210 protein-coding genes, 4 tRNA genes, 1 pseudogene and 2 riboswitches (2 of these 217 running past the window's edge) are annotated in these 225,648 nt (G+C 60.8%); of the genes and pseudogenes, 99 read left to right on the forward strand and 116 right to left on the reverse strand.

The genetic code is table 11. The features are described 5' to 3' along the window. Nucleotides 1–547, forward strand: partial view of a phosphoribosylamine--glycine ligase gene (purD, locus tag OF122_RS16005; RefSeq protein WP_264225186.1) — the final stretch only. Its footprint begins 713 nt before the window's first position; the window shows 547 of its 1,260 coding nt (coding positions 714–1,260); its start codon lies off the left edge, out of view; its stop codon occupies nucleotides 545–547. A 66-nt stretch (nucleotides 548–613) separates the two neighbouring features. Further along, nucleotides 614–1,477 carry a patatin-like phospholipase family protein gene (locus OF122_RS16010; RefSeq protein ID WP_264225187.1) on the forward strand — a complete coding sequence of 288 codons (864 nt, stop codon included), beginning with the start codon at nucleotides 614–616 and terminating at the stop codon, nucleotides 1,475–1,477. Here the strand turns inward: OF122_RS16010 and OF122_RS16015 are convergent. Next, complete coding sequence (locus OF122_RS16015; protein WP_264225188.1) at nucleotides 1,449–1,898, reverse strand: nucleoside deaminase; 450 nt, start codon at nucleotides 1,896–1,898, stop codon at nucleotides 1,449–1,451. The genes OF122_RS16010 and OF122_RS16015 overlap by 29 nt on opposite strands. A 74-nt stretch (nucleotides 1,899–1,972) precedes the next feature. Here OF122_RS16015 and mutL point away from each other — a divergent pair, with 74 nt between their 5' ends. Then, nucleotides 1,973–3,793: a DNA mismatch repair endonuclease MutL gene (gene mutL, locus OF122_RS16020; protein WP_264225189.1), complete on the forward strand. Its 1,821-nt coding sequence runs from the start codon at nucleotides 1,973–1,975 to the stop codon at nucleotides 3,791–3,793. A gap of 22 nt (nucleotides 3,794–3,815) precedes the next feature. Here mutL and OF122_RS16025 read toward each other — a convergent pair whose 3' ends face one another. From OF122_RS16025 to OF122_RS16070, 10 genes are all read right to left on the reverse strand, one after another. After that, nucleotides 3,816–3,947 (reverse strand): hypothetical protein, encoded by a 132-nt coding sequence (locus tag OF122_RS16025; RefSeq protein ID WP_264225190.1) that lies wholly within the window; start codon nucleotides 3,945–3,947, stop codon nucleotides 3,816–3,818. Between the two features lie 141 nt (nucleotides 3,948–4,088). Further along, nucleotides 4,089–4,643: a 16S rRNA (guanine(966)-N(2))-methyltransferase RsmD gene (gene rsmD, locus OF122_RS16030; protein ID WP_264225191.1), complete on the reverse strand. Its 555-nt coding sequence runs from the start codon at nucleotides 4,641–4,643 to the stop codon at nucleotides 4,089–4,091. Nucleotides 4,644–4,647: 4 nt separating this feature from the next. After that, nucleotides 4,648–6,240, reverse strand: a complete 1,593-nt coding sequence (locus OF122_RS16035; protein ID WP_264225192.1) for a pseudouridine synthase — start codon at nucleotides 6,238–6,240, stop codon at nucleotides 4,648–4,650. 87 nt (nucleotides 6,241–6,327) lie between these two features. After that, complete coding sequence (locus OF122_RS16040; protein ID WP_264225193.1) at nucleotides 6,328–6,894, reverse strand: hypothetical protein; 567 nt, start codon at nucleotides 6,892–6,894, stop codon at nucleotides 6,328–6,330. A gap of 125 nt (nucleotides 6,895–7,019) precedes the next feature. Then, nucleotides 7,020–7,502 carry a signal peptidase II gene (lspA, locus tag OF122_RS16045; RefSeq protein WP_264225194.1) on the reverse strand — a complete coding sequence of 161 codons (483 nt, stop codon included), beginning with the start codon at nucleotides 7,500–7,502 and terminating at the stop codon, nucleotides 7,020–7,022. Continuing rightward, nucleotides 7,499–10,480, reverse strand: coding sequence for an isoleucine--tRNA ligase (ileS, locus tag OF122_RS16050; protein ID WP_264225195.1), 2,982 nt, complete (start codon nucleotides 10,478–10,480; stop codon nucleotides 7,499–7,501). Before ileS ends, lspA begins: the two co-directional genes overlap by 4 nt. A 169-nt stretch (nucleotides 10,481–10,649) precedes the next feature. Continuing rightward, nucleotides 10,650–11,645 (reverse strand): bifunctional riboflavin kinase/FAD synthetase, encoded by a 996-nt coding sequence (locus tag OF122_RS16055; RefSeq protein WP_264225197.1) that lies wholly within the window; start codon nucleotides 11,643–11,645, stop codon nucleotides 10,650–10,652. Nucleotides 11,646–11,751: 106 nt separating this feature from the next. Then, complete coding sequence (locus tag OF122_RS16060) at nucleotides 11,752–12,318, reverse strand: class I SAM-dependent methyltransferase (protein WP_264225198.1); 567 nt, start codon at nucleotides 12,316–12,318, stop codon at nucleotides 11,752–11,754. A 79-nt stretch (nucleotides 12,319–12,397) separates the two neighbouring features. Then, on the reverse strand, nucleotides 12,398–13,261 hold the full coding sequence (locus tag OF122_RS16065; RefSeq protein ID WP_264225199.1) for a TIGR01459 family HAD-type hydrolase: 864 nt from the start codon (nucleotides 13,259–13,261) through the stop codon (nucleotides 12,398–12,400). Nucleotides 13,262–13,281: 20 nt separating this feature from the next. Next, a complete protein-coding gene (locus tag OF122_RS16070; RefSeq protein ID WP_264225200.1) occupies nucleotides 13,282–14,493 on the reverse strand; it encodes an EAL domain-containing protein in 1,212 nt (403 codons plus the stop codon). Nucleotides 14,494–14,666: 173 nt separating this feature from the next. On the opposite strand from OF122_RS16070, the gene OF122_RS16075 reads away from it, so the two are divergent. Next, nucleotides 14,667–16,079: a sigma-54 dependent transcriptional regulator gene (locus tag OF122_RS16075; protein ID WP_264225201.1), complete on the forward strand. Its 1,413-nt coding sequence runs from the start codon at nucleotides 14,667–14,669 to the stop codon at nucleotides 16,077–16,079. A 50-nt stretch (nucleotides 16,080–16,129) separates the two neighbouring features. Here OF122_RS16075 and OF122_RS16080 read toward each other — a convergent pair whose 3' ends face one another. Both OF122_RS16080 and OF122_RS16085 read right to left on the reverse strand, forming a co-directional pair. Beyond that, nucleotides 16,130–17,659, reverse strand: coding sequence for a glycosyltransferase family 39 protein (locus OF122_RS16080; protein ID WP_264225202.1), 1,530 nt, complete (start codon nucleotides 17,657–17,659; stop codon nucleotides 16,130–16,132). A gap of 3 nt (nucleotides 17,660–17,662) precedes the next feature. Next, nucleotides 17,663–18,775, reverse strand: a complete 1,113-nt coding sequence (locus OF122_RS16085) for a glycosyltransferase (RefSeq protein WP_264225203.1) — start codon at nucleotides 18,773–18,775, stop codon at nucleotides 17,663–17,665. 233 nt (nucleotides 18,776–19,008) lie between these two features. Between OF122_RS16085 and OF122_RS16090 the strand changes: the two genes are divergently transcribed. Then, nucleotides 19,009–19,299, forward strand: coding sequence for a co-chaperone GroES (locus tag OF122_RS16090; RefSeq protein ID WP_264225204.1), 291 nt, complete (start codon nucleotides 19,009–19,011; stop codon nucleotides 19,297–19,299). 79 nt (nucleotides 19,300–19,378) lie between these two features. Continuing rightward, entirely contained in the window at nucleotides 19,379–21,019 is a 1,641-nt protein-coding gene (groL, locus tag OF122_RS16095) for a chaperonin GroEL (protein ID WP_264225205.1), read from the forward strand. Between the two features lie 122 nt (nucleotides 21,020–21,141). Here the strand turns inward: groL and OF122_RS16100 are convergent, their stop codons facing one another. Continuing rightward, nucleotides 21,142–21,891, reverse strand: a complete 750-nt coding sequence (locus OF122_RS16100) for a TSUP family transporter (RefSeq protein WP_264225206.1) — start codon at nucleotides 21,889–21,891, stop codon at nucleotides 21,142–21,144. A gap of 200 nt (nucleotides 21,892–22,091) precedes the next feature. On the opposite strand from OF122_RS16100, the gene OF122_RS16105 reads away from it, so the two are divergent. Continuing rightward, entirely contained in the window at nucleotides 22,092–22,472 is a 381-nt protein-coding gene (locus OF122_RS16105) for a DoxX family protein (protein ID WP_264225207.1), read from the forward strand. A 47-nt stretch (nucleotides 22,473–22,519) separates the two neighbouring features. Here the strand turns inward: OF122_RS16105 and hisG are convergent, their stop codons facing one another. The 3 genes from hisG to hisS are packed head-to-tail and all read right to left on the reverse strand — an operon-like array spanning nucleotide 22,520 to nucleotide 25,841. Further along, complete coding sequence (gene hisG, locus OF122_RS16110) at nucleotides 22,520–23,230, reverse strand: ATP phosphoribosyltransferase (protein ID WP_264225208.1); 711 nt, start codon at nucleotides 23,228–23,230, stop codon at nucleotides 22,520–22,522. Beyond that, nucleotides 23,227–24,306 (reverse strand): ATP phosphoribosyltransferase regulatory subunit, encoded by a 1,080-nt coding sequence (locus tag OF122_RS16115; protein WP_264225209.1) that lies wholly within the window; start codon nucleotides 24,304–24,306, stop codon nucleotides 23,227–23,229. The genes hisG and OF122_RS16115 overlap by 4 nt, the downstream gene beginning before the upstream one ends. Beyond that, nucleotides 24,306–25,841: a histidine--tRNA ligase gene (gene hisS, locus OF122_RS16120; protein WP_264225210.1), complete on the reverse strand. Its 1,536-nt coding sequence runs from the start codon at nucleotides 25,839–25,841 to the stop codon at nucleotides 24,306–24,308. The genes OF122_RS16115 and hisS overlap by 1 nt, the downstream gene beginning before the upstream one ends. Before the next feature lie 526 nt (nucleotides 25,842–26,367). Here hisS and OF122_RS16125 point away from each other — a divergent pair. Next, on the forward strand, nucleotides 26,368–26,613 hold the full coding sequence (locus OF122_RS16125) for a hypothetical protein (RefSeq protein WP_264225211.1): 246 nt from the start codon (nucleotides 26,368–26,370) through the stop codon (nucleotides 26,611–26,613). 69 nt (nucleotides 26,614–26,682) lie between these two features. Here OF122_RS16125 and OF122_RS16130 read toward each other — a convergent pair whose 3' ends face one another. Further along, nucleotides 26,683–27,291 (reverse strand): DNA-3-methyladenine glycosylase I, encoded by a 609-nt coding sequence (locus OF122_RS16130; RefSeq protein ID WP_264225212.1) that lies wholly within the window; start codon nucleotides 27,289–27,291, stop codon nucleotides 26,683–26,685. Between the two features lie 127 nt (nucleotides 27,292–27,418). Between OF122_RS16130 and OF122_RS16135 the strand changes: the two genes are divergently transcribed. Beyond that, nucleotides 27,419–28,033: a L,D-transpeptidase gene (locus OF122_RS16135; protein WP_264225213.1), complete on the forward strand. Its 615-nt coding sequence runs from the start codon at nucleotides 27,419–27,421 to the stop codon at nucleotides 28,031–28,033. Between the two features lie 70 nt (nucleotides 28,034–28,103). Here the strand turns inward: OF122_RS16135 and OF122_RS16140 are convergent, their stop codons facing one another. After that, nucleotides 28,104–28,316 (reverse strand): helix-turn-helix domain-containing protein, encoded by a 213-nt coding sequence (locus tag OF122_RS16140; protein ID WP_264225214.1) that lies wholly within the window; start codon nucleotides 28,314–28,316, stop codon nucleotides 28,104–28,106. A gap of 167 nt (nucleotides 28,317–28,483) precedes the next feature. Beyond that, nucleotides 28,484–28,560: transfer RNA gene (locus OF122_RS16145), tRNA-His, on the reverse strand. Nucleotides 28,561–28,819: 259 nt separating this feature from the next. Here OF122_RS16145 and OF122_RS16150 point away from each other — a divergent pair. The 4 genes from OF122_RS16150 to OF122_RS16165 all read left to right on the forward strand — a co-directional run bounded on the left by OF122_RS16150 (nucleotide 28,820) and on the right by OF122_RS16165 (nucleotide 35,234). Continuing rightward, entirely contained in the window at nucleotides 28,820–31,219 is a 2,400-nt protein-coding gene (locus OF122_RS16150) for a sensor histidine kinase (protein WP_264225215.1), read from the forward strand. A gap of 47 nt (nucleotides 31,220–31,266) precedes the next feature. Then, on the forward strand, nucleotides 31,267–32,352 hold the full coding sequence (locus OF122_RS16155) for an ABC transporter ATP-binding protein (protein ID WP_264225216.1): 1,086 nt from the start codon (nucleotides 31,267–31,269) through the stop codon (nucleotides 32,350–32,352). 144 nt (nucleotides 32,353–32,496) lie between these two features. Then, nucleotides 32,497–33,525: an extracellular solute-binding protein gene (locus OF122_RS16160; RefSeq protein ID WP_264225217.1), complete on the forward strand. Its 1,029-nt coding sequence runs from the start codon at nucleotides 32,497–32,499 to the stop codon at nucleotides 33,523–33,525. A gap of 47 nt (nucleotides 33,526–33,572) precedes the next feature. Then, complete coding sequence (locus tag OF122_RS16165; RefSeq protein WP_408636257.1) at nucleotides 33,573–35,234, forward strand: ABC transporter permease; 1,662 nt, start codon at nucleotides 33,573–33,575, stop codon at nucleotides 35,232–35,234. A 320-nt stretch (nucleotides 35,235–35,554) separates the two neighbouring features. Here the strand turns inward: OF122_RS16165 and OF122_RS16170 are convergent. Further along, nucleotides 35,555–36,556: pseudogene (locus OF122_RS16170) on the reverse strand (ABC transporter ATP-binding protein); the annotation flags it as partial. A gap of 25 nt (nucleotides 36,557–36,581) precedes the next feature. Beyond that, nucleotides 36,582–38,264: a beta-galactosidase BglA gene (gene bglA, locus OF122_RS16175; RefSeq protein ID WP_264225218.1), complete on the reverse strand. Its 1,683-nt coding sequence runs from the start codon at nucleotides 38,262–38,264 to the stop codon at nucleotides 36,582–36,584. A gap of 285 nt (nucleotides 38,265–38,549) precedes the next feature. On the opposite strand from bglA, the gene OF122_RS16180 reads away from it, so the two are divergent. Continuing rightward, nucleotides 38,550–39,638 (forward strand): LacI family DNA-binding transcriptional regulator, encoded by a 1,089-nt coding sequence (locus OF122_RS16180; RefSeq protein ID WP_264225219.1) that lies wholly within the window; start codon nucleotides 38,550–38,552, stop codon nucleotides 39,636–39,638. 49 nt (nucleotides 39,639–39,687) lie between these two features. On the opposite strand, the gene OF122_RS16185 is transcribed toward OF122_RS16180, so the two are convergent. The 4 genes from OF122_RS16185 to OF122_RS16200 form a co-directional block, all read right to left on the reverse strand. Next, complete coding sequence (locus OF122_RS16185; protein WP_264227686.1) at nucleotides 39,688–40,800, reverse strand: carbohydrate ABC transporter permease; 1,113 nt, start codon at nucleotides 40,798–40,800, stop codon at nucleotides 39,688–39,690. An 86-nt stretch (nucleotides 40,801–40,886) separates the two neighbouring features. Continuing rightward, nucleotides 40,887–41,894, reverse strand: coding sequence for a carbohydrate ABC transporter permease (locus tag OF122_RS16190; protein ID WP_264227687.1), 1,008 nt, complete (start codon nucleotides 41,892–41,894; stop codon nucleotides 40,887–40,889). A 78-nt stretch (nucleotides 41,895–41,972) separates the two neighbouring features. Further along, nucleotides 41,973–43,280, reverse strand: a complete 1,308-nt coding sequence (locus OF122_RS16195) for an ABC transporter substrate-binding protein (protein ID WP_264225220.1) — start codon at nucleotides 43,278–43,280, stop codon at nucleotides 41,973–41,975. Between the two features lie 216 nt (nucleotides 43,281–43,496). Further along, a complete protein-coding gene (locus OF122_RS16200) occupies nucleotides 43,497–43,763 on the reverse strand; it encodes a winged helix-turn-helix transcriptional regulator (protein WP_319019374.1) in 267 nt (88 codons plus the stop codon). Between the two features lie 213 nt (nucleotides 43,764–43,976). On the opposite strand from OF122_RS16200, the gene OF122_RS16205 reads away from it, so the two are divergent. Together OF122_RS16205 and OF122_RS16210 are read left to right on the forward strand one after the other, a co-directional pair. Further along, nucleotides 43,977–44,549 carry an LLM class flavin-dependent oxidoreductase gene (locus OF122_RS16205; protein WP_264225221.1) on the forward strand — a complete coding sequence of 191 codons (573 nt, stop codon included), beginning with the start codon at nucleotides 43,977–43,979 and terminating at the stop codon, nucleotides 44,547–44,549. Between the two features lie 33 nt (nucleotides 44,550–44,582). Then, a complete protein-coding gene (locus OF122_RS16210; RefSeq protein ID WP_264225222.1) occupies nucleotides 44,583–46,253 on the forward strand; it encodes an FAD-binding oxidoreductase in 1,671 nt (556 codons plus the stop codon). A 3-nt stretch (nucleotides 46,254–46,256) separates the two neighbouring features. Here the strand turns inward: OF122_RS16210 and OF122_RS16215 are convergent, their stop codons facing one another. The 6 genes from OF122_RS16215 to OF122_RS16240 all read right to left on the reverse strand — a co-directional run bounded on the left by OF122_RS16215 (nucleotide 46,257) and on the right by OF122_RS16240 (nucleotide 51,978). Next, on the reverse strand, nucleotides 46,257–47,588 hold the full coding sequence (locus tag OF122_RS16215; protein WP_264225223.1) for a GH1 family beta-glucosidase: 1,332 nt from the start codon (nucleotides 47,586–47,588) through the stop codon (nucleotides 46,257–46,259). Nucleotides 47,589–47,688: 100 nt separating this feature from the next. Next, the gene (locus OF122_RS16220) at nucleotides 47,689–48,768 is read right to left on the reverse strand and encodes an Mrp/NBP35 family ATP-binding protein (protein ID WP_264225224.1); all 1,080 of its coding nucleotides are present in this window, start codon (nucleotides 48,766–48,768) and stop codon (nucleotides 47,689–47,691) included. A 7-nt stretch (nucleotides 48,769–48,775) separates the two neighbouring features. Then, nucleotides 48,776–49,432 (reverse strand): fructose-6-phosphate aldolase, encoded by a 657-nt coding sequence (gene fsa / locus OF122_RS16225; protein WP_264225225.1) that lies wholly within the window; start codon nucleotides 49,430–49,432, stop codon nucleotides 48,776–48,778. Nucleotides 49,433–49,516: 84 nt separating this feature from the next. Beyond that, nucleotides 49,517–50,701 (reverse strand): amino acid aminotransferase, encoded by a 1,185-nt coding sequence (locus OF122_RS16230; protein ID WP_264225226.1) that lies wholly within the window; start codon nucleotides 50,699–50,701, stop codon nucleotides 49,517–49,519. 117 nt (nucleotides 50,702–50,818) lie between these two features. Continuing rightward, nucleotides 50,819–51,271 (reverse strand): DoxX family protein, encoded by a 453-nt coding sequence (locus OF122_RS16235; RefSeq protein ID WP_264225227.1) that lies wholly within the window; start codon nucleotides 51,269–51,271, stop codon nucleotides 50,819–50,821. A gap of 98 nt (nucleotides 51,272–51,369) precedes the next feature. Further along, complete coding sequence (locus tag OF122_RS16240; protein WP_264225228.1) at nucleotides 51,370–51,978, reverse strand: class I SAM-dependent methyltransferase; 609 nt, start codon at nucleotides 51,976–51,978, stop codon at nucleotides 51,370–51,372. A gap of 119 nt (nucleotides 51,979–52,097) precedes the next feature. Between OF122_RS16240 and OF122_RS16245 the strand changes: the two genes are divergently transcribed. Both OF122_RS16245 and OF122_RS16250 read left to right on the forward strand, forming a co-directional pair. After that, nucleotides 52,098–53,264, forward strand: coding sequence for a M20 aminoacylase family protein (locus OF122_RS16245; RefSeq protein ID WP_264225229.1), 1,167 nt, complete (start codon nucleotides 52,098–52,100; stop codon nucleotides 53,262–53,264). A gap of 77 nt (nucleotides 53,265–53,341) precedes the next feature. Next, a complete protein-coding gene (locus OF122_RS16250; RefSeq protein WP_264225230.1) occupies nucleotides 53,342–54,319 on the forward strand; it encodes an AbrB family transcriptional regulator in 978 nt (325 codons plus the stop codon). Between the two features lie 21 nt (nucleotides 54,320–54,340). Here OF122_RS16250 and OF122_RS16255 read toward each other — a convergent pair whose 3' ends face one another. Then, complete coding sequence (locus tag OF122_RS16255; protein WP_264225231.1) at nucleotides 54,341–55,993, reverse strand: alpha-amylase family glycosyl hydrolase; 1,653 nt, start codon at nucleotides 55,991–55,993, stop codon at nucleotides 54,341–54,343. 105 nt (nucleotides 55,994–56,098) lie between these two features. Here OF122_RS16255 and OF122_RS16260 point away from each other — a divergent pair, with 105 nt between their 5' ends. After that, a complete protein-coding gene (locus tag OF122_RS16260) occupies nucleotides 56,099–56,449 on the forward strand; it encodes a cupin domain-containing protein (protein ID WP_264225232.1) in 351 nt (116 codons plus the stop codon). A gap of 6 nt (nucleotides 56,450–56,455) precedes the next feature. Here the strand turns inward: OF122_RS16260 and OF122_RS16265 are convergent, their stop codons facing one another. After that, nucleotides 56,456–56,632, reverse strand: coding sequence for a YegP family protein (locus OF122_RS16265; RefSeq protein WP_264225233.1), 177 nt, complete (start codon nucleotides 56,630–56,632; stop codon nucleotides 56,456–56,458). 228 nt (nucleotides 56,633–56,860) lie between these two features. On the opposite strand from OF122_RS16265, the gene OF122_RS16270 reads away from it, so the two are divergent. From OF122_RS16270 to OF122_RS16280, 3 genes are read left to right on the forward strand one after another with little or no spacing between them, the layout of a single operon-like run. Then, on the forward strand, nucleotides 56,861–58,282 hold the full coding sequence (locus OF122_RS16270; RefSeq protein WP_264225234.1) for a circularly permuted type 2 ATP-grasp protein: 1,422 nt from the start codon (nucleotides 56,861–56,863) through the stop codon (nucleotides 58,280–58,282). Next, nucleotides 58,279–59,226 carry an alpha-E domain-containing protein gene (locus OF122_RS16275; RefSeq protein ID WP_264225235.1) on the forward strand — a complete coding sequence of 316 codons (948 nt, stop codon included), beginning with the start codon at nucleotides 58,279–58,281 and terminating at the stop codon, nucleotides 59,224–59,226. Before OF122_RS16270 ends, OF122_RS16275 begins: the two co-directional genes overlap by 4 nt. 12 nt (nucleotides 59,227–59,238) lie before the next feature. Next, complete coding sequence (locus OF122_RS16280) at nucleotides 59,239–60,027, forward strand: transglutaminase family protein (protein WP_264225236.1); 789 nt, start codon at nucleotides 59,239–59,241, stop codon at nucleotides 60,025–60,027. 3 nt (nucleotides 60,028–60,030) lie between these two features. Here OF122_RS16280 and OF122_RS16285 read toward each other — a convergent pair whose 3' ends face one another. Next, entirely contained in the window at nucleotides 60,031–60,966 is a 936-nt protein-coding gene (locus tag OF122_RS16285; RefSeq protein ID WP_264225237.1) for an AEC family transporter, read from the reverse strand. 120 nt (nucleotides 60,967–61,086) lie between these two features. On the opposite strand from OF122_RS16285, the gene glpK reads away from it, so the two are divergent. From glpK to OF122_RS16315, 6 genes are all read left to right on the forward strand, one after another. After that, nucleotides 61,087–62,577, forward strand: a complete 1,491-nt coding sequence (gene glpK / locus OF122_RS16290; RefSeq protein ID WP_264225238.1) for a glycerol kinase GlpK — start codon at nucleotides 61,087–61,089, stop codon at nucleotides 62,575–62,577. A gap of 102 nt (nucleotides 62,578–62,679) precedes the next feature. Then, the gene (locus tag OF122_RS16295; RefSeq protein ID WP_264225239.1) at nucleotides 62,680–64,473 is read left to right on the forward strand and encodes an SLC13 family permease; all 1,794 of its coding nucleotides are present in this window, start codon (nucleotides 62,680–62,682) and stop codon (nucleotides 64,471–64,473) included. A 58-nt stretch (nucleotides 64,474–64,531) separates the two neighbouring features. Continuing rightward, on the forward strand, nucleotides 64,532–65,032 hold the full coding sequence (locus tag OF122_RS16300; RefSeq protein ID WP_264225240.1) for an MgtC/SapB family protein: 501 nt from the start codon (nucleotides 64,532–64,534) through the stop codon (nucleotides 65,030–65,032). Nucleotides 65,033–65,098: 66 nt separating this feature from the next. Further along, nucleotides 65,099–65,281 carry a DUF3008 family protein gene (locus tag OF122_RS16305; RefSeq protein WP_264225241.1) on the forward strand — a complete coding sequence of 61 codons (183 nt, stop codon included), beginning with the start codon at nucleotides 65,099–65,101 and terminating at the stop codon, nucleotides 65,279–65,281. A gap of 218 nt (nucleotides 65,282–65,499) precedes the next feature. Beyond that, the gene (locus tag OF122_RS16310; RefSeq protein ID WP_264225242.1) at nucleotides 65,500–65,724 is read left to right on the forward strand and encodes a hypothetical protein; all 225 of its coding nucleotides are present in this window, start codon (nucleotides 65,500–65,502) and stop codon (nucleotides 65,722–65,724) included. Between the two features lie 162 nt (nucleotides 65,725–65,886). Then, entirely contained in the window at nucleotides 65,887–66,690 is an 804-nt protein-coding gene (locus OF122_RS16315) for an aminoglycoside phosphotransferase family protein (RefSeq protein ID WP_264227688.1), read from the forward strand. A 54-nt stretch (nucleotides 66,691–66,744) separates the two neighbouring features. Here OF122_RS16315 and OF122_RS16320 read toward each other — a convergent pair. The 8 genes from OF122_RS16320 to murA all read right to left on the reverse strand — a co-directional run bounded on the left by OF122_RS16320 (nucleotide 66,745) and on the right by murA (nucleotide 72,310). Then, a tRNA-Phe gene (locus tag OF122_RS16320) sits at nucleotides 66,745–66,820 on the reverse strand. Nucleotides 66,821–67,005: 185 nt separating this feature from the next. After that, nucleotides 67,006–67,215 (reverse strand): DNA gyrase inhibitor YacG, encoded by a 210-nt coding sequence (gene yacG, locus OF122_RS16325; RefSeq protein WP_264225243.1) that lies wholly within the window; start codon nucleotides 67,213–67,215, stop codon nucleotides 67,006–67,008. A gap of 2 nt (nucleotides 67,216–67,217) precedes the next feature. Further along, a complete protein-coding gene (locus tag OF122_RS16330; RefSeq protein WP_264225244.1) occupies nucleotides 67,218–67,859 on the reverse strand; it encodes a Maf family nucleotide pyrophosphatase in 642 nt (213 codons plus the stop codon). Nucleotides 67,860–67,880: 21 nt separating this feature from the next. Further along, nucleotides 67,881–68,099 (reverse strand): translation initiation factor IF-1, encoded by a 219-nt coding sequence (infA, locus tag OF122_RS16335; protein WP_004435948.1) that lies wholly within the window; start codon nucleotides 68,097–68,099, stop codon nucleotides 67,881–67,883. Nucleotides 68,100–68,230: 131 nt separating this feature from the next. Beyond that, nucleotides 68,231–69,190, reverse strand: a complete 960-nt coding sequence (locus OF122_RS19700) for a UPF0262 family protein (protein WP_319019375.1) — start codon at nucleotides 69,188–69,190, stop codon at nucleotides 68,231–68,233. After that, the gene (gene hisD, locus OF122_RS16350; protein WP_264225245.1) at nucleotides 69,190–70,482 is read right to left on the reverse strand and encodes a histidinol dehydrogenase; all 1,293 of its coding nucleotides are present in this window, start codon (nucleotides 70,480–70,482) and stop codon (nucleotides 69,190–69,192) included. Before hisD ends, OF122_RS19700 begins: the two co-directional genes overlap by 1 nt. Nucleotides 70,483–70,503: 21 nt before the next feature. Then, nucleotides 70,504–70,962 carry a DUF2948 family protein gene (locus tag OF122_RS16355; RefSeq protein WP_319019376.1) on the reverse strand — a complete coding sequence of 153 codons (459 nt, stop codon included), beginning with the start codon at nucleotides 70,960–70,962 and terminating at the stop codon, nucleotides 70,504–70,506. A 55-nt stretch (nucleotides 70,963–71,017) separates the two neighbouring features. Further along, nucleotides 71,018–72,310, reverse strand: a complete 1,293-nt coding sequence (gene murA, locus OF122_RS16360) for a UDP-N-acetylglucosamine 1-carboxyvinyltransferase (RefSeq protein ID WP_264225247.1) — start codon at nucleotides 72,308–72,310, stop codon at nucleotides 71,018–71,020. A 391-nt stretch (nucleotides 72,311–72,701) separates the two neighbouring features. Between murA and OF122_RS16365 the strand changes: the two genes are divergently transcribed. The 4 genes from OF122_RS16365 to OF122_RS16380 all read left to right on the forward strand — a co-directional run bounded on the left by OF122_RS16365 (nucleotide 72,702) and on the right by OF122_RS16380 (nucleotide 74,299). Next, nucleotides 72,702–72,776 (forward strand) — tRNA-Thr (locus OF122_RS16365). 82 nt (nucleotides 72,777–72,858) lie between these two features. Continuing rightward, a complete protein-coding gene (locus tag OF122_RS16370; protein WP_264225248.1) occupies nucleotides 72,859–73,449 on the forward strand; it encodes a hypothetical protein in 591 nt (196 codons plus the stop codon). A 134-nt stretch (nucleotides 73,450–73,583) separates the two neighbouring features. Further along, complete coding sequence (locus OF122_RS16375; RefSeq protein ID WP_264225249.1) at nucleotides 73,584–73,913, forward strand: hypothetical protein; 330 nt, start codon at nucleotides 73,584–73,586, stop codon at nucleotides 73,911–73,913. A gap of 65 nt (nucleotides 73,914–73,978) precedes the next feature. Further along, nucleotides 73,979–74,299 carry a hypothetical protein gene (locus OF122_RS16380; protein WP_264225250.1) on the forward strand — a complete coding sequence of 107 codons (321 nt, stop codon included), beginning with the start codon at nucleotides 73,979–73,981 and terminating at the stop codon, nucleotides 74,297–74,299. Nucleotides 74,300–74,305: 6 nt separating this feature from the next. Here the strand turns inward: OF122_RS16380 and OF122_RS16385 are convergent, their stop codons facing one another. Continuing rightward, nucleotides 74,306–76,612, reverse strand: a complete 2,307-nt coding sequence (locus OF122_RS16385; RefSeq protein WP_264225251.1) for a Tex family protein — start codon at nucleotides 76,610–76,612, stop codon at nucleotides 74,306–74,308. Between the two features lie 214 nt (nucleotides 76,613–76,826). On the opposite strand from OF122_RS16385, the gene OF122_RS16390 reads away from it, so the two are divergent. Beyond that, entirely contained in the window at nucleotides 76,827–77,174 is a 348-nt protein-coding gene (locus OF122_RS16390; RefSeq protein ID WP_264225252.1) for a hypothetical protein, read from the forward strand. 68 nt (nucleotides 77,175–77,242) lie between these two features. Further along, complete coding sequence (locus tag OF122_RS16395; RefSeq protein ID WP_264225253.1) at nucleotides 77,243–77,911, forward strand: L,D-transpeptidase; 669 nt, start codon at nucleotides 77,243–77,245, stop codon at nucleotides 77,909–77,911. 73 nt (nucleotides 77,912–77,984) lie between these two features. On the opposite strand, the gene OF122_RS16400 is transcribed toward OF122_RS16395, so the two are convergent. Together OF122_RS16400 and OF122_RS16405 are read right to left on the reverse strand one after the other, a co-directional pair. Continuing rightward, complete coding sequence (locus tag OF122_RS16400; protein ID WP_264227690.1) at nucleotides 77,985–78,650, reverse strand: OmpA family protein; 666 nt, start codon at nucleotides 78,648–78,650, stop codon at nucleotides 77,985–77,987. Then, nucleotides 78,644–78,796 carry a hypothetical protein gene (locus OF122_RS16405; protein ID WP_264225254.1) on the reverse strand — a complete coding sequence of 51 codons (153 nt, stop codon included), beginning with the start codon at nucleotides 78,794–78,796 and terminating at the stop codon, nucleotides 78,644–78,646. Before OF122_RS16405 ends, OF122_RS16400 begins: the two co-directional genes overlap by 7 nt. A gap of 276 nt (nucleotides 78,797–79,072) precedes the next feature. Between OF122_RS16405 and hemA the strand changes: the two genes are divergently transcribed. Next, nucleotides 79,073–80,353 (forward strand): 5-aminolevulinate synthase, encoded by a 1,281-nt coding sequence (hemA, locus tag OF122_RS16410; RefSeq protein ID WP_264225255.1) that lies wholly within the window; start codon nucleotides 79,073–79,075, stop codon nucleotides 80,351–80,353. Nucleotides 80,354–80,559: 206 nt separating this feature from the next. Here hemA and OF122_RS16415 read toward each other — a convergent pair whose 3' ends face one another. The 3 genes from OF122_RS16415 to OF122_RS16425 all read right to left on the reverse strand — a co-directional run bounded on the left by OF122_RS16415 (nucleotide 80,560) and on the right by OF122_RS16425 (nucleotide 83,307). After that, nucleotides 80,560–81,105, reverse strand: coding sequence for a glyoxalase superfamily protein (locus OF122_RS16415; protein ID WP_264225256.1), 546 nt, complete (start codon nucleotides 81,103–81,105; stop codon nucleotides 80,560–80,562). Nucleotides 81,106–81,598: 493 nt separating this feature from the next. Continuing rightward, nucleotides 81,599–82,234: a response regulator transcription factor gene (locus OF122_RS16420; protein WP_264225257.1), complete on the reverse strand. Its 636-nt coding sequence runs from the start codon at nucleotides 82,232–82,234 to the stop codon at nucleotides 81,599–81,601. 422 nt (nucleotides 82,235–82,656) lie between these two features. Then, a complete protein-coding gene (locus OF122_RS16425; RefSeq protein ID WP_264225258.1) occupies nucleotides 82,657–83,307 on the reverse strand; it encodes a hypothetical protein in 651 nt (216 codons plus the stop codon). Between OF122_RS16425 and OF122_RS16430 the strand changes: the two genes are divergently transcribed. Further along, nucleotides 83,306–83,443 carry a hypothetical protein gene (locus OF122_RS16430; RefSeq protein WP_264225259.1) on the forward strand — a complete coding sequence of 46 codons (138 nt, stop codon included), beginning with the start codon at nucleotides 83,306–83,308 and terminating at the stop codon, nucleotides 83,441–83,443. The two genes, OF122_RS16425 and OF122_RS16430, sit on opposite strands and share 2 nt — an antisense overlap. A 640-nt stretch (nucleotides 83,444–84,083) precedes the next feature. On the opposite strand, the gene OF122_RS16435 is transcribed toward OF122_RS16430, so the two are convergent. Further along, nucleotides 84,084–85,046: an IS1595 family transposase gene (locus tag OF122_RS16435; RefSeq protein WP_264225260.1), complete on the reverse strand. Its 963-nt coding sequence runs from the start codon at nucleotides 85,044–85,046 to the stop codon at nucleotides 84,084–84,086. Nucleotides 85,047–85,245: 199 nt separating this feature from the next. Continuing rightward, nucleotides 85,246–85,680, reverse strand: a complete 435-nt coding sequence (gene mscL, locus OF122_RS16440; protein WP_264225261.1) for a large conductance mechanosensitive channel protein MscL — start codon at nucleotides 85,678–85,680, stop codon at nucleotides 85,246–85,248. Nucleotides 85,681–85,824: 144 nt separating this feature from the next. Here mscL and OF122_RS16445 point away from each other — a divergent pair, with 144 nt between their 5' ends. Beyond that, nucleotides 85,825–87,438, forward strand: coding sequence for an ATP-binding response regulator (locus OF122_RS16445; protein WP_264225262.1), 1,614 nt, complete (start codon nucleotides 85,825–85,827; stop codon nucleotides 87,436–87,438). Here the strand turns inward: OF122_RS16445 and OF122_RS16450 are convergent. Beyond that, nucleotides 87,435–88,031 carry a TetR/AcrR family transcriptional regulator gene (locus tag OF122_RS16450; RefSeq protein WP_264225263.1) on the reverse strand — a complete coding sequence of 199 codons (597 nt, stop codon included), beginning with the start codon at nucleotides 88,029–88,031 and terminating at the stop codon, nucleotides 87,435–87,437. The two genes, OF122_RS16445 and OF122_RS16450, sit on opposite strands and share 4 nt — an antisense overlap. Before the next feature lie 69 nt (nucleotides 88,032–88,100). Here OF122_RS16450 and OF122_RS16455 point away from each other — a divergent pair, with 69 nt between their 5' ends. Further along, nucleotides 88,101–88,526, forward strand: a complete 426-nt coding sequence (locus OF122_RS16455; protein WP_264225264.1) for a VOC family protein — start codon at nucleotides 88,101–88,103, stop codon at nucleotides 88,524–88,526. Between the two features lie 69 nt (nucleotides 88,527–88,595). Here the strand turns inward: OF122_RS16455 and OF122_RS16460 are convergent, their stop codons facing one another. Both OF122_RS16460 and OF122_RS16465 read right to left on the reverse strand, forming a co-directional pair. Next, entirely contained in the window at nucleotides 88,596–89,258 is a 663-nt protein-coding gene (locus tag OF122_RS16460; protein WP_264225265.1) for a response regulator, read from the reverse strand. Between the two features lie 224 nt (nucleotides 89,259–89,482). Next, nucleotides 89,483–89,932, reverse strand: coding sequence for a MerR family transcriptional regulator (locus tag OF122_RS16465; RefSeq protein WP_264225266.1), 450 nt, complete (start codon nucleotides 89,930–89,932; stop codon nucleotides 89,483–89,485). Nucleotides 89,933–90,159: 227 nt separating this feature from the next. Here OF122_RS16465 and OF122_RS16470 point away from each other — a divergent pair, with 227 nt between their 5' ends. The 3 genes from OF122_RS16470 to OF122_RS16480 all read left to right on the forward strand — a co-directional run bounded on the left by OF122_RS16470 (nucleotide 90,160) and on the right by OF122_RS16480 (nucleotide 95,305). Beyond that, nucleotides 90,160–93,486 carry a peptidoglycan-binding protein gene (locus OF122_RS16470; protein WP_264225267.1) on the forward strand — a complete coding sequence of 1,109 codons (3,327 nt, stop codon included), beginning with the start codon at nucleotides 90,160–90,162 and terminating at the stop codon, nucleotides 93,484–93,486. Between the two features lie 128 nt (nucleotides 93,487–93,614). Next, on the forward strand, nucleotides 93,615–94,547 hold the full coding sequence (locus tag OF122_RS16475) for a sulfite exporter TauE/SafE family protein (RefSeq protein ID WP_264225268.1): 933 nt from the start codon (nucleotides 93,615–93,617) through the stop codon (nucleotides 94,545–94,547). Next, nucleotides 94,544–95,305, forward strand: a complete 762-nt coding sequence (locus tag OF122_RS16480; RefSeq protein WP_264225269.1) for a TIGR02186 family protein — start codon at nucleotides 94,544–94,546, stop codon at nucleotides 95,303–95,305. The genes OF122_RS16475 and OF122_RS16480 overlap by 4 nt, the downstream gene beginning before the upstream one ends. A 3-nt stretch (nucleotides 95,306–95,308) precedes the next feature. Here OF122_RS16480 and pdeM read toward each other — a convergent pair whose 3' ends face one another. Together pdeM and OF122_RS16490 are read right to left on the reverse strand one after the other, a co-directional pair. Continuing rightward, nucleotides 95,309–96,016 (reverse strand): ligase-associated DNA damage response endonuclease PdeM, encoded by a 708-nt coding sequence (gene pdeM / locus OF122_RS16485; protein ID WP_264225270.1) that lies wholly within the window; start codon nucleotides 96,014–96,016, stop codon nucleotides 95,309–95,311. Between the two features lie 3 nt (nucleotides 96,017–96,019). Beyond that, nucleotides 96,020–98,521, reverse strand: coding sequence for a ligase-associated DNA damage response DEXH box helicase (locus OF122_RS16490; protein ID WP_264225271.1), 2,502 nt, complete (start codon nucleotides 98,519–98,521; stop codon nucleotides 96,020–96,022). Between the two features lie 48 nt (nucleotides 98,522–98,569). Here OF122_RS16490 and OF122_RS16495 point away from each other — a divergent pair, with 48 nt between their 5' ends. The 3 genes from OF122_RS16495 (at nucleotide 98,570) to OF122_RS16505 (ending at nucleotide 101,163) form a co-directional block, all read left to right on the forward strand. Beyond that, on the forward strand, nucleotides 98,570–98,908 hold the full coding sequence (locus OF122_RS16495) for a DUF6460 domain-containing protein (protein ID WP_264225272.1): 339 nt from the start codon (nucleotides 98,570–98,572) through the stop codon (nucleotides 98,906–98,908). A gap of 96 nt (nucleotides 98,909–99,004) precedes the next feature. Next, the gene (locus OF122_RS16500; protein WP_264225273.1) at nucleotides 99,005–99,772 is read left to right on the forward strand and encodes an SDR family NAD(P)-dependent oxidoreductase; all 768 of its coding nucleotides are present in this window, start codon (nucleotides 99,005–99,007) and stop codon (nucleotides 99,770–99,772) included. A gap of 53 nt (nucleotides 99,773–99,825) precedes the next feature. After that, nucleotides 99,826–101,163 (forward strand): MATE family efflux transporter, encoded by a 1,338-nt coding sequence (locus tag OF122_RS16505; RefSeq protein WP_264225274.1) that lies wholly within the window; start codon nucleotides 99,826–99,828, stop codon nucleotides 101,161–101,163. On the opposite strand, the gene OF122_RS16510 is transcribed toward OF122_RS16505, so the two are convergent. Together OF122_RS16510 and OF122_RS16515 are read right to left on the reverse strand one after the other, a co-directional pair. After that, nucleotides 101,160–102,260: a quinone-dependent dihydroorotate dehydrogenase gene (locus OF122_RS16510; protein ID WP_264227691.1), complete on the reverse strand. Its 1,101-nt coding sequence runs from the start codon at nucleotides 102,258–102,260 to the stop codon at nucleotides 101,160–101,162. The two genes, OF122_RS16505 and OF122_RS16510, sit on opposite strands and share 4 nt — an antisense overlap. After that, nucleotides 102,260–102,604 carry a DUF952 domain-containing protein gene (locus OF122_RS16515; protein WP_264225275.1) on the reverse strand — a complete coding sequence of 115 codons (345 nt, stop codon included), beginning with the start codon at nucleotides 102,602–102,604 and terminating at the stop codon, nucleotides 102,260–102,262. Before OF122_RS16515 ends, OF122_RS16510 begins: the two co-directional genes overlap by 1 nt. A 141-nt stretch (nucleotides 102,605–102,745) precedes the next feature. Here OF122_RS16515 and OF122_RS16520 point away from each other — a divergent pair, with 141 nt between their 5' ends. Then, nucleotides 102,746–103,381 carry a S24 family peptidase gene (locus OF122_RS16520; protein WP_264225276.1) on the forward strand — a complete coding sequence of 212 codons (636 nt, stop codon included), beginning with the start codon at nucleotides 102,746–102,748 and terminating at the stop codon, nucleotides 103,379–103,381. A gap of 27 nt (nucleotides 103,382–103,408) precedes the next feature. On the opposite strand, the gene OF122_RS16525 is transcribed toward OF122_RS16520, so the two are convergent. Continuing rightward, nucleotides 103,409–103,825, reverse strand: coding sequence for a hypothetical protein (locus OF122_RS16525; protein WP_264225277.1), 417 nt, complete (start codon nucleotides 103,823–103,825; stop codon nucleotides 103,409–103,411). Between the two features lie 102 nt (nucleotides 103,826–103,927). On the opposite strand from OF122_RS16525, the gene OF122_RS16530 reads away from it, so the two are divergent. Next, nucleotides 103,928–104,494, forward strand: coding sequence for a hypothetical protein (locus OF122_RS16530; RefSeq protein WP_264225278.1), 567 nt, complete (start codon nucleotides 103,928–103,930; stop codon nucleotides 104,492–104,494). Nucleotides 104,495–104,503: 9 nt separating this feature from the next. Beyond that, nucleotides 104,504–104,731, forward strand: coding sequence for a helix-turn-helix domain-containing protein (locus tag OF122_RS16535; RefSeq protein WP_264225279.1), 228 nt, complete (start codon nucleotides 104,504–104,506; stop codon nucleotides 104,729–104,731). 94 nt (nucleotides 104,732–104,825) lie between these two features. On the opposite strand, the gene OF122_RS16540 is transcribed toward OF122_RS16535, so the two are convergent. Then, nucleotides 104,826–106,472, reverse strand: coding sequence for a lysine--tRNA ligase (locus OF122_RS16540; RefSeq protein ID WP_264225280.1), 1,647 nt, complete (start codon nucleotides 106,470–106,472; stop codon nucleotides 104,826–104,828). Nucleotides 106,473–106,625: 153 nt separating this feature from the next. Between OF122_RS16540 and OF122_RS16545 the strand changes: the two genes are divergently transcribed. Continuing rightward, a complete protein-coding gene (locus tag OF122_RS16545; protein ID WP_264225281.1) occupies nucleotides 106,626–107,030 on the forward strand; it encodes a tellurite resistance TerB family protein in 405 nt (134 codons plus the stop codon). A gap of 148 nt (nucleotides 107,031–107,178) precedes the next feature. On the opposite strand, the gene OF122_RS16550 is transcribed toward OF122_RS16545, so the two are convergent. Next, nucleotides 107,179–108,000: a transporter substrate-binding domain-containing protein gene (locus OF122_RS16550; protein ID WP_264225282.1), complete on the reverse strand. Its 822-nt coding sequence runs from the start codon at nucleotides 107,998–108,000 to the stop codon at nucleotides 107,179–107,181. A gap of 88 nt (nucleotides 108,001–108,088) precedes the next feature. Between OF122_RS16550 and OF122_RS16555 the strand changes: the two genes are divergently transcribed. Beyond that, entirely contained in the window at nucleotides 108,089–109,969 is a 1,881-nt protein-coding gene (locus tag OF122_RS16555) for a glycosyltransferase (RefSeq protein WP_264225283.1), read from the forward strand. A gap of 372 nt (nucleotides 109,970–110,341) precedes the next feature. Next, the gene (locus OF122_RS16560) at nucleotides 110,342–110,662 is read left to right on the forward strand and encodes a hypothetical protein (protein ID WP_264225284.1); all 321 of its coding nucleotides are present in this window, start codon (nucleotides 110,342–110,344) and stop codon (nucleotides 110,660–110,662) included. Between the two features lie 11 nt (nucleotides 110,663–110,673). On the opposite strand, the gene OF122_RS16565 is transcribed toward OF122_RS16560, so the two are convergent. The 3 genes from OF122_RS16565 to OF122_RS16575 all read right to left on the reverse strand — a co-directional run bounded on the left by OF122_RS16565 (nucleotide 110,674) and on the right by OF122_RS16575 (nucleotide 112,942). Beyond that, nucleotides 110,674–111,867 carry a GNAT family N-acetyltransferase gene (locus OF122_RS16565; protein WP_264225285.1) on the reverse strand — a complete coding sequence of 398 codons (1,194 nt, stop codon included), beginning with the start codon at nucleotides 111,865–111,867 and terminating at the stop codon, nucleotides 110,674–110,676. A 288-nt stretch (nucleotides 111,868–112,155) separates the two neighbouring features. Continuing rightward, nucleotides 112,156–112,584, reverse strand: coding sequence for an FKBP-type peptidyl-prolyl cis-trans isomerase (locus tag OF122_RS16570; RefSeq protein WP_264225286.1), 429 nt, complete (start codon nucleotides 112,582–112,584; stop codon nucleotides 112,156–112,158). A 169-nt stretch (nucleotides 112,585–112,753) separates the two neighbouring features. Continuing rightward, nucleotides 112,754–112,942: a hypothetical protein gene (locus tag OF122_RS16575; RefSeq protein ID WP_264225287.1), complete on the reverse strand. Its 189-nt coding sequence runs from the start codon at nucleotides 112,940–112,942 to the stop codon at nucleotides 112,754–112,756. Nucleotides 112,943–113,075: 133 nt separating this feature from the next. Here OF122_RS16575 and OF122_RS16580 point away from each other — a divergent pair, with 133 nt between their 5' ends. Then, nucleotides 113,076–113,378 carry a hypothetical protein gene (locus tag OF122_RS16580; RefSeq protein WP_264225288.1) on the forward strand — a complete coding sequence of 101 codons (303 nt, stop codon included), beginning with the start codon at nucleotides 113,076–113,078 and terminating at the stop codon, nucleotides 113,376–113,378. A gap of 7 nt (nucleotides 113,379–113,385) precedes the next feature. On the opposite strand, the gene OF122_RS16585 is transcribed toward OF122_RS16580, so the two are convergent. Further along, on the reverse strand, nucleotides 113,386–114,534 hold the full coding sequence (locus tag OF122_RS16585) for a CaiB/BaiF CoA transferase family protein (RefSeq protein ID WP_264225289.1): 1,149 nt from the start codon (nucleotides 114,532–114,534) through the stop codon (nucleotides 113,386–113,388). 104 nt (nucleotides 114,535–114,638) lie between these two features. Further along, nucleotides 114,639–115,835 (reverse strand): acyl-CoA dehydrogenase, encoded by a 1,197-nt coding sequence (locus OF122_RS16590; protein WP_264225290.1) that lies wholly within the window; start codon nucleotides 115,833–115,835, stop codon nucleotides 114,639–114,641. Nucleotides 115,836–115,937: 102 nt separating this feature from the next. Between OF122_RS16590 and OF122_RS16595 the strand changes: the two genes are divergently transcribed. Then, nucleotides 115,938–116,825, forward strand: coding sequence for a LysR family transcriptional regulator (locus OF122_RS16595; RefSeq protein ID WP_264225291.1), 888 nt, complete (start codon nucleotides 115,938–115,940; stop codon nucleotides 116,823–116,825). A 338-nt stretch (nucleotides 116,826–117,163) separates the two neighbouring features. Here OF122_RS16595 and rhaM read toward each other — a convergent pair whose 3' ends face one another. Genes rhaM through OF122_RS16610 form a run of 3 tightly spaced genes read right to left on the reverse strand, consistent with a single transcriptional unit; the run spans nucleotide 117,164 to nucleotide 120,896 of the window. Continuing rightward, nucleotides 117,164–117,481 carry an L-rhamnose mutarotase gene (rhaM, locus tag OF122_RS16600; protein ID WP_264225292.1) on the reverse strand — a complete coding sequence of 106 codons (318 nt, stop codon included), beginning with the start codon at nucleotides 117,479–117,481 and terminating at the stop codon, nucleotides 117,164–117,166. Between the two features lie 11 nt (nucleotides 117,482–117,492). After that, nucleotides 117,493–118,779 carry an L-rhamnose catabolism isomerase gene (rhaI, locus tag OF122_RS16605; protein ID WP_264225293.1) on the reverse strand — a complete coding sequence of 429 codons (1,287 nt, stop codon included), beginning with the start codon at nucleotides 118,777–118,779 and terminating at the stop codon, nucleotides 117,493–117,495. Between the two features lie 14 nt (nucleotides 118,780–118,793). Continuing rightward, nucleotides 118,794–120,896 carry a bifunctional rhamnulose-1-phosphate aldolase/short-chain dehydrogenase gene (locus OF122_RS16610; RefSeq protein WP_264225294.1) on the reverse strand — a complete coding sequence of 701 codons (2,103 nt, stop codon included), beginning with the start codon at nucleotides 120,894–120,896 and terminating at the stop codon, nucleotides 118,794–118,796. Nucleotides 120,897–121,062: 166 nt separating this feature from the next. Between OF122_RS16610 and OF122_RS16615 the strand changes: the two genes are divergently transcribed. The 6 genes from OF122_RS16615 to OF122_RS16640 all read left to right on the forward strand — a co-directional run bounded on the left by OF122_RS16615 (nucleotide 121,063) and on the right by OF122_RS16640 (nucleotide 127,899). Then, a complete protein-coding gene (locus OF122_RS16615) occupies nucleotides 121,063–121,875 on the forward strand; it encodes a DeoR/GlpR family DNA-binding transcription regulator (RefSeq protein WP_264225295.1) in 813 nt (270 codons plus the stop codon). A 42-nt stretch (nucleotides 121,876–121,917) separates the two neighbouring features. Then, complete coding sequence (gene rhaS, locus OF122_RS16620) at nucleotides 121,918–122,913, forward strand: rhamnose ABC transporter substrate-binding protein (protein ID WP_264225296.1); 996 nt, start codon at nucleotides 121,918–121,920, stop codon at nucleotides 122,911–122,913. A gap of 78 nt (nucleotides 122,914–122,991) precedes the next feature. After that, nucleotides 122,992–124,527 (forward strand): sugar ABC transporter ATP-binding protein, encoded by a 1,536-nt coding sequence (locus OF122_RS16625; protein WP_264225297.1) that lies wholly within the window; start codon nucleotides 122,992–122,994, stop codon nucleotides 124,525–124,527. 2 nt (nucleotides 124,528–124,529) lie between these two features. Next, a complete protein-coding gene (locus OF122_RS16630; protein ID WP_264225298.1) occupies nucleotides 124,530–125,510 on the forward strand; it encodes an ABC transporter permease in 981 nt (326 codons plus the stop codon). Next, complete coding sequence (locus tag OF122_RS16635; RefSeq protein WP_264225299.1) at nucleotides 125,507–126,514, forward strand: ABC transporter permease; 1,008 nt, start codon at nucleotides 125,507–125,509, stop codon at nucleotides 126,512–126,514. The genes OF122_RS16630 and OF122_RS16635 overlap by 4 nt, the downstream gene beginning before the upstream one ends. Then, nucleotides 126,511–127,899 carry an FGGY-family carbohydrate kinase gene (locus OF122_RS16640; RefSeq protein WP_264225300.1) on the forward strand — a complete coding sequence of 463 codons (1,389 nt, stop codon included), beginning with the start codon at nucleotides 126,511–126,513 and terminating at the stop codon, nucleotides 127,897–127,899. The genes OF122_RS16635 and OF122_RS16640 overlap by 4 nt, the downstream gene beginning before the upstream one ends. Here the strand turns inward: OF122_RS16640 and OF122_RS16645 are convergent. From OF122_RS16645 to OF122_RS16670, 6 genes are read right to left on the reverse strand one after another with little or no spacing between them, the layout of a single operon-like run. Continuing rightward, the gene (locus OF122_RS16645; protein ID WP_264225301.1) at nucleotides 127,892–128,263 is read right to left on the reverse strand and encodes a hypothetical protein; all 372 of its coding nucleotides are present in this window, start codon (nucleotides 128,261–128,263) and stop codon (nucleotides 127,892–127,894) included. The genes OF122_RS16640 and OF122_RS16645 overlap by 8 nt on opposite strands. Before the next feature lie 4 nt (nucleotides 128,264–128,267). Next, nucleotides 128,268–130,802, reverse strand: coding sequence for a cytochrome c oxidase subunit I (gene ctaD, locus OF122_RS16650; protein WP_264225302.1), 2,535 nt, complete (start codon nucleotides 130,800–130,802; stop codon nucleotides 128,268–128,270). Between the two features lie 3 nt (nucleotides 130,803–130,805). Next, nucleotides 130,806–131,870, reverse strand: coding sequence for a sodium:calcium antiporter (locus OF122_RS16655; RefSeq protein WP_264227692.1), 1,065 nt, complete (start codon nucleotides 131,868–131,870; stop codon nucleotides 130,806–130,808). Beyond that, nucleotides 131,870–132,793 carry a cytochrome c oxidase subunit II gene (gene coxB / locus OF122_RS16660; RefSeq protein ID WP_264227693.1) on the reverse strand — a complete coding sequence of 308 codons (924 nt, stop codon included), beginning with the start codon at nucleotides 132,791–132,793 and terminating at the stop codon, nucleotides 131,870–131,872. The genes OF122_RS16655 and coxB overlap by 1 nt, the downstream gene beginning before the upstream one ends. Nucleotides 132,794–132,852: 59 nt before the next feature. Then, nucleotides 132,853–133,980, reverse strand: coding sequence for a c-type cytochrome (locus OF122_RS16665; RefSeq protein WP_264225303.1), 1,128 nt, complete (start codon nucleotides 133,978–133,980; stop codon nucleotides 132,853–132,855). Then, on the reverse strand, nucleotides 133,973–134,494 hold the full coding sequence (locus OF122_RS16670; RefSeq protein WP_264225304.1) for a cytochrome c oxidase assembly protein: 522 nt from the start codon (nucleotides 134,492–134,494) through the stop codon (nucleotides 133,973–133,975). Before OF122_RS16670 ends, OF122_RS16665 begins: the two co-directional genes overlap by 8 nt. 312 nt (nucleotides 134,495–134,806) lie before the next feature. On the opposite strand from OF122_RS16670, the gene OF122_RS16675 reads away from it, so the two are divergent. Together OF122_RS16675 and OF122_RS16680 are read left to right on the forward strand one after the other, a co-directional pair. Next, nucleotides 134,807–135,049, forward strand: a complete 243-nt coding sequence (locus OF122_RS16675) for a hypothetical protein (RefSeq protein ID WP_264225305.1) — start codon at nucleotides 134,807–134,809, stop codon at nucleotides 135,047–135,049. A gap of 87 nt (nucleotides 135,050–135,136) precedes the next feature. After that, nucleotides 135,137–136,258 carry a 5-methyltetrahydropteroyltriglutamate--homocysteine S-methyltransferase gene (locus OF122_RS16680; RefSeq protein ID WP_264225306.1) on the forward strand — a complete coding sequence of 374 codons (1,122 nt, stop codon included), beginning with the start codon at nucleotides 135,137–135,139 and terminating at the stop codon, nucleotides 136,256–136,258. A gap of 274 nt (nucleotides 136,259–136,532) precedes the next feature. Here OF122_RS16680 and OF122_RS16685 read toward each other — a convergent pair. After that, nucleotides 136,533–136,606: transfer RNA gene (locus OF122_RS16685), tRNA-Gly, on the reverse strand. A 381-nt stretch (nucleotides 136,607–136,987) separates the two neighbouring features. Between OF122_RS16685 and OF122_RS16690 the strand changes: the two genes are divergently transcribed. The 3 genes from OF122_RS16690 (at nucleotide 136,988) to proX (ending at nucleotide 140,319) form a co-directional block, all read left to right on the forward strand. Next, complete coding sequence (locus OF122_RS16690) at nucleotides 136,988–138,247, forward strand: quaternary amine ABC transporter ATP-binding protein (protein ID WP_264225307.1); 1,260 nt, start codon at nucleotides 136,988–136,990, stop codon at nucleotides 138,245–138,247. Next, nucleotides 138,240–139,172, forward strand: coding sequence for an ABC transporter permease (locus OF122_RS16695; protein WP_264225308.1), 933 nt, complete (start codon nucleotides 138,240–138,242; stop codon nucleotides 139,170–139,172). Before OF122_RS16690 ends, OF122_RS16695 begins: the two co-directional genes overlap by 8 nt. A gap of 130 nt (nucleotides 139,173–139,302) precedes the next feature. Then, complete coding sequence (gene proX, locus OF122_RS16700; protein ID WP_264225309.1) at nucleotides 139,303–140,319, forward strand: glycine betaine/L-proline ABC transporter substrate-binding protein ProX; 1,017 nt, start codon at nucleotides 139,303–139,305, stop codon at nucleotides 140,317–140,319. A 57-nt stretch (nucleotides 140,320–140,376) separates the two neighbouring features. Here the strand turns inward: proX and OF122_RS16705 are convergent, their stop codons facing one another. Then, entirely contained in the window at nucleotides 140,377–141,480 is a 1,104-nt protein-coding gene (locus tag OF122_RS16705) for a 2'-deoxycytidine 5'-triphosphate deaminase (protein WP_264225310.1), read from the reverse strand. A gap of 100 nt (nucleotides 141,481–141,580) precedes the next feature. Beyond that, nucleotides 141,581–141,661, forward strand: a riboswitch (SAM riboswitch). Between the two features lie 36 nt (nucleotides 141,662–141,697). Between OF122_RS16705 and metZ the strand changes: the two genes are divergently transcribed. Together metZ and OF122_RS16715 are read left to right on the forward strand one after the other, a co-directional pair. Further along, entirely contained in the window at nucleotides 141,698–142,906 is a 1,209-nt protein-coding gene (metZ, locus tag OF122_RS16710; RefSeq protein ID WP_264225311.1) for an O-succinylhomoserine sulfhydrylase, read from the forward strand. Nucleotides 142,907–142,948: 42 nt separating this feature from the next. After that, nucleotides 142,949–144,394: a TrkH family potassium uptake protein gene (locus tag OF122_RS16715; RefSeq protein WP_264225312.1), complete on the forward strand. Its 1,446-nt coding sequence runs from the start codon at nucleotides 142,949–142,951 to the stop codon at nucleotides 144,392–144,394. Between the two features lie 4 nt (nucleotides 144,395–144,398). On the opposite strand, the gene OF122_RS16720 is transcribed toward OF122_RS16715, so the two are convergent. From OF122_RS16720 to OF122_RS16740, 5 genes are all read right to left on the reverse strand, one after another. Further along, nucleotides 144,399–147,554 carry an efflux RND transporter permease subunit gene (locus tag OF122_RS16720; protein WP_264225313.1) on the reverse strand — a complete coding sequence of 1,052 codons (3,156 nt, stop codon included), beginning with the start codon at nucleotides 147,552–147,554 and terminating at the stop codon, nucleotides 144,399–144,401. A gap of 1 nt (nucleotide 147,555) precedes the next feature. Further along, entirely contained in the window at nucleotides 147,556–148,962 is a 1,407-nt protein-coding gene (locus OF122_RS16725; RefSeq protein ID WP_264225314.1) for an efflux RND transporter periplasmic adaptor subunit, read from the reverse strand. 199 nt (nucleotides 148,963–149,161) lie between these two features. Next, complete coding sequence (locus OF122_RS16730) at nucleotides 149,162–150,148, reverse strand: Hsp33 family molecular chaperone (protein ID WP_264225315.1); 987 nt, start codon at nucleotides 150,146–150,148, stop codon at nucleotides 149,162–149,164. A 23-nt stretch (nucleotides 150,149–150,171) separates the two neighbouring features. Beyond that, complete coding sequence (argF, locus tag OF122_RS16735; RefSeq protein ID WP_408636260.1) at nucleotides 150,172–151,092, reverse strand: ornithine carbamoyltransferase; 921 nt, start codon at nucleotides 151,090–151,092, stop codon at nucleotides 150,172–150,174. 40 nt (nucleotides 151,093–151,132) lie between these two features. Then, nucleotides 151,133–152,320, reverse strand: a complete 1,188-nt coding sequence (locus OF122_RS16740) for an aspartate aminotransferase family protein (RefSeq protein ID WP_264225316.1) — start codon at nucleotides 152,318–152,320, stop codon at nucleotides 151,133–151,135. A gap of 453 nt (nucleotides 152,321–152,773) precedes the next feature. Between OF122_RS16740 and OF122_RS16745 the strand changes: the two genes are divergently transcribed. The 3 genes from OF122_RS16745 (at nucleotide 152,774) to OF122_RS16755 (ending at nucleotide 154,236) form a co-directional block, all read left to right on the forward strand. Beyond that, entirely contained in the window at nucleotides 152,774–153,328 is a 555-nt protein-coding gene (locus OF122_RS16745) for a GcrA family cell cycle regulator (protein WP_264225317.1), read from the forward strand. Between the two features lie 318 nt (nucleotides 153,329–153,646). Next, complete coding sequence (locus OF122_RS16750; RefSeq protein ID WP_264225318.1) at nucleotides 153,647–153,844, forward strand: hypothetical protein; 198 nt, start codon at nucleotides 153,647–153,649, stop codon at nucleotides 153,842–153,844. Nucleotides 153,845–153,933: 89 nt separating this feature from the next. Then, nucleotides 153,934–154,236: a DUF4342 domain-containing protein gene (locus OF122_RS16755; RefSeq protein ID WP_264225319.1), complete on the forward strand. Its 303-nt coding sequence runs from the start codon at nucleotides 153,934–153,936 to the stop codon at nucleotides 154,234–154,236. Here OF122_RS16755 and OF122_RS16760 read toward each other — a convergent pair. Continuing rightward, complete coding sequence (locus tag OF122_RS16760) at nucleotides 154,233–154,661, reverse strand: PACE efflux transporter (protein ID WP_264225320.1); 429 nt, start codon at nucleotides 154,659–154,661, stop codon at nucleotides 154,233–154,235. The genes OF122_RS16755 and OF122_RS16760 overlap by 4 nt on opposite strands. Nucleotides 154,662–155,262: 601 nt before the next feature. Here OF122_RS16760 and OF122_RS16765 point away from each other — a divergent pair. From OF122_RS16765 to OF122_RS16775, 3 genes are read left to right on the forward strand one after another with little or no spacing between them, the layout of a single operon-like run. Continuing rightward, the gene (locus OF122_RS16765; protein WP_264225321.1) at nucleotides 155,263–155,667 is read left to right on the forward strand and encodes a fluoride efflux transporter FluC; all 405 of its coding nucleotides are present in this window, start codon (nucleotides 155,263–155,265) and stop codon (nucleotides 155,665–155,667) included. Then, nucleotides 155,664–156,080, forward strand: coding sequence for a fluoride efflux transporter FluC (locus tag OF122_RS16770; RefSeq protein WP_264225322.1), 417 nt, complete (start codon nucleotides 155,664–155,666; stop codon nucleotides 156,078–156,080). The genes OF122_RS16765 and OF122_RS16770 overlap by 4 nt, the downstream gene beginning before the upstream one ends. 51 nt (nucleotides 156,081–156,131) lie before the next feature. After that, entirely contained in the window at nucleotides 156,132–157,361 is a 1,230-nt protein-coding gene (locus OF122_RS16775) for a glycosyltransferase family 39 protein (protein WP_264225323.1), read from the forward strand. Nucleotides 157,362–157,385: 24 nt separating this feature from the next. Here OF122_RS16775 and OF122_RS16780 read toward each other — a convergent pair whose 3' ends face one another. The 10 genes from OF122_RS16780 to OF122_RS16825 form a co-directional block, all read right to left on the reverse strand. Continuing rightward, a complete protein-coding gene (locus tag OF122_RS16780) occupies nucleotides 157,386–159,113 on the reverse strand; it encodes an ABC transporter ATP-binding protein (RefSeq protein ID WP_264225324.1) in 1,728 nt (575 codons plus the stop codon). Between the two features lie 52 nt (nucleotides 159,114–159,165). Next, nucleotides 159,166–159,603, reverse strand: coding sequence for a GtrA family protein (locus OF122_RS16785; protein ID WP_264225325.1), 438 nt, complete (start codon nucleotides 159,601–159,603; stop codon nucleotides 159,166–159,168). After that, the gene (locus OF122_RS16790; protein WP_264225326.1) at nucleotides 159,600–161,081 is read right to left on the reverse strand and encodes a UbiA family prenyltransferase; all 1,482 of its coding nucleotides are present in this window, start codon (nucleotides 161,079–161,081) and stop codon (nucleotides 159,600–159,602) included. The genes OF122_RS16785 and OF122_RS16790 overlap by 4 nt, the downstream gene beginning before the upstream one ends. Nucleotides 161,082–161,321: 240 nt before the next feature. After that, complete coding sequence (gene phoB, locus OF122_RS16795) at nucleotides 161,322–162,020, reverse strand: phosphate regulon transcriptional regulator PhoB (protein WP_264225327.1); 699 nt, start codon at nucleotides 162,018–162,020, stop codon at nucleotides 161,322–161,324. A 3-nt stretch (nucleotides 162,021–162,023) separates the two neighbouring features. Beyond that, nucleotides 162,024–162,731 (reverse strand): phosphate signaling complex protein PhoU, encoded by a 708-nt coding sequence (phoU, locus tag OF122_RS16800; protein ID WP_264225328.1) that lies wholly within the window; start codon nucleotides 162,729–162,731, stop codon nucleotides 162,024–162,026. 13 nt (nucleotides 162,732–162,744) lie between these two features. Beyond that, nucleotides 162,745–163,572: a phosphate ABC transporter ATP-binding protein PstB gene (gene pstB / locus OF122_RS16805; protein WP_264225329.1), complete on the reverse strand. Its 828-nt coding sequence runs from the start codon at nucleotides 163,570–163,572 to the stop codon at nucleotides 162,745–162,747. A gap of 20 nt (nucleotides 163,573–163,592) precedes the next feature. Beyond that, nucleotides 163,593–164,879, reverse strand: coding sequence for a phosphate ABC transporter permease PstA (gene pstA, locus OF122_RS16810; protein WP_264225330.1), 1,287 nt, complete (start codon nucleotides 164,877–164,879; stop codon nucleotides 163,593–163,595). A gap of 10 nt (nucleotides 164,880–164,889) precedes the next feature. Beyond that, a complete protein-coding gene (gene pstC / locus OF122_RS16815) occupies nucleotides 164,890–166,269 on the reverse strand; it encodes a phosphate ABC transporter permease subunit PstC (RefSeq protein WP_264225331.1) in 1,380 nt (459 codons plus the stop codon). Nucleotides 166,270–166,339: 70 nt separating this feature from the next. Further along, nucleotides 166,340–167,380, reverse strand: a complete 1,041-nt coding sequence (locus OF122_RS16820; protein WP_264225332.1) for a substrate-binding domain-containing protein — start codon at nucleotides 167,378–167,380, stop codon at nucleotides 166,340–166,342. 241 nt (nucleotides 167,381–167,621) lie between these two features. Then, a complete protein-coding gene (locus OF122_RS16825; protein WP_264225333.1) occupies nucleotides 167,622–168,869 on the reverse strand; it encodes a sensor histidine kinase in 1,248 nt (415 codons plus the stop codon). Nucleotides 168,870–169,009: 140 nt separating this feature from the next. On the opposite strand from OF122_RS16825, the gene ppk2 reads away from it, so the two are divergent. Together ppk2 and OF122_RS16835 are read left to right on the forward strand one after the other, a co-directional pair. Next, the gene (ppk2, locus tag OF122_RS16830; protein ID WP_264225334.1) at nucleotides 169,010–169,849 is read left to right on the forward strand and encodes a polyphosphate kinase 2; all 840 of its coding nucleotides are present in this window, start codon (nucleotides 169,010–169,012) and stop codon (nucleotides 169,847–169,849) included. Nucleotides 169,850–169,882: 33 nt separating this feature from the next. After that, a complete protein-coding gene (locus OF122_RS16835) occupies nucleotides 169,883–170,800 on the forward strand; it encodes a sugar kinase (RefSeq protein WP_264225335.1) in 918 nt (305 codons plus the stop codon). On the opposite strand, the gene OF122_RS16840 is transcribed toward OF122_RS16835, so the two are convergent. Continuing rightward, nucleotides 170,797–172,068 carry a DUF3422 domain-containing protein gene (locus OF122_RS16840; RefSeq protein ID WP_264225336.1) on the reverse strand — a complete coding sequence of 424 codons (1,272 nt, stop codon included), beginning with the start codon at nucleotides 172,066–172,068 and terminating at the stop codon, nucleotides 170,797–170,799. The two genes, OF122_RS16835 and OF122_RS16840, sit on opposite strands and share 4 nt — an antisense overlap. Nucleotides 172,069–172,187: 119 nt before the next feature. Continuing rightward, entirely contained in the window at nucleotides 172,188–172,730 is a 543-nt protein-coding gene (locus tag OF122_RS16845) for a DUF924 family protein (RefSeq protein WP_264225337.1), read from the reverse strand. 111 nt (nucleotides 172,731–172,841) lie between these two features. Between OF122_RS16845 and OF122_RS16850 the strand changes: the two genes are divergently transcribed. Further along, on the forward strand, nucleotides 172,842–173,939 hold the full coding sequence (locus OF122_RS16850) for an ATP-dependent DNA helicase (RefSeq protein ID WP_264225338.1): 1,098 nt from the start codon (nucleotides 172,842–172,844) through the stop codon (nucleotides 173,937–173,939). Nucleotides 173,940–173,948: 9 nt separating this feature from the next. Here OF122_RS16850 and OF122_RS16855 read toward each other — a convergent pair whose 3' ends face one another. Next, nucleotides 173,949–175,790 carry a monovalent cation:proton antiporter-2 (CPA2) family protein gene (locus tag OF122_RS16855; protein ID WP_264225339.1) on the reverse strand — a complete coding sequence of 614 codons (1,842 nt, stop codon included), beginning with the start codon at nucleotides 175,788–175,790 and terminating at the stop codon, nucleotides 173,949–173,951. Between the two features lie 119 nt (nucleotides 175,791–175,909). On the opposite strand from OF122_RS16855, the gene OF122_RS16860 reads away from it, so the two are divergent. The 3 genes from OF122_RS16860 to OF122_RS16870 are packed head-to-tail and all read left to right on the forward strand — an operon-like array spanning nucleotide 175,910 to nucleotide 178,040. Further along, on the forward strand, nucleotides 175,910–176,266 hold the full coding sequence (locus OF122_RS16860; protein ID WP_264225340.1) for a GntR family transcriptional regulator: 357 nt from the start codon (nucleotides 175,910–175,912) through the stop codon (nucleotides 176,264–176,266). Then, complete coding sequence (locus OF122_RS16865; RefSeq protein ID WP_264225341.1) at nucleotides 176,263–177,147, forward strand: ABC transporter ATP-binding protein; 885 nt, start codon at nucleotides 176,263–176,265, stop codon at nucleotides 177,145–177,147. Before OF122_RS16860 ends, OF122_RS16865 begins: the two co-directional genes overlap by 4 nt. Further along, nucleotides 177,147–178,040, forward strand: a complete 894-nt coding sequence (locus OF122_RS16870) for a hypothetical protein (RefSeq protein WP_264225342.1) — start codon at nucleotides 177,147–177,149, stop codon at nucleotides 178,038–178,040. Before OF122_RS16865 ends, OF122_RS16870 begins: the two co-directional genes overlap by 1 nt. 92 nt (nucleotides 178,041–178,132) lie before the next feature. On the opposite strand, the gene OF122_RS16875 is transcribed toward OF122_RS16870, so the two are convergent. Next, nucleotides 178,133–179,629, reverse strand: coding sequence for a CoA-acylating methylmalonate-semialdehyde dehydrogenase (locus OF122_RS16875; RefSeq protein WP_264225343.1), 1,497 nt, complete (start codon nucleotides 179,627–179,629; stop codon nucleotides 178,133–178,135). A 99-nt stretch (nucleotides 179,630–179,728) separates the two neighbouring features. On the opposite strand from OF122_RS16875, the gene OF122_RS16880 reads away from it, so the two are divergent. Further along, nucleotides 179,729–180,625 carry a LysR family transcriptional regulator gene (locus OF122_RS16880; RefSeq protein WP_264225344.1) on the forward strand — a complete coding sequence of 299 codons (897 nt, stop codon included), beginning with the start codon at nucleotides 179,729–179,731 and terminating at the stop codon, nucleotides 180,623–180,625. Between the two features lie 427 nt (nucleotides 180,626–181,052). Further along, nucleotides 181,053–181,200, forward strand: a riboswitch (FMN riboswitch). 100 nt (nucleotides 181,201–181,300) lie between these two features. After that, nucleotides 181,301–182,266, forward strand: a complete 966-nt coding sequence (locus OF122_RS16885; RefSeq protein WP_264225345.1) for a DMT family transporter — start codon at nucleotides 181,301–181,303, stop codon at nucleotides 182,264–182,266. Nucleotides 182,267–182,325: 59 nt separating this feature from the next. On the opposite strand, the gene OF122_RS16890 is transcribed toward OF122_RS16885, so the two are convergent. The 4 genes from OF122_RS16890 to OF122_RS16905 form a co-directional block, all read right to left on the reverse strand. Continuing rightward, complete coding sequence (locus OF122_RS16890; protein WP_264225346.1) at nucleotides 182,326–183,438, reverse strand: Gfo/Idh/MocA family protein; 1,113 nt, start codon at nucleotides 183,436–183,438, stop codon at nucleotides 182,326–182,328. A gap of 215 nt (nucleotides 183,439–183,653) precedes the next feature. Next, the gene (locus tag OF122_RS16895) at nucleotides 183,654–184,556 is read right to left on the reverse strand and encodes a sugar ABC transporter substrate-binding protein (protein WP_264225347.1); all 903 of its coding nucleotides are present in this window, start codon (nucleotides 184,554–184,556) and stop codon (nucleotides 183,654–183,656) included. A gap of 89 nt (nucleotides 184,557–184,645) precedes the next feature. Continuing rightward, complete coding sequence (locus tag OF122_RS16900; protein ID WP_264225348.1) at nucleotides 184,646–185,629, reverse strand: ABC transporter permease; 984 nt, start codon at nucleotides 185,627–185,629, stop codon at nucleotides 184,646–184,648. A 13-nt stretch (nucleotides 185,630–185,642) separates the two neighbouring features. After that, on the reverse strand, nucleotides 185,643–186,428 hold the full coding sequence (locus OF122_RS16905; protein WP_264225349.1) for an ATP-binding cassette domain-containing protein: 786 nt from the start codon (nucleotides 186,426–186,428) through the stop codon (nucleotides 185,643–185,645). A 260-nt stretch (nucleotides 186,429–186,688) separates the two neighbouring features. Here OF122_RS16905 and OF122_RS16910 point away from each other — a divergent pair, with 260 nt between their 5' ends. Then, entirely contained in the window at nucleotides 186,689–187,552 is an 864-nt protein-coding gene (locus OF122_RS16910) for a MurR/RpiR family transcriptional regulator (RefSeq protein ID WP_264225350.1), read from the forward strand. 251 nt (nucleotides 187,553–187,803) lie between these two features. On the opposite strand, the gene OF122_RS16915 is transcribed toward OF122_RS16910, so the two are convergent. Then, nucleotides 187,804–188,253, reverse strand: a complete 450-nt coding sequence (locus tag OF122_RS16915; protein ID WP_264225351.1) for an RrF2 family transcriptional regulator — start codon at nucleotides 188,251–188,253, stop codon at nucleotides 187,804–187,806. Between the two features lie 115 nt (nucleotides 188,254–188,368). Here OF122_RS16915 and OF122_RS16920 point away from each other — a divergent pair, with 115 nt between their 5' ends. From OF122_RS16920 to OF122_RS16930, 3 genes are all read left to right on the forward strand, one after another. Next, the gene (locus tag OF122_RS16920) at nucleotides 188,369–188,797 is read left to right on the forward strand and encodes an SAM-dependent methyltransferase (RefSeq protein WP_264225352.1); all 429 of its coding nucleotides are present in this window, start codon (nucleotides 188,369–188,371) and stop codon (nucleotides 188,795–188,797) included. Nucleotides 188,798–188,846: 49 nt separating this feature from the next. Next, complete coding sequence (locus tag OF122_RS16925) at nucleotides 188,847–189,224, forward strand: SecDF P1 head subdomain-containing protein (protein WP_264225353.1); 378 nt, start codon at nucleotides 188,847–188,849, stop codon at nucleotides 189,222–189,224. A 197-nt stretch (nucleotides 189,225–189,421) separates the two neighbouring features. Beyond that, nucleotides 189,422–190,084 (forward strand): DUF1236 domain-containing protein, encoded by a 663-nt coding sequence (locus OF122_RS16930; RefSeq protein WP_264225354.1) that lies wholly within the window; start codon nucleotides 189,422–189,424, stop codon nucleotides 190,082–190,084. Between the two features lie 244 nt (nucleotides 190,085–190,328). On the opposite strand, the gene iolG is transcribed toward OF122_RS16930, so the two are convergent. Continuing rightward, nucleotides 190,329–191,321, reverse strand: a complete 993-nt coding sequence (gene iolG, locus OF122_RS16935) for an inositol 2-dehydrogenase (protein ID WP_264225355.1) — start codon at nucleotides 191,319–191,321, stop codon at nucleotides 190,329–190,331. Nucleotides 191,322–191,661: 340 nt separating this feature from the next. On the opposite strand from iolG, the gene OF122_RS16940 reads away from it, so the two are divergent. The 5 genes from OF122_RS16940 (at nucleotide 191,662) to OF122_RS16960 (ending at nucleotide 200,516) form a co-directional block, all read left to right on the forward strand. Next, entirely contained in the window at nucleotides 191,662–193,575 is a 1,914-nt protein-coding gene (locus tag OF122_RS16940) for a bifunctional 5-dehydro-2-deoxygluconokinase/5-dehydro-2-deoxyphosphogluconate aldolase (protein ID WP_264225356.1), read from the forward strand. Further along, nucleotides 193,572–195,416: a 3D-(3,5/4)-trihydroxycyclohexane-1,2-dione acylhydrolase (decyclizing) gene (gene iolD / locus OF122_RS16945; RefSeq protein WP_264225357.1), complete on the forward strand. Its 1,845-nt coding sequence runs from the start codon at nucleotides 193,572–193,574 to the stop codon at nucleotides 195,414–195,416. Before OF122_RS16940 ends, iolD begins: the two co-directional genes overlap by 4 nt. Nucleotides 195,417–195,603: 187 nt before the next feature. After that, a complete protein-coding gene (gene iolE, locus OF122_RS16950) occupies nucleotides 195,604–196,497 on the forward strand; it encodes a myo-inosose-2 dehydratase (RefSeq protein WP_264225358.1) in 894 nt (297 codons plus the stop codon). Between the two features lie 239 nt (nucleotides 196,498–196,736). Then, on the forward strand, nucleotides 196,737–197,534 hold the full coding sequence (iolB, locus tag OF122_RS16955; RefSeq protein ID WP_264225359.1) for a 5-deoxy-glucuronate isomerase: 798 nt from the start codon (nucleotides 196,737–196,739) through the stop codon (nucleotides 197,532–197,534). 378 nt (nucleotides 197,535–197,912) lie between these two features. Beyond that, on the forward strand, nucleotides 197,913–200,516 hold the full coding sequence (locus tag OF122_RS16960) for a bifunctional diguanylate cyclase/phosphodiesterase (protein WP_264225360.1): 2,604 nt from the start codon (nucleotides 197,913–197,915) through the stop codon (nucleotides 200,514–200,516). A gap of 147 nt (nucleotides 200,517–200,663) precedes the next feature. On the opposite strand, the gene hrpB is transcribed toward OF122_RS16960, so the two are convergent. From hrpB to OF122_RS16985, 5 genes are all read right to left on the reverse strand, one after another. Continuing rightward, the gene (hrpB, locus tag OF122_RS16965; protein ID WP_264225361.1) at nucleotides 200,664–203,114 is read right to left on the reverse strand and encodes an ATP-dependent helicase HrpB; all 2,451 of its coding nucleotides are present in this window, start codon (nucleotides 203,112–203,114) and stop codon (nucleotides 200,664–200,666) included. A gap of 43 nt (nucleotides 203,115–203,157) precedes the next feature. Then, nucleotides 203,158–204,000 (reverse strand): PA3715 family protein, encoded by an 843-nt coding sequence (locus OF122_RS16970; RefSeq protein ID WP_264225362.1) that lies wholly within the window; start codon nucleotides 203,998–204,000, stop codon nucleotides 203,158–203,160. 169 nt (nucleotides 204,001–204,169) lie between these two features. Next, nucleotides 204,170–204,892: a copper homeostasis protein CutC gene (locus tag OF122_RS16975; RefSeq protein WP_264225363.1), complete on the reverse strand. Its 723-nt coding sequence runs from the start codon at nucleotides 204,890–204,892 to the stop codon at nucleotides 204,170–204,172. Further along, nucleotides 204,885–205,799, reverse strand: a complete 915-nt coding sequence (locus OF122_RS16980; RefSeq protein ID WP_264225364.1) for an ROK family protein — start codon at nucleotides 205,797–205,799, stop codon at nucleotides 204,885–204,887. Before OF122_RS16980 ends, OF122_RS16975 begins: the two co-directional genes overlap by 8 nt. 206 nt (nucleotides 205,800–206,005) lie before the next feature. Next, a complete protein-coding gene (locus OF122_RS16985) occupies nucleotides 206,006–207,517 on the reverse strand; it encodes an ATP-binding protein (protein WP_264225365.1) in 1,512 nt (503 codons plus the stop codon). A gap of 193 nt (nucleotides 207,518–207,710) precedes the next feature. Here OF122_RS16985 and OF122_RS16990 point away from each other — a divergent pair, with 193 nt between their 5' ends. After that, on the forward strand, nucleotides 207,711–208,202 hold the full coding sequence (locus OF122_RS16990; protein WP_264225366.1) for an NUDIX hydrolase: 492 nt from the start codon (nucleotides 207,711–207,713) through the stop codon (nucleotides 208,200–208,202). 191 nt (nucleotides 208,203–208,393) lie between these two features. On the opposite strand, the gene OF122_RS16995 is transcribed toward OF122_RS16990, so the two are convergent. Next, nucleotides 208,394–209,896: an inorganic phosphate transporter gene (locus tag OF122_RS16995; protein ID WP_264225367.1), complete on the reverse strand. Its 1,503-nt coding sequence runs from the start codon at nucleotides 209,894–209,896 to the stop codon at nucleotides 208,394–208,396. Between the two features lie 214 nt (nucleotides 209,897–210,110). Here OF122_RS16995 and OF122_RS17000 point away from each other — a divergent pair, with 214 nt between their 5' ends. After that, on the forward strand, nucleotides 210,111–210,713 hold the full coding sequence (locus OF122_RS17000) for a DUF2062 domain-containing protein (RefSeq protein WP_264225368.1): 603 nt from the start codon (nucleotides 210,111–210,113) through the stop codon (nucleotides 210,711–210,713). Nucleotides 210,714–210,740: 27 nt separating this feature from the next. Further along, nucleotides 210,741–211,157: a VOC family protein gene (locus OF122_RS17005; RefSeq protein WP_264225369.1), complete on the forward strand. Its 417-nt coding sequence runs from the start codon at nucleotides 210,741–210,743 to the stop codon at nucleotides 211,155–211,157. Nucleotides 211,158–211,159: 2 nt separating this feature from the next. Here the strand turns inward: OF122_RS17005 and pcaQ are convergent, their stop codons facing one another. Next, nucleotides 211,160–212,077 (reverse strand): pca operon transcription factor PcaQ, encoded by a 918-nt coding sequence (gene pcaQ, locus OF122_RS17010; RefSeq protein WP_264225370.1) that lies wholly within the window; start codon nucleotides 212,075–212,077, stop codon nucleotides 211,160–211,162. A 112-nt stretch (nucleotides 212,078–212,189) separates the two neighbouring features. Here pcaQ and OF122_RS17015 point away from each other — a divergent pair, with 112 nt between their 5' ends. From OF122_RS17015 to OF122_RS17030, 4 genes are all read left to right on the forward strand, one after another. Beyond that, nucleotides 212,190–213,035: a CoA transferase subunit A gene (locus OF122_RS17015; protein ID WP_264225371.1), complete on the forward strand. Its 846-nt coding sequence runs from the start codon at nucleotides 212,190–212,192 to the stop codon at nucleotides 213,033–213,035. Between the two features lie 2 nt (nucleotides 213,036–213,037). After that, the gene (locus OF122_RS17020) at nucleotides 213,038–213,817 is read left to right on the forward strand and encodes a CoA-transferase subunit beta (protein ID WP_264225372.1); all 780 of its coding nucleotides are present in this window, start codon (nucleotides 213,038–213,040) and stop codon (nucleotides 213,815–213,817) included. Beyond that, complete coding sequence (gene pcaF / locus OF122_RS17025; RefSeq protein WP_264225373.1) at nucleotides 213,817–215,022, forward strand: 3-oxoadipyl-CoA thiolase; 1,206 nt, start codon at nucleotides 213,817–213,819, stop codon at nucleotides 215,020–215,022. The genes OF122_RS17020 and pcaF overlap by 1 nt, the downstream gene beginning before the upstream one ends. Before the next feature lie 464 nt (nucleotides 215,023–215,486). Beyond that, the gene (locus tag OF122_RS17030; protein WP_264225374.1) at nucleotides 215,487–215,765 is read left to right on the forward strand and encodes a hypothetical protein; all 279 of its coding nucleotides are present in this window, start codon (nucleotides 215,487–215,489) and stop codon (nucleotides 215,763–215,765) included. A 191-nt stretch (nucleotides 215,766–215,956) separates the two neighbouring features. Here OF122_RS17030 and OF122_RS17035 read toward each other — a convergent pair whose 3' ends face one another. After that, the gene (locus tag OF122_RS17035) at nucleotides 215,957–216,187 is read right to left on the reverse strand and encodes a hypothetical protein (RefSeq protein WP_264225375.1); all 231 of its coding nucleotides are present in this window, start codon (nucleotides 216,185–216,187) and stop codon (nucleotides 215,957–215,959) included. 171 nt (nucleotides 216,188–216,358) lie between these two features. Continuing rightward, the gene (locus OF122_RS17040; RefSeq protein WP_014129445.1) at nucleotides 216,359–216,565 is read right to left on the reverse strand and encodes a cold-shock protein; all 207 of its coding nucleotides are present in this window, start codon (nucleotides 216,563–216,565) and stop codon (nucleotides 216,359–216,361) included. Between the two features lie 266 nt (nucleotides 216,566–216,831). Between OF122_RS17040 and dld the strand changes: the two genes are divergently transcribed. The 4 genes from dld (at nucleotide 216,832) to OF122_RS17060 (ending at nucleotide 222,519) form a co-directional block, all read left to right on the forward strand. Next, nucleotides 216,832–218,517, forward strand: a complete 1,686-nt coding sequence (dld, locus tag OF122_RS17045; RefSeq protein ID WP_264225376.1) for a D-lactate dehydrogenase — start codon at nucleotides 216,832–216,834, stop codon at nucleotides 218,515–218,517. A 508-nt stretch (nucleotides 218,518–219,025) separates the two neighbouring features. Then, complete coding sequence (locus OF122_RS17050; RefSeq protein ID WP_264225377.1) at nucleotides 219,026–221,011, forward strand: PhoX family protein; 1,986 nt, start codon at nucleotides 219,026–219,028, stop codon at nucleotides 221,009–221,011. A gap of 132 nt (nucleotides 221,012–221,143) precedes the next feature. Further along, nucleotides 221,144–222,004: an aldo/keto reductase gene (locus tag OF122_RS17055; protein ID WP_264225378.1), complete on the forward strand. Its 861-nt coding sequence runs from the start codon at nucleotides 221,144–221,146 to the stop codon at nucleotides 222,002–222,004. Beyond that, nucleotides 222,001–222,519 carry a DUF1697 domain-containing protein gene (locus tag OF122_RS17060; protein WP_264225379.1) on the forward strand — a complete coding sequence of 173 codons (519 nt, stop codon included), beginning with the start codon at nucleotides 222,001–222,003 and terminating at the stop codon, nucleotides 222,517–222,519. The genes OF122_RS17055 and OF122_RS17060 overlap by 4 nt, the downstream gene beginning before the upstream one ends. A 58-nt stretch (nucleotides 222,520–222,577) precedes the next feature. On the opposite strand, the gene OF122_RS17065 is transcribed toward OF122_RS17060, so the two are convergent. The 4 genes from OF122_RS17065 to OF122_RS17080 form a co-directional block, all read right to left on the reverse strand. Then, nucleotides 222,578–222,787, reverse strand: a complete 210-nt coding sequence (locus OF122_RS17065; protein WP_264225380.1) for a cold-shock protein — start codon at nucleotides 222,785–222,787, stop codon at nucleotides 222,578–222,580. Nucleotides 222,788–223,013: 226 nt separating this feature from the next. Continuing rightward, a complete protein-coding gene (locus OF122_RS17070; protein ID WP_264225381.1) occupies nucleotides 223,014–224,384 on the reverse strand; it encodes an aspartate aminotransferase family protein in 1,371 nt (456 codons plus the stop codon). 10 nt (nucleotides 224,385–224,394) lie between these two features. Then, nucleotides 224,395–225,147: an NAD(P)H-dependent oxidoreductase gene (locus OF122_RS17075; RefSeq protein WP_264225382.1), complete on the reverse strand. Its 753-nt coding sequence runs from the start codon at nucleotides 225,145–225,147 to the stop codon at nucleotides 224,395–224,397. A 9-nt stretch (nucleotides 225,148–225,156) separates the two neighbouring features. Continuing rightward, on the reverse strand, nucleotides 225,157–225,648 hold the 3' portion of the coding sequence (locus OF122_RS17080) for an NAD-dependent succinate-semialdehyde dehydrogenase (protein WP_264225383.1). It continues 999 nt past the right edge of the window; 492 of the gene's 1,491 nt are visible here — the last part of the coding sequence; its start codon lies beyond the right edge, outside the window; it ends in the stop codon at nucleotides 225,157–225,159.

Consider the following 225,648-nt stretch of genomic DNA (forward strand, 5'->3'; position numbering starts at 1 on the left):
TGCAATGATAGAGCGCGCCTACCGCGAAATTGTCGCTCCGGCCATCAAGGGCATGGCGGCGCGTGGAACGCCTTTTTCCGGCGTGTTGTTCACTGGCCTGATGATGACCAAGGACGGCCCCAAGCTCATCGAATTCAACACCCGTTTCGGGGATCCCGAAACTCAGGTTCTGATGATGCTGCTCGAGAGCGATCTGCTCGATATCCTCGAAGGCACCGCGCATGGCACCCTCGCCAATGTTTCCCCGCGCTGGAAGCGCGGGGTCGCACTGACGGTGGTTCTCGCCGCTAGCGGTTATCCGGGCGCTTACGAGAAAAATACCGTCATAGCGAACGTCGAAGGGCTGGACAGTGATACCGTTCGGGTCTTTCACGCCGGCACGGTGCGGAACGGCGGCACCCTGCTTGCCAATGGTGGGCGAGTGCTAAACGTCACGGCGATTGGCGAGAATGTGAGCGAAGCGCGGGAACGCGCCTATGCCGCAGTCGACGCCATTAACTGGCCGGACGGATTTTGTCGGCGCGACATCGGCTGGCGGGCTCTGTAGCAGCAAACTCTTCTCAACCGTATATGGCTAGACTAGGCTGACGGAGGAACCGGAGGGCTTGTGGCCATGGGGACGATCAGTGATCCCAGAATAGGGATCGCGCTAGGGGGCGGAGCCGCCCGCGGACTGGCGCATATTCCTTTCATCGAAGCGATGGATGAGCTGGGGCTCGTCCCGCACCGGATCGCAGGCACGTCGATCGGCGCGCTGATCGGATCGGGCTGGGCAGCCGGGCTGACAGGCCGGGAAATCCGCGGGCTATCTTACGAAATGCTGGGGACAATGAACGGGCTGTTCGGACGCCTGCTGTCCACCCAGGTCCGGTCGATGGCAAAAATCTTCCGCGAGGGCATTTCGATCCAGCTCGATCCTGTTCAGGTGGTCGACACATTTACGCCCGACGATATGCCCGAGACATTTCAGGGGCTCAAGATTCCGTTCACCTGCGTTGCGACCGACTTCAGATCCTGGCATCAGGTCGCGTTTCATGAAGGCGCGCTCAAGCCGGCGCTGGCCGCCTCGCTAGCCGTCCCGAGCCTTTACAGGCCCGTCCATTTCCACAAGACGGTTCTGGTCGATGGCGGCGTAGTCAATCCCCTGCCGCTTGACCACGCGGCGGCAGGCACCGACATTCTGGTTGGTATCGACGTCAATGGCGATCCCCATGCTTGGCCGGACGGCTATATTCCGACGATGATCGATATCGGATTTGGCTCCGCCCAGATCATGATGCACCAGTTGATCGCCCATATGATCGCGGCCTATCCGCCCGACCTCTATTTCCGCCCCCACCATGTCAATATTGGCGCGCATGAATATTGGCGGGTACGGGAAATCATAAAGGCCGGCGAGGCCGAGAAGGATCGCTTCAAGCGGGAAATATCGGCCAAGGTCGAAGGATTCATCTCCGCTCAGCGAAAAATTTCCTGAGCATTTCTGCGGCCCTGCTCGCCGAGACACCTCCGATCACTTCGGGCGCATGATGGCAGGTGGGCTGGTCGAAAAACCGGACGCCGTTATCGACCGCCCCGCCCTTGGGATCCTCCGCAGCGTAATAAAGCCGCCGCAATTTGACGTGAGCAATGGCACCGGCGCACATGGTGCAGGGTTCGAGCGTCACATAGAGATCGCAATCGGCCAAACGTCCGGTGCCATCTGCGGCAAGTGCCGCACGGATGGCGTTGAATTCGGCATGGGCCGTGGGATCGGCGGTCTCGCGCATTGTGTTGCGTCCGGTGGCCAGCACCGCGCCATCGCGCATGATGACGGCGCCAACCGGCACTTCACCGGCCGCAGCAGCCTCCGCGGCGAGGGTAAACGCAATTTCCATGGGATTGTCGGACGTGGTCATGGTCTGGCGCTCATATCAGCTTTGGCGAGATGTGTCCGCCCCGCTAGAGTGGTCACAAAGGAGAATCAGCATCTATGGCCATTCGCCAGCTTCCAGACGATCTGGTCAACAAGATTGCCGCCGGCGAAGTCGTCGAGCGTCCGGCCAGCGTCGTAAAGGAGCTGGTCGAAAATGCGCTCGATGCTGGAGCGAAACGCATAGCAGTTACCACAGCGGCTGGGGGGAAGAGCCTGATCCGCATCGAGGATGACGGCCATGGCATGGACGAGGCCGATCTGGTGCTTTCCGTCGAACGGCACGCGACTTCAAAGCTCAAGGATGATGGGCTGGACGACATTCGGACCCTGGGGTTCCGTGGCGAGGCTCTGGCATCGATCGGTTCGGTGTCCGACCTCTCGATTGCTTCACGGACGCAGGACGCCGAAACGGGGCTCAAGATCTCGCTCAAGCGCGGTGTCAAATCCGGTCCGGTGCCGCATCCGGTTAATCGCGGTACGATTGTCGAGGTCAAGAACCTCTTTGCCGACATCCCGGCACGGCTGAAATTCCTAAAGACCGACAGAGCCGAGACCGGGGCTATAACCGATGTCATCAAGCGGCTCGCGATGGCGCATCGCGGTGTGCACTTCGTTTTGTCGGGCACTGACAGGCAGCCGATCAACTGGCCGGCACAGACCGGGGAAAATGCTGTCCATGCCAGACTGGCGCAGATTATCGGAGCGGATTTTCCCGAGAACGCGCAGCAGATCGGGTTTTCGCGGAGCGGGATCGTGGTTGGCGGGCTGGCAGGACTGCCGACCTATTCACGCGCCAATACGCTCAACCAGTTCTACTTCGTCAACGGCCGCTCGGTGCGCGACAAGGTACTGCTCGGGGCGGTGCGGGCTGCCTATGCCGATTTTCTGCACCGCGACCGGTTTCCGGTCATCGCACTATTCGTTGCCATCGACCCGGGTGAAGTCGATGTCAACGTGCACCCGACCAAAGCCGAATTGCGATTTCGCGATCAGGGCGCCGTGCGTGGCGCTGTTATCCGGGCCATCGGTGAAGCGCTGGCAGCGGCCGGTTTTCGGGCATCATCGAGCGTGGCGGAATCCGCGCTGGCCAGTTTTCGGGCCCCCGTATCTCCGGTCCCGGGCGAACCGACGAGCAGCTTTGCCGAACCGGGGGGCGTGTCGACCGGGTATAGAGCGCCATCGCCTTTGCTCGGGCAGCAGAGCACTTTCTCGCCTGGTCTGGCCGCCGAGATCCGTAAATTCGATGCGCCCAGCGCCCGGCACGAGCCGACGGAAATGCCGTCGGCGGAGCAGCAGGACTTTCCACTTGGTGTGGCGCGGGCCCAGGTCTTTGAGAATTACATCGTTGCCCAGAATGGCGACGCGCTGGTTCTGATCGACCAGCACGCCGCGCATGAACGGCTAGTCTATGAGCGATTTCGCGCGCAGTTGCGCAGCGGGCCGGTTGCCAGTCAGCGACAATTGATCCCGGTGGTTATCGATCTTCCAGAAGAAGACTGCGGACGGCTCGAGGAGGCCACTCCGGTGCTGGAAAGGCTCGGGCTTTATCTCGAACGATTTGGCCCTGGGGCAGTGGCGGTCAACGAAACCCCTGCCCTTCTGGGCCAAACCGACATTGAAGGTTTAATCCGCGATCTCGCGGACGGGCTGGCGGAATGGGACAATGTGGCGGTGCTTGAGGAACGCATGGATGCTATCATTGCCCGCATGGCGTGTCATGGATCGGTGCGATCAGGGCGACGTTTGCGCGCTGACGAGATGAACGCGCTGTTGCGCGAAATGGAGGCTACGCCCCATTCGGGTCAATGCATTCATGGACGCCCGACCTATATCGAACTCAAGAAGGGCGATCTGGAGCGCTTGTTCGGGCGCCGATAATCGTTGCCGATTCTAACGCCTTTCAGACCGAGCGAGTGTCGGCGTTGTTGGAAGGCGCACTGTCAACCTCGGCCTGAGCGGAAATGAGCAGCCCGGCTGTGGCCGCGGCCAGCGTGACCAAAGCGGCGATGATGCTCAGGATAACGAGTGCCATTGCGTTGCCTCCAGCTTGCACGATGCAGGACCAACCCGCGTCGCGAACGAGTGGTTCCTCAAAAAATGGCTGGGAGCGGCAAATTTGTGGCTGCTGTGTGGCAAAGGTTACTTTCCCCACACTTCCCCACATCTGCTGGTGTCACGCGACCTCGAGGAAGGTGATGGCTGTCTCAGCATATTCGCGGCGATCGACAATCTGAGTGCCGGTTGGACCCTCGATGGCAACATCTTTTCGTTCTTCAAGGACGATAAGAGCGTCTGGTGCAATCCATCCGCCAGACAGCGCGCTGGCGATGGCCTTTTCACCCAGACCTTTGCCGTATGGCGGGTCGGCAAAGACAAGCCCACAAGGCTTGATCCGTTCGGCCGGCCCAAGATCTGTGGCATCACGCTTAAGAAGCTTGGTCTGGCCGCCGACGCCGAAATGCTCGATGTGTCCGCGAATGAGGCCGCGCGCCTCAATGCCGGTGTCGATGAAGACACAGTGATCAGCGCCCCGCGATAACGCTTCAAAACCCAGCGCGCCCGTGCCGGCAAACAGATCGAGTACATGCAATCCCTCCAGATGGGGACCGATGCGGCTTCCGATTATCGAGAACACGGCCTCGCGCACCCGGTCCGAAGTGGGACGAATATCGTCCGACTTCGGCGCTTCGAGCTGTTTGCCGCGGAATTTTCCGGCGACGATGCGCATCTAGCTATTTATCCTCGTCCGGACGCGGGCGGCGGGGGCGATCGGGCCGAGTGCCGGTCGATGGCTTTCCATCCCTACGCGGCGGGCGCTGGCCGGTCGGCCTGTCAGCCCCGGTTTCCCGGCGTGGCCCCTTGCCAAAGGGCTTGCCACCGGGGCGGGTCTGGCCGCCAGGGCCTTTCGAGAACGGGCGATCAGAACCTGCGCCCTCGCGCCGTGGTCCTTTGGAATAGGGCCGGTCTGCGCCGGTGCCCTCCCGACGCGGCCCTTTTGCGAAGGGACGATCGCCGCCGGCACCATCTCTACGAGGCCCTTTGGAGAATGGACGATCGGCACCAGCGCCTTCGCGGCGCGGACCACTTGAGAAGGGTCGGTCTCCTCCACCGTCCCTGCGGGGGCCTTTGTTAAAGGGGCGGTCTCCTCCGGCAGATTCCCGGCGCGGAGGGCGATCCGCATCCTTGCGAAACGAGCGATCACCACCGCCGGCATCGCGCGGCCCCTTGCCAAACGGCTTGCCGCCGGGCTTTTGGGGACGATCGCCGAACGACTTACCTCCCCGGTCAAAGCTTTTTCCGCCTGCGGCGTCGCGGCGCGGCCGGTCACCGAAGCCACCTTCATCGCGCTTACCCTTCCGGTCACCACCAGACGGCACAAAGCTCTGGGAGGGGCGGCCATCGTCGAAGTGAACCGTGCGAGGGGCTTCTTCGCGCCGCTCGGGACGCTTGAAATCGGGCCGTTTGCGCAGACCACCAAAACGATCGCGCTCAGTAGGTTGGCTTTCGCGCTGAGGGGAGCGGCGGCGCGGCTGATTAGGTTCCTCAGCGATGGGAGAATCGAAATCTGCCCCTGCACTTTCGGCCAGGCGCTTGCCCAGTTGGTCCTGGAGAATGCGCGTCTTCACCTTTTCGACCGACCCCGTCGGCAGATCACCAAGCTGGAACGGGCCATAGGAGAGACGGATCAGCCGGTTGACTTCGAGGCCGAGCGCGCCAAGGACGTTGCGAACCTCGCGGTTCTTGCCCTCGCGCAAGCTCATGCTGATCCAAACATTGGAACCACTGGTGCTGTCGAGCGTCGCTTCGATGGGACCGTAATCAACCCCTTCAACGGTCGTGCCGTTGGCAAGCGTATCGAGCTGTTCCTGGGTCACCGAGCCGAAGGCACGGACACGGTAACGCCGCACCCAGCCGGTTGCAGGCAGCTCGAGGGTGCGCTTGAGGCCACCATCATTGGTGAGCAGCAAAAGGCCCTCGGTATTGTAGTCGAGCCGTCCCACAGTCAGCACGCGCGGCAAACCGAGCTTTTCAAATTCCGAAAAGACGGTTGCGCGCCCCTCGGGGTCCTTTTCGGTGACCATGAGGCCCGCGGGCTTGTGATACAGCCAAAGCTGGGTGGCCTGCTTGCGGGCCAGGGGCTTGCCATCGACGGCGATAGTATCGCTTTCAACGACATTGAATGCGGGGGTCTTGACCGGGCTGCCGTTGACCGCGATGCGGCCGGCGGTGATCCAGGCTTCGGCATCGCGGCGCGAACAGACTCCTGCGCGGGCGATGACCTTGGCGAGGCGCTCGCCGGATGGGGGTGGGGCTTTATCGCTCATTGGAGCGTCTTCTTTCGATCTGGAGCTATCAAAACAAAGCGAGGCCAACGGCCCCGCCCTGAACATTCTTCGGTGCTGCGCGCGAAATCAGCGAGAGGCTGCGGCGCGAACATCAGGTGGACAGCGAGGATCGGACAGGGTGACAAGGTCACCATTGGCCGCTTCGCATATGGTTTGCTGGCCTGCCACCGTCTGGAAATATTGCTCGGGCGGAAGGTAGATGTTGCGCTCGGTCAAGCCCTGCGCATTGCGGTAGGCGGCCATACGCGCTGCAAGCTGACGGGCCTCGGCTTCGGTCAGGGGACGACCCGAAGTTGCGCCCGACGACAGCACGCGCCCGGTCCGCAGCGCTTCAAGATCGGCGGTGGTCAGGCCGGTGGTGTCGATGGTCACGGCGCCCGAATCCTCGGGAATGACTGCTGTCGACTGGCTGGGGGGCGGAGGGGTTGCTCCTGATGCCGGGAGCACGAGCGGGCTGCGCTCTCCCGAGACCATCGCCTTTTCCTCGCGCGGCACGATGCCCACGCCCTGCAGGGTCGAGCGCATCACTTCGCGCTCGAAAGTCAGCGGGTCGGTGAGCGCATTGGTGCCCTCCACGGTGGTGCAGGCCGCAAGTGCCGAAGCCGCGGCCGCAGCGAGAAATGTCATACTCAACAGGCGCTTAATCCTGTTATTACTCGTTACAACGATACCCATTGAGGTCTCGACCACCCTGATGATCCCACGATTTTCGTGGGGTTATAGCCCATTGGTGGGCGTAAGGCCAGAATTTGGCCGATTTACGATTTCGCTTCCGACTCCGGTCGCGGGCGCAGCACGTCGATTATCAGTGCAATGACGCCTATGCTGATGGCCATGTCGGCGATGTTGAATACATACGGGAAAAAGCTCAGCGAGAAAAAGTCGGCGACGGCACCATAAACCACGCGATCGATGGCGTTGGAGAGGGCGCCGCCAATGGCGAGAGCGATGCCGATGCGGGTGAGAAGGGAGTCTTCCTTGACCCACCACCAGCCCAGCGCGACCATAGCCAAGCCCATGACAACCAACAGCATTTCCGGCGCCATGCCGCCCATAAGGCCATAGGAGATGCCGGTGTTCCAGACGAGAGTGTAGTCGAAAAACGGAGCAACGTCGATGACTTCACCCCCTGTCCAGCCGGCCATATCGATCTGCAGATATTTGTGCAGGCGGTCGAAAATCAGGACGTCCACCCCGAGGAAAAAACTCCACAGCACCGATGGCTTCATCAGGAAATTCATACGCTAAGCCCTGCAGCCACCCGCTCGCGCATAGCCTGAGCGTCACGGGGAGTCAGATCGGGATATTCGGGGTCAGAACCGACCTCGGGCGAGACTTTCCATGAGCGAGCGCAACGGGTTCCCGCGGCTCTGGCAAAGGCCACCTGGACCCCCGGAACCTCGTCCAACTTGAAAAATTGCTCGTTCGAAAAGGCATGGGATTGAGTAGAAATAGCCGAGACAATGCACAATTCGGCGAGATCATGAGACTCGACCGCCTTGGCAAGCTCAGGATCGGTGATAGCGACTATGGGAGCGGCCTCAAGCGATGAGCCGATGACCTTGTTCTTGCGCTCGATTTCGAGCGCGCCGGTGACCACGCGGCGTACCGCACGGATCTTTGCCCATTTTGCCGCCAAGCCATCGTCGCGCCACTCTGAGGGGACCTCCGGGAAGGTGCGAGTGTGGACGGAAGACGTGTCGCCCGGGTTTCGCTCAAGCCAGACTTCTTCCATCGTGAAGACCAGCACCGGAGCCAGCCATGCGGTGAGGCATGAATAGAGCTGGTCAAGGACCGTCAGGGCCGCCTTGCGCTTTGTTGATGAGATCGGATCGCAATAGAGCGCGTCCTTGCGGATGTCGAAATAGAACGCCGAGAGTTCGAGATTCATGAAGTTTGCGATGGTGTTGACCACACGCTTGTAGTCGTACGCCTTGTAGCCGGCGCGGACCTCGCCATCGAGGACGGCGAGACGGTGCAGGATGAGCTTTTCTAGCTCGGGCATGTCGGCGTGGGCCACCGCTTCCTCGGGCTTGTAATGGGCGAGATTTCCCAACAGCCAGCGGAAGGAATTGCGCATCTTGCGGTACATCTCGACGGTGTTGGCCAGGATTTCATCGCCGATGCGGTGATCTTCGGCATAGTCGATGGTCGCCGCCCAGAGGCGCAGGATGTCGGCGCCGAACTTCTTGATGATGTCCTGGGGCGCAATGGTGTTGCCCAGTGATTTGGACATCTTGAAGCCGTTCTTGTCCATGGTGAAGCCATGAGTAAGGACGGATTCGTAAGGGGCAAAGCCGTTGGTGGCGCAGCTTTCGAGCAGCGAGGAGTGGAACCAGCCGCGATGCTGGTCGGAACCCTCGAGATACATCGAAGCCGGGAATTTCAGGTCCGGCCATTTTTCCTTGTTGCGCAAAACGAAGGAATGGGTCGAACCAGAGTCGAACCAGACATCGAGAATATCGGTGACCTTGGTCCAGTTTTCTGGGTCTGCGACATCATTGCCGAGGAAGCGCTGTTTGGCGTCTTCGGCGAACCATGCGTCGGCACCCTCGGTTTCGAAGGCGGCAACGATGCGGGCGTTGACGGCATCGTTTTTAAGGATTTCGCCAGTTTCAGCATTGACGAACACGGTGATCGGCACGCCCCAGGCGCGCTGGCGCGAGAGCACCCAATCGGGGCGATCGGCGATCATCGAGCGCAGGCGGTTCTGCCCGGCGGGGGGCACGAATTTGGTGGCGTCGATGGCGGTCAGGGCGCGGGTGCGCAGGGTGTCGTCCGCTCCCTTTCCAAGGTCCTTGTCCATATAGACGAACCATTGGGGGGTGTTGCGGAAGATAATGGGTTTTTTCGAGCGCCAGGAGTGGGGGTACTGGTGCTTGAGGCGGCCACGGGCGAAGAGATTGTTGGCGGCGATGAGCGCGGTGATGACGCGCTGGTTGGCGTCGCCCTTCTTGCCCTTGTCGTCGATGATGCGCGCGGGTCCACCCTCGGCGTCGGGGCCAAAGCCGGGAGCGTCCTTGGTATAGAAACCGGCGTCGTCGACGGTGAAGGGGATTGACGTGTCGATGCCCTTTGCCGCGATAGCGCGACCCTCAGCCATCCAGATTTCAAAGTCGTCTGCGCCATGGCCGGGCGCGGTATGGACAAAGCCAGTGCCGGCATCGTCGGTGACATGATCGCCATCGAGCAGGGGCACGAGGAAATCGTAACCGCCGCCGAAGCCGCGGAGGGGGTGATGGAGGGTCATGGCGCCGAGTTCATCGGCGGTGACGTCGGCAAGGCGCCTGAAGGCGAGTTTTGCCTTTGTCGCGCTTTCGGCGGCGAGGTTGTCGGCAAAGATCAGCTTTTCACCGGGCTGGGGGCCGAAATCGTTCTCGGCAGACTCCACTTCGTAGAGGCCATAGGCGATGCGCGAGGAATAGGACACCGCGCGGTTGCCGGGGATAGTCCATGGGGTGGTGGTCCAGATGACAACAGACGCGTCCAATAGCTTTTCCACCGGCGCCTTGTCGGCCCAATGCTGGGTAGCCACGGGAAACTTCACCCAGATCGCGTCGCTTTCATAATCCTGATATTCGATCTCGGCTTCGGCGAGCGCTGTCCGCTCGACGACCGACCACATGACGGGCTTACTGCCGCGATAGAGCTGGCCGGAGGCGGCAACTTTCATCAATTCGGACGCAATGGTGGCTTCGGCATCGAAGCTCATGGTGAGATAGGGATTGGCCCAATCGCCATTCACGCCCAGGCGCTTGAATTCCTCGCGCTGAGTATCCACCCATTGCTCGGCAAAGGTACGGCATTCGGCGCGGAATTCGTTGACCGGGACTTCATCTTTGCTGAGGCCCTTGGCCCGGTACTGCTCCTCGATCTTCCATTCGATGGGCAGGCCGTGGCAGTCCCAGCCGGGCACATAGGCAGAATTGTAGCCCAGCATCTGCATGGAACGCGACACAAGATCCTTCAATGTCTTGTTGAGCGCGTGGCCGATATGGATGTTGCCATTGGCGTATGGAGGGCCATCGTGGAGCGTGAATTTTTCACGTTCGCGGCTCTGCTCGCGCAGCATTTTGTAGAGGTCCATATCTTCCCAGCGCTTGAGCCATTCGGGCTCGCGCTGGGGCAGACCGGCCCGCATGGGGAAATCGGTCTGGGGCAGGAACAGAGTGTTTGAATAGTCGCGTTCGGTTGTCGCGCCTGTTTGCGTGTCGGTCATAAGAACTCGCGGAAATCTTCAGTCATGAGATCGGGACCGCTTTTAACAGCGGACCGGCGGAAAAGTCGATGGGTTTGCGGCATAGCACGAAGTGATCACGGCGTCTGAGCGGACTAGATCCCGGCTCAAGGCCGGGATGCCGGCTGCGGCGTGCTGCACCGAACGCGATTTAGCCGACGGACCCATCGACAAAGCCCAGGGCGGCGTCCAGCTCGGAGAGCGGGCGGGCCTGGGCGGTGATAATTCGCGCTGCCGCCGTATCCTTGTCCATCTGCGCTATGAGCGGTGTGAGACCATCGAATGTCATCTGCCCCCGGATAAAGCCGAGCAGGGCGATGTCGAGAGCCTTGCCATAGATGGTGCGGTCGAAATCGAAAATGAAGGTCTCGAAGGGCGGACGCGTATTGTCGAACATTGGCTTGCCATAGGCGGCAATACCATCGAATAGCTCGCCATCGAGCCGGACCCTGACGGCATAAACCCCTTGCGCGAGCCCGAAGGTCTGGGGAACGACCATATTGGCGGTGGGATAGCCCAGGTCGCGGCCGCGTTTGTCGCCTTCGATCACCGTGCCGGAAAAGAAGTGGTGGTAGCCCAGAAGGGAGTTGGCAGTCACGATATTGCCGCCAGCAAGCGCATCGCGGACGCGAGATGATGATACAGGCTCAATGCCGTCATCGAGCATGTCGCAGATCTCGACCGAAAAGCCGTGCTGCTCGCCTTGGGCCAGAAGAAAATCGGGCGTACCCGCCCTGCCCTTGCCGAAATGAAAATCGGCACCGACCACCACGCCGGAAACCTCGAGCGCTTCGAGCAGGTAGCGCGCAACAAATTCGCTTGCTTCCACGGAAGCCAGATCGCGGGAGAATTCCATGAAGGCCACAGCATCAAAGCCCAGCGCCGCGACGAGGCTCGCCTTTTGATCGGCATAGGTCAGACGATACAGAAAGGGGTTTGGCGCAAAGACATCGCGCGGATGGGGCTCGAAGGTCAGGACCAGTGCCGGCAGACCCTTTTTTTCCGCCATGGCGCGGGCGGTGGCAAAAACCTGCTGATGGCCGCGGTGGCACCCATCGAAATTGCCGATGGCCACGACACCGCCCTTGAGAGCTGTCGGAACGGCCGAAAGGCCGTCGAGTCGGGCGAAGGTCTTGCCTGCGGTCATATCGTCTGGATCGTTCGTCGCGCTTCCGAAACGGAAGGATTGGGTGAGGCCAATTGAAGTCGCGCGGAAATTGCCTTTTTGTGATCCCGATTGCAAGGGCCGAGGATCAGGCCATTCGGCCAATATAGCGCCAAGCGTGCGCGGGACGCGGCTCGGCTGTAGCGGGTTCGCCGAAATCGATGAGCGGATAGGTGCCTATGGACAGCATACGGTCGCGCGGCAAGTGCTCGCGTCCGATGTCTCCGACATAGATTTGGCGCTTTTCGCTCAGGCAGCGATCAAGGAACGCCACGACGCGTCTGGCGAATGCGGCTTTATAAAAAAGGTCGCCCACGAGAATGACTTCCTGTGCAGGCACCGGGCCGTCGAGAAGGTCGGCAAGCGAGGTCTGGATGGAGACGGAATTGAGCGCGGCACTAAGTCTTGCCGCAACGATGGCGTTGGGGTCGGTATCGCAGGCAAGAACACGATTGGCCCCTCTCATGGCCGCCGCGATGGCCACCAGGCCAGAGCCCGTTCCCAAATCGAGGACGGTGCGCCCCGAGACGATTTGGGGATTGGTCATGATGTGCATGGCCAGCACAAGCCCGCCTGGCCAGCACCAGGCCCAATAGGGCGGCACACCGTCGCGCGCCAGTTTCCAAACCCCGCTTTGCGGGACGGCGAGGTGCAACCGGATGTCAGGCAGCCCCGGCACGGGAGCGACGGGAAGATTTTTCGCAATGAAGTGCGTCGTGTCTATCTTGCGCCTCTCACCAGACCAGACGCGGCATGAACCCGATCATATTGGCGCGCGAGACGGAGACGAAATCGGAGACCCGGCGGGCCGGTGGATCGTTGAAGGCATCGAGTTCGGCGGCGTGAATCGAGCCGGTTATGAACAGAAGGTCGATGCCGAATTGGGCGGCGCCCATGGCATCGGTGCGTACGGAATCTCCGATGGCAAGGATCTGGCTTTTTGCGAATCGCTGCCCGGCCGCCTCGTCGGCCAGCGCCTTGGTCTGCTCGTAGATGGGATTGTAAGGCTTACCCGCCATCATCACCCTGCCGCCGATGTCTTCATAGGCATCGGCCAGCGCACCTCCACAATAGACGATCCGGTCTCCTTCTTCGACGACCTTGTCGGGATTGGCGCATATCAGCGGCAGATTGCGCGATTTCCAGATGGCCATGCGGTCCAGGTAATCGTCGGGGGTGTCGTCATCGGTATCGAGATCTGTGACGACCACGGCGGTTGCCTCTTCGTCCGAGCCGAAGGTGAGATCGAGCCCCTCAAACAGCACGTCATCGACGGAGGGGCCGACGCGGGCCACAGTCCTACCCCGCCAGTTTTCCAGCAAGGTGCGGGTGGCATCGCCAGAAGACACCAGAGCATCATAAGCGTCACGCGGGATGCCCATAGCATCGAGCTGGGCGATGATTGAGTTTCCGGGGCGCGGGGCATTGGTTATGAGCACAACCCGACCGCCGCTCGCGCGGAATTGGCTCAGCGCTTCGACGGCACCCCAGTGCGGGGTCACGCCGTTATGGAGCACGCCCCAGACGTCGGAGAGCACAGCCTTATAGCGTGTGGCGAGATTGGAAAGACCGGGAGTGGGGCCGGCAAGGGCGGGCATGGGCGTTCCTTGATTTGTGGTTATCGCGCGACGGCCCGGCGCAGATCGTCATCGCCCTCGTCGCGCAGATCGGGCCGCAAGGGTCCGGCTTCACCCATAACCGGGCCTTGCGCAAGCTTTATGCCATCATCAAGCAGCGCAAGGATTTCGCTCTCACTTTCAAGGTCGGTAATAACGAGATTGATGCCGAAGCGCTTGATATAGTCGTTGATGTCGGATGAGTGGAAATCGGTCAGCGTGGCGGGCGATTTGAGGAAAGCGTGGGCGCTGGCTTCTATATAGCGCACGCCCTTTTCGGCAAGGCCGCCAAAATCCAGACGGAGCGTCGTCGCATTGCGCAAGGCGACGGACACGCCCTGTTGCACAAGGCTGGCCAGCCCATCGGATTCAGGGCGCGACAGGTGGGTCCAATCCTCATAATCGAGCGCAAAGACGATATCGGAATTGATGGCGCGATTGGCGGCAAGAAGGCTCAAGGTCTGATCGAGCGCCGGCTTGTCGCCGAGGCTGGCGGGGGAAATATCGATCAGGAGGCGGACCGGATCGCCGTTTAGACGGGCGCGCCGGACGATGCGGATACCCTCTTCGGCGCAGATGCGATCGATGCGGCGGAGGACAACCGTGCCCTCGCCGGTGGGGATGGGCATATATTGTGGTGGATCGACCAACTGGCGCCCCTCGATTTGCAGGCGCGGCACCATATCGAAGGCGTGGGTCTTGCGCTGGGGGAGCGTTAGGATGGGGCGGACGTGGTGAATTAGCCGTCCTTCATCGAGGGCGCGTTTGACTTCGTCGAGTGCAATGGTTGGGACGCGGCGGGCTTCGGAGTGACCGGTTGGTCTGCGGTCGTCTTTGGCGGCCGGAGCGGAGGCTGCCTGGGCGGTTTCGAGATCAGACACCGCCTCGGCGACCTGGCGGACGACGGTGCCCAGAACGCTCATATCGGCCTCGATGACATCTAGGCGTGAGCCGAGTTCGAGATCGACGAGGGCATTTACACGCTGACTGAGGACCTGGCCCGCCTTGGCATCGGTGGCCAGAAGGCGCCCCATTTCCTCGACGCCCTGTTCGAGTCGCCGGAAGGCGCGGCGGCGGGCTTTGCGCTCCTCGACCATCACGCCTCCCAGCGCTATGGCAAGCGCCAGAAGCCCCGCTTCAATAGGGGTGAAGCCGAGGGCGAAATAGGCCGCTGCGCCAATGGCGGCGCCGCAGACTCCAACAAAAATCAACACCAGATTTTGCACCCGGCTCAAAGCCCCCCGCGGGAATCAAATTCGGCTTTCATTTAAAGGTTTACCACTCCCGCGTCCGACTAAAAAGCGGGCGCGCCAACCCTTTGTTTACCCTAATGGATTGATAGTGCCAGCAAGAGTAGAGCCTTCATCTGGCAAGGAGAAGCCGCCTGATGCGTGATGGAACCCCGTCGGACGCAGATGTGAATCTGTTGCTGATCGAGTGTTCGCCCGAGCGGGCGCGCGCCACCATGTCGGCCATTTATGCCCAATGGGGGCAAGGAATCACGCTCGTGCACTGCACAAGTGGGCAGCAGGCCATGCGCAATCTCAAGGCACAACGCTTCGACGTGCTTCTGGCGGAAACCGGGAGCCTGGAGGGGCTAGGGGGCGGCCAGGAAGCTGCGTTCGGTGCTCTGGCGGCGGCGTCCGATGATGCGCTGATCATTGCACTTTCCGATGGCGGATCGGTGTCGCTGGCGGTTGCCGCAATGCGGGCCGGTGCGCACGATTATCTTCCCTTACCGGTCTCAGGACCTGTTCTGGCGGCAAGGCTGGGCGAGCTCGGCCAGCGCCACGGCAAGGCGCGCGCCATGGTGTGCGACACGCTGGTCGAAAAACATCCTGATTTTGAAGGGTTCGTGGGAACGACGCCACAAATGCAGGCGATCTACGACCAGATTTTGCGGATCGCGCCGTCGGCGGCACCGGTGTTCATCACCGGGGAGAGCGGGACGGGCAAGGAAGTGACGGCCGAAGCCCTGCACAAGCGCAGCCCGCGCGCCAAGAAGCGCTTCATTGCGATCAATGCCGGCGCCATCCCGCGCGAACTTATGGAATCCGAAGTGTTCGGGGCGGTCAAAGGCTCCTATACGGGTGCCCACGAAGACCGCAAGGGCGCCATCGAAATGGCTGATGGCGGCACGCTGTTTCTCGATGAAGTGGGGGAAATGGACCTTGCCCTGCAGTCGAAACTGCTGCGTTTTTTGCAGACGGGGACGATCACCCGGGTTGGGGAGTCGGTGGCGCGACCGGTCGATGTGCGGGTAATATGCGCGACCAATCGCAATCCGATGCAATTGGTAAGCGAAAAGAAGTTCCGCGAGGACCTGTTCTATCGCCTGCATGTGCTGCCCATTCATTTGCCGCCCCTGCGGCAGAGACCGGGCGACATCATGCCACTGGCGCAAAGCTTTCTGGCCTCGTTTGCCAAGGAAGAGGGCAAGGGGTTCGTGGGATTTGCGCCCGATGTCGCGGACCTGTTCGTCGCCCGCGAATGGCCGGGCAATGTTCGCCAGCTGCAAAATCTGGTGCGCCGCATCGTCGTAATGTTCGATGGGGGAATGGTGACCTCGCAGATGGCGATGGCTGCCGACATCGAGTCACGGGATGCCTATGACGTCTCAGTCATCTCGACCGGGCCCCTACCCGACATTCTGCCCATGTGGCAGCAGGAGCAAAAGATCATCGAGGACGCGCTAGGGGCTTTCGGCGGCAACATCGCCCGCGCCGCCGCGGCGCTGGAAATCAGCCCTTCGACGATCTACCGCAAGCGACTGGGGTGGGAGCGGGCCGGCGCTGCCTAGCCATGCCCAGGTTCTATGGGCATTTCGAGCGCAGTAGCCTTCACTACCGCCTACTCGCCCCTATACCCTTGGGCATAATAGACTTGGATATTGCCCAGTTCGATAACGCCATTGCGGGCGATGGATATGCCGCCAAGGTGTTCGATACTGTCAAAATTCTCTGAGTATGCGTTGGGCACACGATCGGCATTGGGGGTCTGGGCGACGATATAGGCGTTCCAGCCGAGATGAGCGCTCTTGTCGAAATTAAATTCGAGATTGCGGGGGTCGCTGCCGAAACAGGCCAGCGGGAGACGTCCGGAGATCTGGGTGTCGATATAGCCGCAATCGATCCAGTTGGTGCCGGCGATGAACAATTCGCCCTGACCGAAGGCGCCACGCTCGTCGAGCGCTTCGCCCAGTTCGGTCCAGGGCAGCTGCAGTGCCGTCGGGTCTTCCCAATCGCCTGGGAACACGGCCCGCGCCCATCCGGTTGCGGCATGGGAAATCAGCAGGGAGAGAATGACGAAGGTCGCAATGGCCGAGCCGAAGAGCCACGCCCGAATGGCCCAGCCGTCCCGATTGGCGGCCCATGCACCCATGAGCATAAACAGCATGAGATAGCCCGGTGCCTGCCAATGGAAGTGGAACTGGGTGTCCGACCAGAGGGCGACGACGGTGAAAAAGATGACGATCGGCCAGCCGATATAGCAAAACAGCGCCGCCACACCCGGTTCAGCACCCGAGGGGAACTGACCCCGTGGGCCTGCGGCGAGTGCCTTGACGCCAACATAGAGCGCGGGAAGCGCCAGCCAAGGGACCATATAGAGCAGTTGTCCCCAGATCATGCGGATCAATCCGTCCCAGCGCAGACCGGATTCGGCCAGCGCCCTGCCGCCCTGAAAGCCGAAGGACACCCAATCATTCTGCGCGTTCCAAATCAGAACCGGAGAGAAGATGGCAGGCGCTATCATAAGTGCCAGCCACGGCGCACGATGAGCCAGCCAGCGGCGCTGGGTGGAGTTGGCAAGAATGAACAGGCCGGTGCCCGCCACAAGAAAGACGGCATGATACTTCGAGAGAAATGTCAGGCCGAGAAATACTCCGGCAACGCCCCAGTAAAGGAAGGGTCGCTGAGCGCCCTTGCCGAAGAAGATTTCGATCAGCACGCGGATCGTTGCGAGCCAGAACAGCACCATAGGGGCGTCGGGCTGGGTCCAAGACCCGATGGATAGCGAAAACAGCACGCAAGCGTTGACGATGAGCGCTGCGTAAAAGCCGCCAAGCGGGGAATGGATGCGGCGGACAATATCGAAGACCAGCCAGGTCGAGACCGCGAACATCAAGATGAAAGGCAGGCGGATGACGAGCAGGTTATCGGACCCAGTCAGTTGCAGGGTGGCCCAGATGGTCCAGAGCGAGACGGGCGGCTGGTCGAAATAGCTCAGATGGAATTGGCGGGCGGATGCCAGGTAATAGGCTTCTCCAGTGCCCCACCCGACTACAGCGCCACCGATCATGCGCAGGATCAGGGTGACGGCGATCAGGGCGAGGGTGGCTTGACCGGAGGTGAAGGGGCCGATGCGATCACGCGGGTTCATGGTCTAGCGCCACGTAAAAATGCGGGTAACCGCGTAGTTGAAAACCACGCTCATAACGGCGCCGGCTATGCCGGCAACGATGAAGTTGGCCATATGGGTTTCAAACAGCACGCTGGCGACCGAGACGTTGGCCAGTGTGCCGAAACTACAGACCAGGTAAAAGCTGAGAAGCCCGACCCAGAACCGACGACCAGTCAGTTTCTTGTCAGCATACGTCAACTCGTTGTTGAGCAGATAATTGGTCGTCATGGCCACAAGAGTTGCGACCAACTGGCTGTTGGCGAAATTGAAATCGAGGACTTCAAAGGCAAAGGTCAGCACTGAAAGGTGGACGACGACGCCCGACGCCCCGACGAGGGAAAACAAGAGAAAGCTGGTGGGCAGGATACCACGGGAAATCTGCGACACGATGAGCCCGAGGAACTGAGCGACGACCAGAGCGCTCATCTTGCTTTCGCCGGCAAAGCGGGGGCGGAAGGTGTAGGGCACTTCGGTGATAACCAGTTTTCGACCGAGCTGACGGTTGCCGGTGGCAATGATGTCGAGCAGTATCTTGAAGCCCTCGCGCGACAGGCGCGGCACGATCTGGTTGAACAGCGACCGGCGGAGCAGAAAAAAGCCGCTCATGGGATCAGATAGAGCTTTGCCGGTGAGAAGCCCCGAAAGCCGGGTTGCCAGCTCGGACCCCTTCTGGCGGCTGGCGGAAAAGCCTTCTTGCGAACTTCCTGCCCCGGTATAGCGTGAACCCACGACGATATCGGCTCCAGCGCGGGCCTGTTCGAGCATCTTGGGTAAGATCGTTTCGTCGTGCTGATGGTCGGCATCGATCACCGCAACAAATTCTGCCGCGGAGGACGCCATCCCTTCGATGCAGGCCGATGACAGGCCGCGCCGCCCTATGCGATGGATGCATCTGACGTGAGGTTTTTGCGTTGCTATCTGTTTGGCCAGATCGGCCGTTCCATCCGGGCTGTTATCGTCAACGACGATGACCTCGAACGTCGTTCCAGCCAGCGCTGCCTCGAGCTTTTCGATGAGCGGGGCGATGTTTTCGCGTTCATTGAAGGTGGGGACGATGACCGACAGGGTCGGCGGGTTCCAATTTTGTGCGGACATCTTTTCCAATTCTGTCATCGTCTCGTCTTTTTATGTCCGCATGAACGTGGCGCATGCAAATCGCGCAACGGCATAACAAGCCCCTGTCCGCGATGCAAAATTTTTTGTGTGCAGCATTCTTGACTCCCGCCCACCCCTCTCCTATCTGCACCGAATGCTGCTAGCACTCTTAACGCTAGAGTGCTAATAGCGGAGGAAATTGCATCTCAACTTCACGTTCCAAAGGAGCGACTATGAGCTTCCGTCCCCTGCATGACCGCGTTGTGGTCCGTCGCGTCGATAGCGAATCCAAAACCGCCGGCGGTATCATCATCCCCGACACTGCCAAGGAAAAGCCCTCTGAGGGCGTTGTCGTTTCCGTCGGCGCCGGAGCCCGCGACGACAGCGGCAAGATCGTTCCGCTCGACGTCAAGGAAGGCGACCGTGTCTTGTTTGGCAAGTGGAGCGGCACCGAAGTCAAGGTTGGCGGCGAAGACCTGCTGATCATGAAAGAGTCCGACATCATGGGCGTGATCGAAGGCTAATCCGGTCGTGCTTCCTACCGGAAGCGCCCCCAAAAACCTTCGGATGCCCTTTTTCATTTTTTTCAAGGAGCAGAATTAAATGGCTGCCAAAGAAGTCAAATTCTCGACCGAAGCCCGCGACAAGATGGTCCGCGGCGTCAACATCCTGGCCAATGCGGTCAAGGTGACGCTCGGTCCCAAGGGCCGCAACGTGGTCATCGAAAAGTCGTTCGGCGCACCGCGCATCACCAAGGACGGCGTGACCGTTGCCAAAGAAATCGAACTCGAAGACAAGTTCGAGAACATGGGCGCGCAGATGCTGCGCACCGTGGCCTCCAAGACCAACGACATCGCCGGTGACGGCACCACGACTTCGACCGTTCTGGCTCAGTCGATCGTCAACGAAGGCGTCAAGGCCGTCGCTGCCGGCATGAACCCTATGGATCTCAAGCGCGGCATCGATCTGGCTGTGACCGAAGTGATCTCGAACCTGGCCAGCAAGGCGGTCAAGATTTCGAACTCTTCGGAAGTCGCTCAGGTCGGCACGATCTCTGCCAATGGCGAAAAGGCCATCGGCGACATGATCGCCAACGCGATGCAGAAGGTCGGCAACGAGGGTGTCATCACCGTCGAGGAAGCCAAGACCGCAGAAACCGAACTCGATGTCGTTGAAGGCATGCAGTTCGACCGCGGTTACCTGTCGCCGTATTTCGTGACCAATACTGAAAAGATGGTCGCCCAGCTCGATGATCCGCTCATCCTGCTGCACGAAAAGAAGCTCTCGAACCTGCAGGCTCTCCTACCCGTGCTCGAAAGCGTCGTTCAGTCCAACCGTCCGCTGCTGATCATTGCAGAAGACGTTGAAGGCGAAGCGCTTGCCACCCTCGTCGTCAACCGTCTGCGTGGCGGTTTGAAGGTCGCTGCCGTCAAGGCTCCGGGCTTCGGCGATCGCCGCAAGGCCATGCTCGAAGACATCGCCATCCTGACCGGTGGCCAGGTGATTTCCGAAGACCTCGGCATCAAGCTCGAGAACGTGACCACCGACATGCTGGGCACTGCCAAACGCGTCGAGATCACCAAGGAAAACACCACCATCGTCGATGGTTCGGGCTCCAAGGACGACATCGAAGGCCGCGTCAACCAGATCAAGGCTCAGATCGAAGAAACCTCGTCGGACTACGACAAGGAAAAGCTTCAGGAACGCCTGGCCAAACTGGCCGGTGGCGTTGCCGTGATCAAGGTCGGCGGTTCGACCGAAGTGGAAGTGAAAGAACGCAAGGACCGCGTCGATGACGCGCTCAATGCGACCCGCGCGGCGGTTGAAGAAGGCATCGTTGCCGGTGGTGGCGTTGCGCTGCTGCGGGCCTCGAACGCTCTGACCGTCAAGGGTGTCAACGCCGACCAGCAGGCCGGCATCGCCATCGTCAAGCGCGCTCTGCAGGAGCCGATCCGTCAGATCGCCAACAATGCTGGCGACGAAGGTTCGGTTGTCGTGGGCAAGATCCTCGACAATGGTTCGGACACGTTCGGCTATGACGCGCAGACGGGCGAATATGGCGACATGATCCAGATGGGCATCATCGATCCCGTCAAGGTCGTGCGTACCGCTCTCGAAGACGCTGCATCGGTCGCTGGCCTCCTGGTTACCACCGAAGCCATGGTCGCCGAGATCCCCAAGGAAGCTGCCCCGGCAATGCCCGGCGGTGGCGGTATGGGCGGCATGGGCGGCATGGATTTCTAATCCAGCGCTCGACGCATCAGGAATTGAGACCTCTCCAGGGTCTCGAACGGGAAGGGCAGTGCTTCGGCGCTGCCCTTTTCGTTTGAATCTTCCCGTTCGTTTCTTAGGCCTGGCCTTGTTCGTTAGGGGAAGAACAGCAGCTTAACCGCGAGGATGATTGAGACCACGATGACCAGAGGGCGGATGATCCTGGCGCCATAGCGGATGCCGGTGACGGCGCCGAGATAGCCACCTATGACCTGACCGCCGGCCATGACGATGGCAACGGGCCAGACAACGTCTCCGGCGATGATAAAAAATAGCAGCGCGGCAAGGTTGGAGGTGACGTTGAGGATTTTGGTGTGGGCCGAAGCACGGGCTGCAGAGAGGCCGAACAGCGCCACGAAAGCCAGCATGAGGAACGACCCTGTGCCCGGGCCGAAAACGCCATCGTAAAAGCCGATCACCAGGGCGAAGACGGGAACGAAGGTTGGAAACTTGAGACGGGCTACGCCGTCGATATCCTTTATCGATGGCGAGAAGGTGAAATAGAGCGCGACGGCGATCACAGCGACGGGGATGAGGACTTCAAGGGCCGAGGTGTCGACCTGCTTGACGATGACGGCGCCGAGCAGAGAGCCCGCGAAGGCCGCGCCAATGGAGGGGACCAGCGAGAGGATCGACACGTAGCCCTTGCGCCAATAGGTCCAGGCGGCCATCGTGGTGCCGACGATGGACTGGGCCTTGTTGGTGGCGATGGCACCCAGCGGCGGTAGACCGGCCCAAAGCAGAGCGGGAATGGTAATCAGGCCCCCGCCGCCGGCGACGGCATCCACAAAGCCAGCGACGACGCCGACGCCGCCCAGCGCCACAAGTACCCAGATATCGTACACGGAAAACTCCAGCCAAATGCAGCGCGTCGAAAGCGCGCTTGCTGGCATGAAGCGGAGGGATTTGCAACTGGATCGGCGATGGACCAGCGATGCATTACATCTGAATTGACGAACAATCTGTCGGTGACGGCTGGGTTTCTCGAAACAGCGGAATGCGGCAGAGTCCGGTCATCGCAAATCACGCACTGGACGCAAAGACCATGAACGCGCTTCAAACCTATCTTCCGACCGTGGGTCGCATCTTTTTGGCTATCATCTTCATCCTCGCCGGCCTGAGCAAAATCACCGCGATCGAGGGCAATGTGGGCTATATGGAAGCTTTCGGAGTTCCGGGCTTTCTGATCTGGCTGGTGATCATCGTCGAAGTGGTTGGCGGTGTCATGCTGGCGGCGGGCTACAAGACCCGGTGGGCCGCTGCAGCTCTGGGCGGCTTCTCTCTCGCCTCTGCCCTGATCTTCCACACCGATTTTTCCAACCAGATGGAAATGACCAACTTTCTCAAGAATCTCGCCATCACGGGCGGCATGCTCTACGTCATCGCCTTCGGGCCAGGGGCGCTGGCCGTCGACATGCGCAAATAGAGGCAAGACGCCGGAGACGAAAAGGGGCCGCGAAAGCGGCCCTTTTTTCATGGCTGGAAGCGCGTGGCGCCGATCGCACCGGCGAGGCGATCAAGGATCGTGCGTTTTCCGTCGTGCCAATTCGCATTGCGGGCGACGAGCAGCAAGGACTCGCTTTTGAGCATTACGCCGTCCTCGAGGATGCGCAGGCCGTTGGCCTTCAGCGTCGAACCGGTCGAGGTGATGTCGACGATGAGATCGGCGGCGCCCGATGCCGGCGCTGCCTCGGTGGCGCCCAGGCTTTCGACGATCCGGTATTCGGCAATACCGTGGGCGGCGAAATGGCGGCGGGTGAGATTGACGAATTTGGTGGCGATCCTAAGCCAGCGGCCATGGCGGGCGCGGAAATCGGCAGCAACGTCGGAAAGGTCGTCCATCGTGGTGACGTCGATCCAGGAATCGGGCACCGCAACCACTGCATCGGCGCGGCCAAAGCCGAGGCGCTTGACGATTTCGACCTGCTGGGGGCCGGTTTCGGCGGTTTCGTGGATCAAGTCCTCGCCGGTGATGCCGATATCGATAGTGCCGCGGATCAGTTCACGAGCGATCTCGGAGGCTGAGAGGAAGCGGACAATCACGTCGGGCATGGCCGCCATTTCGCCCAGATAGGAGCGCGCGCCGCCGGGACGCTCGATGGTCAGACCGGCCTTCTCAAAAATGGCTATCGCTTCTTCCTGAATACGGCCCTTGGAGGGGAGCGCGAGCATGATCGAACTCATGGGCGAACCTCCGCTTCCAGTCTATCCACCCAGACCGCACAACCAACGGCGGGGATGTCTTGGGACGCGCCGAGGCGCCTGAGCAGACGGTCATATTGTCCGCCGGAGACGAGCACCAGCCCCCCTGCCCCAGTGACCTCGAAGGTGATGCCGGTGTAATAATCGAGGCGTGGAGAAAAGCCGGCGTCGAACAGGACCGATTTCGCCTTGAGGCCATCGCGCAATTGGGCTACCCGGCGGCTTGCACCCTGCAGCGCGGTCGTCAGATCAATGCCGGTGGATCGACCGAGAGCATCGATTGCCGCGAGCGATTTATCGGCGGGGCCGGAGATCGCGAGATAATTGCGCAGCAGATCGATGGTCGGGCCGGGAACGTGCTGGGCTTCGAGCGCCTGCTTTTCGAGATAGCGGGCGGCGATTTCCTCGGGTGTCCGGCTTTCGGTGAGGCTCAGCCCGTTGGTGAGCATGAGTTCGCCCACCCAATCGGCAATATCATTGGCCGGAAGCCCGGCCGGTCCAGCCATTGGTGGCCTTGGATCGGCCAGCCGGTCGAGCAGCGCGGACATGGCTTCGGGATGGCCGAAGCGGGCACGAACGCGCGGGCGCCAGACATCGGGCATGTCGCAGGCGGCCAGCACTGTTTCAAACAGGTCGATATCACCGACGCGGACATGGGAGGCGGTCACGCCATAAATGTCGGTGACGGCGCGGGCAAAACCGATCACCTGATCAAGCGCTGCATCGGCATCGGGGAGCGCCAAAAGCTCCATGCCACCCTGATCGAACTGGGCGGGGCCGTCGGTGCGCTGGCGGAAGACCGGACCAAGATAACCATAGGCGGCTGGAGTGGCAGCGCCATTGGCGATGTGGTCGATTGCGATGGGCAGGGTGAAATCGGGGCGCAGACAGAATTCCGAGCCATCCATGCCTTGCGTGAGGATCATGCGTGCACCCAGTTCCTCGCCCGCCAGATCGAAATAGGCGGCTGGGGAGACGAGGATCGGTGGCGCGACAAGAGTGACGCCGGGGGCCGAAACCAGAGCTTCAAGAGCGGCGCGGCGGGCTGCTGCAGTCATTATCCGTTCGCCTTCATCCATGCGGCAACGGCCGGGATCTGTTTGACGAAATCGACCATTTGATCGCGCGGGACAGAATATTGGCCGGGGCGTTCGGTTTTCCAGGCGGTGTTGTCGGTGATCGAGGCGGCGGCTTCGGCGCCAACAGCCAAATCCTTGATCTGCACAACACCCTGCTCGCGTTCGTCGGAACCCTGGATGATGACGGCAGGGGCGTGGCGCTTATCGGCGTATTTCATCTGCTTGCCCATGTTCTTGGAGCTGCCAAGGAACAACTCGGCACGGATGCCCGCAGCGCGCAGTTCGGCGACCATTTTCTGGTAGTCGGCGATGCGGTCCTTTTCCATGACGGTGACGACGACGGGGCCGGTGACCGGGGCGGCATCGAGATTGCCGGTGAGTTTGAGCGCCGAAGCGAGGCGCGAGACGCCGATTGAAAAGCCGGTGGCGGGCGTGTGCTCGTTGCGAAAGCGCGAGACGAGGCCGTCATAGCGGCCGCCGCCGCCGACCGAGCCGAACACGACGTCCTGGCCCTTTTCGTTCTGAACGGTGAAGGTCAATTCGATTTCGAAGACCGGGCCGGTATAATATTCGAGGCCGCGGACCACGGATGGGTCGATCTTGATGCGGTCGGCACGATAGCCAGCGGAGGCGAAAAGCGCGGCCATCGATTGCAGTTCAGAAAAGCCTTCGGCGAAGGCTTGTGTGATCTTGAATTTGGCCAGCGCAGGTGTCTTAAACTCGGCGTCCAAGAACCCGTCGGGCCCAGCGTCTGCCTCAAGGTCGACCAAATCATCGAGCCGCTCGGAGCTCATCATTTCGATAACGGCTTGGGCCTGATCCGGGTAGAGCCTTGCACCCTCGGTAAAATCCCCACTCTCATCCTTACGACCCTCGCCCAATAGAAGCCGAACGCCTTCAGGGCCGAACTTGTCCAACTTGTCGATGGCCCGCAACACTGTCAGCTTCTGAGCCTCATCAACAACGCCGATGGCCTGCATCACGCCGTCGAGCACCTTGCGGTTGCTGACGCGGACGACGTACTTGCCGGCAAGACCTAGGGCATCCATGGTGTCGGCCATCATCATGCACATTTCCGCATCCGATTCCGGGCCGCCGGCGCCCACGGTATCAGCGTCGAACTGCATGAACTGGCGGAAGCGGCCGGGGCCGGGCTTTTCGTTGCGGAACACCCAGCCCTGCCGGTAGGAGCGGAAGGGCTTGGGCAGGTCCTGATAGTTCTGGGCGAAGTAGCGGGCGAGCGGCGCCGTCAAATCGTAGCGCAGGCTCATCCACTGATCGTCATCGTCCTGCACGGAAAACACCCCGGCATTGGGGCGGTCCGTGTCGGGGAGAAACTTGCCCAGGGTTTCGGTGTATTCGAAAAACGGGGTCTGGATGGGATCGAAGCCGTAGCGCTCGTACACATGGCGGATTTTGGCGACCATCTGTTCGATGGCGGCGAGGTCTGCGGGTTCGGAGTCGACAAAACCGCGCGGCAGGCGCGGCTCGATGAGCGCTGAATTCTTGGCCATGAGTTTGGTCCCTGAAGTCCCTAGAATACGGGGCTTTTGCAATACGCGCCGTTCCTAAACGATATGCCGTTTGGAGACAAGGCAAGGGAGCACTGTTGCCATTAAGCCACAGGCAAACGGCAAGTGCGACATCCCGTCACATCAGGGGTTGGCGATCACGGATTCGTTAGCTAGAAGTTCGGCGTCTTCAACACGAACCTCTTAAGGGAGGCGTTCCTATGACAGCATTCGCAAACGTCCTCACCCGCGGTGTTGAAGCCTACGGTCGGTCCCTGGGCCGCCGTCTCAATCGCACCGGCGTCAAAGCCTGACACCGAACTTTGCGGTAATCGGGTCGTCCTACTCGGCCTGATCTTCAAAAACACCCCCAAAGCCAACCAATCCTGACGACAGCACATCTGCGTCCTGCCGCCCGGATTCCAACCAGACTTAACCTTTGGACGCGTTTCCGGGCCGGATGAACCGACTCCGAAAATGTCTCCAGCAACATGGAGCCAGTGCGCCTTTGCGCGCCTGGGTGACGACGATGTCGCACGTAAATATGCAAGTGGAAGGCGCTATCCTGCGCATTTCCGTCGATACACTGGTGGCAGAACACGGCAAATGGCGCGTGGTAATGGCCGCCATCAAGGCAATGGTTCGCGGCAGGCGCCGGGTACAAACGGTCCGCCCGCAAGACTTGCCCAATTCGGTCCGCGCCGACATAGGGCTGCCAACTGTCGTGGACCCGCCTAGAATGCCGACGGTGATGATGGTCTTTGCACGGCCATAACCGTCGGCGAATTAACGGGACGCAAGCTTTGGGCCTTTCCGCATTGACAGCGGGAAGGCCTAAATATCTTCAGGGGCGCACAAATTGGGCACGCTGCGCCTCGATAGGGCCGCGGCAGTGGCATTCCTCCATATGGTCATTGACCATGCCCATGGCCTGCATGAAGGCATAACAGGTGGTCGGGCCGACGAAGGAAAAGCCGCGCTTTTTAAGGTCTTTCGAGAGTGCGATCGAGGCCGGGGCCGTACCGATGGTGCGCAAGGTATCCCAGGAATAATCAGCTGGACGATCGGCAGCGGACGGCTCGAAACGCCAGAAATAGGCCGCAAGCGAACCGAACTCACTGCGCAGTTCCTGGGCGCGGCGGGCATTGTTGATGGTCGAAACGATTTTGCCCCGGTGGCGCACGATGCCCGCATCAGCCAGGAGGCGGTCGATATCGGGCTCGTCGAAAGCGGCGACCCTCTCGATATCGAAGCCAGCGAAGGCAGCGCGGAAATTTTCGCGTTTTTTCAGGATGGTGAGCCAGGAGAGGCCCGACTGAAAGCCTTCAAGGCAAAGCTTTTCAAAAAGGCGCGTGTCGTTGGTGACCGGATAGCCCCATTCGGTATCGTGATAGGATTGGTAAAGCGGATCGCTGCCAGCCCAGGGGCAGCGCACGGGAGCGGCATCTGTCATGGAATCGTCTCGCTGAAGCATTTGGATAACCATAGCCCTAGAGCAAGATTTAACCATCCCATTTGACTCAATCTTTGCCGATTAAGGACAGGATCGCTCTTGTTTTCAAGCTCGACACGAGGCGCCGATGATCCGTATGACCGTTGCCCTAATTGCCGTCTTCATGCTTGCCGCGACCGCGCAGGCCGGCCCGGGCTATCGTGGGTATCTCAACGCCATGTTCGGGCCACCGCCGGGGATGGTTTTGACGCCAGATGAGCCCCAGACCCTGCTCGAATATCAGACGGACTATGTCAGCCATCCGATGTGGCTGCGGCAAGTTGTCAATTACCGGACCAGCGAAGCGCCGGGCACGCTGATTGTCGATACGCGCCGGCATTTTTTGTTTCTGGTCATGCCGAACGGGCGGGCCATGCGGTATGGAATCGGAGTGGCGCGGACCGGGTTCGAATGGAGCGGAACGCATCGGGTGAGTGCCAAGCGCGAATGGCCGAGTTGGACACCGCCGGCCGAAATGCATGCTCGCCAGCCGGGGCTGCCTAGGTTCATGCCGGGAGGCCCGAACAATCCGATGGGCGCCCGGGCGCTCTATCTGGGTTCGACCCTCTATCGCATCCACGGAACAAACGAGCCGTGGAGCATCGGGCGGTCGGTCTCATCGGGGTGTATCCGCATGACCAATGAGGATATAATCGATCTCTATGGTCGCGTCCCCGTCGGGGCCAAGGTCATCGTGGTCTAGGCACCGGCAACCTGGTCGCCGGGCCAAGAGCTTGTCATTATGATTCCGAAGCGGTTGTCACGCTTTCGGTTCAGGCCGCGTGGGGAATGTTGAACCCCTTGTCGGCATAGTCCTTGAGTTTGTTCCGAACCGTGCGGATCGAAAGCCCGAGGATTTGAGCGGCACGGGTGCGATTGCCATTGGTCTGCCGGAGGGTGGCGAGAATCAGCGTTCTTTCCACTTCGGCAATCGGCAACCCAACCATGGCCTCCGCCAGGTCGGCGTTTGGAGCAAAGTCGTACACTGCACGTCCTTTCTGAGCCCCCATACGCTTGGCTTACCGCTTAAGGGTCATCCCTTATGGTTAACAAAGCCCTAACAGCAGAGCGATCACGGACGGTTTTGATTAACCTATGACAGCCAGACGACCGCGCACGTGCCTACCGTGTCATCTTGCTGGAAAAAGAGAAATGGTACCGTCGCCCCGGATCGAACGGGGGACCTCTAGATCCACAATCTAGCGCTCTAACCAACTGAGCTACGACGGCACGGTGACGCGGACGTTATGACGCTTATGGCAGCGTCGTCCCGAAACGCGGCGGAACATAGGTCGAGATGACGGCAATGACAAGTGCGGTTGTGCCAAGATCGGCAGGTTTTTTGATGGCGGGATGCGAGCTGACCTTAACCATTTCCAACCTTTGAGCGGGCAAGAATGGTGCAAGACATGGACCGGCTCGCCAAGTCCCTATATTTAAGGTTTCGTCAACCATCGACCCGGACCGGGACGAGGCGGGGCATACGGACATGACCATGACGCTCGACTGGACAAGCGCAGAACAGGCTCAAAGCGTAACGCGGTACGAGGACGACCCGCGTCCGGCCTGGCTATGGCCGGTCGACAGCTCACAGCCGGTCTGGACCAATCGGGCCGCGGGGCTGTTTGGTGCGAAGATCAAGGGCGACGGAGTCAAGGCGGCGGAGCCCGCTGTGCCGATCAAGGGCCAGATCGCCCGTATCGTGCGGCTGGGCCTTATGGGGCGGCCAACGCTGTCGCGCATGCAGTTTCTGGCCGGGCGCAAGCCGCTCTCGGCAACCTGTCACTGCACACCGCTGCGGCTGGGCGACGACAAGCTCTATCTGCTGGTTGTGGGAGTGGATCCGATCGGGGAAGAGCTTCTGGCCGCGGCGGAACCGCGCGCCGAACGCCATGAGGAAATTGCGCCCGCAGAACCGATGGTCGAACTCGCGGCGCCTCAAGTGCCTGACGATGATGCCGATGCGCAGGACGCGACGACGGTACCAGATGCCCTTGAGGAGGAAGATATCGAACAGGAAGGGCTTGCGGCACTTGTCGACAAGCTGGCCGGGCACGAGCATCTTTTCGATCCTCTCGATGCGGACGATGACGCCCCGTTTTCAGGACAGGTGCCCGGCCGCGACTACGCAGAGATCGCCTTTGACGAAGTGGTCGAGGCGGCGGAGGGCGAGGATCGGTCCGATTGGGACGAGGAAGACCCTGCCGCGCTCGAAGAGGCCGCATTTGCCGCCGATGGCAGCAATGAGGAGGGTTCGGCACGTGCAGGGTTGTGGCAGATTACGGGGCGCGGGCTGACTATCTCGCCCATCGTCTATGAAGAGGAAGAATCCGAATCGCAGGCCGAACAGGCGGACGAGGCGGCGGCGTCCGATGTCAGCGAGCAGAGCACGCGATACAATTTCGACGAACTTTCGCGTATCCTCAACGAGCGGGTTAACCGCGACGATCCAACCCCACTGCCCCCCCTGTCCCTAAGGCCGCAGCGGTCCGGCGGAGAGTTGGTGGCGTTGAGCGAAGAAGCGCTGGTGCTTAATCGGTTGCCGATCGGCATTCTGATCTTCCGCGATCAAGACATTTTGTTTGCCAACCGCGCGCTGGTCGATCTGACCGGTTACGAAAACGCCACCACGCTGCGCAGCCTTGGTTTGTCGGCGATCTTTCCCACGGTGGATGGCGGCGAGCCGGCAGGACCGGTCAGCCATCTGTTGCGCCGGGACGGCGAAAAGGTCGCGGTCAACGCCCGGCTCAACGCCATCACCTGGCAGGGCCGTCCCGGGTTCATGCTCTCGGCCAGGGCCAACGATATCGAACCGCTGCGCGAGGCGGAAGTGGGCCAGTTCGCCGCGCTCTGGGCAAAGGTCGCAAATTTTGATTTCGTCACAGCAGACCGGGCGGGACTGATTGCCAGCTTTGAAGGCAGCGGGGATGACGAATCCGATGTCGAAATCGGAACGCCGATAACCAATCTGATTGCGCAAAGTGAATACTCGGCGTTGCACCAGTTTCTCAGCCTGCCGGCGCGCTATGCCGGTGGCGTGCGGCCCGCGATCTCGCTCAAGGGAAAACGTGCCGGGCACACGCTGACGCTTTTTGCCGAAGGACGGGCAGGCATCATATCGGGTTATTTCGGCCTGCTCGGCCCCCTCGAAGCCAAGGCTGCCGGCACAGGGCGGTCGCGTAGCGGGCTACCGGCCGCGACGCTGAGCCGGATCACGCGCGGGCTGCGCCGCCCGCTCAATACCATTTCGGGCTTTTCCGAATTGATCGCGTCAGAATCCTTTGGTCCGCTGGCCAATGCGCGCTATCTCGAATATGCGCGCGACATCCGTGCGGCGAGCGGGGAGATCGGCGATCTGGCCGATGAACTCGACGATTATGTCAGACTTGCCGAGGGCGAGTTGGCACTCTCCCCCACCGACGTCGATATTGGAACCCTCCTGGCAGAGTCCCTTGTGCGGGTGCGGGGCGCTGCGGGAAAAGCCCGGGTGTTGCTGCGCAGCGCGATAAGCGAGCGGCTGCCCCATGTGCGGGTCGATGCGGCAACGCTCAAACAGGCGGTGCTCAACATGCTCGCCAGTGCCATAAGCGAGGGCAGCGAAGGCTCCAAGGTGGTGCTGTCGGGACAGGTCGAGGACGATGGCTCGGTCTCGATCCATGTGCGTGACACCGCCAAGGCACCCAACGCACTAGCTGAGCGCTTCATGGTTTTTCGTGACGGGGTGGCAGCGGACGGCAGCGAACGCAAGCCGACCCAATCGAGCATCGGGCTGACGCTGACCCGATCCCTCGTGGCTGTGAATGCCTGCTCGCTGAGTCTTGCTCCAGCAAGCGAGAGCGGCACATTAATGACGCTGACCATTCCGGCCAGCCTTGTGGTCAAGGGCTGAGACACACTGCTTGACAAGCACCGGCTTACTCGGCCTTAACTCGCCTTATGAGCAAGCCCGAGCCGATCCTGAAGATTGACAACGTTTCGCGCCATTTCGGCATCATCGCAGCCCTCGATGGCGTTTCCTTCGAGATTGCGCCGGGGGAGATTGTTTGTCTGGTCGGGCATTCGGGTTGTGGGAAGTCGACCCTTTTGCGCGTGATTTCAGGCGTCGAGAAGATCGACGGAGGCACCGTTGTTCTGGCCGGCAAGACAGTGAGCGGGGGACATGTATTCGTCGAGCCAGAGAACCGTAATATCGGTTTCATGTTTCAGGATTACGCGCTTTTTCCGCACCTGACGGCGCGGCAGAATATCGGCTTCGGGCTCAGGGGAATGAGCCGAAAGGACGCCATGGCGCGCGTCGATGACATCATTTCACGGCTGGGGATCGGAGCGCTTGCCGAACGTTATCCGCATATGCTTTCGGGAGGCGAACAGCAGCGCATAGCGCTGGCTCGCGCTCTGGCTCCCCAACCACGAATACTGCTGATGGACGAGCCATTTTCCAACCTCGACCGTGGATTGCGCGACACGATACGGCACGAGACCCTGACGCTGTTGCGAGGATTGGGAACGACGGCGATCATAGTGACACACGACCCCGAAGAAGCGCTGGCCATCGGCGACAAGGTGGTTCTGATGCACAAGGGCAAGGTTATCGAAAGCGGGACTGGAGACGCCATCTACAGCTTCCCCCAGACCGCTTACGCCGCAGCATTCTTCTCGCAGGTCAACCGCATTCCGGCGCGGCGTTCGGGCGATTGGCTCGACAGTGCGCTGGGCCGGTTTCCGGCACCGTGCGGCAGCTCGGGCCCGGTACAGCTCTTCATCCGCCCCCAGGCCCTAACCCTGACCGTGAATGGAACTGTAGCAACAGTAAGCGCGCGGGTTTTGCTTGGCGAGATTGAAGAGGTCACTCTCGAAGTTGCCGGCCTTGACGATCCGCTGATCATGCGCACCAGCGCCCAACGCGGCCTCCAAGTGGGCCAAAGCGTCACGATAGGGGTGGACGCAAAAGACGTGCTGGTGTTCGCCGCCGATGAAACGGCGCGTTCTGCCCTGCCGCGCGGCTCGCTGGCGGCAGAATAATTTATTGAAAGATCAGCAGGTTAGAACCACTCTAAACTACATTTGAAATTTCTTGACACACGCGATCAGCTATGAGTATTGCGCCTCATGGGCGCGTTTTGGCCTTTGGCGCCCTTGATGACACACACCAAGGGAAACACCCAAATGACACGATTTCTAAAGATTTTTTCGACAGCCGGCCTTCTGGCGCTGGGTGCCGCGGTTCCTGCGCTGACCCAAGAGGTCAATATCTACACCACTCGCGAACCGGGTCTGATTCAACCGATCCTCGACGCGTTTACCGCTGAAACCGGTGTTGCCGTCAATACCGTCTTTTTGCAGGATGGATTGATCGAACGTGTTTCAGCCGAAGGCGAAAGCTCCCCCGCCGATATCCTGATGACTGTCGATTTTGGCGCTCTGATCGATCTGGTCGATGCCGGGCTTACCCAACCGATCGATTCTGAAGTGCTCGAAGGCGCCGTTCCTGAAGCGTTGCGCGATCCCGATGGTAATTGGTTTGCACTGTCCGGTCGGGCGCGCGTGCTCTATGCCGCCAAGGATCTCGATCTCGACAGCTTTACCTATGAACAGCTGGACGATGAGGAATGGCGCGGTCGGCTGTGCATTCGCTCGGGCCAGCATCCATACAACACGGCGATGTTTGCCGCCTATATGGCAAAATACGGCGAAGAGGAAACCCGCAGCTGGCTTGAAGGCATCAAGGCCAATCAGGCTCGCGTTGCCGCCGGTGGCGATCGCGACGGGGCACGTGATATTGCCGCCGGTATTTGCGACATCGCCATCGGCAATTCCTACTATGTGGGCCTGATGACATCGGGCGCCGGCGGCGAAGAGCAGCAGGCCTGGGCCGAAGAAATGAAGGTTATTCTGCCGACTTTCGAGAACGGCGGTACTCTGGTCAATATCTCGGGTGCCGGGTTGGCGGCCCATGCGCCAAATCGTGAGGAAGCCATCCAGCTCCTCGAATATCTTGTGTCCGATGATGCCCAGAAGCTCTATGCAGAAGCCAATTTCGAGTACCCGGTCTCCGCATCGGCCGAGGTGCACCCGATTATTGCCGCCTTCGGCGAACTTGAAGCTGATGATCTCTCTCTGACCGAAGTGCTGCCGTTCCGCACACGGGCCAGCGAGTTGGTCGATGAAGTCAACTTCGACACTTTCGAAAACTAGGACAAGCGCGGCGGGGTCAACCCGCCGCGTCTTCCTTGATGATGGCCATGGCTGCAAGCCGTCCCGCAGGGCGGCAACGGATCAGACTTTCCCTTTGGGCCGCGCTGGCATTTTCCGCCGCGGCTCTTGCGCTGTTGCCAGTGGCAACAATCGCGGTTACCGCGATGGCCGATACGGGCACGCTGTGGTCACATGTTCTGACCAATATCCTGCCGCAGGCGGCCTGGAATACAGGCGTTTTGTTGCTCGGTACCGGTATCATCGCGACCTGTGTAGGTACGGGAGCAGCATGGCTGGTTTCGGCCTATGATTTTCGCGGGCGGGCGGTGCTCGAATGGGCTCTGTTGCTGCCTCTGGCCGTACCTACCTACATCATGGCCTATGCCTATCTCGACGTTTTGAGCCCACTGGGACCCATTCAAGGCGCTATCCGCTGGGTGCTGGGCTATTCGAGCCCGCGCGATTTCAGGCTTCCCGATATCCGTGCCATGTGGGGGGCCATCGGTGTGTTCGGTTTCGTTCTCTACCCGTACGTCTATCTGACGACGCGCGCGATGTTTCTGACCCAGGCTGCCAATCTCGTGGAGGTTTCCCGGACACTGGGGGTGGGGCGAAACGGCGTATTCTGGCGCGTGGCGCTGCCCCTGGCCCGCCCGGCAATTGCCATTGGCGTATCGCTGGCGCTGATGGAAGCACTAAACGATGTGGGCGCTGCGCAGTTTCTGGGTATCCGTACGCTGACGGCCTCGGTCTATACCACATGGATCGTGCGAACTGATCTGGCCGGGGCGGCACAGATCGCCATCGCCATGCTCACGGTCGTCGTCGCGCTGATCGTTTTCGAGCGCTGGGCACGCCGCAACCAGCGCTTTGCGGCCAGCGCCCAACGAGCAAGGCCCATGCCACCCCGGAAGTTGGCTGGTCTGAAGGGGCTGGGAGCCTTTGCGCTGGGTTTTCTGCCAATCCTGATCGGGTTTGTAGGACCGGCCATCTATCTGGCCATCGCTGCGGTCAGACGGATCGAATTTGCGGGCTTTTCTCCAGCGCTTGTGAGGGCGGCAATCAATACAATCTCGATCTCGGCAATGGCCACTGCGGTGGTTCTGGTGCTGGGATTTGCCATTGCGTACGCCGCACGGCTGCAGCCGGGACGCAAGACCGCAATTGCCGCGCGGATTGCGACGCTGGGCTACGCGGTCCCCGGTACGGTTTTGGCCATTGGTATTCTGATCCCGGTGGCCGCTTTCGATCGCACACTGGACGGACTGATGCGCGATTGGATCGGGATTTCAACCGGACTATTGCTTCTCGGATCGGGCGCAGCGCTGATCTATGCCTATACGGCGCGGTTTCTGGCGATTTCGGCGGGTGGTATCGAAGCGGGGCTAAGCCGGATCCCGACATCCTATGATCACGCGGCGCGTACGCTGGGGCAGAGCGCTACGGGTACCCTATTTCGCGTGCATCTGCCCCTATCGCGCACAGCGCTGACCGCGGCAGGGCTCCTGGTCTTCGTTGACTGCATGAAAGAATTGCCGGCAACCCTACTATTGCGGCCGCTCAATTTCGAGAGCCTAGCAACGCTGCTCTATGGCGAAGCAGCGCGCGGAACGTACGAAGACGCGGCGCTGGCCGCGCTCATCATCGTCGCTATCGGCATTTTGCCGGTGGTGCTTTTGGCAAGGACCGGACGTCCGAACGCCAGATAAGCCGGTCGCTCACGGATCAAATTCGCTTTTCCAAGTAGTCGCGAATTTGATCCAGATCCCTGTCTTCTGCCGGGCTATGCCTTGGGCTTGGCCGGAGCCTTGCGAACCGGCGCTTTTCTGGCAGTGGTGGATTTGACGGTGCCGGCCTTGGGAGTTGCGGTCTTCGATTTGGCCGTAGCGTTCCGCGCCGGTTTGGCTGGCATTGCGACAGCGCCCGCCGAACCCACCACGCCCTCGTCGGGCTTACCTTCTTCGGTCGGGTTAGCAGGCGTCGCCGACTTTGCGCTACCAGGATTAGCCCGCGCGGCAACGCCGCCAGTGATGGGCTGACCGACTTCATCGAAAAGATGGAAGAGGTCGCCTTTGGGCTTGAAGCTGATCTGGGCTCCGGCCTTATACGGCGTCTTGCCTTCCTGACGAATAATGACCGCATCTTCCTCGCCGATATCGACATAGATGAAGCTGTCGGAACCAAGGTCTTCGGCATAGATGACCTTGCCCGACCAGGCGCCGTTGCCGTTGGGCACGATCTCCATGTGCTCTGGACGCACACCGACCGTCGCGGCCTTGTAGGAGGTGGCGTTCTTGCCGGTGAGAAAGTTCATCTTCGGCGAGCCGATGAAGCCCGCAACAAAGAGCGATTGGGGCTGATCGTAAAGCTCCATAGGCGTGCCCACCTGCATCACGACGCCATCCTTGAGCACCACGATGCGGTCGGCGAGCGTCATGGCCTCGACCTGATCGTGGGTGACGTAGATCATTGTGGTGCCGGGCAGTGATTCCTTTAGCTTGGCTATCTCCATGCGGGTCGCGACACGAAGGGCAGCGTCAAGATTGGAGAGCGGTTCGTCGAACAGGAAGACCTGCGGATTGCGTACAATGGCGCGACCGATGGCGACACGCTGGCGCTGACCGCCCGAAAGCGCCTTGGGGAGCCGTTCGAGATAAGGGCCCAGCTGGAGCATTTCTGCTGCGGCTTCGACCTTCTTTTTGATCTCGTCCTTGGGGGTGCGGGTGAGTTTGAGCGAATAAGCCATGTTGTCGAACACGGTCATATGCGGATAAAGCGCATAGGACTGGAACACCATCGAGATGCCGCGCTTGGAGGGGGCAACGTCATTGACGACGCGACCGCCGATTTCCAGCGTGCCGGAGGAAATCGTCTCGAGCCCCGAGATGGTACGCAAAAGGGTCGACTTGCCACAACCCGAGGGGCCGACGAAGACGATGAACTCACCCGACTTGATGTCGAGATTTATATCCTTGAGCACTTCGACATTGCCGTAGCGCTTGTAAAGATTACTAATCTGCAGGTCAGACATCATCCCTCCCCTGGGCACTTTGCCCTTAATTTATGCGTCCAATATAGGCTCCGAACGGGCCGAAACTCAACCGATTGCCCTCCAACTGCGCATCGGCGCCCGGTGCGCCGGCATCTTCGAGAAGCAAACCCTCCGGCAGATCGACAATTGTTGGCTCGACGCCCATGTTAAAGGCGCAGAACAGTTTGTCTTCGCCCACCGCGCGCGTGAAGGCCAGAACGGTATCGGGCATTCCCTCGACCAGTTCGAGATTGCCCTTGATCAGGACCGGATGCTCGCGTCGGAAACGCAAGATGGCGCGATAGAGAGACAGAATTGAATTGGCGACATTGTCCTGCTGGTCAACTGCATAGGGCAGATGCTGGGCCGGCACGGGCAGCCATGTGCGGTTGGCCGTGGAAAACCCACCATTGCGGACGTGGGACTGCCAGACCATCGGCGTGCGGCAGCCGTCGCGGCCCTTGAACTCGGGCCAGAACTCAATGCCGTAAGGATCAACAAGATCGTCATAGGCGATCTCGGCCTCGGTGAGACCGAGTTCCTCGCCCTGATAGAGACAGACCGAACCACGCATGGTCAGAAGCAGCAGCGCAGCCTGTCGCGTCAAGCGATCCTCGAAACCGTGCGGTGCCCAGCGACTGACATGGCGGACGACGTCGTGGTTTGAAAATGCCAGGCAAATCCAGCCATCGGGAGCCTTCTCCTGCGTCAGGCGAAGTGCGTCACGGAAATGGGCGGCAGTATATTCGCCACCAAGATAGTCAAAAGTATAGCACATATGCAGCTTATCGGTGCCCGAGGTGTATTGGGCCATGATTTCGAGCTGGTGCTGGGCGTCACCGATTTCGCCAACTGCCGTGGTGCCGGGATATTCATCGAGCAGCCCACGCACACGCTGGAGGAAGGCAATGTTTTCCGGCTGGCTCTTGTCGTAGAGGTGTTCCTGAAGGTTGTAGGGATTGACTGCCGGCGCGGTTGACGCGTTGTAGTCTTCGGGCCGGACGGGCGGATTGTTTTCGAGCCCCTGAGAATGAAAATAGAAATTGACGGTATCGAGCCGGAACCCATCGACGCCGCGTTCGAGCCAGAAGCGCATTTCGCCCAGCAACGCATCCTGAACCGCAGGGTTGTGAAAGTTGAGATCGGGCTGGGAAACCAGGAAATTGTGCAGGTAATACTGCATGCGCCGGCCGTCCCAATGCCAGCCTGAGCCGCCAAATATCGAGAGCCAGTTGTTAGGTGGGCTGCCATCGGGTTTGGGATCTGCCCAGACATACCAATCGGCCTTTTCATTGGTGCGCGACAGGCGGCTTTCGGCAAACCAGGGATGGCGGTCCGAGGAATGCGAGATTACCTGATCAATGATGACTTTCAGGCCGAGGGAATGGGCCTTTTCAAGCAGCCGGTCAAAATCTTCGAGCGAACCGAAGGTCGGGTCGATGTCGCGATAGTTCGAGACGTCGTAGCCGAAATCCTTCATGGGCGAGGTGAACACCGGCGAGAGCCAGATTGCATCGACTCCCAGATCGGCGACGTATTCGAGCCGTGATGTTATGCCCACCAGATCGCCCACGCCGTCGGTGTTGTTGTCTTGAAACGAGCGCGGGTAAATCTGATAGATCACAGCGCCACGCCACCAATCCCTTGCGGCGGATGACGTATCTTCGGGATGCACGAACTGGCGTGACTCGGTCGCAAAATAACTCATCGCCGAGCGATTTCCCCCTAAGCGTGGATGCGGCAAGGTTGGTGCCCTGCCCGCAGATATAAAGCCCTAACTTCGCGGCGCCCTCAAGCACCCGCCAAACGCCTTTATTGCTTGTATCCAAAACGTTTTGGCTTAGAATCCTTACGCTGGTGGCCCGCCTGGCGTCAACCGGGTCTTGCATTGTCTCGCGCAATATTGTGCAAGGAGTGGTAACAGCCCTCTGCGCGACAAGCCAATGGATCAGCAAAGGGTAAGGCATTTGGGTGGAGGAGCCCTGATTATGCGATGATCACAGGCTCGAACCGGTCGCGAAAGCATACCGGGGCGCAGAATCGGAACGTCACGATCAAGGATCTGGCGGCTGAACTCGACGTGTCGATCACCACCATATCACGGGCGCTCAATGGCTATTCCGATGTTGGCGAAAAGACACGCAGGAAAGTGATAGATGCGGCGCGGCGGCTTGGTTACACACCGAACCGCAACGCGCAGCGGCTGGTGACGCGGCGGAGCCATTCGATCGCGTGGGTACAGGCTGACGACGACAACAAATTCGTAGATCCCCATTTCGTCGAGGTAATGGCTGGGGTTCTGCGCGAGGCGCGGATCGATCACTACGATATCGTGATGACCAGTGAAACGCTCGAGCGACAACTGGCGGCCTATGAGCGCTATGTGCGCGATGGGAGCGTGGATGGCTTTATTGTCGATTTGCCCCGCCCCAACGACCCGCGCATCGATTTTCTGCTCGACGCCAACGTTCCCTTTGTCGTGCATGGCCGCGAGGAGCGACAGGGCCAATATGGCTGGGTGGACGTCGATAATTACGGCAATTTCTACAATTTGACCAAGCTGATTTTGGCCAATGGGCACGGGCGGATTGCCTTTATCAACGGCGATGAGCGGTTTCTCTATGCCACAACGCGGCGGCAGGCGGTTTACGATGCGCTGCGCGATCTTGGGCGTTCGCCCGATACCGTGATGTATCTCGAAGGCACGCACCCGATGGTGGAGGCCGGATTTCAGCTCACCGAACTGGCGCTGACCGACCCGTCGATCACAGCATTTCTTTACTCGTCGATCCTCCTGGCGACCGAGGGCTTGGCAGCTGTATCGCGTGCTGGCCGCGTGCCTGGAAAGGACGTGATGATCGCCTCAATGAATGACGAACTGCAATATCTCAACCTAGCGCCTGTCGAAGGGCAGATCACCTATGTGCGATCCTCGTTGCGGGCTGCGGGCCGGGCGCTGGTGGCCGAGGTGATCCGGCAATGCGAGCGCAAGAAGAAAAGCGGCACGCTTATCCCATCCCTGTTCGATCTGGGTGCCGGAGTGTCAGGCGACGCCATCGCCGGTAGCGTCCATTTCGCATAAAAAAGGGCCGCTCCCTTTGAGCGGCCCTTCTGTAAGGATGGAATGCGCCTCAGCCGCCCTTGACCGAACCGGCCAGGAGTCCGCGCACGAAGTAGCGCTGGAGCGAGAAGAACACGATCAACGGAACGATGATCGAGATGAACGCCCCCGCGGTCAGGATTTCCCAATTGTCGCCGCGCGATCCTAGCAGAGCGCGCAACTGCCCCGTGAGCACCAGTTCGTCAGAACTTTGCCCAAGAAATACGATGGCGACGAGAAGATCGTTCCAGACCCAAAGGAACTGGAAGATGGCAAAAGACGCCAGAGCCGGGAACGAGAGCGGCAGCACCATGGTCGCGAAAATCTGGAAGTGCGAGGCACCGTCCATACGCGCGCTTTCCATAATCTCCCGCGGCAGACCGGCCATGTAGTTGCGCAGCAGGTAAATGGCGAGCGGCAGACCGAAAGCGGTGTGAGCAAGCCATATCCCAAGATAGGTCTTCGAGTTGCCACCGAACGTCGTCGCGATTCCATTATACATACGCAACAGCGGAATGAGCGACATCTGCAACGGCACGACGAGCAGGCCTACCATCAGCGCAACCAGCAGCGTTCGGCCCGGAAACCGCATCCAGGCCAGTGCATAGGCGGCAAAGGCGGCGATGAGAATCGGGATGATCGTGGCCGGCACTGTCACCGTGAACGAATTGACGAAAGCCCGCCCGATACCCGCCGAGGTCAGCACCTCGGTGTAATTTTCGAGCGTAAATCGGGGCGGAACCGCCGAGGTGTAGAACAGCCTTACCCGATCATGCTCGAAGGCAGTTGGCGATGTCCATACGTAGGAGCCGTCCTCGGAGACGATGATCTCGCCGCCAACACGCATTTGCGCCGGAGATCCAACGGCAAACTCGGTTGGATTGTTGATCGAGGTGCCGAAGCTGACGATGGTCTCGTTTGAGCCTTCCGCCAAGAGATTGCCGCGGATGACAAATTGTCCACCCTCCTCGATCTGATCGGCAGCGGTGCCAAGAACGCCAGCACTGCTCCGTTCAACTGTGGTGAGCGAGGTCCACCAACCGGAAACCGCAAGTTGATCCTTGTCCCGAACCGAGGAAATCAGCAGCCCGAACGTGGGAACCGTCCATATCACCACAAGGAGCAACAGGGCCAGATGGGCCATTGCACGCCCCGGTGTGACACGGACTTTGCTGAGCCAACTGGTTCTGGCCTCGGCCCCTGTCGTTTGCACGTCTGCGATCGTAGCCATCAGTGCGTCCCCTGTTCAGAACTTGCCTGGCGAATGTTCCAGATCATCACCGGCAGAACCGCAATCATGATGACCAGTGCAACGACCGAGCCGTGGCCGAAGTGATTGGCCCGGAACATCTGGTCGTACATGAGGTTTGCCAGAACCTGCGTATCCCACTGCCCGCCGGTCATGGCGAGCACGATGTCGAAAATCTTGAGCACGACGATGGTTATGGTCGTCCAGACCACGAGGATCGTGGGCAGGATCTGCGGGATCATGATATCGAAAAATATCCTGATGTCGCTGGCACCATCGATGCGGGCGGCCTCGATGGTTTCTTCAGGGATGCCCCTCAGTGCCGCCGAGAGAATGACCATGGCAAAGCCGGTCTGAATCCAGACAAGAATGACCATCAAGAAGAAATTGTTCCAGAAGGGCAGCGTGATCCAGGCCTGCGGTTCACCGCCGAACGCCATGACCATAGCGTTGAGCAAGCCGATCTGCTCTCCGGTGCCGCGATAATCATAGATGAACTTCCAGATCACCGACGCGCCGACAAAGGATATGGCCATCGGCATGAAGACCAGTGACTTGGCGATGTTGCCCCACCAAAGCCGGTCAGCGAGAACGGCCACGAGCAGACCAAAAGCCGTGGCCGCCGAGGGCACCACGATGAGCCAGAGCGCGTTATTGATAAGCGACTGAACGAAAGCAGGACTATTGAGCGCCCATATCCAGTTGGAAGAGCCGACGAAGTTTCGCCCGCCTCCATCGTAGAAGGTGAGCCTGATGGTCTCGAACACCGGATAAACGAGATAGACCGTCAGGAAGAACAGCGCTGGGAACAGGAAGATCCACGGACGGATACGCGTGCGCAAGGTGTCCCGGCGAATGGAAGTGGGACCGTCCACATCTTCCGTCGACAGTAGCCTGTCGAGAAGCCAGTTGCTTCCCCAGAAATAGATGAAGGCAAAACCAACGCCGATAACGATGGTTAAGGCCGCATAGAGAATCTGATTGACCATCATGCTCCCCCACACTCTTTGAGAGTGTCTCGTTGGATAACGCCGGAGCGAAAAACGCTCCGGCGTCAGTTTGTCAGATCAGAGGTTGTTCCAAGCAGATTCGATATTGGACGCCACATCCTCGGCGGACGCGCTGCCGACGAAATCGACCATGCCCGTCCAGAAAGCACCGGCGCCAATGGCACCCGGCATCAGATCCGAACCGTCAAACCGGAAGGTATCGGCAGCGAGGAGGATTTCTCCTTGTGCACGCAGGGTGTCGTCCGCATAGGCCGCCAGGTCAACGCCAGTATGCGGTGTGAGGAAGCCTGCGGTCGCCATCCAGATTTCATGGGCTTCAGGATCCTTGAGGAAGTCCATGAAGGCACGTGCGCCCGGGGTATCGTTGGTAATGGCAGCGAGAGTGCCCGCACCAAGAACCGGATTGCCAAGGTCTTTTTCGGCATAGCTCGGGAAGTAGAAGAAGTCGGCGTCCACGCCAAGTTCCGTTCCTTCGGGGAAGAAGGCCGAGATGAATGATGCCTGACGGTGCATGTAGCACTGCGGCGGCACCTGGAACAGACCTGCCGGGCTATCGCGGAAGTCAGTCGTGCCAACCGCCTGGGCGCCACCAGCGGCCCAACCTTCGGTCTTGACGAAGGTGCCGAAAGTATCGATTGCCTCGACCACGCGCGGATCATCGAACGGGATTTCGTGGGCGACCCACTGATCATAGACGCTGGGTTCGTGGGTGCGGAGCATCAGGTCTTCCACCCAGTCGGTGGCTGGCCAGCCAGTGGCAGCGTCCGAGCCGATGCCAATGCACCAGGGCGTACCGCCGTCGGCCACAATCTGCTCGGAAAGTGCAAGCAAATCTTCCATGGTCTCGGGCACTTCATAGCCGGCATCTGCGAAGTTGTCGGGGACGTACCAGACGAGCGATTTGAGGTTCACGTTATAGAAGAAGCCGTAAAGCTCTTCCTCGCCGTTCTCGTTGGCGTAGGTGCCCAGATCGACCCACGATTCGCCGGCCGCATAATTGTTGCGAATCCAGTCGCCAGAGCCTTCGGGAAGCGGTGTCAGGAAACCCTGGGACGCCATGGTGGCGGCAAGGCCGGGTTGCGGAAAGAAGGTGACTTCGGGTGCGGAGCCGGCCTGAGCGTCGATCACGATCTGCTGTTCGAGGCTGTCGGAACCGACATATTCAGCGTTCGCACCGGTGCGCTCGTTAAAGGCATCGACGACTGCAGTGAAAGACTCGATTTCAACACCACCGACCCAGGGGCCGAAAATGGTAAACTCTTCACCGTTCAGATCGGGCAGCTCAACGGCCTGCGCAAAGGCAGGAGCCGCAAGGGCAAGGGAAAGCGCCAGAGCTGAAGCTCCAGCCAGAAGTTTTTTGTGCATGTAGTCCTCCCATGGCACATGGAGACGCAAATTAAGGCGTCTGTTTGCCGAATACGACATTCCAAAACGTTTTGGCAACCAAAACGTTTTCGCCGCCCCTTTTAGCATTATGGGCTTTGTCGTGCGGCTATTTGAGCGTTGCACAAAGCTGCTGGTTTGCCAAGCCAGTAACGTGGTGTTGCTGGGCGCTTCACCACCTCCGGCGCAAGGGCAAAATCAGTTCCTGGAGGCGCCAGGGTCGGCATCGTAGTTGGCCCTTGCCGCATCGATGGCAGCAACGTTTTCCACTGCCCAATTGCTCAGGACGGTGCCTGGCGCCTGCAGCAAGCGTCCCAGATCGGTGAGTTCGTATTCGGCGCGTGGCGGGAGTGTGGGAATGACCGTGCGTTGCACAAGTCCATCACGTTCGAGACCACGCAGAGTGCAGGTCAGCATAGTTTGTGAAATATCGTCGATTGAGCGCAGCAATTGCCCGAACCGCAATGGCCCCTCGCCAAGACGCGTTACGATGAGCAGGCTCCATTTGTGGTCAATGCGGCCAGAACCTTACTGACCTTGAGACGCTTTTGGGTCGAGTGTGACTCTTGCCGGTCCGTTACTCTCATGTGCCTTACCTTACAGAAAAGTGCCGTCTTGCCCCGCGTTCAGCTCACTATCATATACGATGGGATCCAGGAGTAACAAAGGGAACCGGCAATGCCTGACTATGGCCACAAGCTGATGTTCGGGACATTTACGATCCCGTCCGCCAAGGATCCCCAGCGCGCCGTAGCGACCGCCCTGACGGCCGAAGCGGCGGGGCTGGATGCCGTGACGATCCAGGACCATCCTTACAATTCCGATTTTCTGGATACCTATACGCTGCTGACGTGGATCGCGGCGAAGACGAGCCGTATCAAGGTAGCTGCCAATGTGACTAACCTTCCGCTGCGTCCGCCGGTAATTCTGGCCAAGGCGGCGGCGAGTATCGATCTGCTTTCGGGCGGCCGGTTCGAAATGGGCCTGGGCGCTGGGGGATTTGGCGACGCGATCAAGGCGGCCGGTGGGCCGGACCTGACCGCCGGCCAGCGTGTCGATGCACTCCAAGAAGCAATCGGGATCATGCGGTCGATCTGGGACACCAGCCGAGCGGGGCTAAAGCATGAAGGGGAGCACTATCGGGTCGCAGGTCTGCGGCGCGGCCCTCGCCCGGCGCACGAGATCGGGATCTGGCTGGGCGCCTACAAGCCGCGCATGCTCAGGATCACCGGCGCAGAGGCCGATGGGTGACTACCGAGCTGGGAGTATCTCAAGACGCCAACGATGGCGGAATCGAACGCGATCATCGACGAGGCTGCGATAGCTGCCGGTCGGCAGCCTTCCGATATCAAACGGTTGCTCAACATCGGCAGTTCGGCCATCCAGGCGAACGATGGCGGCTTCTTGCAGGGACCGGCGAGCCAGTGGGTCGAGCAATTGTCCGAACTGATCCTCGAACACGGGTTCAGCGGATTCTTTTTCGGCGGCCACGATCCGGACCTGCTGCGGGTGATTGGCGAAGAGATCGCCCCCGAGGTTCGAAGTGTTGTGAGCAAGGCGCGGGCCGGTTCAGGTGTTGTGGCGCCGCGTCCGAGTGCGGTGCTGTCCAAACGGATGGATGGGATCGATTATGACGGCTTGCCCCCTGCCCTTGCGGACCGCGCCATCGAGCCGGGCGATTTTCGCTATGAGGGCGTGCGGCATTCCTACATCTGGTCGGGGCGGCCGGGGCTGGTGATCAAGCCGGAAACGGCCGAAGATGTTTCGGCGGCGGTGCTGTATGCGCGCAAGCAAGACGTGCCGCTTTCGGTGCGCAGCGGCGGACATGGGATCAGCGGGCGTTCGACTAACAGAGGCGGGATCATCATCGATCTTGGGTCAATCAACGCCATTGAGGTGCTCGATGCGCAGAGCGGGCTGGTGCGGCTGGGTGCGGGTGCGCGCTGGAGTGAGGTTGCGGCAAAGCTTGGCGAGCATGGGCTGGCGATGAGTTCGGGCGATTATGGCGGCGTGGGCGTGGGCGGGCTCGCGACGGCGGGCGGGTTGGGCTATCTGGCGCGCAAGTTTGGGCTCACCATCGATCATGTGGTGGCCGCAAAGATCGTGTTAGCCGATGGGCGCATCGTGCAGGCGAACAAGGACAACGAGCCGGATTTACTCTGGGCCATTCGCGGCGCTGGAGGTAATTTCGGCATCGTTACGTCATTCGAGCTTGAAGCCTATCCCCTGGGCAATGTGATCCAGGCCGTTCAGGTGTTCGATGGCAGCGACATGGCGGGCGTTCTCGAGCGTTGGGGCGCGCTGGTCGAGGCATCGCCGCGCGAGTTGACGAGCTTTCTCATGGCGGTGCCCGGACGGGCCGACCAGGGGCCGTTGGCCCAGGCGATCAGCGTTTATGCAGGCGAGGATGCCGATGCGGCGGCCGAGGCGATCAATGCTTTGGGCGAAGCCGGGCCGATTGTCGATCAGCGCGCTTATCTGACACCTTATGCCGGCGTTGTGGCCCATCCGAGCGGTGAGCATCGCGGGGGGAGCGCTGTGATCCGGTCGGGGCTGGTTGACCACATCACGCCCGAAGTCGCGGCGCGGGCGAACGGGCTGCTGGCCTCGGGGGCGGCCAATCTGTTGCAGATCAGATCGGTGGGCGGAGCCGTCAACGATGTTGCGGCTGACGCCATGGCCTATCCGCACCGGACGCAGAATTTTTCGCTGACTGCCGCCGGCAGTCGCGGGCGGGCGGAACTGCTCGATGGGCAATGGGGCGACCTTCGGCCACTGCTCAAGGGCATGTATCTCAATTTCGAGACCGACACACATCCAGGCAGGCTGGTCGAGGCGTTTCCCGAGCCCACATTGTCACGATTGCGGGCGCTGAAACGGCGCTACGACCCCGACAATGTGTTCAATTTGAACTTTGCAATTGAACCCCAGGAGAGCATTCGCGCCGCCTCATGAGGGTCAGGCGACGCGGGAGCGATTGGCTCCCGTGAGAAGAGACTGGAAGGCACGGTAGGACGATTTGGGCGTGCGTTTCTGGGTCTTGTAGTCAACATGAACCAGCCCGAAACGCTTGTCGTAGCCTTCGGCCCATTCATAATTGTCGAGCAGAGACCAGCCGAAATAGCCGCGCACATCGGCGCCGCGCTTTTGCGCGGCGAGGACAGCGCCCAGATGGCCATTGTAATAGGCGATGCGGCGCGGATCGTCGGTGCCTTCGATCTCGGCCATGCCGTTTTCAGTCACATAAAGCGGGATGTCGGTATAATCGGCCGAGATGCGGGTGAGGATTTCCTCAAGGCCCTCGGGGAAAATTTCCCAGCCGATGGCCGTCTTTTCGAGCGGACCATCGACCTTGCGCAGCGGGAAGGCACCACGCTCGGGAGCGTGCTCGTAAAGGCCGCGGGTATAATAATTAACCCCGAACCAATCGATTGGCGTCGAGACCACCGCCATATCGTCGGCAAAGTCGTCGGGCATGTGGGGGGCGAAATGGGCGAGGACGTCGGAGGGGTATTTGCCCTTGAAAAGCCCGTCGAGGTACCAGCGGTTGAAGATACCATCCCAGAGCCGGGCGGCGCCCATATCCTCGGGCTTGCCGGTGGCGCCCTGGGCGACTTCGAAATTGCATACGATACCGAGGTTCTTTCCGCCTTCGGCGCGCAAGGCGTTGATGGCCGTGCCATGGGCCAAAAGCACATGGTGAGAGGCACGGGCAGCAGCGCGAATGTCACGATAGCCGGGTGCGTGAACGCCGAGCATGTGGGAAAGGAATGCGACGCACCATGGCTCATTTATGGTGGCCGTTGTTTCGAGCCGGTCGCCGAAGTTTTTATGCACCATCACGGCATAGTCGGCGAACCAGTCGGCAATATCGCGGTTGAGCCAGCCGCCCTTGTCCTGAAGGGCACTGGGCAGATCCCAGTGGTACAGCGTCGCGAAGGGTTTGAGGCCCCGCTCGAGCATGCCGTCGATCAGACGGTCGTAGAAATCGACGCCTTTCTGATTGACTTGCCCTACCCCTTCGGGGATCAGGCGTGGCCAGGCAAAGGAAAAGCGGTAGGCGTCGAACCCCCCGTCAGCCAGCAGATCGAGATCTTCGGGCCAGCGATTGTAATGATCGCACGCGAATTTGCCCGTTTCGCTATTGTGGACGTTGCCGGGAGTCGTCGAAAACGTATCCCAGATTGATGACCCGCGGCCATCTGTCTGGCCGCCCTCGATCTGGTAGGCGGCGGTGGCCGCCCCAAACAGGAAATCCTCACCGAAATCGGCGCGCTTGTGGCTGAACATTGTCGACTCTCCGCCCAGAGTGCGAATTTTTGTAATCGGTTACATTATGACTATCAGCGTTTTTCCGATTTGTCATCATCGAGAAGCGTGTTGTCTGAAGTCAGAAAATTTTTGCCCTAGATAGAGTCGCTGCCAGACGCTCGGCGATGGCCACGAATGCCTCAGCATCTGGGCTGTCGCCAGACGAGACTGCAGGCTTGCCGGCGTCGGCGCCCTCGCGGATCGCCATGACCAGCGGGATTTCGCCGAGGAACGGAATGTCCATTTCCGCGGCGGCAGCTTTTGCGCCGCCATGGCCGAAGATGTCGTAGCGCGACCCGGTATCCGGCGCTATGAAATAGCTCATGTTCTCTACAATACCGAGAACAGGCACATTGGTGCGGGTAAGCATATCGATGGCTTTTCGCGCGTCGATAAGTGCCAAATCCTGTGGTGTGGAGATGATCACTGCGCCGGCCAGTTCGACCTGCTGCACCAGTGAAATCTGGATATCGCCGGTGCCCGGTGGCAGATCGACGACGAGGACATCGAGCTGGCCCCAATCGGTTTCACGCAACAACTGGCGCAGGGCTGACGTCGCCATAGGCCCGCGCCAGACCACGGCCTGAGTTCCGGTAAGCATCGGGCCGATCGACATGGCTTTTAGGCCATGGACCTCGAAGGGCTTGAAAATTCCATCGTCACGGACAGCGGGCTTGCCCTCGATGCCGAGCAGCTTGGGCAAGGAAGGGCCATAAAGATCGGCGTCGAGAATGCCCACCTTGAGGCCCTGTCTGACCAGGCCCAAAGCGATATTGACTGCACATGTGGATTTGCCCACACCGCCCTTGCCCGAGCCGACAGCAATTATGTGCTTGATGCCGGGGACCGGAGACTTGGGTGGAGGGCCGGGGCGCGGCGAAGCGCCCTTGGGCGCGGCCTGAGCGGGCGCCTTGTCGCCGGTGAGCGACACCATGACCTTTCGGCCCTCGGCGGCCTGTTGGGCCGCCTGTTCAGCCGCCGTGCGGGCCGGGGCGAACGCCTTTTCCATGCCCGGCGAAACCGAGATGGCAAAGGCCACGGCGCCCTTGGTGACGATGATGTCGGACAGGCCGGGAAATTCGGCAAGCGAAGACCCGCCGGGCACTTCTATGGTGCCCAGCGCGTCCTGGATTTTCTTGCGGACATCATCCTCGGTCAAATCGGGCTCAGATGATCGACTGGCCCGTGGACTTCCAATCCTTGACGAAGGCATCAAGGCCCTTGTCGGTCAGGGGATGGTCGGCCAGCTTCTTGAGCACACCCGGCGGAATTGTCGCCACATCGGCCCCGGCCAGGGCAGCGTCGGAGACGTGATTGGGCGAGCGGATCGAGGCGGCCAGAATCTGGGTGTTGAAATCGTAGTTGTCGTAAATCACCCGGATGTCGGAAATGAGCTGCATGCCATCGAGGTTGATATCATCGAGACGGCCCAGGAACGGCGAGATGTAAGTCGCGCCGACCTTGGCGGCCAGCAGGGCTTGATTAGCCGAGAAGCACAGAGTGACGTTGGTCTTTATGCCACGGTCGGATAGAGTCTTGCAGGCTTTCAGTCCGGCCAGGGTGAGCGGAACCTTGACCACGACGTTGTCGGCGATCTTGCTGAGGACATCGGCCTCGGCCATCATGCCATCATAATCCGTGGCAGCGACTTCCGCAGAAACGGGCAAGCCCGGCAGAAGGTCGCAGATTTCCTTGACCACTTCCTTGAAATCGCGGCCCGACTTAGCCACCAGCGACGGATTGGTGGTGACGCCGTCGAGCAAACCTGCATCGTGCAGTTCACGAATTTCGCTGATGTCGGCGGTGTCGACAAAAAACTTCATTTTCTCCCCCTTGGGATAATACTTTGGTCTAATGACCAAGGTGTAGCATGGAATGGTTGTGCCGCAACAATGGTGTCGTGTGTTTTATCGTGTGGCACCGACGATGGCATCGGCCAGGCGCTGAATACGTTCGTCAGCCAGGCCGGCGACGTTTATGCGGCTATCATCCAACATATAGACAGCATTTTCGGCTTTTAAATGGTCGACGGTTTCAACTTTAAGTCCCAAAAGCGAGAACATGCCGCGATGTTCGGCAACGAAATCAAAATCGGTACTGTTCGAACGTGAGCGGATCGCGTCGGCCAGCGCCTGGCGATTGGAGATCATACGGTTGCGCATGGCTTCGAGCTCGGCTTTCCATTCTGCGCGCAGTTCTGCGTCCTCGAGAATGACACGAACGATTTCCGCGCCGTGATCGGGTGGTTGGGAATAGGCGCCACGAATGAGGTTGAGCATCTGAGAATTGGCGATGTCGGCCTGGGCCGCATCCTCGCCCACGACGATGGCGCAACCGACCCGCTCCCGATAGATGCCGAAATTCTTCGAGCAGCTCGTCGCGCAGACGAATTCATCTATCTCCGCGGCGAGCGCACGCAGGCCGTAGGCGTCTTCGTCCAGCCCGTCACCAAAGCCCTGATAGGCCATATCGACCAACGGGAACGCGCCCGTGCGCTTGAGAGAGGCGATGACCTTATGCCACTGGTCGTGGTTGAGGTTGGCGCCGGTCGGGTTGTGACAGCAGCCATGGAGCAGGACGATATCGTTCCTGCCCAGGCTATCGAGCTTAGCGAGCATTTGGTCGAACCGGACCTTGCGGGTGTCCGGGTCGAAATAGGGGTAAGCCTCGACCTTGAAGCCGGCCTGTTCGGCCATGGGCTTGTGGTTGGGCCAGGAGGGATCGGAAATCCAAACCGTCGCGTCGGGATTGGCTCGTTTCAAGAGCGTCAGCAACACCCACAGGGCACCGGTGCCACCCGGAGCCTGCGCAGCGCGGACACGATCGTCGGGCACCGCACCATCGAGCGCGAGATCGACCATGGCTTTGGCAAACCCCTTGTTGCCGGCCACCCCGATATAGGACTTGGTTTTCGAAGAGGAAACGATGCGCTCCTCGGCTTTCCTGACGGCTGTCATGATGGGCGTATTGCCCTCGTCATCCTTATAGACGCCAATGCCGAGATCGATCTTGCCGGGGCGGTCGTCGGCAGCAATTTCGGCCATCAGCGCAAAAATCTTGTCCTGGGGTGCCTTGGATAGGGTCTCGAACATTCTCGCTCTCGAGCTTGGATAGGGAAAAGGCGCGCGGCCTTTATAGAATCCCCCGGCGCTAATGCAATGGCCGGGGGCGCCCAAGTGGGGGAATGGTTTTGCGAAATATGGCGCGCCTTAGAACTGGCGTCCAATGATGGCATCGACCGAAAAGCGGTTGCCGCCGGCCATGACGAAATAGAGCAGGATCGTCGACCAAAGGATGGACAACTCTGCGCCCGACCAGCCCTGCCCCATGGCAACCCAATGGGCATAGACGGTGGTGAGCAGCACAATCATCGTGGCGAAGGCGGCCGGGCGCGTGAGAAGGCCCAGCGCCAGAAGGATGCCACCGAAGAACTCGGTTACCGCCAAGAGGGGGGCCCAAAAGAAGCCGGGAGCAAAGCCCAAGCCCTCGACCATTCCGGCCATGCCCATGGGATTCTGGATTTTCGGCCAACCATGGACGATCAGGGCAATGCCGGCGAAGACACGCATTGCGGTTTCGGCGAGGGGGCGGCCCATGGCATAGATGCCATTGAGGGTGGGAACAATGAGGCGCGGTTCGGCGCTCGGAGTAGATTGGGTCATGCAAGAGTTCCTTGAGTGAAATAGTCCTCCCAGGGCTCACCATTCGCAGGAACAGCGATCGTACAAGTTAAATTTGCGCAATAAATGCAATAGCCTGGCTAGCCATTGGTCACAAACACGTCATAGCGCGTGGTCTTGCCCGATATCTGATGGCTGGGCTTGCGCAGCCCCTCTATCGGCGCAGCGCGTTGCGGCCATTTGAGAACGACACGGTTCTGGGCAGCAGCGAGCGCCGCCTCCATGAGTTCACGCGCGTCCAGGTCAGCCCCCACCACATCGCGCAGGTCGCGCATCTGCTTTTTGACCAGCGCCGATTTTGTGCGCTCGGGGTGCATGGGGTCGACCAGGACAACTTCAGGCCCGAGCGTTTGAAGAAGCGCGCGGGAATCGCCGTGGAGCAGCGTCATGCGCGCAATGATGGCGGCAAGCTCGTCGTCGTGCTCCCGTGCGGCGGCCATGGCGCACTCCAGGGCGGCATGGACCTGTGGGTTGCGCTCAATAAGGGTGACGTGTGCCCCCAGAGAGGCGAGAAAGAAGGCGTCGCGTCCCATGCCGGCGGTCGCGTCTACGATGGTCGGCGTTGCGCCTTTAGCCATACCGCAGGCGCGCGGCAGGGGCTGCCCCCTGCCCTCACCTCTGCGCAGGCGGAAGCCGACGGCACCGCCGACAAAATCGATGACGATCGAAGACGAATCTGCGTCTGGCATCTCTGGATCCAATTCTGTAAAGGGGGATAGCTCCCCGGCCCGCCAGAGACAAGAGACGTTGACGACGCGTGCCGCGGCGCAGACACTAGACGTTTCTCATACCGCCTTCAGGTTTCCCTATGCCCATCATCAACCGTGTTGCCGAATTCCACGCCGATATTACCGCGTGGCGCCAGCACCTGCATGCCAATCCCGAGCTTCTCTATGACGTCCATGACACGGCGGCGTTCGTGGTCGAGCAGCTCAAATCGTTTGGTGTGGACGAGGTGGTGACAGGGATCGGTCGGACAGGGGTCGTGGGAGTCATTCGCGGCAAGGGTGGTTCGGATCGCGTCGTTGGGCTGCGCGCTGATATGGACGCCCTGCCAATTACCGAACGGACCGGGAAACCCTATGCCTCTGGCAACAGCGGCAAGATGCATGCCTGCGGTCATGACGGGCACACGGCCATGCTCCTGGGCGCGGCACGATATCTGGCCGAAACGCGCAATTTCGATGGCACGGTCATCGTTATCTTCCAGCCGGCCGAAGAGGGTGGCGGCGGCGGACGCCTGATGGTGGAAGACGGACTGATGGAACGTTTCAACATTTCCCAGGTATTCGGCATGCACAACATGCCCGGCATTCCGCTGGGAGAATTCGCCATACGGACCGGCGGGATCATGGCGGGAACCGACCAATTCGCGATCGATGTTGAAGGGCATGGCGGGCACGCGGCGATGCCTCATCTTGCTGTCGATCCGGTTATCGTTTCCGCCCATATCATTTCGGGTCTGCAGACGCTGGTATCACGCTCGGTAGATCCGATCCGCTCGGCAGTTCTTTCGGTTACGACCGTCAACGCGGGTACAGCATACAATGTCATTCCGCGCACTGCGCGGCTGACGGGGACCGTTCGCACGCTGGACGATGAAGTGCGCGCCCAGATGGAAACGGGTATCAAGCGGCTGGCGCCCCGACTCGCGCAGGCGTTTGGGGCCGACGCGACGGTAACGTGGATGCGTGGGTATCCGGTTACGGTCAACGCTCCCGAACAGACGGCTTTCGCTGCAGAGGTCGCCCGTGAAATTGTGGGGGAGGATCGGGTGAATGACACTGTCGATCCCACAATGGGGGGCGAAGATTTCGCCTATATGCTCAGCGCGCGGCCGGGATCTTATATTTTCCTCGGCAACGGCGACAGCTCGGATCTGCATACAGACACCTATGATTTCAACGATGATGCGATTCCTTTAGGCGTGAGCTACTGGGTGCGGCTGGCGGAAAGAGCACTCGCGGCGCAGTAGGAACAAAGTCGATGCCTTGGGCGCTCCGAACCGGTCTCACACTTATCATTGCTGCTATCGGCTCGCTGGCGATCAGCATGCTGGGAGTTCCAGGCGGGATGCTGATGGGCGGGGCGCTCGCGGTTTCAATTGCCGCGCTATCGGGTTTTCCGGCGACAATGCCCAACGGGCTGCGCAATGTGTTTTTCGTATGCGTCGGGCTCTCGATGGGGGCCAATGTGGCACCCGACACCCTGCAGCTGATCGGTCAATGGCCGATAACGCTCGGCGCTCTGGCACTGGAACTCGTGGCCATCGTTCTGGTCTGCGGCATTGTCCTGCGCAGATTATTCAAGTTCGACACAGGAACCGCTTATCTTTCGTCGTTTCCTGGCCATTTGTCTTTCGTCATGGCGCTGGCTTCGACGGGTGTCGGCAATCCAAGGCAGATCGTCATCATTCAGGTTCAAAGAGTGATGTTTCTTACTCTGTTTGCACCGATCGGCGCTCTGTTCCTGCCCGTGGGTCATTACGCTGGGGCGGGCACCGATTTGATGGACCTCACGACGCTCGCCATGGTGGCGGCGGGTTGCGCCTTTGTGGGCTGGGTGTTCACGCGGCTCAAGATGCCGGCGGGCTATGTGCTGGGGTCGATGGCATTTGCGACGGTGATGAAACTGACCGGCCATTTCGACGGCTCGTTGCCACCGATCCTTGTCGATCTGACCTTCTTGGGTATGGGCGCATTGATCGGATCGCGCTTTGCCGGCATGACACGCGCCGAATTCATGCAGGCTGCTTTGGGCGGCACTGTCGCCACGGCGATCACCGTGGCGATAACCACCGCCTTTGCGGTTGGCATCAGTTTTTTCGTTTCCATGCCAATTGGCCAGATCTGGCTCGGGCTCTCGCCGGGCGGGCTGGAATCGATGGGGGCGTTGGGTATCGCGCTTGGGTATGACACAGCGTTCATCGCTGCACATCACGTGTCGCGATTGCTGATGCTGACCATCGCCATTCCGCTGGTGGTCATGCTGGTTAAGGGACGCCAGGCTCAACCGGCCCTTCGGTCGTAAGTCTGCGGACGTGGCGCAAGCTCACCCCTTGGACAGGGTGAGCGATATGGCGGCTGGATCGAAACCGGTCCCACATTCGATAATGGCAAAGCCGTTGCCTTCGAGCTGGAGCGCATTTCCCTGCAGTGCAACACCGTTTGAAACGTGAGCCAGTATCGCCAAGTCGGGCAGTCCCCTGATTGAGAGGGCGCGGGGCTTGGCGGACAGGTTGAAGACGCAGACGAGCGCGTCCTGACCGCTATGGCGTGAAAAACCGAGGATCGGTTCCTTGACGTTGTGGAAAGCGATCTCGCCATCGATCAGCGCAGGGTTGTCCTTACGGTATTTCAGGACGGCTCGATAATAGTGGAGGAGCGAATCCGGATCGGCTTCAAGCGCCGCAACGTTACGCTTCAAATGCGCCCCCTTGACCGGTAGCCAGGGTTTGACCTCGGAGAACCCTGCATGGATCTCGTCGGTCCATGGCATGGGCGTACGGCAGCCATCACGGCCCTTGTTGTCTGGCCAGAAGCGCAGCCCCGGCGGATCGGTCAGTTCGGAATATTCCAGTTCGGCTTCGGGCAATCCAAGCTCTTCGCCCTGATAGATGCAAGCGGAGCCCTTGAGCGAGAGCAGCAGGGCTGCCGATTGCCGCCCAAGAGAATCCGGGGTGACTGCGTGGGCCTCCCAGCGGGAAATGTGCCGATTCACGTCGTGGTTGGAGAAACTCCAGCACGGCCAGCCATCAGGAGCGCCCGCAAAGAATTTTTCAACCCGCGAACGAAAATGGCGCGGCGTGAATGTGGGGCCGAGCATGTCGAACGAATAGCACATGTGCAAAAGATCGTCACCGGCGGTATAGGCCGCCATGATTTCGATGGCCCGATGGGCCTCGCCCACCTCGCCAACCGTGGTCGTACCGGGGAACTCATCAAGCAGGGCCCGCACGCGCTTGAGAAAATCGATGTTTTCCGGGCGGTTCTTGGAGAACTTATGGAACTGCATACCGTAGGGGTCGGCTTCGAGCGGGGTTTCCTTTTCCCTCGGCGCCGGCGGGTTGGAGCGCAGTTTCTTGTCGTGGAAATAGTAATTTACGGTGTCGAATCGGAAGCCATCGACACCGCGCTCGAGCCAGAAGCGCATAGCTGCCAGCACTGCGTCCTGCACATGCGGATTGTGGAAATTGAGGTCTGGTTGGGAAATCAGGAAATTGTGCAGGTAGTACTGCCGGCGCGTGCCGTTCCATTCCCAGGCCGGGCCGCCGAACACCGACGGCCAATTGTTGGGCGGGGAGCCGTCGTCCTGGGGATCGACCCAGACATACCAGTCCGAACGTGGATTGGTGCGCGAGGATTTGGATTCGATGAACCAGGGATGCTTGTCGGATGTGTGGCTGACCACCTGGTCGATTACCACCTTGAGGCCGAGTTCGTGAGCTTTTTCGATCAGCGCATCGAAATCGTCAAGTGTGCCAAACAGCGGATCAATGTCGGTATAGTTGGAAACGTCATACCCCATGTCGGCCATCGGCGAGGTGAAGATCGGCGAAAGCCAGATCGCATCCACGCCCAGCGAGGCGACATGCTCGAGCCTGTCGAGGATGCCCCGCAGATCGCCGATCCCATCGCCGTTGCTGTCCTGAAAGGAGCGCGGGTAAATCTGATAGATCACCCCGCCGCGCCACCACTCGCTCATATGATATTCTCCAGATCGTTCAATAAGGCTGTCGGTTTCAGGCAACGGGCCACGTCCTAGAAGAGTTGCACCGCGCGGCGGCGCATAAACAAGGAGAGTTTAAACATGCCTCATATTCTCAGAGCGACGGACCGTCCCGAAGGGGCGTCCAGAACGATCAAGTTCGAGGGCGGCGAATATGGTGCCGACGTTTCGTTTTTTGCGGTGGTCGCAGAACCGGGGAAGCGGGTGGGACTGCATATTCACCCCTATTCCGAGACCTGGATGGTGCAGGAAGGCACCGTGCGCTTTGTAGCCGGAAGCCAGACCGTCGAGGCCGGGTCCGGTGACATCATGGTTGTCGAACCCGAGACGCCGCACGGGTTCGAAAATATCGGGGACGGCCTGCTCAGGATGATGTGCATCCATGACGGGCCGCATATCATCCAGACCTTTCTCGATCCTGCCGACGACTAGGCCGCGTCAGGTCTGGTCGTCGAGCCCTGCGTCGGGAGCATTCTTGCGAATGGACTCGATTGCGCTCTGGGCAGAGGCCTTGGCCTTATAGCCCTCTGAGGAGAACATCACTTCCCCGTTGGACGCCCGAAAGCGGAACCGGAACTCTCCGGCCTTGTCCTTGTAAACCTCGAACTTGTACATCTTTGTGCTCCCTCGATGCCCGACGGCGAGCGCTCGAAGACGTCGCCGCTTTTTCATCTACCAGCCTACAATTGCCCAAAACAATTGTGCAGGCAAGCCGGGGAATATCCGACCGTTAGGCACTATTATTGCCGTTGCTCACGGGAGCGCTGGACGACGCAAAATAAATATGCACCAATGAGATATGCGTCGGGAAGGTCGCACACTGTCATCGCACAAAGAAGGCGTATGAGCGAAGCAAAGTATTTCGACGAGATGCTCAATGCGGACGGATCAGTCCGCGAACCTTACCGCATATTGGGTGAGTGGCTGGACGGACAGCCCAAGCAAGCCCTCAAGCAATTGTCGCAAGATGCAGAAACGATCTTCCGTCGTTTAGGCATTACTTTTGCAGTCTATGGCTCAAACGAGTCGACCGAGCGACTGATCCCGTTCGATGTGATCCCCCGGGTGATCGCCGCGCAGGAATGGCGCCGCTTGGAAAAGGGAATCGAGCAGCGCGTCAAGGCGCTCAACATGTTCCTGTGGGATCTCTATCACGGCCAGGACATCATCCGCGCAGGGCGTGTTCCGGAAAAGCTGATCATCCAGAACGAAGCTTTTTGCCCGCAGATGATGGGGCTAAACCCGCCCAAGGGAATTTATTCCCACATCATCGGTGTCGATATCGTGCGCACCGGACCTGACGACTTTTATGTGCTCGAGGACAATCTGCGCACGCCTTCGGGCGTCTCCTACATGCTGGAAGACCGTGAAGCGATGATGCATCTGGTCCCAGATCTGTTTCACAAGCTCAAGGTCGCACCGGTCGAAACCTATCCGGAAAACCTGCGCCGCACGATGGAAAGCGTTGCGCCGGACAATTGCACGGGCAATCCCAATCTCGTCGTGCTGACACCGGGCATCTACAATTCAGCCTATTTCGAGCATTCGTTTCTTGCCGACCAGATGGGCGCCACCCTTTGCGAAGGGCAGGATCTGTTTGTTGATGGAGGCAAGGTCTATATGCGAACCACGTTGGGGCCGCAGCGCGTCGACGTGATCTATCGCAGGATCGATGATGATTACATCGATCCTCTGACGTTCAAGGCCGATTCCATGCTCGGCGTGGCCGGGCTGTTCGATGCCTATCGGGCCGGCAACGTGACACTGATCAACGCGCCGGGTACGGGGATTGCCGACGACAAGGCGGTCTATACCTACCTGCCCCAGATCATAGAATTCTATCTGGGCGAAAAGCCGATCCTGAAAAACGTGCCCACCTATAATTGCACCAGCGACAGCGAACGCGCTTACGTGCTGGAAAATCTCGAGCATCTGGTGGTCAAGGAAGTTCACGGCTCGGGCGGATACGGCATGCTGGTCGGCCCGGCCTCGACCAAAAAGCAGAGGACCGAATTTTCCGAAAAGATCAAGGCGCGGCCCGACAATTACATCGTCCAGCCGACGTTGGCGCTTTCGACCTGCCCGACTTTTGTGAGCAAGGGAATCGCGCCGCGCCATGTCGATCTGCGGCCCTTCGTTCTGGTCGGCGACAAGATCAGAATTACACCTGGCGGGCTGACGCGGGTCGCGCTCAAGCAAGGATCATTGGTGGTCAATTCCTCGCAAGGGGGTGGCACCAAGGACACCTGGGTGCTCGAAGAATGATGCTGGGACGCTCTGCTGCCAATCTGTTCTGGATGTCGCGCTATGTCGAGCGGGCCGAAAACATGGCCCGGCTGCTCGAAGTGGGCTATCGCATGAGTCTGACCGAGCGCAGCGAGGATGGCTCGAGCGAATATTTGCTCTCCATGCTGCAAGCAGCCGAGGCCGAAGAGGCGTTCAAGAAAAAGCACGATACAGTCGACGTCGCCAGCGTCGCCCATTTCATGCTGTTCGATACCGACAACCCCTCGTCGGTCAAATCCTGCCTCTTCAACGCGCGGACTAACGCCAAGTCGGTCCGCACCGAAATCACCACCGATATGTGGGAAAGCCTCAACGGCACATGGTTGGAGTTTTCGCAGGTTCAGCCGCGCTATGTGTTGGGCAACAAGCTCCCCAGTTTTCTGCAATCGGTGAAACAGAGCTCGAACCAGTTTCGCGGCGCGCTGCTCGGCACGTTGATGCGCACCGATGGTTTTGCATTTGCGCAGACAGGCGGGTTTATCGAGCGGGCGGATAACACGGCGCGAATTCTAGACGTCAAATATTACGTCCTCTTGCCGCGCTCCTCCATGGTGGGCGGCGATGTCGATATCCAGCAATGGACGATGATCCTGCGCGCGGCATCGGCGCACCGCGCTTATCGCCATATTTATCACGACCGCTACAAGGCCTGGAATATCTCCGATTTTCTTATCTTTAGAAAGGAGATGCCTCGGTCCCTCGCCTTTTGCAGCACTTCTGTGGTGGCCATGCTGGGGATGCTGGAGCAGATTTACGGCGAGCCGTCGGGTTGTCACGACGAGGCGATCAAGATGGCGCAGTTCCTTACCGCAGGCGACATGAGCAAGGTTTTCGACCAGGGACTGCACGAATATCTCACCGGCTTTATGGCGGCCAACAACCAGCTTACGAATGCGATTTCGGAAAGTTACAATTTCTACTGAGGGGGCGGACCCATGCGCATATCGATACGCCACGAGTTCCGCTTTGCACTAAGCGAGGGGCTGGCACATGCTGTCCAGCACCTGCTTTTAAGCCCTGTCGAAACGGCATCGCAATCGGTTGTCGAGTGGTCCATCAAAATGGATGGGATCGAAGCTGCTGCAAGCTTTACCGATGCTTTCGGGAACAAAGCCCACCTTGTCAGCCAACATCGCCCTGAAAACGATTTGTTCATTTCGGTTTCGGGCGTCGTGGAGACTACCGATACCAACGGCGTGCTCGGCCGGGTGGCAGGCGAGCCGAATGTATCGCTCTTCAAACGCTTGACGCCCCAGACCAGGCCGAACGGCAATCTGGTCAACCGGTTGAAGGCGCACGCCAAGGCGGGAATGAGCGGGGTCGAACTCCTACACTGGCTGATGAACCGACTGCACGAAGCGCGCGAGACGGCACCCGAAGAGGACGACGATACACCCGAGATTGTGGCGGAGGACCATGCTCATGTGTTCGTGGCCGCTGCACGCGGCGTGGACATTCCGGCGCGGTTCGTCACCGGCTATGTGCTGGCCGAGGATGGCGCGCCGGCGCGGCTGCACGCATGGGCGGAAGCCTGGGATGACGGGCTGGGCTGGATCGGGTTCGACCCGTCAGCCAATCTGTGCCCGACGCCGGCCTATGTGAGAATTGCCTGCGGACTGGACGCGGAAACGACGGCGCCGGTCCGGCTGGCGCCAGAACTTGCCCGCAGGACCGAAGACACGATCCGGATTGCCCAGGTCATGGTGAACCAGCAGCAACAGTAGCAGTCAGGCGCCCAGGAGCAGTAGCCAGCCGGTTATCGTGAAGACCGAAAGCACCGTCGAGAGCAGGATGGTGTTGGCGGCGACGTCCATGGCCCGGTTGTAGTAGGTTGCAAAAATGTAGACGTTGATCCCTGCAGGCATTGCGGCCAGGAGGACACCATAACGGGCGAGGTGCGGGTCTACACCGAGAATTGGCACCATGACGATCCATGCGATGGCCGGATGAACCACCAGTTGCATGGAGGTGGTCATCAACGCCTGTGCCCAGGTCTCGCCAAGCCTGTATTCATTGAGAGCGCCACCGAGGCCGAACAGGGCGACGGGCATAACCGTTCCGGCCAACAAGAGCGTGACTTCGTCCGCGACCCCGGACAGTTGGAGCCCGAAAAGATTGGCCAAGAGCCCGAGCGCGATACCGATAAGAATGGGATTGGCCAGTGACTTCTTGAGCCCCTGAAACAGCGCGACGGAAACCTTGCCGCCATCGCGACGCGCCAGTTCCATGACGAACATACCAACTGTCATCAACACCGGCGCATGAAGCCCGATTATGGAATAGACGATCGGCATCGCCTCGTCGCCGTAGGCACGCTGCATGATCGGGATGCCCACCAGAACGGTGTTGGTAAACATCGCCGAAAAGCCCACGGCAACCGCTTCGCCCGGTCTGCGCTTGAACACTCTGGCTGCGCCGACAGCGCCCAATGCAAGAACCGACAACGCGCCCAAGTAGAAGGGGCCGATAATCGAAGGATTGAATGCTGCGGAAAAATCCACATCGATCATCGCTCTGAACAGAAGGCAGGGCGTGGCGAAATTGTTAACGTAGGCAATCAACCCGCCAACGCCGGCGCGCGGATAGAACTTGACTCTGACGGCGAGGTATCCGAGCCCGATCAGAATAAAGACAGGGGCGATGACGTTCAGAACGGAAAGCATGCGCAAGGCTTTGGCAAGGCGGGACAAAACTAAAAGACATGGAAAGACCGAGCGCGTCAATCTTTACGCCTCGGGCTGTTTGAGGCACGGTCCATTGCAATCGATAATGGAGGAGACGCGATGGGGAGCCATATTCTGGCCATCGACCAGGGCACGACGTCAAGCCGGGCACTGATTTTTGACGAGGCCATGAAAGTTGTCGGTCAGGGTCAGAAGGAGTTCCGACAGCACTTTCCCCAAAGCGGCTGGGTCGAACACGATCCCGAAGACATATGGGAATCGGTTATTTTTTCCACGCGCGCAGCGCTGAAGCAGGCCCGGCTGAAAGGCGAAGATATTGCGGCCATCGGGATCACCAACCAGCGTGAAACAACACTGGTGTGGGACCGGAAGACCGGCAGACCCATTCACAGGGCCATCGTCTGGCAGGACCGCAGGACGTCCGATATCTGCAATCAACTCAAATCAGCCGGCAAAGAAACCCTTGTCACCCAAAAGACCGGCCTGCTGCTCGATCCCTATTTTTCCGGCACGAAGATCAAATGGCTGCTTGATACGGTCGAAGACGCGCGAGGGAAGGCCGAGGCGGGGGAATTGGCGTTCGGGACCGTCGACACCTACCTAATCTGGCGACTGACTGGTGGCGCCGTGCACGCGACAGACGCCACCAATGCCAGCCGTACGCTGCTTTTCAACATCGAAAAGGGCGCGTGGGACGACGAGTTGCTTGCGCTGTTGGAAGTGCCAGCCGCCATGCTGCCGGACGTCCTCGATTGCGACGACGATTTCGGACATACCGAGCCGGAGATCTTTGGCAAGCCCATTCCCATTCGTGGCGTTGCCGGCGATCAGCATGCGGCGGTGATCGGACAGGCCTGCTTTGCGCCGGGCATGATCAAAGCGACCTACGGCACCGGTTGTTTTGCCGTGCTCAATACCGGCGACACGCTCGTGCGGTCGCAGAACCGGCTGCTGACGACCATTGCGTACCGGCTGGGCGGCAAAACGACATACGCGCTGGAGGGCTCGATCTTTGTGGCCGGAGCGGCGGTGCAATGGCTGCGCGACGGGCTCAAGATCATCGGCAAGGCGTCTGACTCGGGGAGGCTCGCGATCGGCGCGGATGCCAATCAGGACGTCTATCTGGTACCGGCCTTTGTCGGGTTGGGAGCGCCCTACTGGGATGCTGAGGCGCGGGGCGCCATGTTTGGACTGACACGCAATACCGGACCGGAGGAATTCGCCAAGGCAGCACTGGAAGCCGTCTGTTATCAGACCGCCGACCTGCTCGACGCAATGCACAAGGACTGGAATGGCCATGCAGCGGCAACAGTACTCCGAGTCGACGGCGGTATGGTCGCGTCGGACTATACCATGCAGTTTCTCGCTGACATCCTCGATGCACCGGTCGATCGCCCGCACATGCTCGAAACCACGGTTCTGGGTGCAGCATGGCTGGCCGGACAGGCCATCGGACTATGGCCGGATCAGGAGGCGTTTTCCAAAAGCTGGGCGCTTGAGCGTCAGTTCGTGCCTGAAATCGACAGCGCGTTGCGCGAGAAAAAGCTGGCCGGTTGGCGCGATGCGGTCAGACGCACACTGTCCGGATGATAATGTTCTGCCATTCCGCCTAAAAAAGAAAACCGAATTGTTTCTCACTGCTTTCCAATACAGGCTGGCATCGAATAGAGTGCGCCGTGGACTGAGCGGAGGGTGCATTTGTTCGCTAGCCTGATTGAGCCCTACGGCGCGCTGATCGTGGGAGTGGTCGTTGTCGGTCTCTTTATTGCGTTTGCCCGAGAATGGCGCTCGCCAGAGGTAAGTGCAGCCATCGCGGTTTCCGTCCTCATTCTTCTCAACATTGTTTCGGTCGACGATCTACTGGGGGTGCTTTCCAACAGCGCCCCCGCCACGATCGCCGGCATGTTCGTGATCTCGGCGGCGCTGGTGCGCACGGGAGCGCTTGAGAGTTTCGCGACGTGGGCCACGGCCGGTGCAAAAAAGCACCCCTATCGCAGCCTGCTTTCCTTCTTGCTGGCCATAGCGGTGATGTCGGCATTCATGAACAACACGCCACTGGTGATGATGATGATTCCAGTTGCCGTGGCGATGGCGCGGGAAATGGATACGCCGGCCTCGAAATTACTTATCCCGGTTTCGTTTTCGGCCATACTGGGGGGCACATGTACGCTGATCGGGACCTCGACCAACATCCTCGTCGATAGCGTGGCGCAAAGGAACGGCATGGAACCGTTCCACATCTTCGAGATGGCCCCGGTGGGCATCACCGTCGCCGTGGCCGGTATCGTGACGATGTTGTTGGCCCGCGGTCTGCTACCCGATCGAACGACTGTCTCGTCGATTTCGCTTTCGGAGGCGAGCAAGAAATTCGTGCTCGAGGCCGTGATCGAAGACAATTCCCCCCATGTGGGCAAAAAGGCCCGCGAGGTTGCGGCGTTCAACCGGTCCGACCGGCAGCTTATCGACGTCCTGCGGGCCAGCTTTTCCTTGCGCAGGCACATTCAGGATGTGGTCCTGCAGCCCGGCGATGTCGTGGTGCTGCGCACATCGGTGGCCGAACTGCTGTCGATGAAGGAAGAAGGCGATCTCAATGTGCCTGAATCCGAACACATGCAGTCCCTCGGCAGCCGAACCTCCTCGATCGTTGAGGTGCTGATGGGGCCAAGCTCGGGAATTTTGGGCAAGACCCTGAAACACTTGCGCTTGCGCCGGCGCTACGGCGTTTATCCCCTGGCTCTGCATCGCCGCGGTGCCAATCTCGCCGAGCGGTTCGAAACCGCTCCCATTGAGGTTGGCGATACCCTGTTGATCGAGGGGGCACCCGAAGATTTGCGGCGCATGGTAGAAGACTATGATCTTGTCAATGTTTCCGAGCCCGCCGAGCGCGGTTTCCGCAGGGCTCGCGCTCCCATTGCAATCGGCGTGCTGATTGCCGTCGTTGTCGGGGCGGCACTGGGGTTGATGCCGATTGCCGGGCTGGCGGTGATCGGGGCAGCCACGGTGCTGGCCACCCGCTGTGTGGAACCCGACGAGGCCGTGCAGGCCGTCGATTGGAGAATCCTTGGCCTCATCATTGCCATGCTCGGTGTTGGCGTGGGCATGGAAAATGTTGGACTGATCGAGAATATCGTTCAGGTCATCGCGCCCTATCTGGTGGCCCTCTCACCCCTGTTCGCACTGGGCGTGGTCTATATTCTTTCCTCCATAATCACAGAAATCGTGACCAACAATGCCGTGGCGGTGATCGTCACCCCTGTGGCGATAGGGCTCGCCAGCAGTCTCGGCCTCGATCCACGGCCCTTTGTGGTGGCTGTCATGTTTGCTGCAAGCGCCAGCTTTCTCACCCCGATCGGATATCAGACCAATACGCTTGTCTATAGCGCGGGCGGATACAAGTTCTTCGACTTCGTGCGCATCGGAGCGGTGATGAACGTAGTGGTCTTCGCTATCGCCATGATTATGATTCCTATCGTCTGGCCCTTCTGACTTCTGGAACTTCCGGACGCCAAGCGCGTTTCTACCGGATATTTCGGGGGTTCGATCAATGGAAGATTTACTGGCGCTGGGGGGCAATCCAACTCACGAGCCGTTTGCCTTGATTGCCGTTCGGTTGCTCGTTGCAGCGGTGCTGGGCGCGCTGATCGGGCTCGAACGCGAGATCAAGAAACATCCCGCCGGTTTGCGCACGCACATGCTCGTTTCCACGGCAGCCGCCTCTTTCACGATCATGACCTTCGAAATTTATCACGAGATGGTCGATTTGGACGCCGACACCATCGCTCGGCTCGACCCCATCCGTGTCATTGAGGCCGTAACGGCGGGCGTTGCTTTTCTTGCGGCAGGTGCCATCATCCGCTCTGGGACCGATATCAAGGGTTTGACCACGGGAGCCGGGCTCTGGATGGCCGGTGCAATCGGTGTTGCGGCTGGCTCGGGGTTCTTTTCGGTCGCTGTTCTGGCGACGGTGCTGGCGCTTGTTATCACGATGGTGCTTGGCCAGTTCGAGAAGCGCTTCCTTGAGAACAAACACAAGGATAAGCGCTAGGTCGCCGATTCCTTGGGAACCGGGTTTCAACAGAGCCATTTCTCCTGTTCAGCAAGGAGAATTAAGATGCCAGCCAAATCCAAAGCACAGCAAAAAGCAGCAGGTGCTGCCCTATCTGCAAAACGCGGTGAGATGCCGAAGAAGGATCTCAAGGGCGCTTCACGCGACATGGTCGACTCGATGACTGAAAAAGAGCTGGAAGAGTTCGCTTCGACAAAACGCGAAGACCTTCCCAAAAAGAAGGCCTAGTTGCCGCCATGTGCGGCCCTTGTCCTGTGCCCGATATTGGCCAGAGGCCGGTGTTACTGGCACCCGCGCCGCTAAAAAGCGTTTAAAATCCGGACAACTTGCTTCAAGCGGACTTTACCATGGGAGGCTAGTCTTGTGCGCAATTGGGGGGATGCGCTGGTCCGACTCATCCGCACTTTCTACCCGTAAGTGCGCGCAGACAGCACCGGAGACGCCCAATGCCGACAGCATACTTACTGGCCAAGGACCGCATTGAGCAAGCAAGGGCCATGCTGGCCAACGAGGTCTGGTTCGATGCAGGGATGGATCATCTTCTCAGCGTCGCACTGGCTAGGCTCGACGAACTGGACGCTGGCCTTTCTGACGATGCGCCGAAGGTAGTGCCGAATCCCTCCCAAGCCTCTCCCCGTATCAGGCTGATGCCCTGGCTCGACAAACCGTAACGGTGCATCATTTTGGCGGAACCAGACGGCGCGCCCGAAATTTGCTAGAAAGTGTGTGTATCGAACCGACAGTGATTCTTTTCCCGGCGCGCGCCCAAACGCTTTCCACAGGGGGTTCCGATCGGCACCGCACCGCACGACACAGTCCTCAACAAGGCTGCCATCCGCTGGAGCCTTTCCAAGCTTACCCAAGTGGCTGAGACCTCCGAAGCCTGGACCTATAAGGTGCAGCGCGACGACAACAGCCCCGCGGCATTGCGTATCTACAGGCCAGGCGTTGGAAGCCCTGAGAGGTCCGGCAGCCTGCTCGAATGGTATCGCGGGGATGGAGCCATACGCCATTTCGGCACCGCCGAGAATGCAGTTCTGACCGAGTGGGCAGAAGGCAGGATGCTGTCCGAACCCGCGCTGGACGGAAAGGATGCGCAGGCAACAAATGCAATCGCCAATCTGGTGGGCATGCTGCATGTCAGCCGCCCCAACGAACCAGAGAACCTGGTGCCGTTGCGTGAGTATCTGAGCGATTTTTTTGCCGCTGATGTCCGGATATGGCCCGATACGGCGCGCGACCTATATGCGCGCTCGGTGGGCATAGCCTATGCGACGCTCGATAAACCCGCAGCCGAAATTCCGCTGCATGGCGCCGTTCATCACGACCGAATCGTACTGGCGGAGCGAGGTTGGATCGCGCGGGCGCCCGTAGGCCTTTGGGGCGATCCGGCTTATGATCTTGCAGCCAGCTTCCTGCACCCATGGGGGAAGGTAGAGCTTGCGGCCGACACGATACGGATCAATGCAATGGCCGATGCCTTTGCGGCCAAACTCGGCCACAAGCGCAAGCGCATCCTCGCGTTCGCCGCGATCTATGCAGCCAATTCAGCCTGTCAGGCACTCGCAGCCGGAGAGTCCATCAACTGGCATCTGGCCGTGTTGCCAAACTTGCTGGCGGTTTACGATCTGGCGTGAGCCGGCCTCTGCAAGAGAGCCGCGCAACTGACTGGTCCTTGTACGTTTGGAAAGTGGTGCCCAGGGACGGAATTGAACCGCCGACACGCGGATTTTCAATCCGCTGCTCTACCAACTGAGCTACCTGGGCATCTGTTTGGGCCTCTTGCGGGGCCCGTGTTGGTGGCCGGGTTATAGGCAGTCAGGTTCGGGCTGTCCAGCGTCCCGAGAAGAAATTTGTGGGCAGTCCGTACTTTTTCGCAAAGCTTGTTCCAGACCTCCCCAAAACCATGGATATACCACCGCCAGATTGCTCGCTTGACGGCACGGACAGCCTCAATCCTCATCGTCCGACGGACTCGAATCTGCGTCGTCCTCGTCGGCCGATGATGCTGCGCCCGGGATCACATAGGTGCCCTTGAGCCAGCGATTGAGATCGACATCGGCGCAGCGGGCCGAGCAGAAGGGGTGGAACTGCTGCACTGAGGGCTTGTTGCAGATCGGGCACGGTTTTGGCGTGCGCAGACGCGTTATGTTGTCGGGCATGGCTAGACCCCTGGCAGTGTCGTCGCGTTGAGCCAGTTGAACTGGACGGGATAGCCCTCCCCGGTCAAGAGGCCGACGGTTTCAAACAGCGGCAAGCCTACGACAGCGGAATAAGACCCGCTCAGTTTGACCGCAAAGGCTCCCGCGATGCCCTGAATGGCGTATCCTCCGGCCTTGCCATTCCACTCGCCGCTGGCCAGATAGGCTTCGATTTCCTTATTGGAAAGGCGCTTGAAGCGGATGCGGGTATCGACCAGGCGCTCGCGGGCATGTCCGGATGCCGACAGAACACACACACCGGTAAACACCCGATGTGCGCGGCCCGACAGGAGCCGAAGGCAGCTTGCCGCCTCGTCCATGGTTTCCGCCTTGGGCAAAATCCGACGGCCGACGGCAACGACCGTATCGGCGGCAAGGATCACCGATTCAGCCGCCAATCCGGCCAGGCGCGCCTTGTTGCGCACCTCGACCGCCTTGGCATGGGCGAGGCGCTGGGCCAGACGGCGCGGCAGCTCACCCTTTTCCGGTGTTTCATCCACATGCCCGGGAATCAGGTGGTCGGGTTCGATGCCGATCTGGTTGAGAAGCGCGAGCCGACGCGGCGAGGCCGAAGCGAGAATGAGTTCGGGGCGTCTGCTGGACACTATGGGCTCACGAGGCAGGGTTTACTTGAAGCGGTAGGTGATGCGACCCTTGGTCAGATCGTAGGGTGTCATTTCCACGAGCACCTTATCGCCGGCCAGAACGCGAATACGGTTCTTGCGCATGCGCCCGGCCGTGTGAGCGATGATCTCGTGTTCGTTCTCGAGCTTAACGCGGAATGTCGCGTTGGGAAGCAATTCGGTGACAACGCCCGGAAATTCGAGCACTTCTTCCTTTGCCATTCTTTCTCCTGATATTGCCCCATGACTGATCGCGAATGCGGACCGAGGCCTTCCAAAGGCCCGCACTCAACTGCGGGGCGCGATTTGGCGCGCAAACTAAACGCAAACGCAGATAATTGAAAGTCCCTGATTCAGGCGCTTTTTCCAGCCCTTGCAAGCATAGGTTCGAGCGCGGTGCGCAACTTGATGTCCATGGTGTCGCGCAACTCACGGTAAGCGCCCAAAACCACGTCGCGACTGCCTTCCATCTCGGATGGATCGGCGGGCGACCAGTGTTCCATGACTGCGGCCTCAAGCCCGCGATCGGCCACCGCCTTTTTTGCATCATCGGCCAGGGTCACGATGATGTCGAAATTGGAAGCCACCAATTCATCCATCGTGTGGGGAGTGTGGACCGACATATCGATACCGACTTCTTCCATCACCTGGTGGACAAAGTGGTCGACCTTGCCCGAGCGTACGCCGGCAGAGCGGGCAACGAGGCGTCCGGGGAAATGTTTGCGGGCCAGCGCCGCGGCAATGGGCGAGCGCACCGAATTCATCGAACACACGAAAAGAATCGTCGGCAGCTCGCTTTCCTGCTCGGTCACCCGCGCTGCATAGGGCTGTACAGCGCAGATCAGTGTGAAAAGCCGGCGGGCGGTTTCGAGATCCATCACCAGCTTGTTGTTGAGCCGCTCGATCAGAAGTTCGGCGGCCTGATTGTGCAGGCCGCGCCGGCCCATATCCACCGCTTCGATCTGGAAGGTCGACGCCGAGCGGATCGCTTCATAATAGCTTTCGCGGATGCGGAAATAGTCCCGGATCAGACTTCTGAAGGGGGTGAGTGAAAGATAATGCGCGGCAATCGGGCTGAAGGTTTCGGGGTGCCGGACGTCGAGCACAATATGGTTGTGGATGATCGACAGGTGCAGGGCGTACGGGCCCTTGGCCGTGACCCGTGCGGGATAAAAGCGATTGGAATCAATCAGGTCATAGATGGCAACGCGCCATTCATGAACTTCGTCGGGATCGACCGAGGTTATGGTTGTAGGGTCAAGCGTGACTGTGACGATCCTGTCGGTTTCGGGATCGAAGGGCCGCTTATCCATCAGCGGTTGAGCCTTATCGAGACCGATTTTCCGTGGGCTTGGAGCCCCTCGGTTTCTGCCAGTGTGACCGTGGCGTCGGCAAGCTCTGCCAAAGCCCCGGGCGTGCAGCCCAGAATCGAGGTACGCTTGACGAAATCGAGCACGCCAAGCCCGGATGCAAAGCGCGCCGAGCGCGCCGTCGGCAGGACGTGGTTGGAGCCCCCCACATAATCGCCGATCGATTCGGGGGTGTGATGGCCAACGAAAATAGCGCCCGCATTGCGAATTTTGCCGATCCACGGTTCGGGATCATCGAGCGCGAGTTCCACATGCTCTGATGCGATGCGGTTGGCGAGCGGCATGGCCTCATCGAGAGTGCCTACAGTGATAATCGCGCCGAACTCCTCCCAACCCTGTCGGGCATTGTCGGGCGCCCGAAGCGTTGCCAATTGCCGCTCGACTTCTGCAAATACAGAACGCGCCAAAACCGGATCGGTGGTCAGAAGGATCGATTGCGCCCCTGCTCCATGCTCGGCTTGAGCCAGAAGGTCGGCCGCGACCCAGGCGGGGTTGGCCGAACCATCGGCGATAATGAGCACCTCGGAGGGCCCCGCAATCATATCAATGCCCACCGTACCGAAGACCTGGCGCTTGGCGGCGGCCACATAGGCATTGCCTGGCCCGGTGATCTTGGCAACGGGGGCGATGGTTTCGGTGCCGAAGGCCAGTGCCGCAATCGCCTGGGCTCCCCCGACACGGTAAATTTCCGAAACACCGGCGATTTTTGCCGCGGCAAGAATGGCGGGATTGACCATACCGTTCGGGGTGGGCACCACCATGGCCAGCCGCTCAACGCCCGCCACCTTGGCTGGAATGGCGTTCATGAGCACCGAGGACGGGTAGGACGCCAGTCCGCCCGGCACATAGAGCCCTGCGGCTTCAACAGCCGTCCAGCGGCTTCCCAGCGTAACGCCGATCTCATCAGTGTAGACGTGATCGACAGGCATCTGCTTTTCGTGATGGGCAGTAATGCGTTTGTGCGCAAGCGTCAGCGCATCGCGAATTTGGGGCGAAACGGTTTCGTAGGCCGCATCGATTTCGTCGGCCGAGAACCGCATTGTTTGCGGCGTAAGCTCCAGCTCGTCGAATTTCCGCGTCAGATCGATCAGTGCGGCATCACCGCGTGCCCGCACATCAGCAATGATGGCCGCAACAGTTGAACCCACCTCGACCGATGCTTCACGCTTGGAGCCAAGAAGTGTCTCGAAGGCCTGCGCAAAGCCCGGTTCAGCGCTTGAAAGAAGTGCAGTCATGACTAGCTGATCGCGCCCCGGTCAGTCGACGTCGTGCTTGGGCTGGGCCCTGGCGGCCCACACCCCGCCGAGATCGCGAAGACGCGCTTCGAGACATTCAGCGTCGAGCCGCACCCTGCCACCGCCCGCAAAGGTAAGCAAGACCTGCCCCGCAGGCGCATCGGTCGGCTCAAAGGTCACGGCGAGCAGTTCAAGAACGCCATCCTTGGAATTGAGATCGAACCCTTCAGCATGCGCCGCGGTAACGTGATCGAAATGCAAACCGGCCCGCTTGCGTTGACCGCGCTTATCACCAGCTTCCCAGGCATAGCGGTTCATGAGCAGCACGAAGCGGCGGTCATTTTTGGAATAGCCCATGTCGCCGACCCTGACGACAGCATCCTGTACGTGGGCGGAAACGATCTCGAGGTCTTCGCTGTCGAGCGCCAAAAGCTTGAGGTCGGTCATGGTGGCCTTGGGTAGAGGATCGATGGAGGTCATGGCCAACATCTGGGCATTTGCCGCCCAAAGTGCAAGCGCATTCTGCCTCTCATGCTTAACCGGCGATCCGCTCTATTTCGGCTCCGCACCGCGAAAGCTTGTTTTCGAGGCGTTCGAAACCGCGGTCGAGATGATAGATGCGATTGACCACCGTTTCGCCCCGCGCCGCCAGCCCGGCAATGACCAGAGAGACCGACGCGCGTAAATCGGTCGCCATCACCTGAGCGCCCTTGAGCTCGGGAACACCGGTCACGGTCGCAGTCTGTCCGTCGACGTGGATGTTGGCGCCAAAGCGCGCCAGCTCGGCCACATGCATGAAGCGATTTTCGAAAATGGTTTCCTTGATGGCCGACACCCCGCTTGAGCGGGCCATGAGCGCCATGAACTGGGCCTGCAGGTCGGTCGGAAATCCGGGAAAAGGATCGGTTTCGACATCGACCGGCATGATGCCGTTGCCATTGCGTCTGATGCGCAATCCATTCTCTTCAGTTGAAACGTCAACACCGGTGCGGACCAGTACGTCGAGCGCCGCCTGCAACAGCTCGGGCCTTGCATTGCGCAGGAACACCTCGCCACCCGTCATCGCCGCCGCGAAAGCGTACGTTCCGGTTTCGATCCGGTCGGGGACCACCTCGTGGATCGCGCCGCCGAGCTTTTCTACGCCTTCGATAACCAGCCGCCCGGTGCCGATGCCGGAGATTTTCGCGCCCATGGCCACAAGGCATTCAGCCAGATTGGTCACTTCGGGCTCGAGTGCCGCGTTTTCGATGACTGTGGTTCCCTCAGCAAGGGTTGCCGCCATCATCACAACATGGGTGGCGCCAACGGAAACCTTGGGGAACCGAACGCTTCCGCCCTTCAGCCTGCCGCCGGGCGCTCGGGCCAGCACATAGCCGGCATCGATGTCGATTTCGGCGCCGAGTTGACGCAAGCCGTCGAGATAAAAATCCACCGGCCGCGTGCCGATGGCGCAACCGCCGGGAAGCGATACTTTGGCCTGACCCTCTCGGGCCAGAAGTGGACCGATGACCCAGAAGCTGGCGCGCATAGTCGAGACCAGATCATAAGGCGCTGTCGTATCGACGATATCGGAGGCCGTGAAGGTGATCCGCTGCCCGCCCATTTCGGTATCGCCGCGACGACGGCCATGCACCGCTATATCGACGCCGTGATTTTCAAGGATGCGTTCGAGTTGCTTGACGTCGGCGAGGCGCGGCACATTGACGAGAACCAAGGGTTCTTCAGTCAAGAGCGAGGCGATCATCAGGGGCAAAGCCGCGTTCTTGGCGCCCGAGATGTGGATTTCGCCATTGAGCTGATTGCCACCCACGATGCGGATGCGGTCCATATGGCACTCCTTGGATAGGGAACTATTCGCGAATCGCACTCGAAAAGGCGATGCGGAGTTTGAAGCTGTTGGTAACGCAGCCCGGAACAGGCTGCAAGAAAGGTGAGATCAGGTATCTTTCTTCTCGCCCGGCAAAGGTTTTGAGGTGCCCGCCCCCTCTTGTTGTTCCGTATCGTTGACAGGCGCGGTCCGCGCCCTGGCCTGTGCTTTGCGGCGACGAAGGTTTTCCCTCAGCTTTGCGGCCAATCTTTGGTCACGATCTGAATTGGACATGGGCTGGACCCTGGCGGACATATTTGGTGCTCTAGTGACAGTTTTTTGCCCTTGCGTCCACAGAAGGCCTGTGGCAGTAGAGGCCCGCATTCAGATGGCCCCGGCCATTCATGCCGGCGCTGCTGTAGCTCAGTGGTAGAGCACTCCCTTGGTAAGGGAGAGGCCGACAGTTCAATCCTGTCCAGCAGCACCATTTCTTTCCCGGTCGATCGATACCTCATCTTCAACGCAACGTTGAGCTTTTGCAGTGCGTTATCGGGGAAAGGAGAATGTTTATGGATAAATTGAGTGTCACCGCAGCCGCCGTATTAATGGCTTCGCCCGCCTTTGCGCAGGTGGCGCCCCCGGTGACGCCTGTCGCCGAGGACGTGACGGTGGTTCCTGGAGAAGTCGAGGCCCCACCCCCAGGTGCTGACGATCTGGACGAGCCGGTGTCCGACAATCCTTATTACGATGACCGCTCGACCGCAGCGGCGGTCATTGAGTCCCTCTACAATGCCATCAGCCGATCGGAATATCTGCGCGCTTGGTCCTATTTCACCCATGACGATGACAATGATCTGCAAGCCGATTTCGAGGCGTTTGCATCAGGGTATGAAAATACCGAGTCCGTGCAACTGGTCGTGGGGCCCGAAGTCACCGAGGGAAGCGCCGGCACGATTTATTATACGATCCCTGCTGCCATCGAAGCGACAATGACAGACGGCACGACCGCAAGTTTTGCTGGGTGCTATACGCTCCGGCTGGCCGAGCCTGCCGTGCAGGCCATGCCACCTTTCAGACCAATGGCCATCACCGAAGGCAAACTCAGTGCGGTCGAAGGACAGCTTGAAGACATCCTTCCGGGAAGCTGCGAGGCGCAATAGCAGCCCTGCCGCGGCGATACTGCGACAGTTGAGCAACAAACGAGGGTCCGCTTGCACGGAGCGGCGAGAGGGATATTGAGGCGCCCCCCCGATTTGCAGTTGAGTAGCGCCATGTTGTGGGCAGGGTTTTTGCAATGCGCGTTTCGGCAGCGTTGGTGACGGGCGTTCTGGGGATTGGCGTTGCCAGTCCTTTACCCGCCCAAGGCTTTTCCAACATAGAGGCCATCAACCGGTGCGATGCGTATGTCGAGAGCGCCATCAGGCCCGAAATCAGCGATAGCTTCAAAGAGCGCTACAAGATCACCTGCTATTTCGGCCTCATCGACCCTTTGATCCACGAGGATCACGAAGGGGTTTGTCTTCGCACCTCTCGCGCTTTTCCCGGCAGGGCCGGCGAGTTGGCCGAACTCATGTGCCTGGGGGCCTACCAGACCTATCTCGACGAAGCGGGGGTCGCGCAGTAGAGGCTACGGAACCGCGCACCGGCTCTGATCGTTGAAGACTCCGTGTCCTTGCATGGAGAACCGCTATGGCCAATTTCAGTCTAACGAACGGGGTGGAGAAACCCATCAAATCGCAACTGCGCGAATTGCGGCAACAGTTGAACTCGATTTCCAAAAGTCTTGCTGATCACGGCTTGGATTTCGACGACCTTGCCGACGAAGCCGAAGATTTCGTGCACGGTACGCGCAAGAATGCCCGCCGCGCCGCAAGGCATGCTCGCAAGGATATAGACGTACTCTCGCGCGCCGCGCACAAGGCTCCGGCCAGCGCCGGTGCGGTTCTGGTGGTGGCCGCTGCCGTCGGATTTGGCCTAGGCTATCTCCTGCACATAGCGCAGAATCACTGATCGGGCCTATTTCTCCCGGCGCAGAGCATTGGCCAGCGCAGCCCCCAGAGCGCCTTGTGAAGGCGCCGGTGCAGGCTGGGCCGCCTTTTTCGACCGGAGCGCGTTGTGTGCGGGGAGACCCGCTTGCGCGCTTCGCTCCGGCGCTGCATCACTGCGCATCGAAAGGCTGATGCGTTTTCGTTTCGCGTCAACTTCGAGCACCTTGACCTTGACCACATCGCCGGCCTTCACGACCTCGTGGGCGTCCTTGACGAACCGGTCGGCGAGTTGGGACACGTGAACCAGCCCATCCTGATGCACACCGATATCGACAAAGGCGCCAAAGGCGGCGACGTTGGTCACCGTGCCCTCCAGCATCATTCCAGGCTTGAGATCGGAGATTTCTTCGATGCCGTCAGCAAATGTTGCGGTCTTGAATTCGGGGCGCGGATCGCGGCCGGGTTTTTCGAGTTCTGCGAGGATATCGCGTACCGTGGGCAATCCGAACGTGTCATCGACAAAGGCGCGCGGATCGAGCTTTTTGAGAGTGGCGCTGTCTCCCATCAACTGGCGAATATCGCGCCCGCACGCTGCAACGATCTTTCGCGCCACGCCATAAGCTTCGGGATGGACCGAGGAGGCATCGAGCGGTTCGGCGCCATCGCGTATGCGCAGGAACCCGGCCGCCTGTTCGAACGCCTTGGGTCCGAGTCGGGCGACCGATAGCAGATCCTTGCGCGCGGAGAACGCTCCGTTGGCATCACGATGGGCGACGATGGCTTCGGCCAAGGACGTTCCGAGCCCTGACACCCGCGCCAGCAGCGGCGCTGAGGCCGTGTTGAGGTCAACGCCCACCGCGTTCACCGCATCCTCCACCACGGCATCAAGCGATTTGGCGAGCCGATACTGGTCCACATCATGCTGATACTGACCGACGCCGATCGATTTGGGTTCGATCTTGACCAGTTCTGCCAAGGGATCCTGCAGACGGCGGGCGATGGAAACCGCGCCGCGTAGCGAAACATCGAGATCAGGGAGTTCTTTCGAGGCCGTCTCGGAAGCCGAATAGACCGAGGCGCCAGCTTCGCTGACCACCACCTTAAGCGGCTTGGGCGCGGGGATCATCGAGAGCATGTCGGCGACCAGCCGCTCGGTCTCACGACTGGCCGTGCCATTGCCGATGGCGATCAGATCGACCTTGTGCCTTGCAACCAGAGCTATCAGGGCGGCAAGGCTGCCCTGGATGTCGTTGCGCGGCTGGAACGGATAGATGGTTGCCGTGTCGAGCACCTTGCCGGTGGAATCCACGACGGCCACTTTAACGCCGGTGCGGATGCCGGGATCGAGCCCCATCGTGGCCCGGTTGCCGGCGGGCGCAGCCAGGAGCAGGTCCTTGAGATTTCGCGCAAAGACGGTAATGGCCTCGTCCTCTGCCCGCTCGCGCAGCCGCCCCATCAGATCGACCGAGAGGTGCAGCCAGAGTTTGACCCGCCAACTCCAGCGCGCCACATCCATCAGCCACTGGTCTGCAGCCCCGCCATCGGCGCGGATGCCGAAGTGGGCTGCGACCATGGTTTCGGCAGGCTTGTATTTGCCCTCGGCGTCAGCGTCGAGCTCAAGATCGATAGCCAGCACCTCTTCATTGCGCCCGCGCAGCATGGCCAGCGCCCGATGGCTGGGGACTTTGGACCAGGCTTCAGTATGATCAAAATAGTCGGAAAACTTGGCGCCCTGTTCCTGTTTTCCCTCGACAACTCTGGCGCGGAGCATGGCCTTGCGCTCCATGTAATTGCGCAGCTCGCCAATCAGGTCCGCGTCCTCGGCAAAGCGCTCGGCGAGAATGTCGCGGGCACCTTCGAGCGCCGACTTGGTATCGGGCACATCAGTCGAGATGTACTTTTCCGCCTCAAGGAGCGGGGTGAGCATGCGGTTTTCAAAAAGAGCGTCAGCCAGGGGCTCCAGGCCGCGCTCGCGTGCGATCTCACCCTTGGTACGGCGCTTGGGCTTATAGGGGAGATAGATGTCCTCGAGCTCCGATTTGGTCATGACCCGGGCGATCTGGGCCGACAGTTCGCTGGAGAGTTTGCCCTGTGAATCGATCGACTGCAGGATGGCTGCGCGGCGCGCTTCAAGCTCACGCAAATAGCTCAGCCTTGTTTCCAGCGTGCGCAACTGGGCGTCATCGAGCCCTCCAGTAGCCTCCTTGCGATAGCGCGCGACGAAGGGAACCGTTGCCCCACCATCAAGCAGGTCGACCGCCGCCTTGACCTGTTCGGGACGGGCGGAGATTTCTGTTGCGATGAGACCGGCGATGGCTTTTGCAATGTTGGTCATGGGTATCCGGGACTGGTCAAAAGATTGCGCGACATTAGGCGGCGATTGTGGCGGGCGCAAAGTCTCAATCGTACCGTCCACAGCATGGAACGCATCGAACCCAGACAATCTTGTGACCGCCGGGCAACACCGGTAGCAGCGCGGTGGCATATCACTGCTCCGTGACCGGTCCGTGCCATTTTCGCGCCACTATTGGTGCGGTAACCGATAGGTCATGATCCGCTACCTGCCTATTCTGATGTTGGCTTTCGGCCTTTTGCTGCTTTCTGCATCGTTCGCCTCCGCACAAACGCCCGGCGAGTCGTTTTCCAAGCAGAACAATTTTTGCGCCGACGCGTCTGCTCGAATCGATGCCGGTTTGGCGCCAACGGCAAAACTGGGGCGCTGCTGGAAACAGATGGGCCTGGGTATTTTGGTACCCGGCTGCCAATTGCACGCACAATTGGTGAGCGTCACCCAGCCGCCGATACCCGATGCGGATCGGTCCTGGCCCGCTCCCATGGATTTGATGGCCGAGGACGGTCCGCCCCCATTGCTCGAAATCCCCCCGCCCCAGGCCTGATCTTTAAGCGATCCATTGCCCTTTTTTCTGGCGAGCGCTCTCGTTCCGCCAAACCGTGAGATTTTGACATGTCCGAACCAACCCTGACCCGGCGCGGCTTTATGGCCGGCGCATCAAGCCTTCTTGCCCTCACCGCCGCCGGATGCACGACCACCACGCAACCGAGGACACAAATCCAGTTGCCTCCGCCGATTTCTCCAGAGGTCGTGACGATGTATGCCGCGCGACCCGAGGAACAGTTTCCCGTCCCTGCCGTCGACCTGCGCTATCTCGACCCAAAATACTACCGCCAACGCGTCCCCTACCCCACGACCGAAAAGGTCGGGACTGTCATTGTCGATACGCCGAACTTCTATCTTTACCATGTGGAAGAGGGTGGCACCGCAATGCGCTACGGAGCGGGTCTGGGCCGTGCCGGCTTTGAGTGGTCGGGCCGCGGGCACATTGCCTATTCGCGTGAGTGGCCGGTGTGGACACCGCCGTCGGAGATGGTGGACCGTCAGCCCGAACTCGAAAAATGGCGTAATGGTCAGCCCCCCGGACTCGACAACCCGCTGGGTGCCCGGGCGCTCTATATCCACGAAGGCAACCGCGACACGATCTATCGAATTCATGGCACAGGTGAGACCTGGACCATCGGTCAGGCGGTCTCGTCAGGCTGCGTGCGGCTGTTGCACCAGGATGTCATCCACCTTGCCGACAATGTTCGCTTCGGGTCGCCGATTGTCGTTCTCTAGAGCATGATCCCAGGAAAAAAGGGCGCTCCGGATAACCGGTGCGCCCTTTTTGTAATGCGAGTGTCGATGCCGACTAGTTGCGGATGGGAACGATCCGAATTTCGACGCGGCGATTCTGAGCACGGCCCGCTTCGGTCGAGTTATCGGCGATCGGGTTGGCCATGCCGCGGCCCTCGACAAAGAAGCGACGCGGATCGACGCCATATTGGGCGAGCAGACGTTGCACCGACGTGGCGCGCTGCTGGGAGAGGGTCAGATTGTAGCTCGCCGACCCTGTAGAGTCGGTATAGCCGATGATATCGACCAGCGTTTGGTTGTATTCCTGGAGCACGAGAGCGACCGAGCGCAGCGTGTTCTGGAACGCGGGCTGGATGTCAGACTGGTTGACACCGAAGGTGATATTGGAAGGCATGTTGAGAACGATATTGTCCCCGACACGAGTGACGGAAACGCCAGTGCCCTGCAACTGGGAGCGGAGCTGCGCTTCCTGCTGATCCATGTAGTTGCCGATCGCGCCGCCGGCCAACGCGCCCACACCGGCACCGATCAAGGCACCGACGCGGGTGTCGCCCATCGCCGAGCCGATCAACGCGCCGCCGATGGCGCCGCCGCCGGCACCCACCAGGGCCCCGCCCGCGGTGTTGGAGAGCTGGGATTCTCCGGTGTAGGGATTGGTCGAACAGCCAGCGAGCAAGAGTGCTGCGACGGCTGTGAGGGCGACTGCCTGTTTCTTCATGATGAGCTCACCGCTTCGTGATTGTTGCCGCGATCATTGATGGCCAATTGCGGCAGGAAAGTGATTGTGGCCGGTTTCAGCATGCCCGCTGTCAGGCTGATTTGGCCAGCCTGTAAGTCGGTCATGATAATGGGAATTTTCCAGGACATGCGGATCGATCGCGTCACTGGGTCGCGCTGACAGCACTCTTTTCCCTGTCACAATTAAGGCTATAGTGCCGCGACAGTGTCCGATCGCCGTGGATTTTGCTTGCGCAATGGCGTGATTTGCCAATGACATCCAACCCGGCGATTTGATAAGGATCATATCGCTCTTCGCGTTAGAGGGGCATGAAAGAAAAGACGCGCCATTTTCAAGGCACGCCATATTGCTATGTATAAATGCGCCGCCGCCCTCGGTTCGGTGACGCCATTGGAGTAGGCCTCATGGACTATCGCGGCATCTTCGAGGATGCGATTGACGCACTTCGGGTTGAAAAGCGCTACCGCGTCTTTGCCGACATCGAACGTATTGCCGGACATTTCCCGCGCGCCGTCTTCCGCGATAGCGCGGACAATGCCCGCGAAATCACCATCTGGTGTTCCAACGATTATCTCGGCATGGGTCAGCATCCCGCGGTTATCGGGGCCATGCAGGAGACCGCGGGCAAGCTGGGCGCAGGCGCCGGCGGGACGCGCAACATTTCGGGTACGAACCGGCCGCTGGTTGAGCTTGAGCGTTCGCTGGCCGATCTGCATCGCAAGGAGGCCGCGCTGGTCTTTACTTCGGGGTTCGTTTCCAACGAAGCGACGATCTCAACAGTTGCCCGGCTTATTCCCGATTGCCTGATCCTATCGGACCAGCTCAATCATGCCTCAATGATCCAGGGCGTGCGCCAGTCGGGCATGGAGAAGAAGATTTTCCGCCACAATGATCTTGACCATCTGCGTGACCTGCTCGCGGCAGTCGGCAAGCAGCGCCCCAAGCTCATCGTGTTCGAATCCGTCTATTCCATGGACGGCGACGTCGCCCCCGTTGAAGCGATTGCCGATCTGGCCGATGAGTACAACGCGATGACTTACATCGACGAGGTCCATGCTGTCGGGATGTACGGTCCGCGCGGCGGCGGCATCTGCGAGCGCGATAATTTGATGGACCGGATCGACATCATTGAAGGCACGCTCGCCAAAGGATTCGGCGTCATGGGGGGCTATATCACCGCCAACAAGGCCATCGTTGATGCCGTGCGCTCCTACGCGCCCGAATTCATCTTCACCACCGCCCTGCCCCCGGCGCTTTGCGCGGCGGCCCGGACCTCGATCGAACACCTCAAGGTCTCAAGTGTCGAGCGTGAGGGCCAGCAGCGTCAGGCCGGTCGCGTCAAACGCGTCCTCGCCGAGGCTGGATTGCCGGTTTTGCCGACTGACACCCACATCGTACCTCTGATCGTGGGTGATGCGCGCCTGTGCAAGGCAGCAAGCGACATGCTGATGGACCGGCATAACATTTATATCCAGCCCATCAATTACCCCACGGTTCCCAAGGGCACCGAGCGGCTGCGCATCACGCCAACGCCGTATCACACCGACGACATGATCGCCGAGCTTTGCGACGCGCTGATCTCGGTCTGGCAGACCTTGGAATTGCAGCGCGATTTCGACATGTCCAAGCTGATGGAGAACAGGCTTGTGGCTGGCGATCTGACGCTACCGACAGTCGGCGGGTAGGCAAATTCGGCCCTTGCGAGCAATCAGCCATGAGCGGGGGTGTTGAAGCGACTGGGGCGTGCTGGCACGCCCCGTTTTTGGTTTCTAGCGCAGATTGAAACCAAAATTGGTCGGGCCCTGGGGGAATTGCCCGTCTGCGGTTTCCGGCACATCATCGCCCACGGTATCAAGCGCGAAATTTCGGGCCCAAACAGTGCCTTTCCCCTTCAGGAGGAAACCCAGATATGGATGCTCTCGGCTGAATACGAGACATCAAGGACTATGTTGCGTTCAATCCAGTCCGCGTCGCCCTTGAGGGCACCGTTCTCAGTGCGATTGAGCATATTGTCAAAGCGCAGATATCGTCCGCCACCCCGAGGATCAACACGCATCCAGATTGTGCCAGCCGTTGCACGTTGGGTCTTCAATTGAGCGGAAAACCGTAATCGTTTGGCGCGGAAAGCCCGGGCTGAAAAGGACCGCATCAAGACGCCGGTCATATCGGGCGGAATCCTGGTGTCGGCTCGTGCCTCGATCATGGCTACGCCTGCGAGCCCCGGTGCAACACCCATGCGGAACATCTCGCGGCTGGAATGGGACGCCGCGAACCAACCTTCGGGCATCTGGAGATCAGGTGGCGACTTTGACGTCTCGCGAGCCGCGAGCACGTTCCAGTCGGCACACCCCAACTGCCGTGCCACGAGTTCGAGGCACTGGCCATGCGAAAGCTCGTGCTCGTATTTGGCCAGGGCGCTGCGAAGCGATTTAGCCATAGTCTTTGGTGCTGGGAAATCCAACATGATTTGATCCTTGCTGGGGCAAGATCATTTGTCAGCGCTCGCGTTACCGACAGCCTGCCCGTTAAGGTCAAACCACGGGTTGTGTCACGTGCATTCACCTGCCCTTTCGGCTGCGAGCGGCGGGCTGCACGAGCCCTGCAAAATCCGGCACCACTGGCGCACTGCTGTCAACGAGTTGTGCTGGCGCGCGGTTTTCTGAAGGCAGGCCGCACCTTGACGCGTCGGATACAGGCGTCCTGCTCGGGGAAAGCCTCCAGCGGCGCCGTTTGCGCTAAGCAATTGGGTAAGTTCGCTGGAATAGTCCGCATAGGTCAAGGATCGCCGCGGGCGACGGTGCGGTGACAAACGAGAGATTTGACGCGTTGACTGCTGCCATGCCGATCTGGACGCTGCCGATGCCGAGATCGATGAACGTCTCGCCCAGACCGGCGCGCCGGTCTGGGCTATGGCCGAGCCCGTTTGATTGTCAGCTCGTAAGAACGATGCGGATCAGGTCAGCGGTATTGCGGGCACCCAGCTTTTCCATGACCCGGGCCCGGTGCACTTCAATTGTACGAGGGGAAATCCCCAACTCGCGACCGGCTTCCTTGTTGGACTGCCCGTTGGTGACCAGTTGCAGGACTTCGCGTTCACGGGGAGTCAGTTGTGAAAAGCCTCTGATCTCGACTTCGCGATGGCCATCGTGGGAGGGTTTTACGTGAACATCGCGCCGCAACGTGTCCCGTACAGCGCGCACGAACCGCTCGGAATCCACCGGTTTGACAAATACATCGCTGGCCCCTGAGCGCATGGCCTCGACCGTTCCATCGACAAGCGGGCGATCCGCCAGCATGAAAACGGGAATGCCCGAACGCATATCCTTGATACGGCGCAGGGCGGGAAGCATGTCTTCACCCTCCAGATCGAAGTTGAGGATCACGACATCTGGCCGCCGCTGTCCAAAACGGGCGATGAAATCGTCACTGTTGCGTGAAATGGCCGTCTGAAAGCCCTCAAGTCGAAACAATACGTCGAGCCCGTCACATGTAGGCTCATCGCTGTCGACGATGTGGACCAACCGGTCCCGATTGAGAAATGGCCGATAAGAAATTTCCGAATTCATTGCTTTCTCCAGTTCTTTCGGGATGCGTCGTGCGAAACGGGCACGGCGAGCCCCCTCTCCGATTGAGTGTCAAAAGGCAAATCCCACCAGCCGAAGCCGGTGCCACGCTCTTAAATCCGCCGCCTGAATTCCAGCATGCAGCATCCATCTGCTTCCGGGCTTCAGCCCGAAACAGTGGCACGTCGCTGACAATGCCTTGTACTCAGATCGGCTCGGCGATTGCTAAGATGAATCGCGCACGAAGTTTGCTATAGGGAGCGATTTCTGCCGTTCGGACTCTTCCCTATCACTGACTACGTATGAATAGGACTATAATCCCAATTATATACTTGAGAAAGCAAGCCGGATGAGTGATAGTGATTCGCGACAGGCCAGCGCTTTAAATAAGACTGAGATCACGCCCGAGATGGTCGAGGCGGGGATCAGAATTTATCTGAAATGGCAAGAAGGCGAAAATTACCAGATTGCTGATCTTGTAAGAGATCTTTATCGGGAATTACAAAACCAGCGCTGCTCACTTTCCCGCCCATGAAATTGATGGCGACTAAAAGCGCGCCGTTTAGGTGGGCGATGTCGTGCCAAAGTTTTTCGAGGATGTCTGGGGTGACTGGAAGAGACTTTGATTTCCCTTTTACCTCGCCGTGCGCTGTGTAACTTGCTCCTTGCGCCCCTGCTTCATCATCCTCGCCGTCGCCGCCTAATTCGTAGTAGCCGTGGGCGACCAGGTTGCGCCTCCAGTGGAGGTCTGCGGCGTTACCGCAAATCTGGTCGAAGGTTTGCGTCAAATCCGGAAAGAGGGCCGCGGTATATTCGCGCATCAAATCACGGAACAGTTCCTTTCTCTTTTTGAAGGCGAGCCGTTTCCACCCCTGTGGTGGTGACTTGTAAAGTCTCTCTGATATCGCTTCGATCATCACGTCCATGCGGACCTCAAAAGCGCCCCAGTAGACGACGATCTGCCCAATGAGCATAGCAACGTCATCCTTAAGTGGAATCAGAAAAGTGTGCGCATCCGGCTTGAGATGCGTTAGCTTAAAGGAGCCTTCGATTTTGATGGTGGTTTGATCTGGCATGAAAGAGTCCCAAAATGATGAGCAGCGGTTCCAAGAGACGCTAAAGCGCATGCTCAAGACGCCGCCGAAGCCGCATAAACCGAAAGAAGATGGCCCGGCTCGTAAGCCGGACCAAAAGGAGGAAAAGCCAGAATGAGGCTTTGGATTATCGACGTCCTAGCCCGAGTGCTCGGGGTGCCGTTACGGGCGGACGGTGTGCCGCTGGGAGCGACGGAGCATCTACCCAAGCGTTTTGGATTAGATAGCTCGGAACAAGTAAGTTCCGCATCATCGCATCTGTGGCCTCAATCACCAAAATCCGGTCATTCGCGGACAATTTCTGGTTGAGGTAGGCGTACAGTTGCTGCTCCGTGAGCCCAGTGCGAATGAACCACACCGTCTCTAGAACACGATGGACTGTCGCTCCGAACAGCGCACGGATATGGCGATCCATTTCCGCGTGCGTCGGAGATTTTCCGTTTAGGTCGTAAGAAAAAAAGTACTTACCCATTTAGGGCATCCTTTATGTGATGCCGCACTGAGGGCTTGAACGATTCGCGGAAATCTGCATTATCGGTTTTGTCATATCAGACATTGGTTCGCCCTTCAGGTACAGCGATTGAAGTTAGACTGGTCCCGCGCTGGAACGCGGTCAGCCATTGAGTATAAGGATTCGATTCTCTCGATCCTGTCTACCGATGTTCATAAGTTGTTCACGGCGAATCCGCCCCCGAAGCTATGGCTTGCGGGGGCTTTTCTTTGCGCGGCGCTTTCTCTTGAGTTTGACCGCGCGCTGCTTAGGCGTTAGCGGCTTCACCAATCCGCCGATAGGTCAAGCGCTTGCCACGAATAGCTGCCAACAGCATATCGTGGCGCTCCTGATCGCTGATCTTGAGGGCGGTGCGGCGGTTATAGCGGAAATCGAATTCCGCAAGGTAGCGGTGCAGGTGCTTTTCGGCGCAGTGCTGATAAACGCCAGTCATACCGCGCTTGAACACCGAGAACACGTTCTCAATGGTGTTGGTGTGGACGATGCCACGGGCGTATTCCTTGGCGCTGTGGTTTACCGTTTCATGGCCAGCATATTCCTTGCCGGTTTCTGTGTAGAAGCGGCTTTCGTCGGTGTAGAGCGTTGAGGTGCGCGGGGCATTGGTGAACAGGATTTCGCGCAGCCCTTCCTTGGTGGCGCTAGGCACATGGAAGGAACGGACGCGACCGCCGCGCTCGACAAGGGCAAAGACGGTCTGCTTTTTCGTGCCGAGCTTCTTGGACTTGTAGGGCTTGCCTTCGCGGTAGGCTGGCATGGCCTGATCTTCACGCTTGCCGATGTAGGTTTCGTCGGCCTCGATGGTCTTGCCTTCGCCGCCGATGGGGCCGGATGACGAAACGTCCTCTTTCATGGCTTCGCGAATACGGTGAGCCATGAACCATGCCGTTTTGTAGGTCACGCCAAGCATGCGGTGCAACTGGTGCGCGCTCATGCCTTTCTTGCTGGACGCAACAAGGAAAGTCGCCAGCAGCCATTTATTCAAGGCGATCTTGGAGCGCTCAAACACGGTGCCAACGGTCACGGAGAACTGCTTGCGGCACTCCATGCAATTGTAGAGGCCGGGGCGATGCGCCTTGCCCTTCATGGTAGTGATGCGTTCGCCATCGACATTGCCGCAATGGGGGCAAACCGGGCCATTCGGCCACTGCATTGCCTCAAGGTGTTCGCGGGCTGCGTTTGCGTCCTGAAAGATCGGATTGTCGAGGTTCATAGCGGTAACTCCTTGTCACCTTTATGAATCTTGGGTCGTGCTTTGTCAAGTATATAATTAGGACTATAATCTTATTTTCGTTCAGGCAATAGGATAAAATACGTAGTTTGGGCGCATTTCATCAGCCCGAGTTAGAAAAAGGCCCGCTCCTATAAGCGGGCCTTTTGTCGGTATTTGCTGTTGTGTCGCGGTTGAGCGGCTAGCCCTTGGCTTTGAGAATATCGCGAATCTCGCCGAGAAGGACCACTTCGCGGGGTGGCGCTGCCGGCTCTTCAGGCTTTTTCTCCTCCTCACGCCGCAGCATGTTGATCCCCTTGACCATCATGAACAGAGCGAGTGCGACGATGACGAATTTCACCAGCGCATTGATAAACAGCCCGATGTTGAGGGTCGCCACGCCTGCTGCCTGTGCAACCGCCAGAGACGGCACCGCTACGCCTTCGGGATTGGAAAGCACGATGAAAAGATTGGAGAAATCTACGCCACCGAGCACGAGGCCGATCAAAGGCATGAAGATGTCGTCGACCAGCGACGACACGATCGTGCCGAATGCACCACCGATGATGATACCCACGGCCATATCGACCATATTGCCCTTGACGGCAAATTCCTTGAATTCTTTGACGAATGACATCGCTGTGTCCCCTGTCCTTGCTTCCGCACCCGCGCGGCCCTTGAAAGCTAGCCCCGATTCCCCAGCCCTGTCCATTGGAATGACTTGACATTTCCGCCTCGAGAGGGCCACGACAACAGCCCAGGGCGGGGTTAGGAGCACCGCATGTCCGACAGCACAGTTCCCGAGCAGGTCGCATTCGAAGCCGGTTTGACCGGCGCCATCGATCACCTTCCCTATGGCCTGGCCGTGTTCGATTCCGAGCTCCATTTGGCCACAGCCAATACGCAATATCGGGTCGGCATGGGACTGCCGCAGTCGCTGATGGCTTCGGGCACCCCGCTGGACGAGATATTGCTGTTTATGGCCCGGAGGGGCGACCTTGGTCCCGGAACGCCACAAGTGGTCGCTGATCAAAGGCGGCGACTGATAACCGCCGAAGCCACCACACTTACCCAGCGTACCAACATTTCGGGCCATCAGCTCGAAATCCACACCGCGCGGCTCCCGGATGGCGGACTGCTCATTTCCTTTTCCGATGTCACCGACCGTGCCCGCGCCGAGGCCGCGCTGGAGCAGGTCAACCATACGCTTGAAGAGCGGGTGAACGACCGCACGCGCGCCCTCACGCTGCTCAATGCGGAACTGGAAAAAGCCCGCGCCAAGGCTGACGCCGCCAACCACGAGAAAACGCGGTTTCTGGCCGCCGCCAGCCACGATCTTCTGCAACCACTCAATGCTGCGCGGCTCTATACCTCGACGCTTTTTGAGCGCACGCGCGGCACGCCGACGGCCGAACTGGCCTCGTCGATCGATGCTTCGCTCAACGCAGTTGAAGACATCATGTCCACGCTGCTCGATATCTCACGCATGGATTCCGGAGCACTCAAGGTCACGCGGACCAACATCGATATTCTCGATCTCTTGAAAAAGATCGAGATCGAGTTCCAGCCGCTCGCCAGCGAAAAGAATATCGATCTGCGGGTCGTCGGCGCGTCATTCACGGTGCGTTCGGATCGGATGCTTCTAGCCCGGGTCATCCAGAATCTGGTGTCAAATGCCATCAAATACACGCGGCCGGGAGGTCGCGTTCTGGTCGGGTGTCGCCGGCGCGGCGACAACGTGCGACTTGATGTGATCGACACGGGCATCGGCATCGACCGTCATCAGCATCAGATGATCTTCACGGAATTCTCACGGCTCGAGCAAGGTGCCCGTATTGCGCCGGGATTGGGATTGGGCCTGTCGATCGTCCAGCGCATCCTTGCCGCGCTCGACCATCCGATGGAAATCGACAGCACGGTGGGCAAGGGTTCACGGTTTTCCATTACCGTTCCGCTCATCGCCATGGCGGCACGCGCACCTGAGCCGGTCAATTCGGCATCGGTGCGGGAAAGCTCCCAACTTGAAGGGCTGCATGTCCTTTGTGTGGACAATGAGCGCTCGATCCTCGACGCCATGTCGGGTCTGCTGGAAAATTGGGGGTGTGACGTGCGCACAGCGACGTCGCTGAAGGAAATTGCCCAATTGGGCATGCTCGAAGGCTGGGTACCTGATCTGGTCTTGATGGACTACCATCTCGACCAGACCTCCGGGCTCGATGCGATCGAATGGCTCAAGCAGATCGTCGGCGGGCATCTCCCCACGGTGCTGGTTACCGCCGACCAGACGCCCGCAGTCCGGAAATTGGCCGAAACGCGCGGCACACCGGTGCTCAACAAGCCGGTCAAACCGGCAGCGCTTCGCGCCCTGCTCAGCCAGATGAGCAAACAGCTTTAAGTCTTGCTGGCGATTCCGGTCAAAAGCGCCTCGAGAATCGTTTCCCATTCAGCACGATTTCCTCCCGCCTCAATAGCCAACGCCGCCCTGTCGAAGGCCGATGATATGACTTGGGTGAGCGGATCAAGCGGCAGCTTGGGTATTGCTCCGGCCGCCATGGCAATACCTAAGCCCTCTTGCAGCGTCCGCGCACTGTGACACATGTCGATGGCCTCGGCCTCGGCATGCCCAAGAATTGCGGGCGCATCCAGCAACAGCAGCCGGGTACGGCCAGGGACGGCCATGGCATCGAGATAGGCACGCCCCCCGGACAGCAGAGCCACGTAGGGGGCGGTGCCCTGTGAGGAAGACTGCTCGATCTCCCGAGCGACCGCTGCCGCTTCGGCATCCACAACAGCAGCGAACAGCGCCTGCTTATCGGCAAAGTGGTGATAAAGTGCGCCGCGCGTGACGCCTGCTTTCGCAACAATCTCGGGAGTGCCGATTTCGCCATAGGGCCGCGCGGTGAACAATGCGCGTCCCGCTGCGATCAGAGCGGCGCGGGTGGCGTCCGATCTTTCCTTGTTACTTCGTCTGGCGGATTCCATTTGCATACATTCAGCCTGTATGTTATTTCACGTTTACATACAGACAGTATGTCTGCTTTGCAGGAAAGGGAACCCATGAATCCGACCAGTTTTTATCCCGTCATAATGACGGACAACGTGACATCGTCCGCCGCATTCTTCGTTGAAAATTTCGATTTTCAGGTGCTCTTTGACAGCGACTGGTATGTCCACCTGCAATCGAACGCCAACCCGGCCATCAACTTCGCCGTGCTGGACAAGGCCCATCATACGATTCCCAAAGCCCATCGCGGGCAGACCGGCGGCGTGCTGCTCAACTTCGAAGTCGATGATGTCGACGCCCAGTATGAGCGGCTTAAATCGGCAGGAGCGACACTCGTTCTCGATATTCGGGACGAGGATTTTGGCCAGCGCCATTTCATCGTCACCGACCCGAACGGTGTCATGGTCGATGTCATAAAGCCCATTCCGCCCAGCGCGGAGTTCGCTGCCCAGTATGCCCCAGAAGCACTGCCTCAGTAGCATCCGGCGAACCGAGGGCGCTCCGGAGATTATTCGGAGCGCGCATTCTTGATGAAAACAGGGCTGGCTCTAGACCTGCTGATCCTCAACGAGCTGGGCAAACTGACCCTGCTCGATCTTGGACGCGGCAATGACCGCCTGGGTGCGGCTGTCGACGTTGAGCTTTTGCAGGATCGCCGAGACGTGCGCCTTGACGGTAGCCTCCGAAATCGAAAGCTCGTAAGCGATCTGCTTGTTCATCAGCCCGTCCGAAAGCATCATAAGGACGCGAATCTGTTGCGGGGTCAGCGTTGCGAGCCGGGCCAGCACCTCAGTCTGCTCATCCTGCCCGTCCAGCGAGACGCCTTCCGGAACCCACAGCCCGCCGGCCAGGATGGTATCGATCGACTCACGAATGCGGGCCGCACTTTCAGACTTGGACAGGAACCCTGATGCGCCAAGGTCGAAGCACCGCCGGATCACCGCGGTGTCTTCGACCGCCGAAACGATCATCACGGGAACTTCTGGAAATTGCGCCCGCAAGAGAAGAAGGCCCGAGAAGCCGCGTACGCCAGGCATATTGAGGTCGAGCAGGACGAGGTCGCAATCGCGGTTGGCTTCGAGTGCCGTACTCAAGCCTTCGATATCTCCGGCCTCCTCGAACGCCATGCCGCTATCCCGGCCCTCCAGCGTCTGGCGCAAGGCGGCCCGAAAGAGGGGATGATCGTCGACGATGATGATACGATGGCTCATTGGGGCGCGGGACCTCGCCGGGGCAGGAATGGTTCTGGAGGTTTTCTAGACCCCAAGAGTAAACACAATGGAGATAATGCGAAGTTCGCGCCACGAATCAAGCATTTGTCGTGTTTTGGGCCGATTGCGTCCCCGAGACTGCTCAGAGAGCGCTGTTCCATCACAATCTGCAGGCATTCGGCGTCAGGAATCGAGAGGATGATTCTATCTTGCAGCCACCGCGATCATATGATGTCGCCGCGCCCGTCGGGGTCCTGGGGCTCGGCCAGCATCCCTTCGATGATTTGTTCGACGCGTGCCAATTCAGCCAGCGACTTTTCGATGGCTGAGCGCCTCTGCTGGAGCAGATGGCGCTGGTGATGCACTTTGTCGAGTGCACGCCGCAGGTGGTCGTACGAGCCGTCGCGTAGATCGTAGGTGTCGAGATACTCCTGTATCTCACGCAAGGTGAGCCCTACCTGCTTGCCATCGAGGATGATGCGCAGCCGCACGCGGTCACGGTTGGTATATAGGCGCTTGTTGCCTACCCGGCGGGGGCGCAACATGCCCTTGTCTTCATAAAAGCGCAGAGTCCGATGCGTAATCGAGAACGCGTCGGCGAGTTCGGCAATCGTATAGATTGCCGGCCCCTCGCTCTGGCGCGTCGCGCGGTCCTTGCGGGCTGGTCCACTCATCTTGTGTCTTGCTGCTGTGTTGTCTTGGATCGGCTTGCGGATCAGTCGAACATCACCACGAACCGAGACCCGACGCAATCCGTGCTCAAAAATAGCAATTGGATCAATGCAGAATGCAAATGTGGTTAACGCGATATTTACCATAAACTGTCGAAAGTCAGGGTAGGCGATTCCATCGCCGGAAACGGTGCGGTCGACGTGCCGTCGGGAGCCTGTCGGAAAGCACTATGGCGCGAACGAATCCACATCACGACTGGGATGAGCCGCAAACCGCCCTTCGCCGGTCAAACGGAGCCGAATGGGAGAGCCTGCGAAACGAACTCGTGGCTCTGCTCGACCAGGTCGAAGACCAGGTGGCCACCAGTCATGCGACCAAGGCCGCCCCTCAGCCCGCTGCGCCGGTCCGCCCGGCACCTCGCCAGCCCGATCGCCATTCCGAAGCCTTGCGAAGTGTGCGCCAAGCGGTAACCCGCCTTGCCGACCGGTCGCCGGACGATCGTCCTGTGATGCGCGAAAGCGTTGTCGACGCCATCAATCAGATTCGGGCCCGCCAGACCGGTGACACTCTGCCCCAATCCCCCAAGCCGGAAATCGCAGCGCCAGTATCTTCGCAACGCTCGGAGCTTGCCGACTTTGCCAGTTCACTCGATGCGATCGGAGAAAAGATCGCGGGGTTTGAAGACCGGATCGGCCAGCGACTTGAATCGCTGGGCGAAAAGTCAAACATCGCCGGTCAGATCGATCAGCTCAGCGAAGTCATAGAGATGCTGGCCGGCGCGGTTGGGGAAACCGGCCAGATCAAGCGCATCGAGGCCCAGATCGGCAATCTTGCCGAAATGATCGCGTCTGATCGCCGGTCAGGAGAGGACATAACCTCCCAGCGGATCGAAGAACTCACGACCACGATTGAAAAGCTTGTGAGTCACCAGCTCCAGACAAGCGAACGTGATAGCCAACAGGCTGCGCTGGCCGATGATCGCCAGGCACAAGCCATGGCCATGATCGAGCAGAGCGTTCGCTCTATTTACGATCGCATCGATAGTCTTGAAGCAAGCCAATCGCGCCCCTCGGATGATATCGAGCGTTTGAGCCGCGACATGGCAGCACTGACCGAAGCGGTCAGCAGGCCCGCCGAACCCACAAGTCTCTTGGACAAGATCGACGCTTTAAGCGCGCGCATTTCGACCATCGAAGCACCCTCGCGCGATGAAGCGGCCATGCTGGCCGAAAGCGTTGCCGTGCTGCGCGACGTCATTGCCGAAACGATCGAGCCGCGCTTTGCTCAGCTTGAACAGCGCATGGAAGCGATCGCAACGCCTACCGCAGCGCCGGCTATCGAAACCATTGAAGCCCAATTGCGCCAGATCGCCAAGCGGGTCGATGAAACCGGAGCCCAGCTCAAGGCACTGGCCGACCTGGAGACGTCGGAGGCGCCGACAGGGCCCGATCTTGAGGCGCTTGCGGACATGATAGCGAGCAGGGCCCAGGGATTGCCTGGCTCTGGTTCGGCAGAAACCGACGGAATCGAAAAAGCCGATCTTGCCGCGCTCGAAGAGCGCCTGGCATCACTTTTTGCGCGCAACACCGAGAATGCCGCCGAGGCGAGCAATCTTTCAGGCGTGCGCAATTCAATCGCGCAGGTCGACAATCGCATTGCCCGGCTCGAGGCCATGCTCAACAGCAAGCCTGCTGCAAATCCCGAGGTTGAACCGGTTGCTGCCGAGCCGGCAAAAACGCCTTCACAACCCCGCCGTAAGCCTGAAGACGCCATGCCGATCGATCCGGCCACCGGCGCTGCGCGCCGCGTTCTCGGTCAGGGCGCGGTCGAAATCGAAGATAGCCCGGTCGAAACCAAGAACGTCGCCGAGCCCGAGCCAAATTTTGCAATCGACCCTGCGGCGATCGACCGACCGGCCAAGCCGAAATCGAGCCTTACAGAACGCGAAAGTCCTTTTGAACCTTCGGCGCCCGCCCCACAGCCGAGCTTGAATCCCGGCGTTTCCAGTTCAACGCGGGCCAGCTTCATTGAGGCCGCGCGTCGCTCGGCCCGCCAGCCTCTGGCTGACGATGTCGGGGAACCAAAATCGCTGATCGGGAGAGCTCTGGCCCGTTTCCAGCGCGACGATACTGAAGCGGACAGACCCGAGCCCCCCCGCAATCCCCAAATGGAAGCCGGATCGGAGCCAGTTGCCGAGGCGCGGCACGACGGCGAAGAAGGGGAAAGCTTCGAGGAGAAGGCGCCGGGCCTTTTTGCCCGCAACCGACGATCCTTGCTGCTCGGGACTGCACTTGTTGCCGTCATTGCCTTGGCCGCACCGCTGATCATAGGTCGAATCATGCCGTCACGCACGGCCCAACCGAGCGCCGAAAGCGCCCAGGTCGTGGAGCCGACGGAAACTGTGGAAGACGCGGATCCTGTCGCAGAAGTCAGTGCGACGCAAGCCGACACAACCACCGCCGAGCCGGATTTGGCCCTGATGCGTGCAGCGGCGCAGGCTGAGGCTACGGCCGAGGACGAGACCACGGCTGCTAACGAACTCACGTCCAATGTTCGCGTCATCGAACAACAGCCGCGTCTTACGGCAGCGACTGTGGATTCGGACGCATTGACAGCAATGCCGACCATCGATCCTGTAACAACTGCCGCCGTCGGGCCGGCAAGCAGCTATGCCGGGTCGTCGGACGGCACCTCTTTGCCGGCGATTACCGCACCCGCTTCGATCGAACCGGCAGCGCTGCGCGAAGCCGCCGATGAGGGCGATCGCTTTGCCCAGTTTGAAGTGGGAGCCATTATCACCGAGGGGACGGTCGTCGAGCAGGACTTCAGCCAGGCTGCGGCCTGGTATGAGCGCTCGGCAAGCCAGGGTTTTGCCCCCGCTCAATACCGGCTGGGCAGCCTTTATGAAGGCGGACGCGGAGTCGAGCGTGACCTCGAACTGGCCCGGCTTTGGTATCAGCGCGCCGCGGAAGCTGGCAACCGGATGTCCATGCACAATCTCGCCTCGCTCTATGCGAGCGGAGAGCTGGGAGAGCAGGATTTCGCAGCAGCGGCACATTGGTTCGAGGAAGCTGCCGGGCGGGGCCTGACGGACAGCCAGTTCAATCTGGGCATGCTCTATGCGCGCGGTCTAGGTGTCGAACAGGATTTTGAGAAGTCCTATGTGTGGTTTTCGCTTGCGGCCCGCTCCGGCGACGAGGATGCGGCCAATTCACGCGATGATGTGGCCCGTTCGCTCGAATCCGACGCCATCCAGCGGCTTGACGATACAGTTGCGGCGTGGAGCCCCGTCGATATCGACATCGCTGCCAATTTTGCCCCCATCGGCACATGGGACGAGGCGTTTGACCCCGGCCCAGCCATAACCAACCAGGATGTGGTGCTTCGCGTGCAGATGCTTTTGGGCAAGCTCGGTTACGATGTGGGAACGCCCGATGGTATCCCCGGCCCCAAGACCAGCGAAGCCGTTGCTGCCTTTGAGCGTGCCGCAGGCATGAGCGAAAGCGGCGTCGTCAATCCGCGGCTTCTGGCCGTTCTGGGCAGCCAGCCGGTCTAACCGCTCCACGATTGGGGGACGACGAGGGCTGCGCAACCTAAGCTTTTATTTAGGCTCACGTCGTTACACTATCGGCACGGGTGCTTTGACTGGCACCATCTGACACCAGCCTCTGATTGGGCCCGGCCGTGCTGATCTATTTGCCCATCGCGGAAATGTCGGTGAACCTTTTCTTCCTTGTGGGGATCGGGGGCGCAATCGGATTTCTGTCCGGCCTGTTCGGGGTTGGCGGTGGGTTCCTTCTGACCCCTTTGCTGATCTTTTCTGGCGTTCCGGCTCCAGTTGCCGTCGCCTCAGTCACTGGGCAGGTCGTTGCAGCCTCTACGTCGGGCGCCCTGTCCTACTGGCGGCGCGGTGGCATCGATCTCACGCTGGCCATGTTCCTGGTGACCGGCGGTGTGGTTGGAGCCGGGGTGGGCGTGTGGATATTTGATCTGCTGCGCTCGCTTGGCCAACTCGATCTGGCCATTTCGTTCGGCTATCTGATTTTTCTGGGCTCCATCGGTTCGCTGATGCTGATCGAGGCCATTCGATCGCTTGTTCGCTCACGCCGAACCGGTCCGCCGCCACGCCGCATGCCGGGTCAGCACAACTGGGCTCACGGGCTGCCGCTGCGTTTCCGATTCAAGCGCTCCAAGCTCTATATTTCGATTATTCCGGTCATCGGCATCGGCTTTCTGATCGGCATTGTCGGCTCCCTGCTTGGGATTGGCGGGGGATTCATCCTCGTGCCAGCGCTCGTCTATCTGCTCCGCATCCCCGGGTCGGTCGTGATCGGCACCTCGCTCCTGCACGTGCTGGCGGTCATGGCTGCGACCTGCATCCTTCATGCTTATCAGAGCCAGAGCGTGGATATTCTGCTGGCGTTTTCCCTCATGGTCGGCAGTGTTGCGGGCGCCCAATTCGGCGCATCGGCCGGACAGTATCTGCGTGGCGATCAGTTGCGGTTCCTGCTGGCGCTTATCGTGCTTGGGGTTGCAATCCGCTTTGCACTTTCGCTGTTTCTTGCTCCGACCGATCCGTTCTCGACATCGGTCCTAGGATTTGGAGAAGGGTTGTGACGGCGGTCCGCATCCTGCTGGCGCTTTTCGCGCTCCTGGCCATGCTCACCGGCGCGAGTGCGCAAAGTCTGGTGTTCGGCACCTCCGATCCCACCATTTCGATCCATTCCAACTTCGCTGGCGAGACCATAACGCTGTTCGGCAACATCGAGCCCAGTCTCGATGGTACGCCGCCGCAAGGAACGTTTGATGTGGTTTTCGTTATTCGTGGACCGGTCGAGGAACGCGTGGTGCGGCGCAAATCGCGCCAGTTCGGCATCATGCTCAATGCCGACCATGCGCTGTTTTCCGGTCTGCCATCGTTTTATCGCGTGCTGTCGAGCCGGCCGCTCGAAACCATTCTCGATCCCGAAGTCATTGCGGAGCGCAATCTCACCGTCCAAGCTCAGGCTGCCTTGGCGCTTGAGGAAACGACTGGGAATGTAGCCCTTTTTGAAAACGAGTTGGTGCGGCTGATGGGCGAGGCCAATTTGTACCGAACGGACGAGCGCGGTATCAGCTTTTTGTCCCCGACCTTTTTTTCCACCCGGGTGATACTTCCGGCCCACGTGCCCAACGGCATTTTTCTTGCCCAGGCGCTGGTGGTGCAAAACGGCCAGGTGGTTGCCCAGGGCGCGCAGCGCTTTTTTGTCCAGAAGTCGGGATTTGAGCGGTTTATCGGCGAGGCCGCCGTCAACCAACCTTTGCTCTATGGCATCGCCACGGTGCTGCTGGCGCTCGTTACCGGCTGGCTGGGCGGCGTGCTGTTTCGACGCTGAAACTCAACCCGATACCAGACGCTGGCGGCTGATCGGGTAAAGCCTCTCGCGGCCCAGCATCATCACCTGAATGCAAGCGCGGTCGAACAACCCGGCAAAGGCGGGCGAAAGCACATTGAGACTTCCTGTGGACGCTCCATAGGCGGGCAGTATCAGAAGGTTCTCATCCCACACAAAACATGGCCGGCGCGAGGACTTGCCATTCATCGACACCCGCGCCGCCGGGTGGAGATGACCGGCGATCAAACCGGCAACTCCCGCCTGCGGCTCATGACGCAGTAAACAACCCGAAACAGCCAGTTCGCCGCAGCAGGTGCCGCCGAGCGTATGGGGCGCGGGGTCGTGATTGCCGGCGATCCAAACCCAATCAATCTGCGCAACGAGGCCAGCCAGTCGCTCGCGATCATGGACCATGAGCGTTGTAGTGCCCTCGTCGCGATGGAAACTATCACCCAACGCAAAGATGCGCCGTGCACGCGTGAGCGCAACATCGCGATCGAGCCGTTTGAGCGTCATCGACGTGTCGTAGGGCGGCAGCAACTGGCCCGAGCGCGCATAGCTTGACAGCTTTTCGAGATGAAGATCGGCAACGAGCAGGGCTTCGGCGTCCGGCCAGTAGAGCGCACCCGAGGGTAGCGGGAGAAAGGTTTCGCCCGCAAATCGGATCGTTTCCTGCATCTCGGTGCCGCCAACGGGCTGAGCCTGTGCCAATTGCTATCCCTGGTTCGTCGGAATATCTGTGCCGATCGCCTCTGCGATCAAATCCTCTGCAGCCTCGCGCAGAACCGCTTCGCGCGCTTCCCCAAAGATCGGCTCCTTGCCGATGTCGAGCAGTACAGGTACCGCAAGAGGCGAGATTCGGTCCAGCCGCTTGTGCCTGATGTGCCGCCTGATGCGTCTCAGGGCGAGCCCGAGACGTTCGATATCGAGCAATCCCCGCGCAGCATCGCGCCGCGTGGCTTCGATCAGAATATGATCGGGCTCGTGCTGGTAGAGCACGTCATAGATGATGTCCGAGCTTACGGTGATCTGACGCCCCGATTTTTCCTTGCCCGGATGCCGACGCTCGATAAGCCCCGAAATGATAGCACAATTTCGGAAGGTTCGCTTCATCAGCGCCGACTCATCGAGCCAGGCCTCCAGATCGTCACCCAGCATATCCTCATCGAACAATTGATCGAGCGAAAGCCGATCCGAAGCGATCAACGCTCCAAGGTCGGCGGCGCACCAGATGGCCAGCGCATAATCGGAAGCGACGAAGCCCAAGGGCTGCGCTCGGGCCCGCTCGAGCCTTCGCGTTAGCAACATTCCCAATGTCTGATGGGCCAGGCGTCCCTCGAAGGGATAGCAGACCATGTAGTGCTTGTCGGCACGCGGAAATGTTTCCACCAAAAGGCTGTCGCTGTCGGGCAGCACCGAAGCGTAATTTTGCAGGTCCAGCCACTCGCGCACCTGATCGGGCAGGACACGCCAACCCTCTGGATCGGCGAGGATCTTGCGCACCTTGTCGGCCAGAAAGGTCGAGAGCGGAAATTTTCCGCCCATATAAGAGGGAATTTTCGGATTGTCGGAAAACGAGCGCGACACATAGGCCTCGGTTTCCACGACCCCCTCGAAGGCAACGATCTCGCCGCCGAACATGAAGGTGTCACCGCGCACGAGTTGATCGATGAAATACTCCTCGATCTCTCCCAACATCCTGCCCCCGCGCCCGATCGGCCCTGTCGTTGCGCCCTTGCGCACACCGCGGGCCCGCACCAGCCGCACCTTGAGCATTGGCTCCTCGACAATGGTGCCGACATTAAGCCGGTACTGTTGGGCGATCTGTGGATTGGCAATCCGCCAGAGCCCGTCGGCGGTCTTGCGCAGCTTTGCAAACCGTTCATAGGCCCGTAGCGCGTATCCACCGGTCGAAACGAAATCGAGAACCCGGTGAAATTTTTCTCGCGTCAGGTCCTTGTAGGGCCAGGCCGAGATGATTTCGGCAAAAGTTTCATCCTCATCAAGGGGGTCGGCGCAGGCTCGCCCCAGAATGTGCTGGGCGAGCACGTCCAGACCGCCGGACAGAGGTGTTTCGCTGTCCTGCGCACCCTCGGCCACGGCCTCCAGCGCCGCCTCGCATTCGAGCACTTCGAACCGGTTGGCGGGAACGAACATGGCTTTGGACGGTTCGTCGAGCCGGTGGTTGGCGCGCCCGATCCTCTGGAGCATGCGTGACGCCCCCTTTGGCGCGCCGACCTGCACGACCAGATCGACGTCGCCCCAGTCGATGCCCAGATCGAGCGTTGAGGTACAGACGACGGCGCGCAGCACGCCAGACACCATGGCACTTTCGACCTTGCGGCGCTGTTCGACCGAGAGCGAACCGTGATGGAGCGCAATCGGCAGCGCCTCGTCGTTGATTGCCCAGAGGTTCTGGAACAGCATCTCGGCCTGCGATCGCGTGTTGACGAACAGCAGTGTCGTGCCGTGCTGTTTGATCGTTGCGTAAAGGTCGGGCACCGCATAGGCGGCGGAATGGCCCGCCCAGGGCAGTCTCTCCTCGCTGGCGAGGATCGAAAGCTGCGGCGCTGCGCCGCCGGGCGCATTAAGCAGCACCGCCGGATTTGGCGCGACAGGCGCAGCGATCCAATCTCGCAGGATTTCGGGCTGGGCGACAGTCGCCGAAAGCGCGGTGACCTTCACATCGGGCGACAATCTGGCCAGTCGCGCGACACCAAGGCTGAGCAGGTCGCCGCGTTTGGAGGTGACGAGCGCGTGCAATTCATCGAGCACGACACGCCGCAGGCTTCCGAACAGCCTGACGCTGTCGGGATGGCTTAAGAGCAGCGCCAGTTGTTCGGGCGTCGTCATCAGGATGTGTGGTGGATCGAAGCGCTGGCGCTGACGGCGCGAGGCGGGCGTGTCTCCGGTCCGGGTTTCGACCTTGATCTTCAATCCCATTTCGCGCACCGGATCGCCCAGATTGCGCGCCACATCGACGGCCAGCGCCTTGAGCGGTGAAATGTAGAGCGTGTGCAGCCCTTCCATGGGGCTGCCGATCAAATCCTCAATGGAGGGCAGGAACCCAGCCAGCGTCTTGCCCGCCCCCGTCGGAGCGATTAGCAACACCGAATTGCCGGCTCGTTCGGCTTCGAGCACTGCCAATTGGTGCGGGCGTGCCTGCCAGCCCTTGGCGGCAAACCAGTCGGCAACAATGGGTGAAAGTGCGGTCACGATATCGGCAGCTATTTAATTGGCCATTGTCGGCGCCTATGTGGCATCATGAGCAGAATCGATGGACCCGATGGACCGATGCCCGACACTATGGACAACCGTGAGACAAATCAAAGAGCGAGCTGGCTGGAATCGTTTCTTGGCGGAACGCCGGGACGGGTCGTTGTCCGACTGATTCTGATGAGCTTGGTCGTGGGCTTTTTGATGTCGATCTTCGGGATCAGCCCGGACGCTATTTTCCGCTCTATTCAAGGCTTCATCAATTCGATCTTCGACAACGGGTTCGGGGTTTTCCGCGACGCCTTCGCCTATATGCTGACCGGAGCGGTGATCGTTCTGCCGTTGTGGTTCATTGGACGCCTGATGGCGGCCGGGCGGCGGCGCTAGCGCATAGCCTGTTGAGCAGATCGGCGGCGGCAATTAGGATGGCACGAGCGACACTCTCCGCCGCGCCCCAATTTAAAGCCATTCAAGGTTCTGCCCATGTCTCCCGTCATCTTCATCACCGGCGCCACGTCGGGCTTCGGCGCGGCCACCGCGCGGCTTTTTGCAAAGAACGGCTGGAAGGTGATCGCCACGGGCCGCAGGCGTGAGCGGCTGGCCGAGCTTGAGGCCGAGTTCCCCGAAATCGTCCACGGCATCGAAATGGATTTGACCGACAAGGCCTCGATAAAACGCGCGGTCGCGGCGATCCCGGAAAATTTCAAACCGATCACCTGCCTGTTCAACAATGGCGGGCTGGCCCTGGGCACGGGCGCCGTCCCGGAGGTCGATACCGATCAATGGCAGACCATGATCGACACCAACATCGTGGGCCTGCTGCATACGACCCTCGAGGTGCTGCCGCTCGTCAAGCAAGTGGGCCGAGGCTCCTCGATCATCAATGTCGGATCGATCGCCGGGCGCTTTGCCTATACCGGCGGCAACGTCTATGGGGCGACAAAGGCCTTCGTGCATCAGTTTTCGATGAATTTACGCACCGACACCATGGGGACAGGCATTCGCATCACATCGCTTGAACCGGGGCATGCGAAATCGGAATTCACCGCAGTACGCACGGGCGGGGATTTCGAGGCCAACGAGAAAATGTATGCCGACAACGAACCGCTGCTGCCCGAGGACATCGCCAATACCGTCTGGTGGCTGGCCAACCTGCCCGCGCACGTGAACGTTAATTCCATCGAGATCATGCCGGTCTGCCAGGTCCCAACCCGGCCAGTTCTGCTCAAAACGAGCGACTTTGAGAATTAGATCGGAGCAGAATCGGATAGCGTAGTCATCCCTCCTCTTCCCGGTTCCCTTCGATGAGCATATCGGTTCACCCCTTCGAGGTTCACCATCGCGATGTGTGGGCCATAGCCGTTCCGGCGTCGGTGGCGTTTATCACCGAGCCGGTGGCGGGCATCATCGATACCGCCGTCATCGGGCAGTTGGGCGATGCGGGGCTGCTGGGAGGGCTTTCGCTCGGTGCCGCGGCGTTCAGTGTCGTGTTCGCCCTGGCCTTTTTCCTGCGCTTTGGAACGGCTGGGCTGACGGCACAGGCGGTCGGCGCGCGCGATCCGCTCGACGGGCTGCTTCATGTGGTGCGCGCCATGGTCGCTGCAGCCCTGTTGAGTGCGCTACTTCTGGCGCTCTCCTATCCCATCTATCTCGGGTTTGCAGCCGCGCTGGCTCCGCCACCCGATGCTGCGGGGGCGTTTGCCGAGTATATGGGCATACGCATGTGGTCGGTGCCGTTCGTGCTCATCAATTTTGTGCTGCTGGGATGGTTTTACGGCCGGGCCGATGCGCGCACCGGCATGTGGCTGCAGATTCTTATCAACGTCATCAATATCATGCTCAGCGTCTGGTTCGTTTTGGAGCTGGGCTGGGGCGTTCCCGGTGTCGCCTGGGCCACCGTTATCGGGCAAGGCGTTGCCGCTGTCGCCGGGGTGGTCCTCGCCATCCATCATTATGGCGGCATCAAGCCGATCCTTGCCAATACGACCCTTGCTGCCCTGCTCGACGTTGCAGCGATCAAACGGATGATCGGTTTGAGCCGAGATCTTATTATCCGTTCGGCAGCTTTGATGGGCGCCTTCGCCTATTTCGCCGCACAAGGGGCGCGCATGGGCGAGATCGAATTGGCGTCCAACGCAATTCTGCTGCAACTGTTTTCGGTCTCGGCATTCTTTCTCGACGGCATTGCCACGGCCTCCGAGCAATTGTGCGGCAAGGCGGTCGGGGCGCGCTGGCGTCCGGCTTTCGAGCGCGCGACCAAACTCACGCTGGGCTGGGGCCTGCTGATTGCGGGGATGCTGAGCGCTCTTTTGCTCAGTTTTGGATGGTTGGCTATCGATCTGATGACCACCAACGCCCAAGTGCGCGAAATGGCCCGGGTCTATCTGATGATGGCAGCCCTGACCCCGCTCACCGGGATGCCCGCCTTCGTCTATGACGGCGTGATGATCGGCGCGACCTTCAACGTCACAATGCGCAACGGGATGATCGTTTCGCTCATTGTCTATCTTGCAACCGCCATGATCCTGCAGCCGTTCCTGGGTCTTTGGGGGTTGTGGATCGCGCTGCATGTGCTGCTGCTCGTGCGAGCCGGCATTTATGCACTCGCCATCGAACGGCGGAAGAACGAGATTTTCGCCTAGATCGCTATTCTGCCTTCAGCCCAGTCCTTGACCGCCACGCCAGTGAGTCCCGATACATTGGAAAGCCTGCGTTCAATAACGGCCTGCGCGAGCCCGGACTTGATCTCCTCGACCATCTCGAGCCCGCCATAGACCAGAGCCGAATAGAGCTGGACAACATTGGCGCCCGCCTCGAGTTTGGCAATGGCGCTTTGGGCCGAGTGAATGCCGCCCACGCCGATCAGCGGGAATTCCGGACCAAGACGCAAGCGCATCTGGGCCAGGCGCCGTGTTGCCAGATTGAACAACGGCCTGCCCGAAAGCCCGCCTGTTTCGCCGGCGTTTTCGAGACCGGCTACCGTGTCGCGCGAAATTGTCGTGTTGGAAACGATCAGCCCGTCGATGCCGCTTTTGAGCACTGTTTTAGCGACGGAATCCATTTCAGCTTCATCAAGATCCGGTGCGATCTTGAGCAGTATCGCGGTCTGGCGTGGCTGGGCAGCCCGGGTTTCCATCAGAGCGGCCAGCAGGCGCTTGAGTGCGTCTTCCGCCTGAAGATTGCGCAGGCCGGGCGTGTTGGGCGAGGAGATGTTGGCCGTAAGGTAATCGGCAAGCGGCGAGAAGGTCTTCACGCCAGCAATGTAATCGGCAACGAAGTCCTCGCTGTCCTTATTGGCACCGATATTGACGCCAACGACCTCGCCCAGCGTCCGGTCCTTGAGCCGTTCGAAAGCGGCTTGATGACCTTCGTTGTTAAATCCCAGTCGGTTGATAACACCCATCGCATCGGGGATGCGGAATACTCTTGGGGTAGGATTTCCCTTTTGGGGTCGCGGGGTGACCGTTCCAACTTCCACAAAACCGAAACCGGCCCTGGCGAGCGGTGCGAACACTTCGGCATTCTTGTCAAAACCCGGTGCCATGCCAATGGGATTGGGCAGCTCCAGTCCGCAGAATGAGATGGCCAGGCTTGTCGGTGAGGGCGCTCCGGACGGCACCAGGCCGAATTTGAGCGCGTTGATTGTCGCCCTGTGTGCAGTTTCGGCATCCATGCGCATCAGAGCGTCCTGCGCCAGCTTCTGAACCGTAGCGTTGTGCAGAAAATCACCTATGCCCATCATGAAATCTCCGGCAGATCGAACCCACCATCCGGCCGGGCAGCGAGATCTCGCTCTGCAATGACCGCTGCCATCGGCAATGGCGCATAAAGGTGGGGGAAAAGCTGCCCGCCGCGCGAGGGCTCCCAGACGAGGTCAGTGCCGATCAGGTCGGGATCGATTGTCGCCAGAACCAGCCCGGAGGCGCCGCGATAGTGTTTTTCAAGCGTTTCGGCCAACTGGGTGGCGGTCGAAAAATGGATATAGCCATCGGCCATATCGACCGGAGTTCCCACCAATTGTCCCGCGCCGCGCGCGGTTGTCCAGTCCTGGGTGGCAGCGATTTTATAGATCGGTTCGGCCATAAATTCTCCTATGGTGCTTGGTCTAACGGGCTGTGAGGGCCCTGCCAAGCTTGGAAATATCTTTACAAGCGACTAACGAGGTATTAGGACTAGTTTCCGAACTATAGGGATATTATTCCTTTTTCTGGAACCTGATTGTCCATGTTGTCTCATCGCGCCATATGGGAAGCTCTCGATAGCCTGGCCGACCGGCACGGCCTGTCGGCGTCGGGTCTTGCCAAGCTGGCGGGGCTGGATGCCACCGCGTTCAATCCGTCCAAGCGCGTCAGCAAGGATGGGCGTGAGCGTTGGCCGTCCACCGAATCGATTGCCAAGGTGCTCGAGGCGACCAGCGAAAATTTCGATTCCCTGCTTTCGGGCGGACTGAATTACAGCCAGAGCGCGGCGGCCAGCCGGGCGGTTCCGCTGCTGGGTTTTGCGCAGGCCGGATCGGGCGGCTATTTCGATGCTGCGGGCTTTCCGGTCGGTCAGGGATGGGATGAGGTCCGCTTTCCCGGCCTGGGTGACGGCACAGCCTATGCGCTTGAAGTGACTGGTGAATCCATGCAGCCGCTCTATCGGGACGGTGACTATATCATCGTCTCGCCCACCGAACAGTTGCGGCGCGGCGACCGGGTGGTGGCGCGCACGCAGGATGGGGAGGTGATGGCCAAGATTTTGCACCGGCGCACCGAAAAACAGATCGAATTGCATTCGATCAATCCCGATCACCCGCCGAGAATCTTCAAGCCCGAAGAAATCGACTGGATCGCCCGGATTCTGTGGGCCAGCCAGTAGCAGCCGCCCACAGCACGGTTTGAGCAATCAACACCCGGCACGCATAAGCAGATCGTCGATGATGATCGGGGTTGCGGGTATCGACGGCCAGGTTTCCGTATCCGGCGCGCCTGCGGAAATCGCCGCCCAGGCAGTATCGTTGCCGACGCTGAATGACCCCGTGCACGACACCGACAAACCTGCGCTCCGAGCCTGTGCCAGAAGATGAGCCGCACTCTCGGCCACGCTGGTGAGATAGAAGCTGAGGCGCTCACGCGCATTGGCTTCGCTGCCGGCCCGGGCTATCAGATCGGCAACATGGGCAACCGAGATCTGTCCTTGCCCTGTGCGCCCCGGAAACTGTGCCATGGCATGAGTGGAAGCGAGGAACGGCAACGTTGCCAACGCAGTGAGAACGGCACGCGCAAAGCTGGCGCCGGATGGGGAAATTTCTGGGAAGCTCATCGAAAACTCCTTCTTGCACGATGAAAGAGTCATATCGTTTTGCATATAAAATTTATTGTTAAACAATAATTTTTATGCTCTTCTATCGCAATGATAGGCACAATGGAGTTTTCCGTGATGACCATGAGCATGTCCGGCAGGCCCGAGGGAAGGCTGCGCATCGTACTTTTAACTCTGAGGATTGCCGCGCTGTTGGTGGCGGTCGCGTTGCCGATCGCGCTGACATCGTTCTGGCTTTTCGTCGATCCTTCAGGGGTCTCGGCGCTTGTGCCGTTGCCGGGCAAGCCGCAGATATTGCTTGGCAATTTTGAGCGAATTGCCGGACTTTCGCTTTCGATGCTCCCCGTCGGCATCCTAATATTCGGCCTGATCCGGCTTAGAGCATATCTGGCGGCTCTATTACAGGGCGCGATATTTTCAGGCGCCACTTCCCGAGCTTTGAAAGATTTCGCCCTAGCTGTCGGGGCAAGTGTATTGGCGCGTCCTATTATTTCCGCCGTTCTGAGTGTGGTATTGACCTGGTCCGCACCGCCGGGTCAACAGACTCTGTCTTTCAGCCTATCACTGGACACTGTTCTGTTGCTGATTTTTGCGGCAACTATCGGGCTTGCTGCATGGACAATGCAATTGGCCACCGCTATCGCCGAAGAAAACTCACGTTTCGTTTGAGGCGAACTCATGCCAATAAAGGTGAATCTGGCCGTAATTCTTGCTCAGCGCGCTGTAAAATCGAAGGATCTTGCCGCACATGTTGGAATTACCGATGCCAATCTCTCACTGCTCAAGCAGGGAAAAGTCAAAGGTGTGCGTTTTGAGACGTTGGCCGCAATCTGCGCCTATCTCGATTGTCAGCCCGGCGACATCCTTGAATATACAGCAGAAATCGAAGCGCCCACCCCCGACTAAACCCGCCGTGGACGCCCACTGGCCCCTACCGGTCTGACCCGGTCACGGCCAGTGGACAGGCCAAAATGGCAGGAGGTCGGGAGGTGGCCGCCTTTCAGTTCCGGGAGGTCAGTTTTCCGCTCAGTGCCTTTTCGATCAGCTTGCGGGTGTTCTCGATGCCGTAAAGGGCGGCGAACGAGCCGAAGCGGGGGCCGCGTTCCTGGCCGATCAGGACCTGATAGAGCATCTGGAAAAAGGCGCCCGACACGCCCGGGCCGCCATTGGGGCCGAGGCGCTTGTGGTCCTGATAGCGTTCGATCTCGCGCGCCACGTCGAGGGCCGCGTTCTGGATCGCCTCACCGCCCGCATCGGCCGGGAGCTTCGCAAGAGTCTCGGAGAGCTCTTCGAGCGCCTTGCGCTCGACGTCGTCGGGTGCGCGATAGGACTTTTCAACGAAGTCCTCGAAATAGCGCATCGCATAACCGACCAGCGCATCGAGATGGGGGTGGGTCTGGGGTGTCACGCCGGGGGCGTAGGCTGAAATGTAACCCCACATCACTTCCCGGCTCTCGGGGTTGGACGCTGTGGCGAGATTGAGCAGCAGGGCAAAGCTCACCGGCATGTCGTATGCAGGGGGCATGGCCGAGTGGATATGGAAGGCCGGGTTTTCGAGAAGCTGGCCCGCATCCTCGCCCTGGGCTTTGGCGGCGAAGGTGAAATATTCGTCCACCGCCTTGGGGATGACATCGAAATAGAGCCGCTTGGCCGTCCTGGGCTTTTGGAACATGAACAGCGAGAGGCTTTCCGAGGACGCGTAGGTCAACCACTCGTCGATGGTGATGCCGTTGCCCTTGGACTTGGAAATCTTCTGGCCCTGGTCATCGAGGAACAGTTCATAGACGTAATGTTCGGGCGGGGTGCCGCCGAGGATCGAACAGATCCTGTCATAGATCACCTGGTTGGTCTGATGATCCTTGCCGAACATTTCGAAATCGACCCCGAGCGCTGCCCAGCGCATGCCGAAATCGGGCTTCCATTGCAGCTTTACATTGCCGCCGGTCACCGGAACGGTCACATCGCGCCCGTCCTCGTCGGTGAAGGTCACGGTGCCGTCCTTGGCGTTGACCTCCTTCATGGGCACGTAAAGCACGCGCCCCGAGATCGGCGAGATGGGCAGGATGGGGGAATAGGTAGCCTGACGTTCGGCGCCCAGCGTGGGGAGCATGACGCCCATGATGTCGTCATAGCGTTCGAGCGCGCGCAGCAGCATGGCGTCGAACTTGCCCGACTTGTAATAATCGGTGGCGCTTGCGAATTCGTAATCGAACCCGAAGGTATCGAGGAAGCGCCGCAGCATGGCGTTGTTGTGTTCGCCAAAGCTGGGAAACTCGTTGGTCCAGGGATCGGGCACTGCGGTCAGCGGCATCTGGAGATAGGGCTCCAGCGCCTCCCTGGAGGGCACGTTGTCGGGGATCTTGCGCATCCCGTCCATGTCGTCGGAAAAGCAGATCAGCCGTGTCTTGATCGCATCGCCGGTCAGAAGCCGGAACGCGGTGCGGACCATAGTGGTGCGCATCACCTCGCCGAACGTGCCGATATGGGGCTTGCCCGAGGGGCCGTAGCCGGTTTCGAAGATCACCTCGTCCTTGCCCAGCTTCTCGGCGCGCCGCACAACCTTTTTGGCTTCCTCGAACGGCCAGGCACGGGCGTTGGGGGCAGCGGCAATGGCTGAGGGATCGAGAGGGGGCAGGGTCTGGGACAATTTGGCCCATCCTTTAATCAAACCGGGAGAATTCAGGCCGCGGTGTTGCACCAACCGGTCCCAAAGGTCAATGCTGATGATCGGCGGGCCTTGCGCCTTCGCGCCGCACTTTCTAGATTTGGGCGCGCCTCAACCCGACCCCCAGGTGATTTCATGCAGCTTTCCGCAACCGACGCCCTTGTCCATGTCATGGTGATGGCCGCCGTGTCCGACAAGGATGTGACCGACAGCGAGATGGACCGGTTCGCTGCGCTTATCAGCCGCTGGCCGGTGTTTGAGAGTTTCGATATCGAGCGCCTGCCCGAAGTTGCCTCCAGTTGCGTTGAGACCGTCAACAAGGCCGGGCTCGATGCGCTTCTCGACCAGATCGCACAGACCCTGGAACCCCGGCTGCAGGAAACCGCCTATGCCATTGCCGTGGAGATCGCGACTGTCGATCTCAAGCTCAATCAGGAAGAGTTGCGCATGCTTGAGATGATCCGCGATGCGTTCTCGATCGACCGGCTGACGACGGCGGCGATTGAGACCTCGGCACGGATCAGGCACCGGCGGCTTTAGGTCGACCCGGCAGCGCCGACGGCACCTGCTTTGGCGCTGAGTGTACTGGATCCCGGATCAGGTCCGGGATGACAGGTGGTGGTTTCGGCAAAGCCCATCCTCGATCGGGCCGGGGACATAGTTTTGGCCGAAGCGCTCCAATTGAGCGTCAGTAAAAGCTGACCGGGAACCAGCGCAGGTAGATCTCGTCGATCCGGCCTTCGCGCTGCAGGCGGGTCAGGGCCCAGTTGATGGCGACCCGGACATTGTCGAGGCCGGCCGGAACGGCCACTGCAAGCCCGGCCCCGAACAGGTCGGGGCGAAAATAGGCCTCCCCTGCAAAGCCGCAGCAATCGGGGTTTTCATTGAGCCAGAACGAGGCGCGGGCGGCGTCACCGAAAAAGGCATCGGCCTCGCCGGCGGCCACCGCGTCGAGCGCTTCAAATTCGCTGCCATAGAAGACGATCTCGGCACGGCCGAGCGTGCGTTGGGCCAGTTCGGCATGAGCCGAACCCTCGCGGACCGCAACCGTGCCCGTCAATGAGAGCGGATCGAAACCGGGGGCAACGGGCTTTTGCGTTACGAACCTTGCAGGCAATTGCAGATAGATGCGGGAAAAATCGAACCGCTCGGCGGCGCTGCCATCTATATCGAGTCCGGCGATCAGCGCATCGCCCTGATTGTCGGCCAGCGCATCCTGTACCCGGTTCCAGGGCCAGGCCTGGATGGTGCAGCGCGCTTCAAGTCGGGCGCAAATGGCATCGGCCAGATCGACGTTGAAGCCGGCCAGCCGCCCAGCGGCATCGGCGTAATTGAAAGGTGGGAAATCGGGGGTTGTCAGAAACCGCAGGGCGGGCACGGCAATGGGATCGATCATGTCATCGCGTGCGCCCGGATCGACATGGACCGGCAGGTTCTGGGCGACCGCACAACCGGCACCACCGAAAAGAATGCAAGCGGCAAAAAGGACTGCCCGAAATGCTGGCATCATGACGTCTCAAGGCCCTGAACAAATTTGATCCTCGTTATGGCCGATTGCCAAAACAATTGGTAGGGTCGCGGGGACGATTTGGGGGCATATGAGCGTCGTGCGGCCGTTTGACGATGTCGAACTCGCTGAGGCATTGGCCGCGCAACCGGGCTGGTCCCGGCATGTGGCCGAAGCCGCGCTTGATCGTGCCCGGCGCATCGATGCCGATCCACTCGACGTTCTGGCTGCCATGGACGGGGCCGATCGCGAGGGACCTTATCGACGGGCTGCCGCCTTTCTCGGTGTTCAGTACCGGAACGACATCACCCGGTTTCTTTTGCCTTTGAACGGAGATTTCGACGTCGACCGTTTCGCCGGTCTGCGCTCGATCCGAGGGCAGATCGAAGGCAAGGAAACCCTGTTCCTTTCTCCGGGCTTTGCCCATTTGCGCGGACTGGCGGCGCGCGTCGGAGAGGATGGGGGCCTGCGGGCGAGGCTGTGCATCGTCTCGCCAGCCACGCTCGAGGGCGCGATTGCTCAAACCAATCCCGAGCCGCTGGCAACCAACGCCCTGCAACGGCTGGCGCGCCGATTTCCACTCGCAAGCGCTCATCTCGACCTTCCGATGGGGGCGAGGGTTGGCTTTGTCCTGGCCATGACGGCGCTGACCGGGCTTGCGGTCGCGCCGGTCTTCATCACCAATCTGGCCCCTGTGCTTGCCCTGTTGGCACTGGTCCTGGCCCTGCCCTCGGGATTTCGATTGTGGGCCGCCTTCACCTTCGAGCGCAACGAGGCCCTAAGGCCCGGAAAGCTGCTCGATGACCGCCAATTGCCGGTCTATACGGTGCTCGTTCCCATGCGTGACGAAGCGCATATGGTACCCCAGATCTCACGCGCTCTTAAGGCACTCGATTATCCCGCCGAAAAGCTCGACATCAAGTTCGTTGTCGAAAGCGCCAGCCCCGAGACCGTAACAGCCGCCCGCGCACAATTGGGAGACCGGCGCTTTTCACTGATCGTGGTGCCGCGATGCCGGCCCTATACCAAACCCAAGGCGCTCAATTACGCTCTGCCCCTGGCGCGTGGTTCCCATGTGGTGGTCTTTGATGCTGAAGACCTGCCCGATCCGGGGCAATTGCGGGCCGCTGCCAGCCTTTTTGCAGAGGACGCAACGCTCGAATGCCTGCAGGGTGAACTTGTCATCGCCAACGCGCCGCGAAGCTGGGTCGCGCGCATGTTTGCCGCAGAATATGCCGGCCATTTCGGTGTTTTACTGCCGGCCATCGGACGCGCCGGCTTTCCGGTGCCGCTGGGCGGCACCTCAAATCATTTCCGTACTGAAACGCTCAAAGGCATCGGCGCGTGGGATGCGTTCAACGTGACCGAGGACGCCGATCTGGGCATCCGCATGGCGCGACTGGGCCTGCGCGTCGAAAGCCTGGCAACCGTGACCCTGGAGGAGGCGCCCGAGAGCATGGGTGCGTGGGTCCGCCAACGTTCGCGCTGGATAAAGGGATGGATGCAGACCCTTCTTGTCCATTCGGCCCGGCCGGCAAAGCTGCTGGCCGATCTGGGGTGGTCCAGTCTGATCGCCTTTTACATTTTCGTGGGCGGCATGGTGCTTTCCCTTTCGGTGCATGGCCTGTTTCTGGTGACCACCATAGCCAGATTGCTCTACGACCTGATTGTTGGGGGAGCGGCTGACCTCTGGACCGTGGCGGGGCTGGGTACACTGCTTTTCGGCTATGCGGGCGCGGTCGTCATCAGCATCATCGGGCTCGATCGCATCGGGCGCAAGGATATAGCGCCATGGCTGTTTGCCCTGCCGGCCTATTGGCTGATGGCGTGGTGCGCGGTGGTGCTGGCGGGGTTCGAACTGGTTTTCAAGCCCTATCACTGGTCCAAAACCAGCCATAGGGGTCTGGGCAGTTCCAGCCTAACTCCAACCCCTCATCGTGCCGAAGTGCCGCATACGCAAACCACCCAATAGCGGCGTATTGCCTGCACGCTCACAATTGGTGAGGTGTGCAGGGGAACGATCTGATTGAACGCTTACGAATCAAAAGCTTCCGATTCGACATCATCGAGCCAGTCTCTGAAGTTCAAAATACTGGCCGCTGCAGGTATGTCGCGCTGGCCATTTCCCTTATCGCACCGATCATCAAAATTATCAGATGGCTCGTTGCGATGGCGGGACTCCAAATTTAGCTCGATACGGTGTTGATAATGGCCACTTTATTTAAGATTCCTCAAAGGCCGAGATCGCTGCCGGTAATATGTAGATACTCAAACTTGAGCTTAATTTGAGTTGATTGCGGCGGCGACTTCAACCAGCGTGAGCTATTGCAGGCCGGAGATAATGATGCAGATCGGATATTCGTTTTCCCTCGGAAATGAGCCGGAAAACCACGAGCGCCAGATAAGTATATCGGGCTATCGCCCATGGCTCGTTATTGTATCCGTCGGTTTTTTGCTCACCATTGCACTGCCGGTCGCAATTTTCTTTTTTCTGGTTCCCGTGCCCATATTGGTGGCGTCGGCACTTTATCTTGTCGGACTTCTGACAACCATATTGGTGACCAGCGGCGCCGAGAGAACGCTCGCCTTATGGGCCGTCCGCATCCTGCTGCCCCTGCCCGTCGCCGGGCTGGTCTGGTGGGGGCTGGCCGCCATGGGGCTTTGAGCCGCGCTTAATTAATGATCCCGGTTTTGTCCCGATAGCGTACGCCGCAACCCCACCACGCTCGATTGAGCGATGCGCGCCAGCTTCCAAAGCGTCGGGGTTTGCTTGATCCTGCGTTTTGCCGCGCGCGCACCCCGCAGCAGCGGAGCGGCGATTTGGCCAAGCGTGGAGACCGGAAGCACGATATCGAAGACGGGCTGGCGATTTGTCCAGTCGGTCTTGTAGTCGAAATCGCCCAGGCCCATGTCGAGGCTCGTGACGCCGTCGGTCCGCAACTGATCAACAAGAAGCGATAGCGTCACGCCCATCAGTGAATATCGCGATGCCTCGCCGTAATCGGTCGAGTTGATGTATTGCGAATAATGGTTGGGACCGTAGGTGCCGATGCTGGTGGCAACAATGGTTTGGCCGGCATAGAGCGCGTGCAGGCTTATGGCCGGGCGATTCTCGCTCAGCCCTTCGAGCGCCAACCGGCGAAAGAACTGTCTGAAGGCGGGGCGCTGGAAAATGTTTTCCACACCCATCTGCACGAACCGGCGGCCGCGCTGGTCGAGGAAGACTTCGAGTATCGTTTCGACCTCGGCCGGGGTTTTGGCGCGGTGAAGGATCACGGCACCAAACCCTTCGTCGAGCCGGCGCTGGGAGCGGCGGATATTGGTGCGGCGCTTGTGGGGCAAGGATTGCTCGATAAAGGGCGCTTCGCCCGGCTCGAGGGTGTTGACGTAGAAATTGTCGGGCGCCGGATTGCCACCGAGCGCCGCCAGGGGATTGGGATGATTCCCGATCTCGGCGGCTACGCAGTGGAAATTGACGATGTCGGCCGGGAGGTTGGCCAGTGCGTCGCGCAGCGCATTTGCCGTGAGCAGATGCGCGTAATGCGGATCGAAGACCGGCGCGTCGCCGTTGGAAATGGGCATGCCGATGATGCGGGCGACGCGCAGGCCGAATTTGCGGACTATCTCGAAGGGGATCAGCGCAATGGGGCGATCGTGATCGAGGATGGTCACTATGGCGATATGGGGGTCCGGGGAAAAGCCGGCGTCGATATAGGCGGTGATCCAGTCGAGGCGCTGATAGGGGGTGTAAACCCCGATCTCCTGAAGGCGGAGCCAGGCCGGTGCAGCGCTTGCGATGGAATCATGGACGAGCGTGCGCAATGGCTGGGCCGTTGTCGTCGGATCGCCGATATGAGTTGCCGCTGTCATCGATAAGGGCCGTCCGTTGCCTAGGGTGCGCGCGTTTCTGGCGTCGCGACCTTGGTCCCAAAATGTTGGGAAAACCTTATTTGGACGGCGTGTTTGCCGGCTCGGGGCCGGGAAAGCTGCGAAATGGTAAAGAGGCGCTTACGGGAAAGCGAAAATGGCCCGGACATCGGCCCGGGCCCATTAAAGGTCGTTCCGGCCCGACCGAGTCGGTCCGGCGTTCCAAATCCTTATGTGGTCGCGCGGTCGAACCGAAAAAGTCTGCAACTTTTTCTGACCGCACTCCGACGGTCAGAGAACTTCGACCAGTTCGACGTCGAAGATAAGGTCCTTGCCCGCCAGCGGGTGATTGGCGTCGACGGTGATTTCCTCTTCGGAGGTATCGATCACGGTCAGGACCATGGTCTGTCCGTCGCCGCCGGTGGCCTGAAGACGGGCGCCGACCGAGGTGTCGACTCCCTCGGGAATCTGGGTCCGGGGCACGCTTTGCACACCTTCGGGACGATGGGCCCCATAGGCGGCGTCGGCAGGAATGGTCACTGTCTCTTTAGCGCCCACGCTCATGCCCTGAACCTGTTCCTCAAGGCCCTTGATGATCTGGCCGGAGCCAAGCTGGAATTCGAGGGGATCACGGCCATCGGAAGAATCGAACTGGGTGCCGTCGGTGAGCCGTCCGGTGTAGTGGATGCGCACAGTATCCCCTTGTTTTGCCTGGGTCATGCTGTGTCCTTTTCACTTGTGTTTGCTCAGGATCCGTCGCCGCGCGCTCTCAAGGCGGTCAAAAAGACAGATCCGGCGAAGGTCCGCCGGGGCTTGCCCCGCGAACCACGATCCCCAATGTAGGGATGGGGAGCGAGATGTAAACCGCAGACCCTGTTTTGCGCCCCGGCTAATATTTGGCCGTGGCGTCGGAAGCGGGAAAAGTTTCGTCAACGGCCTCATCGACATCGTCCCAGCCCGACCTGTCATCGCGGGTGGATTCCGCGCCCGCATCGCGCACCTGCTGATCAGCCTGTCTGGGCCCGGGAACCTTGCGTTCCTTGAAGGCCGGGGCCCCATGGTCGGTCTTTTCCTTCATCGTCGTGCTCCGTTTTGTCCTTCTGGTGCCCCGCTCTCACAGAAAATAACTGATGACGAGCGGGAGAGTTGCAGGGAACCGGCGACGAACAGCGCGCTTGGGAAAGGCAAGGACGCTTGGAAAGGACGAAACGATGGCCAGCAAAACCCCTCCACAGACGACAGACGCGCTGCGTGATGCCATAGATTCGGGCAAAACCGGCGAAAAGACCGAATGGCCGGACCCCGCCGCCGCGCCATTGGGAACCGATGCCGAAGCGGCCGGAGAGCCGCCAGATGCTCAGGATGTGGCCGCGGGCACGCCGCCGCACCCCATTCCCACAAGACTGGAGCGGTTTCCCACATCGGCATTGATCTATGTTGGCCTTGCCACAGTGCTGCTGCTTATCGGCCTTGGGATCGGCATGTGGGCCATGGGTCAGGGTGGCGGGCTCTGATCCCCGACTATTCGGACCAGGCCCAGTGCCCGGCGCCGAGCACCGGCGCTGCCTTGTCCAGGGTCAGTGGGCTGCGCGAAAAACTCAAGGGGGTGCGCAGGCCGGGAATGTCTTGGGGGGTGATTTTCAGACCGCGCGCGGCGACCTGGGGTTCGGCGAGAGCCTCGGCGACCGTATTGATCGGGCCGCATGGCACGCCGGCGATTTCGAGAGCGTCTATCAGCCGCGCTTTGGTCCAGGGGGCCGTGGCTTCGGCCAACAGGTCCGCGACCATGTCACGATTGGTCACGCGGTCGGAATTGGTCATTGCGCGCGGATCTGTCGCAAGTGTGGGGAGCTTTAGGACAGAGCACAGGGCCTGAAATTGTCTGTCATTGCCGCAGGCGATGATGACGTGCCCGTCGGCAACCGGGAACACCTGATAGGGAACGATGTTGGGGTGGGCGTTGCCCATGCGGGAGGGGGTTTTGCCCGAGACGAGGAAATTCATCGCCTGATTGGCAAGGACCGCCACGCCCACATCGAGGAGGGATAGATCGATATGCTGGCCCCTGCCCGAGCGCTGGCGCTCGGCCAAGGCGGCCTGCACGCCGATGACCCCATAAAGGCCGGTAAAGACATCGATCCAGGCGACGCCCACCTTTTGCGGTTCGCCCGCCGGATCGCCGGTCAGATCCATGATCCCGCTCATGCCCTGAATGAGAAAGTCGTAGCCGGGCTGGCTGGCGCGCGGGCCGGTCTGGCCAAAGCCGGTGATCGAGACATAGACGAGACCGGGATTGATGGCGGCCAGTGTTGGATAATCGAGGCCGTAGCGCGCGAGCCCGCCAACCTTAAAGTTTTCGATCAGAACGTCGGCATCGGCGATCAGCGACCTGAGCCGTTCGAGATCTGCCGGATCACGAAAATCGCAGACTACCGAGCGCTTGGAGCGGTTGGTGGCGTGGAAATAGGCGGCGACCTTTTCGGTGCCGCCCCTTTCGTCCTCGCGCTCGATGAAGGGCGGCCCCCAGCGGCGGGTATCGTCACCCTCGGGGCTTTCGACCTTGATGACCTCAGCGCCCAGATCGGCCAGCGTCTGGCCCAGCCACGGGCCGGCCAGGATCCGGGCCAGTTCGACCACACGCAGCCCGGCAAGCGGAGCCTCCGGCGACATCAAAGCAGTTTCGCTTTTCTTCGAATCGCTCAAATTGCTTTTAAGTCCTTGTTTTGTCGCGCTTCCGAACCGCAAAAGTGGTGTCCACTTTTGCTGGCAGCGCTCTAGAAAAACGCCTGCAAACCAGTTTGGGCGCGGCCCAGGATCAGCGCGTGAACATCATGGGTGCCCTCGTAGGTGTTGACCGTTTCGAGATTCTGGGCGTGCCGCATGATCTGATATTCGATCTGGATGCCGTTGCCGCCATGCATGTCGCGCGACTGGCGGGCAATATCGAGCGCCTTGCCGCAATTGTTGCGCTTGACGATGGAAATCATTTCAGGCGCGAACCGACCCTCGTCCATCAGCCGCCCCACGCGCAGCGAGGCCTGCAGGCCCAGAGCGATTTCGGTTTGCATGTCGGCGAGCTTTTTCTGGAAGAGCTGGGTGGCGGCCAGGGGCCTGCCGAACTGCTTGCGATCGAGGCCATATTGGCGCGCCCGGTGCCAGCAATCCTCAGCCGCGCCCATGGTGCCCCAGGAAATGCCGTAGCGCGCGCGATTGAGGCAGCCGAACGGTCCGCTCATGCCCTCGACATCGGGCAGCAGAGCGTCCTCGCCCACTTCGACCCCATCCATGACGATCTCGCCGGTGACCGAGGCCCGCAAGGATAGTTTTCCGCCGATCTTGGGGGCGGAGAGACCCTTGGTGCCATTTTCCAGCACAAAGCCACGCACCTTGCCTTCGTGTGCGGCGGATTTGGCCCAGACAACGAAAACATCGGCGATGGGAGAATTGGAGATCCAGGTCTTAGAGCCGTGCAGGCGATAGCCGCCATCGATTTTTTCGGCGCGGGTTTTCATCCCGCCGGGATCGGACCCCGCGTCGGGTTCGGTCAGACCGAAACAGCCGATCCACTCGCCACTGGCCAGTTTGGGGAGGTATTTCTTCTTCTGGTCTTCAGAGCCATAGGCAAGGATCGGATACATGACCAGCGAGGACTGCACGCTCATCATCGAGCGATAGCCGGAATCGACGCGCTCGATTTCGCGCGCGATCAGCCCGTAGGCGACATAGGACGCGCCCAGCCCGCCATATTGCTCGGGAACCGTTGCGCCCAGAAGTCCGGCTGCACCGAAATCGGCAAAAATGGTCGGATCGACCCGCTCTTCGAGGTAGTCGTCAGCGACGCGCGGCGCCAGCTTGTCGGCGGCGAAAGCGGCCGCCGAGTCGCGGATCATACGCTCTTCTGCCGAAAGCTGGTCCTCGAGCAGGAACGGATCGGACCAGCTAAAGCTGTTGCGGGCGGGTGTTTCGGCCATGATTTCTCCAGCAGACTATATCGGTTTTGGCCATCATATCGCTGGACCTCACGCCAAAATAATCCTAATTGATCGATAGTTGATGCATAAACCGCATAGATCATGAGCCGCCAACGCCGCTACCTGCCCTCCATCGGACAACTGGCCGCCTTCGAGGCCGTGCAGCGCACGGGCTCGACGATTGCCGCAGCCAAGGCGCTCGATCTTTCCCAGGGCACGGTGTCGCGTCTTGTAGCATCGCTCGAAACGCAACTGGGCCGTCCGCTGTTTTTGCGCCAGAACAAGCGGCTTTTGCCCACGCCGGCCGGTATCGATTATGCGCGGGACATCGCGGCAGCGCTCGATGCCATCGAGCGCGCCTCGATGCGCACCGCTGCCGATCTGGGCGGAGGCGCCCTGTCGCTGGCCATCCTTCCCGCATTCGGCACGCGCTGGCTGGCGCCGCGCCTTGGCGGTTTTCTCGCCGCGCATCCTGGGGTCACCGTCAATCTTTCAACGCGCATCCGCCCCATCGACTTTGCCGCCGAGCGGTTCGACGCGATGATCTATTTCGGGAGCGGCGAAGCGCCCGATGCCGGGCATATGCGGCTGTTCGACGAGCGGGTTACCGCGTGCGCCGCGCCGCATCTTCTGGCCAGCCATCCGATAAGCGTTCCAGGCGATCTGGCCGGTCTGCAGCTTTTTCAACTCGAAACCCGGCCGCGCGCGTGGGACGCATGGTTTGCCGGGCAAGGCGCGGCACCTCTGCCCGTTTCGGGCATGATGTTCGACCAGTTTGCCCTGATGATCGAGGCGACGATTGCCGGGCTGGGGGTGGCATTGCTGCCCCATTACATCGCGCAAAGCGAGATAGCGGCAGGGCGGCTGAGCCCGGTGCTCGCGTCTGCCGTTTCGGGCACCGGGTCCTACTGGCTGGCCTGGCCGCCGGCGCGGGAGACCTATCGTCCGCTTGTGGCTTTCCGCGACTGGCTGGCTGCCGAGGTGAGTTAGAGCATTTCGGCGTTTCTTGGAATCGCTTCAATTGCTCTAAGCCCTTGTTTTGTAGCGCTTCCAGGATAAGTGGTACCCACTTATCCTGGAAGCGCTCTAGGCTGAATCGACGTTCGGTCTTTGGTGCCCAAAAACAGCGCTGTCGATTGTGGAAATGCTGCTGGACCCCGGGAACAAGCCCCGGGGTGACATGGAGGGGGTACGGAAACGGCAATTGTCTCAAACCACCCTGTCATCCCGGCTCAGGGCCAGGGTGACAGAGTGGTGAATGGGGAAGAACGGCGGCCAGCCCAGGCAGATGTCGATTGGTCCGGGAACCGCAACGCGGTCCAGTTGTGCTAGGGAAGCTCGAACATCTTGATGAGTTCGACCTGTACGGGCGAGCTGTCGGGGTTGGTTTCCATGATATCGCCCATCATGGCCCACCAGCGCCCCATGATTTCGGTTTCGGGCAACCGGTCCATGGCGTGATTTTCGGCTCGCACCAGCGTTGCGAACAGGTGATTGGTCTCGGGGTCGAGCCAGATCGTATAATCGGAAATGCCGCTCGATTTGAGCAGTTCGGCCAATTGGGGCCAGATCGCATCGTGGCGGCGCTTATATTCATCGGCCTGGCCCGGATTGAGGATCATGCGGAAAGCGATGCGTTCACCCATCCTTATCTCCTTTAGACGATGCCGCCGCTGCCGCCGGCACTTGCGGGCCTGATGGCGGCAACAGCGTTGCGGTAGCCCGAGCGCCGATAGACGCCTATCGGGTCGATGGCCGCGCCCTTGTTCCTTCGGGCCATGGCAAGGATGGGTTCGACATCGGTGCGGAACGCGCTTTTGAGCGTCTGGCTGGCCATCAGCGCGTCGTTGGTCTGCTGATGGTGCGCCAGGGCTTTGCGGTCAACGAGCAGGGCCTGGGCATAGGCGCGCTGGACCTCCATGGCGCTTTGCATCAGGCTTTCGATGGGATCGGTGACGTTGTGGCTCTGGTCGAGCATATGGGCGGGATCAAAACCCTTAACGCCGCGCTGTTCGGCATCGACCAGTTCGTTGAAAACCAGAAACAGGCGGTAGGGATCGATCGAGCCGGTATCGAGGTCATCGTCGCCATATTTGGAATCGTTGAAATGGAAGCCGCCCAGCTTTCCGAACTGGATGAGGCGAGCCACGATCATTTCAATGTTCACATTGGGGGCGTGGTGGCCGAGATCGACAAGGCAGAAGGCCTGCTCGCCCAGTTCCCGGGCGATCATGTAATTGGTGCCCCAATCCTGAACCACCGTCGAATAGAAGGCCGGCTCGTACATCTTGTGTTCGGTGAAGATGCGCCAGTCGGACGGCAGGGCTTTAACGACATCCTTCATGGAGGCCAGATAGCGCTCGAACTGGGCGGTGAAACTGGCCTGGCCGGGGAAATTCGAACCATCGCCAACCCAGACGGTCAGCGCCTTCGAACCAAGGGCCTTGCCGATTTCGATGCATTCGATGTTGTGATCGATGGCCTGCTGGCGGGTCGCCGCATCGGTGTGGCTGAGCGAGCCGAACTTGTAGGAATGGGCCTGGCCCGGCGCGTCGGAAAAGGTGTTCGAGTTCATGGCGTCGAACCCAAGCCCCACCTCGTCGCCCTTGGCTTTAAGGGCCTTCGGGTCTTCCTTGTCCCACGGGATATGCAGGGACACAGTGGGGGTTGCGCCGGTCAGCTGATGGATGACGCCGCAATCTTGAAGCTTGTCGAAGATATCGCGCGGCTCGCCGGGGCCGGGAAAGCGGGCAAAGCGCGTGCCGCCGGTGCCGACGCCCCAGGAGGGGACGGCAACGCCATAGGCGGCAACCTTTTCGGTGATCTTTTCGATGTCGATGCCGCGACGATCAAGGTGTTCGCCCAAAGCCGCGTAGTCGGCCTGGAGGGCCTTGTCGCGCCCGGAATTGGCTTCTCCGACCATATCCGTTGAGATTTTGCTCATGACGGCCCCTTCCCTCAGCGCGTAAAGCTTTGCGCGTTGCCCGCGTCGACATTGATGATGTTGCCCGTCGATTTTGCCGACATGTCCGATGCCAGGAAATAGACGGCTTCGGCGATGTCCTCGGGAAACACCGAGCGCTTGAGCATAGAGCGCTGCCGATAATGCTCTTCGAGCTCGTCGGTATCCATCTTGTAGGCGGCGGCGCGCTGTTCTTTCCACTCGCCGGTCCAGATTTTCGAGCCGCGCAGGACGGCATCGGGGTTTACCACATTGACGCGGATCTGTTCGCCCGCGCCCTCGAGCGCCAGACAGCGCGCGAGGTGGATTTCGGCGGCCTTGGCCGTGCAATAGGCCGACGCGTTGGGCGATGCGGCCAGACCGTTCTTTGAGGCGATGAAGACGACATTGCCGCCGATATTCTGGGCGCGGAACAGCCTGAACGCCTCGCGGCTGACCAGGAAATAGCCGGTCGAGAGGATATCCATGTTCCTGTTCCAGAGCTCGAGGGTGGTTTGCTCGATCGGCGCCGAGGAGGCCAGCCCGGCATTGGACACCAGAATGTCGATGCCGCCGAATTCGACGACGCCGGCGGCAAACCCGTCGATCACAGCAGCTTCGCCGGTCACATTCATTTCGACGGTGCGCACGACATCGGGGGAAAACGCGGCGATCAGTTCGTCCCTTGCCGCCTTGAGTCCGCCGGTGTCGATATCGGCGAGCACGACGCAGGCGCCTTCACGCAGCAGGCGAACCGCCGTTGCCTTGCCGATCCCGCCGGCGCCGCCGGTGACCAGCGCAACCTGTCCGGCGAGCGATTTGGGTTTCGGCATGCGCTGGAGCTTGGCTTCTTCAAGCAGCCAGTATTCGATATCGAAGGCTTCCTGCTCGGACAGGCCCTGATAGGTCGAAACCGAGGATGCGCCGCGCATGACGTTGATGGCGTTGACGTAAAACTCGGCGGAAATCCGCGCCGTCGCCTTATCCTTGGCGAAGGTGAACATGCCGACGCCCGGCATCAGATAGACCACCGCATTGGGATCGCGCATGGCGGGGGAGTTGTCGTGCTTGCAGCGCTCGTAATAGGCGGCGTAGCCGGCGCGGTAGTCCTGGATCTGGCTCGCCAGATTATCGATCACGGCGTCAATGTCGGGATTGGCGGGATCAAAGGCGATCACCAGCGGCCGGATCTTGGTGCGCAGGAAGTGGTCGGGGCATGACGTGCCCAGGGCGGCGAGAGGCTCGAGATCGCTCGAATTGACGAATTGGAGCACGGCGTCGCTGTCGTCGAAATGGCCGACCTTGTGGCTGTCGGCGGAAATCATGCCGCGGATGGTTGGCATGAGGCGCGCGGCGATGGCGCGGCGTTGGTCAGCGGGGAGCGATTTGACCTTCTCGCCGCCGAACGCAGGCGATCGGGCGGTTTTGGTCTCGAGCCAGTCCATGGCGGTGTTGATGGTGGCGATTGTGGTTTCGTAGCACTGCCTGGGCGTATCGCCCCAGGTGAACAGGCCGTGGGATTCGAGGATGACCCCCTTGGCGTCTGGGTTTTCAAGGCAGAATTTTTCGAGCCAGAGACCGAGTTCGTAACCGGGCCGCTTCCAGGGCAGCCAGCCGATGGAATCGCCGAAAATCTCGTGCGTTAAGGCTCTGGAATCCTTTGCGGCCGCGATGGCGATGATTGCATCTGGATGCATGTGATCGACGAAGGGTTTGGGCACATAGGCGTGCAGCGGGGTATCGATGGATGCGGCGCGGGGATTGAGATTGAAGGTGGTGTGGGGAAGATAGCCCACCATCTCGTCCTCGAATTCAACGCCGCGATAGAGCGATTTGAGGGCGCGGAGCTTGTCCATATAGAGCGTGGAAAAGCCGTCGAGCTTGATGGTGCTCACGTCACCGCCAGAGCCCTTGACCCAGAGCACCTCGACCTTTTCGCCGGTCAGAGGGTCGGTTTCGAGGATTTTCGAGGATGTGTTGCCGCCGCCGTAATTGGTGACGCGCTTGTCCGAACCCAGAAGATTGGAGCGGTAAACGAGCCGCTCGGCCTCGGTCATGCCTGCCGCTTTGGCATCGTCCCACAGGTTTGCGATGCGCGCGGGCGCTGATGACGTGCTCATGGAATCCTCCCAAGTGTGCAGGCGTATTTTTGTGCAATAACCACACGCAAAACGATCAAAGTCAATCACTAACAATCACACACACCCAATCATGCTCGATAATGACACTTATTGATTGACAGTGATCGTATTTGGTGATGGCATGATGGACGGGAGGAGATGGTTCATGCACGAACGCGAACGCCACAAGGTCATTCTGTCCGCCGTTCAGGCGCGACCGGTCGCGACCGTTTCCGATCTTGTCGATCTTACCGAAACCTCGGAAGCCACGATCCGTCGGGACATTGCCGCGCTGCATGTGCAGGGCAAGCTGCGGCGGGTGCGCGGGGGCGCCGAGGCGATCAACCCGCCGACCCAATCGGGACTGGTCGGGCGGCCGTTCAGCGTCAATGAATCGATCAACGTTCCGCTCAAGCGAGCCATCGCCAAAGCGGCGGTCGATCTGTGCTCGGACGGGGACTCGATCATCATCAATGGCGGGACGACCACCTATCAGATGGTGTTCCACCTGATCGCGCGGCGGCTGCAGGTCTTTACCAATTCGTTCCCGATTGCCAGCCACCTGCTGACCCATTCGAAAAACAGCGTGGTGGTGCCCGGCGGCACGATATATCGCGAGCAGAACATCATCCTTTCGCCCTTTGAAAGCGATGTGACGCGGCATTTTTATGCGCGCCGCATGTTCATGGGCGCCCAGGGACTGGGGCGGCACGGGCTGACCGAGGCCGACCCCTTGCTCATCCAGGCGGAAATGAAACTCCTGGGACAGGCCGACGAACTTGTCGTTCTCGCCGACTCCACGAAATTCCGCCAGCGCTCGAGCCTTATCCTGTGTCCGCTCGAACGCATCTCAACAATCATCACGGACCGCGGCATTCGCGACGAAGATCGTCAAATGCTCGAGGATCACGGCATCACACTCATCATTGCCGATGCCGGTGAGCGGTCGAACACGGAGGAAGCTTCGTCGGTCGCATAGGGGCCGGTGTCGATAAACAACCAAAGCTCCAGGGAGGACTTCATGAGCTTGATCAAAACCCTACTGACATCCACGGTCATTGCTGCATCCATGATGACAGTGACGGCGCCCGCCCAGGCCCAGACCCGCATTGCGGTGCTGGTCAAATCGCTGGGCAACGGCTTTTTCGAGGCCGCAGCACGCGGCGCAGAAGAAGCGGCAGAGGAAATCGGCGATGTCGAGATCATCTATACCGGGCCGACCGAGCCGACGGCCGAGGCCCAGATCGAAGTCATCAACACGCTGATCGCACAGCAGGTCGATGCCATCGCCATCTCGGCCAACGACCCCGACGCCGTGGTTCCCGCGCTGCAGCGCGCAATGGAACGCGGCATCACGGTGGTTTCCTGGGATTCCGGTGTTGCGGAAGCCGGGCGTGAAATGCATCTCAACCCGTCCTCGAATGCGCTGATCGGTGACACGATCATCCGTCTGGCCGCCGACCACCTTCCCGACGGCGGACAGGTTGCCATTCTTTCGGCCACCGCAACGGCCACCAACCAGAACATCTGGATCGAGGAGGCCCAGGCGGTTCTTCCGAACTATGAGGGGATCGAACTGGTCGACATCGTTTATGGCGACGACCTTTCGGACAAATCCTACCGCGAGGCCCAGGGCCTGATGCAGTCCTATCCCGAACTCGACGCCATTATTGCGCCGACCACGGTGGGCATCGTTGCAGCCGCCCAGGCGGTGACCGATGCGGGCAAGATCGGCGAGATCAATGTGACCGGCCTGGCCCTGCCCTCGGAAATGGCGGGCCATATCGAGTCCGGCGCTTCGAAATCCTTTGCGATCTGGAATCCCATCGATCTGGGCTATTCGATCACCCATATCGCCCATGCCCTGGCAACGGACGCGGCGACCGCCGAGCCCGGCGCGACCATCGGCATCGGCCGGGTGGGCGAGGTGACAATCGGCGACAATGGCGAAGCCGCCATGTCCGAGCCGTTCACCTACGACGCCTCCAATATCGATGAGTACAAGGACATCTTCTAGTCCATGCTGGAGGGACCCGGCGGCCGATGCTGCCGGGTCCCCCTGTCTTTTCCGATCCGATTACAAAGGTCCGCGACGATGGCCGCCGCACTATCTGCCACCGCGCCGCACACAGATGCGGATGCCCCTGTGTTACGCCTTTCGGGCATTTCCAAATCGTTCCCCGGCGTCAAGGCGCTGGATGGCATTTCGCTCGAGCTTTATCCCGGACAGGTCACGGCGCTTATCGGAGAGAACGGGGCGGGAAAATCGACGCTGGTCAAGATCATGACCGGCATTTATCAGCCCGATGCGGGCACGATCGAATTGGGCGGCCAAGAGATCAATTTCGGTTCGGCGCATAGCGCGCTCGATCATGGCATTACGGCCATTCATCAGGAAACGGTTTTATTTGACGAGCTCTCGGTCGCAGAGAACATTTTCCTGGGCCATGCTCCGCGCACCCGTTTGGGCTTTGTCGACTGGAAAACATTGCGGGCAGAAGCCGCCGATATCCTGAAATCGATGGGAGCGCCCATCGAGCCATCGGCCCGGCTCAAGGATCTCTCGATTGCCAGCAAGCATCTGGTCGCCGTGGCGCGGGCCATGTCGATCGAAGCGCAGATCGTCATCATGGACGAGCCGACCGCGGCGCTGTCGCACAAGGAAATCGAGGAATTGTTCGTTCTGATCGACCTGCTCAGGCAGGACGGCAAGGCGATCTTGTTCATCTCACACAAATTTCACGAAATCTTCCGCATTGCCGACCGCTACACGGTGTTCCGCGACGGGCAGATGATCGGCGCGGGCAAGATGGAAGACACCGACCAGCGCGAACTGGTCAGGATGATGGTGGGCCGCTCGGTCGATCAGGCTTTTCCCAAGCAAGACGTGGCTATCGGAGAAACCGTTCTCGCGGTCGACAATCTCTGCCATCCCACCGAGTTCGACTCCATCAGCTTTGAGCTCAGGAAAGGGGAAATCCTCGGCTTTTACGGGCTGGTGGGCGCCGGGCGCTCGGAACTGATGCAGGCTCTTTTCGGCGCGACTGCCCCTTCATCGGGGCGGGTGACGCTCAATGGCGCACCGGCACTTGCAAAGTCGGAAGCGGATGCCATCGAAAAGGGCATCGTCTATGTTCCCGAAGAGCGCGGGCGGCAGGGCGCGGTGATCGGGCTGCCGATTTTCCAGAACATTTCCCTTCCTTCGCTCAAGAAAACGTCCCGCCAGGGGTTTCTCGACCTCGCAGCCGAGTTCGCGCTCGCCCGGCAATATGCCGAAAAGCTCGATCTGCGCGCGGCATCGCTCAGCCAGGACGTCGGCACGCTTTCGGGCGGCAACCAGCAAAAGGTGGTGATCGCCAAATGGCTGGCCACCCAGCCCAAGGTCATCATTCTCGACGAACCCACCAAGGGCATCGACATCGGCTCGAAAGCGGCAGTGCATGCCTTCATGAGCGCGTTGGCCGCAGAGGGGTTGTCGGTGATCATGGTGTCTTCGGAGCTGCCCGAGATCATGGGCATGTCGGACAGGGTGATCGTCATGCGCGAGGGCCTTATTGCCGGGGAATTCGCGCGCGACGCGCTCGATGCGGAAACACTGGTGCGGACCGCAGCCGGAATTGAGGATCACTGAATTTGGCCTATGTACTCAAACATCGCGAATTCATTCTCTTGGGCGCCATCGCGGTGCTGATCGCCCTGATCACCGTGCGGTTTCCCGGCTTTATCGCCCCGGTTAATCTGGTGCGGGTGTTTGACGACACCTCCATCCTGATCATCCTGGCGCTGGGGCAGATGGTGGTGATCCTTACCCGCTGCATCGATCTTTCGATTGCCGCCAATCTGGCGCTGTGCGGGATGATCGTGGCCATGCTCAACATGATTTTTCCCGACCTGCCGGTGCCAGCGCTGATTGCCATCGGCATCATGGCAGGCGCAGCGCTGGGCGCGTTCAACGGCATTTTGGTGTGGAAACTCGACATGCCCTCGATCGTCGTGACACTGGGCACCATGACCATCTTTCGGGGTTCGATCTTCCTTCTTTCCTCGGGCCAATGGGTCAACGCGCACCAGATGTCTGAAGCCTTCAAGGCCTTTCCGCGCGCAACGCTCATAGGCATGCCGGTATTTTCCTGGTTCGCCATTGCCGTGATTGCCGTGTTTTTCGTGCTCATGACCCGCACGCCGCTGGGCCGCGCGCTTTATGCCGTGGGGGTCAATCCCACCGCGTCGGTCTATGCCGGCATCGATGTGGGCCGCAGCCGGTTTTTTGCGTTCGTCATATCGGGCATGGTTGCCGGCCTGGCCGGGTATCTTTGGGTGGCGCGCTATGCGGTCGCCTATACCGATATCGCCGGAGGGTTCGAGCTCGAGGTGGTTGCGGCCTGTGTGATCGGGGGCATTTCGATTGCCGGTGGCATCGGCACCGTGGGTGGTGCGGTGCTCGGGGCGCTGTTTTTGGGCGTGGTCAAGAACGCCCTTCCGGTGATCGGGGTTTCACCGTTCGCCCAGATGGCCATTTCGGGCGCCGTCATCATCATTGCCGTCATCTTCAACGCCCGCGCCGAACGCAAGAAGGGCCGGATCATCCTGCGCAAAGCCGAGGCCCATTCATGAGCACCTCCGCCCCCTCCCCCCGTTCCATCCCCGACCGGCTCGACAGCCCGCTTCTGAGTGCGCTCAAAAGCTGGGAATTTCTGTTGCTGCTCGTTGCCGTGGCCATCTTTGTCTTCAACAGCTTTGCGACGCCCTATTTTCTTTCGCCCTGGAGCCTTTCGGACGCCACGTTCAACTTCACCGAACGCGGCATCATCGCCCTCGCCATGGCGATGGTGATCATTTCGGGCGAGATCGACCTTTCGGTTGCCGGCATTCTGGCCCTTGCCTCGACGGCGATGGGCGCCGCCGCTCAGGTCGGGGCCGGTGTGCCCGAACTCGTGGTGATCGGGCTTGGCGTGGGCGTTTTGTGCGGCATGTTCAATGGCATATTGGTGGCCGGGCTCAAGCTGCCCTCGATCGTGGTCACCATTGGCACGATGAGCCTGTTCCGCGGCATCGCCTATATCGTTTTGGGCGATCAGGCCTATACCGGCTATCCCGCCGGTTTTTCGTTTTTCGGACAGGGCTATGTCTATTGGGTCATCTCGTTCGAGATCGTCCTGTTCCTGATCATGGCCGTCATCTTCTACGTGCTGCTGCACCGCACCAGTTTCGGGCGCTCGGTCTATGCCATCGGCAACAACAATCTCGCCGCCCGGTTCTCGGGAATCCGCGTGCAGCGGGTCAAGTTCATCCTTTTCATGCTCACGGGCGCCATGGCCGGGCTCGCCGCGATCCTTTTGACCTCGCGGCTGGGATCGACGCGTCCCTCGATCGCCTTTGCCTGGGAGCTTGAGGTTGTGACCATCGCGGTGCTTGGCGGCATCTCGATCCTGGGTGGAGCGGGAAGCATATTGGGCGTGGTGATTGCCGGGTTCGTGATGGGGCTGGTGACCTTCGGGCTAGGGCTGCTGAACGTTCCGGGGATCGTGATGTCGATTTTCACCGGCGCCATGCTGATCATCGTCATCGCGATGCCAATCGTCATCGGTCGGATCCGCAACAGGCTCGCGCGTCCATGAGCCATGTCGGCGTCATCGATATCGGCAAGACCAACGCCAAGTTTGCCGTGGTCGATACCGAAACGCTGCGCGAAATCGCTGTCCGTACACGTCCCAATACCGTCATTGAGAGCCCGCCCTATCCGCACTTCGATATCGAGGGCATATGGGATTTTCTGAAATCGGCGATAGCCGAGTTCAATGCCCGATACCGATTGAGCGCGCTGACGATCACCACCCATGGCGCGACGGCGGCGCTTGTCGACGAGGCGGGGGAGCTGACGCTGCCGGTTCTCGATTATGAGCATGACGGGCCGGACGGCGACCGCGGAGATTATGACGTTATCGCGCCACCATTTGCCGAAACGCTTACCCCCAGGCTGCCGGCGGGGCTCAATCTGGGGGCCCAGCTTTTCCATTTGCAGCGCCATTGGCCACAGGCCGTTGCGCGCACGTCCGCCATTTTGACCTATCCGCAATATTGGGCTCATCGCCTGACGGGCGCGGCCGCATCGGAACTGACCTCGCTGGGCTGCCACACGGGATTGTGGGATTTTGAGCGCGGCGATTTTTCCTCGCTGGTCGATGCCATGGGCATCCGCGACAAGTTCCCGCCCCTTCGGTCGGCATTTGACGTGCTGGGCACTGTCAGGCCGGTTTTGGCAAAAGAGCTGGGGCTGGGCGACGAGGTGCCGATCCATTGCGGCATTCACGATTCCAACGCTTCGCTGCTGCCTCATGTGCTGACGACCCAACCGCCTTTCGCCGTCGTCTCCACGGGCACCTGGGTTGTGGTATGCGCGCCCGGCGGGGCGCTCGACGGGCTCGATGAAACGCGCGATTGCCTTGCCAATATCGATGCGCTGGGACGGACGGTGCCATCGGCGCGATTCATGGGCGGGCGGGAGTTTTCGCTGCTGACGGGCGGGGAAATCTGCGAGCCCGAAGATGCGGTGACCGAGCGGGTCCTGCGCGATCGGATCGTGCTGCTGCCGTCCGTGCAGACCGGGTCGGGGCCGTTTCCGCAAAGCATTGCACGCTGGAGCCTGCCGTCCGATGACCTCGATGCGGCGACACGCCATTGTGTCGTCTCGTTCTATCTCGCCCTGATGACGGCGGAATGCCTCGCGCTGGCCGGCGCCAGAGGTCCGGTGATCGTCGAGGGGCCTTTTGGGCGCAACCGGTCCTATCTCGACATGCTGGGAGCGGCGACCGGTCGCCCGGTCATCGCCAATGCCGGCAACGCGACCGGCACCAGCATTGGCGCCGCCCTTCTGACGCTAGGGCCGCAGGCGCGGCCAAATCTCGATTACACCGCCCTGCCCCCGGCCGCCAATGCGGGCCAGATGGCGCTCTACGCCAAGGCCTGGCGGCAGGCGGTGGACCACCCTTTCGCCCCTATCTGAGCGCCCCGCACGCGGGCAGCATGAGGGTGCCGATCCCAGCATAGGCGATCGCCAAAAGCGATAGTGCCGAGAGGGCCCGCATCACGAAAGCCAGAAAATTCCACTGTTCGCTTTCGGCACGCGTGCCGGTAAAAAGCGCATAGGTCGGCGCTGTCCAGACAATGCCAGCACAGCAGGCGAGGCCGGCCAGCACGCTGACGGCCAGAACCCAGGCGCTGACGATGCCCTGATCGACACTGCCTAAGGCGCACAGAGCCGATTGACCGCCATACATGGCGGTCAGCTGGAGCGCCCAGCAGATCGGGCCGAATATCAGAAATAACAGCGTGGCGACCATACGCCGGGATGAGGATACGTCACTCATGGCCCTATCCAATCAGGCGCGGGAAACCGTGGATCAGCAACAGCCCGACGAGCCCCTGCCCCACGGTGTAATAGTAGAGAAGCGCGGCGTTATCGAATGTTACGCGACGGACGCTGTCGAGCTGGCCGGTGATGTGCCGCGCCGCGGCGAACAGGCACATGATGATGGCCGCCGCGCCGGCCTGGCCGGTCAGGATCGGCGCCATATAGACCATGGCGCCATAAGACGATGCGGTCGGATCCAGCCCGGTCAGCATGTGCCCCCAAATCTCGAGCCCCACCGCGCCGGCCATGGCCAAGGCGGCCAGGACCATCGCGGCGACAACCGGAACGCTGCGCCGGCCCTCGCGGGGGATCGCCCGGCCGGCCCAGGCCAGAACCGCGGCCCCGCCGACAAACAACAAAGCGCTGCCCAAGGGCAAGAGAAGGGATGGCGGCGCGGGTGAGCCGACCGGCGCCCAGACGTCGGGTGAGACCGTCCAGAGATAGAGATAGGAAAAGATGTAGGACACATAGAGCGAGGCCGAGACCAGCATCAGGACGACCATGGCCCACCAACTGTGAGACAGCGGACCGGTGACATAGGTCGGCGCCCTGATGCCGCCACCGATATCGACCTTGCCGATGCCGGGCCTGTCGAGTTGCCAGGTCCAGACAAGGCAGGCGGCGATGGCAAGCACACCGCAGGCCAGCGCGATCTCGACCTGCTTGATGGTCAGAAGCAGGAAGAAGGCCGCCGTCATGGCCGCCGCCGCCAGTTGCGACCAGCCCGGTCCGGGCATCTGCAAGACGTATTGCGGCCTGGCATCGACAGCCGAGGTGACAAGGGTTTCGCGGCCCCCGGTCGGAGCGTTGGGGAGGTAATGGAGGCCTTCATCGACCTCCCTGGGCAGGTCGGGATTGTCCCAGACCGGCTCGCGGCTGGTCACGTGCGGAATCGAGCGCATGGCATAGACATCATTGGGCAGGAATTCGAGCGTCCCGGCGCCCCAGGGGTTTTCCGGCCCGCCATTGCCAATACGGAAATTGCGGATGAGGTCGATGACGAACACCAGAACGCCCGCCGCGATCGTGAAGGCTCCGACCGTCGAGATCATGTTGAGCACATCCCAGCCCAGATTGGAGGGATAGGTCCAAACGCGCCGTGGCATGCCGGCAAGGCCGGTTATGTGCATGGGAAAGAAGGTGACGTTAAAGCCGATGAACATCAGCCAGAACGCCCATGTGCCAAGCCGTTCCGACAGCATGTTCCTGCTCACGATCGGCGCCCAGTAATAGAAGGTCGCAAACAGGGGGAAGACCATGCCGCCGACAAGCACATAATGGAAATGGGCGACGACGAAATAGCTGTCATGGGCCTGGAAATCGAAGGGCACGACGGCAACCATGACCCCGGTCAGCCCGCCCAGTGTGAAGATGAACAGAAAGCCCAGGATGAACAATGAGGGCACGTTGAGGCGGAACCGCTTGCGGCCTGCCGCCATGGTGGCGATCCAGGAGAAGACCTGAATGCCCGATGGGATGGCGACCGCCATGCTGGCCGCTGAAAAGAAGGCAAGGCTCAGCCCCGGAATTCCGGTCGTGAACATGTGGTGCACCCACAGACCGAACGAAAAGAAACCGGTGGCGATCAGGGCCACGACGATGAGCCGGTAACCGACCAGCGGCGTCTGGGCCATCGTGGGAATCATCATGGACACCAGTCCGGCAGCGGGCAGGAAGATGATGTAAACCTCCGGGTGACCGAAGAACCAGAACAGGTGCTGCCAAAGCAGGGAATCGCCACCGAGTTCGGCCGAAAAGAACGGCCAGCCGAAGGCGCGTTCGATCTCGAGCAGCATGGTGGCGAGGATGACCGCCGGGAAGGCAAAGACGATCATCGCCGCAAAGATCAGCATGGCCCAGCAAAAGATCGGCATCTTGGCCAGCGTCATGCCGGGCGGTCGGGTGCGCAGCACGCCGACGATGATTTCTATTGCCCCGGCAATGGCCGAAATCTCGATGAACCCGATGCCCAGGAGCCAGAAATCTTCGGCGTTGCCGGGCGAAAATTCGGGCAGGGTGTTTGGCGGATACATGAACCATCCGCCTCTGGGGGCGAGGTCGTAAAGGATGGTCGAAAAGAACACCAGACCGCCAATGACATAGGCCCAGATGGCAAAGGCCGACAGACGGGGGAACGGCAGGTCTCGCGCGGCCAGCATTTGCGGCAACAACAAAACACCGAGCGCTTCCACGGCCGGGACGGCGAACAGGAACATCATCGTCGTGCCGTGGACGGTAAAGAGCTGATTGTAGAGGTCCTGGTTGACCAGCGTGTTGTCGCCCACCGCCAGCTGGGTGCGCATCACCAACGCCAGGATGCCCGCCAGTATGAAAAACAGGAACGCCACCCCGATATAGAGCGTGCCGATCACGGTGTTGTTGACCGCCGTGGGCAGTCGCCAGCCTTTGGGCGTCGCCCAGATGCGCTTGAGGTCTTCAAGCTCGCTTTCGGGGCGGGGGCCCTTGTTGGGCAATTGTTCCAATCGATCACTCATGGCTCACCGCAGGAAAAACATCACGACGAGGCCCGCCGCGTAACAGACAAACACGGCGGCCGAATCCAGCCCCATGCGCAGGACGGTCTTGTCTTGGCGCTCGGCCATCCCGATCACGAACAGGGAGGTGACCGCGATGCCCAACAACGTGCCGAAGATGGTAAATGTATCGGCCTGGGAGAGAACCGGCTCGCCTTGTGCGACGAGGTCGACCACAAAGACCAGCCCGACATTGATCAGATTGGTGCCAAGGATGTCGGACACAGCGAGCGTATAAAGGCCCTCCCTGGCCGCCGTTACCGTCGTTGAAAGCTCGGGCAGCGATGTTCCAAAGGCCAAGAGAATGAAGCCCACTGCACCGCCGCCCAGCCCCGTCTGACTGGCCAGTGCATCACCGGTCCGCGCAAGCAGATAGCCGGCGACCAGAATGACCAGCGCAAGGCCGGCGGTTCGCCAGACGAGCCCGCGCAGGGAATGCTGGCCGTGGCGTTTGCTCGCCTTTTTTTCCGCGGCGGCCTGCTGCTCGAGCAGCCTGTCGTCAACGTGTCCGGCCTGAGCCGCAACCCAGGATTTCCGCCCTTGCGAATTGGCCAGGATATAGACGGCGAAGGCGTATGCAGCCCCGCAGATCCAAGCCCAGGCGCCAATGCCGAGAATGGGGAAGTCGCCCACCACCATCCCTGCCGCAACAATGGTGATTAGCAGCACGTTCAGCCCACCCTGCAGGATGACCATGGGGTCGGGTATCGAAGAGGTGAGTGCCCTGCGCCCGATGACCAGATCGACGATCACCAGGACAACCACCTGTGCCGCAATCGAGCCGAACAGGTTGTTGACGGCCATTGCCGAGGCGCCTGTGGCGGCCGAGGTGACGGTCACGCCGATTTCAGGGAGAGACGTGACGCCGGCCAAGAGCAACAGGCCGATAGCAGCCTGACCGATGCCAGTCTTCTCGCTTATGGCATTGGAATAGCGGGTGATCCTTGCACCGGCCAGCCAGACCACGACGGCGGCGACCGCAAAGATCGCCAGATTGATCCAGATGGAAAATCCCGAAAAATCGACCATCACTGGAGCCCTTCAAGATAGGTCGCAAGGGCGTCGATCTGGCTCTCGGACAGAATTTCGTAACTGGGCATCTTGTTGTCCGGCTTGATGTGCTGGTTGTCGTCGATCCATTGCGCGAAGGCTTGCGCGGTATTGGGCAAGGTCGCCGCCGCCAGCGAATGGCGGCTGCCCACATGGGTGAGGTCGGGGCCGATCGTGCCGCGCGCCTGGGTCCCGCGTACGGCGTGACACGCTCCGCATCCGGTCTGGGTGAAAAGGGCCTGTCCCTCGCTGGCCATTTCGGTTTGCGGCTCGACCGCGGCGCTGGCCTCGGCTTCAAGCCACGCATCGAAATCCTCAGGTGATTGCGCCACGAGATGGAATGCCATCAGCGCATGGGCGCCGCCGCAATATTCAGCGCATTGCCCCCGGCTTATCCCCTCCTCTTTCGCGGTGACGGTCAGTGTGTTGGTGCGCCCGGGGATCATGTCGAGCTTGCCAGCCAGTTGAGGCGCCCAGAAGGAATGAATGACATTGGTGCTGGTGAGAGCGATTTCGACCGGCTGGCCGACCGGCAGGTGCAGCTCATTGGCCGAACTCACCCGGCGTCCGTCCGGAGTTACATAGGTTACCCGCCACCACCAGAGTTCACCGGCGATTTCGACCCGCAGGCCGTCGGGATTGGCTTGCTGGGGCTCACCGGCCCGCATCAGAGCGAAACCATAGATCAGGAGCGCGGTGAGCACGACGACAGGGAAGGCCAGTCCCATCACGACAACGAACCGCTCGCTGGAAAGCGTTCCGCGCAGCCTGCCACCATAAATGGCCAGGGCGGCGGCAACGACCACCATGGCCATGATCAGGGCGCCGCCGATCGTCATGATCCAGAACAGGGACGCGACCCGCCCGGCTTCCGCGCCTGTGGGGTGCAGAGCCGACTGCATGGAGGAGCATCCGGCCAGAAAAACCACAATGATGCAGGCTAGAAGCGAGGCAGTCCGGTTCACTGGCCACCTCCGGATGCCGGTTGCTCGAGGCTGGCGAAAAAGGCACTGACATCTTCGATCTGGCTCGGGGTCAGGTTCCGGCCGATCACGGCCATGATCTGCCCATAGGGCGTGGTATCGCGCCCGCCGTTGCGCCAGAGTTCGAGTTGCCCTTCGAGATAGGTCTGCGACTGTCCGGCCAGGTTTGGAAATTGCGGATTGCCGTTTCCATGGCAACTGGTACAGGCGGGCACATCGTCTTCCGGCACGCCGTTCATGGCGATTTCAGCGCCGCGTGCAACCTGGTCGGGATCAAATTCGGTATCAGCGGACCGGGATGGATATTGGGAATAAAGCGTTGCGAACCGGGATATGGCCTGGTCGGTGAGGGCAAAAGCTGCCGGTTCCATATAGCCGCTTTCACGCAGGCCGGCGCGGTACTCGCGCAGGGCGCGTTCGAGATAATCGGGTGGCTGTCCGGAAAGGGAGGGCACGCGGTCGCTGACCGGCCCGGTCTGGGCGTCGCCATGGCAGCGGCTGCATTCGTCGAGCACCTGAAAGCCATAGGTATCGATCGGCTCGCCATCCGAACTCGTGTCATCAAGCACGGTGCCGGGTGCAATCTCATCGTGCACCGATTTAAGATAGGCAACCATCGGCCAGACTTCGTCCTGGCGTCCTGTCCCGGGCCAGGACGGCATCCCGGTGTATTTGATGCCGTTGTCGATCAACCAGAACAGGGCGCCGGGTTCGTAGCGCTCAAAGGCATAGGCCAGGTCGGGAGGATCAGGCAGCATGGCGCGCGCCACAGGATTGCGCTCCTCGCCGGGCAATCCGTGACAGCTTGCGCATCCGCCGCGATAGTGCTCACGCCCCAAAGCGATCATTGCGGGATCGTCGAGATCGGGCACAGCGATGGAATCGGCTCTGGCACGGATCGACTGATCGCGCACGGTCTGGAGAATTTCAGTGGTGAAGTCCCAGTGCTCGCTCTTGGCACTGATATTGTAATAACCGGTCCAGACAAACACAGCGGCGCCAACCACGAATACGCCCATCAAAAACAGCGCCGCCATGCCCAGCCGCTGCCAGCGGGTCAGCCGACGCACCATAACCACGTCGTCGTCCCCTGTCCGCTCAGGCATTCATGCGCCCCTGCGCCTCAAGCGCAAGAAACCAGCGCGCGGCAATCCAGATACCGGCCAGCACATAGGTGAGCGGGCACGCGGCTACCATGATCAGCCCGGCCAACTGCTGGTCCGCGAGCGGGGAGAGCATTGCGGCGCCATCGCCATGGGCCCCCATGGCACCGTAAAGAGAGCGCGGGGCGAAGACCAGGAGCACGCCCAAAAGGCAGAAAAGCTTGCCGGTGATCAGCAGGGCAAAGATCGATCGCCAGCGGCCGGTGGCGGGCATATCGATGATGGCCGCCCAAAATCCTGCCGCTGCAAAAGCGAGAGTGAGATGCATGGCGGCCGTCAGGGCCTGTGAGCCCATGGCGGCATCGAGTACCGGCGGGCTGTGCCAGCCCCAAAGCAGCGCCAACTGGGCAGTCGTCGCATATGGCCAGTATCGCCAGATCCCTCTGATCCATCGTGTGGGAATGCCAAACAGCACCGCCGGCACCAGCAGGTTCATGACGATGATGTGCGTCAACATGTGGTGAGCCAAAGGTGTCAGTGCCCCCTCCTCCCCGCTTGAGCCTTTTCCCCGCGCACAGCCCGGGGCCCATCATGTCGCCAACGATGTTGCTCCTATTCCCGTTCCCTTTCGGCATTTAGAAAAATCGACACACAGCCGGCTCGAACACCGATGTCGGGGTTTCGCAAATAGGTCGGACACCAGGAGGCTTGCCCCTGCTCCACCCTTGCCCGCTGGACAAGCCAGCTCCCTTGGGATTCACTCGCCGTCAGGCGCGGCCTTTCCGGGTGCATCGGTGCCGGGGGAAGATCGACGCGGATGAGGTGATGCATGCAAGTGATGGTGTTCATGTCCAAGGCAGCCGACAATCCGGGCCACAAAGCCACGTTATTGGCGCTGCCCCGTGCGCCGGAGGCGGCAATTCCCAACAGCCTGCAGCATCTCGAGTGGACCTATTATGCCGAGATGGATGCCAGCGATGTTTCACTTGGCGGGCCGACAGCCCGGGTCGAAGAGCGCATTCGAAAGGACGGGTATGCCGAGGTACCGTTCAGATTGAACCCGCGGGCCTGAGCGCTGACGCGCAATATCACCACGGTGTTGTCTTGCGCGCCGTTCGGCCCTAGCCTGACCTTAACCAGCCCCAAGGAGGAGTTACTCATGGCACTCGCCAAGCCGCCCTATCGCGCCGACGTCGTCGGCAGTTTCCTGCGCCCCGATAGCATCAAGGCGGCCCGCGAGGCGCGCGCAAAAAAGAACGGCATGGGAGCCGATGAATTGCGCGCCATCGAGGACGAGGCAATCCGCGACGTCATCCGCATGCAGGAAGATGCCGGCCTCAAGGCGGTGACCGATGGCGAATTCCGCCGCGCCTGGTGGCATTTCGATTTCATGGGCATGCTCAATGGGCTCGACATCATCGAGCGTGAGGGCGGCGGCATCCAGTTTCATGGCGTGGCCACCAAGGCCGACGTGCCGGTGATCACCGACAGGCTGAGCTTTCCGGCAGACCACCCCATGCTGGACCATTTCAAGTTCGTCGCCGCCAATACCACCGTTACGCCGAAGATCTCCATTCCCGGCCCCAGCGCGATCCATTTCCGCATTGCCGAGGAGGACATCGCGGTCCAGGACTACAAGCACGACGCCGAGGCTTATTTCGAGGACATCACCGCGACCTACAAAGCCGCTGTAAAGGCCTTCTATGACGCCGGCTGCCGGTATCTGCAGATGGACGATATCTTTTTTGCCTATCTTTGCGACCCCAAGATCCGTGCCGAGCGCAAGGCCAAGGGCGAGGACCCCGATTGGCTGATCGGGCGCTATGCCAAGATGATGCACGACGCCATCGCGGACCGCCCCGAGGACATGCTGATCGGCATGCATATGTGCCGCGGCAATTTCAAATCCACCTGGGTGGCTGAAGGCGCTTATGACCCGGCGGCGGACGCTATCTTCAACCAGACCGATGTCGATATCTATTTCATGGAATATGATACGGAGCGGGCTGGCGGGCTTGAGCCGCTGCGCCTTTTGCCCAAAGGCAAGAAGCGCGTATTGCCCGGCTTCATCACCACCAAAACGGCGGAGCTCGAGGATATCGACGACCTCAAGCGCAAGTTCGAGGCAGCGAGCGAATACGCCGATATCGAGCAGTTGGGCATCGCTCCGCAATGCGGTTTTGCATCCACCGAGGAAGGCAATTCCATCACCATGGACGACCAAAGGCGCAAGCTCGACCTGGTGGTGCGGACTGCGGAAGCAATCTGGGGCCAAGTGTAAATGCATTGACGCGGGTTAGCCCGGGAATTTGAAGCAAGTATCTCACCAGCCGACCTCGGGTCTTCCACTTGTTGCGGCGGCGGTTCTGAGGTCGGTCACCGCAACGCCATGCCTATCGGCAATTTGGCCCCATCGGTGAGGTGCCAGGCTCACTTGGCGCAATGCGCGCCACCGCTCGCGCGGCCCGGGCTCTGCGCTTGCGCAGTTGCCGGGGTTCTTTTTCTTGAGATCCTTGGCCCGAAGCAAAATGAGGCTGGCCATTAGGGAGCGAAAATGGAGCGGGTGAAGGGAATCGAACCCTCGTCGTAAGCTTGGGAAGCTTCTGCTCTACCATTGAGCTACACCCGCGCGCCTGGGCGCTTAGCGAGTGCCTGTTTGCTGCAAATCGGGGCGACCGTCAAGTCGGGTGCAATGCCAGATGGGCCGCGCACCGCCGGCTTCCCAAAAAGTTTATCCTATCGCCGTTTCAGTTCTTTTGGCGCTTCCAGCGGCGATCTCAGAGGTTCCGCTATGATGTCACAAAGGCAATTGCGGCAAAAAATCGGCATAGCGCTGTTGATATCGCGCTCTGTCGCGTCTATTATCTTATATCAACATTCTACCTCTGCACGATGACCGGCCAGCCTCTACATCGATTCTGGCTCGGTGTCTTTTTGTGTTCAACTGATATAGAACGAATACAAAGCGATATTTACAGTCTTCGCGTGCGAATTTTCAACAAGGAGGCACATGGTAGTCAAGTTATCGGTACGAAACGTCTTCAAGGTCTTCGGCGAAAAGGCCGGCCCCGCACTGGACCTGCTCGAGAAGGGCAAATCCAAGGAGGAAATCCTTGAGCAGACGGGCGCCACGGTGGGCGTGCAGGATGCGAGCTTCGATGTGGACGAAGGGGAAATCTTCGTTGTCATGGGACTCTCGGGCTCCGGCAAATCGACCCTGGTGCGCATGCTCAACGGTCTGATCCCGCCCACATCGGGCTCGATCATGATCGACGGCGAGGACGTGGCGAGCTGCTCGCAAGACCAGCTTCGTCGCATCAGGCGCGAAAAGATCACTATGGTGTTCCAGCACTTTGCGCTGTTTCCCCACTGGTCCGTCGCCGACAACGCCGCCTATGGCCTCAAGGTCAAGGGTGTCAAACCCGCCGAGCGGCGCGAGAGGGCGCTCAAATCTCTCGATCAGGTGGGGCTTACCGCCTGGGCCGACAGCCTTCCGTCCGAGCTTTCGGGTGGCATGCAGCAGCGCGTGGGGCTGGCCCGCGGGCTTGCGACCGGCCCCGAAGTGCTGCTCATGGACGAGCCGTTCGGCGCGCTCGATCCACTGATCCGGCGCGAGATGCAGGACGAATTGCTGGCGCTGCAGAAAACGCTGAAAAAGACCATTGTCTTCATTACCCACGATCTCAACGAAGCACTGCTGCTGGGCGACAAGATCGCCATCATGAAGGACGGCATGTTCGTTCAGGTGGGTACCGCCCAGGAGATCGTTTCCAATCCGGCCGACGACTATGTTGCGGCCTTTGTGGCCGACATCGATCGCGGGCGCGTGTTTACCGCCGAAGACGTTTCCAATGATCCGGCGTCGGTCAAACTGGGCACCGACAATGCCGAGGACGCCATGCGGACCATGGAAGACCTCAACCGCAATGCGCTCTATGTGGTCGACGACAAGAACAACGTGGCCGGCATCGTCACCTATCAGGATCTGGCGGCGGCAACGCTCGACAACGGCATGCCCAATCCGGTGCTCGAAGATGTGATGCTGACCGAGTTTCCCACCGCAGACGCCGACCAGCAGCTTAACGAGCTTTACGGCTCGGCCAGTGCGGGTCTGCCCATCGCGGTAACCGACGACAAGAACCGTCTAGTTGGCGTCGTCGAACCTGAGGATGTCTTCGCTCAGCTCTCGGGTGAGCCCGAAGATGGCGCGTCCGACACCCCGGTTCCGGGCCCTGACGCCACAGCACAAAAGGAGGGTACGCATGTTTAGTCCCGGCGATCTCCTCATCATACCGTTCGACGACTGGATCAACGATTTCGTACGCGGGTGGCTGGTGCCCAATTTCCGGCCTGCCTTCCGCGCCGCGCAAGTGCCGATCACCATGGTGCTCAATGCGCTCGACGACTTCTTCAACTTCGTGCCGATGCTACTCACAACCGGCGTTTTCGCGCTGGCAGCGTGGAAATGGGCGGGTCGCGGCATGGCGATTTTCACGCTGATCGGCTTTGCCTTCATCGACATGATCGGGCTGTGGCCCGAGACCATGACGACGCTGGCCATGATCATCACATCGGTGCTGTTCTGTGCCGTGATCGGTATTCCGGTGGGGATTCTGGCGGCGCGCAGCAACATGACCTGGAAAATCGTGCGGCCGATCCTCGATATCATGCAGACGATCCCGTCATTTGTTTATCTCGTGCCCATCGTCATGCTGTTCGGCGTGGGCATGGCGCCGGGCATCATCGCGACGATCATTTTTGCGCTGCCGCCTATTATCCGGCTGACCAATCTTGGCATCCGCAATGTGCGCGGCGATCTGATCGAAGCGGCGCAGGCGTTCGGTTCGACCGGATGGCAAATGCTGATCGATCTGCAGATACCGCTGGCACTGCGCACCATCATGGCGGGTCTCAACCAGACGTTGATGCTGGCGCTTTCGATGGTGGTCATTGCCGCGCTGATCGGCGCCGGCGGTCTGGGCCTTGTGGTCAACACGGGCCTTGGACGGCTCGATGTAGGCGGCGCAACAGCAGGCGGGGTGGGGATCGTGATCCTTGCCATCGTTCTGGACCGCATCACGCAGGGGCTGGGCGAAAAGAACGCCGGCAATACGGTTTCCCTGCGCCAGGTGCTGGTTAACCTCATTCGCTTTCGGGGCACGCAGCCCCTGGGTGAACCCAAGAAGGCGGGCTGACCCGCCCCTTCCATGATGCGGCGGCATGACGTGCCGCCGCTTCTATCGCCTGAGCTCAATTCGCACAGGCTTTTCGCACGGGCTCTGCCCGTCCATCTGAAGACCAAAAGAAAGAGGAGACTAAAGCATCATGTTCAGTCTCAAAAATACTCTCGCATCGCTGTCCGCCATTGCCCTTCTGGGCACTGCGCCGGTCGCTGCCATCGCTCAGGACAATCCCGGCGAAGGCGTTACCGTCAACATGGCACAGGCGACATGGGATACCGGCTGGTTCCATGCCGAAATCTACCGCCAGCTTCTCGAAGAGCTCGGCTATGAGGTTCCCCAGATCACCACGCTGGACAACCCGCCGTTCTATCAGTCGGTCGCTCAGGGCGACATGGACCTGTGGGTCAATGGCTGGTTCCCGCTGCACAACACCTATGAGGATACATACAGCCAGGGTGCTGAACTGGTGGGTGCGGTCGCCGAAGGCGGCGCGCTGGAAGGCTATCTGGTCAACTCCTCGGCCATCGAAGAGTTCGGCATCACCTCGCTTGAAGATTTCAAGCGTGATGAAGTGAAGGAAGCGTTCGACCGCAATGGCGACGGCCTTGCCGATCTGGTCGCCTGTCCTCCGGGCTGGGGCTGCGAGATCAACATCGAACACCATCTCGATGCCTATGATCTGCGCGATCACATCAACCCCATCAAGGCCGGCTATGCCGCTTCGATGGCCGATGCGGTTGCAGCCTATGAATCGGGCGAAAACATCCTGTTTTACACATGGACTCCGAACTGGACCGTCAACGAGCTGGTCCCGGGCGAAGACGTGATGTGGATCGAGGTTCCCGAGGTCGATCTTCCCGACATGAGCCTTGCAGATGCCGCGACCATCGAGGGCGTCGAAGGGTGTGTGAACGATCCGTGCATGCTGGGCTTCCCGGCCAATGATATCGTTCCGGTCGTGAACTCGGAATTCCTGGGTGAGAACCCCGCCGTTGGCGCACTGCTTGAAGCGGTTGAAATTCCGCTCGGCGACATCTTTGCCCAGAACGCGGCGATGAACGCTGGCGACGACGACATCGAAGCCCAGGCCGCTCAGTGGATCGAAGACAATCGCGACGCCGTCGACGGCTGGCTCGAAGGCGCACGCGCCGCTTCGTAAGCGACGCCAAAGCGCTCAAGAATGCGAGAAGGCCGGGGTTCGCCCCGGCCTTTTTCGTTAGGGATAGGGTTTGAAGTGCTTGGAGAGTTTCAGGCTCTGGGCCTGATAGTTCGATCCCAGGGCCGAGCCGTAGAGCATCTTTGGGCGCTCAGCCATCTTCTCGTAAATCAGCCGCCCGATGGTCTGGCCGTGACCCAGAAGGAAGGGCACTTCGCGGCTACGGACTTCAAGCACAGCGCGAGACCCGGTGCCGCCGGCAGCCGAGTGCCCGAAGCCGGGATCGAAAAAGCCGGCATAATGGACGCGGAATTCACCGACCAGGGGATCGAAGGGCACCATTTCGGCGGCATAGTCGGGCGGAACGTGCACGCTCTCACGCGAGACGAGAATATAGAATTCGTCGGGGTCGAGGATCAGCTCGCCCGAGCCGCGATTGACCAAGGGGTCCCAATAGTCGAGGACGTCGAGCGCGTTCTTTTTGTCGACATCAACAACTGCGGTATGGCGCTTGGAGCGGAAGCCGATCAGGCCCGATCGGCCTTCGCCGATCAGATCGATCGACAGCGAGACCCCCTCGCCCACATCCATGTTGGGATCGAAAACCAGCGTCTGTTCGGCGTGCAGGGCCTTGTGGCCAGCGGCGTCGAGCCGCGCGTCTCCGACCCGGAACCGCATCTGGGACAGGCGCGAGCCGGTGCGCACCAGAACCGGGAAGGTGCGGGGGGAAATTTCGAGATAGAGCGCGCCCTTGTATCCGGCGGGAACGATGTCGAAGCTGCGCGCGGCATCGGAAATGACGCGGGTGAAGATATCGAGCCGACCCGTCGAGGATTTTGGATTGGCCGACGCGCTGACCTCATCGGGCAGATCGAGGCTTTCGAGGAGCGGCACGATATAGACGCAGCCGCGTTCGAGCACCGCGCCTTTGGTCAGATCGATCTCGTGGAGCTTTAGCGTTTCAATGCGCTCGGTGACGGTCTTACCCGGACCGGGCAGAAAGCTCGAACGCACGCGAAAGGCGGTTTCGCCCAACCGCAGATCAAGGCTGGCGGGCTGGATCTGATCGTGGTCATAGGGCCGCCCGGCGCTGATCGCACCCTGATCGGACAAATTCTGGATCAGCCGGGTGGAAAACACCCCGGTTGGCCAAGTGTTGGTCATATCCCCATGCGCCTCATGCAAACCCTTTGGACTGGCTTAGCAATTGAGGCGATTGACGCCAAGCGCCATTTGGGGGTAACTCAGTGCTGACCGCGTTTATGGCGCGGTTGGTGGTGATTTGGCCGGTCCGATTGCAGACCACCTAAAACAAGACTGCTAAAGTGACCAGTTCGAACCGGCCGCATCGCGCGCCGGTTTTTTCGTTTGAGGTAGACCCATGTCGGACAGGACCAGCAACCCGCTCTTCGATCACAAGCACCGCAAGGCGCAGACGATGATGGTGCATGGCGGCATGGAACGCTCCCAGCATGGGGAGACCTCAGAAGCGATCTTTTTCAATTCCGGTTTCGTCTATCCCACTTCAGGGAGTGCCGAAGCGCGTTTCAAGGGCGAGGAGCCCGGCCACATCTATTCGCGCTTTTCCAACCCGACAGTGGAAATGTTCCAACAGAGGGCCGCGCTGCTCGAAGGCGCCGAAGCCGCGCGGGCGACGGCGACCGGCATGGCGGCAGTGACGACCGCAGTCATGAGCCAGCTTCGGGCCGGCGACCACGTGGTTGCGGCGCGCGCCTTGTTCGGTGGGTGCCGGTTCGTGGTCGAGACCTATATGCCGCGCTGGGGCGTTGAATCGACGCTCGTCGATGGCCGCGATCCGGAAAATTTCGCGCGCGCCATGCGGCCAAACACCAAGGTGGTGTTTATCGAAACCCCGACCAACCCTACCCTTGAGCTGGTGGACATCAAGGCCGTCGCCGAGATTGCCCATGCCCATAATGCCGTTCTGATCGTCGACAACGTCTTTGCCACGCCCATCTGGCAGAAGCCGCTGGAGCTGGGGGCCGACTTGGTCACCTATTCAGCCACCAAGCATATCGACGGCCAGGGCCGGGCGATGGGCGGGTTGATCCTGGGCAGCAAGGAGCTGATCGAAGCCGATGTGCACACCATCATCCGTCAGACCGGCCCTTCGATCTCACCGTTCAATGCCTGGGTGCTGCTCAAGGGGCTCGAGACCTTGTCGCTGCGCGTCAAGGCGATGACCGAGAACGCGGCGAAAATCGCCGACTTCCTGGCGGGTCACCCCAAGATCGAGTCCATTTCCTATCCCTTCCATCCCTCCCATCCACAATATGAGTTGGCGAAACGGCAGATGGGCGGCGGCTCGACGCTGGTGGCGCTGACGCCAAAGGGCGGCAAGCAGGCTGCATTTGCCCTGGCCGATGCGCTGGCGATCATTGCGATTTCCAACAATCTGGGCGATGCCAAATCGATCATTTCCCATCCCGCAACGACCACACATCAGCGTTTCACGCCGGAAGAGAAGGTGGAGATGGACATCACCGAAGGCCTGCTGCGGCTTTCGGTTGGGCTGGAGGATGCCGATGATCTGATTGCCGACCTTTCGTTCGGTCTCGATCAGGTCTAGTCTTCATTCTTCTTCAAGCGATAGGGCGCAGCGCAGTCGGGCATGGATTTCCGCACGATCTTTTCGGCCATCGGCGCGCTCACGGCGGCGCTCGGTTTTGCCATGCTGCTGCCTGCCCTGGCCGATCTGGTTGTGGGCAATGATGACTGGCTGGTGTTTCTCACGGCCTCGCTGATCACCATGATCTTCGGGGCGGGGCTGTGGGCTTCATCGAGTGGGCACAAGTCCGAACTCAATCTGCGTCAGGCCTTCCTGATGACGGTTTCGATCTGGGTCGTGCTCACCATCTTCGGGGCGCTGCCGCTCTACATGTCCAATCTGGGCCTGAGCGTTACCGACGCCATGTTCGAGGCGATGTCGGGAATAACCACCACCGGTTCGACCGTCATCACCACATTGGACACCACCGCGCCCGGTATCCTGCTCTGGCGGGGCTTGCTGCAATGGTTCGGGGGGCTCGGCGTTGTGGTGATGGCTATTGCCGTTCTGCCCATGTTGCGGGTGGGCGGCATGCAGATGTTTCGCGCCGAAGCGTTCGAGACGCCCGACAAGATCCTTCCCGCCGCCGCCCAGATCGCCACGGCCATGGTGATTGTCTATTGCATCCTGACCTTTGCCTGTGCGGTCGCCTACTGGGTGGCCGGCATGGGGGCGTTCGATGCTGTTGCCCATTCGCTTTCCACGGTTGCCACCGGCGGGTTTTCCACCCGCGATGCGTCGCTGGGCGCATTCGAGCAGCCCGCCATCCACTACGTTTCGGTGGTGTTCATGATCCTGGGCGCACTGCCCTTCGTGCTTTATGTGGGCATGCTGCAAGGCTCATTTAAACAGCTGTTCCGAGATTCACAGGTGCGCCTGTTTCTCTACCTCGTCGGGTTGGCGACGCTGATCGTGGTGTTTGTTCAAATGGCCGGTGACATCGCTCGCGGCGAACAAGCGTTTCGGCACGGGCTGTTTTCGGTGGTTTCGATCATGACGGGCAGCGGATTCGGGGTGGCCGATTTTTCGGCCTGGGGACCGCTGGCGGCATCGCTGTTCTTTGTCATCATGTTCATTGGCGGCTGCACCGGCTCGACATCGTGCGGCATCAAGATCTTCCGGTTTCAGGTGCTGGCGCGCGATCTTTACCAGCATATTCGCGAGATCGTTTTTCCCTCGCTGGTCTATGTCAAACGCTACAATGGCCGCCCGCTGCCCGATACGGTTTCGACATCGGTGCAGAGTTTCGTCTTTATCTATTTTTCGAGCTTCCTTTTGCTCGCGGTGCTGCTTTCACTGTCGGGTCTTGAACCGCTGGACGCGCTGGGCGCGGCGGCGACGGCGATTTCCAATGTCGGACCCGCGCTCAGCCCCGAATTGGGGCCGGCGGGAAGTTTTGCGGGCGTTTCCGATGTTACCAAGTGGCTTTTGACCATCGGCATGCTTGTGGGACGGCTCGAAGTGCTGATGGTGCTCGTGCTGTTCACGCCGCGCTTCTGGCGCGCCTGAGGACTTACTCGGCGGGATCGGCGGGCGGCGACAGGTGCTGCCGCCCGGCCAGCATTTCACGGACCGTCAACGCGTTGGGGGTCAGGAACAGCCATTGCAGCACCGCCTTGATGTCGGCGCCGATGCCGAGAACGGCAGGCACCAGGAACAGCACCAGCAAGGTGGCCAGCGTGAGCCCCGAAACAATGGTCAGCGCCATGGGAACGAGCATCTGGGCGACGAGGCTGGTTTCAAACAGCAAGGGCAACAGACCGCCAATGGTGGTGAGAGAGGTCAGCAGCACGGCGCGGAGGCGATCCTTGGACGCGCCGATCGCGGCGTCGCGCAGCCCTTCACCCTCGGCCCGACGTTCGTTCATCCGGGAAATCAGAACGATCGAGGAATTGACCAGGATACCCGCCAGCCCGAGCATGCCCATCAAGGAAATGATGGTCAGGTTATGCCCAAGCAGGTAATGGCCCCAGACGGCGCCGGCAACGCCGAAGGGAATAATGACCATGACGGCAATCGGGGTGAAATAGGCCGCGAAAATCCATGAGATGATGATGTACATCACAGCCAGAGCGACAATCATGCCCGTGCCCAGATCGGCAAAGGCGGCATTCTGCTCGGCCTCGCGGCCGCCGAACTCGTAGGAAATCCCGTAGCGGTTGACGATGGCCGGCAGATAATCGGCCTCGAGCCGGGCCAGAATATCGGCGTGGTCGACACCTTCGGCGACCGAGGCGCGGACGGAAACAGCGGTGCGGCCTTCCTCGCGGGCGATAAAGGCAAAGCCCTGCTGCTCGGAAAAGCTCACGATGGACGAAAGGGGGACATATTCCCCGCTCGGCGCGCGCACCCACATGTCGCGCAATGCCGAGGAGCCTTCGGCGTCGACGGTGCGCACGAGGCGAACGGTGATCTCATCCTCATTGGAGGCGACGGTCGCGACGTCCTCGCCCTGGAAGGCGCTGCGCACTTGCGACCCAAGGGATGCAAGATCAAAGCCCAGTGCCGTCCCACGCGCATTGAGCGACATGACAAGCTCGGGGCTGCCGTAAAACAGGGTGTCAAAGGCGGTATCGACCTCATCGAACCCTTCGAGCACGTCCTTGAGGTCCTCGGCGGCGAGTTTGAGCGTTGCAGCATCGGCGCCAACGAAACGCACATCGACCGCGGAGCCCTGCGGCCCGCCGCGATATTGCCGAATGCTGATGCTTTCGACGCCGGCGACCGAAGGCAGGTTTTCGTCGATTGCCTGGGTGATCGTGTCGGTGCGCACCGAGCGATCCTCGGACGGGGTCAGATAGACGTCGAAATCGGCCCGCCCTTCCTCAAGGTCGAGGCTGGCATAGGTGGTGACGATGAGCTGCTCGCCATTCGGCGTCAGTCCTCTTTCCACCTCGGAGACAGCATTTTCGATGGCCTGGATGGTCGTTGCCATTTCCGACTGAGGCGTTCCGGCCTGGAACTGAGCGGAAATGTTGAAACTTTCGCCCTCTGCCGTGGGAAAGAACTCAAAGCGGAGCGCGCCCGAACCGTAAACGCCCGCCGCTCCAAGGGTTATGGCAAGGGCAATGGCGGCGGTGGCATAGCGCCATGAATAGCTGATCGATGCCAGCCCGCCAAAGAGGCGATCGCGGAAGAAATCGAAACCCTTGTCAAATGTCCGTCTGAAACGGCCGGCCTGCTTACGCTCGCGCGGCAGGGCGTGGGCCAGATGGCCCGGCAGGATAAAGAAGCATTCGACCAGAGAGGCGATCAGAACCGCAACGACGACGACGGGCAGTGGCGATACGATCTGTCCCACGACATCGCCAATGAGCCAGATGGGGGCGAAGGCGGCGATGGTGGTGAGCGCGGACGCGATGACCGGCGCAGCCATGGCGCTTGCCGCGCGTATCGCGGCCTCGGTTCGCGACAAGCCCTGACGATAGAGCGTGGCGGTATGCTCGCCCACCACAATGGCATCATCGACGATAATCCCGAGCACCATCATGAGCGCGAACATCGAGATCATGTCGAGCGTGAGCCCCATGAGGTACATAGCGCCGAGCGTTCCCAGGATAGCGACGGGAATGCCCATGGCCACCCAGATGGCAATGCGGCCATCGAGAAACAGGAACAGAACCACAAGGACGAGAACAAAGCCGGCGACACCGTTTGAGATCAACAACCCGAGCCGCTGGTTGACCTGATCGGCTGCTGCATCGAAGACCACAGCCTGCAGCGATTGCGGCAGGGTTGGCTGCAATTCTTCGACATAGGCCTGAACCGCCTCGAACGTGGTGACGGTATCGGCGCTGGCGGCTCGTGAAACCTGCAGCTTGATGGCCGGTTCGCCGCGCATATACCCCAGCGGAGTATCAGGATCGAAGGTATCGGTGATCGTGGCGACGTCACCGAATGTGAGGCTTTGCCCGTTGGCCGACGACAATATCTCGGTCTGCGCAATTTCCTGGGCCGAAAGCTCATTGGCCGCCGCGCGGATCTGGGCGTCGAAATCTCCGGTGAGCGAGCCGGACGGCTGATCGGCAAAATTGGGCGTTAGGGCCGCAGACAGATCGTCCAGCGTCAGGCCCAACTGGCGCAGCTTGGCGTCGTCGACCTCGACGACGATCTGGCGGTCGCGGTAGCCCGTGAACTCGACACGATCGACACCGGCGGCCAGAAGCCCATCGCGGATTTCGCGGGCATAGCGCCGCAAGGTTTCTTCGGGGAAAGGACCGGAAATGGCGATGGCGGCGACGGGATCGAAAAACCGCGGCGCGGAGACGCTCGGCGTTTCAGCACCCTCGGGCAGGCCGGTGACCGAAGAGACGGCTGTCTGGACCAGCCGTTCGGCAGTCTGCATTTCGACCGTGCGCTCGAAGTTGAGGGTGATCGAACCCCGCCCCTCGCGCGCGTTCGAAGTCATCGAGATGACGCCATCAACGCTCTGGACCGCAGGCTCGATAAGCAGGAGGACGTTGCGCTCGACATCTTCGGCCGTTGCGCCGGGCCAGCTGACGGAGACCTGGACCGAACGGATTTCGGTGTTCGGCATCAGCTGCCGGTTGAGGTTGCTGAGCCCCCACCAGCCGAAAATGACGAACAGGATCATAAAGAGATTGGCGGCGTTGCGGTGCCGCACGAAAGCGGCAATCACGCCGGTCGAGGCCTGGGGCGAAGGACGCATATCAGCCTCCCGGTCCGCGGACAAAGCCGCCGCCCGCTCCACCCGGGCCGCCGGGTCCACCAGGCCCTGCCGATTGCTCCTCGCCCTCGACCTGGACCGCTACGCCCTCGCCGGCCTGGGAAAGACGCGTGGTGATGATGCGTTCGCCTTGGGGAATATCGGCGGCAATGATCACCTGGGAACCGTCTCGATCGAGTATCTCGACGTCGATGGCCGCCATACGGCCGGCGCGAATGACATAGAGGTGATCGTCGTCGTAAAGCGCGGTTTCGGGGACAAGGAGGGTGTTTTCATGCGCCACCCCTTCGATTTCCACACTGACAAAGGTTCCCGGGCGCAAGAGATCGGCCTGGTCGCTGTCAAGCTCGGCATAGAGCGTCACGCCGCCGGTGGCAGCGTCAATCTCGGGTGCGACGCGGGCGATGCGCCCCTCGATTGGCTCGGCGCTGCCGCCTGTGGTGCGGGACACTTCGATCGCGCGATCAAACAGCCCGTCGCTCCGCAATGTGGCGTAGTTGGCGTCCGACACGGTGAAGCTCACCTCAAGCGCATCGCTTTCGTAAATCGAAGCGACAACTTCGTTCGCGCTGACATAGGCGGAAGCTGTTACGTTGCGGGCGGTGACAACACCGGTGAACGGTGCGGTGATCTCTGTGTTGGCCAGATCGCGTTCGGCCGATTCAACCGCATAGCGAGCCTGCTCGATAGCCGCCCGCTGGCGCAGGATTTGCGCGTTGAGGGTGACGAGATTTGATTGGCGCTGGTCGAGGGCCTGCTGGCGCTCGGAAACGGTGAGCGCACGGGTGTCGACGGTCTGCTGGGTTGCTACGCCGCTTTCGAGCAGGGACCGGGCGCGCTCGAGATCGGTCTGGGCCGATGTGAGCGCATCCTGGGCCGCGGCGATGGCGCTTTGTTCGAGGGCATAGGCCTCTTCAGCCTCAGCCAGGGAGAGCTGGGCATCGGCCACCGCGGCGCGGGCTTCGACCACGGCACCATTGTAGGTGAAGGGGTCGACACTCACGAGGACTTCGCCTTCCTCGACCTGAGAACCGACGGCAAAATCGGGCGAGATTTCGAGCACCCGGCCGGCAACGAGCGAACGTAGCTCGATCGAGCGCGCCGAAGCGACCTGGCCATAGGCGGTAATGGGTGAGCTGTGGGTTGAATAGACCGGCTCGACGACTTCGACAGTGAAGGTTCGCTCGCGGTTCATGCGCTGGGGCGCTTCGGGCCGCTGGGCAACCCAGGTAAAGGCCCAATAGATGGCCAAACCCAGGATCAGCACCGCCAGCCCGAGCCGAACCAGCGCGGACATCAGGCCGAACCGGCCACGGGGCTTTGCGGTTTCAGGCTGATCTTCGCTTTCTTGAGACGATGCGAGGTAGCCGGAGCCGGGTAGGTTTTCCAAAAACGTTATCCTTGCCCAACAACACATTCGACGGCCAGACTGGCCGAAGCGGGTTCATTTCGGCAATTTTTACGCGCGCCATCAGGTTGTTACAAATGAACTTTTGGAAAGGCCGGTAAGGGTTGGCGTCCGCCCGCAAACGCGCCAATAAAAAAGGCGGCCCCGAAAAGCCGCCTTTTGACACATGATTTCAACCGGTTCAGAACTGGTTGGGATTGAAGTGGTAGTGGGTCGAGCAGAACTCGCACACGACCTCAATCTGTCCGTCCACGACCATCTCTTCCCGGTCTTCGGGCGTGAAGTCGTTGATCATCTGCTCCACGCGCTCTGCCGAGCACGTGCAGCGCTCGACCAGGGGCTGGGGCTCGAAGACCCGCACGCCGGTCTCATGGTAAAGCCGGAACAGCAGGCGTTCGGACGAAAGGCCGGGATCGGCCAGTTCGGCATCGCTGAGCGTATCGAGCAATGCCTTGGCCTCGGTCCAGTGATCGTCCTCGATGAAGTCGGGATCGGCCATATCGTCATTGTCGAAATCCCCGTCGCCGGGAAGATCGGGCATCGTCGCCCCGCCATGCTCGGGCAGATGCTGGAGCAGAACGCCGCCGGCGCGCCATGACGGGCGCGACTGACCGCGCTCGGAATGTTCGGCAACGGCAAGCCGGACCCGGGTGGGGATCTGTTCGGACTGCATGAAGTAGGTGTGAGCAACCTCTTCAAGGCTTTCACCTTCAAGCGCGACAATGCCCTGATAGCGGTCCATATGGACGCCTTGGTCCACCGTAAGGGCCAGAACGCCCTTGCCGAGCAGGTCCTGGGGCTTGGCCGTTCCGGCTTCGACCAGCGCGGTCAATGCCTCTTGGTCATAGCGGGCGTAGGCGCGCAGACCATCGGGCGTATCGAAATCGACCACCAGAAGGCTCACGGGCCCGTCAGTGCGCGACTGCAGGATGAACCGGCCCTCGAATTTGAGCGAGGTGCCGATCAGCGCCGCAAGCGTCACCGCTTCGCCCAGAAGGCGCGCCACGGGCTCGGGATAGCCGTGACGGGCAATGATGGTGTCGAGCTGATCGCCCAGACGCACGACGCGCCCCCGGCTGTCGAGGTTTTCGAGCGTGAAGGGAACGGCAACGTCGTCCCCGCTCTCGGGCCGGTCGAGCCCGAATTGTTCGAGAGAGCTTTCGCTCATTGCGTGTTCCTTAATCCGCCCTGTTACAGCGTTTCGATCCCAAAGGCCCAGCAAAGAATGGCCTTCTGGATGTGCAGGCGGTTTTCAGCTTCGTCGAATACGACCGATTGCGGCCCGTCGATCACCTCGTCGGTGACCTCGTCGCCCCGGTGGGCGGGCAGGCAGTGCATGAAGAGCGCGTCGGCCGCGGCTTGGGAAAACAATCTGGGGTTGACCTGATAGGGTTTCAAGATGCGCCGGCGCTCGCCCTCGTCGGTGTCGCCCATCGACACCCAGGTGTCGGTGATAACCAGATCGGCATCGGCGATCGCGGCGTGCGGATCGGTACCGAGGCTGACTGCCTCGCCCACTTCGGCGATGTCGGACAGCAAGCCCTGATCGGGCCAATATTCTTTCGGGCAGGCAATGGCCATCGTGTTGCCGAACAGCGCCGTAGCGTGAACCCAGGATGCGAGCACGTTGTTGGAATCCCCGATCCAGGCAACTTTCTTGCCTTCGAGCGGCCCGCGATGCTCCTCGAAGGTCTGGATATCGGCCATGACCTGGCAGGGATGGCTGCGCCGGGTCAGACCATTGATGACGGGAATTGACGAGGCGCCGGCCAGATCGAGCAGATCGTCATGGCTTAGAATGCGGATCATGATCGCATCGACGTAGCGGCTCATCACGCGCGCCGTGTCCTCGATGGTTTCTTCGCGGGCTAACTGCATTTCCTGGCCGGTCAGCATGAGGGTCTGCCCGCCAAGCTGGCGCATGCCGACGTCGAAGGAAACCCGCGTCCGGGTGGACTGGCGCTCAAAGATCATGGCCAGCACCTTGTCCTCGAGCAGGCGGGGACGTTCGCCGGCCTTGAGGCGCTTTTTCAGCTCATGGGCGAAATCGAGAATGGAACGCAGTTGCTCAAAGGAAAAATCCTTGAGATCGAGAAAATGTCTCGCGGTCATAATCAGCTATCCTGAAAAATCGAAAGGGGTGGCCGCCCTGTTATTGGGCGGCGCTGGCCTGTTCGGCGTCGAGTTCGGCGAAGACCCCGGCAATGATGCCGATGGCTTCCTTGATCTCGTCCTCATTGACGATAAGCGGCGGCAAAAGCCGCAACACGTTGTCGCTGGCGGCCACCGTGAGCAGCTTGTGATCGCGCAGGCGGGCCACGAAATCGCGCACGGGCGGGGTGATCCTGATGCCGGCGATCAGCCCCTTGCCGCGCACTTCGGTGATGAAATTGGGGAATTTCTGCATGAGCTGATGGAGCTCATGGGCCAGTATCTTGCCCATTGCATCGACATGATCGATGAAACCGGGAGCGAGAATCCTGTCGAGCACGGCGTTCCCCACGGCGCAGGCCAGCGGGTTGCCGCCATAGGTCGAACCGTGGGTGCCCGGCACCATGCTTTCGGCGACTTCTCCCTTTGCGAGACACGCTCCGAGCGGAAAGCCGGCGCCGATGGCCTTGGCGACGGTCATGATGTCGGGGATGACCCCGGACCATTCATGGGCGAAGAACTTGCCGGTCCGGCCATAGCCGCACTGGACTTCATCGAAGATCAGCAGCAGACCGTTCTTGTCGCACAGGGCGCGGAGGCCCTTGAGATAGGCATCGGAAAACGCGGTCACGCCGCCCTCGCCCTGGACTGGCTCGATAAGGATTGCAGCGGTTTTATCGTCGATCAGCGCTTCGACGGCAGCCAGATCGCCGGGCTTTGTGTGCTTGTAGCCCGGCATGGGGCCAAAGCCCTCGGTATAGGCTGGATTGCCCGCCGCGGCGATGGTCGCGATGGTCCGGCCATGGAAGGAACCGGAAAAGCCGATAATGTCGACCCTCTCCTTTTCGCCCTTGGCCCAGAAATAGTGCCGCGCTGTCTTTATCGCGCATTCGAGCGCCTCGGCGCCCGAATTGGTGAAGAACACCTTGTCGGCGAAGGTCGCATCCACCAGCCGCTGGCCGAGCTTTTCCTGCTCGGGGATGGTGAAGATGTTGGACGTGTGCCAGACCTTGTCGGCCTGCGCCTTGAGCGCATCAACGACGTGCTTGTCGCCATAGCCGAGCGCGTTGACCGCGATGCCGGCAGCGAAATCGAGATAGGCCGTGCCGTCGTCCGTGAACAATCGCATGCCCTCGCCCCGCACAAAGGCGAGTTCGGACCGGGCATACGTGCCATAGAGCGCAGACATTGTTCTAAGCCTTCTCGTTAAAGTTTGAGGTCGGGACGAGGTCCCGGAAAATGAAAAGCGCGCCCGGTGTCCCAAGCACGCATTACCACTGCCGCTTATGCTGGGCGGACGCCCAAAAGTCAATCGAGCGCCCGGTTTTCCGGGCGTTGGGGCCTTGACTCATCCCTGCCACAATGGTGGTGCATGTCTCCGCGCGAAAACGGGCTGTGCGATCGATGCAACAGCCATGGCCAATTGCTGCCGGGATATGAAAATCAGGTGGGATAAACCGGGGAAAGTCGGTTGCGGCCCTTGCCACCGATTTTCCCGCCCGTGTAGTATCAGGCTATTGGGAACACGACATCTCGTGTGGCGGACCCCATCACCATACGACAGTTAGTATGCCGGCGGTCAAACCTATTTTGTCCGCGTGAGAACGGACTCTATTTAAGAATACGGCCTGGAGCACAATCGATGAGCTGGACGGACGAGCGCGTAGCACTCCTGAAAAAACTTTGGATGGAAGGCCTCAGCGCAAGCCAGATCGCCGCAGAACTGAGCGGCGGGGTCACCCGCAACGCCGTTATCGGCAAGGTCCACAGACTGAAGCTGTCGGCACGCGCCAAACCGGCAAGCGTTGCACCACGCACCAAGGCGCCGCGCCCCACTGCACCGCGGCGGCCATCATCGAGTTCGGGGGCCTCGCGCGGCACTGCTTCTGCAGCGGCCAGCGCGGTGAGCCAGCGGCGCAGCACAATGGCCCCGACAATGGGCGCGACCGCACTCAAGATGGAGACCGATCTCGAAGCCGAGATGGTTGTCGAAACCAACACCAAGGCCGAACTTTTCATTCCGGTCGAGGAGCGCATCTCGCTGCTCGAATTGACTGAAAAGACCTGCAAATGGCCGATCGGCGACCCGGTGAGCAGCGAGTTCCATTTCTGCGGCCGGGAGTCCGACGAGGGCAAACCCTATTGCGAGTTTCATTCGCGGCGCGCCTACCATCAGATCGACCGCAAGAAACGCTAGGATTAGCGTTTCAGGCACCAAGAGCCCCGGCCCGGTCCGGGGCTTTTTTGTATCCGGGCTATGGCCGGGGCAGTTGCGGAGCCAATGATAATGCCCGCTTGTGTCGCGAGAACAAGTGGCCCGACATGCTGTCTTCTTGACTGCCGCAATCGAGGGGCGTTTAATCCGGGCTTTCGGGGGCAAAGACCAGTCTAGAGCTTGAACCCGGCCCGATTGGATCGAGCCGGAGTTATTGCTTCTTATCTTGTCGTGCGGATCGAACCGGAAAAGCCTATAACTTTTTCTGACCGCACTCTTGAGGCGCAGGGAGACGGCGGAATGAAACTTTTGCTCGCCATGGACATTGCCGATCGCCTGCGCGATATCCTCGCCAGCCACAAACCCTTCGACATCGAAAGCGAAGCCCGAACTCTTGTGGTGCGCCACCCGGAAGCCCATGTGGAGATCGACGATGTCGTGGCGACCATGTTGCATGAGATGAACCGCGAGTCCCATCGACGCCCCCCGGCTCCATGATGGTGCCAGCTTGTTCGACATGATCGGGATCAATGCCCGCTAGTATGTTCGGGGCCAATATCGCGACATCGGAAACGAGGAGACCTCCAATGGACGATGGCGACGACAAGCGCGAACGCAGCTTTACCGAAGAGATCGAAATTGCCGGGCACCAGTTGATGGCGCGGATCAAGGAACTGGTGGCCGAAGGCAATGTGCGCACGCTGCGCATCAAGACCGAAAGCGGGGACGTGTTTCTTGAAATCCCGCTGACCGCCGGCGCCATCGCGGGCGGGGTTGTGACCCTTGCCGCGCCGTGGTTGGCCGCAATCGGCGCCATTGCGGCGCTTGCGACCCGGGTGAAAGTCGAAATCGTTCGCAATGACGATGAGGAGTCTGGTGGCGAGGACTAAGCCGTCTGCCGCCATTCGGGCAGCGGAAACACCCGGTCATAGGCCAGATTGAAGACGAACGCGTAGCCCATGTAGAACAGGGCGAACGATATATCCATGACCAGTGCGTGGATCAGGCTGATGCCCAGATACCAAGCGATGAACGGCACCAGGACAACCAGCAGGCCCAGTTCGAACAGCACGGCGTGGGCGATGCGCAGGCGCACCGATTTCAGCGTTGTTCCGATCGTGCGCAGCATGATGGCGTCAAAGCCGAAATTGAAGAGATAATTCCAGGCCATCGCAATGGTGGCCGAGACGAGGCCGACAACGCCGATGTCGTGCATGGGCATTGCAAAGACCAATGCGCCAAGCGGTATGACGAGGATGAGGCCAATAATTTCGAAGCAGAGAGCGTGGCGGACGCGATCCCAGGCGGTGCGCATGATCGGGGAACTCCATGGCTAAAAAGCTCGGGTCGTCCCGAAAACAATGCCCTTTATGGGGGAGGTCGTCCTCACGGGAGGCTATTTAGGAGATAGGGCGGAGAAGTCAAGTTTTGACTTGCGGGAGACTCTTTTTGAGTGTGCCGGAACCGCCGACGGCAAAATTGCCTCGGGAGTGATCGTCGTCCGACTCTCTGCCCTCTCAGCCGTCATCCTCGGGCTTGACCCGGGGATCCGCTGCATTGGGCCAGCCGGTGAAGAGGTTGGGGTGCGATGAGGGGCCACACGCACCACTTCTGCTGCGCTTGCTGACGCACTGCGGATCCCCGGGTCGAGCCCGAGGATGACGCGCTGGGGGTTGGTGAGTGTTCGGTGATCGAGCCGAGAGCGTGACCCGACGCCGATCGCTGTCCCGGATTTGATCCGGGTCCCGCCAGCATTGCCGAGCGACAGGGGGCGGACAGCAACGCCCATCGGCACCGGCGTTTGCCGAGGCAGCAAAGGGGTCGATCAGCGGCTTGAGGGGTAAAAAGACGCGGGGCGAGGCGATCCTGCAATGCCGATCTCGACAAAGGCGCGGAATCGGGAGCACTGTCGGGGGATGAACACGTCCCTGTTTGCTCTTTTTTTCGTTGGCCTTGGCGGCGGTGTTGGAGCGGTTATTCGACATATTGTTTCGACGTTTGTCGCGCGAAAACTGGGTCACGGAACATTTGGCATCCTTGCCGTCAACGTGACCGGCTGCCTGCTCATTGGACTTGTCGCCGGGTTCTTTATGGAGCCGGGCGTGACCGGGTCGCCAACAGAGCCAATGTGGCTGCTGCTGGTTGTCGGGCTGTGCGGTGGTTACACGACGGTTTCGAGCTTTTCGCTCCAGACGCTGACATTGCTGCGTGAAGGGCATGGCGGCCCGGCACTTCTCAATATCGGCGCTTCGCTTGCCTTGTGTTTTTCGGCCGCTGTCATTGGATTTTCCCTGATCTATTCGGTGGGGGCCATGCCATGAGCGAAAAGCGGCTGATTGTTGCCATCGCTTGCGGCGGGGCGGTGGGCAGCATGGCCCGTTACGGGCTGTCGCTGCTATCATTGTCGGCTGTCCCCGGCTGGTTTTTTGCCGGTACGCTGGCCGCCAATATCGCAGGGTCGGCCTTGATCGGGCTGATTGCAGCCTGGTCGGTGCGGCGCATGCCCTCTCCCATTCTCAACGGGTTTCTGGTTACCGGGTTCTGCGGCGGGTTCACGACGTTTTCGGCATTTTCGCTGGAGGCTTTGCTTCTGGTCATGTCTGGGGCATGGGCCGTGGCGCTGGGATATGTCGTAGCTTCGATCTTGAGCTGGATGGCCGCCGTGTGGCTGGGTTGGAGCGCGGGCATGGCGCTGTTTGGGGCAAAAGGGAGTGTGGCCCACACCAAATCTTAAACGGCCCCCTGTCATAAACCTCAAGACAGGGACGTCTTGGGGATCACGATCATGCTCAGCCGCATAAACGCCATGGGCGTTCTGTTTGCCGTTGCCGCGCTGATGGCGCTGGCGCTGGCGGGGGGACTGGCGCTTTACGCCATTGTCGAGGATCCCGGCTCAAACAGCTATGCGCTGCTGGCCGAAGCGTTTCTGAACGGACGGCTGGACACAACGACCTGTTTCGACGGCGATTGCGCGCGGTTCGAGGACAAGATCTTCGTGATGTTTCCGCCCGTCCCGGCGATCATTGCCCTGCCCTTCGTGGCGCTGTTCGGGGTCAATTTTTCCGGCTTCGTGTTCCTCTCGGCCATCGCCTTTGCGCTATCGGTATGGCTGTGGTGGCAGATCTTCGAGGGGCTGAAGGTGGATCGCGACGTGGCGATCTGGCTGCTGCTGGGGCTGGCCTTTGCCACCCCGCTCTATTTTGTGACCATTCGCGGCGACGGCATCTGGTTTTTTGCCCAGGCGATCGGGTTCGCCTTCACCTCGCTGGCCATCCACCAGATGGTGCGTGGCGGGAGCTTGATCCTGGCCGGGGCGTGCATCGGGGCGGCGTTTTTGTGCCGGCAGATGGCGGTGTTCTACCTGCCGTTCCTGTTTGCCCTGTCGCTGGACCGGTTCGAGCCGCTGATCAGCTTTTCGCGCGGCCATATCGTGCGGGTGCTCAAGCTGGGCCTTCCGGCAGGCGTCGCGGTTCTGATCTATCTTGCTTACAATTACCTGCGGTTCGGCGATCCGATGCAGACCGGATACCCTTACATGATTGGCGCCGATATTGCCGAAGGCGGGTCGATGATCAACTACCGGCTGGCCGAGCATGGGCTGTGGTCTTCGGCCTATGTGCTGTTCAACACGCTCTATCTGTTCGTGCAGGGCTTCCACATGGATTTCGGCGGCAATGCGATGGTCGAACCCATCGGGCTAGACCCTTCGGGCACTGCATTGCTGGCCGCCAGCCCGTTCGTGCTGTTTGCGTTTTTCGCCCCGATGCGCCGGCCGGTGCTGATCGGGATCGCGACGATCCTCGTCATTGCGGTGCCCATCCTGTTCTATCACTCGAACGGGTACTCCCAGTACAACGTGCAACGCTACGCGCTCGACTGGCTGCCCATCGTTTTTTACATGCTGGCGCTTGCCGTCAGTGATCGCGACATGCGCGGGCTGGCGCTGCTTGTGACCTTCGGGATCGGGCTCAACCTCATCACCATGGCGTTTCTGGCGTTGGGGCTGACGGCCTAGGCTACCGAGCAGAAAGAGCGTCGGCTATTCAGCCGCCCAGGCACCAAACTGAGCGTTGTGCAGGCGGGCATAGGCGCCCGCCTTTGCGACCAGAACATCATGAGCACCCTCTTCCACAATGCGGCCGTCGGCGACGACGGCGATGCGGTCCGCGTTGCGGATGGTGGCCAGGCGGTGGGCGATGACCAGCGTGGTGCGGCCTTCCGAAAGCGCTGACAGAGCGCGCTGTATCTGCATTTCGGTTTCGGTATCGAGGGCCGAGGTCGCCTCGTCGAGAATGAGGATCGGCGGGTTTTTCAGGAATATCCGCGCAATGGCCAGACGCTGCTTCTGGCCGCCCGAGAGTTTGACGCCGCGCTCGCCGATCATGGTGTCGAGCCCCTCAGGCAATTGGGCGATGACGCTGTCGAACTGGGCGCTGCGTGCGGCGTCCATGATTTCTTCGTCGGTGGCGCCCAGACGGCCATAGGCAATGTTGTCGCGGATCGAGGTGCCGAACATGAAGACGTCCTGCTGGACGATGCCGATCTGGCTGCGCAGGGAATCCTGGGTCATGTCGCGGATGTCGATGCCATCGATGGTGATAGCGCCGGAATCGATTTCGTAGAAGCGCGGCAGCAGCGAGCAGATGGTTGTCTTGCCGGCGCCGGATGGGCCGACAAGAGCGATGGTCTCGCCCGCTTTGACGCTCAAGGTGATGTCGCGCAGGATCGGGCGATCGTCCGAATAGGCGAAATTGACCTTGTCGAAGACGATGTCGCCCCTGAGATCGGAGACTTTCCTTGCGCTGGGGCTATCGACGATGTCGGGTTCGGTGTCCATCAGATCGGCGAAGCGTTTGAAGCCCGCGATGCCCTTTGGATAGCTTTCGATGACCGAGATGATCTTGTCGATGGGACGAAACAGAACGGTGATGAGCAGCAGAAAGCCGACGAACTGGCCATAGGTCATTTCGCCATACATTACGAGCGCGGTGCCCGCGAGCATGACCATCAACTGCACGAGACTCTTGGCCATATAGGACATCGAGATCGACGCCGTCATGATCTTGTAGGCCTTGAGCTTGGTGGTGCGGTAGCTCTGATTGTCGCCCTCGAACAGCTTGCGTTCGTGACGCTCGTTGGCAAAGGCGCGCACGGCGCGGACGCCGCCGATGGATTCCTCGATGCGCTGGTTGAAATCGCCGACCCGGCCATAAAGGCTCTTCCAGGTCATGGTCATGGCGCTTCCGTATTTGAAGATCAGGAAGGCGGCAACCGGGACGATGAACAGGGTGAGCGCGGCGAGCTTGAGGTTCATCAGCGCCATGATGATGAAGGCGCCGATGAAGGTCATCACCGCGATGAACACGTCCTCGGGCCCGTGATGGGCGATCTCGCCGACCTCTTCGAGGTCCTTGGTGACGTGGGTGATCAGGTGTCCGGTTTTCTTGTTGTCGAAATAGCGGAACGAGAGCTTGTGCAGATGATCGAAGGCCTGGCGGCGCATGTCGGTCTCGATGCCGATGCCCAGGGCGTGACCCCAATAGTTGACGACCGAGAGCAGACCCGCATTGAGGATGTAAACGAACAAAAGACCCGCTGCGGCGGCGAGAATCCAGAACCAGTTCTGGCTGGGCAGCAATTGATCGACATAAAGCTGGACGACGACGGGGAAGCTCAGCTCGAGCAGGCCAACGATGACCGCGCAGCCGAAATCGAGGAAAAACAGGCCCTTATAGGGCGCGTAATAGGAGAAAAATCGGCGCAACATGATCGGATCGCTTTCAATACCGCCCGGACCTAGCGCGCAGAAACCAGACCAGTCAAGTCAAGTTTTCGGCGTGATCCGGCGTGACCCGAAAGCTGAGATATTTATGGCCGAAGAAATTTGCAACAGCCCCCACGCCAATGGCCGTGCCGTGCGCCACGGCCTCGGGCAACACGCTCCAGCCGATGGCAGGCAGAAGATGGTGGAGCAAGGCCAGAGAAACCGCCATGACGACCACTGCTCCGAGCGCGTTGACGATGAGAAACAATGTGACCTGCAATGGCACGGGCTGGCGGGAATTGGGAAACACATAAGCGCGGTAAAGCGTGAACCCGGCGCTCATGCCGATGAGATAGGCCACGAACACGGCGGCGGGGAACGGCAGAACAAGCGAGAGGGGAAACCGCACCAGCCAGTTGATCGCCGCCGCCAGACCGCCGAGCAAAAGGAAGCGCACGATCTGGGGCAGTTTAAGGAAGGCTTGTGGGCTCATATGCCGATCCAGGCGAGAAAAAAGCCGAGCGCCAGACCGGCTGCAAGCATGAGGCTCTTGGGATCCTTCATGGCGAAGGCGACAGGATCGTCGTTGAGTTCGCCGCGAAAACTCAGCATCCAGATGCGGCCGATCCACAGAAACAGCGCGGCAGGCATGAGCCACAGCCAGACCGAATCCGAATAGAAATCGGCAGCCAGCGCGTCCTGGGTGAGATAGAGAACCAGGATCAGCACCGAGCCGATGCCGCTCGATACGCCCATGGCCATGATGAAGGGCGCATCGGTGGTGAAATATCCGCGCCCGCTGATTTTGCCCGAGCCGCCATTGTCGGTCATCCGCTGAACCTCGGTATTGCGCTTGGCAAACGAGAGCGAGGCAAACAGGAACATGGAAAAGACCAGAAGCCAGGGCGAAGCCATGACGCCCACGGCGACGATGCCGAGCACCAGCCGCAGGGTGAACAGCACGGCAAGGGTGAAGGCATCGAGGATGGGCTTGCGTTTGATGCCCATGGAATAGGCAACCGTCAGGGCAAGATATGCGCCGAGCGTTACCACGACCAAGGGATTGACCAATGCGCCGAGCGCGAAGGCGGCAATCATGGCGACGGGCATGACGGCGACGGCATGCGCAATCGATATGCGGCCAGCCGCCAGCGGCCGGTTGCGCTTGGACCAGTGGCGGCGGTCATCCGCGATGTCCCAGAGGTCATTGAGCAGATAGGTCGAGGACGCGAGGATCCCCAGAGCAAGAAACGCAATGGCCGCGCTGGTCCAGGCAGTGGGATCGAGCATATGGCCGCCCAGCATGAGCGGCACGAAGACCAGTGCGTTCTTGGCCCATTGATGCAGGCGTGCTTGCTTGACCCAGTCCTTGAGGCGCGGGGGGCGTTTTAGTGTGTGCTCAATCTGTGTCAGGCGGGCAGCGGCGCGACCCACCCTGCCGGTGGTTTCGACCAGAACGCCGCCTTTTGCGATTTTCCAGACGGCAAGATCGGCCCCGCTGTCGCCGGCATAAACAAAGCCATCGGGAAACATTTCGGCCAGTTTTCCGGCCTTTATGGCGCCCTTGAGATTGGTGATGCCATCGGACGCCATGGTCTTGTCGATGAACGCAAAGCGGCGGGCGATGCGGATGGCCAAAAAGCTATCAGCCGCCGTGGCGAGGATGATCTCGCGGCCCTTGGCCTTTTCGGCTTCTGCGTAAGCGATGACGTCGTCGTTGAGCGGGATGTCGTCGACCTCGAGGGTCACATGGCCGGCCAGTTGCTGCTTGAGATGGGCTTTGCCCTTGAGCAGCCAGACGATGAGAGCAAACAGACCGAACGGGTTCTGCTTGAGATAAGCGAACACCGTCTCGTGCAGCAGATCGGTACGGATCAGGGTGTTGTCGAGGTCGAGGACGAGCGGCAGAAGGCCCGATTGGGGCTTCCGGTCGGCGCGGCCTTGTTTGACCGCAATGGCTGATTTGGGCATCGTACCTGCTCGCTTTGCAAAATTCGCCCCCGTTATCGCGGGCGCGAAGCGCTGGTGCAAAGCAAACAGCAAATAAGCGTTAATCAGGGGCGACGCGCAAATCAGTCAAATGCGCGATAAAATTTACGCTTTGTCGATGTGACTCAACAAAGCGCAAACAGGATCAATAAAATTGTAACAAATTCTAAGTTTGTCGCGCGGTCGAACCGAAAAAGTGTGCAACTTTTTCTGACCGCGCTCCTAGTTCGCGACGAATTTTTCGTCGAACGCATAGCCCGCGCCGCGCACGGTGCGGATCGGATCCTTGGCGCGGCCGCGGTTGATGGCCTTGCGCAGCCGGCCGACATGAACGTCCACGGTGCGCTCGTCGACATAGACATCGGTGCCCCAGACGCCATCGAGCAGTTGCTCGCGTGAATAAACGCGGCCGGGATTGCCCATGAGGTATTCGAGCAGGCGGTATTCGGTGGGCCCGAGATGAACTTCCTTGCCCGAGCGGCGCACGCGATGGGTGGTGCGGTCGAGTTCGATATCGCCGGCCTTTAAGATAGCGGCGATCAATTGGGGGTTGGACCGGCGCAACAGGGCGTTGATACGGGCCATGAGCTCGGGAAGCGAGAAGGGTTTGACGACGTAATCGTCGGCGCCGGTGGCCAGCCCGCGCACCCGCTCCTCTTCCTCGCCGCGCGCGGTGAGCATGATGATGGGGATGCGCGCGGTATCGGTGCGGGCGCGGATGCGGCGGCAGATTTCGATGCCTGACGTGCCCGGCAGCATCCAGTCGAGCAGGATGATGTCGGGGGTGTTTTCGGCAATGCGCAGCATCGCCTCTTCCGCATCTTCAGCGGTTGCGACGGAAAAGTCTTCAGCTTCCAGATTGTAGCGCAGAAGTTCGACGAGATCGGCTTCGTCTTCGACAACAAGAACCTGCGGAGTCATAGACTAGCCCTTGATCTGCTCACGCGTGAAATCCTCGGCCTCGGCGGTCAACATCTTGCCGGTCGCGAGGAAATAGGCCTGCTCGGCGATATTGGTCGAGTGGTCGCCCACCCGCTCAAGATTTTTGCCGCAGAACAGCAGGTGCGTACACATGGTGATGTTGCGCGGATCTTCCATCATGTAGGTGAGGAGTTCGCGGAACAGGGAAACATAGAGCGCATCGACATCGGTATCGCGCTCGACCACATCGACCGCCATGTCCTTGTCGCGGGCGGCAAAGGCATCGAGGGCCAGCTTGACCTGGCGCTGGACGAGTTCGCCCATGTGGCGCAGCCCGTTCTTGAACTGAACCGACATGCCGATGCCTTCGAACTGGGTCGAGCGACGGGCCGTGGATTTGGCCATGTCGCCAATGCGTTCGAGATCGTTGGCGACGTGGATCGAAGCGATGACCAGGCGCAGATCCTGCGCCATGGGCTGACGACGGGCGATGATCGACACAGCCATCTCATCGATATGGGCCTGCATCGCGTCGACCTTCTTGTCGGCGGCAACGGTGGCCATGGCGAGTTCGGCATCCGAGCGGATCAGGGCTTCGGTAGCGTTGGAAATCGCCTTTTCCACCAGCCCACCCATTTCCGAGATCGAACGGGCCAGTTCGGTCAATTCATCCTCGTAGGACGTGACGATATGGTCGTTAGGATTGGGCATAACGTGGGGTCTCCTACCCGATGCGGCCAGTGATGTAATCCTGGGTGCGTTTTTCGCGGGGATTGGTGAAGATTTCCTCGGTCGGACCCTCTTCGATCAGTTTGCCGAGATGAAAGAACGCGGTCTTTTGTGACACGCGGGCTGCCTGCTGCATTGAGTGGGTGACGATAACGATGGTGTAATTGGCACGCAGTTCGTCGATCAGTTCCTCAATGATCGCGGTCGCGATCGGGTCGAGGGCCGAACAGGGCTCGTCCATCAGGATGACTTCAGGTCCGACCGCAATGGCGCGAGCGATGCAAAGTCGCTGCTGCTGACCACCCGAAAGCCCGGTGCCGGGCGAATGAAGTCGGTCCTTGACCTCTTCGAACAGTCCTGCCTTTTGCAAAGCGGTGACGACGATTTCCTCAAGGTCGGACTTGTTGCGAGCCAGACCGTGAATTTTGGGGCCGTAGGCGACGTTTTCAAAGATCGACTTGGGGAACGGGTTGGGTTTCTGGAATACCATGCCGATCCGGGCCCGCAGTTCGACCACGTCCAGGCTGGGATCGTAGAGGCTGCCGCCATCGAGTGCGATATTGCCGGTGACCTTGCAACCCTCAATGGTGTCGTTCATGCGGTTGATACAGCGCAGGAACGTGGACTTGCCGCACCCCGAGGGCCCGATAAAGGCCGATACCGACTTTTCGGGAATGTCGATGGACACATCGAACAGTGCCTGCTTGGCGCCATAGAATACATTGACGTCCTGAGCGCTGATCTTGGTTCGCCGGCCTTCTGGATCAGGTGTCCTGATCGTCTCATGAGCCGAAGCCGTCTGGGAGGGAGCGGAAGTCGCCATTTGCCTATCCTAACTGGTTTCTACCACGTACGCTGCAAGCGCTGCCGCAGGAATATCGCTATCGCGTTCATTGCAATCAGAAAGCCCAGCAGCACCAGAATACCCGCGGAGGTGCGTGCGACAAACCCGCGCTCGGGGCTGTCGGCCCAGATAAATATCTGAGTCGGCAAGGCCGTAGAGGCTTCCATCAGGCCGCCCGGAGGGCTTGTGATGAAGGCGTTCATACCGATAAGCAGCAGCGGAGCGGTTTCTCCGAGTGCCTGTGCGAGGCCGATGATCGTGCCCGTCAATATGCCCGGCAGAGCCAGCGGGAGAACGTGGTGCATGATGACCTGATGACGCGATGCGCCCATCCCCAATGCCGCCTCACGGATCGAGGGCGGGATCGATTTGAGCGAAGCGCGCGTCACGATGATGATAGTGGGCAGCGTCATGAGCGCGAGAACCAACCCGCCGACGAGCGGTGCTGAACGGGGCAGACCGAAAACCTGCAGGAAGACCGCCAACCCCAAGAGCCCGAAGACGATGGAAGGCACGGCCGCCAGATTGTTGATGTTGACCTCAATCACGTCGGTGACCCGGTTCTTGGGCGCGAATTCCTCAAGGTAGATCGCCGCAGCAATGCCAGCGGGAAAGCTGATGACGAAACATACGAGCAGGGCGTAGAAGGACCCGGTGATGGCCCCAGCCAACCCGGCCAACTCAGGGAACCGGCTGTCCGCGTTGAAGAACAGAGCCCAATTGAACGGTCTTGACACCCGGTCCTGCTCGACAAGCTGGTCGAACAGTTCGATCTGTGCGTCGGATACACGGCGCCTGCTCTCGGGCAGGTCGCGATCGATCACACCCTTGTTGAGCTGGTCGTAAGGGTCCGATGCCGGAATTTCCAGCGTCAATGTCTGACCGACTGCACCAGGATTGCGCATGACCGCGTCGCGGACAAGGAACTGGGTGTTGTTGGTCAGGATTTGGCCCGCGGTTCGCAGCGTCGCTGCATCCTCAATAGCCGGGAAAAGGTCTTCGATCGCTTCGGCAGTAACCGCGCGCCAGTTGCTGGCCTGCAGATCCTGCGCGTCGACATATTCTGCCGAAATCGGAAAATCCACGCGGACATGGGTTTGAGTGAAGGCCTGATAGCCGCCAAGGACCAGCGTGAATAGCAGGATACCAAGCAACCCGATCGCCGTGGAAATGGCGGCTATGCCATAGAGGCGCAACCGCGCCTCTGCCGCGTATCGGCGGCGACGTTGCGCAGCCCTTTGATCCGGGCTGATCACTGTGACGGAGGGAGCTGCGATATCGGCCATGTTGCGGTCCTCAGTCATACTGTTCGCGATATTTGCGCACGATCGTCAGAGCGACGACGTTGAGACAGAGCGTCACGATGAAGAGCACCAGACCGAGCGCAAACGCGGCCAGGGTCTTGGGACTATCGAAAGCGGTGTCCCCGATGAGCAGTGTTACGATCTGCACGGTCACGGTGGTTACCGAGTCGAGGGGATTGACATTGAGCGTGGCGATCAGGCCGGCGGCCATGACCACGATCATCGTTTCACCGATGGCGCGTGACAGGGCCAGCAGGACGCCGCCCATGATCCCCGGCAACGCGGCGGGAAGCATGACCTTTGTCATGGTTTCAGCGCGGGTGGCGCCCATGGCCAGCGAGCCATCGCGCAACGAGCGTGGCACGGCACGCAACGCGTCGTCCGACAATGACGAGATGAAGGGGATGATCATGATCCCCATCACACCGCCCGCAGCGAGCGCGGAATTGGGTGAAGTTGCCAGACCCATGAGATTGCCCGCCTCGCGAATTGCGGGGGCAACAGTCAGAACCGCGAAAAAGCCGTAAACCACGGTCGGAACGCCTGCCAGGATTTCCAGCAAAGGCTTGACCACGTTGCGGAACCGATCGTTGGCATATTCAACCAGATAAATGGCGGTGAAGATGCCGATAGGCGTAGCGACAAACATCGCAATAGCGGCGATGACCAGCGTGCCTAGAAAAACAGGTACCGCGCCAAAGGCACCGGCGCCGGCGATCTGATCTTCACGGATCGGAATCTGCGGCTCCCAGTTGAGCCCGAAGAAAAATTCATGGGCCGGTACCATCGCGAAGAACCGCATCGCCTCATAGACCAGCGACACGATGATCCCAATGGTGGTGAGAATGGCCACGATCGAACAAAAGATCATGAAGCCGGTCAGAAACAACTCGACATTGGTGCGGGCACGGAAGCGATGATTGAGCCGCGTATAGGCGACAAAGGCCGCTATGATCATGATGGCAACTGCGACCACCACCATGGCCCAGCCGGCGATAGTCTGCCAGCGCACCAGCGTTTCGGCAGCATCGAGAATGGCCTGCTCAGGGGTTCCGAAGATCACGCCAGCAGCGACGTTCTTGATTTCGGACATGAGCAGTTGCACCCGCGCCGGGGCCAGACCTTCAGTGAGGCTCGACGGCAGGGTGGAGACCAGCAGGCTCTCAATGACGCTGTTCTGGAACGCGAGCCAGAGCAGCACCAGGACGAGGGCAGGCACCCCAACCCAGATGGCAACGAAGGCACCGTGATAACCCGGCAATGAATGGGTTTCCGCGCCGTTTGCCGCTGCAAATCTGTTGCCGGCGCCGCGGCCGACATAAAAGGCCGCAAGGGAGAAGACAATGATCGCCAAGAAAAGATAGCCGAGCATTTCCGTGTCTCCTGCCTTGCGGTCCTGAAGGGAAAGGGACCGGGTCGAAACCCGGTCCCAGACATTGGTATTATTCGTAGCGCGTGAAGTGCTCGCCATTCTCGACGCGAGCGCGGGTTGCGTCGCGTTCTTCGTCGGAAAGCGGGATCAGGCCGCGCTCTTCAAGGTAGCCGCCCGGACCGAAGGAAGCTTCGGACACATATTCAGTCACGAATTCTTCGAGGCCAGGAATAACGCCGCGGTGTGCGTTCTTGATGTAGAAGAACAGCGGGCGCGAAACGCCGTAGGAAGCGTCGGCAATGGTTTCAGGCGCAGGCAACACACCTTCGACTGCAACAGCCTTGAGGGTGTCCTGGTTTTCGTAGAGGAACGAATAACCGAAGATGCCCAGGGCATTTTCGTCGGCATTGAGGCGCTGGACAATCAGATTGTCGTTTTCGCCGGCTTCAACGAAAGGCCCGTCCTGACGCATGCGCGAGCAGGTTTCTTCCATCGCGTCTTCATCGAGAGCAGCGATCGCTTCGAATTCCTCGCAACCTTCGAGCATGACGAGCTCGACGAAGGCGTCGCGGGTGCCCGAGGTCGGGGGAGGACCGAAGACGGTGATTTCCATGTCGGGAAGCGAGGAGTCGATTTCCGACCAGTTGGTGTAGGGGTTGGCGACGATTTCGCCATCAACTTCAACTTCAGCAGCCAGCGCCTGGAAGATCTGGGCCTTGGTCAGGTCCATGTCCGGGCCGTTCTGAGAATGGGCAATCGAGAGACCATCAAAGCCAATGAGGACTTCGGTGATGCTGTCGACGCCATTTTCAAGGCAGGTTTCGTATTCGGATTCGGTCATGGCGCGCGAAGCGCCCGTGATATCGGGGTGATCGACACCGACGCCGCCACAGAAAATCTGCATGCCGCCACCGGTACCGGTGGATTCAACGACCGGAGCCGTGCCGCCGGTCATCGCGGCGAACTGCTCGGAAACAGCCTGGGTGTAGGGGAACACAGTGGAGGAGCCCACAATGCGAATCTGGTCACGGCTCTGGGCCTGGGCGCCAGTTGCGCCAAGAGCGGCAACGACGGCCACTGCTGCAGCGCTGGCGTAAAGTGCGGTTTTCATGTTTCTGATCTTCCTTCGTGTCAGAAGCGTCAGGGCATAAGCCCCTTGGGTTTTGATGAAACCGGACATTTGTCTTTGCGGCTCCATCTCGAAAACACGGGCAACCTATGGCTGGCAGCTAAAGGTTCTATGTCATTTCTGTGACACTTGGATGACATCGCAACTTGCTGATATTGAATATAAAAATGCGCCGCCCCCTGTGGGAAACGGCGCATTGATAATATTTGTGACGAAGAAGCGGTCAGCGGGGCAGGAGGATTTCCACGCGAGTCCCCTCGCCCAGCTTCGAGCGGATGGAGAGCAGGCCGTGGTGGCGGGCAACGATGTGCTTGACGATGGCAAGGCCCAGGCCGGTGCCCTTTTTCTTGCGGTTGGCTTCGGCATCTCCGCGATAGAAGCGCTCGGTGAGGCGCGGCACGTGTTCCTCGGCAATGCCCGCACCGAAATCGGTAACGGTAATGGCGTGGTGGTCGCCTGAGCGGCTGGCGCTGGCAATGAGCGCTATCTCCACCCTGCCCCCGTCCCCGCCATATTTGATGGCGTTGTCGGCGAGGTTTTCCACCACTTCGAACAATTCCTGACGATCGCCGATGATGGTCACGGGTTCCTCGGGCAATTTTAGGTCGAGGACCAGTTCGGCGGCTTCGATCTTGGGCTCGAGAGTTTCGGCGACCTCACGCAGCAGCAGGTTGAGATTGACCTCGGTGGTGGGCTTGACGTGCTGGCGCAACTCGATGCGCGAAAGCGAGAGCAGGTCATCAATCAGGCTCGACATGCGCTCGGACTGGCTGCGCATGATGCCGAGGAACCGGCTGCGCGCCGCCTCGTCCTTTGCCGCGGGGCCCTGCAAGGTGTCGATAAACCCCATCAGCGACGTCAGCGGGGTGCGCAATTCGTGGCTGGCATTGGCGATGAAATCGCCGCGCATGCGGTCGGTGCGCTTCTGCTCGGTGAAATCGTAAAGGGTGATGGCCACGAAACTGCGGTCCTCGCCGGGGCGGTAGGGCACGACCGAGGCGCGATACCATGTTTCGTTGGGAACCGGGATGTGAAGTTCGGTGCCCTGGGCCGTCCCGGTCTCGATGGCCTTGTCTATGGCTTCCACAAGGTCGGGATCACGCAGGGTGAAGGCTAGGGGATCGCCCGTCTTGGCGCGGGGAAAGCGCTTGAGCGCGGCTGGATTGCGGTAAATCAGCACCGCCCTTTCATTGATGATCAGGCACGGCTCGGTGAGGATGTCGGAAAACTGCTCAACGGCGGTGTCGATGCCGGCAAGTGCGTCGGACGCTTTATCGGCTGCATCCGATTGACGCGAAGCGCGCGTCGCAATGGCGGTGATGGCAACGATGGCCAGAATGACCACACCGGAATCGAGGGGAGCGACCCTGCCGAATGCAGCCAATGCCATGACAAGTAAAATGGCAGCGGCGCCGACCAGGAACGGCGACGCCATGACGATTGGCCGGACCGCCGCGGGTCGCGTCTTCACTCTCTGTCCTGCGCTCATTGCAAATGAATCATCAATCATGACAATGGCCATATCGCGCGTGCATGACAATGGCATGATGAGCCGAGCGCCGCCGATTATGACATTTGTTACACAAAGCGCCCCGAGAGGACTTGATCTATATGGATGGCTTCGACCTCGAAAACCCAGAACTCGACGAGACAATCAAGGATCGGGCGCTGACCAGTGGCGGCTATCCTTATACCGAGAAGCTCAAGACCAAGGATTACGAAAAGCATCTGCGGGCCCTGCAGATCGAGCTGGTCAAGCTCCAACGCCATCTGGCCGAGACCGGAGAGCGCGTTCTGGCCCTGTTCGAGGGACGGGATTCGGCGGGAAAGGGCGGCACGATCAAGCGTTTCCTGGAAAATCTCAATCCGCGCAACGCGCGCACCGTGGCTTTGCCGGTTCCTTCGGACCGCGAGCGCACGCAATGGTATTTCCAGCGTTATGTGACACATCTGCCAGCGGGCGGTGAAATCGTGCTGTTCGACCGTTCCTGGTACAATCGCGCCGTGGTCGAGCCGGTGATGGGCTTTTGCACGCCGAGCCAGACCGAAAACTTCCTGCACGAGGCGCCGCCCTTCGAGCGGATGATAGCCGAGGAAGGCATTCATCTGTTCAAGTTCTGGCTGGAGATCGGGCGGGAAATGCAGCTCAGGCGCTTTCATGCCCGCCAGCACGACCCGCTCAAGGTCTGGAAACTTTCTCCTGTCGATCTCAAGGCACTCAACAAGTGGGATGAATACACAAAGGCGCGCAACAAGATGTTCGTGGCGACCGATACGCCCGATACGCCCTGGACGGTGATCCGGGCCAACGACAAGAAGCGCGCCCGGATCGCGGCCATCCAGTCGGTCCTCTGGCCGATCGATTACGCCGACAAGGACTTTTCGGCGATCGGGGAAATCGACCACCAGCTCGTCATGTCGCCCGAAGGCTTTCTCGCCAAGCAAGGATAGGCTATTGCGGAGCGCAAAACGGGGAGGACGCGCGTGAGCCTGACAGCAGTATCCATCGGCGAAGCCATGATTGAAATGAGCGGGGGCGAGGATCGCACCTACAGGCAGGGCTTTGCCGGGGACACGCTCAACACGGCCTATTATCTCAATGCGCTCCTTAAAGACGGCTGGACAGTCCGCTACGCAACGGCAGTTGGTGACGACCTTTATTCCCAACAGATGATCGAATTTATCGGGCAGACCGGCATTGATACCGGCGCGATCCGTACGATCAAGGGCAAGCGGGCCGGGCTCTACATGATCCATCAGGCCGATGGCGACCGCCATTTCACCTATTGGCGGGACACATCGGCGGCCAAGTTGCTGGCCGACGATGAAGCGGCTCTGAAGGCCGCTTTAGGCGATGCCGGACTGATCTATTTTTCCGGCATCACGCTGGCCATCCTTGCTCCCGAAGCCCGTGCGCGGCTTATTGCGGCAATTGGCACCCGGCGCGCCTCGGGAGCGCTGGTTGCGTTCGATCCCAATATCAGGCCGACACTATGGGCGGACGACAGAAGCGTAGTCGATGCGCTGACGGAAGCGGCGAAGGTTTCGAGCATCGTTTTGCCCACGCATGCCGACGAAATTCCCTATTTCGATGATGTGGATGACGACGCGACCGCACGGCGCTATCTGGCGGCGGGATGCGAAGAGGTCGTGGTCAAGAATGGCGCGGATCCGGCGCTCGTGGTGACGGGCGATGGACTGTGGCGCGTGGGCGCACGAAAAGTCGCCGAGGTTGTCGATGCGACGGGGGCCGGCGATAGCTTCAATGGCGGGTACCTGGCGGCCCGTCTGGCCGGTGCCAGCCCTGAGGATGCCGCCAAAGCGGGGCACGCCACCGCCTCGGTGGTCATCGGCCACCATGGGGCGTTGATCCCCAAGGAAGCGCTCAACCAAATAACTTAGTGCCCGGCCCCCTTGTCGAACCCTCGCCGGATGGCGCGGAGGCCGAAGAACACGGCGACAAGCGCGATGGGAGAGAGGATGGAGATGGCGAGCGTCTTGTCCCAGCCGGTCGCCTCGAGCGGTCCGGCAAGCGCGTAGCCCAGAATGCCGATCAGATAATAGGTGATGGCAATGGTCGAGAGCCCTTCGACCGTGTGCTGTAGCCGGAACTGGCTCCGCGACGTTTCGGCGATGGTTTCGAGCACCGACTTGTTCTGGATCTGCATGTCGAGGCTGATGCGCACGTTGAGCAGTTCGACGGCCCGCTCGAGCTTTTCAAGCAGGACAGCGAGCCGCTTGTCCATGGCCTCGCAAGTCGCCAATGCAGGCTCGACCCGGTTGCCGATAAAGCTCGAAAGCGAGGAGCCCTGACCCAGGGTGGTTTCGCGCAATTTTTCCAGCCGGCTCTTCATAATAGCGCCATAGGCATAGGCCGCCGCGAAACGATAGTTGAGCTGTTCGGAAATCTGACCCGAGCGCACGGCAAGCGCGTGCAGGCTTTTGAGTCGTTCCTGGACCGCGTCGGTGGATTCGACGGCGGAAAGATCGGTCATCACATCGGTCAATTCCATCTCCACCGCCCGCAGATCCGGACCGGCCCGACGGGCCAACGGCAGGGCCAGGAGTGCCATGTTACGATACGTCTCGATCTCGAGAATGCGGCGCAGCGTGATGGCCCGACGCAACGGCGAGAGCTTGCCGGCGGCAAATTCGAAACGGATGAACTTGTCCTTGTCGGGCACGAAATCGGTGGCCAGTTGGGCATTGGCATGTTCGACCGCAACAAGGCAGAGGCTTGTGGGATTGAACGAGGGGAACACCCGCTCGGGCAGTTCGGGCTCGTCCATCAGATCGACACGCATGGCGCCTACCAGTTCGGCTCCGCCCACGGCGTCCAGGCCGATATCTTGCGGCCAGTTCTCGGTATCTGTCAGCGCCGAATACCAGGTGATGGTGATGAATTCGGTGTGAAACTCCCAGGTCGCCACGCGTTCGGGGGTGGTGAACTGATACTGCCGACTGCCATCGTCCTTAACCGCGTGGCCATTGTCCGCCGCGAACCGGCGGAATTCTTCCATGGCCTTGCGCATGCCGCCCGTTCGGTCGGGGACGGTCAGGACCAAACGGCGCACGCGCATATTGGGCGCAACGAGTTCGACGGGCCGCGCGTGCAATTCGGCCAGAACCGCATCGCGGTGGGGATGGTCAGCTATTGGAGCAGCGCACATCTTTCAGAGCCTCAAAACAGCGTCGGCATACCGTACGCCCTCTGCAAAGCCATCCCCATGCACCTTTGGTTTGATGCGCGCTTTTGACCTAACTTGATCCCACTTATTCTGGAAGCGCTCTAGTAGGCCTTGCCTTCGCGCTCTTTCATATAAGCAACCTCCTCCGGCGTGGAGGTTCGTCCCAAAGCCGTGTTGCGAAGCGGGAAGCGGCCGAAGCGCGCAATGATGTCGTGATGCTCGATGGCATAGGGCAGATATTCATCATCACCCAGCGAGCGGAACAGACGCACCGATTCCTCCTGGATCAACAGCGATTCCGAGTGCTGGTAGGGCATGTAGGCGAAGAGTCTTTCATGCACGGAAAGCTCGGCGTCGAGGCCGCGCGAAACGATCTCCTGGGCCAGGGCCAGCGCCATGGTGTCGGATGCGAACGCCGCTGCGCTGCCTCTGTTGAATTGTCGCGAGAGCTGATCGAGCAGAATGATTTCGGCCAGCCGGCCCTGTGGCGTTTCGCGCCAGGTCCAGAGCTCGGAGCGGATCGCTTTGGCATGAATATCGCTGAGCCTTGCCGCGCAGCGGGCATCGAATTCGGGATCACCCGAATACCAATCCTGTGGCCCATGTTCGACGAACCAGAATTCAAGGACATCATCGGGCTGCATGACCCTCTCTCCAATCTCGTTTTGTTCACATTTTGGGTTTCGCCACGGCGTTTGCCCGGCAATACTGGCGGGGAACTGATTCCCCTCATTGTGTCGGAGTGTGTCTCACAAATGGTCGCTTGGTCCAGCCAGCAGGATGAGGCCCTCAAAGCCGTCGCCAAATGGCTCAAGGCCGAGAACGGGCCGCAGGTGTTTAGGCTGTTCGGCTGGGCGGGAACGGGAAAATCGACGCTGGCCCGGCATCTGGCCCAGGACGTCAAGACCGTCAAATACGCGGCGTTTACCGGCAAGGCGGCTCTGGTGATGCGCAAGCGCGGGTGCAAGGGCGCTTCGACCATCCACTCCTTGATCTACACGCGGATTTCGGAAAAGGAAGGCGAGCCGCGCTTCGTGCTCGACCCGGAATCGGCGGCGGCGGATGCCGATCTGATCGTCATCGACGAGGTTTCGATGGTCGATGAGGTGCTGGGCACCGATCTGCTCTCGTTCGGCACAAAGGTACTGGTGCTGGGCGATCCGTTCCAGCTTCCACCGGTGCAGGGCGAGGGTTTTTTCACCGCGCAGAACCCCGACGTGATGCTGACCGAAATTCACCGGCAGGCGGCGGACAACCCGATCGTCAGGCTCTCGCTCGATATCCGCGAGGGCCGCGGGCTGGACTATGGCACCTATGGCGAGAGCAAGGTGGTTTCGCGCCGCGAGGTCGATCAGTCCGAAGTGCTCGATGCCGATCAGGTGCTGGTGGGGCGCAACAAGACACGGCTCGATTACAACAACCGCATCCGGGAATTGAAGGGCTTGCCCACCGACATTCCGGTCAAGGGCGACCGGCTTGTATGCCTGAGGAACAACCCGCAGAAAAAGCTGCTCAACGGGCAGATCTGGACGCTCAATTCGATCAAGAAGCGCGCCGGCGGCACGCTGGAAATGACCATCGATCCTGAAGAGGCCGACCGCACGTCAGTGCAGACCAAGGTGCGCGCCCATCAGAGCTTTTTTACCGGCGAGGACGCCGAGATGAGCTGGCAGTTGCGCCGGCAATACGATGAATTCACCTATGGCTATTGCCTGACCGTTCACAAATCGCAGGGCAGCCAGTGGGACAGCGTCTATCTGTTCGACGAGAGCTTTGTGTTCCGCGATGAAGCGCAGCGCTGGCTCTATACAGGCATCACCCGCGCCGCCGAACGCATCACGGTTGTCCGGTAAACGCCGCCGTCAGCTCTCGGCCGGTTGAGCTTTTTCCAGGATTTCGGCAGCCTCGGGGTTGAGGGCAGCGCCCTTGTGCCGGGGCTTGAATGAAGGCGTGGGCCGTGGGCCCTCGGCATTGCCCAGCATGAGCGCGGCGCCCTCGCGCAAACCGCCGGCAACATCGAGTTCGAACCTTGCCTTGTCGCGCTCGCGGACCTCTTCAAGAATGTCGGCCGCTTCGCCCTCGTCGACGCCCAGCGCGACCAGCGTCTCGTAGCCGAAGACAAAGGCGGATTCGAGCATTTCGCGGATCTGGTAATCGACGCCGAGATGAACCAGATCGACGGCGTGCTCGCGGTCAAAGGCCCGGACATAGAGTTGCGCCAACGGGTATTGGGATTTGACGTGCTCGGCGATCCGCGTCGCATCGGCCGGCCTGTCGATGCAGACCAGAATGGCCGTGGCCGTGGGTGCGCCGGCAGCGTGGAGGATTTCGGGGCGAGTGCCATCGCCATAATAGACCTTGAAGCCGAATTCGGCAGCCGCGCGAATCATCTCGACGTCGTTGTCGATGATGGTGACGTCCACCCCCTTGGCCAAAAGCGGCTGACTGACGATCTGGGAAAAGCGGCCAAAGCCGATGATCAGCACCGTTCCGGCCAGGCCGTCGGCGATTTCGACGCCATCAAGGTTTGGCGCCTCACGCGGCATGATGCGGTTCATACCGATGATGGCAATCGGCGTGAGCACCATCGAGATGATGACAGTGGTGGTCAGGATGGCGTTCATTTCCGCGTCGAGAATGCCCACGCCGAGCGCGGCGGAAAACAAGACAAAGGCAAACTCGCCGCCCTGCGCCATGAGCACCGAGCGCTCCAGCGCCTCGCCATGGCTGGAGCGCAACAGGCGGGCGATGGCGTAGATGCCGGCGAACTTGACGGCCATATAAACGATGACCGCCATGATGATGAACGGATAGTTCTGGGCGATGACGCCAAGATCGAGCGACATGCCGACGGCGATGAAGAACAGGCCGAGCAGGATGCCGCGGAACGGTTCGATATCGGCTTCGAGCTGGTGGCGGAACGTCGATTCCGAAAGGAGCACGCCAGCCAGGAAGGCGCCCATAGCCATGGACAACCCGCTCATATCCATGGCCAGCGCTGCGCCGAGCACGACGAGCAGGGCAGCGGCGGTCATCACCTCGCGGGCGTGAGCATTGGCGAGAATGCGAAACAGGGGGTTGAGCAAAAAACGCCCGACAAGCACCAGACCGACCAGCGCGCCGACGGCAATGGCGATATCGGCCAGCCTTTGGCCCATGGTCACGGTTTCGGCCTGCGGCGCGATAAAGGTGACGAGAGCCAGAAGAGGAACGATGGCGAGGTCTTCGAGCAGGAGGACGGAAACCATTTTCTGGCCGGCAGGCGTTGCGATTTCGCCGCGTTCTTCGAGCACCTGGAAGACGATGGCGGTTGACGTGAGAACAAAGCCCAGCCCGGCAATCAGAGCGATGGTTGGTGGAAGGCCCATCATAATTCCAGCGCCGGTCATCAGCGCGGCGCATGTTCCCACCTGAAGAACGCCCAGCCCGAAAATTTCCTTGCGCAGGCTCCACAGCCGCCGGGGCTGCATTTCGAGGCCGATCACGAACAGGAACATCACGACGCCGAGTTCTGCAGTGTGAAGAATGGTCTCGGGATGGGTGACAACGGCAAAGCCGAACGGGCCGATGGCGAGACCGGCGGCCAGATAGCCCAGTACGGAGCCCAGTCCGATTCTCTTGAAAATGGGGACGGCAACGACACCTGCCGCCAGAATTCCGACGACCGGAAAAAGATCGAACCCGTGTGCCGCTTCGCCAGCCATCCTGTCCCCCGGGAGATGAAATTGTCAGCTTACGCTACGGGAGTCCGGGACGCACGACAAGGCGGTTGACGGTGGTGTGCCGGTGTGTTAGTTCTATATTACACTATACGGAAGCACACATGACCCAGTGGCGCGACGACCAACCGATATTTCTGCAAATCCGGCAAAGGATGATCGAGATGATCCTCAACGGGGCGATCAATGAGGGTGACCCCCTGCCCTCTGTCCGACAAGTGGCGACCGACCTTTCGGTCAATCCATTGACGGTGACCAAATCCTACCAGTCCCTGGTGGATATGGGCACAGTCGAAAAGCGCCGGGGACTCGGCATGTATGTAACCGATGGTGCGCGGGCTGCGCTGCTTGCGCATGAACGGGACAAATTTCTGAAAGAGGACTGGCCGGCGATTGCGGCGCGGATTTCGGCGCTCGGGCTTTCGGCTGGTGATTTGCTCAAGGATGGAGACGAGAAATGACCGCTGAAAACCCAATCGTTTCGGCGCGTGGCCTGCGCAAGCAGTTCGGCAAGAACGAGATTTTGCACGGGCTCGATTTCGACATTCCGGCCGGGCGCATCTACGGGCTGGTCGGGCACAATGGTGCCGGCAAGACGACCACGCTCAATGCGCTGCTGGGCCTGACCCAGTGTGAGGGCAAGATCGAAGTCTTGGGGCTCGATCCCTTCGCCAACCGCGCCACGCTGATGAACGATGTCGCGTTCATTTCCGATGTGGCCTCCCTGCCCCGGTTTCTGCGGGTGCGCGAGCTTTTTGCGCTTTTGAGCAACATTCATCCCAACTTTTCCCAGGACAAGGCGCGCGATTTTCTTTCGGGCACCGACATCAAGCCCGAAGCCAAGATCAAGAACCTCTCCAAGGGTATGATCGCCCAGCTTCACCTGGCTGTTGTCATGGCGATCGACGCCAAGCTTCTGGTCCTGGACGAACCGACGCTCGGGCTCGACATCACCTATCGCAAGCGGTTTTACCGGCGGCTGCTCGAAGACTACATGACCGAGGAGCGTACCCTGCTCATCACCACCCATCAGGTGGACGAGATCGAATTCATGCTGTCCGACATCATGTTCATCCGCGATGGCGAATTGATCGTCCATATGCAGATGGAGACGGTCAACACACGCTATTGCCAGCTGGTGATTTCCGATCCGGCGCATGTGGACGCCGCCCGCGCGCTGGGACCGGTCTCCACCGAAAGCCGGTTCGGACAGACGGCGATGATCTTTGATGGCGTGGACCGCGAAAAGCTGGCAACGCTGGGTCAGATTTCCACCCCGAGCCTTTCGGACCTTTTTGTCGCGCTGATGCAGCGTGAAACACATAATGCGGGAGCTGCCTGATGCAGGCCTTCATTGCGCTTATCAAACGCGAGTATCTCGAACATCGCGGCGCCTTCATCTACGGCCCCACCCTGCTGCTGGCGCTTGGGTCTCTGGCAGCGCTCTATGCTGTGTTCGGAACCGATTTCAGGGACGAATTCAGCGGAACCCTGCCGACCGTGCTACGCTTTTACGAGGCGGCCTTCGCTCTGGGGGCAGCGGGATGGCTGGTGTATCTGATCATCATGCTGTTCTTTTACTATGGCGATGCGTTTTCAGCCGACAGCCGCAACAATTCGATGTTGTTCTGGAAATCGATGCCGCAGAGCGACCTCAAGATATTCGGGTCCAAGGTGGCAGCTTCGCTGACGGTGTTTCCCGCTGCAATCCTTCTCGCCCTCGCCATCACCGGGGTCATCGCCTATCTGCCGACCGTCATCGCGAGCGATTTCCTGGGCGGTTTTGCGCCGCCAACCATCGGGGAAACGGTCAGTGCCTGGCTCAACATCATGGTTTCGGCCATCGTGCTGTTCGCCATAACGTTGCTTTGGTATCTGCCCTTCCTGGCCTGGGTGGGCCTGCTGGGCACCATCTTCAAGCGCTGGGCCATTCCGCTGGCCTTTCTCATACCGGCAGTGATCGGCCTGTTTGAACGGGTCGTGATGCGCAACATTTTGCAGGACGGCGCCTTGTGGTCCTTCATAACCGACCGGTTCGAAGTGAAATTCGAGGGCTTCGATTTCGAGGTGTACTTCGAGCAACACTGGCTCGCCGGCCAGAAATGGGATGGATTGGAGCTGGCCACGCTCATGCTGACGGGAGTGGATTGGATCCAGATCGCGGGAGGGATCGCGGTCGCAGCAGTCTTTATTTATGCAGCCAGCGAGTATCGCAGACGTTACATCCTGACCTGACCCGTTCCTTGTCGTGCGGTCGAACCGGAAAAGTCTCCACCTTTTCCTGACCACACTCTAAAAAGGCCGCCCTCGGGGGCGGCCTTTTTCTTTTACGCCATTGTCGGCATTGAAAACTGTGCGCCTTCCTTCAGCCCGGACGGCCAACGGGCGGTGACGGTCTTGGTGCGGGTCCAGAACTTTATCGAATCCGTGCCGTGCTGGTTGAGATCGCCGAAGGCCGAGGCCTTCCAGCCGCCGAAGGAATGATAGGCGAGCGGAGTGGGGATGGGCACGTTGATGCCCACCATGCCGATATTGATGCGTGAGGCGAAATCGCGTGCGGTATCGCCATCGCGGGTGAAAATCGCAACGCCATTGCCATAGGGGTGTTTGAGCGGCAGCGACAGGGCTTCTTCGTAGGTCGGGGCGCGGACGACCGAAAGTACGGGCCCGAAAATCTCCTCGCGATAGATGTCCATCTCAGGGGTGACGCGGTCGAACAGCGTGCCGCCGACGAAATAGCCCTCTTCATAGCCCTGCAAGGTGAAACCGCGACCATCGACAACCAGATCGGCGCCCTGCGCCTTACCGCTGTCGATGAGAGAGAGAATGCGTTCTTGCGCCGCCCTGGTGATGACCGGGCCGAGATCTGTCGCCGCATCGGTGTAAGGACCGATCTTGAGGCTTTCGACGCGGGGGGCGAGTGCGGCGACCAGCCGGTCAGCAGTTTCCTCGCCCACCGGAACGGCAACCGAAATCGCCATGCAGCGCTCACCCGCCGAACCGTAACCGGCGCCGATCAACGCATCGGCGGCCTTTTCGATATCGGCGTCGGGCATGATGATCATGTGGTTCTTGGCGCCGCCGAACGCCTGCACGCGCTTGCCGTGGGCGGCGGCGGTTGCATAGATGTGGCGGGCGATGGGTGTCGAGCCGACAAAGCTCACCCCGGCAATGTCATCATGGGCGAGGATGGCATCGACGGCGGTCTTGTCACCATTGACGACGTTGAGAATACCGGCGGGCAGTCCCGCTTCGATCATCAACTCGGCCAGCCGCATTGGGACCGAAGGGTCGCGCTCGGAGGGCTTGAGGATGAAGGCATTGCCGGCGGCGATGGCGGGCGCGAACATCCACATGGGGATCATGGCCGGGAAGTTGAACGGGGTGATGCCCGCGCCGATACCGAGCGGCTGGCGCATGGAATACATGTCGATCCCCGGCCCTGCCCCTTCGGTGAATTCGCCCTTTTGCAGATGAGGGATGCCGCAGACAAATTCGGCGACCTCCATGCCGCGCACGATATCGCCCTTTGAATCCTCGATGGTCTTGCCGTGCTCGGCCGAGAGCAGTTCTGCCAACTCGTCCATGTGGGTGTTGATGAGATCGACAAAGCGGAAAAACACCCGCGCCCGGCGCTGGGGATTGGTGGCCGCCCAGCCTGGTTGCGCGGCGGCGGCCGATGCGATGGCTGCGTCGAGATCGGCGGCATCGGCCAGGGCGACTTTGGCTGAGACCTCGCCGGTTGCCGGGTTGAAGATGTCGGCGAACCGGCCCGACTTGCCCTCCGCATGGACCCCATTGATGAAATGCCCGATGGTCTTCATTGCTCGCTCCTCAAAAATGTCCCCGCAAGAATGAATGTCTATTATTGTCAGCTCAACGTGATAGTTTTCACATTCGATGTGCAAAAATCGTAGAGCAAAATGAACTGGGACGATATTCGGGTCTTTTTGGCCATTGCGCGCGAGGGACAGATCCTGGCCGCGGCGCGGGGGCTGGGCGTCAATCACGCGACAGTGGCGCGGCGGCTAACGGCGCTCGAAGTCGCCATGGGCGCGCGGCTTTTCGTGCGGCGCACCAATGGGTGCGATCTGACCGCCGAGGGCGAAGCGCTGCTCGAGCGCGCCGAGTTGATGGAGACGGCAGCACTCAATGCACAAACCGTGATCGGGGGCACCGATGCGGCGATCTCGGGCACCGTCAGGATCGGGGCGCCGGACGGGTTCGGGGTGGGATTTCTGGCACCGAGGCTGGGCCAGTTGCGGGCCCGGCATCCGGGCCTCACGATCGAGCTGGTTCCGGTGCCGCGCAGTTTTTCGCTGTCGCGGCGCGAGGCCGATATCGCGATCACCGTGGCGCGACCGACCGAGGGCCGGCTGGTGTGCCGCAAGCTGGTCGACTACCGGCTGGGGCTTTACGCGTCTTCCGACTATGTCAAACAACGCGGCCTGCCAAAAACGGTGGCCGATCTGAAAGATCATAGTCTGGTTGGCTATGTGGAGGATTTGATTTTCACCCCCTCTCTCGATTATGCCCGCGACATCTGGAAAGGCTGGCGCTCCGATATCGAAGTTTCGAGTGCGCTGGGCCAGACCGAGGCGGTTCGCGGCGGTGCGGGCATCGGAATCCTGCACGATTTTCTGGCGCAGCGACATGGTGAACTGGTGCCCGTTTTGCCCCAGTTGGGGCTGGTGCGGAACTACTGGACGGTGATGCACGAGGATGTTCGGGCGATACGGCGGGTTTCGGTGGTGGCCGATTTCATCGCCGAAATCGTGTCTCTGGCACGCAAGGATTTCTCCAGGATAGAACGCCCCTGATTCGAGACGGGGAAGTATGGAACAGCAACAAACCTTTGAGAATCCCTCTTATTCTTAAACCCACTCAAACATTCGTGCAGAACCGGTGGAGCAAAACAGGGTTGCCAGAGTTATGAAATCAGGCCACCATGATCATGGTCTTAACCAAGCGAAAGGAGGTGATCCAATGTCTAGTGAGATCCGCGCAGGCGGGAGTGACTTTGGGTATGAGGTGATTTCGACGAGGCAGCCCTCGGCGAAGTAAACCCTTCTCTCCGAACCGCTTGGTGCAAACGGTTCCAACGGTTCAAGTCACCCCGTGTGACGGTATCATGGAAGGACTGTTCGAGTTATCGGACAGTCCTTTTTCTTTGCCCGCTTGATTGGCGCGCAAGAGGCGCCTAAGTTTTCTATCGGCGTTTCACGATGGAGCGTCTTGTTTTTGGAATTACGTTCTCAGGGCGGGGTGAAAGTCCCCACCGGCGGTAACAGTCTTTCGACTGAAGCCCGCGAGCGCCTCGCCAGGCTGGCGAGGGTCAGCAGATTCGGTGCAACTCCGAAGCCGACGGTCATAGTCCGGATGAGAGAGAACGGGAATTGCGCCCTGTCGCGCACCGACATCCCCTAAGGGATGCGGGGCGCTCGTGGTGTCGTCTCCCGTAACCCTGAGGAAACTGGTTACGGAAAGGACGACAGATGAACCAGATTTCCTCTTTGCCCCACGCACCTGTTCTGGGTGCCGTGTTCATGGTTGGGGCCGGCATTACCTTTGCCATCACCAACATCTTGACGCCGATCATCACCTACCAGATGGGCGTGCCTTCGACCGCGGTGGTGTTCTGGCAATATATCGTCGCCACGCTTTTCGCGCTGCCGCTGATCGTGCGGATCGGAGTTTCAAAGCTGCGCACGCGCCATCCCTATTGGCACGAGACCCGCGCACTGCTTTCGGCGCTGGGCGTGCAGTTCTTTGCTTTCGGCTTTGCGCTGGGTGTGCCGGTCTGGCAGATGGTGGCGCTGTCGATGACCGGTCCGTTCTTCATCCTGCTCGGAGCAAATCTGTTTCTGGGCGAGCGCCTGACGGTGCAGCGGCTTGGGGCAACGATTACCGGCTTTATCGGCGCGATGATGGTCTCACAGATCGGAACCGAACAGTTCACGCTTGCCTCGCTGCTTCCCGTGCTTGCGGCGTTGTGCTGGGGGTCGGTTTCGGTGATCACCCGGTATCTGAGCCGCGACGAAGAACCTGAATCTCTGACGCTCTACATGTTGGTGCTGATTACACCCAACCACTTTTTGATCGGCCTGCTTGTCGGCATCGCAATTGCCGTGCTGCCAGCTGGCTCTTTGCCTGCAGGGCTGGCGACCGGGTTCGATTTCCAGCTTCCGCTGGGCGACGCGCTGGGGCTGATCGTGCTGTTGGGGCTGGTGACGGCCGGGGCGCAGTATTTCCTCAGCTTTGCCTACAAGGTCGCCGACGCCAGCTATCTGCAGCCGTTCGACGATCTGAAACTGCCGCTCAACACGCTTTTGGGCTGGATCGTGCTTTCGCAGGTACCGGCGATATGGTTCTGGCCGGGCGCGCTTTTGATCCTTGGCGCGTCGAGCTTCATCTTGTGGAGCGAGCGCCGGGCGGCACCGGGCCGGCTGCAAATGGCCTAGACTTTATCTTGTCGCGCTTCCGAACCGGATAAGTGGCGCCCACTTATCCTGGAAGCACTCTAAAGCCTGACCCAGCACCCGTCGCGATGGCTGTGCGCGATGGCGTGCACGGTCTTTTCGATGGCCAGCCCGCTTTGGAAATCGATGATGTGCGCCGTCTCACCTGAGATGGCGCGCATCACTTCGCGGGCTTCGATGATTTTCAATTCGTTAAACCCCAGCCCGTGGCCCGGCGCGGGAATGAACTTGTCATAGGGCGGATGGATGGGTGCGGTCAGGATGGTGCGGAACCCCTGCTCGCTGGCTCTGCCCTCGCGGGTGAAGATCTGGAGTTCGTTCATGCGCTCCTGATCGTAGGCGATGGTGCCTTCGGACCCGAAAAGCTGGATGGCGACGCGGCCCTTGCGGCCCCAGGCGGAGCGGGAAAGCTGGATCGCGCCCGATATACCGCCCGCAAAGCGCAAGAGAATGTGGGCGATGTCGAAGGTTTCGACCTCGCGGTCCTTGCCATCCTGGGTGGGACGGGTGGGAAAGGGCTTGGCGAGATCGGCCATGACCTGTTCGGCGGGACCAAGCAGCGTCGAAAGGATCGAGAGCGGGTGCACGCCGAAATCGTCGAGCGCGCCATAGCCCGAACTCGCTTCGCTCTTCCAGGAAAACAGCGCGGCGGGATCGGCCATGAAATCCTCGTCCATTTCGACCCGCACCGAATGGAGCTTGCCGATGGCGCCTTCGGCCAGCAGTTTGCCGATATGACGGATGAGCGGGTTCTGGATGTAATTGTATCCCAGCACAGCCACCCGGCCCGAAATTCGCGCCGCTTCGGCCATGCGCTCGGCATCGGCGAAGGCCGGCGCCATGGGCTTTTCGCACCAGACATGCTTGCCGGCCTCAAGCGCGGCGATGGCCATTTCGGGGTGGAAGGCGTTGGGCGTCGTGATGGAGACGATATCGACATCGCGGTCGGCAATCAGCTCACGCCAGTCACCCGTCGATTTCTCGAACCCCAGCGCTCTGGCCTGCTTTGCCGCGAGATCGGCACCGGCTTCGGCGAGATGGACGAGGCGCGGGCGCTCGATGTCGCCAAAAACAGGTGCAACCGCGTTCCAGGCCAGTGCATGGCACTTGCCCATATAGCCGGTTCCGATCAGGCCAACGCCGAGAGATGTCATTGAAGCGCTCCGGACAAAAAAAGACGGCGGAATATGAGAAAACCCATATTACCGCCGGAGGTTGCTCTTGCCCTTCGCGCTCTCGCGAAGAAGACTAGAATACGCGGCATATCGGTGAAGTTTCAAGGATAATGGCAACAAAACGACGCGATTTGCATCGCGTCGTTTTTCTTTTGTCACACTTGGAGCCTTTTCACCTTTGTTCCGATGGCCTGCTACTGGTATTCGGCAGCGTTGGACGCATCGACCAGAACGGTGCCGGTATCGACCCATTCCTCGATGGTCTCCCCATTGTTCAGCGCAATGAGAGACTCGATGCCGAACCGGCCCATATTCTCGGGCGCCTGGGCGATCGAGGCGGTCATTTCACCGGCAATAATGGAGTTCGCAGCGTCGGGGTTGGCGTCAAAGCCGACGACCATGACACTGTCGAGCATGGCGGCCTGCTTGAGCGCTTCGACGGCACCGAGCGCCATATTGTCGTTGGAGGCGAAAATCCCCTTGATGTTGGGATTGCCGGCCAGGATGGTTTCGGTGACCGAAAGCCCCATGGCGCGGTCCCAGTTGGCGGGCTGTTCAGCGACGATGTTGAGGCCGCATTCGGTCAGCCCGTCATGAGCGCCCTGGGCGCGGGCCTGACCCGTGGACTGGCTGATGAGGCCCTGCAGAATGGCCACGTCGGAGCCGGCCTCGAGGTTGTCGCACATATATTGAGCCGCCAGCGCCGCGCCGACCTCGTTGTTGGTGCCGATGAAGGACACGCCTTCATTGGTGCCGCGGGTGTCGACAAACACCACCGGAATGTCCTGCGCGATAGCGGAATCGACCACCGGGGCAAGCGCATTTGGATCGGTGGGCGCCAGCGCGATGCCGTCCACGCCCTGGGCGATCAGATCCTCGATCTGGTTGATCTGGGCCTGAACGTCGGATTCCTGGGGCGGGGCGACGACGATGACTTCGACGCCATGTTCCTCGCCGGCCGCCATGGCACCGGCTTCAACGGCGGCCCAGAACGGATTGCCCGCACCCGGACCCTTCATGCCCAGAACGTATGTTTGTGCCTGAGCGCCGACGGTCATTGCGCCGAGCGCCAAGCCTGCCAGAAGCATTGCTTTCATTTCGTGGTCCTCCCTTTTTGACCAGTCTCCATTTGATTATCGACCGTTCCGGCTGGAGCGCACCGGAACGGTGGTAAACCCTAGCTGTGTTATCGCCTCACCGAAGCCCTGCGGCGGACCACGTCGATCCAGACCGCGAAGATGATGACGACGCCGATCAGCACCATCTGCCAGAAGGAGCTGACATTGTTGATGTTGAGCCCGTTCCTCAAAAGGCCCATGATGAGCACGCCGGCCAGAACCCCCAGCACGGTGCCGCGCCCGCCGAAGAATGAGGCGCCGCCAATAATCACCGCCGCGATGGCGTCGAGTTCAAGCATCAGGCCCGCATTGGGGAAGCCTGAATCCGTACGGCCCGCCAGGAGCAGTCCGCCCAGCCCGGCCATGAAGCCGGAAATGACGTAAACCAGGATCAAAACCTTATCGACATTGACCCCCGACACGCGCGCCGCCTGCGGATTGCCGCCGATGGCATAGATGTGGCGGCCGGTGCTGGTTTTTTCGAGGAAGAACCACAAGCCTACCGCGCACACCGCGACGACGATCAGGCTGGCCGGAATGCCGGAGGGCGGCGCGAGGAAGCCCAGATCGTAATAGGCCTGACCGAGATAGCGGACCTCGTCCTGAAGCCCTGAAATCGGGGCGCCATTGGTCACCAGATAGGCGATGCCGCGCACCGCGTTGAGCGTGCCCAATGTCATGATGAAGGGGTGGGGTAATTTGAGCCATGTCAGGCCCACGCCGTTGACCACCCCCACCGCGATACCGACCAGGGGCCCGACCATCAATACGATTGGCCAGGGCAGGCCCATGCGGCTGGCGAGCGCGAGGGTGACCATGGAAAGGGCCATTGTCGAGCCGACGGAAAGATCGATGCCGGCGGTGACGATGACCACGAACATGCCGAGCGCAACGAGCGCCAGGGTGGCGTTCTGTTTGAGAATATTTGTGAGGTTCTGGGGCGTTAGAAACACCTCGGGGCGCGAGAGGGCAATGACCACCATCATCACGATCACGACGAGAACGATGCCGTAGGTTTCAAGGAACTTCGAGAGCTTTGGATTGTAAAACATCGCGCCCGCTCTCCTAGTGCAGCCTGTCATGGGCCAGGGATTCGGTGTGTCCCTTGGTGCCCATGATCCAGCCGATGACCTCGTTGCGGGAGGTGTCTTTCAGTTCGCTCTCTGCGAAGTTGGTGCCCTGATAGAGCGCCATGACGCGGTCGCAGCAATAGAAGATATCGTCCATGCGGTGGGAGATGACGATCACCGCAACGCCATGATCTTTCAGCCGTTTTATGAGATCGAGCACCTTGCCGACTTCCTTGATGGCAAGGGCGGCGGTGGGCTCGTCCATGATGACGAGCTGAGCGTCGAACGCGGTGGCGCGGGCGATGGCGACCGCCTGGCGCTGGCCGCCCGAGAGATCCTCGGTGTTCTGGGAGACCGATTTGACATGGATGTGGAGATTGTCGAGATGGGACTGGGCCATCTCGCGGGCCTGCTTGTGATCGATGATGGTCAGAGGCCCGAGCTTCCTGCCCGGCTCACGGCCCATATAGATATTTTCGTAAATGGGCATGTTCCCGGCCAGCGCGAAGTCCTGATAGACCATCTCGATGCCCTTGCCGCGGGCGTCCTTGGGGCTGGAAAAGTGGACCGGGCGCCCCTCGAAGATCAGCTCGCCCTTTGAGGGCTGATAGAGGCCCGAGAGGATTTTCATGAGCGTGGATTTGCCCGCGCCATTGTCTCCCACAACACCCAGAACCTCGCCGTGATCGACGTGGAAATTGACGTTGTCCAAAGCGGTGATGGCGCCAAAATATTTGGCGATGCCGCGCGCTTCGAGAAGTGCCGTACCGGTGGCGGCCATGTCCCTCTCCCCTTCCCTTGCACAAGTCAAAATAGAACGCTTGATGCACTATTTATATTTGTGGAATGTTTATTCCATTTCGTGCAGAATGCGTCAAGGCCCAATCGAACCGGCCCGCAGAAAAATCGGGGCGGATCGAGGGCCAAATGGCGGTGCTGGGGGCCGTTTTTGGGCAAAAAGTCCGGCAAATGCCGGGGACAATGACCGGACGAGTATAGATGCAGCGGACCGGCTGGGGATAAGATCAGGAGAAACCAAGCATGGGGCGCAGCAAGGCGATGGACAGCGCAGAGCAGATCGATGTACCGCGCGACTTCGCAGCACTGCGCGAACGTGTGCTGGAGCGCTGGGAGGAATTGCCGCGCCGGCTGACCCAGGTGGCCGAATACGCGCTCAACAATCCCGACGAGGTTGCCTTTGGCACTGCCGCCTCGATCGCGGCCAAGGCCCATGTGCAGCCATCGACGCTCGTGCGGTTTTCCCAGGCACTGGGCTATCAGGGATTTTCGGGGCTGCAGGAAGTGTTCCGCTCGCGGCTGCGCGATCAGGTGCTCGGCTATGACGAGCGCATGGCGCAGTTGCGCGAACATGACGAGGGCTCGCCACGCCCATCGATGATCCTCGAGGGGTTCGCCGAAGCCTCGCTGCGCTCGATTTCCGCGCTCACCGCGCGCCACGACCCGGCGGTGTTCGAAAAGGCGCTCGATGCGCTCGAGACTGCGGAAACGGTCTATCTGATCGGGTTGCGGCGCTCGTTCCCTGTGACGTCCTATATGGCCTATGCGATGGGAAAGCTGGGCATAAGAACGATCCTGATAGATGCAGTGGCCGGGCTTGCGGCCGAGCAGGCCAATTTCGCAAGCGAGAAGGACGCTGCGCTTGCCATCAGCTTTACACCCTATGCCAGCGAGACCGTGGCGCTAACCGCACAGGTGCGCGAGGCCGGCGCCAAGGTGGTGGCGATCACCGATTCCATCTTTTCGCCACTGGCCTCGCAAGCCGAAGCCTGGTTTGAGGTGGCCGAGGCCGATTTCGAGGGATTTCGCTCGATGAGCGCCAGCATGACGCTGGCCATGGCGCTGACCGTGGCACTGGCGGACCGGCGCAAGACGCAAGAGGCGTAGAGGGGGCAGGCGCTCACGGGCTCCAGTTGGGCTTATTGCGGCGAAAGCGGGGACCGGAGAAGCCAGGAATGGCCACCTCAGATGGATGACCCGCCGGCGCTGCCGGTTACCGGATCCCGGCGCAAGGCCGGGATCACGGTTGGGGTGGTGCCGGAGTTGGGCATAAAACCATCGCCCGCGAAGGGGCGAGGGTTAATCCTGCCGCGGCGCCGACGATAAGCCGCTTGCGCAGTCCACCCCTCGCCGAAAACTCAACCGTGGCGTTCGCTGACGGGAACGGCGGCCATACCCTTGTCGAAATCGGCGCGGATTTCCGCGAGGGTCATCGATCCGAATTGCTCGACGATCATGGCCTCGGCGGCGGCAAGAGTATCGCCGATGCGAGCATTGACGGCTTTCTCGATCAGGCATTTGGGATCGTCATTGGCCAGACCCAACGCGAACATTTCAGGTGAGCCCAGCGCGCGGTAAATATCGGCCATGGTGACGTCCTCGAGCGGAACGGCGAGCTCCCAGCCGCCATTGTGTCCCTTGGCCGATGTGACATAGCCCGCTTCGCGCAGACCCGCCATTGTGCGGCGCACGACCACGGGATTGGTCGAGAGCATTTTGGCCATTGTTTCTGACGTCGCTGCACCCTCCATCTTGCTCATGTGAATCAACACATGGAGCATGCGGGAGAGCCGATTGTCGGTGCGCATGGGCTTTACCTCTGGTCTTTGACCTAGCGCGGCGGGACGCATGGCGTCAATCGCGACACCGCTTGCACCCGCCGGCGCAAGGCGCAATCCTTGGGCGGAACACTGGGAGGTGTGTATGGCGAAAGACATATCGGACCGTCTGCTGGCCATCGTTGATGGGCTGCCATTAAGGCCCGGCATGCGGGTGCTGGAAATCGGGTGTGGGCCGGGCGCCATGGCGCGCGAAATGGCCCGGCGCATAGGAGACGGCAAGGTGGTGGCTATCGACCGCTCGGCCCGGGCCATCGAGCTGGCACGGTCCGGTTCGGCCCCGGAGATGGCAGCGGGCGCTCTCGAATTCAGGCAAAGTGCTGCCGAAGATTTTACGCTCGAACCCGGCGAAGCGTCGTTCGATATTGCCGTGGCGGTGCGGGTGGGCGCATTGGATGGACGCCATCCACAAGCGGGGGTCAAAGCCCGCGCGGCGATCAGGCGGGCGCTCGGGCCGGAGGGAAAGCTGTTCATAGACACAAGAGCGCCCATGGAGGCCGGATTCCTTGAGTGATGGCGCAGCATGCCGTATCGCTTCATCAAACGGGCCGGGACCACGCACCATGTACAGAACTCTTATCGCGGTCGGTATTGTCGCTTCGGCCTGGGTCGCGCCGATGGAAGCGGCCATGGCCGAAACGCTGATGCTAAGCGTCAAGGACGCGGCCATGACCGAGGACGGTCAGACCGGCCGCCCCGCGCTCCAGATCCATCTGGACCCGCAATCGGCCAAGGCGTTTGGCGAGATGACGATACGCCATTTGTCCTCGGTGGTCGAAGTCTCGCTGGACGGCAAAATTCTGATCGCTCCGCGCGTACAATCGCCCATTGTCGAGGGATCGTTGCAGATCGTCGGCGATTTTTCCGAAGCCGAGATCGCGGCCATGGTCGAGCGGATCAATTCGGGCGCACAGCTTGAGGTGCGGGCGGTCCAGGAATAGGCCACGGGGCCGGCGTTGCGCCATGTTGCACCGTCGACACATCCAAATTTGATTGTTTTTCAACGCCATCGCCATGTGGAACGAAGCGGGACGAACTTCGTTCGGTCACCGCGGGGAAACGAAGCTGGCTTTTTTCGGGAACGGCCAATCTGCCGATTTCGAGAAAAGTGCAGCCGTCAAACCAACGGAGACTAACAATGAAAAATGCTCTTGCAAAAACAGTGCTGGCCACAACAGCCGGGCTTTTGATGACCGGCACCGCGCTGGCCCAGACTGCCACCGCGACAGCCACCACCGACCTCAACATTCGCTCGGGTCCGGGACCCCAGTTCGAGGCCATAGACGTGATCGCCTCGGGTGACAGTGCCACGGTGACGGGTTGCGTTGCGGATTCCATGTGGTGCGAAATCGACTATAACGGCACGGTGGGCTATGCCTATTCCGATTACCTGACCGTTCAGGCGCAGTCTGAGGGCGAAGCGATCGTTCTGACCGAACGTCCGCCCGAACTGGTCGGCGTTGCCGAGCCCTCCACCACTGCCAATTCGACGGTGACCGGCGCGGCCGGCGGCGCGATTGCCGGTGCGCTGGTTGGCGGCCCTGTTGGCGCTGCTATCGGCGCCGGGCTGGGTGCAACGGCCGGTGTGGTTGTCGACCCGCCGGAAAGCGCACGCACCTATGTGACCTCCAATCCCATGGAACCGGTCTATCTTGAAGGCGAAGTGGTGGTTGGCGCCCAGGTGCCCGAGACCGTGACGGTTCAGGCCATTCCCGACTATGAGTACGAATATGTCTATATCAATGGCCAGCCGGTTCTGATCGACCCGGCCAGCCGGGAAATCGTCTATATCTTCCGCTAAAATCGGATGAGCGATACTGAAGGGCGGCCCGGCGGGTCGCCCTTTTTAGTATCACGCGATCGAACCGAAAAAGTCTGCAACTTTTTCTGACCGCGCTCCTTTTTTAGTGTCACGCGATTCGAACCGAAAAAGTCTGCAACTTTTTCTGACCGCGCTCCTTTTTAGTGTCACGCGATCGAACCGAAAAAGTCTGCAACTTTTTCTGACCGCGCTCCTGCGGCCGCCCTTTTTGTTGTCGCGCCCTTTATTTGACCTTGATCACCTGCCCGGTTTTGAGACTTTCGCTGGCGGCTTCGGCCAGTTTCTGGGCCATCAGCCCGTCATGACCGGACGCTCGGGGGGCTTCGCCTTTTTCGAGAAAATCGAGGAATTTTTCGATCTCGGCGGTATAGGCCGCCTGGTAGCGCTCGACGAAGGAAAAGGGGATCTTGTCTTCGGTCCAGCCGTTTTGGTTGGCGAGTTCGACGGTGGTGTCGTGGATGTTGGCGGCGCGCAACAGACCTTTTGAGCCATGCACTTCGATGCGCTGGTCGTGACCATAGGTGGCGCGGCGGGAATTGGTGATGACGACGATCTTGCCCGAGGCGGTCTGCATCTGGACGCTGGCGGTGTCGATATCGCCGGCCTTGCCGATTTCCGGATCGGTCAAAACGCCGCCAAGGGCGTGAACGGTGACCGGTTCTTCATCGCCCAAAAGGAAGCGGGCCATGTCGAAATCGTGGATCATCATATCGCGGTAAAGACCGCCCGAGCGCTCGATATAGGAGACGGGGGGCGCGGACGGATCGCGGCAGGTGATGGTGATGATTTCGGGATCGCCGATTTCGCCCGACCGCAGGCGTTTTTCGAGGAAGGCGAAGTTGGGATCGTAGCGGCGATGAAAGCCGATCATCAAAGGAACGCCGGCTTTTTCGACCACTTGCAGGCAGGCCTTTATCCGTTCGACCGAGAGCGAGACCGGCTTTTCGCACAGGATGGCCTTGCCCGCCTTTGCGGCTAGTTCAATCAGGTCGGCATGGGTATCGGTGGGGGTGGCGATGAGGATGGCATCGACATCGGATGAGGCGATAATGTCCTCGACCGGAGCGGTTTTTGCCCCGACAACACCCGCCAGTCTTTCAGCGGCATCGGCCATGGCGTCGGCGATATAGGCCACCCTGGCGCGGCCCGATGATGCTATGGCGCGGGCATGGACATTGCCGATGCGGCCGGCCCCCAGAATTCCGAAACGCAGCATGAACTCTCTCCCGTGCTCAGGTCTCGCCTTGTGGTGACGCCCATTGTACCCTCGGTGCACTTGCATGCCACGGCCAATGGACAGACGTTTTCTGCCGCATGCGCCCTCCGAATGCAATCGACAAAATGGAACATATATTCCGAATTGACAGTTTTTCGGAATTGATGTTTCAATCGAACCTGACTAGAGCTTGACCGATCCCGATTGAATCGGGCCGGCCGCTCCAAGTCCTGTTTCTGTCGCGAGATCGAACCGGAAAAGTCTCCGACTTTTCATGATCTCGCTCTAGAAGGGCGGCGAATAATCGTCTCGAGTGCTGATTGAGGGAGGCCGGTGCGCCATGGAAGAGAGGGAGAAGACGCTGGACGTCATCACCATCGGGCGCGCTTCGGTGGACTTGTACGGCCAGCAGATCGGCGCCCGGCTCGAGGACGCAACCAGTTTTGCCAAATCGGTGGGCGGATGTCCGGCCAATATCGCCATCGGCACGGCACGGCTGGGGCTGGCTTCGGCCTGGCTGGGTCGGGTGGGCGATGAGGCCTTCGGGCGGTTCATCACAGAACAGATGGCGCGCGAGGGCGCCTCGACCGAAGGGATCATCACCGACAAGGACAGGCTGACGGCGCTGGCCATTTTGGGTGTCGAGGACGACAAGCGGTTTCCGCTGATCTTTTATCGCGAGGACTGCGCCGACATGGCGCTGACCGAGGGCGATATTTCCGAGGATTTCATTGCGCGCACCCGGTCGGTGCTGGTGACGGGGACGCATTTTTCGCGGCCCCATACCTCGGCGGCGCAAAAGATCGCCATGACCTTTGCCAAGGGCTATGGCGCCAAGGTGATCTTCGACATCGATTTCCGGCCCAACCTGTGGGGCCTGGCCGGGCATGGAGCGGGCGAAGAGCGCTATATCCGATCCCATACGGTTTCCGAACGGCTGAAATCGGTGCTCCCCCATTGCGATCTTGTCGTGGGCACCGAGGAAGAGATCCTGATCGGCTCGGGGGAGGCCGATCTGGATGCCGCGCTCAGGACGATCAGACAGGTCTCCTCCGCCGTGATCGTCCTGAAGCGCGGCCCCATGGGTTGCATCGTCTATGACGGGCCGATCCCAGAGAGCATCGAAGACGGGATCGTGGGCGAAGGATTTCCCATCGAGGTTTACAATACGCTCGGCGCCGGAGACGCGTTCATGAGCGGGTTCTTGCGCGGGTGGCTGCGCGGGGAGAAGCTGGAGACGTGTGCGACCTGGGCCAATGCCTGCGGGGCGTTTGCGGTGTCACGGCTGCTGTGTTCGCCGGAAATTCCCAGCTTTGAGGAATTGAGTCATTTCCTCAAGCATGGCAGCACGCACAAGGCGTTGCGCCGGGACGCGGCGATCAACCATATTCACTGGGCCACGACCGGGCGGCGGCGGGACTATCCGACCCTTAAGGCGCTGGCCATCGACCATCGGAGCCAGTTCGAGGAGATGGCGGAAAAGCTCGGAGCCGACCGCGACAGGATTGGCGCGTTCAAGCTGCTCGCTGTCGAGGCGGCGGCCAAAGTGGCCGATGGGCGCGACGGGTTCGGGATGCTGCTCGATGAGAAGTACGGCCGCGCGGCGCTGTTCGCGGCAGCCAAAGTGCCGAACTTCTGGATCGGACGGCCGGTGGAATTGCCGGGATCGCGGCCGCTGAAGTTCGAGTTTTCCCAGGACATGGGAAGCCGGCTGATCGAATGGCCGGTCGACCATACCATCAAGTGCCTGGCGTTTTTCCATCCCGACGACGCCGACGACATGCGGCTCGAACAGATCGAAAAGCTCGGCACGCTCTACGACGCGGCGCGGCGGGTGGGGCGCGAGGTGCTGATCGAGATCATTGCCGGCAAGAACGGGCCAATGGAGGCCGATATCGTGCCGCGGGTATTGACCGAGCTCTATTCGGCGGGGATCAAGCCCGACTGGTGGAAGCTCGAGCCGCAGGCCGACGCTGGCGCCTGGGCGCTGATCGACGAGACGATTGCCGCCAACGATCCCTGGTGTCGCGGCGTTGTGCTGTTGGGGCTGGACGCGCCCGCCGATGAGCTCGAGGCAGCGTTCAGGGCAACGGCAGAATCGAAAACGGTCAAAGGATTTGCCGTGGGGCGGACGATCTTTGCCGACGCTGCGGAAAAATGGTTGGCTGGAAAGATGGACGACGCCGAGGCGATTGCCGATATGGCCGAGCGGTTCGGGGCGCTGGTGGATGCATGGGAGGTGCGCGGGCAATGAGCGAAACGATCAGGCTGACCATGGCGCAGGCCGTTGCGCGATTTCTGGCGGCGCAAATGACCGAGATCGATGGCGAACGCGTGCCACTGTTCGGCGGGGTGTGGGCGATCTTCGGGCATGGCAATGTCGCAGGAATGGGTGAGGCGCTTTATGGTGTGCGCGAGAAACTGCCGACCTATCGCGCCCATAACGAACAGGGCATGGCCCATGCGGCGATCGCTTTCGCCAAGGCCAGCTTCCGGCGCCGGATGATGGCGTGCACCAGCTCGGTCGGGCCGGGGGCGACCAACATGGTGACGGCGGCGGCGCTGGCGCATGTGAACCGGTTGCCCGTGCTGTTTCTGCCTGGCGATGTGTTTGCCAACCGGCGGCCCGACCCTGTGCTGCAGCAGGTCGAGGATTTTGCCGACGGGACGGTGTCGGCCAATGATTGCTTTAAACCCGTGTCGCGCTATTTCGACCGCATCACGCGGCCCGAACAGATCATGCCGGCGCTGCGGCGGGCGATGCAGGTTCTGATCGATCCGGCCGATTGCGGACCGGTGACGCTGGCACTGTGTCAGGATACTCAAGCGGAGGCCTATGATTATCCGGCCCGCTTTTTTGCCGAGACTGTGCACACCCAGCGCCGGGTGCGGCCCGATGCCGACGAGTTGGCGCGAGCCGTTGCGGCGATCAAAGGCGCCAAACAGCCGGTTCTGATTGCCGGTGGCGGGGTGCTCTATTCAGGGGCCAGCGATGCGTTGGAGCGGTTTGCCGACGCCCACGATATGCCGGTGATGGAAACGCAGGCGGGGAAATCGGCCCTGCCTCATTCGCACCCGCTCAATATGGGATCGGTGGGCGTGACCGGGACAAGCGCGGCCAACGGGCTGGCGGAAAAGGCCGATGTGATCGTGGCCGTGGGGACGCGGCTGGCCGATTTCACCACGGGATCATGGGCGCTGTTTGAGAACCCCGACGCAAAGTTCGTGGCGCTCAATGTGGCGTCCGTCGATGCGGGCAAGCATGGGGCAATGCCGCTGCTGGCCGATGCGCGGGTCGGGCTGGACATGCTCGGCGAAGAATTGGGCCCCTGGCGGGCGCCGGAGGGCTGGCGGGGCGAAGCTGAAGAGCGGAAGCGCAAATGGCTGGGCGAGGCAGAGGCCGCGACAGCGGCAACCAACGCGGCCCTGCCCTCGGATGCGCAGGTGATCGGGGCGACCCAAAGGATGATGGGCGAGGCGATTGTCGTATGTGCGGCGGGGGGACTGCCCGGTGAGCTGCACAAGCTCTGGAAGCCGGAAGAACCGGGGCGGTATCACCTCGAATACGGTTATTCGACAATGGGATACGAGATTGCCGGCGGGCTGGGGGTCAAGCTGGCGCGGCCGGCGGATGAAGTGGTGGTCATGGTCGGGGACGGCAGCTACATAATGGCCAATTCAGAGCTTTCGACCGCCGTGATGATGGGGCTGCGGCTGACCGTGGTGGTGCTCGACAATCGCGGGTTCGGCTGCATCAACCGGCTGCAGATGGCGACCGGGGGCGAGAACTTCAACAATCTGTTTGAAGACGTGCACAAGGATGCAATGCCCGAGATCGATTTTACCGGGCACGCAAGCGCCTTGGGTGCGCATGCGCAAAAGGTCGCGGGGATTTCCGAACTGGAGGCGGCGCTGGCCGAGGCGCGGAAGCGCGGCGGGGTCAATGTCGTTGTGATCGATACCGATCCGCTGGTGACCACCGAAGCCGGCGGGCACTGGTGGGACGTTGCAGTGCCGGAAGTGAGCGAGCGGGCAGATGTGCGCGCGAAGCGGGCGGAGTATGAGGAGCGGATAAAGGGACAGCGGATCTGGTGAAGGGCAGAAAGGCCCCCTCACCCGGCGCATTCGCGCCGACCTCTCCCCCAAGGGAGAGGTAAGCCTGGCGCAGACGCTCTGCTTCAGGATACGAAAATGGAGCCCAGTTCCACCTCTCCCTCTGGGGGAGAGGTCGCCGCAAAGCGGCGGGTGGGGCCTTTGAGATGAACGGAAAGAACGAGGAAAAATGATCCGGATCGGTGCGAACCCTATCGGGTGGTCCAATGACGACATGATCGAGATTGGCGGGGAGACGCCGCTGGAGGTGTGTCTGGCCGAGGCCAGGGAGGCCGGGTTTACCGGGATGGAGCTGGGCAACAAGTTTCCGCGCCAGACCGAGGCGCTGCGGCCCGTGCTCGATGCGCATGGGCATCGGCTGGTTTCGGGGTGGTATTCGACCGAGCTTCTGGTTCGCGACGAGAATGCCGAGATCGAGGCGGCTGCGGCGCATGCGAGCCTGCTGGCTGACATGGGCTGCACTGTGATGATCGTGTGCGAGACATCGAACGCTATCCACGGGCAGATGGAAACGCCGCTGTCGGAGCGTCCGGTATTGCCTCATGACGTCTGGGCCCGGTTCGGGATGCGGCTGACGGCATTCGCCCTGAAGCTGAAGCAGGCTTACGGGCTCGATCTTGTCTATCACCACCACATGGGAACGATCGTCCAGACCGAAGCCGAGATCGACCGGCTGATGGCTTCAACGGGCGATGCTGTGCATCTGCTGCTCGATACGGGGCACGTGACCTGGGGCGGGGGCGACCCGGCGCGGGTGGCGCGCAACCATTTCTCCCGCATCGCGCATGTGCACACCAAGGACGTGCGGGCCGATGTGATGCTGAAATCGAACTCGGAGGACTGGAGCTTTCTCAAATCGGTGCTGGCCGGGGTCTATACCGTGCCCGGTGACGGACTGATCGACTTTTCCTCTGTGTTTGCCGCGCTCAAGGGCTATGAGGGCTGGGTGGTTGTCGAGGCCGAACAGGATCCCGAAAAGGCCCATCCGCTGACCTATGCGAAAATGGGGTATGGCCATTTGCGCGGTGAGTTGGAGCGGGCCGGGTTCGAGGTGGCGGCTTAGGCCAATTGCCGGCTCGGAAGGGGCCTCTCACCCCAACCCTTTGCCCCAAAGGAGAGGGAGCGGGCCGGCGGGAAATCTGGCCGCCGGGGTTGCCGGGGCAGTGACGGGAGGAGAGGCGGCGGCAGGAGCCGCGAGCGCTGCCGGTTACCGGGTCCCGGATCAAGTCCGGGATGACGATGAATTTTTGGACGGCGGGGCGTTGAGAGGCTGGGGGCCGGCAAAGAGAAAAGGAAAGCAACATGTCTGAACTGCTCGTCAAGCCATCGGGGGACAGTGGCAAACTTATCGACATAACACCGCAGAGCGCCGGGTGGCGGTATGTGGGGTTTGCGTTGCACAAGCTCGGAGCCGGGGAGAGCGTTTCGGACGTCACGGGAGACCGGGAGGTCTGTCTGGTTTTCGTTTCCGGCTCAGGCCGGGTCAGTGCGGGCGGAGAGGCGCTGGGCACGATGGGCGGGCGAAAGAGCCCGTTCGACGGCAAGCCGGCGGCTGTCTATGTGCCGGGCAATAGCGACTGGTCGGTGACGGCCGAGACCGATCTGGAGCTGGCGGTGTGTTCGGCCCCTGCCCTGACCGAGCGCGCCGTGACCGTCATCTCGCCCGATGCCATGAGCCAGGAGGTGCGCGGCAAGGGCACCAATGTGCGTCATGTCACCAACATCCTGCCCGAAACCGACGGAGTGGCCGACAGCCTTCTGGTGGTCGAGGTGATAACGCCGGGCGGGCACACATCGTCCTATCCGCCGCACAAGCACGACCGGGACGCATTGCCGGAAGAATCCTATCTCGAGGAAACCTATTATCACCGGCTCAACCCCCATCAGGGTTTCGCCTTCCAGCGGGTCTATACCGACGACCGCTCGCTCGATGAAACTCTACTGATCGAGGACGGTGTGACCACACTGGTGCCCAAGGGGTATCACCCCTGCGCGGCGATCCACGGGTATGATCTTTACTATCTCAATGTGATGGCCGGGCCGCACAGAACCTGGAAGTTTCACAATCAGCCCGAGCACGAATGGCTGCTTGGGGCGTGAGGCTGAACCGGCATTTATGCGGGAGGCTCCGACCCGCCAAACCCACCATTTGTCAACCCGGCCTTTGGGCCGGGGGCCTGTATGCTCAGCGTCCGAGATGGAGCCGTCGACGCTGAGTGTACTGGATCCCGGCTCAAAGGCCGGGATGACGTCGGGTGAGGTGTTGGGGGTTGTTACGGTCTTGCTGGCCTTGCCCGCCGATCGCCTGGAAAGTCAGCAAACGATGGCGTTTAAAGGGCGTGTTAAGCCCTTGGCCGTAACAGTTTCCCGTAGCGAAAACGTCGGTGCGGGGGGCAAGGCACTTTGGCAGGCACGATTCAAAGCAGGTTGAAACAATTGGGGCGGGTGCTCGTACGCGCCAGCAACATACCTGCGTTGATGGCCGTCATCGTGATCACCGTGGCGATGGGATTTGCCGAGTATCAGAACCGGGAGATCTTTGCGCAATCCCAGCGCGCCATGGTGCTCGACAAGCTCGGCTTGGTGCGGGCCCGGCTCGAGGGGAACGTCAACTCCAACCTGCAACTGATCCACGGCCTTGTCGGCGCGATCACCACCGAACCCTATATGGGACAGAGGCGGTTTTCCCGGCTTGCCGCTTACCTGTTCGACCAAAGCAGCCAGATCAGCAATATCGCGGCGGCGCCCGATTTCGTGGTGCGCATGGTCTATCCGGTGGCCGGAAACGAAGCGGCGCTGGGGCTCGACTACCGAAACAATGCCGAACAACGCGATGCGGCGATGCAGGCGCGGGACACGCGGGAAATCGTTCTGGCCGGGCCGGTGCATCTGGTGCAGGGCGGGCGCGGCTTTATCGGGCGGTACCCGGTCTATTACGACAACGCTGCGGGCGAGGAGCGCTTCTGGGGCATCGTTTCAGCGGTGATCGATGCCGACAAGCTCTATGCCGACAGCGGCCTTGACACGATAGCAAGCGATATCTCCATCGCCATTTCCGGTCGCGACGGGCAGGCCGACAACGAGGCCGTCTTCTATGGCGACGCCGCGGTGCTGGAAAGCGATCCGGTACGCGCGGAAGTCTTGCTGCCGTCGGGAAACTGGATCATCTCGGCCATCCCAAGCCAGGGCTGGGGCGCCAGCCCGCCCAATACGGCCCTGTTGCGGATCGGAATGGCGCTGGCGGCGGCGCTGATCCTGGTGCCGATCGTGCTCTTGGGCCGGCTCAACGAAGAACGCCGGCGGCGGATGATCGAACAGCGGCGGCGCGAGGCCGAATTGTCGCGGCTGTCGCGCCGGCTGGAGCTGGCACTGGCCACCTCGCAGGTCGGCGTTTGGGAGATGAACATTTCCAACGGGGCGCTGTCCTGGGACGACCGGATGAACGAGCTTTACGGCTATGAGCCGGACGGCGGGGGGCGTGACTACACTCATTGGCGCGACAGGCTGCATCCGGACGATCTGGAACGCGCCGAGCGTGACTTCAACGAATCCATCCGTTCAGGCAGCCAGTATTTCTCCAACTATCGGATCATGACCCCCGAGGGCGAAACGCGGCACATCAGGGCCATAGGCTCGGTCTATCAGGACCCGGGCGCCGCTCCGCGCATTCTGGGGGTCAATTGGGACGCAACGCCCGACGCCAAGCTGTCCGAGGCCCTGATGCGGGCCAAGACGCAGGCAGAGGCGAAAAATTTCGAGCTCGAAACCGCCAAGGCGCGCATCGAGCACAACGCCATGCACGACCCGCTGACCGGGCTGCCCAACCGGCGCTATCTCGATGAAATCCTCGACATGCACACCAAGCGCAGCGCGCGCGATGGCGGGTATGTCTCGATCCAGCATATCGACCTGGACCGCTTCAAGCAGATCAACGACACGCTGGGCCACGCGGCGGGTGACGCCATGCTGATCCATGCCTCCGAGGTGCTCAAGGGCTCGGTTCGGCCCTCTGATTTCGTCGCGCGGATCGGCGGCGATGAATTCGTGATCCTGTGCATCGGGGAAAAATCGGACGCCGAACTGCGCGCGATGGCCGAGCGGATCATCGCCGCGATGCGCAAGCCGGTTTCCTATCAGGGCCATGAATGCCGGTTCGGCGTATCGATCGGGATCGCCGGGGGTGATGTTTCAACGACGCCGGCCAAGCAGGTGCTGGTCAATGCCGACATCGCGCTTTATCGGGCAAAGGAACGCGGGCGGAACCGTGCGGAGTTCTTCTCGGAAGAATTGCAGGCCGAAATCGTCACCGCCAAGCGGATCGCCGACGACATTCTGGCGGGGCTCGAGAACAACGAATTCATCGCCTTCTACCAGCCGCAGGTGGACGCAAAGACTCTCGATATCGTGGGCATGGAGGCGCTGGCGCGCTGGAACCATCCGATCAAGGGGCTGTTGGCGCCCGATGCCTTCATGGCGATTGCCGAGGACCTCAACGTGGTCGCCGCCATCGACAAGCTGATCCTCGAACAGGCGCTGGCCCAGCACAAGAAGTGGAAGGCCGCGGGGCTCGACGTGCCGCGTGTTTCGGTCAACGTCTCGGCGCGGCGGCTCAACGACGAAGGGCTGATCGGAACCCTCAAGGCGCTCGATATCGAGCGGGGGACCGTCTCGTTTGAATTGATCGAATCGATCTATCTCGACGAGCGCGATACGCTGGTCTCGTTCAATATCGACCAGATCAAGGATCTTGGGATCGATATCGAGATCGACGATTTCGGCACCGGGTATGCTTCGATCGTTTCGCTTCTGCAGCTGCGCCCGACGCGGCTCAAGATCGACCGGCAACTGGTCATGCCGATCACCAGTTCGCCCGGCCAGCGCCGGCTGGTCGGCTCGATCATCGAGATCGGCGCGTCGCTGGGCATCGAGGCGATTGCCGAGGGTGTGGAGAGCTTCGAGCACGCGAAAATCCTCGCCGATATGGGCTGTTCGGCCTTGCAGGGCTACGCCATCGCCCGCCCCATGGACGGCGACGCGGTGACCCAGTTCATAACAAGCCAAAGCTGGCGCAAGGCGAGCTAGCCCCCACCATCGCTGTCCCGGACTCGATCCGGGACCTAGCAGCCCTGCCGGACCACTGGTGGGCGTTGCGGCGCTCATGGACCCCGGGTCAAGCCCGGGGCAGCGAGAAAGAGGTGGCGGCAAGGGCCTCCCGCTTCATAACCTGGGCTAGCTTCTGGGCTTGGCGCGATTGGTGGCCTGGGCTGAGAGCGGGTCGTCGGGCCAGTAGTGCCGGGGGTAGCGGCCCTTTAGATCCTTTGCGACATCGGACCATGAGCCGCGCCAGAAGCCGGGGAGATCGCGCGTGGTCTGGATGGGGCGATGGGCGGGGGAGAGCAGCGAGAGCAACAGCGGCACCTTGCCATTGGCGATGGCGGGGTGGGTATCGAGCCCGAACAGCTCCTGCACGCGCACGGCGAGGACCGGCCCGTTTTCAGCGGCATAATCGATGGGGATATTGCTGCCCGAAGGGGCGGCGAAATGCGAGGGCAGCAGCGTTTCCATCTGCGCCCGCCTGTCCCATGGCAAAAGGTCGAAGAGGGCGGCAGCAAGGTGATCGGGGGTAATGGTGTCGAGGCGCGAGAGCCCGGAAATGTGGGGCACGAGCCAGGCGGCATCGTTTTCGGCCAGCGCCGCATCGGAGAGGTCGGGCCAGTCGGCGCCCATGGTGCGATGGAGGAAACCGGCGCGCTCGCGCAGGGTACGCTGGTCGCGGGTCCAGGGAAGTTTGTCGATGCCGAGCTGCGCGATGCCTTTGGCCAGCATGGGCGCGGCGGCGGCAGGATCATCGAGGGCGGCAGGGCCATCTTCGAGCCGCAGGGCGCCGAGGCGGCGCTGGCGGCGGGCCCGGACGGCGCGGGCGGCGGGATCGAACGCCAGTTCGGTGGCGGTCTGGATGTGATGTGAGAATATCTCCTCGATCCCGTCGCGGTCGATGGCGATGGCGGCACGGATGTACGCACTGGCGGCGGCGCCGGTCATTTCGGTTATGACGAGGAATTTTTCGCGCGCCAGGCGCTCGGTTTCATCGATGCGGGCCTGACGGCCATTGGCGAGGCGGAAGCGGCCGGGGCCCGTTGATTGCGCGACGCGGTCGGGATAGGCGCGGGCAAGGTGGCGGGCGAGGTCGGCGCCCGTGATCTGCCCTGCCCCGCCGGCGGCTTTTGCCCAGCGCGTGGCGAGGGCTTTGGCTTCATTGGCGCGTTTGGAATTGTCGCGGCGCAGGCGCTCGAAACGGTCGGCGAGATCGATGGCGTTGCCGTCGAGGCCGGGTTCGCCAGAGAGAACACCGAGCAGGGCCGCATCCATGGCCGCGCCCTCGGTGGCGGCCAGCGCGACCATGTGACCGAGGCGCGGATGGAGCGGCAGTTTGGCCAAGAGCGTGCCGTGGGGCGTGATGCGGCCGGCGGCGTCGAGCGCGTCGAGATTTTGCAGAAGATCGACAGCCTCGGACCATGCGGGGGCCGGAGGGGGATCGAGGAAAGCGAGGGTTGTGGGATCGATGACGCCCCAACTGGCGAGGTCGAGTACGAGGCTTGTGAGGTCGGCCTGGAGAATTTCGGGGGGATCGAAAGGGGGAAGGCTCTGGGTCTGGCCTTCGTGCCAGAGCCGATAGCAGACTCCCGGTTCGGTGCGTCCTGCCCGGCCCCGGCGCTGATCGGCGCTGGCGCGGGAAACGCGGCGGGTTTCAAGCCGGGTCAGCCCGGTGTTGGGCTCATAGACCGGCAGGCGCGAAAGGCCGGAATCGATAACGATCCGAACGCCTTCGATGGTCAGCGAGGTCTGGGCGATGGCGGTGGCGAGGACGATCTTGCGGCGGCCGGTCGGGGCGGGCTGGATGGCGCGATCCTGTTCGGCCGGGGTGAGCTGGCCGTAAAGGGGCGCGATATCGGTGTCGGGGCCAACGATCGCGCCAAGCGCCTCTGCTGTGCGGCGGATTTCGGCCTGACCGGGAAGGAAGATGAGGACCGAGCCGGTTTCCTCGGCCAGCGCGCGGCGGGTTGCGGCAGTAACCGTTTGTTCGATGCGCGCATTGGCATCAGGAATGATATGGCGGGTATCGACGGGAAAGGCCCGGCCCTGACTTTCAATGACCGGGGCATCGCCGAGCAAGGTCGCCACCGCCGCGCCGTCGAGCGTTGCCGACATGACGAGGATGCGCAGATTCTCGCGCAGGGCCGTGGCGTCGAGGGTGAGGGCGAGGCCGAGATCGCCATCGAGGCTGCGTTCGTGGAATTCGTCGAACAGCACGGCGGCAATGCCGGTCAGCTCGGGATCGTCGAGGACCATGCGGGTGAAGACGCCCTCGGTGACCACCTCGATGCGGGTCCTGGCCGAAATTTTTGTATCGAGCCGGACGCGGTAGCCCACGGTTTCGCCGACCTGTTCGCCCAGCGTCTGGGCCATGCGGCGGGCGGCGGCACGGGCGGCGAGGCGACGCGGTTCGAGCATGACGATCCTGCCATCGCCGCGCCATGGGGCATCGAGCAGAGCCAGGGGCACGCGGGTCGTCTTGCCCGCGCCGGGCGGAGCGACGAGGACGGCGCGTGTCTTGTCCTCCAGCGCCGATTTGAGCGCGGGGAGAACGGCGTCGATGGGCAAGGGATCTGTCGGGTGCATGAAGCGTGTTTAGCAGGACGGGCGGGATTTGGCAGAGGGGAATCTACCAGCCGCGCATCATGGCTTCGGGGACGGTGTATTGTTTGCCGTCAAAAATCAAGCGGTCGGCGCTCTCCGATGTGTCCGTCACAGTATCGGTGCACCGGCCGTTGCGGTCTTGTGCAATTGTGGTTTCGGCGCGGGTCGAGACGATGATGTCTGCGACACCGTTATGGGCCTGTGGCGCCATGGCGAGCGTTCGCGTGGTTGCGTAAAATTCGCCTTCGCAATTGCCGTCCCATTCGCCACCGCGTTGATCGACAATGACATTTTCGAGGATAGCGTCGAGGTCTTCCCCTTCCATGTCGAAGAGCCAGAGCGTGGTGAGCAAAAAGGGGTTCACGCGTGAACTTCCCTCCTCAACGATCCGAAGCCCGAATGCAACCCGGCCCGGCGCCAGCCGGTAGAATGCGGTGTCGAACGCCACGCGATAGATCCGCACAGCATCGTCAGACATCATACCGGCCAGACGGATGCGCGCGCGGACAGCGTGTGTTTTGGTATCGAGAACGAAAAGGTCGAGATCGCCCTCGGTTGCATCGCCGGTCCGCTCGTAGATCAGCGGGACGGCGACGAGACGGTAATGGGGATTGGCCGGCCAGATGCGGCAGACCATCTTGTCGGAGGCATAATCGATGACGCTATCGGCGGGCAGCGTGATCGTGCCACCATCGACCGAGAAGGTCGCGTCGGAAATTCTGGTGCCGTCGGGATAGGCGGTTTGCACGATGGAAGCGGCATCCTGGCCGCAGCCATTTTCCCAGGCAGTGGCGGGTGACGAAACAAGGCCAAGCATCGCAACGATGAACAGCGTCACGGGGCGGATATGGAATGGCGCTTGTTTCATCGGGGACCGTTCTCGCGCAGGTATCGCCGCACGCTATTGCGCCACCACGCAATTGCCAACAGTTACGCGCGGGGTGTGCGCAATGCTGGAGATCGAACCGCTGGCTCTGGGGGTACTGGATCCCGGGTCTTCGCCCGGGATGACCGGGGTGGGGAGGATGTGGGGTTATTCAGGCGATCGCCATCGCCCGCCTGAGCGCGGCCACCAGATCGAAATCGGTGCGTTTCATGCCCGGTGCGACATAGCCCAGATCGGCGGCGCGACCGGCAGGGATTTCCATTGGGCGGCTGGCCGAGGCGTGAAGCTCGGCAATGCCCAGAGCAAGGAAGGCTTTGGCGTTGTCCGCGTTGACGCCGGAGCCGGCCATGATGGCGATGCGACCAGCGGCGTGGGCGGTGATGATGCGCAGGGCATTAAGGCCATGAATGGCGCTGGGAGCGCCGCCGGAGGTGAGGATGCGCTCGAACCCTAGATCGATGGCGGTATCGATGGCCGCGGGGAAATCGGGTGCCAGATCGAAGGCGCGGTGCAAAGTGAGTCCAAGGCCGCTGGCGCGGGTGACGAGGCGCTCGAGGATTGCGGTGTCGAGCGTGCCATCGGGCCGGGTGGCGCCGAGGACGACACCGGCCAGACCGGCGGCGCGGGCGGCGTCGATGTCGGTTTCCATGGTGGTCACATCGTCGTCGGAAAAGACGAAATCGCCGGCGCGCGGGCGGATCATGGCGTAAACGGGGATGGGCGCAGTGGCAGCGAGGGCCATCAGCCCCGGGGTGGGCGTGAGCCCGCCGACGGCGAGCGATGAGCACAGCTCGATCCGGTCGGCGCCGCCGGATATGGCGGCAGCAAGGCCGGCGGCGTCATCGACGCAGATTTCGAGGGTTGGGTCAGGCATAGGCGAACCTGTCCAATCCCAGAAGCGCCGCGCCGACGAGGCCGGGTTCGGTGGCGCATTGGGCGGGGACGATCAGAGGGCGGTCGAGCTTGCGCAGGATGGACGCGCGCACGGCACTGTCGAGCGCCGCGATGAGGCCGGGCGCACCGGCCATGCCGCCACCGACGGGCACGATCGACGCGCCGGTGATGTTGACCGCAAGGGCCAGCGGAGCGGCGACCAGTTCAACGTAGATCTCTATGGTGCGGCTGGCTGCCTCGTCGCGTCCGGCCCAGCCGACGACGATTTCGCGGCTGTCGCGGGCCTGGCCGGTCAAATGCATGTGCAGCTTTTCCAGCCCGCGCGCCCCGCCTACCGTATCGACGCACCCCAAGCGGCCACAGCCGCACTGGAAATGGGGGATAGCGAGCGGCGGATCGCCTGCACTGGTGGCAAGGATCGTGGCGTGGCCCCATTCGCCGGCATACCCGCCCCGCCGGTTGGCAAGGCGGCCCTCGACCACGAGACCGCCGCCGACACCGGTGCCCAGGATGATGCCGAACACCACGTCGTGCCCCTGCCCCGCGCCGAGCCCGGCTTCGGCCAGGGCGAAACAATCGGCATCGTTGGCGATGGAGACGGGAAGTTCGAGCGCCTGGGAGAGATCGGCATCGAGCACGCGGCCATCGATGCAAGGCACGTTGGCGCAGATCATTTTGCCGGTCTCGATATCGACGACTCCGCAGATGGAAATCGAGATGGCGTCGGGGCGCTCGGGGGCGGCGGCGAGGATGCCGCGCAGGGTTTCAACGAAGGCGGCAAAATCGTTGCGCGGCGTTTCGATGCGCCCCATCGGAACGATGGAGTGCGCATCGCGCGCGAAAGCCGCCTTGATGGCGCTGCCGCCGATGTCGAGTGCAAGGATCATGGGCCTGAACCTAGCGGTGGATGGCGGGCGAGCAAGGGGAGATTTCGTTAAAAGCGCAGAATTGCCGATTTTGGCGGAGGAGCATGGACTCGGTTGGCGTGGCAATCACGGGCGCTGGGGGTACTGGATCCCGGGTCTTCGCCCGGGATGACAGTGGTGCGTGGGGGAACGTGGAGCAAAAAGGCGGGGCGTTGGGAAACGCCGGGCTATTCCGCAGCGGCCCTGCCATCGGGGGTTTCGGCGGGGGCGTTGGCGTCGCCGGGGGCGGTTTCGCAGGAAAGGTCGGGGAAGGCGGCGATGCGGCGGTTGGAAAAGTCCTCGCGCAAAACGATCAGGCCGCGATCTTCGAAATAGGTCAGGAGCCGCCGGGCCCGGGAGGCCGAGTGCGAGCCATAGGCGCGGGCCAAGGTGGCATCGGACGGACAGGGCAGTTTTTCCACCGCCGCGCGGGCGACCATGAGGAACACGCCCTGCAGATCCTCGGGGAGCGTGCGGGCGAGATCGAGAGCGGTCTGCCAGACGCCGGACTCGGCGGCGGCCGTATCGACCCCGGCGCGGGCCACGGCGAAACGGCGCTTGAAATCATTGAGATCGGGCGGGGTGCCCGGCACGCGCCGGATGCGGCAGCGCACGAGAAAATCCTGATAGAGCACGGCGACCGAGCGGAAACTGGCGTCCGGGTCTTCGAGAATTTCGGCAAGCACGGCATCGATCAGGGCGGCCCGCTCGGCTTCGTCGATTTCCGGGAAGAGGCTTGCCGGCTCGGGGTCCGCCTTGGGGGCGGGTTGGCTCAGTTGAGCCAGAATATCGGCCGTGGGGCGCGGCGCGGGCTGGACGGTACGGCGCGGGAGGGGGCGGGTTTCCTCCTCGGCGCCGGGGGTGAAGATCAGATCGGCGGCGTCGGCCCCGGTTTCAGGCAGCGGCATCAGCTTGGGCGATGTGGAGCGGGCGCTGGTTTCGACAGCGCCGATGCGGATGGGCAGCGGGCGGCGGGCGAGCGCGGGGCCGAGCGCGACGAAATTGCCCTTTTCGAGATCGCGGAACATTTCGGTGCCGCGCCGGTCCATGCCCAAAAGATCGCCGGCCCGGGCCATGTCGATATCGAGAAAGGTGCGGCCCATCAGGAAGTTGGACGCTTCGGCGGCGACGTTCTTGGCCAGCTTGGCCAGCCGCTGGGTGGCGATGACGCCGGCCAGGCCACGCTTTCTGCCACGGCACATGAGGTTGGTCATGGCGCCGAGCGAGAGTTTTCGCGCCTCATCGGAGACTTCACCGCCCGAGGACGGCGCAAAGAGCTGGGCTTCATCGACAACGACCAGCATGGGATACCAGAAATCGCGGTCGGCATCGAAAAGCCCGCCCAAAAAGGCGGCGGCGGCGCGCATCTGGGCTTCGGCTTCCAGCCCTTCGAGCGAGAGCACGACCGAGACCCGGTGCTGGCGGATGCGGCCGGCGATGCGGGTCAATTCATGCTCGGAGCGGTCGGCCTCGACAACCACATGGCCGAACTTGTCGGCCAGGGTGACGAAATCACCCTCGGGGTCGATGACGCATTGCTGCACCCAGGGGGCGCTCTGTTCGAGCAGGCGCCGCAAAAGATGGGATTTGCCAGAGCCGGAATTGCCCTGCACCAGCAGCCGGGTGGCCAGCAATTCCTCGAGATCGAGCTTTGCGGGCGTCGCCGACTTTGTCGTGCCCATGTCGATTTCGACGGTCATCGCCTTGTGCCTGCTCCGGGGTTGGTTGGTGATTCGAGATGGGACTCGGGCAAGCCGAGCAAAGTTATCTTAGCATTGGGGAAAGCGGGCTGCACAACCCCCTTGCATCGATTCACAACCATTCGCGTTGTACTTTGACCTTACGAGCCAAATCAGCCTAGGATTCCCCATGTTCCGGATGGAGTCGTCCCCGATGCCCATGCGCCTTTGGTCCCGCTTTTTTTCCAGCCCCCCCGCCGAGCCGGTGGGGCCGCAATTTGGCGCGTTGCCTTACAAGATCGTGGATGGGCAGGTCGTGGTGCTGCTCATCACCTCGCGCGGTCGGGGGAAATGGATTTTCCCCAAGGGCCGCCAGATGGAGGGCAAGACGCCCTGGGAAAGCGCCGAGCTTGAAGCCTATGAGGAAGCGGGCGTGGTGGGCGAGATCGAAACGACGCCCATCGGCTCATATTTCCTGCCGGTGACCGAGGAGCGGCCCCAGCCCATCGAGGTCAAGATGTTTCCGCTGCTGGTCACCGACCAGCGCGCGGACTGGAAGGAAATGGGACAGCGCTATCGCCATTGGGCGGTTCTGCCCGAAGCCAAGCGGCTGATTACCCATGACGGTCTGGCCGATGTGGCCCTGGCGCTGGCGCAAAGAGAAACGTCTCGTTCTGTCTCACGGCGCGCACCGCAGAAGGCATGACGGGCTAGGGCCGTTCAGCTCTTGAAGCGCCAGCCACTCCGACTGTTTCCCCGGCGAAAGCCGGGGTCCAGCAGCAGGTGCCGAGTCGCTGGCGGCCGAGGAAGCCCTCATGGGCCCCGGCTTTCGCCGGGGCAGCGATGGGGACAATGCCAATTCCGTGTAAATCTTGGGCGCCGTTAGGCGTGATGACGCTAAAGCCCGAACAGCACCACCATGCCCCAGAAGATCCCTGCGGCCAGCAGCGCGGCGGCGGGGACGGTGATGATCCAGGCGGCGCCGATGGAAAAGGCGTGCTGGCGGCGGACCAGATAGCGGCGCTGGCGCTTCTGGTAGTTGGCGACCGCTTCTTCGGCGGTCCGGTTGAGGTGATCGGTGCGCAGGAACACGCCTTCGGGGCTGACGGCCTTGTTGCGGATGCCCTGGTTGGAAAAGCCCTCACGCAAAAAGCCCACACCGAACACCGCGCCCACCGCGATATGGGTCGATGAGACCGGCAGGCCGAGCGAGGATGCGACCAGAACCGTTGCGGCGGCCGAAAGCGCAACGCAATAGCCACGGATTTCATTGAGCTTGGTGATCTTTTCGCCCACCGTGCGGATGAGGCGCGGGCCGAACAGCGCCAGCCCGAGCGCCAGGCCCAGCGCTCCGATGGCCAGCACCCAGATCGGCAGGGCGACCGACCCACCGACATCTCCGTTCTGGACCGCCGATACGATCGCGGCGAGCGGACCGACAGCGTTGGCCACGTCATTGGCGCCATGGGCGAAAGACAAGAGGGCCGTCGCAAAGATCAGGGGCAGCCGGAACAGCGTTCCGATCTGCTTGTTGGAATTGTCCATGCTCTCGGTCCGGGCCCGAACCCAGGGCTGGGTGGCAAGCCAGCCCAGCCCCCCGGCAACAAGCCCGATCAGCAGCACGATATGACCCTGCGGCTTCCAGACGCGCGAAAGGCCCTTCATCGACATGTACATGGCGAAAATGCCGACCATTATCGCGATCAGGACCGGCACCCAGATGCGGGCGGCGACCACCTTTTCCTTCTGGCGCAGGATGGTGAAATTGATGACGGTGAGCAAAACCGCCGCCAGCACGCCGCCCATGACGGGCGAGATCACCCAGCTCGCGGCGATCTTGGCCATTGTGGGCCAGATGATGGCGGAAAAGCCGGCGGCGGCGATCCCTGCCCCGACCACGCCTCCGACCACCGAATGGGTGGTGGACACCGGCGCGCCGATGATGGTGGCAAGGTTGATCCAGAGCGCCGAGGACAGCAGGGCGGCCATCATGACAAGTACGAATGTCGTGGTGTCGAGATGGGCGCCGGGCACGATGATGTCGCGGGAGATGGTACTGACCACATCGCCACCGGCAAGCAGGGCGCCTGCCGCCTCGCAGATGGCGGCGATGGCCAGCGCACCGGTCATGGTGAGGGCCTTGGCGCCAACCGCTGGTCCCATATTGTTGGCGACGTCGTTGGCCCCTATGTTGAGGGCCATATAGGCGGCGATAACCGTAGCGATAATGACCAGATAGCTCAGCGGACCCGAGGAAACGACGAAAACGGCCCAGACAAGCGCGGCGAGCAGGAAGACCAGCGCAAGGCCCGGAGCAGCAATGGCGCGGGAGCTGTCCTGGGTTGCCTCACGCAACTGGCGGACGCGCTTGAGATCCTTGTCGATGGCTGACTTGGACATGGGGCTCCTGGAAGACTTGCCGGATTTACTCTGGCCATAGCGAACATGGGTCGGCTTGGCCACAGCGATTGTGACGTTTTCGTCATAAAAGGCGCCCGTTGAGGACTGTTTTACCGCTTCTGCGCAAATCGGTCACACCCTTTAGCAATTGTCTGGCGGTCGAGCCCCGATCGGGGTTACCATTTGGTCCGATATGGAGGATAACCGGCCTTAAATGGCAGACAGCAGGCACAAAAAGGACTGGCAGACGCGGCTGCGAAATGCGGTCTGGCCCCGCATGGGGATCAGGCGGTATTTGACCTATCTGCAAAAGCGCGTGTTGCGGCTGACGGCAAGCCCGCACGCCATTGCGGCGGGCGTCGCCTCGGGGGCGGCGGTGTCGGTGTTCCCGCTGATCGGCGTGCATTTCTTCCTCGGATTCATCCTGGCGTTCGTGACGCGCGGCAACATGCTGGCCGCCGCGATCGGAACCGCATGGGGCAATCCCATCACCTTCCCGCTGTTTTTTTCGCTCAGCTTTCAGTTCGGCTCGTCGATCCGGGCGGCGCTGTTCCCCGACGATCAGGCGACCATCATGCGCCATGCGGACACCACGGCGCTTTCGGGTGGGCTGTTCTCGCTCGATCTGGGTGCCATCCTGCCGCTGTTTCAGACCATGATGATCGGCGCCCTGCCGATTGCGCTGTTTTGCTGGATCTTCTTTTACGTGATCGTGCGCGGGCTGGTGAGCGGCTTTCAAACAGCGCGCAAAGCCCGGCTGGAGCGGCGGCGGGCACGGCAGGGCCAGACCTCGCCGCGCAACGCGGTGCGGGGCTGATTTTCTAGAAAATGGAGAGGAGATAGAGTGACTCAATCGGTTTTTCACCTCGCCTATCACGTGACCGACCTGGACGCGGCGCGGCGATTTTACGGCGGCGTGCTGGGATGCGCCGAGGGGCGCTCAACCGAAACCTGGGTCGATTTCGATTTTTTCGGGCATCAGATTTCGCTGCACCTGGGCGAGCCGTTCAAAACGACCCGCACCGGCAAGGTGGGCGATCACATGGTGATGATGCCGCATCTGGGCGTGGTCCTTCCGCTCGATGACTGGAAGGCACTGGTCGCTCGCCTCGAGGACGCCGGGATTGCGTTCGACATTCCACCGGTTGTGCGGTTCGAGGGCGAACCGGGCGAACAGCGGACCATGTTTTTTACCGACCCGTCGGGCAATCCGATCGAGGTAAAGGGTTTTGCAGACTTTGCCGGGCTGTTTGCCAAATAGTTTTATCGTCGGCTGACCACCTCGCGAACCGCGGCAATGAAGGCGGTTGTGGGCAGGTCGAGTTCGGCGCCGGCGCGGGTGGTGATGCCGATGGCGCCGTAGCTGGCGGACATATCGACATCGAGGGTGGCCAGCGCGCCGCTCTGCAGGTCGGCGGCGACCACCGAGCGGGAGATGAACCACACGGCATCGCTCAAAAGCGCATAGGCGCGGCCGAACGAATTGGACACGGTTTCGATCTCGCGCGGCAGGCGAGTGATGCCAGCGGCGAGAAGTACTGTTTCGACGGTCTGGCGGATGATGGCGCCGCGCGGGGGGACGAGCGCGGGGAACGGTTCGACCATGCGCAAGGAGGGTTCGGGCTCTTCAAGCAGCGGATGATCGGGGCGAACTGCGAGAACCAGCGGCTCGGAATAAAGATGCTCGAAACTGAGCCCGACCATGATTTCGGGCGCCGGCATGCGGCCGACCACCAGATCGATGCCACCGGCCCGCAGCAGGCCCAGAAGGTGCGGGCTGGGGCCGCTTTCCACATGCACGCGGGCGGTGAGCGGACCCATGGCAAAGCGCGCCACGGCACGCGGCACCACATCGACCTCGACGGTGGGCAGCGCGCCCAGGCGCACCACCGCATCGGCATGGCTGGCGAGCGACACGGATTCAACACCCTGGCGCAGCGCCGCGATGGCGGCATTGGCGTAGCGCAGAAACAGCGCGCCGAATTCGGTCAGCGCCAGCTTGCGCCGCGAGCGATCGAACAGGGCGACGCCGAGAATGTCTTCAAGCTCGGCCAGCGATTTGGAGATGGCGGGCTGGGACAGGCCCAGGGCCTCGGCGGCGGGCACGACGCCGCCATGCCTGTCGGTTTCGACAAAGCAGGTGAGATGGCGAAGCTTTATGCGCGGGTCGAGGGTTGGCACACGATATATTCTGTTTGGTTATATATTTCCCCATATTTATCATTTTACCGCGCCTCTCTGCCAGTATTTATTGCACCATCGGTTATAGAACTGTTTTCCGGGATGGAGATCAATGAGCAAGATCATGCCGCTCGAACAGGCGGTGCGCGAGAACCTTAAGGACGGCGATACGGTCGCCTTTGAAGGTTTTACGCATTTGATCCCGCACGCGGCGGGCCATGAAGCGATCCGGCAGGGGTTTAGGGATCTGACCCTGATCCGCATGACGCCCGACATCATCTACGATCAGATGATCGGCATGGGCATGGCCAAAAAGGTCATTTTCTCTTATGCGGGCAATCCCGGCGTCGGCCTGTTGCGCCGCATGCGGGACGCCATCGAGAACCAGTATCCACGCGCCATTAAAACCGTCGAGCACTCGCACGCGGCCATGGCCAACGCCTATGCTGCCGGGGCGGCCGGCCTGCCCTGTGCGGTGTTTCGCGGCTACAAGGGCGCCGACCTGCCCAAGGTGAACCCGGACATCAAGTCGATCACCTGCCCCTATACGGGAGAAGAACTGGCGACGGTGCCGGCGCACAACCCGGACGTCGCCTTCATCCATGCCCAGAAGGCCAATGAAAAGGGCGATGTCCTGATCGAGGGCATCGTCGGCGTACAGAAGGAAGTGGCGCTGGCCGCCAAAAAGGTGGTGGTGACGGTCGAGGAGATCGTGCCCGACTTTGCCGGCATGCACCCCAACCTCACAGTGCTGCCGCACTGGACGGTGACTGCGATTGCCAGGGTCAAGGGCGGCGCGCATCCCTCCTACACTCACGGCTATTACGCGCGCGACAACGCGGCCTATCTGGCCTGGAACGAGATTTCGGCCGACCGCGACCTGTTTGCCAAATGGATGGACGAGAATGTCTTGAACGCGACGCCCGAGGTGTTCGCCGAGCGTGTGAAGGGGCTTTGACGATGAGCGATTTTACCCCAACAGAAATGATGACCATTGCCGCCTCGCGGGCGCTGTCCTCGAAAGACGTGTGTTTCGTAGGCATCGGGGCGCCGTCGGCGGCGTGCAACGTGGCGCGGCTGACCCATGCGCCCGACATCACGCTGATCTATGAGAGCGGAACCATCGGCACGGCGCCCGATGTGCTGCCGCTTTCGATCGGCGATGGCGAATTGTGCGAGACGGCGGTCTGCACCGTCGCGGTGCCGGAGATGTTCCGCTACTGGTTGCAGGGCGGCAAGATCACCGTGGGGTTTCTCGGCGCGGCGCAGATCGACAAATTCGGCAATATCAACACCACGGTGATCGGCGATTACGACCACCCCAAGGTGCGGCTGCCGGGCGGCGGCGGGGCGCCTGAAATCGCGACCTCGTGTGGAGAAATCTACATCACGCTCAAGCAGGCGACGCGCTCGATGGTGGAAAAGATCGACTTTTTCACCTCGTTCGGTCACGGCGAGGGCGGCGATCACCGCGAGCGACTGGGGATAAAGACCAAGGGGCCGACGCTTTTGATCACCGATCTGGCGATCTGGAAGCCCGACCCGGTGACCAAGGAATTTACCGTGGTTTCGCTCCATGAGGGGGTGACGCGCGAGATGGTGCAGGAGACCTGTGGGTGGACCGTGAAGTTCGCCGACAATCTCGAGGTGACCCCTGCCCCGAGCGAAATCGAGCTGTCGACCCTGCGCGATCTCAACGAACGCACCAAGCGCGCCCATGCGGGCGGAAAGGCAGCGTGATGACCGAAGCTTATATCTGCGATTATATCCGCACGCCCATCGGGCGGTTCGGCGGGGCGCTCAGCAAAGTGCGGCCCGACGACCTTGGGGCACTGGTGCTGAAAGCGCTGGTCGAGCGCAACCCATCGATCGATTTCGAGGCGGTCGAGGACGTGATCTTCGGCAATGCCAATCAGGCCGGTGAGGACAACCGCAACGTGGCGCGCATGAGCCTGCTGCTGGCCGGACTGCCGGTCACGGTGACCGGCACGACCATCAACCGGTTGTGCGGGTCGGGGCTCGACGCGGTGCTGACGGCGGCGCGCGCCATCAAGGCGGGCGAGGCGGATTTGATGATCGCGGGCGGCACGGAATCGATGAGCCGGGCACCGTTCGTGATGCCCAAGGCCGAGACGGCGTTTTCGCGCAATGCCGAGATTTACGACACGACGATCGGCTGGCGCTTCGTCAACCCGGCCATGAAGGCGCAATATGGCGTCGATTCCATGCCCGAGACCGGCGAGAACGTGGCCGAGGATTATCATGTTTCCCGCCAAGATCAGGACGCCTTTGCGGTGCGCAGCCAGAACAAGGCGGCTGCCGCGCAGGAGAACGGGCGGCTGGCCAAGGAAATCGTTGCGGTGACCATTCCACAGCGCAAGGGCGATCCGGTTGTCGTCGATACCGACGAGCACCCGCGCGCCACGACGCTGGAAACGCTGGCCAAGCTGCCAACGCCGTTCAAGAAAGAGGGCGGCACGGTGACCGCGGGCAATGCGTCCGGGGTCAATGACGGGGCGGCGGCTCTGATCATCGCGTCCGAAGCTGGGGTGAAAAAATACGGGCTGACGCCGATCGCGCGGATCGTGGGCGGTGCGACCGCCGGGGTCCCGCCCCGCGTCATGGGCATCGGGCCCCTGCCCGCTTCGCAAAAGCTGATGGCGCGGCTGGGCCTTGGTGCTGAGGATTTCGACCTTGTCGAACTCAACGAGGCGTTTGCCAGCCAGGGGATCGCGGTGTTGCGTGGACTGGGGATTGCCGAGGACGCGGACTTTGTGAACCCCAATGGCGGCGCGATCGCGCTGGGGCACCCGCTGGGCATGTCGGGCGCGCGCATCGCGGGCACGGCGGCGCTGGAGCTGAGCCTGACCGGCAAGAAACGGGCGCTGGTGACCATGTGCATCGGGGTCGGCCAGGGCATCGCAGCAGCGCTGGAGGCGGTTTAGGGCTGGGGCTTTCCCGGGAGGGAGATGAACCACCAGCGCTCAAGGCCCCCTCACCCCAACCCTCTCCCCCAAAAGGGGGGGCGAGGGAGTCAGGCTGCGGCTTTCCTTACCCTGGTGTTTATCTTCAGTGCTTCTGCAAAAATAAACCCTCGCCCCTCTGGGGAGAGGGTGGCCGGAAGGCCGGTGAGGGGCCTTTGCCGTATTTCTCATCCGATAGTCGGACATTACGTCCGCCTTGCAAATCCGGCGGCGAACGTATATATGGTGTGCAGGCTCGATGGTGCGCGATTTGATTTTCGCGCTGCCCAATCGCAAAAGTGATGTCGCTTTTGCTGGAAACGCGCTGATGGCAGCGCCCTCTTCCGAGCCATTTCAGACAATCATAAAACCGTAGCAAGGCTGCCCGATAATCGTGGCGCCGCTACAGTTCAGACGAGGCCGTCCAGTGGCGGCCAGAAAGACATATGAAGACCATAGATTTCAACGCCGAAGCGTCCCTTTATCTGGGCCGCGACTGGCGGACTGCGCTCGAGCAGGGATCGCGACGATTCCCCAGCGCGGCAAAGGCCATCCGATTTGCGCTTGAAGAAGTGCCGCCCGTGAGCCTGCACGGCGCGCGCATGATCGTCGAGGGACGAAGCTATTCGCCCCGCGACCTGCAGAAGTTTTACGGCGACAGGGCATACCCGCTGCACCGCAAGGCGGAACGCGAAGCGATCCTTGTCGAACCGTTCAACGATTAATGCGGTCAGCTCGCCGCTGGAAGTGAGCCTGTCCCACGGCGTCATCCCGGGCGAAGATCCGGGATCCTGTAAGCGGCAGAGTTGGCGGTTCTGTCTCAGACGCTGAGTGTACTGGACCCCGGCTCAAGGCCGGGGTGACAGCATGGGAGGTCGGCCAAAATCGGGCTCTCGCCCCCTGTGTCGAATGGTCTTCAGGCTGTCGCGGATTTGCGGCGCACAGCGGCTTTTTTCTTGGGGGCTGCCTTTTTGGCGGCCTTTTCGATGGCGTCCTTGCGCTCTTTTTCGAGCCGCAGGGCCTTGAGGCGCTCGGTCTTGGCACGGGTCGCGTCAAGCGCGATCTCCTCCTGGCGCAACGCCTCTTTCTGGCGCGCTTCCATCTCGGCATATTTGCGCTGCGGGCTCACCTTGGGCGGAGCTTCCATTGAGATATCTCCTGAATTAGATAATTTCACCGTTTCACGGAAACGGCGCAACGATCCAAGTCCTTGTTTGTCGCGTTTCCCAGCCCGACAAGTGCTACCCACTTGTCCTGGAAACGCTCGTAAAAAAAGGCCGCCTTTGGAGCTTGGGCTCGAAAGGCGGCCTTAATCGTATCAGGCAGCCTGGATATTGATGGCCGACTTGCGTCCGTCGCGGCCGCTTTCGAGCTCGTAGCTCACAGCCTGGCCTTCGACCAGCGTCGCCATTCCGGCGCGCTCGACAGCGGAGATGTGCACGAATGCGTCTTCGCCGCCCTGATCGGGCTGAATGAAGCCGAAGCCTTTGGTTGCATTGAAGAACTTTACCTTGCCCGAGATCATCATGGATCCTTTCAGTGGCAGTGGACCCCGACGCGACATGCGCCAAGGCCGCCCAAACCCCGTGGGGGATTTGCGGCTCAACGTCTAGCAATTGAGGATATCCAAGTATCCGGCGAACCGGGCGATCAGGTAGCCAAGAGCATCCAACGTGATCACATAACACTATAGCAAATGTGGCATGCAAGCAAGCGGCGCCCGTTTACGCGAGGGCTCTTCCATTCCCCGCCCATGGCGTTATGGTCCCCGGCCAGAAAAGAGGACCGCCCATGACCGAGAAACTCGTTTCCACTTTCCGTTCCATTGTCGGCCAGCGCCATGTGCTGGTGGGCGATCGCGCCACGCGGCGCTACCGGAAGGGCTATCGCTATGGAGACGGGCATGTGCTGGCGGTCGTGCGTCCGGGCACGCTGGTTGAAAAATGGCGGGCGCTGAAGGCGTGCGTGGAGGCCGGCGTCATCGTCATTGTCCAGGCGGCCAATACCGGAATTACCGGGGGCTCGACCCCATTCGGAGAGGGTTACGACCGGCCCATCGTGATCATCAACACAATGCGCATTTCGCGTATCGATCTGATCTCGGGGGGCAGCCAGGTGATTGCCCTGCCCGGCGCCACGCTCGACAAGCTCGAAAAGACGCTGCGGCCCATCGGGCGCGAGCCCCATTCGGTGATCGGGTCGAGCTGTATCGGGGCATCGGTCACCGGCGGGGTGTGCAACAATTCGGGCGGCTCGCTGATCCAGCGCGGCCCGGCCTATACCGAGCTGGCGCTTTACGCGCAGGTCGATGAAACCGGCACGCTCAAACTGGTCAACCATCTGGGGGTCGAGCTGGGCGATGACGCGGAAACCATCCTTTCGCGGCTCGATCGCGGCGAGTATTCGCAGGCCGATGTGGCGCCCGAAGGCAATCGGCGCGCCTCGGACCACGATTATCATCGCCATGTGCGCGACATCGAGGCCGACACCCCGGCCCGCTTCAACGCCGACCCGCGCAAGCTGTTCGAGGCTTCGGGCAGCGCGGGCAAGCTGGCGGTTTTCGCGCTGCGGCTCGATACGTTTGCGGCGGACACCAACACCCAGGTGTTCTACATCGGGTCCAACGACCCGCTGGAGCTCAACACGATCCGTCGGCACATGCTGAGCCAGTTTGCCCATCTGCCGATTGCCGGGGAATATCTGCATCGCGACGGTTACAAGCTGACGCAGCAATACGGCAAGGACACATTCCTCATCATCAAGCTGTTCGGCACCGACCGGATACCGGCCGCTTTTGCGGCCAAAAGCTGGGTGGACGGGATCACCGAGAAGCTGGGGCTGGGCGGCACGATTTCCGACCGGATCGTGCAGGTCATCACCGGGCTTTTGCCCGAGCATCTGCCCAAGCGGATGAACGATTATCGCGACCGGTTCGAGCATCATCTGATCATCCGCATGGGCGGAGACGGTGTCGCCGAAGCGCGGGCCTATCTTGAGCGCATCTTTCCCTCGGCAAGCGGGGATTATTTCGAATGCACGCCGCAGGAGGGCGCCGACGCCTTTTTGCACCGCTTTGCGTTCGGGGGCGCCACCGTGCGCTATCGCGCCACGCACCCGGACGCCGTTGAAGACATTCTGGCGCTCGATGTGGCACTGCCGCGCAACGAGATCGACTGGCTGCCCGAACTGCCCGCCGAGCTTGAGGCACAGATCCAGTACAAATCGATCTGCGGGCATTTTTTCTGCCACGTCATGCATCAGGACTACATGATAAAAAAGGGCGCCGACGTCCCCGCGATCAAGGAAAAGCTGCTGGCGCTGCTCGATACGCGGGGAGCGGAGTATCCCGCCGAACACAATGTCGGGCACCTTTATGCGGCAAAGCCGGCGCTGGAAGATTTCTACAGATCGCTCGACCCCACCAACAGCTTCAACCCCGGCATCGGCAAGACCAGCAAGAAGAAGCAGTGGGCCTAGGGTCAGGACCTAATAATTTCGCGTTCACGATGGAGACGCAAATGGCCAAGTGGCAGGAAAAGAATGAAGAGCGTATCGAGATACGGTCGAGTTCTTTGACGCACCACTTGGCCATTTGCGTCCCACCCCGCAGGGCGCGCCGGATTTGCCCATCCGGTACGTCAAGCCGCTTGCCCCTGTCTGGACAGGGGCGGCACGCCTTTCCTGCCGGGCTGAACAAATCCGGCAGCGTCGTGAGCGTGAAATTAATAGGTCCTGACCCTAAAGCCTGTCATGTTGAAATGGAAGCACCTGCGTGGCGGCAGAAGGGATCTTTAACGCGCAATCGCCGCGACCCGATGTAATGTCATAACAGTGTTATTCCCCGGCCCTAGTTTCCGCGGATGGGCGCTGGCGAAAGGGCGGCAGAGACTGCCGCCTGTCGCCGATCGAGCGCCCCGACCGCTCATGGACACTGGCCTCACACCTGCCCCATGAGCCCCGCAACGCAACGAGCAGGGCTTTACAGATGAACGAGCACAACCCGAAATTTCCGACCCAGGGTCTGGAAAACGCCGAATTCGAACCCGTCAATCCCACGTCCAACCCCACGATGGGCGAGCTGATTTCCCGCCGCTTTTCGCGCCGCGGCTTCCTCAAGGGTTCCCTGGCCACCACGGCCATTGCCGCAACCGTCAGCCCGCTTGCCCTGCTGACCGCCGAAAAGGCAAGAGCGCAGGAAGGCTCGGTCTTTTCGTTCGCCGAAGTCGAGGCCGGGGTCGATGCCGACCATCACGTCGCCGAGGGCTACAACGCCGATGTGCTGATCCGCTGGGGCGATCCGGTGACCAATGACGCGCCTGAATTCGACCCCGCCAACCAGACGGCGCAAGCGCAGGCCGGCCAGTTCGGCTACAACAACGACTATGTCGGCTTCGTGCCGATCGAGGGTTCGTCCGAGCACGGCCTGTTGCTGGTCAATCACGAATATACCAACGCGCACCTGATGTTTCCGGGACTGGTGACCGTGACCGACGGCGAGGCCGTTCAGGGCCCGCTATCGGAGGAGCAGGTCAATATCGAGATCATGGCGCATGGTGGCTCGATCATCGAAATCGAAAAGGTCGACGGCAAATGGCGCCGCGTTGCGGGCAGCCCCTATAACCGCCGCATCACCGGCGAAACCGAAATGGAAATCACCGGCCCCGCCGCCGGTCACGACCGTCTCAAGACCAGCGCCGACGAAACCGGCACGCTGGTGCGCGGCACGCTCAACAACTGCGCCGGCGGCACCACACCCTGGGGCACCTATCTGATGGCCGAGGAGAACTTCCACGGCTATTTCGCCGGCGAACTGCCCGAAGGTCATGCCGAAGCGGCCAATTACGAACGTCTGGGCGCTCCCGGCGGCTGGTATGAATGGCACAATTTCCACGACCGTTTCGACGTTTCCAAAGAACCCAATGAAATGAACCGGTTCGGCTGGGTGGTCGAAGTCGATCCCATGGACGCATCCGCCACGCCGAAAAAGCGCACGGCGCTGGGGCGCTTCAAGCATGAAGGCGCAGAATCGATCGTCGCTCCGGATGGCCGCGTGGTCTTTTACTCGGGCGACGATGAGCGCTTCGACTATGTCTACAAGTTCATAACCTCCGGCACGTTCAACGCGGACGACCGGAACGCCAATATGGACCTGCTCGATGACGGCACGCTCTATGTCGCGCGCTTTGAAGAAGATGGTTCGATGGCATGGCTGCCGCTCATTTTCGGCGAAGGCCCGCTCACGGAAGAAAACGGTTTTGAAAGCCAGGCGGACGTCCTGATCGAAACCCGCCGGGCCGCCGACCTTCTGGGCGCAACCCCCATGGACCGCCCCGAGGACATCGAGCCCAACGCCACCAATGGCCGCGTCTATGTGATGCTGACCAACAACACGCGCCGCACCGACGAGCAGGTCGATGCCGCCAACCCGCGCGCCGAAAACGCCTTCGGCCACATCATCGAAATCCACGAAGAAGGTGGCGATTTCGCCGCCACCACCGGCCGCTGGGAAATCCTGATCCAGTGCGGCGATCCCTCGATCGCGGAAGTCGGCGCGACCTTTTCGACCGAGACGACGGAAAACGGCTGGTTCGGCATGCCCGACAACGCCGCCGTCGACAGCGAGGGGCGGTTGTGGGTTTCGACCGATGGCAATTCGCCCTCGGCCACAGGGCGCACCGACGGGCTTTGGGCCGTCGATACCGATGGTGAAGCGCGCGGCACCTCGAAACTGTTCTACCGCGTGCCGGTCGGCGCTGAAATGTGCGGCCCCCTGCCGACCCCGGACCTCACCACCATGTTTGTTGCGGTACAGCACCCCGCAGATGGCGGCGAGGATTGGGACGGCCACGGACGCCCCTCCTATTACGAGGACCTTTCGACCCGCTGGCCCGATTTCCGCGACGACATGCCGGTGCGACCGTCGGTCGTGGCCATCACCAAGGCGGACGGCGGCAAGATCGGCATGGCGTAAGGTCAACGCCCAAACCGAATGACAACCGGGCCGGCACGCGGGGTCTCGCGTGCCGGCTTTTTCGTGTCCACGGGGGCCTTGGGTTGGCCCCATTGAAGGCGTTAGGGTGGCACCAAACGAAAGGATTCCAACATGAGCGACATCAATGCCGCCGCCTCTGGTACATTCACGCTGGGGGATTTTACCATCAACCGGCTGGGGTTCGGGGCCATGCGCGTCACGGGCCGGGGGATCTGGGGCCCGCCTGCCGATCATGACGGAGCGATCGCGACGCTGAATCGCCTGCCCGAACTGGGCGTCAATTTCATCGACACCGCCGATTCCTACGGGCCTGACGTTTCCGAAGAGCTGATCCGCGAGGCGCTCCATCCCTATGACGGCCTGCTGGTGGCCACCAAGGCGGGGCTGACGCGGGCCGGACCGGATCGCTGGGCGCCCAACGGCATGCCCGACTACCTGATCGAGCAGGCCCAAAGGAGTCTGAAAAAGCTCGGGGTCAAGCAGATCGCCCTCTGGCAGCTCCACCGCATCGATCCGCGCGTGCCGCGTGACGAACAGTTCGGCGCGGTCAGAACGCTGCTCGATCAGGGGATCATCGCCCATGCCGGGTTGAGCCAGGTGAGCATCGAGGAGATCGAAGCGGCCCAAAAGGTGTTTCCCGTCGCGACGGTCCAGAACCGCTACAACCTCATCGACCGCGGGAGCGAGGAGGTGCTCGATTATTGCGAGCAGCACGGCATCGGGTTCATCCCCTGGTTTCCGCTGGCGGCGGGCAATCTGGCCAAGCCCGGATCGGTACTCGATGGCATCGCCAGAAAGCACGGCGCGGCGCCAAGCCAGATCGCTCTGGCCTGGGTGCTCAAGCGCAGCCCGGTAATGCTGCCCATTCCAGGAACATCGAAAGTCGCCCATCTGGAAGAAAACGTCGCCGCCGCGGGCATCGATCTTTCCGACGAGGATTTCGCGGCGCTCGATGAGGCCGGACGCAAATGAGCGCCTATGTCGCCCTGTTGCGGGCGGTCAATGTGGGCGGGACCGGCAAGTTAGCGATGAGCGAACTCAAAGCGATGTGCGAGGCGGCGGGGTTTGAGGACGTCAAAACCTATATCGCCAGCGGCAATGTGGTGTTTTCCTCCGACCTCCGTGACACCCAGGTTCGCAAGGCGCTCGAGGACCGGCTGGCCGCCTATGCGGGCAAGCCCGTGGGCGTTGTGGTCAGGACAGCACAAGAGATGGAAGAGGTCTTAAAGGCCAACCCGTTTCCGAACGCCAAGCCCAACCATACGGTGGCAATCTTTCTCAACGAAAAGCCGGCCGATGATACTCTCGATACCCTGCGCAACCGCGCCGAGGGCGAAGAGGTGCGACTGGGCAAACGAGAGATCTACGTGTCTTACGGTGCGGGGATGGGACGATCCAAGCTGGTTATCCCTGCGGCCAAAGCGGGCACGGCGCGCAACATGAACACCATCGCCAAACTGGCGGAAATGGCCGGAGCGCTCACGTAAAAAGGCCGCCTCGCGGCGGCCTTTTCAAAACCTTGGATTTCGAGGCAAATGCCCGAAATCAGTCAGCCGGCTGCAGGTTGACCGCGGAGGCGCGACCGTCGCGGCCCTTTTCCAGCTCGTAGGAAACGGCCTGGCCTTCGACCAGAGTGGTCATGCCCGAGCGCTCTACAGCGGAAATGTGGACGAAGGCGTCCTGGCCGCCCTGGTCAGGCTGAATGAAGCCGAAGCCCTTGGTGGTGTTGAAGAATTTTACTTTGCCAGTGATCATCTAGAGATCCTTTCGAATGGCGAATAGTTCGGGCGCGACATGCGCCGAACCCAACGTCTTGCAATAAAGGATATCCAAGTGACCGGAAAAACCGGCAGATAGGTAGCCAAGCGCATCGAACGTATGAGAATAATCATTACAACGCTACTGCGCCCAAAACAAGGCCGTTCATCGGCCCGGCGCACGATTTGAGTCGGCGCGCCGGGAACATCTCGATCGAGGGGTGTTATCCGAGCACCGATTTGACGGCCGCGGCGGTCTTTTCGACGATGATATCGGCCTCGGCCTCGGTCAGGCACAGGGGCGGCGCAAAGCCGATGATGTCGCCCTGCGGCATGGCGCGGGCGATAACGCCCAGCTTTGCCATTTCGCCCACGATGCGGGGCGCGACTTTCTCGGAGGCATCAAAGAAGGTTGCCGTGTCGCGGTCCCTGACCAGCTCGACAGCGCACAGCATGCCCTCGCCGCGCACTTCGCCCACATTGGCGTGCTCGCTCAAGGCGGCGCTCATCTGCTCGTTGAGATAGGAACCGGCTTTCCCGGCGTTTTCCACGAGCCCCAGTTTGTCGATGAGGTTGAGGTTGGCGATGCCGGCAGCCGCCCCGATAGGGTGGGCCGAATAGGTCCAGCCATGGCCGATGGGGCCATTTTCATCGGTGCCGTCCATGAGGACCTGCCACATCTTGTCCCCCACGATCGAACCCGACAGCGGGGCATAGGCCGAAGTCAGGCCCTTGGCGATGGTGATGAGATCGGGGCGCAGCCCGTAATGGTCCGAGCCCATCATGGTGCCCAGACGGCCAAAGCCGGTGACCACTTCGTCGGCGATGAGCAGGATGTCGTGCTTTTCGAGAACCTTCTGGATGGCTTCCCAATATCCGGGCGGGGGCGGAACGATGCCGCCGGTGCCAAGGATAGGCTCGCCGATGAAGGCGGCAATGGTATCGGCGCCCTCGCGCGCGATCAGCGCTTCGAGTTCGGCAACGCAGTGCAGGACGAATTCGGCCTCGCTCATGTTGCGGCGCGGGCGGCGGTAATAGTACGGCGCCTCGGTGTGGATCACCTGGGAGAGCGGGAGATCGAACTTGTTGTGGAAGGTGGCCAGCCCGGTCATCGAACCGGTCATCAGGCCCGAGCCGTGATAGCCGCGCCAGCGCGAGATGATCTTCTTTTTTTCCGGGCGGCCCAGGATGTTGTTGTAATACCAGACCAGCTTGATGTTGGTTTCGTTGGCATCGGACCCGCCGAGCCCGAAATAGACCTTGCTCATCCCCTCGGGCGCGCGCTCGAGCACCATTTTTGCCAGCGTGATCGAGGCTTCGGTGCCGTGGCCGACATAGGCGTGATAATAGGCGAGCTCTTTGGCCTGTTCGGCAATGGCTTCGGAGATTTCCGTGCGGCCATAGCCGACATTGACGCAATAGAGCCCGGCAAACGCGTCGAGCAATTTGTTGCCGTCACGATCCTCGATGTAAACGCCCGACGCCGTCTTGACGATGCGATTGGGGCTTTCGCCGCGCGCATGCTGGGCGAGGTGGGTCGAGGGGTGGAACAGATTTTCCCGATCCCACTGGTCGAGCTGATCGTTGGTGAGCATTTCGTGGTCCTTATCTAGCGTGTTTTTTGTCTTGAGATAGCGCTTTGGGCTGGCCGAACTCGTCCCAATCGTCCCATCCGGGATAGGCGAGCGGGACGTCGTCATCCAGGCCAGACAGCCGTTGCAGCCAGCGCGCTTCGAGGGCGGCAAACTGGTGCTTGAATTCTTCTTCACTCACATAGCTGTAGCCATGGCCGGCAACCCCGAACGAGGCATGCGGGGGCAGCACATCAAAGCCCATGTAGTAGAGCGAGAACTGCATCGACCATAAGATCTGGTCCAGTTCCCCGCCGCGCCCGCCGGGAACGAACGCAAGATCGGGCGCCCCCGATGTCACCGAGCACAGGGCGCGCTTGCCACGAAAATAGCCCTGATCGTAGCGCATCTTGCTGGTATAGAGCCCACCGCTGACGAACACCCTGTCCATCCAGCCTTTCAGGATGGCCGGGACCGAGTGCCACCAGATGGGGAACTGGAAGATGACCAGATCGGCCCATTGCAGCTTTTCGATTTCGGCTGCGACATCGGCTGGCAGCGTCCCCGATTTATAGGCGTGGCGCTGTTCGGCGAGGGGCGCGAACATTTCGGGATTGATGCGGTCAGGGTAATGGGCGGCACTTTCAACCGGGTCGAAGCCTTGCGCGTAAAGATCGGACACGCGCACATGGTGGCCCGCCACCTCAAAGTGCGCACGCGCAATATCGACCAGGCGGCCGTTGAACGATCCGGGCTCGGGGTGAGCAAGGACGAAGAGTACGTTCATACCAACCCCTTACGCCCAATCGCGGCAGACATATTTGACTTCCGTGAATTCCTCCATGCCGAGCCGGGCGCCTTCCCGGCCCATGCCGGACTGTTTATAGCCGCCGAACGGGATCGGAGCGCCGGTGACCTTGGTGCGGTTGACGGCGACCATGCCGAACTGGAGCTGGCGGCTTGCCCTGTAGATACGGCGCGGGTCCATGGTGTGAAGGTAAGCGATCAGCCCGTATTCGGTGGCATTGGCGCGGGCGATGGCCTCTTCCTCGCTGTCGAAGGGGGTCAGCGCTGCGACGGGGCCGAAGGTTTCCTCGTTCATGATGAGGGCATCGGCGGGCACATCGGTGAGAACTGTGGGCTGGAAAAACAGCGGACCGTTCTCGTCCACCCTGCCCCCCGTCAGACATTTCGCGCCCTTGGCCAGGGCGTCCTCGACGTGGGAGACTTGTTTGGCGACGGCCTTTTCGTTCATCAGCGGGCCGATATCGGGATCGGTGGAACCGGG

The organism is Pelagibacterium flavum, from assembly GCF_025854335.1.
Lineage (GTDB): Bacteria > Pseudomonadota > Alphaproteobacteria > Rhizobiales > Devosiaceae > Pelagibacterium > Pelagibacterium flavum.

What these genes read in the sequence shown, in the direction of transcription:
- argF (WP_408636260.1), bottom strand. Translation starts at nt 151,092, where the DNA reads ATGACCGCGAGACATTTTCTCGATCTCAAGGATTTTTCCTTTGAGCAA.
- OF122_RS16300 (WP_264225240.1), top strand. Translation starts at nt 64,532, where the DNA reads ATGGAAGATTTACTGGCGCTGGGGGGCAATCCAACTCACGAGCCGTTT.
- OF122_RS16895 (WP_264225347.1), bottom strand. Translation starts at nt 184,556, where the DNA reads ATGAAAGCAATGCTTCTGGCAGGCTTGGCGCTCGGCGCAATGACCGTC.
- OF122_RS16205 (WP_264225221.1), top strand. Translation starts at nt 43,977, where the DNA reads ATGCCTGACTATGGCCACAAGCTGATGTTCGGGACATTTACGATCCCG.
- OF122_RS17035 (WP_264225375.1), bottom strand. Translation starts at nt 216,187, where the DNA reads ATGGAAGCTCCGCCCAAGGTGAGCCCGCAGCGCAAATATGCCGAGATG.
- OF122_RS16390 (WP_264225252.1), top strand. Translation starts at nt 76,827, where the DNA reads ATGATCCGCTACCTGCCTATTCTGATGTTGGCTTTCGGCCTTTTGCTG.
- OF122_RS16260 (WP_264225232.1), top strand. Translation starts at nt 56,099, where the DNA reads ATGCCTCATATTCTCAGAGCGACGGACCGTCCCGAAGGGGCGTCCAGA.
- fsa (WP_264225225.1), bottom strand. Translation starts at nt 49,432, where the DNA reads ATGAAGTTTTTTGTCGACACCGCCGACATCAGCGAAATTCGTGAACTG.
- OF122_RS16180 (WP_264225219.1), top strand. Translation starts at nt 38,550, where the DNA reads ATGATCACAGGCTCGAACCGGTCGCGAAAGCATACCGGGGCGCAGAAT.
- proX (WP_264225309.1), top strand. Translation starts at nt 139,303, where the DNA reads ATGTTCAGTCTCAAAAATACTCTCGCATCGCTGTCCGCCATTGCCCTT.
- OF122_RS16570 (WP_264225286.1), bottom strand. Translation starts at nt 112,584, where the DNA reads ATGACCCAGGCAAAACAAGGGGATACTGTGCGCATCCACTACACCGGA.
- OF122_RS16520 (WP_264225276.1), top strand. Translation starts at nt 102,746, where the DNA reads ATGTTGTCTCATCGCGCCATATGGGAAGCTCTCGATAGCCTGGCCGAC.
- OF122_RS16080 (WP_264225202.1), bottom strand. Translation starts at nt 17,659, where the DNA reads ATGAACCCGCGTGATCGCATCGGCCCCTTCACCTCCGGTCAAGCCACC.
- OF122_RS16560 (WP_264225284.1), top strand. Translation starts at nt 110,342, where the DNA reads ATGCAGATCGGATATTCGTTTTCCCTCGGAAATGAGCCGGAAAACCAC.
- phoU (WP_264225328.1), bottom strand. Translation starts at nt 162,731, where the DNA reads ATGCCCAATCCTAACGACCATATCGTCACGTCCTACGAGGATGAATTG.
- OF122_RS16615 (WP_264225295.1), top strand. Translation starts at nt 121,063, where the DNA reads ATGCACGAACGCGAACGCCACAAGGTCATTCTGTCCGCCGTTCAGGCG.
- OF122_RS16395 (WP_264225253.1), top strand. Translation starts at nt 77,243, where the DNA reads ATGTCCGAACCAACCCTGACCCGGCGCGGCTTTATGGCCGGCGCATCA.
- mscL (WP_264225261.1), bottom strand. Translation starts at nt 85,680, where the DNA reads ATGTCATTCGTCAAAGAATTCAAGGAATTTGCCGTCAAGGGCAATATG.
- hisG (WP_264225208.1), bottom strand. Translation starts at nt 23,230, where the DNA reads ATGAGTTCGATCATGCTCGCGCTCCCCTCCAAGGGCCGTATTCAGGAA.
- OF122_RS16310 (WP_264225242.1), top strand. Translation starts at nt 65,500, where the DNA reads ATGCCGACAGCATACTTACTGGCCAAGGACCGCATTGAGCAAGCAAGG.
- OF122_RS16245 (WP_264225229.1), top strand. Translation starts at nt 52,098, where the DNA reads ATGCCCATCATCAACCGTGTTGCCGAATTCCACGCCGATATTACCGCG.
- rhaI (WP_264225293.1), bottom strand. Translation starts at nt 118,779, where the DNA reads ATGAGCAAAATCTCAACGGATATGGTCGGAGAAGCCAATTCCGGGCGC.
- OF122_RS16165 (WP_408636257.1), top strand. Translation starts at nt 33,573, where the DNA reads ATGGCTGCAAGCCGTCCCGCAGGGCGGCAACGGATCAGACTTTCCCTT.
- OF122_RS16430 (WP_264225259.1), top strand. Translation starts at nt 83,306, where the DNA reads ATGAAAGAGTCCCAAAATGATGAGCAGCGGTTCCAAGAGACGCTAAAG.
- OF122_RS17055 (WP_264225378.1), top strand. Translation starts at nt 221,144, where the DNA reads ATGAGCGACATCAATGCCGCCGCCTCTGGTACATTCACGCTGGGGGAT.
- OF122_RS16280 (WP_264225236.1), top strand. Translation starts at nt 59,239, where the DNA reads ATGCGCATATCGATACGCCACGAGTTCCGCTTTGCACTAAGCGAGGGG.
- OF122_RS16380 (WP_264225250.1), top strand. Translation starts at nt 73,979, where the DNA reads ATGGCCAATTTCAGTCTAACGAACGGGGTGGAGAAACCCATCAAATCG.
- OF122_RS16525 (WP_264225277.1), bottom strand. Translation starts at nt 103,825, where the DNA reads ATGAGCTTCCCAGAAATTTCCCCATCCGGCGCCAGCTTTGCGCGTGCC.
- OF122_RS16820 (WP_264225332.1), bottom strand. Translation starts at nt 167,380, where the DNA reads ATGAAAACCGCACTTTACGCCAGCGCTGCAGCAGTGGCCGTCGTTGCC.
- OF122_RS16750 (WP_264225318.1), top strand. Translation starts at nt 153,647, where the DNA reads ATGAAACTTTTGCTCGCCATGGACATTGCCGATCGCCTGCGCGATATC.
- OF122_RS16915 (WP_264225351.1), bottom strand. Translation starts at nt 188,253, where the DNA reads ATGCGCACCGACAATCGGCTCTCCCGCATGCTCCATGTGTTGATTCAC.
- rhaM (WP_264225292.1), bottom strand. Translation starts at nt 117,481, where the DNA reads ATGGGTGAACGCATCGCTTTCCGCATGATCCTCAATCCGGGCCAGGCC.
- phoB (WP_264225327.1), bottom strand. Translation starts at nt 162,020, where the DNA reads ATGACTCCGCAGGTTCTTGTTGTCGAAGACGAAGCCGATCTCGTCGAA.
- OF122_RS16130 (WP_264225212.1), bottom strand. Translation starts at nt 27,291, where the DNA reads ATGACAGATGCCGCTCCCGTGCGCTGCCCCTGGGCTGGCAGCGATCCG.
- ppk2 (WP_264225334.1), top strand. Translation starts at nt 169,010, where the DNA reads ATGGATGGCTTCGACCTCGAAAACCCAGAACTCGACGAGACAATCAAG.
- OF122_RS16135 (WP_264225213.1), top strand. Translation starts at nt 27,419, where the DNA reads ATGATCCGTATGACCGTTGCCCTAATTGCCGTCTTCATGCTTGCCGCG.
- dld (WP_264225376.1), top strand. Translation starts at nt 216,832, where the DNA reads ATGACCGAGAAACTCGTTTCCACTTTCCGTTCCATTGTCGGCCAGCGC.
- OF122_RS16385 (WP_264225251.1), bottom strand. Translation starts at nt 76,612, where the DNA reads ATGACCAACATTGCAAAAGCCATCGCCGGTCTCATCGCAACAGAAATC.
- OF122_RS16435 (WP_264225260.1), bottom strand. Translation starts at nt 85,046, where the DNA reads ATGAACCTCGACAATCCGATCTTTCAGGACGCAAACGCAGCCCGCGAA.
- OF122_RS16355 (WP_319019376.1), bottom strand. Translation starts at nt 70,962, where the DNA reads ATGACCTCCATCGATCCTCTACCCAAGGCCACCATGACCGACCTCAAG.
- OF122_RS16590 (WP_264225290.1), bottom strand. Translation starts at nt 115,835, where the DNA reads ATGGCCGAAACACCCGCCCGCAACAGCTTTAGCTGGTCCGATCCGTTC.
- OF122_RS16155 (WP_264225216.1), top strand. Translation starts at nt 31,267, where the DNA reads ATGAGCAAGCCCGAGCCGATCCTGAAGATTGACAACGTTTCGCGCCAT.
- iolG (WP_264225355.1), bottom strand. Translation starts at nt 191,321, where the DNA reads ATGCTGCGTTTCGGAATTCTGGGGGCCGGCCGCATCGGCAATGTCCAT.
- infA (WP_004435948.1), bottom strand. Translation starts at nt 68,099, where the DNA reads ATGGCAAAGGAAGAAGTGCTCGAATTTCCGGGCGTTGTCACCGAATTG.
- OF122_RS16860 (WP_264225340.1), top strand. Translation starts at nt 175,910, where the DNA reads ATGACCCAGTGGCGCGACGACCAACCGATATTTCTGCAAATCCGGCAA.
- OF122_RS16930 (WP_264225354.1), top strand. Translation starts at nt 189,422, where the DNA reads ATGAAAAATGCTCTTGCAAAAACAGTGCTGGCCACAACAGCCGGGCTT.
- OF122_RS16680 (WP_264225306.1), top strand. Translation starts at nt 135,137, where the DNA reads ATGGCACTCGCCAAGCCGCCCTATCGCGCCGACGTCGTCGGCAGTTTC.
- OF122_RS16640 (WP_264225300.1), top strand. Translation starts at nt 126,511, where the DNA reads ATGAGCCATGTCGGCGTCATCGATATCGGCAAGACCAACGCCAAGTTT.
- OF122_RS16515 (WP_264225275.1), bottom strand. Translation starts at nt 102,604, where the DNA reads ATGGCCGAACCGATCTATAAAATCGCTGCCACCCAGGACTGGACAACC.
- OF122_RS16575 (WP_264225287.1), bottom strand. Translation starts at nt 112,942, where the DNA reads ATGAAGGAAAAGACCGACCATGGGGCCCCGGCCTTCAAGGAACGCAAG.
- OF122_RS16210 (WP_264225222.1), top strand. Translation starts at nt 44,583, where the DNA reads ATGGCGGAATCGAACGCGATCATCGACGAGGCTGCGATAGCTGCCGGT.
- OF122_RS19700 (WP_319019375.1), bottom strand. Translation starts at nt 69,190, where the DNA reads ATGGATAAGCGGCCCTTCGATCCCGAAACCGACAGGATCGTCACAGTC.
- OF122_RS16885 (WP_264225345.1), top strand. Translation starts at nt 181,301, where the DNA reads ATGAACCAGATTTCCTCTTTGCCCCACGCACCTGTTCTGGGTGCCGTG.
- OF122_RS16720 (WP_264225313.1), bottom strand. Translation starts at nt 147,554, where the DNA reads ATGCGTCCTTCGCCCCAGGCCTCGACCGGCGTGATTGCCGCTTTCGTG.
- iolE (WP_264225358.1), top strand. Translation starts at nt 195,604, where the DNA reads ATGATCCGGATCGGTGCGAACCCTATCGGGTGGTCCAATGACGACATG.
- OF122_RS16905 (WP_264225349.1), bottom strand. Translation starts at nt 186,428, where the DNA reads ATGGCCGCCACCGGTACGGCACTTCTCGAAGCGCGCGGCATCGCCAAA.
- OF122_RS17050 (WP_264225377.1), top strand. Translation starts at nt 219,026, where the DNA reads ATGAACGAGCACAACCCGAAATTTCCGACCCAGGGTCTGGAAAACGCC.
- OF122_RS17015 (WP_264225371.1), top strand. Translation starts at nt 212,190, where the DNA reads ATGAGCAAGATCATGCCGCTCGAACAGGCGGTGCGCGAGAACCTTAAG.
- OF122_RS16790 (WP_264225326.1), bottom strand. Translation starts at nt 161,081, where the DNA reads ATGCCCAAATCAGCCATTGCGGTCAAACAAGGCCGCGCCGACCGGAAG.
- OF122_RS16495 (WP_264225272.1), top strand. Translation starts at nt 98,570, where the DNA reads ATGAGCAGAATCGATGGACCCGATGGACCGATGCCCGACACTATGGAC.
- OF122_RS16870 (WP_264225342.1), top strand. Translation starts at nt 177,147, where the DNA reads ATGCAGGCCTTCATTGCGCTTATCAAACGCGAGTATCTCGAACATCGC.
- OF122_RS16125 (WP_264225211.1), top strand. Translation starts at nt 26,368, where the DNA reads ATGTCGCACGTAAATATGCAAGTGGAAGGCGCTATCCTGCGCATTTCC.
- OF122_RS16845 (WP_264225337.1), bottom strand. Translation starts at nt 172,730, where the DNA reads ATGCAGCCCGATGATGTCCTTGAATTCTGGTTCGTCGAACATGGGCCA.
- OF122_RS16690 (WP_264225307.1), top strand. Translation starts at nt 136,988, where the DNA reads ATGGTAGTCAAGTTATCGGTACGAAACGTCTTCAAGGTCTTCGGCGAA.
- OF122_RS16565 (WP_264225285.1), bottom strand. Translation starts at nt 111,867, where the DNA reads ATGACAGCGGCAACTCATATCGGCGATCCGACGACAACGGCCCAGCCA.
- OF122_RS16970 (WP_264225362.1), bottom strand. Translation starts at nt 204,000, where the DNA reads ATGAAACAAGCGCCATTCCATATCCGCCCCGTGACGCTGTTCATCGTT.
- OF122_RS16530 (WP_264225278.1), top strand. Translation starts at nt 103,928, where the DNA reads ATGGAGTTTTCCGTGATGACCATGAGCATGTCCGGCAGGCCCGAGGGA.
- OF122_RS17060 (WP_264225379.1), top strand. Translation starts at nt 222,001, where the DNA reads ATGAGCGCCTATGTCGCCCTGTTGCGGGCGGTCAATGTGGGCGGGACC.
- OF122_RS17040 (WP_014129445.1), bottom strand. Translation starts at nt 216,565, where the DNA reads ATGATCTCGGGCAAGGTAAAGTTCTTCAATGCAACCAAAGGCTTCGGC.
- OF122_RS16625 (WP_264225297.1), top strand. Translation starts at nt 122,992, where the DNA reads ATGGCCGCCGCACTATCTGCCACCGCGCCGCACACAGATGCGGATGCC.
- OF122_RS16450 (WP_264225263.1), bottom strand. Translation starts at nt 88,031, where the DNA reads ATGCAAATGGAATCCGCCAGACGAAGTAACAAGGAAAGATCGGACGCC.
- OF122_RS16455 (WP_264225264.1), top strand. Translation starts at nt 88,101, where the DNA reads ATGAATCCGACCAGTTTTTATCCCGTCATAATGACGGACAACGTGACA.
- OF122_RS16745 (WP_264225317.1), top strand. Translation starts at nt 152,774, where the DNA reads ATGAGCTGGACGGACGAGCGCGTAGCACTCCTGAAAAAACTTTGGATG.
- OF122_RS16415 (WP_264225256.1), bottom strand. Translation starts at nt 81,105, where the DNA reads ATGGCTAAATCGCTTCGCAGCGCCCTGGCCAAATACGAGCACGAGCTT.
- OF122_RS16880 (WP_264225344.1), top strand. Translation starts at nt 179,729, where the DNA reads ATGAACTGGGACGATATTCGGGTCTTTTTGGCCATTGCGCGCGAGGGA.
- OF122_RS16420 (WP_264225257.1), bottom strand. Translation starts at nt 82,234, where the DNA reads ATGAATTCGGAAATTTCTTATCGGCCATTTCTCAATCGGGACCGGTTG.
- ileS (WP_264225195.1), bottom strand. Translation starts at nt 10,480, where the DNA reads ATGACCGACACGCAAACAGGCGCGACAACCGAACGCGACTATTCAAAC.
- OF122_RS16425 (WP_264225258.1), bottom strand. Translation starts at nt 83,307, where the DNA reads ATGCCAGATCAAACCACCATCAAAATCGAAGGCTCCTTTAAGCTAACG.
- OF122_RS16765 (WP_264225321.1), top strand. Translation starts at nt 155,263, where the DNA reads ATGAACACGTCCCTGTTTGCTCTTTTTTTCGTTGGCCTTGGCGGCGGT.
- OF122_RS16470 (WP_264225267.1), top strand. Translation starts at nt 90,160, where the DNA reads ATGGCGCGAACGAATCCACATCACGACTGGGATGAGCCGCAAACCGCC.
- OF122_RS16705 (WP_264225310.1), bottom strand. Translation starts at nt 141,480, where the DNA reads ATGACCAACACTTGGCCAACCGGGGTGTTTTCCACCCGGCTGATCCAG.
- OF122_RS16445 (WP_264225262.1), top strand. Translation starts at nt 85,825, where the DNA reads ATGTCCGACAGCACAGTTCCCGAGCAGGTCGCATTCGAAGCCGGTTTG.
- OF122_RS16270 (WP_264225234.1), top strand. Translation starts at nt 56,861, where the DNA reads ATGAGCGAAGCAAAGTATTTCGACGAGATGCTCAATGCGGACGGATCA.
- OF122_RS16655 (WP_264227692.1), bottom strand. Translation starts at nt 131,870, where the DNA reads ATGGTCGATTTTTCGGGATTTTCCATCTGGATCAATCTGGCGATCTTT.
- iolB (WP_264225359.1), top strand. Translation starts at nt 196,737, where the DNA reads ATGTCTGAACTGCTCGTCAAGCCATCGGGGGACAGTGGCAAACTTATC.
- OF122_RS16925 (WP_264225353.1), top strand. Translation starts at nt 188,847, where the DNA reads ATGTACAGAACTCTTATCGCGGTCGGTATTGTCGCTTCGGCCTGGGTC.
- OF122_RS16370 (WP_264225248.1), top strand. Translation starts at nt 72,859, where the DNA reads ATGGATAAATTGAGTGTCACCGCAGCCGCCGTATTAATGGCTTCGCCC.
- groL (WP_264225205.1), top strand. Translation starts at nt 19,379, where the DNA reads ATGGCTGCCAAAGAAGTCAAATTCTCGACCGAAGCCCGCGACAAGATG.
- OF122_RS16545 (WP_264225281.1), top strand. Translation starts at nt 106,626, where the DNA reads ATGCAGCTTTCCGCAACCGACGCCCTTGTCCATGTCATGGTGATGGCC.
- OF122_RS16510 (WP_264227691.1), bottom strand. Translation starts at nt 102,260, where the DNA reads ATGGGCATAGGTGATTTTCTGCACAACGCTACGGTTCAGAAGCTGGCG.
- pstB (WP_264225329.1), bottom strand. Translation starts at nt 163,572, where the DNA reads ATGGCGACTTCCGCTCCCTCCCAGACGGCTTCGGCTCATGAGACGATC.
- OF122_RS16085 (WP_264225203.1), bottom strand. Translation starts at nt 18,775, where the DNA reads ATGTCCGCACAAAATTGGAACCCGCCGACCCTGTCGGTCATCGTCCCC.
- OF122_RS16105 (WP_264225207.1), top strand. Translation starts at nt 22,092, where the DNA reads ATGAACGCGCTTCAAACCTATCTTCCGACCGTGGGTCGCATCTTTTTG.
- OF122_RS16665 (WP_264225303.1), bottom strand. Translation starts at nt 133,980, where the DNA reads ATGCCTGAGCGGACAGGGGACGACGACGTGGTTATGGTGCGTCGGCTG.
- murA (WP_264225247.1), bottom strand. Translation starts at nt 72,310, where the DNA reads ATGGACCGCATCCGCATCGTGGGTGGCAATCAGCTCAATGGCGAAATC.
- bglA (WP_264225218.1), bottom strand. Translation starts at nt 38,264, where the DNA reads ATGAGTTATTTTGCGACCGAGTCACGCCAGTTCGTGCATCCCGAAGAT.
- hrpB (WP_264225361.1), bottom strand. Translation starts at nt 203,114, where the DNA reads ATGCACCCGACAGATCCCTTGCCCATCGACGCCGTTCTCCCCGCGCTC.
- OF122_RS16185 (WP_264227686.1), bottom strand. Translation starts at nt 40,800, where the DNA reads ATGGCCCATCTGGCCCTGTTGCTCCTTGTGGTGATATGGACGGTTCCC.
- OF122_RS17065 (WP_264225380.1), bottom strand. Translation starts at nt 222,787, where the DNA reads ATGATCACTGGCAAAGTAAAATTCTTCAACACCACCAAGGGCTTCGGC.
- OF122_RS16855 (WP_264225339.1), bottom strand. Translation starts at nt 175,790, where the DNA reads ATGGCTGGCGAAGCGGCACACGGGTTCGATCTTTTTCCGGTCGTCGGA.
- OF122_RS16190 (WP_264227687.1), bottom strand. Translation starts at nt 41,894, where the DNA reads ATGGTCAATCAGATTCTCTATGCGGCCTTAACCATCGTTATCGGCGTT.
- OF122_RS16240 (WP_264225228.1), bottom strand. Translation starts at nt 51,978, where the DNA reads ATGCCAGACGCAGATTCGTCTTCGATCGTCATCGATTTTGTCGGCGGT.
- OF122_RS16770 (WP_264225322.1), top strand. Translation starts at nt 155,664, where the DNA reads ATGAGCGAAAAGCGGCTGATTGTTGCCATCGCTTGCGGCGGGGCGGTG.
- OF122_RS16595 (WP_264225291.1), top strand. Translation starts at nt 115,938, where the DNA reads ATGAGCCGCCAACGCCGCTACCTGCCCTCCATCGGACAACTGGCCGCC.
- OF122_RS16865 (WP_264225341.1), top strand. Translation starts at nt 176,263, where the DNA reads ATGACCGCTGAAAACCCAATCGTTTCGGCGCGTGGCCTGCGCAAGCAG.
- OF122_RS16285 (WP_264225237.1), bottom strand. Translation starts at nt 60,966, where the DNA reads ATGCTTTCCGTTCTGAACGTCATCGCCCCTGTCTTTATTCTGATCGGG.
- OF122_RS16780 (WP_264225324.1), bottom strand. Translation starts at nt 159,113, where the DNA reads ATGTTGCGCCGATTTTTCTCCTATTACGCGCCCTATAAGGGCCTGTTT.
- hisD (WP_264225245.1), bottom strand. Translation starts at nt 70,482, where the DNA reads ATGACTGCACTTCTTTCAAGCGCTGAACCGGGCTTTGCGCAGGCCTTC.
- OF122_RS16025 (WP_264225190.1), bottom strand. Translation starts at nt 3,947, where the DNA reads ATGGCACTCGTTATCCTGAGCATCATCGCCGCTTTGGTCACGCTGGCC.
- coxB (WP_264227693.1), bottom strand. Translation starts at nt 132,793, where the DNA reads ATGCAGTCGGCTCTGCACCCCACAGGCGCGGAAGCCGGGCGGGTCGCG.
- OF122_RS16850 (WP_264225338.1), top strand. Translation starts at nt 172,842, where the DNA reads ATGGTCGCTTGGTCCAGCCAGCAGGATGAGGCCCTCAAAGCCGTCGCC.
- OF122_RS16920 (WP_264225352.1), top strand. Translation starts at nt 188,369, where the DNA reads ATGGCGAAAGACATATCGGACCGTCTGCTGGCCATCGTTGATGGGCTG.
- glpK (WP_264225238.1), top strand. Translation starts at nt 61,087, where the DNA reads ATGGGGAGCCATATTCTGGCCATCGACCAGGGCACGACGTCAAGCCGG.
- OF122_RS16645 (WP_264225301.1), bottom strand. Translation starts at nt 128,263, where the DNA reads ATGAGTGACGTATCCTCATCCCGGCGTATGGTCGCCACGCTGTTATTT.
- OF122_RS16580 (WP_264225288.1), top strand. Translation starts at nt 113,076, where the DNA reads ATGGCCAGCAAAACCCCTCCACAGACGACAGACGCGCTGCGTGATGCC.
- hemA (WP_264225255.1), top strand. Translation starts at nt 79,073, where the DNA reads ATGGACTATCGCGGCATCTTCGAGGATGCGATTGACGCACTTCGGGTT.
- OF122_RS16940 (WP_264225356.1), top strand. Translation starts at nt 191,662, where the DNA reads ATGGAAGAGAGGGAGAAGACGCTGGACGTCATCACCATCGGGCGCGCT.
- OF122_RS16755 (WP_264225319.1), top strand. Translation starts at nt 153,934, where the DNA reads ATGGACGATGGCGACGACAAGCGCGAACGCAGCTTTACCGAAGAGATC.
- OF122_RS16160 (WP_264225217.1), top strand. Translation starts at nt 32,497, where the DNA reads ATGACACGATTTCTAAAGATTTTTTCGACAGCCGGCCTTCTGGCGCTG.
- OF122_RS16375 (WP_264225249.1), top strand. Translation starts at nt 73,584, where the DNA reads ATGCGCGTTTCGGCAGCGTTGGTGACGGGCGTTCTGGGGATTGGCGTT.
- OF122_RS16550 (WP_264225282.1), bottom strand. Translation starts at nt 108,000, where the DNA reads ATGATGCCAGCATTTCGGGCAGTCCTTTTTGCCGCTTGCATTCTTTTC.
- OF122_RS16115 (WP_264225209.1), bottom strand. Translation starts at nt 24,306, where the DNA reads ATGACTGCAGCAGCCCGCCGCGCCGCTCTTGAAGCTCTGGTTTCGGCC.
- OF122_RS17000 (WP_264225368.1), top strand. Translation starts at nt 210,111, where the DNA reads ATGGCAGACAGCAGGCACAAAAAGGACTGGCAGACGCGGCTGCGAAAT.
- OF122_RS16635 (WP_264225299.1), top strand. Translation starts at nt 125,507, where the DNA reads ATGAGCACCTCCGCCCCCTCCCCCCGTTCCATCCCCGACCGGCTCGAC.
- OF122_RS16195 (WP_264225220.1), bottom strand. Translation starts at nt 43,280, where the DNA reads ATGCACAAAAAACTTCTGGCTGGAGCTTCAGCTCTGGCGCTTTCCCTT.
- OF122_RS16985 (WP_264225365.1), bottom strand. Translation starts at nt 207,517, where the DNA reads ATGACCGTCGAAATCGACATGGGCACGACAAAGTCGGCGACGCCCGCA.
- OF122_RS16585 (WP_264225289.1), bottom strand. Translation starts at nt 114,534, where the DNA reads ATGTCGCCGGAGGCTCCGCTTGCCGGGCTGCGTGTGGTCGAACTGGCC.
- yacG (WP_264225243.1), bottom strand. Translation starts at nt 67,215, where the DNA reads ATGCCCGACAACATAACGCGTCTGCGCACGCCAAAACCGTGCCCGATC.
- OF122_RS16505 (WP_264225274.1), top strand. Translation starts at nt 99,826, where the DNA reads ATGAGCATATCGGTTCACCCCTTCGAGGTTCACCATCGCGATGTGTGG.
- OF122_RS16010 (WP_264225187.1), top strand. Translation starts at nt 614, where the DNA reads ATGGGGACGATCAGTGATCCCAGAATAGGGATCGCGCTAGGGGGCGGA.
- OF122_RS16460 (WP_264225265.1), bottom strand. Translation starts at nt 89,258, where the DNA reads ATGAGCCATCGTATCATCATCGTCGACGATCATCCCCTCTTTCGGGCC.
- OF122_RS16890 (WP_264225346.1), bottom strand. Translation starts at nt 183,438, where the DNA reads ATGACATCTCTCGGCGTTGGCCTGATCGGAACCGGCTATATGGGCAAG.
- OF122_RS16910 (WP_264225350.1), top strand. Translation starts at nt 186,689, where the DNA reads ATGGGGCGCAGCAAGGCGATGGACAGCGCAGAGCAGATCGATGTACCG.
- pcaF (WP_264225373.1), top strand. Translation starts at nt 213,817, where the DNA reads ATGACCGAAGCTTATATCTGCGATTATATCCGCACGCCCATCGGGCGG.
- OF122_RS16675 (WP_264225305.1), top strand. Translation starts at nt 134,807, where the DNA reads ATGCAAGTGATGGTGTTCATGTCCAAGGCAGCCGACAATCCGGGCCAC.
- OF122_RS16900 (WP_264225348.1), bottom strand. Translation starts at nt 185,629, where the DNA reads ATGTTTTACAATCCAAAGCTCTCGAAGTTCCTTGAAACCTACGGCATC.
- lspA (WP_264225194.1), bottom strand. Translation starts at nt 7,502, where the DNA reads ATGAATTTCCTGATGAAGCCATCGGTGCTGTGGAGTTTTTTCCTCGGG.
- OF122_RS17030 (WP_264225374.1), top strand. Translation starts at nt 215,487, where the DNA reads ATGAAGACCATAGATTTCAACGCCGAAGCGTCCCTTTATCTGGGCCGC.
- OF122_RS16075 (WP_264225201.1), top strand. Translation starts at nt 14,667, where the DNA reads ATGCGTGATGGAACCCCGTCGGACGCAGATGTGAATCTGTTGCTGATC.
- OF122_RS16015 (WP_264225188.1), bottom strand. Translation starts at nt 1,898, where the DNA reads ATGACCACGTCCGACAATCCCATGGAAATTGCGTTTACCCTCGCCGCG.
- OF122_RS16465 (WP_264225266.1), bottom strand. Translation starts at nt 89,932, where the DNA reads ATGAGTGGACCAGCCCGCAAGGACCGCGCGACGCGCCAGAGCGAGGGG.
- OF122_RS16775 (WP_264225323.1), top strand. Translation starts at nt 156,132, where the DNA reads ATGCTCAGCCGCATAAACGCCATGGGCGTTCTGTTTGCCGTTGCCGCG.
- metZ (WP_264225311.1), top strand. Translation starts at nt 141,698, where the DNA reads ATGTCGGACAGGACCAGCAACCCGCTCTTCGATCACAAGCACCGCAAG.
- iolD (WP_264225357.1), top strand. Translation starts at nt 193,572, where the DNA reads ATGAGCGAAACGATCAGGCTGACCATGGCGCAGGCCGTTGCGCGATTT.
- OF122_RS16215 (WP_264225223.1), bottom strand. Translation starts at nt 47,588, where the DNA reads ATGTTCAGCCACAAGCGCGCCGATTTCGGTGAGGATTTCCTGTTTGGG.
- OF122_RS16055 (WP_264225197.1), bottom strand. Translation starts at nt 11,645, where the DNA reads ATGACCGCAGGCAAGACCTTCGCCCGACTCGACGGCCTTTCGGCCGTT.
- OF122_RS16275 (WP_264225235.1), top strand. Translation starts at nt 58,279, where the DNA reads ATGATGCTGGGACGCTCTGCTGCCAATCTGTTCTGGATGTCGCGCTAT.
- OF122_RS16715 (WP_264225312.1), top strand. Translation starts at nt 142,949, where the DNA reads ATGGATTTCCGCACGATCTTTTCGGCCATCGGCGCGCTCACGGCGGCG.
- OF122_RS16740 (WP_264225316.1), bottom strand. Translation starts at nt 152,320, where the DNA reads ATGTCTGCGCTCTATGGCACGTATGCCCGGTCCGAACTCGCCTTTGTG.
- mutL (WP_264225189.1), top strand. Translation starts at nt 1,973, where the DNA reads ATGGCCATTCGCCAGCTTCCAGACGATCTGGTCAACAAGATTGCCGCC.
- OF122_RS16960 (WP_264225360.1), top strand. Translation starts at nt 197,913, where the DNA reads ATGGCCGTCATCGTGATCACCGTGGCGATGGGATTTGCCGAGTATCAG.
- hisS (WP_264225210.1), bottom strand. Translation starts at nt 25,841, where the DNA reads ATGGCCAAGAATTCAGCGCTCATCGAGCCGCGCCTGCCGCGCGGTTTT.
- OF122_RS16840 (WP_264225336.1), bottom strand. Translation starts at nt 172,068, where the DNA reads ATGTGCGCTGCTCCAATAGCTGACCATCCCCACCGCGATGCGGTTCTG.
- OF122_RS16065 (WP_264225199.1), bottom strand. Translation starts at nt 13,261, where the DNA reads ATGCCCGCCCTTGCCGGCCCCACTCCCGGTCTTTCCAATCTCGCCACA.
- rhaS (WP_264225296.1), top strand. Translation starts at nt 121,918, where the DNA reads ATGAGCTTGATCAAAACCCTACTGACATCCACGGTCATTGCTGCATCC.
- OF122_RS16555 (WP_264225283.1), top strand. Translation starts at nt 108,089, where the DNA reads ATGAGCGTCGTGCGGCCGTTTGACGATGTCGAACTCGCTGAGGCATTG.
- OF122_RS16695 (WP_264225308.1), top strand. Translation starts at nt 138,240, where the DNA reads ATGTTTAGTCCCGGCGATCTCCTCATCATACCGTTCGACGACTGGATC.
- OF122_RS16670 (WP_264225304.1), bottom strand. Translation starts at nt 134,494, where the DNA reads ATGTTGACGCACATCATCGTCATGAACCTGCTGGTGCCGGCGGTGCTG.
- OF122_RS16980 (WP_264225364.1), bottom strand. Translation starts at nt 205,799, where the DNA reads ATGATCCTTGCACTCGACATCGGCGGCAGCGCCATCAAGGCGGCTTTC.
- pstC (WP_264225331.1), bottom strand. Translation starts at nt 166,269, where the DNA reads ATGCTCGGCTATCTTTTCTTGGCGATCATTGTCTTCTCCCTTGCGGCC.
- OF122_RS16875 (WP_264225343.1), bottom strand. Translation starts at nt 179,629, where the DNA reads ATGAAGACCATCGGGCATTTCATCAATGGGGTCCATGCGGAGGGCAAG.
- OF122_RS16255 (WP_264225231.1), bottom strand. Translation starts at nt 55,993, where the DNA reads ATGAGCGAGTGGTGGCGCGGCGGGGTGATCTATCAGATTTACCCGCGC.
- OF122_RS16150 (WP_264225215.1), top strand. Translation starts at nt 28,820, where the DNA reads ATGACCATGACGCTCGACTGGACAAGCGCAGAACAGGCTCAAAGCGTA.
- OF122_RS17075 (WP_264225382.1), bottom strand. Translation starts at nt 225,147, where the DNA reads ATGAACGTACTCTTCGTCCTTGCTCACCCCGAGCCCGGATCGTTCAAC.
- OF122_RS16990 (WP_264225366.1), top strand. Translation starts at nt 207,711, where the DNA reads ATGCCCATGCGCCTTTGGTCCCGCTTTTTTTCCAGCCCCCCCGCCGAG.
- OF122_RS16090 (WP_264225204.1), top strand. Translation starts at nt 19,009, where the DNA reads ATGAGCTTCCGTCCCCTGCATGACCGCGTTGTGGTCCGTCGCGTCGAT.
- OF122_RS17020 (WP_264225372.1), top strand. Translation starts at nt 213,038, where the DNA reads ATGAGCGATTTTACCCCAACAGAAATGATGACCATTGCCGCCTCGCGG.
- OF122_RS16265 (WP_264225233.1), bottom strand. Translation starts at nt 56,632, where the DNA reads ATGTACAAGTTCGAGGTTTACAAGGACAAGGCCGGAGAGTTCCGGTTC.
- OF122_RS16235 (WP_264225227.1), bottom strand. Translation starts at nt 51,271, where the DNA reads ATGACCCAATCTACTCCGAGCGCCGAACCGCGCCTCATTGTTCCCACC.
- OF122_RS16785 (WP_264225325.1), bottom strand. Translation starts at nt 159,603, where the DNA reads ATGAGCCCACAAGCCTTCCTTAAACTGCCCCAGATCGTGCGCTTCCTT.
- OF122_RS16035 (WP_264225192.1), bottom strand. Translation starts at nt 6,240, where the DNA reads ATGAGCGATAAAGCCCCACCCCCATCCGGCGAGCGCCTCGCCAAGGTC.
- ctaD (WP_264225302.1), bottom strand. Translation starts at nt 130,802, where the DNA reads ATGAGTGATCGATTGGAACAATTGCCCAACAAGGGCCCCCGCCCCGAA.
- OF122_RS16610 (WP_264225294.1), bottom strand. Translation starts at nt 120,896, where the DNA reads ATGAGCACGTCATCAGCGCCCGCGCGCATCGCAAACCTGTGGGACGAT.
- OF122_RS16995 (WP_264225367.1), bottom strand. Translation starts at nt 209,896, where the DNA reads ATGTCCAAGTCAGCCATCGACAAGGATCTCAAGCGCGTCCGCCAGTTG.
- OF122_RS16250 (WP_264225230.1), top strand. Translation starts at nt 53,342, where the DNA reads ATGCTGGGAGTTCCAGGCGGGATGCTGATGGGCGGGGCGCTCGCGGTT.
- OF122_RS16760 (WP_264225320.1), bottom strand. Translation starts at nt 154,661, where the DNA reads ATGCGCACCGCCTGGGATCGCGTCCGCCACGCTCTCTGCTTCGAAATT.
- OF122_RS16535 (WP_264225279.1), top strand. Translation starts at nt 104,504, where the DNA reads ATGCCAATAAAGGTGAATCTGGCCGTAATTCTTGCTCAGCGCGCTGTA.
- OF122_RS16730 (WP_264225315.1), bottom strand. Translation starts at nt 150,148, where the DNA reads ATGAGCGAAAGCTCTCTCGAACAATTCGGGCTCGACCGGCCCGAGAGC.
- OF122_RS16405 (WP_264225254.1), bottom strand. Translation starts at nt 78,796, where the DNA reads ATGTCCTGGAAAATTCCCATTATCATGACCGACTTACAGGCTGGCCAA.
- OF122_RS16305 (WP_264225241.1), top strand. Translation starts at nt 65,099, where the DNA reads ATGCCAGCCAAATCCAAAGCACAGCAAAAAGCAGCAGGTGCTGCCCTA.
- OF122_RS17070 (WP_264225381.1), bottom strand. Translation starts at nt 224,384, where the DNA reads ATGCTCACCAACGATCAGCTCGACCAGTGGGATCGGGAAAATCTGTTC.
- OF122_RS16230 (WP_264225226.1), bottom strand. Translation starts at nt 50,701, where the DNA reads ATGTTCGAGACCCTATCCAAGGCACCCCAGGACAAGATTTTTGCGCTG.
- OF122_RS16500 (WP_264225273.1), top strand. Translation starts at nt 99,005, where the DNA reads ATGTCTCCCGTCATCTTCATCACCGGCGCCACGTCGGGCTTCGGCGCG.
- OF122_RS16975 (WP_264225363.1), bottom strand. Translation starts at nt 204,892, where the DNA reads ATGCCTGACCCAACCCTCGAAATCTGCGTCGATGACGCCGCCGGCCTT.
- rsmD (WP_264225191.1), bottom strand. Translation starts at nt 4,643, where the DNA reads ATGCGCATCGTCGCCGGAAAATTCCGCGGCAAACAGCTCGAAGCGCCG.
- pstA (WP_264225330.1), bottom strand. Translation starts at nt 164,879, where the DNA reads ATGGCCGATATCGCAGCTCCCTCCGTCACAGTGATCAGCCCGGATCAA.